Source organism: Streptomyces chengmaiensis, assembly GCF_029846775.1.
In the GTDB taxonomy this organism is placed as follows: domain Bacteria; phylum Actinomycetota; class Actinomycetes; order Streptomycetales; family Streptomycetaceae; genus Streptomyces; species Streptomyces chengmaiensis.
The window spans coordinates 1-229,569 of sequence record NZ_JARWBG010000003.1 but is presented as its reverse complement, the minus strand read 5'-3'; the positions used below and the strand labels follow the sequence as shown (position 1 = coordinate 229,569).

Sequence of the window (229,569 nt, the reverse complement as noted above, 5' to 3'; positions counted from 1 at the left end):
CCGGCCGCACCGTCGCCGCGACCGGCCTGCTCTCCCCGCGCGAGGAGCAGCACCTCGCCGCGCTGAACGCAACCGACACGCCCGTCCCCGAGGCCACCCTCGTCTCGCTGATCGAGGCCCAGGCGGCGCGCACCCCGCACGCCCCGGCCGTCGTCTTCGACGGCGATGCGCTCAGCTACGCGGAGCTCGACCGGCGCGCCGAGGCCCTGGCCCGGCGGCTGCGGGCGCGCGGCGCGGGACCGGAGCAGTATGTCGCCGTCGCCGTGCCCCGCTCCGCCGAGCTGATGACGGCCCTGCTGGGCGTCCTCAAGGCAGGGGCCGCCTATCTGCCCGTCGACCTCGACTACCCGGCCGACCGGGTGGCGTTCATGCTCGCCGACTCCGGCGCGCGCACCGTCGTCACCACCGCCGGGGCCGCCGGCCGGCTGCCCGTCGTGCCCGGGCTGGAACACATCCTGGTGGACCACGCCCAGGCAGACCGGGACGGGGACGCCGACCGGGACGGGGACGCGCCCGGCGCACCGGCCCGCCCGGCCGGGCCCGACCACCCCGCGTACCTGATCTACACCTCCGGCTCCACCGGGCGGCCCAAGGGCGTGGCCGTCACCCACCGGGCCATCGTCAACCGGCTCGCCTGGATGCAGGGCGAGTACGGCCTCGAAGCCGACGACCGGGTCCTGCAGAAGACCCCCTCCAGCTTCGATGTGTCGGTGTGGGAGTTCTTCTGGGCGTTGACCCGGGGTGCGGCCGTGGTCCTGGCCCGCCCCGACGGCCACCGCGATCCCGCCTATCTCGCCGAGCTGATCCGCGGGGAGCGGATCACCACGATGCACTTCGTGCCGTCGATGCTGGCCGCGTTCGTCCAGGTGATGGAGTCCGCCGCGGGCGCGGCCGACTGGGCCGTGAGCCTGCGCCGGGTGTTCTGCAGCGGCGAGGCCCTCACCGGACCGGACGCGCGCCGCTGGCACGAGCTGACCTCCCGCGACGGCCGCACCCCGGTGCCGCTGCACAACCTCTACGGCCCCACCGAGGCGGCCGTGGACGTCACCTACTTCCCCTACGGGGGCGGTGCGGAACTCGCCGTCCCGATCGGCCGGCCCGTGTGGAACACCCGGCTGCACATCCTGGACCCGCTGCTGCGCCCCGTGCCCGACGGCGCCCCCGGCGAGCTGTACCTGGCCGGCGTCCAGCTGGCCCGCGGCTACCACGACCGGCCCGGTCTGACCGCCGAGCGGTTCGTCGCCGACCCGTTCGGCGCTCCCGGCGCCCGGATGTACCGCACCGGCGACCTCGTCCGGCGTCGCGCCGACGGCGCGGTGGAGTACCTCGGCCGCACCGACCGACAGGTCAAGATCCGCGGCAACCGCATCGAACTCGGCGAGATCGAGGCCGCGCTCGCCGCCCTGCCGGGCGTGGCCCGAGCGGCCGTGACCGTCCGCGACGGGGCGCTCGTGGGCTACGCCGTGCCCGCGGCCGACGCCGCGCCGGACGCCGCCGCCCTGCGCGACGCGCTCGCGGACGCGCTGCCCGCGGCCATGACGCCGTCCGCCGTCGTCACCCTGGCCGAACTGCCGCTGACGCCCAGCGGAAAGCTCGACCAGAACGCCCTGCCGTCACCCGAGGTCGCGCCCCGGGAAGCCGGCCGCGCCCCGCGCGACGAGCGCGAGAGCGCCCTGTGCGAGATCTTCGCCGATGTCCTCGGCATGCCCGGAATCGGCGTCGACGACGACTTCTTCGTCCTCGGCGGCGACAGCCTCACCTCGATCGCCGTCGCCACCCGCGCCCGGGAACAGGACATGGCCCTCAGCCCGCGCGACGTGTTCGAGCGCCGCACCCCGGCCGGTCTCGCCGCCGCGGCCGCTCAGACCGCCCGCGCGGAAGCCGGCGAGACCGCGCCCGCCGAGTCGACGGCTTCCGGGGCGCCGGCCGACGGCGCCGCCCCCGCCGGCATCGCCCCCGACGGAGGCGTGACCGTCTCCGCCGCCGACGCCGGGCAGGCCGCCGCGGCCCTGCACGCCGTACTGGCCCGGGCACAGCAGTCCGGCACGGCGGTCGACCCCGCACTGCAGGCCCTGCTGGACCAGCTGACCGCCGCCGGCAAACCCCAGGAGCCCGAAGCCCCCGCCGCGCTGGGCGGACTGGAGCTCTCCGCGGAGGGGACCGCGCGGGTCGAAGCCGCCGCCGGGCTGCCCGTCGCCGACATCTGGCCGCTCTCCCCGCTCCAGGAGGGCATGTACTTCCACGCCACCTACGACGCGGGCGACGCCCTCGACGTCTACCTCTCGCAGGAGACCCTGGACTTTGACCACCGCCTCGGCGCCGACCGGCTGCGCGCCGCCTGCCGGGCGCTGCTGGAGCGCAACGCCAGTCTGCGGGCCGGCTTCACCAGCGACGGCCTGCCCCGCCCCGTGCAGTTCATCGCGGACGGCGCCGAGATCCCCCTCGTCGAGACCGACCTGTCGGGTCTGCCCGCCGACGAGCGGCGGACCCGCGTGGAGGAGCTGCTGTCGGCCGACCGCAGGCGGCGCTTCGACCTGACCGCGCCGCCGCTGTGCCGGCTGCAGCTGATCAGGCTCGGCGACGGCCGGGACCGGCTCGTCGTCACCCACCACCTCATCCTGTGGGACGGCTGGTCCGCCTGGCTGTTCCTGGAGGAGCTGTTCACGCTGTACGAGCGGGGCGGCGACACCGCCGGCCTGCCCGCCCCCGGCTCGTACCGCGACTATCTGGCCTGGCTCGACCAGCAGGACACCGCACGGGCGACCGCCGCATGGCGGCAGGCGCTCGCCGGGTTCGACGAGCCGACCCTGATCGCCCCGTCCGGACGCGACGCGGGCCCCGTGATCCCGGCCGACCACGACTCGGTGCTGAGCCTGGAGACCAGCGACCGGCTGCGCGCCCTGGCACGGCGGCACGGCCTCACCCTGAACACGGTCCTCAACGCCGCCTGGGGCCTGGTCCTCTCCGCCATGACCGGGCGCGGCGACGTCGCCTTCGGCACGGCGGTCGCCGGACGGCCCGCCGAAGTGCCGGACGTCGCGGGCATCATCGGCATGTTCCTCAACACCGTCCCCGCCCGGGTCTCCTTCGCCCCGGACGAGCCGCTGCTCGACCTGCTGCGGCGGATGCAGTCCGAGCGGGCCGCGGTCATGCCGTACGAGTACATGGGCCTCGGCGCCCTCCAGCAGGAGACCGGCCACCGCCGGCTGTTCGACACCCTGTTCGTGCTGCGGTCCGCCGACGGCGAGGAGCGCGCTGCGGCGCTGCGGCAGCGGCACGGCATCACCGGCGTGTCCAACGTGGACGGCACCCACTTCCCGCTCACGCTCATCGTCACGCCGGAGACCCGGCTGCGGGTGACCCTCGCCGCCCGGCCCGACCTGTTCGACGAGGAGGACGCCGCCACGATCCTCGCCCGGTTCACCGCGGTCCTGGAGAGGATCGCCGGGGCGCTGGCCGAGCCGGACTCCGCGGCCGCCCGGACCGCGGGAGTGGACCTGCTGCTGCCTCCGGAGCGCGCCGCGCTGGCCGCGAGCCGGGCGGCCGGCAGGGAGCCCGTGCCGGACGAGACCATCGCGGACATGCTCACCGCACAGGTCGCCCGCACCCCCGACGCTGTGGCGCTGGTCTTCGGCGACCGTGTGCTGACCTACGCCGAACTGGACGCGCACATCAACCGGATCGCCCGGCTGCTGCTCGCCCGCGGCGCGGGCCCGGAGAAGGTCGTCGCCCTCGCCCTGCCCCGGTCGATCGACATGGTCGCCGCCCTGTTCGCCGTACTGCGCACCGGCGCCGCGTATCTGCCGCTCGACCTGGACCACCCGGCCGACCGGCTGAGGCTGATGGCCGAGGACACCGGACCGCTGTGCCTGGTGTCCACCGCCGCCGTGGCCCCCACGCTGCACGGCCCGGAAGGCGCGGTCGCCCCCGAACTGATCCTGGACGACGCGGCCGTCGCCGCCGAACTGGCCGCCCTGCCCGGAGACGAGATAGACGACGCCGAGCGGCCCGCGTTCGCCCGCGGGGTGCCCGACCGCCTGGAGCACCCGGCGTACGTCATCTACACCTCCGGGTCGACCGGCCGGCCCAAGGGCGTCGTCACCCCCTACCGGGGCCTGACGAACATGCAGCTCAACCACCAGAAGGAGATCTTCGACCCGGCCATCGCCTCGGCCGGCGGACGGCGGCTGCGCATCGCGCACACCGTGTCCTTCGCCTTCGACATGTCCTGGGAGGAACTGCTCTGGCTCGTCGAGGGCCATGAGGTCCACATCTGCGACGAGGAGCTGCGCCGCGACGCCGAGGCGCTGGTCGCCTACTGCGACCGCAACCGCGTCGACGTGGTCAATGTGACGCCCACCTACGCCCAACTGCTCATCGAACAGGGCCTGCTCGACCAGTCAGACCAGTCAGACCAGTCAGACCAGTCCGACCCGGCCGACGTCGCCGCTGCGGCCAAGCACCGCCCCGCGCTGGTCCTGCTCGGCGGCGAGGCCGTGTCCGACACGGTCTGGACGAAGCTGCGCCGCACCGAGGGCGTCTACGGCTACAACCTGTACGGGCCGACCGAGTACACGATCAACACCCTCGGCGGATCGACCGCCGACAGCGCCGCCCCCACCGTGGGCCTGCCCATCCGCAACACCCGCGCCCATGTGCTGGACGCGATGCTGCGCCCGGTCCCGCCGGGCTGCCCCGGCGAGCTCTACATCGCGGGCACCGGCCTGGCACGCGGCTACCACGACCGGCCCGGCCTGACCGCCGAGCGGTTCGTCGCCGACCCGTACGGCGAGCCCGGAGAGCGCATGTACCGCACGGGCGACCTGGTACGGCAGCGCCCGGACGGGCTGCTGGACTTCCTCGGCCGCACCGACGACCAGGTCAAGATCCGCGGCTACCGCATCGAGCTGGGCGAGATCTCCACGGCCCTCGCCGCGCATCCCGAGATCGCCCACGCCGCCGTCGTGGTCCACGAGACCGCCGGCGCCAAGCGCCTGGTCGGCTACTTCGTGCCCGAAGCGGCCGGCTCGGAGCGGGACGAGGAGCTCCCGCAGCGGCTGCGCGACCATCTGAAGGCGGGCCTGCCCGACTACATGGTCCCCTCCGCGCTGGTCGCCCTGGACACCCTGCCGCTGACCGTCAACGGCAAACTCGACGTCAAGGCGCTGCCCGCGCCCGACTTCGGCGGCACGGGCGCCGGCCGGGCACCTCGCACCCCGCAGGAGGAGACGCTCTGCGCGCTGTACGCGGAGGTTCTCGGGCTGCCCGAGGGCAGCGTCGGCGTCGACGCCGACTTCTTCGAACTGGGCGGCCACTCGCTGCTGGCCACCCGGCTGGTCAGCCGGGCCCGCACCGCGCTCGACGCGGAACTCGCGATCCGCGATCTGTTCGAAGCGCCCACCGCCGCCGAACTGGCCGAGCGCGTGGCAGGCTCTCAGGGCCCCGCCCGCCCGGCCCTGTCGGCCGGTGAGCGGCCCGCAGAGCTGCCCCTGTCGCACGCCCAGCAGCGGCTGTGGGTCATCCAGCAGATCGAGTGCACCTCGGCCGCGTACAACTTCCCGCTGGTGATGCGGCTCCGCGGAGCCCTCGACCGGGACGCGTGGGCCGCGGCGCTCGCCGATGTGACCGCCCGCCACGAGGCGCTGCGCACGGTCTTCGCCGAGCGCGACGGCCAGGCGTTCCAGCGGGTGCTGCCCCCCGAGCAGGCGCGGCCCGCGGTGGAGCATGTGCGCGCCGCCGAGGACGAGGTGCCCGGCATCGTCGACGCCGCCGTCAACCGGCCGTTCGACCTCGCCGCGGAACTGCCGCTGCGCGCCACGGTCGTGGAGGTGGCCCCCGACGACCATGTCGCAGTCATCCTGCTGCACCACATCACCACCGACGAGTGGTCGGACCGGCCGTTCCTGCGGGACCTGGAAGCCGCCTACGCGGCCCGCCTGGACACCGGCGAGGCCCCCGGCTGGGAACCGCTGCCCGTCCAGTACGCCGACTACGCGCTGTGGCAGCAGCGCCTCCTGGGCGACCCCGCCGACGACGGCAGCCTCGCCGCCCGGCAACTGGACTACTGGCACTCGACGCTGGACGGGGCTCCGGAGGAGCTGGAGCTGCCCGCGGACCGGCCGCGCCCGGCGCGCCCCGCGTTCACCGGCTCCGAGCTGGACATCACGTTCGACGCCGAGGTCCACGAGGGGCTGAGGCGACTCTCCCGCGAGACCGGCGCCAGCATGTTCATGGTGGTCCACGCCGCCGTCGCCGCGCTGCTGCACCGCATGGGCGCGGGCACGGACATCCCCCTCGGCGCGCCGATCGCCGGGCGGAGCGACGAGGCCCTCGACGAACTGGTCGGCTTCTTCGTCAACACGCTCGTGCTCCGCACCGACCTGAGCGGCGACCCCAGCTTCACCGAGCTGCTCGCCCGGGTGCGGGAGACGGACCTGGCCGCCTTCTCCCACGCCGACGTCCCCTTCGAGTCGGTGGTGGAGAAGCTCAACCCGACGCGTTCGCTCTCCCGGAACCCGCTGTTCCAGGTGATGGTCGGCTACCACGCCCGGACCGGCGACGAACTTCGGCTGCCCGGGCTGCGGGCGGAGTACGTGCCCTTCCGGATCGGCTCCGCCAAGTTCGACCTGGTGTTCAGCTTTACCGAGCGGCTCGCCGCCGAAGGCGAGTCGGGCGCGCTGAGCTGTCGGCTGGAGTTCGCCACCGAGCTGTTCGACCGGGAGACCGCCCAGCGCATCGGCGAGCGGCTCAGCAGGCTGGCCGAGGCGTTCGCCGCAGCCCCCGGACAGCCGGTGTCCCAGGCGGAGATCCTGTCCGGCGAGGAACGGCAGTTGGTCCTGGAGGGCTTCAACGGCGCTCCCCGCGAAGTCGCCGAGGACTCCCTGCCCGCGATGTTCGCGCGTCAGGTCGCCGAGCGACCCGACGCGGTCGCCGTCGTCGACCGCTCCCGGCCCGTGACGTACGCCCGGCTCGACGCCCGCGCCAACCGCATCGCCCATCTGCTCGCCGCGCGCGGCGTCGGCGCGGAGAGCGTCGTCGGAGTGGCCGTGCCGCGCTCCGCGGACATGGTCGCCACGGTGGTGGCCGTACTGAAGCTGGGCGCCGCGTTCCTGCCGCTCGACCTGGTCCACCCGGGAGACCGCCTCAGCTATCTGGTCGAGGACTCGGGGGCGGCGCTCGTCGTCGGCACCGAGCCGGTGGCGGGAAAGATCCCCGCGGTGGCGGGCGTGCCCGTGGTGCTGCTCGACGAGCCGTCCGTGGCGGCCGAGCTGGACGGTCTGCCGGAGTCCGCCGCCGACGGCGGCCCGGCGGGCCTGGACCAGGCCGCGTACGTCATCTACACGTCCGGTTCGACCGGCCGCCCCAAGGGCGTGGTCGTCCCCCACGAGGGCATCGCCAGCCTGGTCGCCACCGCGGTCGACCGGATGGACCTGGAACGCGACAGCCATGTGCTGCAGTTCGCATCGATCGGCTTCGACGTCTTCGTCTTCGAACTGGCGATGGCGCTGTGCCACGGCGGACGGCTGGTGCTCATCACCGACGAGGCCCGGGTCGCCGGACCGGCGCTCACCGACTTCCTCGCCGAGCAGCGGATCACCCATATGATCCTGCCGCCCTCGCTGGTCTCCGCGCTGCCGCCGGGCTGCGAACTGCCCGAAGGCTCCACCGTCCTCGTCGGCACCGAGACGGTGCCGCCGGACCTCTTCGAGCGGTTCGGCGCCGCCGCCCGTCTGATCTGCGCCTACGGCCTCACCGAGGCGACGGTCAACTCCACCCTGTGGCGCTCCCGCGAGCACCAAGGCCGCCCGTCCGGCCGGGTGCCCATCGGCCGCCCCGACCCCAACACCCGCGCCTACGTCCTGGACGAGCGGCTGCGGCCCGTCCCGCCGGGCGTCGTGGGGGAGCTGTACATCGCCGGGCGCGGCCTGGCCCGCGGCTACCTCGGCAAGGCGGCGCTCACCTCCGAGCGGTTCACCGCCGACCCGTTCGGCGCGCCGGGCAGCCGCATGTACCGCACCGGTGACCGCGCCCGCTGGCAGGCGGACGGCAACCTCGACTTCCTCGGCCGGGTCGACACCCAGGTGAAGATCCGCGGCTTCCGCATCGAGCTGGGCGAGATCGAGGCAGCCCTCGCCGCCCACCCCGCGGTGGCCCAGGCCGCCGTGGCGCCCGACCGCGACGGGGACATCGTCCGCCTCGTGGCCTACGCGGTCCCCGAGTCCGGGGAGCCGGACCCGCAGGAGCTGCGCGCCCATGTCGCCGGGCTGCTGCCCGAGTACATGGTCCCCGCCCTCGTCGTCGCGCTGGACGGACCGCTGCCGCTGACGCCCAACGGCAAGCTGGACCACAAGGCGCTGCCCGCGCCGGACTGGTCCGCGATGACCGGCGGCGCACGCCCGGCCACCGAGACGCAGGCCCGCCTCGCCGATCTGTTCTGCGAGATCCTCAAGCTGGACGGCGTCGGAGTGCACGACAACTTCTTCGCGCTCGGCGGCCACTCCATGGCCTCGATGCGGCTGCTCGGCCGCATCCGCGCCGAGTTCGGGGCCGAGTTGAGCATCCGGGACGTCTTCGACGCGCTGACCGTCGCCGGCCTGGCCGGCAAGCTGGACGGCGCGGCGGCGGCCCGCCCGGCGCTGCGTCCCGCCGGGGACCGGGCGGAGCCTGCCGCGGCCGCCCCCGTCCAGCGCTGGCAGTGGGAGTCGTACCGCCGCAGTCCCGGCTTCGACCACGCGCTGATGCTGCGCGCCCCGGCGGGCGGCCTCGACGCGGACGCGGTCGCGGCGGCGCTCGCCGATCTGGCGGCCCGTCACGAGCCGCTGCGCACGGCCTTCGCCGAGCGCGACGGCCTGCTGCTCCAGCAGCCGGCCCGGGCCCCGGAGCCGACCGTGGAGCGGTGCGCCGACCTGGACGCGCGGCTGAGGGAACTCGCCTCCCGGGCGCCCGCCCTGGAACAGGAGGCCCCGCTGCGGGCGCATCTGCTCACCGACCCCGCCGGCAGCCAGGCGCTGCTGCTGACCCTGCACTACCTCGCGGTCGACGAGTGGTCCGTGGTGCCGCTGTTCCGCGATCTGACCACGGCGTACGCGGCCCGCGCCGAGGGCCGGGCGCCCGACTGGGAGCCCCTGCCGGTCACGTACGGGGACTATGCCCGGTGGGCCCGCGAGGTCCTGGGCGACCTCGACGACCCGGACAGCAGGGGAAGCCGTCAGCTCGCCTACTGGAAGGAGACGCTCCGGGGCGCGCCGCAGCGGCTGGACCTCCCCGCCGACGGACCGCGCACGACCTCGCGGGCCGCCGGCCATGTGGGCTTCGCACTGGACGAGGAACTCCACGCGGCCGTGGACGAGCTGGCCCGGGCGACCGGCACCAGCATGTTCATGGTGCTGCACTCGGCGCTCGCGGCGGTGCTCACCGCCCATGGCGCGGGCGCCGATCTGCCCATCGGCACGATGGTCGCCGGCCGCAGCGACGACCAGCTCGCCGACCTGGTCGGCTGCTTCTTCAACACGGTCGTGCTGCGCACGGACACCGGGGGCGACCCGACGTTCGCGGAGCTGCTGTCCCGGGTGCGGGAGACCACGCTGAGCGCCCTGGACCGCCAGGAGGTCCCCTTCGAAGAGGTCGTCAAGGCCGCCGGGCTCGCGCCCGAAGGCCCCCAGGTCATGGTGATCCACCATGAACAGGCCGATCTGGAGCAACTCGAGGGCGGCATGGGCGCGCTCGAGGCCGTGCCGACCGGCTCGGCCCGGGCCGAACTGACGCTCAGCTTCTACGAGCCGCGCGGGGACGGCCCCGTGCACTGCGGGCTGATCCACGCGACCGGCCTCCTCGGAGCTGCCAAAGCGCAGCGGCTCGCCGACGAACTCCAGGCGCTGCTGCGCACCGCGGCAGCCGATCCCGGACAGCCGCTGTCGGAGCTGTTCAACGTAACGTCCACAAGGAGTGACAACGCATGAGCACCAACCCGTTCGAAGACCCGCAGGGCCGCTTCCTGGTCCTCGTCAACGACGAGAACCAGCACTCGCTGTGGCCGTCCTTCGCTCAGGTTCCCGCCGGCTGGCGGACCGTCTTCGGCGAGGACACCCGCGAGGCGTGCGTCGCCTATGTCGAGACCCACTGGACGGACCTGCGCCCGGCAACCCTGGCGGCCCGGCAGGCCTGACGCCGCACCGCCGGCGCTGACGCCGACGCCGACGCTGACGCCGCCCGCGGAGAGGAAGCTCTCCGCGGGCGGCGTCGTATTGCGGGGCGGCGGCTCTGGGCCGTGTGCGGCGGGTCCTTCCCCTGCCCCGCCCCTACCCGTGACTTGGGGCTCCGCCCCCGGACCCCCCGTACGGCCCGAAGGCCGTGTCCTCAATCGCCGGACGGGCTGGATTTCCCAGCCCGTCCGGCGATTGAGGACAGAAACAGCCCCGTCGGCGCTTGAGGCGCGGGGGCCAGAGCCCCAGCCTCGCCGGAGCTTGAGGCGCGGGGGTGGCGCGGAGCCCCCGCACCGGGGTCTGGGGCGGAGCCCCAGTCAGGCCCGCCCCTCGCGGTGGCGCGAGGGGCGGGCCCTTTCAGCAGTACCGCAGACCGCGGTCACACCACCCCGGCAGGCTCCCGCCGGCTGTCGGCCCACGCCGCCCACAGCGTGGCGTAACGGCCCCCCGCCGCGACCAGTTCCTCGTGCGTGCCCGTCTCCACGATCCGGCCCTGGTCGAGGACCACGATGCGGTCCGCGGTGGCGGCCTGCGGAAGCCGGTGGGCCACCATCAGCCCCGTACGGCCCTCGAGTGCCCGCACCGCCGCCGTCTCCAGCACGCGCGCGCCCGCGCTTCCCGCGTCGGCGGTGGCCTCGTCGAGGATCGCTATGGGCGGATCGGCCAGCACCAGCCGGGCCAGTGCCAGGTGCTGGGCCTGCGTCACGGTCAGGGTGTGCCCGCCCTCGCCGACCACCGTGGCGAGGCCGTCGGGAAGCGCGTCGGCCCACTCCAGCGCCCCGACGCGGTCCAGCGCCGCGCGCAGTTCCCCGTCGGTGGCGTCCGGCCTGGCCAGCCGGAGGTCCTCGGCCAGCGGGCCGGCGAACACATGCACTTCCTGGCTGATCAGGGTCACCGCGCCGCGCACACCCGCGGGCCCCAGGTCCCGGGTGTCGACTCCGCCCAGGGCGACCGATCCGTTCTGCGGCTCGTGGACTCCGGCGACGACCTTGGCCAGGGTGGTCTTGCCCGCCCCGCTCGCGCCCACCAGCGCCACCCGCTCGCCGCTGCGCACGTCCAGGCAGACGTCGGTCAGCACGGGACGGCCGGCGGTGTAGGCGTGGCTGAGCGCCGACACCTTGACGGAGCCGTCGACGGGGGAGGGCGCCTCCTCCGGCGTCTGCTCGGCCGGGAGCTTGGACACCCCGACGAGGCGGGCGAAGCTGGCGCCCGCCGACTGTGCGTCGTCGAGCAGGAAGAGCGCCGCGTTCACGGGGTTGAAGAGGCTGTGGAAGTACAGCGCCGCGGCGGTGGCCGTGCCGATGCTGACCGATCCGCTGTCGACGAGCACGAAGCCGGTGGCGAGCATCGCGGCCAGGCCGACGAACTCCGCGAGATTCAGCCGGGAGAAGAAGCCGGTCACGATGTGGATGCCGCGCAGGGCGATGTCACGGGCGTCGCGGGACCGCTGGTCCAGCAGCGAGTGGTGCGCGCCGACCAGCCGGAAGGCGCGCACGGTCCGCACCCCGCCGACGCTGTCGAGCAGCTGGTGCTGCAATGCGCCGGTGGCGAGGCGGTGTTCCGCGTACACGGGGGCGGCGCGGCGCATGTACCAGCGCACCGAGAACACCTGCACCGGCATCGCCAGCACCGCTGCGAGGAGGAAGCGCCAGTCGAGCACGGCGAGCCCGACGAGGGTCAGCACGATGGTGAGGGCGGAGCGGGAGAACTCCGGCAGCGCCTGTCGCACCGACTTGGCGATCATGGTGACGTCGCTGGTGACCCGGGAGACCAGGTCCCCGGAGCCGGCCGCCTCGACACGTTCCAGCGGCATCCGCAGCGCCCGCTCGATGAACTGCTCGCGCAGGGAGGTGAGGACGGTCTCGCCCAGGCGTGCGACGAGGGAGCTGCCGATCGCCGTGGCGACGCCGCGCGCCAGCGCGACCGCGATGAGCAGCACCAGCGGGACCGTCAGCGACTGCGCGCCCCGCTGCTGTGCCACCAGGTCGACGATGTACCCGAGGAGGGGCGCGGTCAGCAGACCGATCCCGGTGCCGGCGACCAGCACGGCGATCGCGGCGCCCGCGAGCCGGCCGTGGCCGCGCAGCATCGTGCGGAGGGCCGCCATGCTCTCGGCGCCGGTGGCTGTGGGCAGGACTGCGCGCTGGGGGCTGGTTCCGCTCATCGTCTCTTCTGTCTGTGGGGTGCCGGACGTCATGCCAGGACCACCGCCCGGTAGGTCTCGTCGGCGGTGAGTTCGTCGTGCCGCCCCTCGGCCGCGGCGACGCCCTGGTCGAGGACCACGACCCAGTCGGCCGTCGCGAGGAGGGCCGGGCTGGTGGTGACCAGAACGGTGGTGCGGCCCCGGCGGGCGTCGCGCAGCCGTGCGGCGATCCGGGACTCGGTGACGGTGTCCACAGCGGTGGTGGGGTCGTGCAGCACCAGGACGCGCCGGTCCGCGGCCAGCGCACGGGCCAGGGCCACGCGCTGGCGCTGGCCGCCGGAGAGGGAGCGGCCGCGTTCGGCGAGCACCGTGTCCTCCCCGTCGGGCAGCAGCCGGGCGACTTCGTCGGCGGCCGAGGCGTGCAGCGCGCCGTCGACGGCGGATGCGTCGACTCCCGGCCCGTCCCCAGCCGCTCCGGCGCGTACGTTGTCCAGCAGGCTGCTCTCGAACAGTTCGGCGTTGTGGTGGGCGACCAGCACATGGCGGCGCAGTTCGTCGGGGTGGAGCCCGGTCAGCGGCATGCCGTCCAGCTCGATCACCCCGCCGGCCGGGTCGGCCTCCCGGGACAGACAGCGCAGCAGATCGCCCGCGGCGGCCGGGTCCCGGGCGACGATTCCGGTGACGCTGCCGGGGCGGATGTCCAGGTCCACCGAGCGGAGCGCGCCCAGCGAGACTCCCCGCAGCCGGATGTGCCCTGACGCGCCGTCGGCCGGTGCGGCGTCGCCGCCCGCGACGGCGGCGGGCGCGGCCAGCACCTCGGCGATCCTGCGGGCCGACGCGCGGCCCTGGGCGAACTCCGCGTTCACATACGTGAGCAGCTGGAAGGGGCCGAGGAGGAACTGCGCCAGGCTCACCGCGGCGACCAGCTCGCCGATGCTGATGTCGCCCCGCATCGCCAGGTACGCGCCCACCAGTCCGATGCCCGCGATGAAGACCCCGGTCAGGGTGAGGACGGCGCCCTCGTGGCCGGCCCGGCTGCGCGCGGCCCGCAGCGCCGCGGCGAGGGACTCGCGGCTGGTGGCGCGGTAGCGGGCCACGGCGGCGGACTCGGCGCCCATGCCCTTGAGCACCCGCAGCCCGGAGACCAGGTCGGCGGCGACGCCGGAGGCGTGGGCCGCGCGCTCCTGCTCGGTCTCGCTGCGCCGTTCCAGCGGCCGGCTGATGCGGTGCCCGAGCCACAGCAGCGGCGGGATGCCGAGCAGCACGAGCAGGCCGAGTGGCACGGAGATCCGCAGCAGGGCCACCGCGCTGACGGCCAGTGCGGCGATCGCGGAGAGCCCGTACGACATGACGGTGGCGACGGAGCCCACGCGCCGTGCGTCGTTGGTGGCGATGCTGGAGAGCGCGCCGGGCAGTCGGCCGTCGTCGGCGCCGCCGCGGGGGTCGAGCACCCGTGCCGTGAGCTCCAGCCGCAGTTTGTGCGCGGCGTGTTCGCCGGCGCCCTCGGTGATCCGGGCGCTGGTGCGGTAGCACGTGGACAGCACCAGGAACAGCACCGCGAGCACGGTCAGCCAGCGCAGCAGGGTGCCGGAGGAGCCGGTGGCCACCGCCTCGTCGATGATGACGCCGATGACCACGGGCACCAAGGCCTCGCACGCCTGGTGGGTCATGCCGAGCAGGGACGCCGCGGTCACCCGGCGGCGCTCTCCTCTGATCGCCTTGCGGAGGACATGTCCCCCCGTAGGCCCGCCGGCTGGCATAGGCTCCTCCATGAACATGACCGGATAGTTAGGTAAGGCTACTCTAACCAAGCCCCGGGTTCCTGTCTGCGGCCGGGGCGGGTCGCCGGGCGCGTTCCGCGTGGTCGCGGGGGATGCGGCAGCGCCGACCTGCGCGTTGACCCTCGCTACGCGTTCGGTTAGGCTCACCTAAGTATCGATCTGTTGTCCGTGCGTCAGATTTCTAGCGGTGCGTCCGAGCTGCTGCCGGGGGGAGTTGTCGTTGTCGGTGGAAGCCCGGGCGGTGTCCGGACAGCGGCCCGCCGCCCCCGCCGTCCTCCCGAAGGCCGGCCGGACGGCCGCGGCGCTCAGGGGTGCGGGCCTGCTCGCGGCCCTCGGCGCGCTCGTCCTGGTGGGGCTGCTCAGCGTCTGGGTGGGCACCAGGGGCATCCCGTTCACCGCGACCTGGAGCGCGCTGTGGAACCCGGACGGGTCGGAGACCTCGGTCATCATCCACGACTACCGCATCCCCAGGACCCTCCTCGGGCTGCTCGTCGGCATGGCCCTCGGCCTGTCCGGTGCGTTGATGCAGGCCCTGACGCGCAATCCGCTCGCCGACCCGGGTCTGCTCGGCATCAGCCTGGGGGCCTCCGCCGGCGTGGTGGTGGCCATCGCCTTCCTCGGTGTGGGCGCGCTCCTCGGCTATGTCTGGTTCGCGTTCCTCGGGGCGGCCGTGGCCTCGGCAGCGGTGTACCTGCTGGGATCCTCGGGGCGCAAACTGGCCACGCCCGAGCGGCTGGTCGTGGCGGGCGCCGCGGTGACCGCCGTGCTGTACGCCTTCAACTCGACGGTCCTGCTGCTCTTCCCGCAGGCGTTCGACAAGTTCCGCTTCTGGACGGTGGGGTCGCTGGCGGGCCGGTACTTCGACGTCGTGTACGTCATCCTGCCGTTCACCGCAGTGGGGCTGCTGATCGCCCTCGGGCTCGCCCCCTCGCTCAACGCCCTGGCGATGGGCGATCAGGTGGGCCGCGCCCTGGGTCTGAACGTCGGCCGGACCCGGGTGCTGGGCGCGGTCGCCGTCATGCTGCTGTGCGGCTCGGCCACCGCCGCGGCCGGGCCGATCGGCTTCGTCGGACTCGCCGTTCCGCATGTCGCCCGGTTCGTCGCCGGCCCCGACCAGCGCTGGGTGCTGGCGTACTCGATGCTGCTCGCGCCGGTCCTGCTGCTGGGCGCCGACGTCCTGGGCAGGGTGCTCGGCGCGCCGGGCGAGATCCAGGTCGGCATCGTCACCGCGTTCCTGGGCGCCCCGCTGTTCATCGCGCTGTGCCGCCGCCGGAAGCTGGTCATGCTGTGAGCGACGCGCGCGAGGCAGCCGGGCGGCAGGTGGGGACGATGTCCGCGGTTTCGCCGAGCGGGCGGAGAAGCGAACAAGACGATGCTGTGAGCGACGCGCGCGAGGCAGCCGGGCGGCAGGTGGGGACGATGTCCGCGGTTTCGCCGAGCGGGCGGAGAAGCGAACAAGATGATGCTGTGAGCGACGCGCGCGAGGCAGCCGGGCGGCAGGTGGGGACGATGTCCGCGGTTTCGCCGAGCGGGCGGAGAAGCGAACAAGACGATGCTGTGAGCGACGCGCGCGAGGCAGCCGGGCGGCAGGTGGGGACGATGTCCGCGGTTTCGCCGAGCGGGCGGAGAAGCGAACAAGATGATGCTGTGAGCGACGCGCGCGAGGCAGCCGGGCGGCAGGTGGGGACGATGTCCGCGGTTTCGCCGAGCGGGCGGAGAAGCGAACAAGACGATGCTGTGAGCGACGCGCGCGAGGCAGCCGGGCGGCAGGTGGGGACGATGTCCGCGGTTTCGCCGAGCGGGCGGAGAAGCGAACAAGATGATGCTGTGAGCGACGCGCGCGAGGCAGCCGGGCGGCAGGCGGGGATGGTGTCCGCGGTTTCGCCGAGCGGGCGGAGAAGCGAACAAGACGATGCTGTGAGCGACGCGCGCGAGGCAGCCGGGCGGCAGGTGGGGACGATGTCCGCGGTTTCGCCGAGCGGGCGGAGAAGCGAACAAGATGATGCTGTGAGCGACGCGCGCGAGGCAGCCGGGCGGCAGGCGGGGATGGTGTCCGCGGTTTCGCCGAGCGGGCGGAGAAGCGAACAAGACGATGCTGTGAGCGACGCGCGCGAGGCAGCCGGGCGGCAGGTGGGGACGATGTCCGCGGTTTCGCCGGTGTGCCGCTCCCGTGTTGTCACCGGGATGGTCCTCCGCACCGGACGCGGCGGGCTGTCGATCCGGGTTCCCGGACGCGCCCTGGCCCTGACCGCCGTGTTGCTCGCCGCCCTTGTCGTCGTCATGGGGATCACGCTCACCACCGGCGACTACGAACTGTCCGTCGGCGAGGTCCTCAGGGCCGTGACGGGCAACGACTCGGGCGCCGCGGACTTCATCGTCAACACCCTGCGCATGCCCCGCCTGCTGACGGCGCTGTGTGTGGGCGCGGCGCTGGCGGTCAGCGGGGCCATTCTGCAGAGCCTCACCGCCAACGCCCTCGGCAGCCCGGACATCATCGGCTTCACCAACGGTTCGGCCGTCGGCGCGCTGGTGGTCATCATCGTGCTGCACGGCAGCATGACGCAGATCGCGTTGGGCGCGCTGATCGGCGGCCTGGCCACCGCCCTCGTCGTCTTTCTGCTGATGCTGGGCCGCGGGCTGCAGGGCTTCCGGCTGGTCGTCATCGGCATCGGCGTCAGCGCGCTGCTGCTGGCCGTCAACTCGTATCTGATCACCAGGGCCACTTTTCAGGAGGCGCTGGAGGCTCAGGCGTGGCTGATCGGCAGCCTGGGCAACCGGGGTTGGCAGCACGCGAACGCCATCCTCGTCGCCGTGGCCGTGCTGCTCCCGCCGGCCTTCGTCCTCTCCCGCCGTCTGTCCATGGTGGAGATGGGCGACGCCACGGCCGTCGCCCTCGGCGTCCGGGTGACCGGGACGCGTACGGCGCTGCTGCTCATCAGCGTCGCCCTCGCGTCGTTCGCCACCGCGGTGACCGGACCCATCGCCTTCATCGCCCTCGCCGCGCCCCAACTGGCCCGCAGGCTCACCCGCGCCTCCGGCCCGGCGCTGGCCTCGTCGGCGCTCATGGGCGCGCTGCTGCTGACCGCGAGCGACCTCGCCGCACAGCGCGTCTTCTCTCCCGCACTCCTTCCGGTGGGCACCGCGACCGGCACCATCGGCGGGCTGTATCTGATCTGGCTGCTGGTCACCGAGTCGCGAAAGAGCCGCGCATGACTGGAACGACGCCGCGCGTGAACGGCGCTCCCGAGCAGGCCGGGGCGGCCGGGGCGAGCCGCCCGCAGCCCCGGCTGCGGGCCGAGGACCTGACACTCTCCTACGATCAGCGCACCGTGGCCGCCGGCCTCGGCGTCGACATCCCGGACAACTCCTTCACGGTCATTGTCGGGCCGAACGCCTGCGGCAAGTCCACCCTGCTCAAGGCCCTGGCGCGGATGCTCAAACCGCGCCGGGGACAGGTCTTTCTGGACGGCGCGGCCATCGCGTCCTACCGCTCCCGCGAAGTCGCCCGCCGCCTCGGACTGCTGCCCCAGTCGTCGACCGCGCCCGGCGGCATCACCGTCGGCGACCTCGTGGCCCGCGGCCGCTATCCGCACCAGCGGCTGTTGAAGCAGTGGTCCGCCGAGGACGAGGCGGCCGTCACCGAGGCGATGCGGCAGACCGGGGTGCTGGACCTCGCCGACCGGCCCGTGGACGACCTCTCCGGCGGCCAGCGGCAGCGCGTCTGGCTGTCCATGGTGCTCGCCCAGCAGACACCCGTCCTGCTCCTGGACGAACCGACCACCTTCCTGGACATCGCCCACCAGGTGGAGGTGCTCGACCTGTGCGCGGAACTGCACGCGCGCCGCAGGCACACCATCGTCGCGGTCCTGCACGACCTCAACCAGGCGTGCCGCTACGCCACTCATCTGATCGTGATGAAGCCGGGCGGCACGGTCGCCGCCGAGGGGCCTCCGGCGACCGTGATGACCCAGGAGCTGGTCCAGGACGTGTTCGGGCTTCCGTGCCGGATCATCGACGACCCGGAGACCGGCACACCGCTGATGGTGCCGGCCGCGCCCCGGCGCCATGAGCCGGCCGACGCGGCAGGGGAGCAGCGGGCCCCGTCCGCCGTCGGCGTCGCGGTCTCCGAGAGTTCCTGACCTCTCCGGCCCGCCTGCTGATCCCCCGTACGCCTGCTGACCTGACCTGACCTGACCTGACCGGACCCGACCTGCACCTGACCTGTATGTCCGACCCAGGGGACGGAACCGCCCATGCTCTGCACGAGGCTGACGAACGCTCACTTCATCACCATGGACCCGGACCATCCCGTCGCCCATGACCTGGGCATCTGGCGGGGCCGGATCGTGGGCCTGGACGAGGCCGCGACCTCTCTGCCGGCTCGTGAGGTCGTGGACCTCCAGGGAGCGACCGTGCTGCCCGGGTTCATCGACAGCCATGTCCATCTGGCGTGGACCGGGCTGAAGGCCGGCACGCCCAGCGTCGCCCCCTGCGAGCGGGCCGACGACGTCCTCGCGGTCGTGGAGCAGGCCGTGGAGCGTACGCGCGGGGACGGCGCCTGGGTCGATGTCGCCGGATACGACCAGCGTGCTCTCGGCCGTCATCTGACCGCGGCGGAGCTGGACCGGGTCAGCCGCGGGCGCAAGGTGTTCCTGATGCACGACTCCGGGCACGCCTGCGTCGTGAACAGCGCCGTGCTGGAGATGCTGCCCGGCGATGTCCCGCACCAGGGCGGCTTCCTGGCGGAGAGCGCCATGACCGCGGCACGGCGGCTTCGTCTGCCCTATGCGCAGACCGAGATCGCCGACGCCGTCGAGCGCGCCGGCCGGGTCTGCCTCGCGGAGGGCGTGACCGCCTGCGCGGAGGCGGGCGTCGGCGGCGGCCTGCTGGGGCACAGCCCCGTCGAGCTGGGCGCGTACCAACTGTTGCGCGACCAGGGCCGGCTGCCCTTGCGCGTCCAGCTCATGGCGGCTGCGGACACCCTGCGGCCGCTGGAGGTCCACCGGGAGGACGGCATCCCGCGCGCCCTCGACCTCGGCCTGCGCACCGGCTTCGGTGACGACTGGCTCTCCGTGGGAGCGCTCAAGATATACACGGACGGCGGGATGATGGCGCGGACGGCCGCGCTCACCGAGCCGTACGAGGGCATGACGCACACCGGTCAGCTGCAGGCCGACCCCGCGCATCTCGCCGACCTGATCGTGGACGGGCATCTCGCCGGGTGGCAGCTTGCCGTCCACGCCATCGGGGACCGGGCCGCCGACCTCGCGCTGGACGCACTGGAGCGCGCCCAGCGGCTGCGCCCCCGCCCGGACGCGCGCCACCGCATCGAGCACGCCGGCCTGATCCGCCCCGACCAGCTCCCGCGCTTCGCCCGGCTCGGCGTCAGCGCCGTCGTCCAGCCGAACTTCCTGCGCTACTTCGGCGACGACTACGCGACGATCATGGGTGAGGAGCGGGCGCCCTGGATGTACCGGGGGCGGTCCTTCCTCGACCACGGGGTCACGCTCGTCGGCAGTTCCGACCGGCCCGTTGCGGACGGATCGCCGCTGCGCGCCGTCCAGTTCATGGTCGAACGCGCCTCCGTCTCGGGACAGCGCATCGGGCCCGACGAAGCCGTCGCCGTCGACGAGGCCCTGCGCGCCTACACGGTCGCCGGAGCGTACGCCTCGCGGCAGGACGACAGCGCGGGCACGCTCACGCCGGGCAAGCGCGCCGATCTCGTCGTACTGGGCGACGACCCGCGCCGCGTCGAACCGTCCGAGATCGGGGACATCGAGGTCGTCGCGACGTTCGTGGACGGGCGCGAGGCGACGGAGGGGCACAGGCTGTGAGCGTGTCCGCGGGGCGCGCCGATACGACTTGGCCAGACGCTTAGGTAAGGCTAACCTAAGCTTGACTGTTTCGCCGGGGTGAACGAAGCAGGCCGAAAGGGCCCTCCCGCACGGTGGAACCGAGGAAGGAACGCCTTGAACATGGCCATGCCGCGTCCTGCCACCATGCCGCCCCGCGCGCCCCACCCGCACTGCCCGTCCCCTGCCGTTTCTGCCGCCGCATTCTCGGTCCGCTCCGCACATCCCCGGGACGCCGCCGAACTCGCCGCTCTCTCACAGCCGTTCGTCCGCTCCGGCGCACTGCGGCCACGCCCTTTCCACCTCTACGCGCAGCACGCGACCGACTTCCTCGTGGCCGAGGGGCCGGACGGCGCCCTGGACGGCTGCCTCGCCCTGCGCGTCCAGGGGGCGGCAGCGCACGACGGCCGGAGTGCCGGAGTCGTGTACAACTTCTGCGTGGCACACCGCAGGCAGGGCAGCGGTGTGGGCGCCCGGCTCCTGGCCGCCGCGCTGGCTGAGGGCCTTTCGCGGTCACTGGACGCGCTGTTCACCGCGACGACCGGCAGCGGTCGGCTCTTCCTGCGGCACGGGTTCACCCCGGTTCCCGCCGACCTGGCCCCCGCGGCCTGGGCGAGGTCGCTGGACCCGCGGCGCAACGCCCAGGTGCTCGCCAGGGTCCTCTGAACGGACGAAGGGGCCCGAGCTTTCGGCTCAAGCCCCACCATGTCTCCGTTCACGTCGACTTCCGTACGTCGACTTCCGGTCTCCGTGCACGCCGACTTCCGCATGCCGTCTTCCGTGCGCCGACGTCAGCCGTCCAGGATGCCGGGCAACTCCTTCACCAGCGCCGCGATGTCCTCCTCGGGCACCGTCAGGGCCGGAGCCAGCCGCACGGTCGACGCACCCGCGGCGTTCACCAGGAAGCCCGCGTCCTGAGCCGCCCGCTGCACCTGCGCCGCAACCGGTTCGGCGAGCACCACGCCCAGCAGCAGCCCGGCGCCCCGCACTCCGTGCACACGGGGGTGCCTCAGCTCCTCGATGCCGCGGCGCAGCGCCGCGCCCTTGCGCACGACCTGCGCCAGCAGCCCCTCCGCCTCGATCGTCTCCAGTACGGCGAGCCCCGCCGCGCAGGCCACGGGGTTGCCCCCGAAGGTCGAGCCGTGGTGCCCCGGGCCCAGCAGCCCGGCCGCTTCGCCGAACGCCACCGCGGCGCCGATCGGCAGCCCGCCGCCCAGCCCCTTGGCGAGCGTGATCACGTCGGGTTCCAGGCCGGGGACCGACTGGTGGGCGAACCAGCGGCCGGTCCGGCCGACGCCGGTCTGCACCTCGTCCAGCACCAGCAGGGTCCCCGTGCGACGCGTGATCTCCCGCGCGGCCCGCAGATAGCCATCCGGCGCGGGCACCGCCCCCGCCTCGCCCTGGACCGGCTCCAGGACGACGGCCGCGGTGTCCTCGGTGACCGCCGCCCGCAGAGCGCCCTCGTCCCCGAACGGCACATGGGTGACGTCACCGGGCAGCGGCAGGAAGGGATCACGTTTCGCGGGCTGCCCCGTCAGGGCCAGAGCGCCCATGGTGCGCCCGTGGAAGCCGTTCTCGGCCGCGACGACATGGGTCCGCCCCGTCCGCCGGGCGATCTTGAAGGCGGCCTCGACCGCCTCCGCGCCCGAGTTGGCGAAGAACACCCTGCCGGGCCGCCCTAGCAGGCCCACCAGCCGCTCCGCCAGCGCGACGGCCGGCTCGGAGACGAACAGATTGGACACATGCCCCAGCCGGGCGATCTGGGCGGCGACCGCGTCCGCCACGGCGGGGTGCGCATGCCCGAGCGTGTTGACCGCGATCCCGCCGGTGAAGTCCGTGTACGCCCGCCCCGACGCATCCCAGACGGTGCTGCCCGCACCGCGCACCAGGGCCAGCGGGGGAGTGCCGTAGGCGTCCATCATCACCGCTCTCCAGCGGTCGGTCAGCGAGGCGGCGGCATCGGCCGTCATGCGTTCATCTCCTCATCCACCGGGGCCGGATCGGGAACGACGGTCGTGCCGGGGCTCTTCTGGGCGAACACACCGCTCAGCACCGCGTGCGGCACACGGCCGTCGAGCACATGCGCCCGGGCCACACCCGAGCGGACCGCCCGCAGACAGCCCTCCATCTTCGGCAGCATCCCGCTCGCCAGACCCGGCAGCAGCACGTCCAGCTCACCGGCCGTCAGCCGCTCGATCACCTCGGTGCTGTGCGGCCAGTCCGCGTACAGCCCCGCCACATCGGTCAGCATCACCAGGCGCTCCGCCCCGAGGGCCACGGCCAGTGCGGAGGCGGCGAGATCCGCGTTGACGTTGTAGATCTGGCCGTCCGCGCCGCGGGCGACGGGAGACACCACCGGGATCCGTCCCTGCTCCAGCAGCCCCCGAACCGTCCCCGGCTCCACGGCGACGACGTCGCCGACCTGGCCGATGTCCACCGGCCGGCCGTCCACCCACGCCGGACGCCGCACCGCGGTCATCGTATGGCCGTCCTCGCCCGACATCCCCACCGCGAACGGCCCGTGCGCATTGATCGCGCCGACCAGATCACGCTGGACCCGGCCCGTCAGCACCATGCGGACCACGTCCATCGCCTCCGGCGTCGTCACCCTGAGGCCCGCCTCGAAGCGGACCTCCAGATCGAGCCGGTCGAGCATGGCGCTGATCTGCGGGCCGCCCCCGTGCACCACGACGGGATGCAGCCCGGCGTGCCACAGCTCCACCACGTCCTGGGCGAAGGTCCGGTGCAGCGCGGGGTCAACCATGGCGTTCCCGCCGAACTTGACGACGACGGTGCGGCCCTGGAGCTCCTCCAGCCACGGAAGGGCGTCGGCCGGCAGACCGGCCCCGGCCGCACGCTGATCGGCGGCGGTCGTCATCCCCGACCTGCTTTCACTCATGAGCTGTAGACGCTGTTCTCGTGGACGTACTCGGCCGTGAGGTCGTTGGTCCAGACGGCCGCCGAGGCGTCGCCGGCACGGAGGTCCACGGCGACGGCGATCCTGCGCCCCGACATGTCCACCGTGTCGCGTGGTTCCCCGGCCGCTCCGTCGCGGCAGACCCAGACGCCGTTGATCGCCACGTCCAGCAGATCCGGATCGAATACGGCGTCCGTCGTGCCGATCGCCGAAAGCACCCGGCCCCAGTTCGGGTCCTCGCCGTGCAGCGCGCACTTGAGGAGGTTGTTCCGGGCCACCGAGCGGGCCACCGTGACGGCGTCCTCCTCGGACGCCGCCCCGACGACCGCCACCTCGATCTCCTTGGAAGCGCCCTCGGCGTCGGAGACGAGCTGCCGTGCCAGGTCGCGGCAGACGGCATGGACGGCCTCGGCGAACTCCCCTTCGCCCGGGGTCACTCCGGAGGCCCCGGACGCGAGCAGCAGCACCGTGTCGTTGGTGGACATACAGCCGTCGGAGTCCACCCGGTCGAATGTGGTGCGCACGGCCGCGCGCAGCGCCGCGTCGAGGGCCGGGCCGCTCACCTCGGCGTCCGTGGTGAGCACCGCCAGCATGGTGGCCAGTCCCGGAGCGAGCATGCCCGCGCCCTTGGCCATCCCTCCCACGGTCCATCCGGACCGGGTCGTCGCCGCGGTCTTGTGGACCGTGTCCGTCGTTTTGATCGCCACGGCCGCGTTCTCGCCGCCGTCGGCCGACAGCCGCCCGGCGGCGGCGTCGATGCCCGAGACGACCCGGTCCATCGGCAGGGGCACGCCGATGAGGCCCGTCGAGCACACGGCCACATCGCCGGCGTCGGCCCCGATCGCCGCGGCCGCGCGTTCGGCCGTCAGCCGTGCGTCCCGGGCGCCCGCCGGACCCGTACAGGCGTTGGCGCCGCCGGAGTTGAGGACGACCGCGGTCAGCCGGCCGTCCGCCAGCACACGGCGGGACCAGCGCACCGGCGCGGCCTGCACCCGGTTCGAGGTGAACACCCCGGCGGCGGCCCGGGACGGTCCCCGGTTCACCACCAGGGCCAGGTCGGGAGCCCCGGATTCCTTGATGCCGGCGGCCACACCGCCGGCAAGGAACCCCTGGGCAGCGGTCACGGTCACGGAGCCACTCCATTCACGGGCAGGCCCAGGTGCTCGGGCAGGTCCAGGGCGACGTTCATGCACTGCACCGCGCCGCCGGCGGTGCCCTTCACCAGGTTGTCGATCGCACTGACACAGATCAGCCGGCGGGCGGCCGGATCCACGGCCACCTGCACCTGGACGGTGTTCGAGCCGATGACCGATCCGGTGGACGGCCAGTGGCCCGGTGGCAGCAACCGGATGAACGGTTCACCGGCGTACGCGGCTTCGAAGGCCGCCCGCACCTCGTCGAGGGCGCCGTCCTCGGCGACCCCGGGACGCAGCCGGGCGGAGCAGGTGGCGAGGATGCCGCGCGGCATGGGCGCCAGCGTCGGAGTGAACGACACGGTCACGCGCTCGCCCGCGGCCCGCGACAGGTTCTGCGTCAGCTCCGGAGTGTGCCGGTGGCCGCCGCCGACGCCGTAGGGCGTCATGGACCCCATCACCTCGGAGCCGAGCAGATGAGGCTTGACCGCCCGGCCGGCCCCGGACGTTCCGCTGGCGGCGGTGACCACGGCGTCCGGCTCGGCCAGCCGGGCCGTGTAGGCGGGGAAGAGCGCCAGGGTGACCGCCGTCGGGTAGCACCCCGGTACGGCGATCCGGCGCGCACCGCGCAACTCGTCTCGCGCGCCGGGCAGTTCCGGCAGGCCGTAGGGCCAGGTCCCCGCGTGCTCCGTGCCGTAGAAGCGCACCCAGTCGGCGGCGTCGCGCAGCCGGAAGTCCGCCCCGCAGTCCACGACGAGGGCATCGTCAGCGAGCGCGCGGGCGAGCGGCGCCGACTCGCCGTGGGGGAGGGCGAGGAAGACCACGTCGTGCCCGCCCAGCACCTCGGCCGAGGTCCGCTCCAGCGTCCGGTCGGCGAGTGCGGCCAGCTGCGGCTGCGTTTCACCGAGCGGGCGGCCCGCGCTGCTGTGCGCCGTCACGGCGCCGATCCCCACGCCGGGATGGGACGTCAGCAGACGCAGCAGCTCGCCGCCGGCGTAGCCGCTGGCTCCGGCCACCGCGACCCGTACGGTCATGTTCGTTCCGTCTTTCCTGATTGGTGAGGGTGTGCAGGGAGGGAGATAGGCGTCATGCGTCACGGGCGCCCTGCGCAGCAGCAGGTCGCGCAGCAGGGCGTCCCTGGGGAAGACCACGCCGCCGCCTGCCACCATGAAACTTAGCTAAGCCTAACCTAACTTTGCTTGTGAGGCCGGTTCAGGCCGCCCGCCAGTAGCCGAGGGCGTGCAGACGCTCCCTCGGCACGCCGAGCTGTTTGCGTGCGAAGGCGGCGAGACCCCGGGTGGTGGCCGTGTCGCAGGCGATCCAGACATAGGCCGCGTCGTCCAACTGCTGCGGAAGGGCCTCGTGGACCGCTTCGACGAGACTGCCGCCCCCGTCCCGCCGCGGCACCGGGATCAGTTCGCGGGAAGCGGCTCCGCCTCGCGGCGCGTGCTCGTCGTCGCGGGGATGGGACGTCTCGTACCAGATCACGGCCGGCGTCAGCGGCATCGCGTCGAGCAGCGAGTCGATGGCCGGGCGGGAGGCGGCGTCGCCGACGACGAGGAGCCGGGACGGCGCCGGGTCCGGCACGCTGAACTGTGAGCCCTGCACCGTCGCCTCGATCGTGTCGCCCGGCCTCGCGGCGCGCGCCCAGTCGCTGGCGCAACCGGGGTGCAGAACGAAGTCCATGCTGAACGCGCCGGTGACGGGGTCCGGATCCACAAGCGTGTAGGCGCGCTGATGCGGTCGGCCGCCGTTGTCGAACCACAGGCGCACCCACATCGTCGGATGCACCCCCGTCTCCTGGAGCATTCCGCCGTCGTCGAAGCAGAGGCGGTGCAGCCGCTCCGAGATCCGCTCGTTCGATCGGACGGTGAACGTGAAGTCCTTGCCTCGCATGAGCTTGAGGACGGCGCCTTGCCAGCCGTGTCCCACGGCTTCCCCCCGGGGTCGAAGTGATTAGGTAAGCCTAATCTAAATCGATCTGCCCGTCCGTGGGGAAGGTGTGGGCGGCAAGCCGCCGCAGCGGCCCGCTCGGACGCCCTGCGCAGATCCGCGCGACCTGCGACCCGCAGGCCCGCGGAGTCCACGGGCGGCTGCCCGACCCGTACGTACGACAGGGGCCCCGTATCCGCCATGCCGCCGCCTCCCAGCAGCGATACCGGATGCATGGACACGACGGTCGCCGCCCCCTCGCGCCGAGGTGCTGCGGGACCGCTGCCGCAGCCGACTGCCCGAGCGCTTGCAGGAACTGGACGGCCCTGTCGAGGGCAACGTGGACCTGCCGCTTCACATCGTCTGGTCGGGGCGGACGAGCTACAGCCTGGACCGTACGAAGTCCCGCATGACGCTCTGCCGGACCGTCCTCGCCGAAGGACTGAGTGAGGACCTGGTGGCTTTCCTGCACCACCGGCTGCACACCGAGCAGTGGCCCGTGCTGCGGCGCTTGACGCCCTTCTGTGATCGGAACGGAGGGCATGGGTCAGTTCGATCTCGGCATGATTGGTCGTCAGGAAAGTCAGCAACCGGTCAGCGTGAGTTCTGCAACACCCGGGGGCAGCTGACCGAATATGGGAGTCGCTGTAGGCTCCAGATACCGCCCTTGACCTGCGGAGCAGGCAGGGAGCAGACAGACTGGGAGTTTCTCCGTGTTTCGTACCATGTTCAAGTCCAAGATCCATCGGGCCACCGTGACCCAGGCCGATCTGCACTACGTCGGCTCCGTCACCGTGGACGCCGAGCTGATGGAGGCGGCCGATCTGCTGCCCGGAGAGCTCGTCCACATCGTCGACATCACCAACGGCGCCCGGCTGGAGACGTATGTCATCGAAGGCGAGCGCGGCTCGGGGGTCATCGGGATCAACGGCGCGGCCGCCCATCTGGTGCACCCCGGCGATCTGGTGATTCTGATCAGCTATGCGCAGGTGGACGACGCCGAGGCGCGGACGCTCCAGCCGAGGGTCGTGCACGTCGACGCGGACAACCGGATCGTGGCGCTGGGTTCCGACGCCTCGGCGCCCGTGCCCGGCAGCCGTACGGAGCGCAGCCCCCACGCCGTCGGCTGAAGCGGCGCCCCGCCGCGAGTGAACCGGGCGGGCGTGGGCACGCGACGGGGAGACAGTGGGAACGCATGACGTCCGATCTCTGGAGGCCAGGCATGCCCCATCCGTATCCCGACCTCGTATCGCCGCCCCCGCCCCGCCCGAGGCCGGTGCCCGAGCCGACGCCGGGCCCGGTGCCGCCGTCGCCGGGGCCGGGGCCCGGGCCCGTTCCGACGCCGGAGCCCATGCCCAGCCCCGGACCCGACCCCGTCCCGAAGCCACCGGGCCCCGACCCCGTGCCGGAGCCGGAGCCCGAGCCGGGGCCCGTCGGCTGATCGTGCCGGCCCGCCGGCGGGGCGGTGCGCCGCCGGCGGACCGGGTCCGGGCGACCGGCGCCCTGTCCGGCGGCTCCCGCGCCGGGAAGCGGCCCGTACGGCTCAGCCCGCGGAAACCTCCGAGCGGTCACCGCCCCAGAGCGTGTGGAACGACCCCTCCCGGTCGGTCCGCCGGTAGGTGTGGGCTCCGAAGAAGTCCCGCTGCCCCTGGGTGAGCGCCGCGGGCAGCCGGTCGGCGCGCAGGGCGTCGTAGTACGCCAGAGCGGCCGAGAACCCCGGCGTCGGCACGCCCTGTCGGGCCGCCGTCGCCACCACCTCGCGCCAGTCGTCCTGCGCCGCGCCGATCTCCTCCGCGAACCGCTTGTCCGACAGCAGGCTCGGCAGCTCGGGCCGCGTCTCGTACGCGGTCCGGATGCGGTCCAGGAACGCCGCCCTGATGATGCAGCCCGCACGCCAGATCGACGCCACCGCGCCCGGGTCGACTCCCCACTCGTGGTGCTCGCTGCCCGCCTGGATCTGGTGGAAGCCCTGCGTGTACGACACGATCTTGGACGCGTACAGGGCCTGCTCGACCCGCTCGGCGAACCGCGCCGCCGCCTCCTCGTCCAGCGGCTGCGGCACGGGCCCCGGCAGCGACCGGGACGCCTCGCGCAGCTCCGCGTGTCCGGACAGCGAGCGGGCGAAGACCGCCTCCGCGATGCCGGAGACCGGCACACCCAGGTCGAGGGCGATCTGCACCGTCCAGCGGCCGGTGCCCTTCTGCTCCGCGCGGTCGGCGACCACGTCCACGAACGGCCGGCCCGTCACCGGGTCCGCATGCGCCAGCACCTCGGCCGTGATCTCGATCAGATACGAGTCCAGACGCCCCTCGTTCCAGGTGCGGAAGGTGTCGGCGATCCGGGCGGGGGAGTACCCGGCGACCGCGCGCAGCAGGTGATAGGCCTCGGCGATCAGCTGCATGTCGGCGTACTCGATGCCGTTGTGCACCATCTTCACGAAGTGGCCCGCCCCGTCGGGGCCTACATGGGTGACGCAGGGCGTGCCGTCCGGGGCCTTGGCGGCGATCCTCTCCAGCAGCGGCCCCAGGGACTTGTACGACTCGGCCGAGCCGCCGGGCATGATGCTCGGCCCGTGCAGCGCCCCCTCCTCGCCGCCGGAGATGCCCACGCCCACGAAGTGGATGCCGCGCTCCCGCAGCTCCCTCTCCCGGCGTCGGGTGTCCGCGACGTGCGCGTTGCCGCCGTCGATGATCACATCGCCTTCCTCCAGGAGAGGAGCGAACTCCTGGATCACCGCGTCCGTGGGCTCGCCCGCCTTGACCATGATCACCAGACGTCGGGGGCGCTCCAGGGCCGCGACGAACTCCCGGGCCGACTCGGCCGGAACAAAGCTCCCCTCGTCGCCGAACTCGTCGACAAGCGCCCGCGTCCGGGCGGCCGTGCGGTTGTGCACGGCCACCGTGAAGCCGTTGCGTGCGAAGTTGCGGGCCAGGTTGCGGCCCATGACCGCGAGCCCCGTGACGCCGATCTGGGCATGTCCGCTCATGCTGTGTGCTCCCGTCCACCCTGTGGAGTGCTGGCGTGCCTGTCGTGCCGGTGCTGTTGCCCGGTGTACGTGTGGAGTCTTACGCACACGCCCCGCCCGGCGCTCAACGACCGGCACACAAGCCCGCCCGCGGGCACGATTCGGGCGCTGCTGAGCGGCAATCGGGCGGTGTCCGATCCGCGCCGAGCACGGCGACCCGCAACGTTCCGGACGCCCGTGGTAGAGAAACGGGCATAAACGGGCACAGCAGAGGCCACGAAGAACCTGGTGAAGCGCCCGTGCGTGCTTGTACAAACGACGCACGGGCCCGAACGGACTCAAAGGACCCGGGCGCAGAACAGCGCATCAGCACACACGCAGGGATGAATGCCATGGACACCGAGGAACGCCGACGGGGGATTCTCGAAGCCGCCCGCGCCGACGGCGCGGTCGAGGTCAACGCCCTCGCCGAGCGTTTCCAGGTGGCCAAGGAGACCATCAGGCGCGATCTGCACGCACTGGAGGAGCACGGCCTGGTCCGCCGGACGCACGGCGGGGCCTATCCGGTCGAGAGCGCGGGCTTTGAGACCACGCTCGCCAGCCGCACCCTGCGCCATGTGCCGCAGAAGTCCCGGGTCGCCGCGGCCGCCGCCGAACTGCTCGGCGACGCGGAGACCGTCTTCGTCGACGAGGGCTTCACCCCGCAGCTCGTCGCCGAAGCACTGCCCCGGGACCGGCCGCTGACCGTGGTCACCGCGTCCCTCACGGTGGCGACGGTCCTCGCGGACGCCGAGAAGATCACCGTACTGCTGCTCGGCGGCCGCGTACGGGGCGGCACCCTGGCCACCGTCGACGCCTGGACCACCCGGATGCTCGCGGACTTCGTCATCGACCTGGCGTACATCGGAGCGAACGGCATCTCCCGCGAATACGGGCTCACCACCCCCGACCCGGCGGTCGCCGCAGTCAAGTCCCAGGCCATGCGCAGCTCACGACGCCGCGTGTTCGCCGGCATCCACGCCAAGTTCGGCGCGGTCAGCTTCTGCCGATTCGCAGAGGTCGGCCAGTTCGAAGCCATCGTCACCGACGCGGCGCTGCCCGCGGCCGAGGCCCAGCGCTACTCGCTGCTCGGCCCGCAGGTCATCCGCGTCTGACCGCACCGCCGCCGCACCGGCGGCACAGCGCGACAACCACACCCATCGACACCCCCCGGCGCCGCCGGGGGCGGGGCCGACCCTTCCCCGAAACGCCACCCCCCGCCTTCCTGATCGAGCCGCTACCAGACATTCAGGAGATCTCATGTCCGCACGGAGAAGAACACACACGGGCCGCACCAGAGCGGTGCAGACGGTCGCCGCAGCCGCCGCCATCGCCCTCCTCGCCGGCTGCGCCGGCGCGGGCGGCGCAGCCGGAGGCGAGGACGGCGACGGCCTCAATGTGCTGATGGTCAACAACCCCCAGATGGCCGACCTGCAGAAGCTCACCGCCGAGCACTTCACCAAGAAGACCGGTATCAAGGTCAACTTCACGGTGCTCCCCGAGAACGACGTCCGCGACAAGATCAGCCAGGACTTCGCCAACCAGGCCGGCCAGTACGACATCGCCACCATCAGCAACTACGAGGTGCCGTTCTACTCCAAGAACGGCTGGCTCCACGCCCTCGACGAACATGTCGAGGCGGACAAGGAGTTCGACCAGTCCGACATCCTGCCGCCGCTGCGTGACTCCCTCACCGCCGACGGCAAGCTCTACGCCCAGCCGTTCTACGGTGAGTCGTCCTTCCTGATGTACCGCAAGGACGTCTTCGACAAGCACGGGCTGACCATGCCCGACAAGCCCACCTGGCAGGAGGTCGCCGACCTCGCCGCCAAGGCGGACAGCGCCGAGAGCGACATGAAGGGCATCTGCCTGCGCGGACTGCCCGGCTGGGGCCAGCTCATCGCCCCGCTCACCACCGTCGTCAACACCATGGGCGGCACCTGGTTCGACAAGGACTGGAAGCCCCAGCTCACCTCGCCGGAGTTCACCAAGGCCACCGAGTTCTACGTCGACCTGGTGCGCAAGCACGGCCAGGCGGGTGCGGCCCAGTCCGGCTACACCGAGTGCCTCAACAACATGACCCAGGGCAAGACCGCCATGTGGTACGACGCCACCGCCGCCGCCGGAACGCTGGAGGCCCCGGACTCCCCGGTCAAGGGCAAGATCGGCTATGTGCCTGCGCCCGTCGAGAAGACGAAGAGCTCCGGCTGGCTCTACACCTGGGCCTGGGGCGTCCAGAAGGCGTCCAAGAATCCCGACGACGCCTGGAAGTTCATCTCCTGGGCCTCGGGCAAGGGGTACGAGCAGCTGGTGGGCGAGCAGCTCGGCTGGGGTAAGGTGCCCGCCGGCAAGCGGAGCTCCACCTACGCCAACCCCGACTACCGCAAGGCCGCTTCGGCGCACGCCGACGTCACCGAGGAGGCCATCGCCAGCGCCAACGCCAAGAGCCCCGGAGTGCAGCCGCGCCCCGCACCCGGCATCCAGTTCGTCGGGATACCGGAGTTCACCGACCTCGGCACCAAGGTCTCCCAGGAGATCAGCGCCGCGATCGCCGGACGCCAGTCCGTCGCAGAGGCCCTTCAGAAGTCCCAGAAGCTCGCCGAGAAGGTCGCTGAGGAGTACCGATGAGCACCCTCGCGGCCCCCAAGGCGGCCGCCCCGCCCGCCGGTCCGCCGCCCTCGGGCGGCGGGCCCGGCGGGGGACCGGGACCGCGCCGCGGCGGAGTCCGGGCCTGGGCCACGCGCGCGCCGCTGCTGCCCGCGCTGGTCTTCCTGATCGCCGTCACCCAGCTGCCCTTCGCCGCCACCCTCGTCATCTCGCTCTTCGACTGGAACTCCCTGAGCCCCGACGAGCGGGCGTTCGCGGGCTTCGCCAACTACGCCGAGGTGTTCACCGACGAGTCGCTGCGCGAATCGGTGTTCACCACGGTGCTGCTCACCGCGAGCGTGGTGATCGTCAGCGTGGTCCTCGGGCTGCTGCTGGCGCTGCTCCTCGACCGCACCTTCGCCGGGCGGGGCATCGTCCGCACCCTGCTGATCACCCCGTTCCTGATCGTCCCCGTCTCCGCGGCGCTGCTGTTCAAGCACGCCCTCTACAACCCCGAGTACGGGCTGCTCAACGGCGCCTGGAGCTGGATCGCCTCCCTGTTCGGCAGCGACAGCCCCGCCCAGCCGGACTGGATCTCCGACATGCCGCTGACCGCGGTCGTCGCGGCGCTGGTGTGGCAGTGGACGCCGTTCATGATGCTCATCCTGCTGGCCGGGCTGCAGAGCAGGCCCGCGGAGGTGATGGAGGCGGCTCGGCTCGACGGCGCGAGCAGCTGGCAGACCTTCCGCTATCTGACGCTGCCGCATCTGCGCCGCTACCTCGAACTGGGCATCCTGCTGGGCTCGATCTACATCGTCCAGAACTTCGACGCCGTGTTCACCCTCACCTCCGGCGGGCTGGGCACCGCCAACCTGCCCTACAGCATCTACCAGACCTTCTACCAGGCCCATGAGTACGGGCTCGCCTCGGCGGCCGGGGTCGTGGTGGTGCTCGGCACGATCGTCATCGCCACCTTCGCGCTGCGCGTCGTGTCGTCCCTGTTCAGCGAGGAGGTCTCCCGCTCATGACCGCCGTGTCCCTCTCGCCTCCGGGCCGGGCCGCCGCGCCCGCCGCCCGGCGGGCACGCCGGCGCTCCGCCGCGCTCGGCGTGCTCGCCTGGGCCGCCGGGATCGGCTTCTGCCTTCCCGCCCTGTGGATGGCGCTGACCTCGCTGCACTCCGAGACCGACGCCGCCGCCAACCCGCCCGCCCTGACCGCCTCCCTCACCCTCGACGGCTACCGGGCGTTCTTCGGCGCGGACGGCGGCTCCACGCCCTGGCCGTCGCTGCTCAACTCGCTCAGCGCATCCGCCCTGTCCACCGTCCTGGTGCTGCTGCTGGCGCTCCCGGCCGCGTACGCGCTGTCCATCCGGCCCGTGCGCAAGTGGCGGGACGTGATGTTCTTCTTCCTGTCGACGAAGATGCTGCCGGTCGTCGCCGGGCTGCTGCCGATCTATCTCTTCGCCAAGAACGCCGGACTGCTGGACAACATCTGGCTGCTCGTCATCCTCTACACCTCGATGAACCTGCCGATCGCGGTGTGGATGATGCAGTCCTTCCTGGCGGATGTGCCGGTCTCCATCATCGAGGCCGCGCAGGTCGACGGGGCGCGGCTGCCGACCGTGCTGGCCCGGGTGGTGGCCCCGGTCGCCGCCCCCGGCATCGCGGCCACCGCGCTGATCTGCTTCATCTTCAGCTGGAACGAACTTCTCTTCGCCCGGGTGCTCACCGGCGTCGCCGCCCAGACCGCCCCCGTCTATCTGACCGGATTCGTCACCAGCCAGGGCCTGTTCCTCGCCCAGCTGTGCGCCGCGTCCGTCGTCGTGTCCCTGCCGGTGCTCGCCGCCGGCTACGCCGCCCAGGACAAGCTCGTCCAGGGCCTCTCCCTTGGAGCTGTGAAATGAGGGCAGCGATCGTCGAAGCCCCCGGCAAGATCTCGGTCAGCACGGTGCCCGACCCGTCCCCCGGGCCGCGCGACGTGGTGGTCCGGGTGGCCTCGTGCGGGCTGTGCGGCACCGATCTGCACATCCTGCAGGGCGAGTTCGCGCCCACGCTGCCGATCGTGCCGGGCCATGAGTTCGCCGGAGAGGTCGTCGCGGCCGGCGCGGACGTCACCGAGGTGTCCGTCGGAGACAAGGTCGCCGTCGACCCCTCCCTGCACTGCCACGAGTGCCGCTACTGCCGCGCGGGCCGGGGCAACCTCTGCGACCGCTGGGCCGCCATCGGCGTCTCCGTCGCCGGAGGCGCGGCCGAGTACGCCGTCGCGCCCGTCGCGAACTGCGTCAGGCTGCCCGACCACGTCGACGTCGCCGACGCGGCGCTGATCGAGCCGCTGTCCTGCGCGGTGCGCGGATACGACGTGCTCTCCGGCACCCTCGGCGCGGAGGTGCTGATCTACGGCTCCGGCACCATGGGCCTGATGATGCTGGAGCTGGCCAAGCGCACCGGCGCGGCGAGCGTGGACGTCCTCGACGTCAACCCCGACCGGCTGGCCACCGCGGGTCTGCTCGGCTGCTCCCGCTCGGCGGCTGCCGCCGAGGAACTGGACCGCGGCCCGCGCGGCTGGGACGTCGTCGTCGACGCCACCGGCAACGCCGCCGCCATCCAGGACGGCCTGGGCCGGGTCGCCAAGGGAGGCACCTTCCTGCAGTTCGGGGTCTCCGACTACGCGACCACCGCCGTCATCGAGCCGTACCGCATCTACAACCAGGAGATCACCATCACCGGCTCCATGGCCGTTCTGCACAGCTTCGAACGGGCCGCCGCGCTCTTCGCCGCAGGGGTGCTCGACCCGGCCGTCTTCATCAGCGACCGGCTGCCGCTGGAGCAGTACCCCGAGGCCATGGAGCGCTTCAAGGCGGGCCAGGGGCGCAAAATCGTGGTACAGCCGTGAGCGGCGGCCGCGAGGCCGTACTGGTTCTCGGCGAGGCGCTGGTCGACCTGATTCCGGCGCCCGGCGCGCCCGGCGTCCTGTCGGCGGAACCGGGCGGAGCCCCTGCCAATGTGGCGGCGGGGCTCGCCCGTCTGGGCACGCCCGTGGCCTTCGCCGGGACGCTGGGCGGCGATGCGCTCGCCGGCCTGCTTCAGCGGCGGCTGACCGCGGCCGGAGTCGACCTGAGCTTGTGCGGCCGCTCCGCACTGCCCACCCCGCTCGCGGTCGCCGACCCGGCCGCGCACGGCAACGGCTACCGTTTCCACCTCCAGGCCACCGCGGCCTTCCACCTGGCGGAGCGGACCGCCGACGTCGCGCGCTTTGGCACCGTGTACGCGGGCGGGCTGGCCGCCGTCGTCGAGCCGGCGGCCCGCGCGGTCGCCGAGACGGCCCGCGCGGCGGCCGCCGGGGACAGCCTGCTGGTCGTCGACCCCAATGTGCGCGCCGACCGCACCCTCGACCCGCTGCGCGGCCCGCGGCTGCTGCGCGAACTGTGTGCACTCGCCCATGTCGTCAAGGCGAGCGACGAGGATCTCGCCCAGCTCTGGCCGCACCGCGATCCGCGGGAGAGCTGCCGTCGGCTCGCGGCGCACGGCCGTCTGGCGGTGCTCACCCGCGGCGCAGAGGGCAGTGCCGCGTACCTGCCGGACGGATCCGAGGTCCGGGCGCCCGCCGTGCCCGTCGACGTGGTGAACACCATCGGCGCGGGCGACGCCTTCACCGCGGCCGTGCTGAGCAGGCTCGCCGGACTGCGGCCGAAGGGGATCGTGAGGCTCACCGCCGGTCGGGTGGAGGAGATGCTGTCCTTCGCCGCGCGGACGGCCGCGGCGGTCTGCGCGCAGGAGGGGACCGAGGTCGTGCCGCCTGAAGCCGTGACGGCCTGACGGCCTGAGGGCCTGACGGCCTGACGGCCTGACGGCCTGGAGCCGTGACGGCCAGACGGCCTGACGGCCTGAAGTCATGACGGTGTCGGCCGTCGGGCCCGGCCGCCCCTGGGTGCGCGCTGCCGGGGGCCGTCCGGCCGGTTCCCGGACCGTCCGGCACCCCTTCGAAGGCCGCTCGAAGGCCGCCCGCCGCCGCCCGAGGCCGCCCGGCGCGGATCGGCCCGCCCTGTGTCGCCCCCGGCCCCCTGCGCATCCCGTGGGCGTCTCCCGCCGGTTGTTCTCTCTCCTGCCCTCCCTCTTATGCCCTGGGGGCTCCGCATCCCCGGTACGGCCTTCGGCCGTGCCCTCGAACGCCGGAAGGGCTCGATTGGGCTGCGCCCAGTTCAGCCCCGTCGGCGATTGAGGCGCGGGGGTCCCGGGGCGGAGCCCCCGCACGGGGTCTGGGGCGAAAGCCCCCAGGTCTTGGAATGGGGGCCCACGCCCCGGGGCGCGGGGGAGGTCAGGGCGGAGGAAACGCCACCGAGGGCCCGGACGGGGGCGCAGAGCATGGGCTCGTGCGCCGTGACTGAACCCTTGTCACGATCCCCGTGGGGCACCTAGGTTGGCCGATTGCGAGATGACCAACGCCAGTGGGGGAGCCCTGCCATGGCCGCTACCGGTCGGCACCGCCGAGTCCAGCCGAGCCGTTTCAACCGCGCGTCCCTCACCGTCACGGCAGGCGGTGCGGGCATGGCCCTCCCCCTGATCGGTGCGGGCGCCGCGCATTCCGCCTCCGTGGACGTCTGGGAGGAGGTCGCCGCCTGCGAATCCAGCGACGACTGGTCGATCAACACCGGCAACGGCTACTACGGGGGACTGCAGTTCACCCAGTCCACCTGGGAGGAGTTCGGCGGACGGCAGTACGCGCCGCGCGCCGACCTCGCCACCAAGGACCAGCAGATCGCAGTGGCCGAGCGGGTCCTCAAGGGCCAGGGGCCGCGCGCCTGGCCGACCTGCTCGGTGCGTGCGGGGCTGACCCGCGGCGGCGACGCACCCGACATCTCCCCCCAGGAGCGCGGCGACCGGGCGGAGGCCGAAGCCGAGAAGCGCGAGCGGGCCGCGTCGGCCGCCTCGCCCACGTCCGTGCCGACACAGCGCGAGGGCTATACGGTCGCCCGGGGCGACTCCCTCTCCAAGATCGCCGAGGCCCGGCGGGTCAGCGGCGGCTGGCCGCGGCTGTACCGCGACAACCGCTCGGTCGTCGGCGACGACCCCGACCTGATCTTCCCCGGCCAGCGGCTGACACTGCCCGGCGGCGGGAGCGACGCCGACCGGCCCCCGGCGCAGGGGCAGCCGAAGTCCGCAGAGAAGCAGCGGCCCCGGAAGCGCACCAAGCCCGAAGCACAGCCCCGTACACAGCCGAAAGCTCCGCCCAAGGCAGCGCCCGGGGCCACACCCGCGCCGGAGTCCGAGCAGGCTTCGAAGCCGGCGCGCGAGGACCCGCCCGCACAAAGCGGCGGCCTGTCCGCCCCCGTCGAGGCGGGCCCCGGCACCCCCTACCGCAAGGCCGGCGCCGCCTGGGCGCGCGGCTACCACACCGGCGTGGACTTCCCGGTGCCCACCGGCACGGCCGTGAAGGCCGTCGCCCCGGGCCATGTGGTCTCCGCGGGCTGGGAGGGGCCGTACGGCTACCAGGTCGTCATCCGGCACACGGACGGCAGGTACAGCCAGTACGCGCATCTGTCCGCGCTGAGCGTCCGCCCCGGACAGCAGGTCAACGGCGGCCAGCGGATCGCGCGCTCAGGGTCCACCGGCAACAGCACGGGACCGCACCTCCACTTCGAGGTGCGCACGGCTCCCGGGTACGGCACGGACATCGATCCCCTTGCCTACCTCAGGTCGGGCGGCGTCGCCGTCTGAGCGCAGTGGCCCGGACGGCTGTGCGGCCCGCTCTTCCGACGGCTGAGCCGGCACCGCCGCGGGGCGCAGCCGCTGCCGGGTCAGCATGATCAGACCGGCGGCCGCGACCGCCCCGGACGCCAGGGCCAGCACCGTGCCGAGCGCCCCGAACCGAAACGTCTCGCCGAACAGCGTCACCCCGACCGCGGTGGCCGCCACCGGGTTGACCACGGTCACCGTGGCCAGCGGGGCGGCGAGTCCCGCCCCGCGGTAGGACGCCTGCGACAGCAGCAGACCTCCCACGGCCAGCACCGCCACGACCAGCAGGCTCGGCCACTGCGCCAGCGGCGCGCTCCACGACCAGTCCACCGACACCGTCTTGGTGAACACGGACGCGATGCCGAAGGCCGCGCCTGCCGCGCCCGCGAGCAGCACGCTGCGCATCGCGCCGCGGTGCACGCCCTGGGCCAGCAGGAACAGCAGCGTCACCCCGCCCAGCGTCGCGGCCGCCAGCAGCCCGCGCTCCGCGCCGTCCAGCGAACGCGAGTCGGCGGGACCCGTCAGGGCCAGCAGCCCGGCGAGCCCCGCCGTCGCCACAAGCGCTCCGCGCCAGGCGGCGGCGGGGGCTCTGCGCCGTACGAACAGCGCCGCCATCGGCAGCGCGAAGACGATCGTCAGCGCTCCCAGCGGCTGCACCGCGCTCAGCGGCCCGTACGCCAGAGCCAGCACATGCAGCACCGCGCCGAGCCCGTTGAGCGCCACGGCCGCCCACCAGCGCGCCTGGTGCAGCGGGGCGTAGGGGTGCGCGGGGCTGGTTGCCGCCACGCGTTCCTGGAGGATCGCCCCGCCCGCGTAGGCGAGCGCGGAGAGCAGGGACAGCAGAACGGCCGGCGCAAGGGTACTCATGGGCACCACGATGTCCCCTGTGGGCGCTCACGTCGTCGTCCTTGAGCAGGCACTTGAACATACTCCCGACGTAGTACGGGGGTATGTCCGCAGTCCCCCTCCCGGCGGGGGCGGGGGCCGGGCCATGGCGCGGTGCCCGACCCGTCCGACGCGAACGGCGTTGTCCCACCAGTATCCGGCGCACGCCCGAGGCTCGCTCGCCGCACGCCCGAGGACGGCAAGGTTCCGGAGGCCGGGGACACCTGCTGCGAACGTGTGTGCGGCAAGGGCGGCCATCTCCGCCGACCCGTCCCCGAAACGGGCTGTCATCGGGTTGAACGTTCCTCCCTGCAAGGGCATGCCGGACCGAGATCCGGTGCGCCCTGCAGATCACGCCCGCCCGGAGGTCTAGTCCACTAGGTGAAGCCGGGTCCCTTGCGCCAGTCGGCAGAGTTCGCTCCGGGTCTGTGCGGCGGCGGTGGTGGCGGTGTCAAGGGCTCGGGCGGCTCGTGGGGGCATTTGGCCGAATACTTGAGCACTCAGTAAAGTTTCACTCTTGGAACTACGGCGTACGAGTGACAGAGGAATCGGCATCCGCGATGACGGCGACCAACGAAAGCCCGGCACCGGCGTACGGCCCGGGCATCGACCCCGAGCGGCTCGCCGTCTGTCTGGGCGTGCTCGACGAGCTGGACGAGCTGGAGATCGACCACCCCGACGCGGTCGCCGTACGCCGGGCCACCGCGGGCGTCTACCGCACCGTGAAGCAGCGCCGCCGCCAGGAGCGCCGGGCGGCCAAGACCGCCCATGACCGGGCGGTCACCGAGGCCACCGCCACCGGCTCCGCCGACCGCATCGACGACGAGACCCAGGGGCTGCTGCCCACCTCCTCGGTCGTCGGGGAGATCGCGGGCATACTCCAGCGCCCCCGTTCCTGCTACATCTGCAAGACCCGCTACACCGAGGTCGACGCCTTCTACCACCAGCTGTGCCAGAAGTGCGCCGCCGAGAACCGCGTCCGCCGCGACGCCCGCGCCGATCTGACCGGTCGGCGGGCCCTGCTCACCGGCGGCCGCGCCAAGATCGGCATGTATATCGCGCTGCGGCTGCTGCGCGACGGCGCGCACACCACCGTCACCACCCGCTTCCCCAAGGACGCGATCCGCCGCTTCAAGGCGATGCCGGACAGCGACGAGTGGATCCACCGTCTCAAGATCGTCGGCATTGATCTGCGGGATCCGGCCCAGGTCGTCGCCCTGGCCGACTCGGTGGCCGCCGAGGGGCCGCTGGACGTCCTGATCAACAACGCCGCGCAGACGGTGCGCCGCTCCCAGCAGGCCTACAGCGAGCTGCTCGCCGCCGAGGCCGCCCCGCTGCCCGCGGGCGAGCTGCCGGCCTCCGAGGTGATCGGCGCCTTCGGCAGCGGCGCGCAGGCGGCGCTGCCCGTCGGGGGCGGCGAGAAGCTGACCGCCCAGGACGTCGCCGAACTGGCGCTGGTCACCGGCTCCGCATCCCTTGCCAGGATCGAGGCGGGCACCGCCATCGACGCCGGCGGGCTGGTCCCCGATCTGCATGACACCAACAGCTGGGTCCAGACGGTCTCCGAGGTGGACCCCGTCGAACTGCTCGAGGTCCAGCTCTGCAACTCCACCGCGCCGTTCATCCTGATCAGCAGGCTCCGTCCGGCGCTCGCCGCCTCCTCCGCCCGGCGCGCCTACGTCGTCAACGTCTCCGCGATGGAGGGCGTCTTCGGCCGCGGCTACAAGGGAGCGGGACACCCGCACACGAACATGGCCAAAGCCGCGCTGAACATGCTCACCCGCACCAGCGCCCAGGAGATGTTCGAGACCGACGGCATCCTGATGACCGCGGTCGACACCGGGTGGATCACCGACGAGCGTCCGCACCCGGACAAGATGCGCCTGGCGGACGCGGGTTTCCACGCTCCGCTCGATCTGGTCGACGGGGCGGCCCGCGTCTACGACCCGATCGTACGGGGCGAGTCGGGCGAGGATCTGTACGGCTGCTTCCTCAAGGACTACGCCCCCGCCAACTGGTAACTCGTCTGACGCACCAGTCACGCACCACCCAGCGTCCTCGTGTTAAACAGAGCATGGGACAACTGGCCGGAATTGAGCAGATTTACAGGCCCCATCGAGCGGGGGCGCGCTCATTTGGTTAGTCTTGGGTGAACGGACGGCCTCCAAGGGATCCACGAAGCCCCCTCGGTCGTCCTGGGACAGGCCTGAAAGAGGCTGCGGTCCCGCCAGCGACGGCGCCACCGCGACCGAACTGCCCCTGTCCCCTTTACGCGACACAGAGGAGTGCGCGGTGACGACAGAAGTGACGAAGCATGACAAGCGCCCACCGGAAGGCGCCGACGAGCAAGCCAATCAGCCGGAAGAGCTCAACAGCCTCGATGTATGGGCCCGCTCGGCCCCCATCCGGCTGGCCGGTTACGAAGACGACCTCGCTGAGCCCCACATCCTGCCCGGCGTCGACTGAAGCGCGGTGCTTCGTTCCCGTACCCCCTGGCCCCGGAGCCAGGGGGTACGGCCGTCCGGGTGAACCGGTCGGGCGCAAGGCGCTGACGGCGGTTCGTCGCCGTACGGGGCCCTCCGCCGGCGTCCCGGCTGTGGCGCGGGCTCAGCGCAGCCGCGTCGGGCGGAGGAAGTCGCGCACATAAGTGCGGTGCCACCAGGCGCCGGTGGCGCGCAGTTCGCGCCAGGTCGTGAAGCGGTAGTGGAAGAGCCGGGCCCTGACGTACACCGGCGGAGCGTCGGGGAAGGGGTTGCGGGCGAGCAGGCGCAGGGTGTCGCGGTCGCCGTCCAGGAGACGTGCGACGAAGGGGCCGAACCAGGAGCGGGCGTAGGCGGGGGACAGGGCGGCGAACCACATCATCCAGTCCAGCCGCAGATGGTACGGGGCGTACTGGCGCGGCAGTCTGCGGACGTCGGTGGGCTTGCCCTTGAAGCCGTACTCGCGCCACACCGTGCCCTCGTGCGGCGCCTGCTCGTCCGTGCCCTCGACGACCACCTCGAAGCGGACCCGGCCCACCGAGCCGAACGCGCCGTAGGCGTTGACCAGATGGAAGGGATCGAAGGAGCGGTTCATCGCCTGGCGGCGGGAGAGCAGATTGCGCGCCGGCCGGTAGCTGAGGAGCAGCACCCCGGCGGCGACCGCGATCACGACGGCCTCGTACCAGAGCGGCGGCCGGGGCAGCGACGGGGGCGCCGCCACGGCCGAGAAGTCCACCGCGGAGAGCGCGAGGGCGATCGTCAGCCAGTTCAGCCAGGAGAAGTTGCCGGACAGCACCAGCCACAGCTGGGTGAGCACCATCAGCCCGGCCGCCGCCGACGCCACGGGCTGGGGGGTGAACAGCAGCACCGGCACCAGCAGCTGCGTCACATGGTTGGCGGCGGCCTCGACGCGGTGCAGGGGGCGCGGCATCCGGTGGAAGAACCAGCTCAGCGGCCCCGGCATCGGCTGGGTCTCATGGTGGTACTGGAGGCAGGTCAGATCCCGCCAGCACCGATCCCCGCGGATCTTGATCAGTCCCGCGCCGAACTCCACCCGGAACAGCACCCACCGCAGCATCCAGAGCACCAGCACCGGCGGCGCGGTCCGCTCGTTCCCGAGGAAGACGGCCAGGAACCCCGTCTCCAGCAGCAGCGACTCCCATCCGAAGCCGTACCAGGTCTGCCCCACGTTGACGATGGACAGATACAGCGCCCACAGCACCGCCCAGCAGGCCATCGCCGCCCACAGCGGCACCTGGTCGGCCGCCCCGGCCGCGAGGGCCGCGGCGAGCGCGCAGCCGGCCCAGGCGACCGCGGCGAAGAAGCGGTCCGAGTAGTGGAGGTGGAACAGGCTCGGCGTCTGCCGGGGCGACGCCTGCCGCAGGTAGTCGGGGACGGGCAGCATGCCACGCTCGCCGATCAGCGCCCGGAACTGGAGCGCCGCGGTGAGGAACGCGATCAGGTACACACCGGCGAGAGCCCGCTGGAAGACAAGCCGGCTCAGCCAGTAGTCACCATCCGTGAACCATTCCATCACTCCCAGTATCAATCCGCGGCGATGTTCCGCAGGGTGCGGCCGAGCCGGCGGGCGTACTTCCGCTGAAGCACGGGGACGAGCGGGCCGGCGAGCCGCGTGTACCAGGCGGCGGGCCTGCTGAAGGCGGTGACCGTGAACCACACCGTCCCGTCCTCGCGGAGGTCGACGACGAACGACTCCTCGCCGCGCTCCGGGTGCCCGGTCAGCGTTCCGTAGGCGAAGCCCGTCCGGTCCGGCCCGTACGCCGTCCACACCACCTCGCACGGCGCGCCCAGCCGCAGCGGGCCGAGGCCGGCCGACACCTCCAGCCGTACGCCGGGCTCCGCCCGGACCGCGTCGCTGTCCACCCGGGCGCCCGACCCGCGGTGCATCCCCCATGTGGTGACCGCGGCGCCCGCGGCCTCGAAGCAGGGGCGGCCTCGTCCGATCGGCTCGGTGTGGCGGAGGTGGCGGTAGCCGGAGGGCAGCGGCTCATGGCGGGTGGCGCCGACCTCGGCGTAGCCGAGCACGCGGGCGTCCCGGTCCGTGCGGGCGTCGCGTCCCGGCGTACGGCGGTCGCGGCCGGGGCGGCGGGCGCGGCTCATGCGGGGGTCTCCTTGGTCTCCTTGAGGCGTCGCCAGGCGAGGATCGAGCAGAGCGCGAAGCCGAGGGCGTTGCCCAGGCCGTGGGTGGCGGCCATCCAGGTCAGGCTCGGGCGGGGGAGGCCGGTGGCCTCGCCCGCCGCCCAGCTCAGCGCGAGCAGCATGGTGGCCGCCAGGACCGCCGCCGAGACGGCCAACAGGGCGCGGGTGACCCGGTCCCGTCCGCCGGTCCGGATGTCGCGCCAGGTCAACAGTGCCACGGTCCACATGCCCGCGGTCAGGACGAGCGCTCCGGCCAGCTCGGCCCAGTCGTCGATGAAGTAGCCGGCCAGCACGAGCAGCGTGCCCAGCGGCACGCTGAGCGCCGCGAAGCGGGCGGCCGGACCCTCGGCGGTGCGGCACACGAGCCCGGCCACGAGGGCCGCCGCGAAACCCGCGTAGTGGAAGTGCGGCACCGTCAGGGCCAGGATCTCCAGGCTGAAGCCGAACAGCTCATGGCCCGAGCGCTCCGCCACCAGCGCCGCTCCCGCCACCGAGGGGGCGGCCAGTGCGGCGAGCACCGCCGCCTCGGCCGCCGACGGGGAGCGGGTGCATGACAGCCTGCGGACGGCGGCCGCGGCCGGCAGCAGGGTGCCGATCGCGTAGACCGAGGCCAGCGCCACGGCCGCGGGCGAGCGCGGCAGCCACAGCGCGACCGCCCCGGGCGCCGCGAACAGCAGCCATGTCCGCCGAATGGGCGCGAGCCCCTCGGCGTCGATCAGACGCAGCCCGGCGGGCACGACGAACAGCATGCCGAGCATCACGATCAGGTTGACCAGCACGGACATCGATATCCCACCCCGGCTTTGAACATGTTCAATTCCTTCGCGGATGACAGTAGAAGGTTATTTGAACATGTTCAAGTCGCGACCGCCGCTGAATTCCGGCAAAACGTATAGCGACATGTCGGGCAGGAGAGTCGGGAGCATCTGTGCGCTCATCCACGCGCCGCGGATATGCCGCGACCGTCGTCGCGATCGCGCTGTCCATCGGACTGTTCGCCTCCGGATGCGGCGGCGACAGTGAGGCGGCGGGCCCTGAGAAGATCCTTCTGCAGCCGGTCGCCTCACCCGGCCCCGATCCCTTCACCACCTCGGCGTCCCTGGTGATGCCCAGCCCGCGCCCCGACGGGACCGCTCGGCCGACGGCGTCGCCCACGGACACTGCGACGCCTTCGCCCAGCCCCGGCCCCACCGTCCAGTCGTTGCGCACCGTCTCCGGCTCCATGGCCGGCCTCTACGGCGGCGTCCGCAACGAGCCGAGCTGCGACACGGAACGACTGGTCAGCCTGCTGGGCGCCGACCAGTCCAAGACACGCGCCTTCGCCCGGGCGGCCGCCATCACCCAGGAGGCCGTCCCGTCCTTCCTGCGCGGGCTGACGCCCGTCGTGCTGCGTGCCGACACGCGTGTCACCAACCACGGCTACCGCTCCGGCGCCGCCGTCGCCTTCCAGTCCGTCCTGCAGACCGGCACCGCGGTGCTGGCGGACGAGTACGGCGCGCCGCGTGTGCGCTGCGCCTGCGGCAATCCGCTCAAGGCGCCCGTCGCGGTCGACGGCGCCGTCGTGTACAGCGGGCGCCCATGGCCCGGCTTCCGGCCGGAGAAGAGCGTCGTGGTCAAGCCCTCCGCACAGATCGTCAGCAGCCTGATCATCGTCGACGTGGACAACGGCACCTGGATCGAACGCAGGACCGGAACCGACGGCGAGGAGGACCGGGAGCCCGACGTGCTGCCGCCCGTCGACCCCGACGACGTCTTCGACGGGCCGCAGGCCGGGACTTCGTCCGCACCGGACGGCGGCCCGGCCGTCCCCGACGCGCCCGGGCAGGCCGCCCCCGGCAGCCCTCCTCCCGCGCCGTCCGACCCCGTCGCTCCGCCTCCGGTCGCTCCGCCTCCGGTCGAGCCGCCCTCGGACGCGCCCGTGCCGCCTGAGAACGACGTCACCAGGACCGGCCCCGACGAACCGATCGCCGCCGACGCGGCGGCCCAGCCGGACCTCTTCCCCGGCTGAGCGGCCCGGCGGGCAGCGGTGAGCGGACCAGCGGAACAGTCGAAGAAACCGGCGAATGATGGCAGAGTGGCTCCATGGTTGAGCGGGCAGCGGGTGCCCTGTCGCTCCCCGACGACTGGCCGGCCCATCCGGATCTGAGCCTCACCCTCAACCGCATGGGCAGCTTCGACTGGGACCTGGCCAGCGGACTGCTCCACCTGGACCGGTCCGCCCTCGAGGTGTTCGATCTGCGCCCCGACGAATACGCCGGCCACCCGGAGAGCCTCGCCTCCCGGGTGCCCGCGGACGAGCGCGTCCGCCTCGACGCCGTCGTGGCGCAGGCCCTCAAGAACGGCGAGGACCACTACGGCGCCTACTTCCGCATCCGCTGCCGTGACGGGAGCCTGCGCTGGACGCACACCCAGGGCACCGTGCGCCGCGACGAGGGCGGGCGGCCGCTGCGGATCATCGGCATCGTCCGCGACGCCACCCAGGAGCTGGCCGACTCCCTGGCCCGCCGCGAAGTCGACGTCGAACGCCGCCGCCAGACCAGCGTGGTGGAGTCCACCACCGCCGCGCTCGCCCACGCCAGAACCGTCCAGGACGTGATCGACATCCTGAACGACTCGCACGGACTGGAGCACTTCGGCGCGACCAGCCTGGTGATGGGCCTGCTGGAGTCGGGCCGCATCCATCTGGTGGCCGAAGGCCCCGAGGGCTCCTTCGTCCCCGGCACCCGCTACACCCGCATCGACGAGGGCTATCCGATGAGCGAGGTGGTACGCACCCTCGCCCCCCGCTTCATCGAGTCCAAGGAGGACTTCGCCGAGTCCTATCCGCTGCTCTGGCCGCACATCGCCCACCTGGGCATCAACGCGGCCGCCTATCTGCCGCTGATCGCCCAGGCCCGCCCGATCGGCGCACTGGGCCTGCTCTACCGCGACCGGTACGGATTCAGCGCCGAGGAGCGCAATGTGCTGGTGGCGCTCGGCAGCAGCATCGCGCAGAGCCTGCAGCGGGCCATGCTCTACGAGCAGGAGCACGACCTCGCGGAGGGTCTGCAGCAGGCGATGCTGCCTCGGCGCATCCCGGAAGTGCCGGGCGCGCAGATCGCCGTGCGCTACCGCTCCGCCCGCCTCGGCCAGGACATCGGCGGCGACTGGTACGACGTCATCAGCCTGCCCGGCGGCCGGGTCGGCGCGGTCATCGGGGACGTACAGGGCCATGACACCCACGCCGCCGCGGTCATGGGACAGCTCCGGATCGTGCTGCGCGCCTACGCGGCCGAGGGGCACACCCCGGCCACCGTGATGGCCCGGGCGTCCGTCTTCCTCCATGAGCTGGACACCGACCGCTTCGCGACCTGCACCTATGCGGAGGCCGACCTGTCCACGGGCGTCGTGCAGGTGGTGCGCGCCGGACATGTCGACCCGCTGATCCGGCAGAGCGACGGCGCGTCCCGGCGACTGCCGGTGGAGGGCGGGCTGCCGCTCGGCCTCTCGGCGGAGTTCGGCCGGCTGGAGTACCCGGTGACCACCGTGGAGCTGGACCCCGGCCAGATCCTGCTGCTCTACACCGACGGGCTGGTGGAGATGCCCGGCGCGGACTTCGACGACGGGATGCAACTGCTGACCTCGCTCGTGGACAGCGGTCCGCGCGATCTGCAGCTGCTCGCGGACCGGCTGTGCGAGGTGGTCGACGAACGGGGCGGCGAGGACGACGTGGCCCTGCTGCTGTTGCGCCGCAAGGGCGCGGTCGGCCCGCAGACCGGCGGGCGGCTGCAGCAGCACGTCGCGCAGAACGACCCCGAGGCGCTGCGCTCCGCCCGGCACATGATCAGGGCGGCCGTGCGGGCATGGGGGGCGCGGGAGCGGTCGGACGAGATCGAGCTGGCCGCCGACGAGCTGGTCACCAATGCGCTGATGCACACCGACGGCGGGGCGATCGTGACGATCCGGGTGCTGTCCGCCATGGAGCGCCGGCTGAGGGTGGAGGTCGAGGACCGCTCCAGCGCCCTGCCGCGACGCCGGGACGCGGGCGAGTCCGGCGTCTCCGGGCGCGGGCTGATGCTGGTGGACCGGCTTGCGGAGGCGTGGGGGGTGGAGTCCCGGGGCAGCGGCAAGTGCGTGTGGTGCGAGTTCATCATCCCGGAGCGGGTGCCGGCCGCGTTCCCCGGCGGGCCCGGCGGGTAGCTCCGCGGACAGGCGGGCGGGTCGACGGGGGGTCGGCACGGGCCGCACGGGCAGTTCCGGCGGACGCACGACACGCACTGTTAACTCAGTGTGAATCGATCATACTTGACCGTAACTGATCGGGAGATGTTGACTTTCGGTTCCCGGCCTTCGAGGACATGAGGACCCCTTGAGCAGCGAGCTACTGGCACCTGTCGACCTGGCGTTCTGGCATCTCGAAACCCCAGCCCACCCCATGCATCTCGGCGCGCTCGCCTTCTTCGGCCCCGGCCCCGTGCCCGGCCAGGGCGAGCGGTCCGGGCAGAGCGAGCCGATCCTCGGCCTGCTCGCCGAGCGGGTCGCCGCGATCCCGCGGCTGCGCATGCGGGTGCGCGACGTCCTGCTCCCCGTCGGCGGCGCGGCGTGGACGGCCGCGGAGGACTTCGACGTCCGCCGCCACGTCCGCCGGCTGACGCTCCCCGGCGGCGATTTCGAGCGCCGGGCCGTCGCCGCGGCCGGGGAGCTGATGGAGCGCCCCCTCGCGCGGGGGCTGCCGCCCTGGGAGATGTACCTGCTCACCGGCGCGTCGGAGCAGGACGGCGGCGCGGACGGCGGCACACTCCGCTTCGCGGTGCTCGTCAAGCTCCACCACGCCCTGGCCGACGGCATGAGGGCCGTCGCCATCGGCGCCGGGATCTTCGACGAGATCGCGGACCTCCGGGGCGCCGCGCAACCGCCCCGCGGACCCGCCCGCACCGTTCTGCCCCGGCCCTGGCTCGCCGGACCCCGGGAGGCCGCGGGGCTGGCGCGCGGCCGCATCGAGGAACTGGGCCGCGCCGTCGGCGTCGGGGCGTCCGTCGTACGGGCCAGCCGGCTCGACCCCGGGGCCCACCCGGCCCTCACCGCAGTCGCCAGCGGCCGACGCCGGCTGGGCACCGCCGTCCTCGGACTCGACGAGGTCCGGAGGGTGCGCAGAGCGGTCGGCGGCACCGCCAACGACGTTCTGCTCGCGACGGTGGCGGGAGCGCTGCGCCGCTGGATGCGGGAGCGGGGCGAGGAGCCCCCGGCGGCCGACCCCCGCGCCCTGGTGCCGGTCTCCCGGCGCCGGCCCGGCAGTCCGTCCGGCACCGGCAATCTGCTCTCCGGATATCTGCTGACCCTGCCGGTCGGCGAGGACGACCCGCGTGCGCGGCTGCGCGCCGTGCGGGAGGCGATGGACCGCAACAAGGCCGCGGGCCCGCTGCGGGGCGCGGGCGCGCTGGCCGTCCTCGCCGACCAACTGCCCCCGATCGCCCACCGGTTCGCCGCCCCGTTGGCCGGCAGCGCAGCGCGGCTGCTGTTCGACCTGCTGGTGACCAATGTCCCGCTGCCCCGCTCGGCCCTCCGCCTCGGCGGCTGCCCGCTGCGTGCGCTGTTCCCCCTGGCGCCCCTGCCCCGCGGCCAGTCTCTGGCCGTCGCCCTGACCCCCTATGCCGACCGCGCCCACGTCGGCCTCGTCGCCGACGCCCGGGCCGTCCCCGACCTCGACCGCCTCGCCCACGCACTCCACGAAGAGCTGTCCGCCCTGGCGGCGGCGGTGGACTGACCGACCCGCGAACTGCGCCGCGCGCAGGCCTGCGGCACCCTGGAGACATGCCCGAGCTGCCCGAAGTGGAGGCCCTGCGGGAGTTCCTCGACGAGCGCCTCGTGGGCGAGGACTTCGCCCGCGTGACCCCTGTGGCGATCAGCGTCCTCAAGACCTACGACCCGCCGCTGTCCGCCCTCGAAGGCGCGCGGGCCACCGCCGCGGCCCGCCACGGAAAGTGGCTGGACATCACGGCGGACAGTGCCGCCGGCGGAACGGAGCGCACGCTCCACCTCGTCGTGCATCTCGCCCGCGCCGGCTGGCTGCAGTGGAAGGACGAGCTCCCGGCCGTGCCCCCGCGGCCGGGAAGGGGCCCTCTGGCGCTGCGGGCGGCCCTCGCCTCCGGCGCGGGGTTCGACCTCACGGAGGCGGGCACCGCCAAAAGGCTCGCCGTGCACCTCGTCCGCGACCCGTCCGACGTCCCGGGCATCGCCCGCCTCGGCCCCGACCCGCTCGCCGCCGACTTCGACCGGGCGGCCTTCGCCGCCCTGCTGACGGGCGAACGCCGGCAGGTCAAAGGCGCGCTGCGCGACCAGAGCCTGATCGCCGGCATCGGCAACGCCTACAGCGACGAGATCCTGCACGCCGCGAAGCTCTCCCCCTTCAAACCCGTGCAGAACCTCACCGAGCAGGAGACGTCCACGCTGTACGCCGCCCTGCGCTCCACCCTCCGGGAGGCCGTGGAGCGCTCCCGGGGACTCGCCGCGGGCCGCCTCAAGGCCGAGAAGAAGAGCGGTCTGCGCGTCCACGGCCGCACCGGCCGGCCGTGCCCCGTCTGCGGCGACACGATCCGCGAGGTCTCCTTCAGCGACTCCTCGCTCCAGTACTGCCCCACCTGCCAGACCGGCGGCAGGCCGCTGGCAGACCGCAGACTCTCCAGGCTGCTCAAATGACCTGAGGCGGTCTCAGGGGCCTGACGGCCTGCGGCCCTCGGGCCTGTCGTCGCCGCCCAGCGACAGCACTCGCTCCCCGCCCTCGTCCCACACCTCCCACCGTGCGATCTCCCCGCTCGGCAGATCCGTGCCGCCCTCCAGCGTGACCGGCTCCTCGGCGCCGCCCCGCGGCCCGGAGCCGGACGGCTGCGACCACCCGAGCACGGGATGGTCCGCCCCGTCCTTGCCCACCGCCACCAGGCGGAACGCCTTGCGATCCGCCAGCCCCGCCAGCCCCGACAGCCGCAGCGCGACCGCCGTACCCCACTCCTGGTCCCGTGTCGTCGCCTCGGCGGTCACCCCCGACGCGGCGTCCCTGACGACGGTCGTCCGCCCGGCCGCGTCAGCCTCTCCCGCCGCTCCGCCGCGGTACGCCACCACACCCGCCGGCAGTGCGACGACCAGCGCCGCGGCCGCCGCGACCAGTGCCAGACGCCGCCGGCGGGCCCGCCGCGCGCGCCCCGCCACCTCGCGCGTCAGCCGATCCAGCATCCGCCCGCCGGGCCGGCAGCCCCACACGGGGCACGGCCCTGCCAGCTCCGCGAGCGCCGCCGTCGTCGGCGCGAAGTCCGACAGCCACACCGCGCACATCACACATCGGGCCAGATGCTCCTCAAAGCGGAACGCGTCCGCGGGCTCCAGCACGCCCAGCGCATAGGCGGCCGCGTCCCGGTGCCGCTGCTGCGCACTCATGGGCGGTCCTCGATTCCTCTCCTGTCCAGCTGTGTCGTCCTGGTATACGCAGCGCATCCCCGCCCAGTTCAACCGCTCCGTGGCCGGGGTTCCAACGGCCCGCCTACACTCCGCAGCATGCTGCGCGCACTGGCCGTCGACGACGAGAGACCTGCTCTCGAAGAGCTGCTGTACCTGCTCCGCTCCGACACCCGCATCACCAGCGCCGAAGGGGCCACGGACGCCACCGAGGCCCTGCGCCGCATCACCCGTGCCCTCCAGGCCGGGCCGGACGGCGAGGACGCCGTCGACGTCGTCTTCCTCGACATCCACATGGCCGGGCTCACCGGACTCGACGTGGCCCGGCTCCTCACCGGCTTCGCCCGCCCCCCGCTGATCGTCTTCGTCACCGCGCACGAGGGCTTCGCCGTCCAGGCGTTCGACCTGAAGGCAGTCGACTACGTCCTCAAACCGGTGCGCAGGGAACGCCTCGCCGAGGCGGTGCGGCGTGTCTCGGACCTCGCGGCGGCGCCGGGTCCGCCCGAGGCCGCCCCCCTGCGGCCTGCCGTCCACCCCGCCCCCGCTGTCAGCGGCGGGGAGCAGATCCCCGTGGAACTCGGCGGCGTCACCCGTTTCATACCGGTGGACGACATCTCCTATGTCGAGGCCCAGGGCGACTACGCCCGGCTCCACACCCGCGGCGGGGCCAGCCATCTGGTGCGCATCCCCCTGTCCACGCTGGAGGAGCGCTGGGCCTCCCGGGGATTCGTCCGCATCCACCGCAGCCACCTCGTGGCCCTGTCCCGGATCGAGGAGCTGCGCCTTGACGCCGGGACGACCACGGTCCGCGTCCAGGGCGCCGAACTCGCCGTCAGCCGCCGCCACGCGCGCCAGCTGCGGGAACTGCTGATGCGGCACGCCCGCGGCTGACCGCGGCCGGTGTCCGCACGACACCTGTCGACCGCAATCGCTCCTGCGTAGACTCCACAGCTCCCGAGAGTTCGCCGACACGCTGGAGCGGACGGACGATGTCTGCAGAGCAACAACCCCGCCGCGAGGTGGTCACCGGGGTGCCGCGCGCCGTGCGGCGTCCGGCGCCCGGCTATGCGCCGGCGCGGTCGGAGATCAGCGAGCACACCACGGTGGGGGCCACCTATGTCCGTTCCCTGATGCGCAGTCAGCTCAGGGCGGCCCTGTACGCCCTCGGCGCGCTCGCCCTGCTGGTCGGCTCGCTGCCGCTCCTCTTCGCCCTGCCCGCCGCGTTCGGCGGCCGCCCCTTCCCCGCCGAGCCGGCCGTCTGGGCGGCGCTCGGAGCCGGCGTCTACCCGGTCATCTGGCTGATCGCCCGCTGGTACGTACGCCGCGCCGAGCGCAACGAGCGCGATTTCACCACACTCGTCGAGGGCCGCTGACCGTGCCCCGCACCCGGCCGCCGGGGGGCCCGGCGTGAACCAGACCTACGCGGTGGCCGCCGTCGCCGCCGTAGTGCTCGCCACCGTGCTCGTCGGCGCCCTGGGCCTGCGCATATCCCGCACCACCTCCGACTTCTACGTCGCCTCCCGCACCGTCGGCCCCCGCCTCAACGCCGCCGCCATCAGCGGCGAGTACCTCTCCGCCGCCTCCTTCCTCGGCATCGCGGGGCTGATCCTGCTCCAGGGCCCGGACATGCTCTGGTACCCCGTCGGCTACACCGCCGGCTATCTCGTCCTCCTCGTGCTCGTCGCCGCACCGCTGCGCCGCTCGGGCGCGTACACGCTCTCCGACTTCGCCGAGGCCCGGCTTCAGTCCGCCGCGGCCCGCCGGCTCGCCGTCCTGTTCGTCGTCGGCATCGGCTGGCTCTATCTGCTGCCGCAGCTCCAGGGCGCGGGGCTCACCCTGGAGATCCTCACCGGAGCGCCCGACTGGGTCGGCTCCCTCGTCGTCGCCGTCGTGGTCACCGGGGCGGTGGCCGCCGGCGGCATGCGCAGCATCACCTTCGTCCAGGCCTTCCAGTACTGGCTGAAGCTCACCGCCCTGACCGTTCCGGCGCTCTTCCTGGTCGCCGCGTGGCTGGGCGACGACGCACCGCGCGCCCGCTTCGACGCCCCGTCGGCCTTCCGCGAGCACACCGTCGTGCGCGTCGACGACACCGTCCGCATCGAGATCGACGCACCGCTCACCCTCACCGTGTCCGGAACGGTCGACGGCACGGCCTACCAGGAGAGGCGCCTCACCCTCGACGAGGGCGCCCACACGGTCGCGTCGGGTACGGCACTGGCCTTTCCCGAAGGGGCGCGGGCTCCTGAGCGCGCCCATGCCGAGGCCGGTCCGTCCGGCTGGTCCCAGCCGCTGTCCGCGGGCAGCGACGGCCACCGGCTGTATGCCACGTACGGGCTCATCCTCGCCACGTTCCTCGGCACGATGGGCCTGCCGCATGTCGCCGTCCGCTTCTACACCAGCCCCGACGGGCGCGCCGCCCGGCGCACCACCCTCGTCGTGCTGGCCCTGATCGGCGTGTTCTATCTGCTGCCGCCCGTCTACGGGGCGCTCGGCCGGATCTACGCCCCCGAACTGGCCCTCACCGGCGATGCGGACGCCGCCGTGCTCGTCCTGCCGGACCGGCTCCTCGGCGGGCTCGCGGGAGAGCTGCTCGGCGCGCTGCTGGCGGGCGGCGCCTTCGCGGCCTTCCTGTCGACCGCGTCAGGCCTGACGATGTCGGTCGCCGGAGTCATCAGCCAGGACGTCCTGCCGTCGCGCGGGGTACACCACTTCCGTCTCGCCGCCGTGCTGGCCATGGCCGCGCCGTTCGCCCTGAGCGTGGTGTCGGAGAACGTGCCGGTCGCCGACGCGGTGGGCCTCGCCTTCGCGGTGTCGGCGTCCTCGTTCTGTCCGCTGCTGGTGCTGGGCATCTGGTGGCGCGGGCTCACCCCGCCCGGCGCGGCCGCCGGGCTCGTCGTCGGCGGCGGATCCGCGCTGGCTGCGGTGCTGGCCACCCGCGCGGGCTTCGCGCCCGCCGGCTGGCGCCACACCCTGATGGCCTGGCCCGCCGTCTGGTCGGTGCCACTGGGCTTTCTGACGATGCTGCTGGTGTCCCTGGCGACAGCGCGCCGTGTCCCCTCCGGCGCGGCCGCCTTCCTCACCCGCCTCCACCTTCCGGAGGACCTCGCGGACCGGGACCTCCCGGACGGCGAGCCCCGCGACTGGGGCCGCCCGGCGGGATCCGGCGGGGACCGCGGCGGCCAGGCCGGGACCCCGGAGGGCGACCGTACGGAAGGAGCCGGGGCATGACCGCCGCACAAGCCGTCGTCCTGTCCGCCGCAGGAGCGCTGCTCTTCGTGTCGGGTCTGGCCGTCGGCCGCCTCGTCGCACGCCGCGGCGAGCGGCCCGACCTCGACCTGGGCACGCCCGTCGAGCGGGCCACCTTCCACACCCTGCACACCGCCTCGCTCGCCGCGCCCCCGCTGCGTGCCGGACTCACCGAAGACACCGCCCGCAAGGCGGCGCGGCGGCTGCGCTCACTGCTCGGCACCGAGGCGCTGTGTCTGACCGACCGCGAGGCGGTGCTCGCCTGGGACGGTGCCGGCGCGGACCACCACAGGACACGGGTGATGGCCAAGGTCGCGGACATCCTCGACTCGGGGCGCAGCCAGAGCGTGCACACCGGTTGCGACGACGTGCGCTGTCCGCTGCGCTGGGCGGTGATCGCGCCGCTGACCGGTGAGGACGGGGTGCTGGGGGCGCTGGTCGCCTATGGCTCCCGGGAGTCCGCCGTGCTGGTGCGCGCGGCTACCGAGGTGGCGCGCTGGGTCTCCGTACAGCTGGAGCTGGCCGAACTGGACCGGTCGCGGACACGGTTGATCGAGGCGGAGATCCGCGCCCTGCGCGCCCAGATCTCACCGCACTTCATCTTCAACTCGCTCGCCGCGATCGCGTCCTTCGTGCGGACCGACCCCGAGCGGGCGCGCGAGCTGCTGCTGGAGTTCGCCGACTTCACCCGCTACTCCTTCCGCAGGCACGGCGAGTTCACCGACCTCGCCGACGAACTGCGGTCGATCGAGCAGTATCTGGCGCTCGCGGGCGCGCGCTTCGGGGACCGGCTCAAGGTGACGCTGCAGGTCGCCCCGGAGGTGCTGCCGGTGGCGCTGCCGTTTCTGTGTCTGCAGCCGCTGGTGGAGAACGCCGTCAAACACGGGCTCGAGGACTCGGGCCGGCCGTGCCGCATCACGATCGCGGCGCAGGACGCGGGGGCCGAGGCGGTGGTGGTCATCGAGGACGACGGCGTGGGCATGGACCCGGCGGTGCTGCGCGGCATTCTGGCGGGGGAGCGGCCGGGCGCCTTTGGCGTCGGGCTCTGCAATGTCGACGAGCGGCTGCGTCAGGTGTACGGGGACGAGCACGGGCTGGTCATAGAGACGGGCGTCGGCGCAGGGATGAAGATCACCATCCGGATCCCCAAGTACCAGCCGGGCGTGCACGCCGGGGCGGGTCGCCACCGCCCGTGAGTCCGGCCGCGCCGTATGACGGCGTCGGCCACGCCGGGTCGCCGGCCCATCGGGCCGCCGGTCACGTCACGACACCGGACCGTGTCAGAACAGATGGATGGCCAGATGGCTCAGCGGCAGGCCCAGCCGCCAGGCAGGCGTCCATATACGCGCGCTCTCGTCCACACCGGCCTCGAAGGGGCCGGTCATGCCGAGGGGATGCCCCAGCCCGTGGGACGGCCAGGGACGGTCGCCGTCGCCGAGGTCCGTGGCGAGCAGCTCCGTCGTCCGCAGCCACTTCCACGCGGCACTCGCCAGCGCCAGGTCGGGATCGGCGCCCCCGCCCGGCTCCCGCAGCTGCCTCGCCTCGCGGGCCGCGAGTCTGTCGTCCACCCACTCCTGCCAGGGATGGCCGTACGAGGTGAGGGCCAGCCACTCGTCGATCCGGGCGACGGCGGTGGCGCCCGCGAGCCCCTCCGTGGCATTGCACAGGTACACGGTGAGCGCCAGCGTCTGACGTCCCGCCCGGTACTCCAGGGACCCGCTCTCCACGAGCTCGCCCGTGCGGAGCATTTCATCGGCGATGTACTCGGCGCACAGCCACGCCATAGGGACGGTCAGCCGGCCTCCGCTGGTGCCGTTCGTGCTCTCGGGCCGCAACGTTCCCACCTTCTCCCCGGACGTCTTCGGACGGCTCGACGACGAGCCTCCACCGAAGGACACGGCTGGGTACCCGTCTTTACTCAACTTGAGCGTGAGGTTTCGCATACGGTCGCTCCTGCGTCGTGATCGCAGTGATCCGGGTCCACTGCCGGGGCCGCGGTGACGCACGGGACGGGGAGACGGGGAGACGGGGAGTCGGGACGGCGTCGGACCGTGCGCGCTCATCGTCCGGCGGATCCGCTGTAGCCGGGGAGACAGCGGGCGAGGGCGCGCAGACCGTAGTACGAGCGGGACTTGACGGTGCCCGGCGGGATGCCGAGTTCCTCGGCGGCCTCGTTCACGGTCAGCCCAGAGAAGTACAGCCGTTCCAGCACCGCCCGGTGCTCCGGGCTCAGGGTGTCCACGGCCGCCCGTACGTCGAGCGAGGCCACGGCTGTCTCCGTGCGGTCGCAGGGGTCGGGAGTGGTGGCGAGCACGCCGTCGCCGATCTCCGCCGGGCGGGCCAGACGGGACCGGCGGGCGTCGATCGCCAGCCGCCTGCCCACGGTGAACAGCCAGGGCCGCATCGACTCGTACGGGCGCTCGAAGGCCTCCGGATGCTGCCAGGCCCGCACCAGGGTCTCCTGCACCAGGTCCTCCGCCCGCTGCCGGTCCCCGTAGGTGAGGCCCCGCAGAAAGCTCAGCAGGGCCGGGCCGTGCTCGCGCTGGAGCCGCGCCAGCGCCCGCTCGTCGGTCAGCGCCCGCTCACCGGCCGTCGCACTGCGGTCCGCCGTCTTGGCGCCGGCGGTCGTCGCCGTCCCGGCGGTAGTCATGGTCAACACCCCTTAGACGCAGAGTTCGTGTCGTGGTTCGCCTCCACGAGGTGATGGCAGCGCATGCGGACCTGCTGCGACAGACGGCGCACAGCGGTCCTCGGCGAGCGGTCGCTCCCGTCGGCGAGCGGTGCGGTGAGCGGGCGGCCGGAAGCCGCCGGACGGGGGAGCCCGGGGCCTTGCTGCCGGGACCGGGTCCTCGGCCGTCCCGGCGACCCGCCCGGCCCGGTTCCTTGACTCCCGGGCGTCACGAGATGACTGTCAGGACATCTGCTCATCCGATTAATGTTGACTCGTGCTGATATACGGCCGCATACCATGCTCAGGAGTCCGTTCGATGGCCTGGCGACACACTCGACACACCGCGGCCGCCCTCGCCGCCCTGCTCCTCGGCGCCGCCACTGCCTGCGCCGCCCCCGGCGCCGGCGAGCCCGCGCAGCCGCAGGGCACCGGCCCCTCCGCCGCGGGCGGCGCCGCGCAGGCGAAGCAGCGCGGCTTCACCCTCGTCGCCAGCGGCGACGTCCTCCCGCATGACTCGGTCATCCGCCAGGCGGCCGCCGACGCCGACGGCGACGGCCATGACTTCCGCCCCATGCTCGCCGGAGTCATGCCCGCCGTCTCCCGGGCCGACCTGGCGATCTGCCATATGGAGACCGTGTACGGGGAGAACGGCGACTACAGCGGCCACCCCCTGTTCCGCTCCCCGCCCGAGATCGCCCAGGCCCTCGCCGCGGTCGGCTACGACTCCTGCTCCACGGCCTCCAACCACAGCCTCGACGACGGCCCCGACGGAGTGCGCCGCACGCTCGACGCCCTGGACGCGGCGGGCGTCGAACACGCCGGATCGGCCCGCACCCAGGACGAGGACCGCCGGCCCGCCTGGCTCAAGGCGGGCAGCGCCAAGGTGGCCCAACTGGCCTACACCTACGGCACCAACGACATCCCGATGCCCGAGGGGCAGCCCTGGGCGGTCGACCTGATCGACGAGGAGAAGATCGTCGCCGACGCCCGCGCCGCCCGCAGGGCAGGCGCCGACGTCGTGGTCGTCAGCCTGCACTGGGGCACCGAGTGGCAGACCGCCCCCGACGACGACCAGCTCTCCCTCGGGGAGCAGCTCACCGCCTCGGCCACCGAGGGCCGCCCCGACGTCGACCTCATCATCGGCACCCACGCCCATGTCCCGCAGGCCTACGAGAAGGTCAACGGCACCTGGATCGTCTACGGCATGGGCGACCAGATCGCCGGGCCCATGACGAACTACTCCGGCTCCTTCGACCCGCGCGGCAACCAGGGCTCCCTCGCCCGCTTCACCTTCGCCCCGCCGGCCGAGAAGGGCGGACGCTGGACCGTGACCAAGGCGGAGTACATCCCCCAGTGGATGGACATCGAACGCGGCCGCGTCGTCAACCTCCCCGACGAACTGCACCGCTACGGCGAGAACACCGACTACGAGCGTGAACAGAACGCCATCAGCGAAGCCGTCCTCAGCCGCGGCGCCGCCGACGACGGGCTCGTGATGGGACGCTGACCCGTCCGCAGCGACCCCTGCGAGGGCGCGCGCGGCATGCCGTGCGCCGAGGGAATGCTCCCATCGGGTACTTTCGCCGTAATCTGCGGCGTTTCGCTGGCGCGTCACCCGCCGACCGTGCGAGCAGTTGGTCATGAAAAAGGATCAGCCGTCCGCGGGGCGTCGCTCGCTGCTCCGCGCCGCCGCCGCCCTGGGCGCGACCGCCACGGTCGGACTGCTCGCCGTCGAGGGCGTCGGACGTTCCCCGCGCCCCTCCGCGGCGGGCACGGCGCAAGCCACCGGCGCGGCGCCTGCCGGTGCGCCCTCGGCGTCTGCCGCCGCCCCCTCGGCGTCGGCGAGCGCAGCCGCCGACGGCGCCGCCGGACCCGAGGCCGTGCCGCTCGCCGGGTCACCGGTCAACGCCACGGCCTACCGGTTGCGGCCCATGACCTCCTACGCCCCGTCGGCCGTCCGCCGCGTGCTGCCCCCGGTGCGGTCCCGTCCCTTCCTCAAACTGTCCGGCGCGGGCCGGGCCATGGTGCTCACCTTCGACGACGGGCCCGACCCCCGCTACACCCCCGGCATCCTCAAGACGCTGCGCAAGTACGACGTGCCCGCGATGTTCTTCATCTGCGGCGAGATGGCGGACGCCCACCGCGGTCTGCTGCGCGAGATGGCGGACGACGGCCATGTCGTGGGCAACCACACCTGGTCGCACCCTCTGATCCCCTCCCTCCCGCCGTCCCGCATCCGCGACGAGATGGGCCGCACCAGCGAGGTGGTCGACCGGGAACTGGGCAGTGCCCCGCTGTGGTACCGGGCGCCCTTCGGCGCCTGGAACAAGCACTCCTTCGAGATCGGCGCGGAACTCGGCATGGAGCCGCTCGCCTGGACCGTCGACACCCTCGACTGGACCGAGCCCGGCACCGGAACGATCGTGCGCAGGGTGAGGGAGGGGGCGGGGCCGGGCGTCGTGGTCCTCTCACACGACGCGGGCGGGGACCGGTCGCAGAGCGTGGCCGCGTTGCGCAGCTATCTGCCGTGGCTGCTGGACCAGGGCTACCGCATCACGGTCCCGCGACGCTGACCCCTCCCCGCCGGGGGCTCCGCCCTGTTCGAGCCCCGCCGGCGTTCGAGGCGCGGGGCCCGGCCCGCGGACCTGGGTTTCGGCAGAGGGGGCGGGGCGGGGAACAGGCCCCCGGGGGCAGGTCACCGGACCTTGACCATCCGAGCGAACACGACCACGTTCCCGTCGTACCCCCCGGCCCTCGAATAGCCGCCCCCACACGTGATCACCCGCAACTCCGCATGCCCCGTGTCCGCGTACACCCGCGGCCCGGGGAAGTCGTTCTTGGAGAACACCTCGACGCCGTACACCTCGAAGACCACGACCTTGCCGTCAAAGCGCGCCACCTCGACATGCCCGCCCTTCTTCACGGAGCCGAGACCGTAGAAGACCGCGGGGCCGGACCTGTTGTCGACATGGCCCACCACGACGGCGGTGCCGCGCTGCCCGGGGGCGATGCCGTTCTGGTACCAGCCGGCGAGGTTGGGGTCCTCCGCGGGCGGGGCGGCGACCCAGCCGTCGTCGTCCAGGCCCACGTCGACGACCGGCGCGTCCACCTTGATGGACGGAATGCTCACCCGGGCGACGGGGGCGTACTCCAGCGGCTCCAGAGGCACCGGCATGAACGTCTCACCGGCCCGGGCGGTGCTGAGCGCGGCGGCCGCCGCGGGCTGGGGCGGACCGAGGGACACGTCGACGCCGTTCTTCATCAGTGCGATCCCGGTGAGCATGACGAGAGCGAGCACACCCCAGGGCGAGCGTCTCCTCGTCTCCGGGTCGCGGTAGTCATCGCCCATCGAGCCGTTCTCCTTCCGCAGGTCACTTGGCACGCTAAGCGCGCCCGGCGGCCACGGCGACCGGGGCGGGGCGAACGGGTGGCGGTCCTGGCACGCCGGGCGGTCCCGGGGCTGCGGACGGGGCGTGGAGCGGTGAGGGCCGACCGTGGTGCCCCATCCGGGTAATCAGCCGATCAGCCCGGTGGTTCGGCTGTGACCTGCGGCTCCGTCAGCTCGGTCGGCGTGTCGGCGGCCCCTTGCGGGCGTGTCGCCTCACCGGGGTGGAGCAGCGCCGAAATGCGCGGAGTGCGCTAGCCCGTGAGTGTTCGTCATGGAAGGCGTACTCGTCGAATTCCCCCGGAGCGCCGCTTCGGTGCGTCTTCCTCTGGAGGTTCAACGATGCGTTCTCGCGCTCTCGCGGTCGCTGCGGCCGCTTGCGCGGCCGTCGGGCTCTCAGCCCCCCTGGCCGTCGCCGACAACGGCCCGACCAACATCAGGCTCAACCCCTCCTCGGTCCATCAGGGCTCCACGATGACGATCAAAGTCGACGGCTGCAGGAATGGCGGCACGGTCACGTCGAACGCGTTTCCCAGGACCCATCTGTCGGTCGACCGCGACGGCCGCTCGACCGCGGTGGCGCGCATCTACAACGACGCGACGCCGGGCCGCTACAACCTGGCCGTCAGGTGCAACGACAGCTCGAGGGTCGCCACCGAGAGGTTCACCGTGCTCGCCGGCCGCGGCACCTCGGGCGGTCTGGGCGGCTCGTTCGGTCCGAGCTCCACGGAGATGGCCCTCGGCAGCGGGCTGGTGGCCACGGCAGCCCTCGGAGGCGCCGTGTTCATCGCGCGCCGTCGCCGTATGGACAGCGGAAAGGCCTGACCGGCCGAACCTCCCGGTCAGCGGCTCACTACGCCCGTCGTCCCGAGTCCAGGCCTGGACTCGGGACGACGGGCGTCACGGGCGGAGCGTGACGGAAGTCAGTGCTGACGGTCGCCCGAACGGCGGCGGATGACATAGACGGCCGCGGTCGCCGCGGCGGCGACGAGCACGGCGCCCGCGGCCACTTCACCGGCGTCGACCCCGCCGGCGCTGCCGCCCAGACCGCCGCGGACGCCGCGCGTGGGCGCCAGCGAGGTGGAGCTGGCCGTCGGGCGGGCGCCCGCGATGGTCAGATTCACCGACGCGGTCTCGGAACCGCAGGCGAAGCTCACGGAATAGACCGCTCCGGGCCGGGCGTCGCGGTCGACGGCAGCCGTCGCGGCGCCGCCGGACGGGATCGTGACGGTGTCGAAGACTCCCGAAGCCGCCGTGGCGGTGGTGGGACAGCCCCCGGCGGTCAGCGTCACCCGGCCGCCCGCGGCGACCGTGGACGGCGTGACCTTGAAGTCGTACGGCGTGGTGTTCACTTCGGGGACCGCCGCCGCGGGCGGGGCGGTCAGCCCGAGCGCTGCGGCGCCCAGCAGGGCCGCAGACGCGATGCGTGTCGCGTGCATGGTCAATCCTCCGGTTTCCCCGAGGAGGGCTGCGGACCCGAAGGCCCGCAGAGGCGATCCGAATGTCCGCAGGGCGGACACCGCACCTCGATCCGAAACCCTAGAAGCGCTCCTCACCGCTCGCGATCGCTGTGCTGCGAATGGGTCATGACGCGTCTGCGACCTGCCGTTTCTCTCTGCGGCCCAGGCCGGGAAAACCGGGGGCGGCGCCGGGCGCGCTCCGCCTAGGCTGGAGCGCTCCGCCCGCCGCCCGCGAAGGAGCCTCCCGTATGACCGCGCCGCATCCGCTCATCGAGCCGTACGACCAGGGCATGCTCGACGTGGGCGACGGACAGTCGGTCCACTGGGAGGTCAGCGGGAACCCCGCGGGCAAACCCGCGGTGTACGTCCACGGCGGCCCCGGCTCCGGCAGCTCCGCCGGGGTGCGCCGCCACTTCGACCCCGACCGCTACCGACTCGTCCTGTTCGACCAGCGGGGCTGCGGCCGCTCCACCCCGCACGCCGCCGACAGACATGCGGCCCAACACCACATACCACCTCGTCGCCGACATGGAACGGCTCCGGGAGCACCTGGCCGTCGAGCGCTGGCTGCTCTACGGCGGATCATGGGGCTCCACCCTCCTCCTCGCGTACGCCGAGGCCCATCCGCACCGGGTCTCGGAGATCGTCGTCAACTCCGTCACCACCACGCGCCGTTCCGAGATCGACTGGCTCTACAGGGGCGTCGGCCGCTTCTTCCCGGCGGAGTGGGAACGCTTCCGTGAGGGAGCCGCCCGCGCCGACCGGGGCGACGGCCTTCTCGCCGCGTACGCCCGGCTGCTGGACGACCCCGACGCGGGCGTGCGCGCCAGGGCCGCGGCCGACTGGTGCGCCTGGGAGGACGCCGTCGTCGGCCTGGAGCCGAACGGAGCGCCCGCCCCCTACTCGGGCCGGCCCTCGGCCGCCCGCCTCGCCATGGTGCGCATCGCCGCCCACTACTTCGCCCACGGCGCCTGGCTGGAAGAGGGCGCGCTGCTGCGTGACGCCGGACGCCTGAAGGGAATTCCGGGGGTCCTCTTCCACGGCCGGCTCGATCTCAGCAGCCCTCTCGACACCGCATGGGAACTCAGCCGGGCCTGGCCCGACGCGGAACTGATCGTCGTCGACGACGCGGGGCATCTGGGCAGCGACGGCCTGCGGGCGCGGCTGGGCGCCGCGTTGGACCGTTTCGCCGGTGACTCATGAGTGCTCTTCAGGAGCTCTGGTACTCAAGAGACGACTGAGGCAGTCGATTTCCAGCCATTCCCGCGGCACGGTGAATTCCCTGCTCTCCTCCACGGCCTGTCACCTTCGCGAATGTCACGCTCGAAGATTTTTCCCGTTGTGTTGAACCGACTCCGCCCCCGGCCTCGTATGTAGGGCAAGAACGGCGCACAGGGCGTCGCGACAGGCTCGATGAAGCGTTGAGACTTCGGGAGTGGAGTACACATGAACACCTGGCGGAACGCCTCGCTCGCGGTGACTGCGGCGGCCGTACTCGCGCTGACGACGGCGTGCGGTCAGGACAACGGGGCCGAGACACCCAATGGTCAGGCGGTCGGCGCGGCCAACCCGGCGGGGCAGCCCGCCGACGCGGGATACGGCGCGGGCGGCGGCTACGGCTCCGGCGCGGAAGCCGGCGGTGCGGCCGCGGCCAAGCCCGCGGGACAACTCGCCGTGCGGAAGTCCGGGGACCTCGGCGAAGTCCTCACCGACAGCGCGGGCTTCACCCTGTACCGCTTCGACAAGGACACACCCAACCCGCCCAAGTCCAATTGCGAAGGCGACTGTGCGAAGGCATGGCCGGTGGTCTCCGCGGAGGGCGCCGCCGCACCTCCGGGCGTCGACGCCTCGCTGATGGGCGAGGTCACCCGCTCCGACGGGACCAAGCAGCTCACCATCGACGGCTGGCCGATGTACCGCTACGCCAAGGACACCAAGGCCGGGGACGTCAACGGCCAGGGCGTGGGCGGCACCTGGTTCGCCTCGGCGCCCGACGGCAAGAAGGCCGAAGCGGGCGCAGGGGGCGGGGAGGACGGCGGCGAGGACGTCGCCGGCGGCGGAGGAGACGACAAGGCCCCCGCCGACCTGGCAGGACTCTCCGTCCGCAAGGACCCCAAGCTGGGCGAGGTGGTCGTCGACAAGAACGGGATGACGGTCTACGGCTTCACCAAGGACTCCCCCTGGCCGATGAAGACGGCCTGCAAGGACGACTGCCTGAAGAAGTGGCCCGTCGTGGCCCCCGTCGACCCGGACGACATGGAGGGCATCACGGTCTCCAAGCGGGGCAACGTGACGTTCAACCGCCCCGACGGGATCAAGCAGCAGACCATCGACTGCCGGCCCCTCTACACCTTCGCCGGCGACACCAAGCCGGGTGACACCAACGGTCAGGGTGTCGGCGGCAGCTGGTACGCCGTCGGGCCCGACGGAAAGCTGGTCGGAGCGCCTGAATAAGTCCCCACGCCGCGCCTCCGGCCCCGCCGGCCCGCCCATGCTCCCCGCATGGGCGGGCCGGTCGCATGTGCCCGATTCGTCCCCCGCCCGCGCACGCGCGGTGTGACCAAGAACGGACCGCTAATTTCCGGTTCGGCTCGCTCTCCTGGCGGGCGATCAGTAGCCTCGGCTCGAACACTGGCCATGGACATGGCCGCTCCCCCCGTGGCGACTTGTTGGAGACATCGATGGAGCGTCCCGCCTGGGCCCCGCAGGGCATCGACATATCGGTGCCGAGCGTCGCCCGCATTTACGACTACTACCTGGGCGGCTCGCACAATTTCGAAGCGGACCGGGAAGCCGCCCGCAAAGCCATGGAGTTCATGCCGGGCCTGCCCAAGATCATGCAGGCCCATCGGGCGTTCATGCGCCGCGCCGTGCACTACGCGGCGGGCCAGGGCATCACCCAGTTCCTCGATGTCGGCTCGGGCATTCCGGCCTTCGGAAACGTCCATGAAGTCGCCCGAGAAGCCGACCCCGCCGCCCGCGTCGTCTATGTCGACCACGACCCCGTCGCCGTCGCACACAGCAGAGCAGTCCTGGAAGGCGACGCGCTCAGCGCCGTCGCCGCCGCCGATCTGCGCAAGCCGCGCGACATCCTGCACAGCCAGGAGGTCACCTCGCTGCTCGACCTCGGCCGGCCCGTCGCCCTGCTCCTCGTCTGCGTACTCCACTTCATCGAGGACGCCGACGACCCCTACCGCGCCGTCGCCGAGCTGCGCGACGCGCTCGCGCCCGGCAGCCTGCTCATCGCCAGCCACGCCTCCTACGAGGGCATGCCCGTCCCCGAACAGCAGGCGAACGGCGCGATCGAGGTCTACCGAGACATCCGCAACCCCATCGTGATGCGCACCCGCGCCCAGGTCGAGGCGTTCTTCGAGGGCTACGAGACGGTCGATCCCGGACTCGTCTCACCGCCGCTGTGGCGGCCGTCGGGACCGACCGACCAGGAAGACCCATATGCCTTCTCGGGCTTCGCCGGGGTGGGGCGCAAGGCGTGAGGGCGTCGTCGCAGGCGACGGGTTCCGCGGCGGACCCCGACGGTCTGGAGGACAGACTCCGCCGGTTCGCGACCATCTGGAGCCGCGCCATCTTCCCGGTGACGGCCACGTCGATGACGCGGCCCGAGTTCGAACGGCATCTGCTGCCGCTGGCCCGCGAACTGAGCACGGCCCTGCACGCGGGCTCCTTCGACCCGCGGTCCGCCCAGCACACCGGCGCCGCGCTCGTGGACGCCCACTGCACCGACCCCGACGCCCTCAGCCGCACCCTCGGCGTCATCGACTCCTATCTGGTGCTGTACTGCGGCAGCGCACAGGAGTACAGCGCCGAGGAGCTCCGGGCCCGCTGCGCCCGGCTCCAGCACTCCGTGGCCGCGGGCTACGCCCATGCGCTGAGGGAACGCACCCTCGTCGAGCAGGAGGCCATCGCGCGCTCCTCGATGCGGGCGCGCAGCGACGCCGCCGAGGCGCTGCACGCCACCGAGGCGCGCTTCCGGGCGATCTTCGAAGGCGCGGCCATCGGCATCGGCATCGCCGACCTCGACGGCAATGTGCTGGAGGTCAACGAGGCCCTCACCCGGATGTTCGGCGGCCTCGAACACCATGTCCGCGGCCACAAGGTCACCGACTGGTCCCACCCCGAGGACCGGCCGCACGTCTGGGAGCTGTACCGGGAGCTCGTCCGCGGCGACCGCGACCACTTCCGAGTCGAGAAGCCGTTCTACCGCAACGACGGCACCGTCCTGTGGACCAATCTGACCGTGTCCCTGCTGCGCGACGCCGACGGGCTGCCCCAGTACCAGCTGGCCCTGATGGAGGACACCACCGAGCGCCGGCTGCTCAATCTGCGGCTGCGCTACGAGGCCACCCATGACGCGCTGACCGGACTGCCCAACCGCACCCTGTTCTTCGAACGCCTGGAGAAGGCCGTCACGGCGGGCGGCGGCACACGCTTCGGGCTGTGCTACCTCGACCTCGACGGTTTCAAGGCCATCAACGACAGCCTCGGGCACGCGGCCGGCGACCGGCTGCTGGTGGAGGTCGCCGACCGGCTGCAGAGCTGCGCCACCGCCCCCGGCGAGATGGTCGCCCGGCTCGGCGGCGACGAGTTCGTGGCGCTGACCACCGGCCCCGGAGCCCAGCGCGAGGTCCATGAGCTCGCCGCCCGAATCCTCGCCGTGCTCGCCACCCCGATCCGCATCGACGGCCGCGAGTTCACGGTGCGCGGCAGCATCGGCATCGTCGAGGGTCCGGCGGGCGGCGAACGCACCGCGGCCGAGGTGCTGCGCAGCGCCGACATCACCATGTACCGCGCCAAGTCGGCGGGCGGCAACCGCTTCGAACTCGCCGACCCGGAGGCCGACGCCCGTGCCATCACCCGGCACGGCCTGACCACCTCGCTGCCCGCCGCCCTGGAACGCGGCGAGTTCTTCATCGAGTACCAGCCGCTGGTGCACTTGGGCGACGGGACCGTGCACGGGGCCGAGGCGCTGGTCCGCTGGTGCCATCCGCAGCACGGCGTACTCGGCCCCGACCGGTTCATCCCGCTCGCCGAGCACACCGGGCTGATCGTGCCGCTGGGCCGCTGGGTGCTCCAGGAGGCGGTGCGCCAGGCCCGCTTCTGGCAGCAGCGCCACGCCGACGGCGGCCCGCTGCGGATCAACGTCAACCTCTCGCCCGCCCAGCTCCACCATCCCGGTCTGGTCGCCGACACGGTCGCCGTCCTGGAGCGCTCCGGCCTCGAACCGGGCGCACTGTGCCTGGAAGTCACCGAATCCGCCCTCATCGGCGCGGACGAGGACCTCCTCAAACCGCTGCGCCAGCTCTCCGAGATGGGCGTCGACATCGCGCTGGACGACTTCGGCACGGGCTACTCCAACCTGGCCAACCTGCGCCGCCTCCCGGTGAACGTCCTCAAACTGGACCGCTCCTTCACCCAGGGCATGCAGCGCAGCCCCGCCGACCCCGTGGACCTCAAAATCGTCGAGGGCATCGTCTCCCTGGCCCACAGCCTGGAACTGGCCGTCACCGTCGAGGGCGTGGAAACGGGAGCGCAGGCGGTCCAGCTCCGCGAACTGGGCTGCGACACCGCCCAGGGCTGGTACTACGCCCGCCCGGGCCCGCCGGAGAAGCTCCACGCGCTGTCCCTGGCCGACGCGGTCTGAGCGGCTCCGGGGGCTCCGCCCCCGGACGCCCCCTCCCGAGGGGAGGGTGCGCGGGGCTCCGCCCCGCACGCGGCAGGGCGGCAGCTCCGCGCCGCCGGCCCCGGGGGTCGGGTTTGCCGTGGAGCTGGGTTTCTTCCGGCCCCCGTGGGTCTGGTTTGCCACGGGGTCGGGTTTCTTCCTGCGTGACGCAGTCCCGCACGACACCCCCCGCAGCTGGTCCCGTGGGCGGAGCCTCCGGTTTCGGGAAGCGGGGGGCCACACGCCCCAAAACCGTGGGGGAAGGGCGTCCGCAAGGGGAGACCCCCCTACGGACGCGACTCCAGCAGCAGCCGCTGCACCTCCCTCGCCGCCCGCGGCGGAGCCACGTCACTGCGGTGCGCCAGGCCGATCGTGCGCCGGAGCCCCGGCGCGGCCAGCGGCGTCACCCGCAGATCCCGCGCCGCGCCCCTCGCCGCCATCGCCGGGACGACCGCCGCGCCCAGCCCCGCCCGCACGAATCCCAGCACCGCGTCCATCTCCCCGCCCTCCACGGTGAACCGCGGCTCGAAGCCCTCCGCACGGCAGGCGGCCACGGTCAGCTCGCGCAGGTCGTACCCGTGCCGGAACATCACCAGCGGCTCGCCCGCGAGATCCGCGATCCGCACCGGATCCCGCGGCGCCCGCGCCGTCGGCGCGGTGACCACCACCAGGTCCTCCCGCAGCAGTTCGACCGTCGTCAGCGCGGGCGACGCGGGCGGCAGCGGCAGCACCACCAGCGCCAGATCGAGCGCCCCGCGCGCCAGCTCCCGCACCAGATCGTGCGAGCCGCTCTCCTCGATCAGCAGCTCGATGCCGGGATGCCGTTCGTGGAAGGCGCGCAGCACCTGGGGCAGCAGCCCGGTGCACAGGCTCGGCGTCGCCCCCAGCCGCACCCTGCCCCGCCGCAGCTGCACCAGTTCCTGCACCTCGCGGCGGGCCGTGTCCGCGTCGGCGAGGATGCGGCGCGCCAGCGGCAGCAGCGCCTCCCCGGCGTCGGTGAGCGCGACATTGCCCCGCGCGCGGCTGAACAGCTCCGCCCCCAGCTCCTTCTCCAGCGCCCTGATCTGCTGCGAGAGCGACGGCTGGGCGATGTGCACCCGCTCCGCGGCGCGCGTGAAGTGCAGGGTCTCGGCGACCGCCACGAAGTACACCAGCTGCTGGAACTGCACCTCGCCATCATAGGCGGCGTCTATGGAGATCAGCTGCATCATGTCTTGGACCTCTGGCGGCTTCCCGCCCTACGGTCGCAGTCATGGTTCTGGCAACGCGCACCCGCACGGGCCGCACAGCCCGCACGGACGGACGTCCTCCGGCCCGGCCCCCGTCCGTCGCCCGTCTCTTCTGGCGCTCCACGCTCGGCAAGAAGACCGTCATGGCGGCCAGCGGACTGATCATGCTCTCCTATCTGACGGCGCATGTGATGGGCAACCTCAAGGTCTTCTTCGGGCCCGAGGAGTTCAACGCCTACGGCCACTGGCTTCGCGAGATGGGCGCGCCCGTCCTGCACCGCGAATGGGGCCTGTGGCTGGTGCGCATCCTCCTGCTGGCCGCCGTCGCGGCCCACGCGGTCTCCGCCTGCCAGCTCAGCCGCCGCGACATCAGAGCCCGCCCCACCGCGTACGCCCACAAGCGGCCCCGGGCGAGCTACGCCACCCGCACCATGCGCTGGGGCGGGGTCATCCTCGGCCTCTTCATCGTCTGGCATCTGCTCGACCTGACCACGCTCACCGTCAACGAGAACGCCCAGCCGGGCCGTCCGTACGAGAACGTCGTCGCGACCTTCTCCACCTGGTACGGCAACGTCATCTACATCACCGCGATGCTCGCGCTCGGACTGCACATCCGGCATGGATTCCACAGCGCCGCCCAGACGCTCGGCGTCGGCGGCGCCGCCCGCGACCGCGCCCTCAGGGCCGCCGCGGACCTCCTCGCGCTGGCCCTGACGGCCGGCTTCATCGCCGTACCCGTCGCGGTGCTGACCGGAGTCGTGGGCTGATATGACCCAGCCGTCCACCGAGTACACCGACTACACCACCGGCGCCCCGATCGCCGACACCGCCGCCCCGTCCGGCCCCGTCGCCGAACGCTGGGACCGCCGCCGCTTCCAAGCGAAGCTGGTCAACCCCGCCAACCGGCGCAGGCACACCGTCATCGTCGTCGGCGCCGGACTGGCCGGCGGCGCGGCCGGCGCCACCCTCGCCGAACAGGGCTACCGCGTCCAGCAGTTCTGCTACCAGGACTCGCCCCGCCGCGCCCACTCCATCGCCGCCCAGGGCGGCATCAACGCCGCCAAGAACTACCGCAACGACGGCGACTCCGTCCGCCGCCTCTTCTACGACACCGTCAAGGGCGGCGACTTCCGCGCCCGCGAGTCCAACGTCCACCGCCTCGCCCAGATATCCGTCGACATCATCGACCAGTGCGTCGCCCAGGGCGTGCCCTTCGCCCGCGAGTACGGCGGGCTCCTCGACACCCGCTCATTCGGCGGCGTCCAGGTCTCCCGCACCTTCTACGCCCGCGGCCAGACGGGGCAGCAGCTGCTGCTCGGCGCCTACCAGGCGCTGTCGCGGCAGATCGCCGCGGGCAACGTCGCCATGCATCCGCGTACGGAGATGCTCGACCTGATCGTCGTCGACGGCCGGGCACGGGGAATCGTGGCCCGCGACCTGGTCAGCGGGAGGGTCACCGCGTACCACGCCGACGCGGTCGTCCTGGCCACCGGCGGCTACGGCAACGTCTTCTACCTGTCGACGAACGCCGTGAACTCCAACGCGACCGCCGTATGGCGCGCCCACCGCCGCGGCGCGTACTTCGCCAACCCCTGCTTCACCCAGATCCACCCCACCTGCATTCCGCGCACCGGCGACCACCAGTCCAAACTGACGCTGATGAGCGAGTCGCTCCGCAACGACGGCCGCATCTGGGTGCCGAAGGCCCCGGGCGACACCCGCCCGCCGAACGAGATCCCAGAGGAGCAGCGCGACTACTACCTGGAGCGCGCCTACCCCTCCTTCGGCAACCTCGTCCCACGCGACATCGCCTCCCGCGCCGCGAAGAACGTCTGCGACGAAGGCCGCGGCGTCGGCCCCGGCGGCCAGGGCGTCTACCTCGACTTCGCCGACGCCATCCGCCGCATGGGCCGGGCGAACGTGTCGGCGAAGTACGGCAATCTCTTCGAGATGTACGAGCGGATCACCGCGGAGAACCCCTACGACGTCCCCATGCGGATCTATCCGGCCGTGCACTACACGATGGGCGGCCTGTGGGTCGACTACGACCTCCAGACCACCGTCCCCGGCCTCTTCGCGATCGGCGAGGCCAACTTCTCCGACCACGGGGCCAACCGCCTCGGCGCCTCCGCGCTGATGCAGGGCCTCGCCGACGGCTACTTCGTCCTGCCGGCGACCGTCAACGACTACCTCGCCCGCAACCCGCACCACGGCGGCGTCGACGACAGCCATCCCGCCGTGACCGAGGCGCTCGCCGCCGCCGAGGACCGGCTGCGGCGGCTCCTCGCCGCCGACGGCGACCGCACCCCCGACTCCTTCCACCGCGAGATCGGCGAGCTGATGTGGGACTGCTGCGGCATGTCCCGCACGGAGGAGGGCCTGCGCAAGGCGCTGGACCGCATCCCGCTGATTCGCGAGGAGTTCTGGCGGCGCGTCAGGGTGCCCGGGGCCGGCGAGGAGCTCAACCAGACCCTGGAGAAGGCCAACCGCATCGTCGACTATCTGGAGCTCGCCGAGCTGATGTGCCTCGACGCGCTCCACCGCGCCGAATCGTGCGGCGGCCACTTCCGCGAGGAGTCGCAGACCCCGGACGGCGAGGCGGCGCGGCGCGACGAGGAGTTCTCGTACGCGGCCGCCTGGGAGTTCACCGCAACCGGCGCGGCCCCCGTCCTGCACCGGGAAGACCTGGTCTTCGAGTACGTCCACCCCACCCAGCGGAGCTACGCATGAAGCTCACCGTCCGCGTCTGGCGTCAGCGCGATGCCGAGGCCCCCGGAGCGATGGCCGCCTACCAGATCGACGGAATCTCGGAGGACATGTCCTTCCTGGAGATGCTCGACACGCTCAACGAGCACCTCATTCTGAGCGGCGAGGACCCCGTCGCCTTTGACCACGACTGCCGCGAGGGCATCTGCGGCGCATGCAGCCTCGTCATCAACGGCGACGCCCACGGCCCGGAGCGCACCACCGCCTGCCAGCTCCATATGCGCTCCTTCGCCGACGGCGACACCGTCGACGTCGAGCCCTGGCGCGCCGCGGCCTTCCCCGTCGTCAAGGACCTCGTCGTCGACCGCTCCGCCTTCGACCGGATCATCCAGGCCGGCGGCTATGTCACCGCCCCCACGGGCAGCGCTCCCGAAGCGCACGCCACGGCCGTCCCCAAGGAGGCCGCCGACCACGCCTTCGAGCACGCCGAGTGCATCGGCTGCGGCGCATGCGTCGCAGCCTGCCCCAACGGCTCCGCCATGCTCTTCACCTCCGCCAAGGTCAACCACCTGGCCGCCCTCCCGCAGGGGGCGCCCGAACGGGAGCGCCGGGTCCTCGACATGGTGGCCACGATGGACGCGGAGGGCTTCGGCGGCTGCACGCTGACGGGGGAGTGCGCGACGGCGTGCCCCAAGGGCATTCCGCTGCCGTCGATCACGGCGATGAACCGGGAATGGCTGCGGGCGCTGCGCGGACCTCGCCGCTGACGGACGGATCGTTCCCCACCCGGCCGCCGTTCCCGGTGCGGGGCAGGCCCCCACACACCACCGGGGCCGGTCCCAGGGGCCGTGGGCGCACCGGCTCTCCCCTGGAAAGGGGTCCGGGGGAGGAGGCCCCGGTTGCCGGGCGGGGCGCGGTGGCTGGGAGGGAACATCCGCCCCTACCGCCGAGCCCGCGCCAAGTACCCGGCCGTCCTGCTTCCCTCCGCCCCCGCGACCTCCCCCGGCCGCCCCGCCGCCACGATCCGTCCTCCCGCGTCGCCGCCGCCGGGGCCGAGGTCGATCACCCAGTCCGCGCCGGCCACCACGTCCATGTCGTGCTCGACCACGACGACCGTGGACCCCGTGTCCACCAGCCCGTGCAGCTGCCGCAGCAGCACCTCCACATCGGCCGGGTGCAGCCCGGTCGTCGGCTCGTCCAGGATGTACAGGGTGCAGCCCCGCCGCACCCGCTGCAGCTCGCCCGCCAGTTTGATGCGCTGTGCCTCGCCGCCCGACAGCTCCGTCGCGGGCTGTCCGAGCCGGAGATAGCCGAGTCCCACGTCCAGCAGGGTGCGCAGACTCCGCTGCGCCGCGGGCACCTCCCGGAAGAAGCCCGCGGCCGCCTCCACGGTCAGATCGAGTACCTCGGCGATGTTCCTGCCGCGGTACCGCACCTCGAGCGTCGCGGAGTTGTAGCGGCCGCCGCCGCAGTCCTGGCAGGGGGCGTACGTGCTGGGCAGAAAGAGCAGCTCCACCGTGACGAAGCCCTCGCCCTGGCAGGTCTCACAGCGGCCGCCGGCCACGTTGAAGGAGAACCGCCCCGCCTTGTACCCCCGCTTTCGCGCCGCCTCCGTCGCCGCGAACAGCTTGCGCACGACGTCGAACAGCCCGGTGTACGTAGCCAGGTTGGACCGCGGGGTACGGCCGATCGGCCGCTGGTCGACCCGGACCAGCCGGTCGACCGCCGACAGCCCTTCGGCGGACGCGCAGTCCGCCTGCCCCGTCCCGGCGGCGCCGGACGCCACCGCACCCGCGAGCACCTGGCTCGCCAGCGTCGACTTCCCCGACCCCGACACGCCGGTCACGGCCGTGAACACCCCGAGCGGGAAGTCCACGTCCACCCCGCGCAGATTGTGCCGGCGCACCCCGCGCAGCCGCAGCCACCCCGAGGGCGTCCGCTGCTCCCGCGCCCCGCCCTGAAGCGGGCCGAACAGAAAGCGGCGGGTGGCCGACTCCGACACGGCCGCGAGCTCCGCCACCGGACCGCTGTGCAGCACGCGGCCGCCGTGTTCGCCCGCCCGCGGGCCCACGTCCACCAGCCAGTCCGCGCCGCGGACCACATCGAGATGATGCTCCACGACGAACACCGTGTTGCCCGCGGCCTTCAGCCTGCCCAGCACCGTCAGCAGCGCCTCGGTGTCCGCCGGATGCAGCCCGGCCGACGGCTCGTCCAGGACGTACACCACCCCGAACAGACCGGACTTGAGCTGGGTGGCCAGCCGCAGCCGCTGCAGCTCTCCGCTGGAGAGCGTGGGCGCCGGGCGGTCCAGGCTCAGATAGCCGAGACCCAGTTCGGCGACCGTGCCGATCCGCGTCAGCAGATCGGCGGTGAGCACGCGGGCGCTCTCGCCGCCGGCGCCGTCCCGGTGAGAGTCGAGCACGTCCGCCAGCGTGGCGAGCGGAAGCGCCGCCAGTTCGGCGATCGTGCGGCCCGCGAACGTCACCGCGAGCGCCTCGGGCCGCAGCCTGCTGCCCCCGCACTCTCCGCACGGCGTACTCCGGAGAAACCGCTCGGCCCTGGCGCGCAGCGTCTGGCTCCTGGAGTCGGAGAAGGTGTGCAGCACATAGCGCCGGGCGCTCGTGTACGTGCCCTGGTACGGACGCTGGATCCGGCCGGCCTCCCGCACCGGATGCACCGTGACGACCGGCTGTTCGTCGGTGAACAGGATCCATTCCCGGTCGCGCGCCGGCAGCTCCCGCCAGGGCCGGTCGACGTCATGGCCGAGGGCGTCCAGGACGTCCCGCAGGTTCTTGCCCTGCCAGGCCCCCGGCCAGGCCGCGATGGCGCCCTCGCGGATCGACAGCGACGGATCGGGCACCAGCAGTTCCTCCGTGGTGCGGTGCACCACGCCGAGACCGTGGCACGCCGGGCACGCCCCCGCGGCCGTGTTCGGCGAGAAGGCGTCCGAGTCGAGCCGGTCCGCGCCCGCCGGATACTCGCCCGCCCGGGAGAACAGCATGCGCAGCGAGTTGGACAGGGCGGTGACGGTGCCCACCGAGGAGCGCGAGCCGGGGGCCGAACGCCGCTGTTCCAGCGAGACCGCCGGCGGCAGCCCCGAGATGTCGCCGACCTTGGGCGCGCCCACCTGGTGGATCAGCCGGCGGGCGTACGGGGCGACCGACTCAAAGTAGCGCCGCTGCGCCTCCGCGTAGATCGTGCCGAAAGCGAGGGACGACTTCCCGGACCCGGAGACTCCGGTGAACACGACGAGGGCGTCGCGCGGAATGTCCACATCGACGCCGCGGAGATTGTGCTCGCGTGCGCCGCGCACTCGCACGAAGGGGTCATGAGGATGGTGCATAACGCACCATCCTATGGATCGGCGCAGGTCAGTCCGGTCAGGCGGGAACGCAGGCCGTGATCCGGGCGAGCCGCCGGAAGGACTGCAGCAGGGCGGCCCGGTCGTAGGCGCTCGTGGCCGACAGCACCTCGTTCGGGAATTCCGGCTGCGTACGCTGTGGGCGTGACACACAGCAGCAGGCCGCTGGCCGTATTCGACCTGGACGGCACGCTCAGCGACGCCCGGCACCGGCAGCGCTTCCTCGAGCGCAGGCCGCGCGACTGGAACGCCTTCTTCTCGGCCGCCCCCGCCGACCCTCCGCTGCCCCAGGGCGTCGCGATGTGCCGGGCGGCCGCCGAGGAGTGCGAGGTGGTGTATCTGACCGGGCGGCCCGAGCGCTGTCGTGCGGACGCCGTCGCCTGGATCCGGGCCCGGGAACTGCCCGAGGGGCGCCTGTACATGCGGCGCGACGACGACCGCCGCCCGGCCCGCAGAACCAAGCTGGAGGTGCTGCGCACGCTCGGCCGCGGCCGGGAGATCCGCATGCTGGTGGACGATGACGAACTGGTGTGCGACGACGCGGAGAGGGCGGGCTTCCCCGTCGTACGGGCACGCTGGGCCGCCGCCGTCACCGAGGGCCTGAAGGACGCCCAGGAACGCCTCGGCCGCACCTGAGGCAGGGGCGGGCTTCCCTGCCCGTCAGTCGCCGTCCTCGAGCCGGAACCCGACCTTCAGGCCGACCTGGAAGTGCTCGATCTGCCCGTCGACGAGATGTCCGCGAATCTCGGTCACCTCGAACCAGTCCAGGCCCCGCAGGGTCTGGGAGGCCCGCGAGATGCCGTTGCGGACGGCCTGGTCGACCCCCTCCGTGGAACTGCCCACGATCTCGGTCACGCGATAGGTGTGGTTCGTCATGCCTCCACCGTGCCCCACCGGGGCGCGGCCCGCGCGGCGAAGCCCCGGCGGCTGGGGTGTCGCGCGTGTGTGCCGCACCGCACGGGGTTGACCGCCTCATGGGTCGAGGCCGACAACCCCGTCAAGCCCTGTACGACCGCGGTCCTCACCGGCGCGGACCCCCGGGAGGCCGCCCGCAAGGCCTCCCGGCGCATCACGGCGGGGCTCCGCCCCTGAGGGAGGCGGCGCCCGCCCTCGGGGCGGGTGCGATTTCCCGCCATTAAGCCGTCGCACATCCGCTCTCCGCCGTGCGGTCATGTCGAATCCAGCCGGCCACGGAAGAAGTAAAGGGCCGGGCCGCCGCGCCCGTGGCCCGGACACCGTCCGACCGGCACAGGAGACCGCCATGCCCGCATCGCCAGCAGTCGTCCCCGCCCCACCGGCCGCCCGGCCCGTGAACCCCTTTCCACAGCCGGGCCCGGAACCCCAGGCGCAGCCCCGCTACCTGGTCGGGCTCGCCCGCGACCAGGAGGACGTACGGGCCGCGCAGCGGCTGCGCCACCAGGTCTTCGCCGGCGAGATGGGCGCACGGCTGGAAGGACCCGAGCCGGGGCTCGACACCGACGCCTTCGACGCCTACTGCGACCACCTTCTCGTCCGCGAAGCGGACAGCGGCGAGGTCGTCGGCACCTACCGGCTGCTGCCGCCCGACCGCGCCCGGATCGCCGGGCGGCTCTACTCCGAGAGCGAGTTCGACCTCACCCGCCTCGACCCGATCCGGGACGACCTGGTGGAGGTCGGCCGCTCCTGCGTCCACCCGCAGCACCGCAACGGGGCCGTCATCGCCCTCATCTGGGCCGGCCTCGCCCGCTATATGACCCGCACCGGCCACAACTGGCTGGCCGGCTGCTGCTCCATCCCGCTCGCCGACGGCGGCGCCCTCGCCGCCGCGACCTGGGAGAGGGTCAAAGAGAAGAACCTGGCCCCGGAGGAGTACTGGGTCACCCCCCACAAGCTGTGGAACCCCGCCCAGGCGCCCGGCTCCGAAGGGCGCATCGAACTGCCCGCCCTCCTCCGCGGCTATCTGCGGCTCGGCGCGTGGGTGTGCGGGGCCCCCGCCCACGACCCCGACTTCGGCGTCGCCGACCTGTACGTGCTGCTCTCACTGCGCCGCACCAACCCCCGGTACCTGCGCCACTTCCTCTCCCTCGCCCCCGTGCGATGAGCCTCTGGCTGCCGACCGCGCCCTGCACCCCGCAGGGCTGCGCCACCCACCCGCGCCGGAACTGCGGCCGGATCGCCGCGGCCGCCCGGCTGGCGGCCGGAACGGCGGCCGTCCTCGCCGGGATCCTGCTCGCCCCGCCGACCGCACTGCTCGGCACGGCGGTGCGCCGCCGTATGACCCGCCTGTGGGCGCGCACCGTGCTGCGCGCCTTCGGGGTGCGCCTCCGCATCTCCGGGGAGAAGGCGGCCGACGCCCCCGCCCCGCACGCCTCGCTGGTGGTCGCCAACCACGTCTCATGGCTGGACATACCGCTGATCGCGGCAGCGCTCCCCGGCCGGATGCTGGCCAAGTCCGAGGTACGCGCCTGGCCCCTCCTCGGTCCGCTCGCCGCCCTCGGCGGCACCCTCTTCATCGACCGCGACCGGCTGCGCACCCTGCCGGGAACCGTCGCCGCCATGGCGGGCGCGCTGCGCCGCGGCGACCGGGTGATCGCCTTCCCCGAGGGCTCCACCTGGTGCGGCCGCGGCCACGGCAGGTTCCGCCCCGCCGTCTTCCAGGCCGCGCTGGACGCGGGCGCCGCCGTGCAGCCCGCACGCATCGCGTACACGCCCACCGGGGCGGCCGCGTTCGTCGGCGACGACCCGCTCCCGGCGTCCCTGTGGCGGGTCGCGGCGGCGGGCGGCATCACCGCGGAGCTCACGCTCCTGCCGCCCGTGCCCCCCGGGGCGCTGCCCGACCGCCGCGCGCTCGCCGAGGCCGTACAGCGGGCTGTCGTCCCGCGGGCGGCGGACTCCGGATATGACGGCGGATCTTTCCCCCGCCCCTCCCCTGCGCCCCCGCAACCTGTAACAGGGGGCAAGCCCCCAGGCCCCCTGTCCGGCCTTCGGCCGTGTCCTCAATCGCCGGACAGGCTCATGTGAACCGGCCGTTTGAGGCGAGAGGGCGTACCCATTCCAGCCCCGTGGGGGTACCCCCGGACGGAGTCTGGGGGAGTTGAGGAGCGGGGGGCCGTGGGCAGAGCCCCCGGCAACAGGGGCCTGGGCGCAGCCCCGGGAACCCCTAGCCCCAAGGCTGTCATGACCATCAAGGAGAAGGCCCTGGCTCTGACCACACCGGTGACTGCCCGGCCGGACCGCTACCAGCCCACCGACAAGGTCCTCGCGTTCCTCGACCGCCTGTGAGTCGCGAGCGGAGCCGAGGTTACAGTCCGCTTCGATAGCCTGCGGCGGTGGCTGATGATTCGTTGAAGTTCCTGATCGATGCCGATCATGGGCAGTTCTATGTCCAAGACCTTGAGCTCTATGACGCGTGGATGGCTGAACACGCGATGGACCCGGACCTGCCGCCAGCAGGCTGGACCGACGAAGCGGTCCACGTTCACCGCATCGGAGTGGAACCGCACTCGATCTCCGTTGGCACCGCACGGGATGACCTGGTCGAATCGCTGATCACCGTCCATGCGTCCGCGCCAATGATCGAGCCGACGGCAGAGCACATCGTGGAGGTGGACCTGGACGCTCCAACAGGCCAACTCGCCCTGTCCAGCCCAGGAGTCCACCCAGAGGACGGGCCAGGCATGACCGTTCCCGCCGGGCTGTTGCGAGCCCGGGTCTCCTACGTCCCCTCTGACCCGCCGGCTGTCGACACCAATGGCGGACCTGGCGATCACTTCCTCTATCGGATCGACCTCTGGCCCGCCGACCAAGCGCGCGGGCTCGTCGTCCTCAAGCAGGGACCGAACCCCTGGGCCGGATAAGCGCTCCCCGCCGTCGACCATGCCGAGCAGAACCGCTGCCACGCGGCCCGTGATGACGCTCGCCCACATCCTTCTCGGCATAGTCGCGGTCTCGGCATAGGTCCAGCTATACGGATATCGGCATAGCTGGACGAACTCGGCTAGATGGAACCTGACCGGCGCGGGGCTGAACTGCTGTTTCAGGTCCTGACCGAACGCGAGGAGAGGAACAGCGTCGCGATCGGTTCGAACGAGGCTTTCAGTAAAGCGCACATGTTCCGGCAAACTCGTGCCAGGCAGCGCCGAAACATCACGGGTTCATCTTGCGGAAGTCCTGGCAGCCCTCGGTGACCATCGCGTTCGATCCTGCCGAGGAACTGCTCGATCTGCTGTCCGCGCCGGAGGGCGGCGAGAGCGAATGGGGGGATGAGGTGCCGCATGCAGGTTCGTCTACTGGCGCTGGTGGGGCAGGCGTCCTGGGTCGATGTGATCAGCAAGGTAGATGAGGGTGGCCTGCGGGTCCATGCCGAAGGCGGCGGCGAGCTTGGGGTCCATGATGTTCACCAGGTCGACGAGACGGGTGCTGCGGATCATCCGGGGCGGGTATCCGCAGTCGTCAAGGACGTGAGAGACATCGGCAGTTGAGGCTGGGCTCCGCCCGGCCTTGGTTCCTTGGTGACCATCACATGCGGGTTGGCCGGCGGCCACTCCGTGCGATGGTTCAAGCAGCGTTCGGCCCAGTCCAGGAAGCGGGGTCCAGCGGGACGGGATGGCGTCGCTTGCCGAGCCGGACAGCTTGGGCCGCTGTGTCGATGTCGGTGATCTTCAATGTCCGGACCTCGGTGCTGGAGGCTCCGTGCAGCAGAGCAAGCATGCCGAGCAGAGCCTCGTGGGGGTGAACCTGATCGTCGGTCGTCCATCGACGGAAGAGCTGGCGCTGCTGGCCGAGGGTGACCGGGGCGGAGCCACAGGCCGCTCGACGGGGGTGGTGTCGATCTCGATCAGGTCGCAGCTCAGCCAGAGTGCCGGCGACCGCCCGCTGATAGGCGTCCTCGATGAACGTTGCGGAGGGCCGGACGTCACGCATGGTCGAGCTGACCGTCCAGTGTCCGAGCATTTGCTGGATGGCGACCAGGTCGACGCCGCGTTCGTAGTTGTGGGTCGCGCAGGCCCTTCGCAGGGCATGCGGGCTGAACCGCTCCGAGACCGGCCGCCCTTCGAGCTCCATGAGAGGGAACAAGTGCCGGCCCCAGATGGCTGGACGAAGACTTTCACCGATCCCCGGCTCCGCGCGGCCATCGTCGACCGGCTCACCTTCAGCGGTGCAATCATCCAGACCGGGGCCCCGGTCGAGCAGGCTGCCACCATCTGAACCGGGCCCCACACGGGAGGGGCCGCCCGGCAACCATCTGACGGTTCATGGCCCGAGGCCTCATGCCTCCTCGGGCAGGTAGGTGGCCAGCGCCCGCAGCCCCGCCAGCACCTCGTCGGCAGTGGGCGCGGACTCCGGGTCGGTGAGATGCTGCATCATCAGGCCGCTGACGAGGGCGAGCTGCACCGAGCCGACGGTGCGGATTGTCGCTTCGGAGAGCTCGGTCTCGGCGGTTCCGGTGACCTCTCGCGCCATGCCGCTGCGTCCCTGCCGCAGCCCGGCGGCCATCTGCTCACGCAGTTCCGGGTCGCGCTGCGCGCGCAGGACGGTCTCCAGATTGGCGATCCAGAAGGTCTTGTTGACCGAGAACGCCTCGACCAGGCGACGCCATAGCGCGCCGAGGTCGGCGTTGCCCGCCGACGGCCCGAAGGCCTGGTCTCCCGAGTCGAGCGCCTCGAAGAGCGCCTGGTTGAGCAGCGCCTCTTTCGAGCCGAAGTGATAGCCGATCGCCGCCATGCTCACGCCCGCCGCGGAGGCGAGGTCGCGGACCGTTGTGCGCTCGTAGCCCTTCGTGAAGAGGCACTGTCTTGCAGCCTCCAGCAGCTTTTCCCGGTTTCCCATGCCGCGGACCCTAGCAACAGTCTGCACGTTCGCGCGAGACAAACGCCTTAGGCAAATGCCTTAGACAGACGTCTCAGGCGAACGTCTTGCGCATCTGCCCAAACTCTGGCTACGGTTCCAAGCATCGAAGATCACGCCGATCCTGGGAGCCCAGATGATCACCAAGAAGTTACGCGTCGCCCTCCTGGCCGCGGCCGCCGTCTCCGCAACGCTCGCCGCCATGGTGATCACGGCCGGCCCCGCCTCCGTGCACCCCAGCGCCCGAGCCCTCCCCCCGCAGGTGATGACCGCCGAGGGCCCGGTCCAGGGCACGGTCGCCGATACGGTGCGCACGTTCCAGGGCATCCCCTACGCCGGCCCGCCAACCGGAGACCGCAGGTGGAAGGAGCCACAGCCGGTGCGCCGTTGGTCGTCGCCGCTGGACACCCGCGCCCCGAAGAGCGCCTGCGCGCAACCGACCGATCAGCCCATCTCGATCGAGGACGGCGGCAGCGAGGACTGCCTCTACCTGAACGTCACGACTCCGGCTGGGCGGACGACAGGACGGCTGCCGGTCATCGTCTGGATTCACGGCGGCAGCTTCACCTACGGCGACGGCGCCACCTACCGGGCGGCCAAGCTGGCCGGCGCGCAGCAGGGCGCGATGGTCGTGACGATCAACTACCGGCTCGGCACGTTCGGCTTCCTCGCCGCGCCCGGCCTGCGCGCACCAGTCAACCTCGGTCTTCTTGACCAGCAGGCCGCGCTGAAATGGGTCAACCGCAACGCCGGCGCCTTCGGCGGCGATCCCCACAATGTCACGATCATGGGGCAGTCGGGCGGCGGCTACAGCGTCTGCGCCCAGCTGGTCTCGCCCTCAGCCCGCGGGCTCTTCAGCAAGGCGATCGTACAGAGTGCGGGCTGCGTCGGCCCGGACGGCTCGTTCACCCGCACGCAGGCGGAGGCCAACGGCCTCGCCGTCGCCAAAGCCGCGGGCTGCGACGATCCGCGCGCCGCCGACTCCTGCCTGCGGCGCAGGTCCACCGCCGAGCTCATCAAGGCATCAGCCTCCGGACACGACGGCTACCGGCCCGTGGTGGACGGCAAGGTGCTGCCCGAGGCCCCGTCACGGGCGATCGCCGCCGGGCGGTTCGTGCGGGTTCCGGTCTTGCACGGCTCCACTCACGACGAGATGAGCGGGCTCGCTGGGCTCGACGAGATCATGACAGGAAGGCCGCTGACCGCCGAGGGATACGCCAAGAAGGTTGCCGAGCAGTTCGGGAAGGACGGTCCCGCGGTTCTGGCCGAGTATCCAGTAGTGAACTACCCGGCACCCGGGGCGGCACTGTCGGCCGTGCTGACCGACTCCCAATGGTCGACCGCGGCACTCGACACCCAGCGCGCGCTGGCCCGCTACACCCCCGTCTACGCTTACGACTTCGCCGAGACCAACGCCCCGTACTTCAAGAGCGTGCCGCGGCCGAGGAGTTTCTCACTCGGTACCGGCCACATGATCGACCTGGCCTACCTGTTCGACAACGACCTGTTCGAGCCGCTCGACACCGCGCAAGCCGGGCTGTCGGACACAGTGACCGCCTACTGGAGCCGGTTCGCGAGCACCGGGCAGGTGAACGGGCATTCCATGCCCACGTGGAAACGGTTCACGGCCCGTAGCCCGTACGTGCAGCGACTCGCGTCCGGCAGCATCGAGCAGACTGACTTCGCGGCCGACCACCACTACTCCTTCTGGAAGGCACTCGCCTCCTCACAGTGAGATGAGGAGCGTCTGAGGGAGTACGCGACAGCCGGAACGCCAGCGCCTTGTGAACATCTGCCCGTCACCACTCCGGCTGTGGCAGCCCTGACGGGCTGCCACAGCAACCCAAGTGACATCAATTTTCTTGGACATTGATCACGCGAATGCGTCGTGAGTGACTCCCGAAGTCGCCTCGAAACGACATCCCCGGAGAGTGACACAGCCAACCGCACCAGCTACAAAGCCACAACCGGTATCGAAGTCCTCGCATCCGCAGGCCTTGACAACACGCACCAGCCGCAAACTTCACGCCTTGCCCCTAGGCCACCGTCGCCAGCGACAGCGAGAACCGTTCCGCCGCGTCCGTCCACCACCCCGTCAGCTCAAGCCCCGCCGCCTCCAGTTCGGCGCCCAGGCCCTCCCGGCGGAACTTCGCCGACACCTCCGTCCGCAGCTCCTCGCCCTCCTCGAAGGGCACCGCGAGATCCAGCTCGCGGATCTTCACGGTCAGCGCGGAGCGTGCCCGCAGCCGCATTTCGATCCACTCGTTGCCGGGGTCCCACAGGGCGACGTGGTCAAAGTCGTCCGGGTCCACGTCCGCGTCCAGTTCGCGCGCGAGCACGGCCAGCACGTTCTTGTTGAACGCGGCCGTCACACCGGCGGCGTCGTCGTACGCCCGGACCAGCACGCTCTCCTCCTTCACCAGGTCCGCGCCCAGCAGCAGAGCGTCGCCGGGTGACATCAGGGCGCGCACCGAGCGCAGGAACACGGCGCGCTCCTCCGGCAGCAGATTGCCGATCGTGCCGCCGAGGAACGCCACCAGCCGCGGTCCCGGAGCATCGGGCAGCGTGAGGCCGCGGGTGAAGTCGGCGATCAGCGCGTGCACATGCAGCCCCGGCCGCTCGGCCAGCAGCGCGTGTCCCGCGCCGTACAGTGCGCTCTCGCTCACGTCGACCGGTACATAGGTGTGCAGACCGGTCAGCGCGTCCAGCAGCAGCCGGGTCTTCTCCGAGGAGCCGGAGCCCAGCTCCACCAGGGTGCGCGCCTGTGTCGCCGCGGCGATCTCGGGCGCGCGCGAGTGAAGGATCTCCCGCTCCGCGCGCGTCGGGTAGTACTCGGGCAGCCGGGTGATCTCCTCGAACAGCTCGCTCCCGCGGGCGTCGTAGAACCACTTCGGCGGCAGGGTCTTGGGGGTCGTGGTCAGCCCGTGGAGCACGTCGGCGCGCAGATCGGCGTCCGTGGCGTCCTCGGGGAGGGTGCGGGTCAGCTTCAACGTGCTCACGTGCAGGGCTCCTTGAGCGGGGTCAGCGAGATCCCGTCGCGTGTGGCGACGAGCAGGGTGCGGTCGGGCGTCTCACGCCAGCGGGGGTCGTCGTCGTACGGCTCCGAGGCCACGACCGCGCTGCGGCCGGGGACGGACAGCTGCCACAGGGTGTCGCCCCACGCGGTGGCGGCGATCGTCTCACCGTCCGTGAGGAGCAGGTTCAGCCGGGAGCCGGGCGCCGCGGCGGCCACCGCCTGGACCGTGTCGGCCAGCGCCTGGCCGAGCGGGTCGCCCTCCCGCAGCCGGGTGAGCGCCAGCGCCCACACCAGCGCCGAGTCGCAGCGGGCCTCCAGCGACAGCAGTTCCTCGGCCGGCAGGGTGCGCGCCGCCGGCGCCAGCGAGCCGGGCCAGCCGAGGACCGCGCCGTTGTGGCTGAACAGCCAACGGCCGGCGGCGTACGGCGCGGCCGCCGCCTCACCGTCCGCGCCCGCCTGTGTGGCGTCGCGCACGGCCGCCAGCAGCGCGCCGCTGCGCACTGCCCGCGCCAGATCGGCGAACGAGAGGTCGCCCCAGATGGGCCCGGCGCGCCGGTACCGGGCGGGCGCGGGGTCGCCGTCCGCGTACCAGCCGACGCCGAACCCGTCGGCGTTGACGGTGCCGTACCGCTGGCGGCGGGGCGCCCACGACTGGCGCAGCAGGCCGTGCGCAGGCTCCACCAGCAGGGCTCCCAGCGGCTCGGGTGGCCCGACGTAGGCGATATGGCGGCACATCAGCCCGCGTCCCTGGCCGTGCGGAACCCGGAGAAGATCTGCCGGCGCACCGGCAGGTCCCAGTTGCGGAACGTGCCCCGGCAGGCGACGGGGTCCACCGCGAACGAGCCGCCGCGCAGCACCTTGTGGTCGCTCCCGAAGAAGACCTGCGAGTACTCCTTGTAGGGGAAGGCGACAAAGCCGGGATAGGGCAGGAAGTCGCTGGACGTCCACTCCCACACATCGCCGATGAGCTGCCGCACGCCCAGCGGCGACTGCCCCTCGGGATAGCTGCCGGCCGCTGCCGGGCGCAGATGCCGCTGGCCGAGGTTGGCATGCGTCTCGGCAGGGTCCTCGTCGCCCCACGGGTAGCGGCGCGAGCGGCCGGATGCGGGATCGTGCCGGGCGGCCTTCTCCCACTCCTCCTCGGTCGGCAGCCGCCGGCCCGCCCACCGGGCGTAGGCGTCGGCCTCGTACCAGCTCACATGGAGGACCGGCTCGTCCTGCGGCACCGGTTCCAGCACCCCGAACCGGCGGCGCAGCCACTGTCCGCCCTCGCGCCGCCAGAACAGCGGGGCCCCGATGCCGTGCTGCCGTATCTGCTCCCAGCCCGCCTCGGCCCACCACCGGCGCTCGCTGTAGCCGCCGTCCTCGATGAACGCCGTATACGCGCCGCAGGTCACCGGCACGGTGTCGATGAAGTATGCGGGGACCAGACGCTCGTGTGCGGGCCTTTCGTTGTCCAGCGCCCAGGGCTCGTCGGCGGCGCCCATGGTGAACGGGCCGCCGGGGACCAGGACTTCGGCCGGCAGGCCCTGTGCCGTGCCGTGCGGCGGCGCGGGCGCGTCGAGCGCGGCGGGGCCGCGCCTGAGCTGGTGGGTGATCAGCATGGTCTCGTCGTGCTGCTGCTCGTGCTGTGCGACCATCCCGAAGGCGAATGCCGCGTCGACCAGCGGACGCCCCTCCAGCGGGGTGCGTTCCAGCACGTCCAGCACCCGGCCGCGCACGTCGTGGGCGTAGCCGCGGGCCTCGCCCGGGGAGAGCAGATCCAGCGAGGGCCGCTCGGACCGGGGATGCTGGAAGGCGTCGTACACGGAGTCGATCTCCGGCCGAATGGGCTGCTGGCCGGCCACGTTGCGCAGCAGCCACAGCTCTTCCTGGTTGCCGATGTGCGCGAGGTCCCAGACGAGCGGGGACATCAGGGGAGAGTGCTGGGCGGTCAGCTCGCCGTCGTCCACGCAGGAGGTGAGGGCGGCGGTACGGGCGCGGGCGGCGGTCAGCGCGTCCACGGCCCGCTGTCTCAGAACGTCGTTCATACGTGCTCAGGTCCTTCCCGAGGGGCGGGCGAACGGCTGGGCGTCGAGGGACGGCAGGGCGGCGAGTTCGTCCGCTGCCGCGTCGGCGGGGGAGCGGCCGGTCAGCACATGGCGCTCATGGAAGGCGGCCACGGCGTCCACGACCGCGCGTGAGGCGTCGAGCCGCGGCAGCGCCTCGAGCGCGGCCGTGAAGCAGAGGGCCGCGGCCGCGCGGATCTCCGGATCGGCGAGGCCGTCCCGGGCCGCGGCCGTCCACAGCGGATTGCCCGGGGCCGCGGCGATCTCCGCCAGCGGTTTGACGGCCCGGTAGACGGTCTCGGCTGCCTCCGGATCCTCGAACAGGGCGGTCGCGACCGCGACCGGCACCCGCCAGCCGTCCCTGCCCGACTGGGCGTCGATCATGCGCAGTTCGAGATGGCCGCGGGGCCGTACGGGCGGGAAGAGGGTGGTCAGGTGGTAGTGCAGATCGTCCGCCGTGGGCGGACGCGGGCCCCCCGAGCGCAGCCACCGGCGGAAGGTGAGCCCGTCGGGCACCTGCCACGGCCCTTCGGGCGTGCGCACGAACATCACCGGAGCGTCCAGCGCATGCGTGCTCCAGGCCGTGCGGGGCGCTCCGTCCAGCGGGGGCGCCAGCCGCCGTACGGGGTCCACTCGGGCCATCACGGCCTCACGGGTGGACCGCCATCCGGTGGACCGGCCTTCCGAGAAGGGGGAGTTGGCGAACGCGGCCAGCAGCACCGCGCCCAGCAGATGGGCGAGCCGCCAGCGTCTGGAGTGCCCCAGCGGGCCGGGCTCGTCGAGCCCGGCGTCCAGACAGACCTGCACGGAGGCGGTGCTGCACATCATGATGCGGCCGGGCGGGGCCGTGCGGCCGTAGAACGCCTCCATGGCGTCGTAACGTGGGGAGCGGAGGTGTCGTCTCGGGGGGTGCCAGGGATCGAGGCCCAGCCCGGTGAGGGCGAGTCCGGCCGGGCGGAGTGCGCGGCGCACGGCCTCCAGATCGGCCGCGGCGGTGTCGAGGCACTCCATGAGGGAGGCGGCGGGGGGCGAGCTGAGCTCCAGCTGGCCGCCGGGTTCGAAGGTGAGAAGCGAGGTCAGGGGCAGTTCGCGGACGCGTTGATGGGCGTCTTCCAGGCGGTCGGGCGCGAGGGCGGAACGGGGCCGGGCGGCGTCATGGATGAACCACTCCAGCTCCACCCCGACCGCTTTGGGCGGACCGGTCTTGAAGCAGATGCATCGCAGCAGGTCCTCCGCGTCGTCCTCGGTGATCGGCGGGCCGTACCCGCCGGTATCGGGTGGATGCATACCGGTTCCTCCTGTCGAAGGCACTCTGCCAACCTAAGGCCAAGGCCGACGCTTTGCACAAGAGTGCATCAGGAGTCCCAATAACCCTTTGCCGTATCTGGCGTATGCCCGTGAGGATGTCCGGCATGAGTGCACGACTGCGGGGGATCGCACGCCAGAACGAGGAAATCGTCGGCGCCGGCCGCTACCGGCTGCCCGACGGAACCGAGGTGTCCATCGAACGGCAGCTGGCGGCCGCGCTGGCCGGCACCCGGATGTACGGCCCCGAGGCCCTGCCCGTCACACCGGACGCCGACCGCGCCCCGGGCTTCGAGGTCACCGGCGAGTCCAGCACCGAAGCGGCCCGGCGGCTCGTCGTGGAGGACCCCGACCGTCCGGTCGCCGTCCTCAACTTCGCCTCGGCCCGCAATCCGGGCGGAGGCTACCTCAACGGCGCGCAGGCACAGGAGGAAGCGCTCTGCCGTGCCTCCGCGCTCTACACCGCGCTGCTGCGCGCGCCCGAGTACTACGAGCACCATCGCAGCGAGCGCAGCGCCTTCTACTCCGACCGGGTGATCCACGCACCCTCCGTGCCCGTCTTCCGCGACGACCGCGGAGAGCTGCTCCCCGCGCCGTACACCGTCGGATTCCTCACCTCGCCCGCTCCCAACGCCGGCGTCATCGCCGAGCGCACCCCCGAGGAGGCGCACCGCATCCCCGCCGCCCTGGCGTCCCGCGCCGAGAGGGTGCTTCAGACGGCGGCCGTCTGCGGCTACCGCCGTCTGGTGCTGGGGGCCTGGGGCTGCGGGGTGTTCCGCAACGACCCGGCCATGGTCGCGGGGGCCTTCCACACTCTGCTCACCGGCGAGGGACGGTTCGCGGGCCACTTCGAGCAGGTCGTCTTCGCCGTGCTCGACCGCACGGCGAACAGGTCCACGCTCGAAGCGTTCCGCCGCGTCTTCGCGCCTTGAGCTCCGGCCGTAGCGCCGCCCGGCCGCACCGCTCGATTCCGGCCATACCCGCCGAACGGCAGGAGACCGACCGCGAACCGGTCTGGAAAGATGCCGAGCGCGATGAGCCAGACACCGAAGCAGTCCGCAGAACGGCCCGTCCCGACCAGTGCCGACGTCGCCCGGCTGGCCGGGGTCTCGCGCGCCACCGTCTCCTACGTGCTCAACAACGCCACGGCCGTGCGGATCAGCGAACCCACCCGCCGCAGGGTGCGCGCAGCCGCCGAAGAACTGGGCTATGTGCCGCACGCGGCCGCCCGCAGCCTGCGCGCCGGGCACACCCGGACCGTTCTGCTGCCCACCGCGCAGCTCCCCGCCGGCCCCCTCTACAGCAGGTTCTCCCATGAACTCCAGTGGGCGCTGCGCCGCCTGGAGTACACGGTCGTCCAGCACGGCAGCCTCGGCCTCGACGGCGACGAGGCGGCCCGCGCCTGGGCCGAGCTGCGCCCTGTCGCGGTCGTGGCACTCGGCGACGTGGCCCTCACCCCGCACGGCGTCGGCGTCCTCAAACGCTCCGGCGCCAAGGCGGTGATCACACTGGGCCAGCGGCGCGTCGAGGGCGCACACTGCCTGATCATGGACCAGCGCGAGATAGGCGCGTGTGCGGTCGGCCATCTGCTGCAGCGGGGCCGCCGGGCCATCGGAGTGGTCCTGCCGAAGGAGCCGGGCCACGCCTGTTTCGCCGAACCCCGCCTGGAGGGCGCCCACGGCGCCGCCGCGAAGGCCGGGGCGGGTGTCCGGATCGAGCCGCTCCCCTTGTCGTACGAGGAGGAGTCGGCCGCGGCGCTGGCCGCCCGCTGCCGGGCGCACGGCCTCGACGCCGTCTACGCCTACAACGACGAGTACGCGATGCTGCTGATGCGCGCGCTGCAGGACGAGGGCGTCGACGTGCCGCGCCAGACGGCGGTCGTCGGCGCGGACGACCTCCTCCTCGGCCGGCTGCTGCGGCCCCGGCTCAGCACGGTCCGGATCGATCTGGTCACCGGGCGGCGGCTGGCCGAACTCGTCGACCGCGCCGTCCGCAGCCCCGGGACGCCCCTGGACCTGCACGCCCTGATGAGCGCCCGCGCCGTCCCCCGCGACTCCAGCTGATCCGGCCGGTTTCCGGAGACGACGTGCGCGCCGGGCGGCGCATGTCCTAGCGTCGGTGGTATGAGCAGCCAGCCGCAGCGGTTCGAGATCCTCCTGGTGCCCCAGCACGTCGAGGGCAAGGAAGGCGCCGAACTGGTCGAGAGCGCCATCCGCTCCGCGGTCGTCGAGGCGACCGGCCAGTACGGAGCCTCCGGCTACCCCCGCTACGTCGGCGGCGGCCTCGAAGCCGACATCGACCCGGAGACCCGCACGGTGGAGGCGCTGCTCGTGGACGGCGCGGAGCTGGACTACGGCCTGTCGGCGAGGGTCGTCGAGGCGGGGGGCTGAGCGCTCCGGAGGGCCGGGGGGCGAGCCGCCCGGGGCGTTGACAGGGCGCGGGGAGCGGCAGAGACTCGGGCCTGACCTGGTGAACCACCGTTCACCGGGCGAACAGGAGAACACGCGCACACGCAGGTCCACGCCCGGGAGACATCCGATGAGCATCCGCGACGTCTATATCGTCGACGCCGTACGCACCCCCGTCGGCAGGTTCGGGGGCGCGCTCTCCTCCGTGCGGCCCGACGATCTCGCCGCGCGTGTCGTCAGGGCGCTGGCGGACCGCACCCCGGACCTCGACCCGGCCCGGATCGACGACGTCGTCTTCGGCGACGCCAACGGCGCGGGCGAGGACAACCGCGATGTGGCGCGCATGGCCGTCCTGCTCGCCGGGCTGCCCGTGTCCGTCCCCGGCGTCACGGTCAACCGGCTGTGCGGCTCAGGCCTGGAGGCCGTCATCCAGGCGGCGCGCGCCATCGCCCTCGGGGACGCGTCCATCGCGATCGCCGGCGGCGTGGAGTCGATGTCCCGCGCCCCGTGGGTGCTCGAGAAGCCCGAACGCGCCTTTCCCGCCGGGCATCAGCAGCTCCACTCCACCACCCTCGGGTGGCGGATGGTCAACCCCGCGATGCCCCCGCAGTGGACCGTGTCGCTCGGCGAGGGCGCCGAACTGGTCGCCGAGAAACACGGCATCACCCGTGAGCAGCAGGACGCCTTCGCGCTGGCGAGCCATCAGAAGGCCGCCGCAGCCTGGGCGGACGGACTGTACGACGGCGAAGTCGTCGGCTGCGAAGGCGTGGAGCCGGTACGGGACGAGTGCATCCGAGACACCACATCCATGGAGGCCCTCGCCAAACTCAAGCCGGTCTTCCGCGACGGCGGCACGGTCACGGCGGGCAACTCCTCACCGCTGAACGACGGCGCCGCGGCCCTGCTGCTGGTCGACGAGGAGGGCCTGCGGGCCGTGGGGCGCGAGCCGCTCGCCCGCATCCGGGCCTGTGCGGTCACGGGCATCGAACCCCAGCTCTTCGGCCTCGGTCCGGTCGAGGCCGTCCAGCGGGCCCTGGGCAAAGCGGGCCGGACCTTCGCCGAACTCACGACGTTCGAGCTGAACGAGGCCTTCGCGGCCCAGTCGCTCGGCTGCCTCGCCGAGTGGCCCGAACTGGACCCCGCCCTGGTCAACCCGCGCGGGGGCGCGATCGCCATCGGCCATCCCCTCGGCGCGTCCGGCGCCCGGCTCGCCGGTTCCGTCGCCCACCAGCTGGCCGCCGCGGGGTCCGGCACGGGTGTGGCGGCGCTGTGCATCGGGGTCGGCCAGGGCCTCGCACTCGTACTCGAGCGCTGAGACCGTCACCGGAGGCCGAGACCGTTGCGGACGCTCAAGGCGGTCACCGGCCGGGACAGGAGACCATTGCCGACGCCGGCAGGGCGCCGCTGACATCCGGCCCCGAACCCGGCCCGGGCGGGCGCGCCCGCCGCCGGGCCCGGGGAGCGGCGCTCAGGCTTCCGGGGCCTCGGCTCCGGGCCGGCCGTTCTTCGCTTCCTCGATCGACTTGTGCACCGCGTCCATGTCCAGGGCGCGCGCCTGGCCGATGACGTCCTCCAGCGCGGGCTCGGGCAGCGCGCCCGGCTCCGCGAAGACGGCCACTCTCTCCCGCACGATCATCAGGGTCGGAATGGACTGGATGCCGAACGCGGCCGCCAACTCCCGCTGAGCTTCGGTGTCGACCTTCCCGAAGACCAGATCGGAGTGCCGTTCCGACGCGCCTTCGTACACCGGCGCGAACTGCCGGCACGGGCCACACCAGGAAGCCCAGAAGTCGATCAGGACGAAGTCGTTGTCGCTCACGACCTGATCGAAGTTCTCCTTGGTGAGCTCGACAGTGCTCATACGCTTGCTACCTCTTCCTGGGTCCCGTGGTTCTCGACGTCCCGTGGACTCGTCTTGCGACAACCGGGTCCGGATGCCCGGTATTCCTGCCCCTGCCCAGGTGGCCCCACCGCACACCCGGACCGGACCGGCCCCATGACCCGATCCGCGGAGTACGGCGTCGTGGCGGTTGGCCGGGCCCCGTCGGGAGACGGCCCGGCACACCGTCGTCCTCGCCGCCGGCAGCCGACCGGCCCTCCCCGGTCTCCCCGGTCTCCCCGGTCTCCCCGGCCTGCCCGGCGGCCGGCTCACCGTGGACGACAGCTGCCGGGGCGAGGGCCGCCGCCGGCTGTACGCGGTCGGCGACGTCGGCCACCGCGCTCTCCTCACTCTCCAGGGCAAGTGCCGGGCACGCATCGCGGGGGCAGCCGCCGCTGCCCGTGACCGCGGGTTCCCCCGGCGCGCCCCCGTCCCTGGGCGTCAGGGGCGAGCCCCGGAGGTCCAGGTGCTCCCCCGAGCCCGGGAGGCCCCGGTGCGCCCCGCTGCGGGGAGCGGCCGCGGCACACCACCGGCGGGCCGGAGCTGCCGGCCGCCGGTGCTCCGAGCCGGCCACAGGCTGCCGCCGAAGCGGGCGGTAGCCCGCGGCCTCCGCGCCCGCGGCCGCTCATGCGCGGGCGCGGAGGCACTTCTGTGCGGCCGCCGCCGCGGCCGCACAGGCCGCTCACCCCGCCGTGGACGGGGCAGACGGGGCAGACGAAGCCGCGGCCAGCGGCGGTCCGGTCAGCGAGCACACGACGTCCACGACGCCCTCGACCGAGCGGGTCAGGCTCTCCGCGAGCGGAATCCGCTCGCTGTCGCGGACCGTGCCCGTCAGATGGACCACCCCGTCGCACACCTCCACCCGGATGTCGTGCCGCGAGACGGGGAAGAGCCGGTCCACGACCTGCGCGCGCACCTGGAAGGCCAGCTCGTCATCCGAGCGGAGGAAGACCTTCAGCAGGTCGGCGCGGCTCACGATGCCCTGCAGGACGCCCTCGGCATCCACCACCGGCAGCCGTTTGACCTGCTGCCGGGCCATGACCCGGGCCGCCTGCGGCAGCGTCGCGTCGGCCCGGATCACCACCGCGGGAGTCGTCATCAGATCCTTCGCGCACACCGCACCGGCCTTGGCGGTGTCCGCCGCCCGCTCACGCTGCTCGACCATGCCGGCCCCACCGCTGCGGAACTCCTCCTTGGGCAGCAGATCCGCCTCGGAGACCACGCCGACGACGCGCCCCTCCCCTTCGATCACGGGCACCGCGCTGACCTGCCACCGCTCTATCGCGGCGGCGATCTCCTTGAAGCGGGCATCCCGGTCCACGGACACGACGGTCCTGGTCATCACATCGTTCACGGTGTATGGACGGCCATCCATGACAGGCACTCCATGCATAGGCGGCGGTGTGCGGGGAACCCCTCACACACCCCAGACTCCGCCGCCCACGGCGTCGCGGACAGGGCCGACCGGCCCCGCCCACGGGCCTGGCGGCCCATGCGGCCGCCGGGCCCGGCGGGGCAACCTGGCGGTGACGGCCGGTCCGCAGCCGGGCCGGCAGCCGGCGCAGCCTCTTCGAACGGACGTGAGGAACATGCCGACCACGAGACCACGCGCTTCATCCGCCGGTCCCGTCGCCCACCAGTCCACGGACATGGGCCGGCGCATCGCCACCCGCCGTGCCGAGCTGGGACTGACCCGCGAGGAGGTCGCCGGGCGCTGCGGCGCCGCACCCAGCTACATCCGGTATGTGGAGGAGCACGCGTCCGCCCCCGGCATCGGGGCCATCATCCGGCTCGCCGACGCCTTGGAGACCACGGTCGCCGACCTCGCCGGCGGCTCCGCCGGCCGCCCGCCGGGCGCAGCCAGCGCGCCGCGCAACGCCCGGCTGGTCGACCTGGACCGCGACGAGTCCTGGGAGCTGCTCGCCGGCCACGGCGTGGGCCGGATCGGCGTCACCACGGACGAAGGACCCGCCATCGTGCCCGTCAACTATGTGGTCGCCGGCGGCGCGATCGCCTTCCGCACCGCACCCGGCGCCGTGCCCTCCGCCGCCGCGGGCTCCGAGGTCGCCTTCGAGGTCGACCGCATCGACGACGCCCAGTGCCAGGGCTGGAGCGTGCTGGTGACCGGCCGCGCCAAGCCCGTCACGGCCCCCGACGCCATCGGCCGCCTGGAGGCCGCTGCGCAGAGCCTGCCCTGGGCGGGCGGGCAACGCGGGCTGTGGCTGGCGATCGCCCCCGAGCGGGTGACCGGCCGCCGCGTGATCAACCCGCAGAGCGGCGTCCCGGACCCGGGCCGCAGCGTCTCCGGCTCCCGCGAGCCATCCCGGAGACGGCCCTGACGCCGCCGCCGACGCGCCCGCACCGAGCGGCAGCCCACCGTGACCGCGACCGGGAACGCGACCGGGACCGGGACAGGGACCGACGTACCGTGCCGATGAGAGGAGCCGGATGGAACGCAGCACCGGGGCGGGAACCCACGAGCAGGCAACGGTCGAGCCCCCCGGGCCGCGCCCGCTGCATGCCGCGGTCTTCGACGCCGACGGCGTGTTGATCGACTCGGCCGGAGTGCACGCCGCCGCCTGGAAGCGTGCCTTCGACGCCTGTCTGCACGCCCTGGCGGACCGCGACAGTCCCCAGGGGCGGCCCTTCGACGAGGACGACGAGTACCGGCGGCTGGTGGACGGCAGGTCGCGCGTCGAGGGCGCCCGCTCGTTCCTCACCTCACGCGGCCTCTATCTGCCGCTCGGCGCCCCCGACGACCCACCGGGCTGCAACACCGTCTGGGCCGTCGCCGCACGCAAGGACCAGATGTTCGTCGCCGCGCTGCGTGAGCGGCCCGTGCGGGTCTTCCCTGAGGTGCCCGAGGTGCTGCACGCGCTGAGGCGGGCCAGGGTGGCCTGTGCGGCGGCCTCGGCTTCCCGCCACGCCGGCGAACTCCTCGCCGCCGCCGGGATCGCGGACCTGCTCGACGCCGTCGTCGACGGCACAGAGGTCGCCCGACTGCGCCTGGCGTCCAAGCCCGACCCCGCGCTGTTCCTCGAGACCGCACACCGCCTTGCGGCGCCGCCCTCGGCGACCGCCCTCGTCGAGGACGCGGCCGTCGGCGTGCAGGCCGCCCGCCGCGGTGGATTCGCCCTGGTCGTCGGGGTCAACCGGGCAGGCAGCCGGGCCGGCGCCGACCGGCTGCGCGCGTCTGGGGCCGACACGGTGGTCGAGGACCTCACCGGCCTGCCCGGCCGGATCCGCCGGGGGAGCGAGCTGTGACCTCCTCATGGACCTGGGAGTACAGCGGCTACGACCCCAAGCAGGAACGTCTCAGGGAAGCCCTGTGCACCCTCGGCAACGGCCGCTTCGCCACCCGCGGCGCCGCCCCCGAGACCGACGCGGGCCCCGTGCACTACCCCGCCACCTACGGCGCGGGCTGCTACAACCGCCTTGAGTCACTGGTGGCCGGGCGTCGCATCGTCAACGAAGACCTGGTCAACCTGCCGAACTGGCTGCCGCTGCGCTACCGCTGCCGCCCCGCCGACGGCCCGGTCGGCGACTGGCTCACCCCCGACCACGCCAGCCTGCGCCGCTACCACCTGACCCTCGACCTGCGGTCCGGCGTGCTGACCCGCCATCTGCTCTACCAGGACGGCTACGGCCGCCGGCTGGGCGTCACCCACACCCGCCTGGTCCACATGGGCGACCCGTATCTCGCCGCCCAGCGCACCACGCTGCGCGCGTACGGCTGGCAGGGAGAGATCGAGCTGGAGTCCGCGCTGGACGGGGACGTCGTCAACGCGGGCGTCGACCGCTACCGGGAACTGGCGAACCGCCATCTGACCGGACTGCGCAGCGGAGTGGACCGCTCCGGCGCGCTGTGGCTGAGCTGCCGCGCCACCGACGGCAGGCTCCGCGCAGCCATGGCCCTGCGCACCGCCGTACGGCCCCTGGCCGCCGTCAGCACCTGGTTCAGCGGCGGCCGGGCCGCCCAGTCCTGCACCGTGCCGATCTCCCGCCAGCGCCATGTCACCGTGGTGAAGACCGCCGCCCTGCACACCACGGTCGACGGCCCCGCCGGAGAGCTGGAGCGCGACGCGCTCGACAGCGTCACCCAGGCCCCCGGCTTCGCCGCCCTGCTCACCTCGCACCGCCAGGCATGGGACAGGCTGTGGCAGCGGGCGGAGCTGTCCGTGCCGGGCGAGGCGGGCCGGGTGCTGCGGCTGCACATGTTCCATGTGCTGCAGACCCTGTCGCCGAACACCGCGACCCTCGACGTGGGCGTGCCCGCCCGCGGCCTGCACGGCGAGGCCTACCGCGGCCATGTCTTCTGGGACGAGCTGTTCGTCCTGCCGTACCTCAGCCTGCACTTCCCGCAGGTCGCCCGCGCCCTGCTCGGCTACCGCCACCGCAGGCTGCCCGCAGCCTGCGAGTCCGCCCGCAAGGCCGGGCACCAGGGCGCGATGTACCCGTGGCAGAGCGGCCGCGACGGCCACGAGGAGAGCCAGGAAGTCCACCTCAACCCCCGTTCCGGCCACTGGATGCCCGACCACTCACGGCTGCAGCGGCACGTCGGCTCGGCCATCGCCCTCAACGTGTGGCGGTACGCTCAGACCAGCGGCGACACCGACTTCCTGCACGGTCCCGGAGCGGAGATGCTGTTCCAGATCGCCCGGTTCTGGGAGGGAGCGGCGGAGTACGACCCCTCCCTCGCCCGCTGGCGCATCCGGGGCGTCGTCGGCCCCGACGAGTTCCACGACGCCTACCCGGACTCCGACCGCCCCGGCCTCGACGACAACGCCTACACCAATGTGACCGCCTCCTGGGTGCTCGCGCGGGCCGCCGCACTGGCGGCGGCGCTGCCCGAGGCGCGACGGTCCGAACTGTTCGAGCAACTCGGCGCGGAGCCCGACGTCCCGGAACGCTGGGAGGCCGTCTCACGCGGTCTGCATGTGCCCTTCCACCAGGGGGTGATCAGCCAGTTCGAGGGGTATGGCGAGCTGGCCGAACTGGACTGGGACGCATACCGCGCCCGCTACACGGACATCCGCAGACTCGACCGGATCCTGGAGGCCGAGGGGGACACGGTCAACCGCTACCAGGCGTCCAAGCAGGCCGACACGCTGATGCTCGGCCAGCTGTTCTCCCCGGCCCAGCTCGCGGAGCTCTTCTCACGGCTGGGCTATGTCGTCGACGACGAGACATGGCGCCGGACCGTCTCGTACTACCTGAGCAGAACCAGCCACGGCTCGACCCTGTCCAGCCTGGTGCACGGCTGGGTGCTCACCCGCCTCGGCGGCGCCGACGCCTGGCGCTACTGCGAGGAGGCGCTGCTCAGCGATGTGGCCGACGTCCAGGGCGGCACCACGGCCGAAGGCATCCACCTGGGCGCGATGGCCGGCACCCTCGACCTGGTGCAGCGCGGACTGACCGGTCTGGAGACCGGGGCCGACGGGCTGCGGCTGCACCCGGTGCCGCTGGACGAGATCTCCCGCTTCACCTTCTCGCTGTGCTACCGCGGCCACCGGGGCCTCCGGGTGCGGATGCTGCCCGGCCGCCTGGGGATCATCGTGCCGTCGTCGCGGGCAGGCCCGCTCACCGTGGTCCTCCCCGACGACCGCCGCGTCGTGCTCAACCCCGGCGAGCGCCACTGGTACCGGCTGCCGCGCCCCGAGTCCTGAGCGGGCCGGCGGTGTCGGCGGCTACCGTGGAGAGGACACACCAGGGCACCGGGGCGTCGATGCGCGCTCACGTCTCACACAGGCGGAGGGGTCCATGCACCACGACGGTGGAACCGAGCGGGACGGCCGGATGCCGCAGCTGAGGCTTGACGAGCTGCTCGACGAGCTCCAGGCCCGCATCGACGAGGTGCGCGGCACCAGGGACCGGCTCAACGGGCTCCTGGAAGCGGTCCTGTCGGTGGGGCGCGAACTCGACCTGCCGCAGGTGCTGCGGGGCATCGTGGAGGCCGCCGTGGCCCTCGTCGACGCCGGCTACGGAGCGCTCGGCGTCATCGGGGACGACCGGAAGCTGGCGCAGTTCCTGCCGGTGGGCATCAGCGACGAGGTGCGCGGGCAGATCGGCGACCTGCCGTCCGGGCACGGGCTGCTGGGCGAGCTGATCCGGCATCCGAAGCCGCTGCGCCTCGAGGAGCTGTCCGAGCACCCGGCCTCGTCCGGCTTTCCCGAGCACCACCCGCCCATGCACACCTTCCTGGGGGTGCCCATCCGCGTCCGCGACGAGGTCTTCGGGAATCTGTATCTGACGGAGAAGCGCGGCGGGGCCGCGTTCGACGCCGAGGACGAGGCGGTGCTGTCGACGCTCGCCGTGGCGGCGGGCATCGCGATCGAGAACGCCCGCCTGTTCGAGGAGGTCCGGCTCAGGGAGCGCTGGCTGGCCGCGAGCACCGAGATCACCGGCGCCCTGCTGTCCGGGTCCTCGGAGACCGAGGTGCTGGAGGTGATGGCAGAACGCGCCCGGCAGATCACCTCGGCGGAGCTCAGCGCCATCTACCTGCTGGAGAAGGGCCCCGAGGCCAGGGGCGGCCGGCTGCGCGGAGCACTGGCTCTCGGCCAGGGGGCGGAGGGCCACCGAGGCAAGCTGCTGCCCGCCGAGGGCACCCTGATCGGGGCCGCGCTCGCCGAGAGCGCTCCGATCACCTCGCCCGACATCGCGAACGACGCGCGGGTCACCTTCGAGCCCGGCCGCTGGAAGGGCTTCGGGCCCGCGGTGGCCGTGCCGGTGGGCACCCACGACCGGGTGCGCGGTGTGCTGACCCTCGCCCGGCAGGCGGGACGCCCGCCGTTCAGCGACACGGAGACCGGCCCGCTGTCCGGGTTCGCGGCACAGGCCGCCCTGGCCCTGGAACTCGCCGACCGACGCCGCGACGCCGAGCAGATGAGCCTGCTCGCCGACCATGACAGAATCGCCCGCGACCTGCACGACCTGGCCATTCAGCGGCTCTTCGCCACCGGTATGACCCTCCAGAGCGCCCAGCGGTTCGTCCAGCACCCCGAGGCCGAGGAGCGGCTCGGAAGGGCCATCGACGACCTCGACTCCACCATCAAGATCATCCGATCGACCATCTTCGGCCTCCGCGAGCACGAGCACTCCAGGGAGGCCGACGGACTGCGCGGCCGCGCCGTGCGCATCGTCGAGGACGCCGTCGGCGTCCTGGGCTTCGCCCCGGCGCTGCGCATGGAGGGCCTCATCGACACCGAGGTGCCCCGGGCGGCCGCCGACGAGGTCGTGGCCGTGATCGGCGAGGCGCTGAGCAACGTCGCCCGGCACTCCCGTGCCTCGCGCGCCGAAGTCGCCCTCGTCGCCCGCGGCGGAACGCTGACCGTCACCGTGACGGACGACGGAGCCGGGATCTCCCGGCAGGCGCGGGAACGCAGCACCGGGGGCCTGCGGAACCTCGCGGAGCGGGCCGAACACCTGGGCGGCGCACTGACCGTGGCGGCGCGTCAGCCCGGCGGCACCCTGCTGGAGTGGCGCATTCCGCTGCCGCCCGCGGACTGAGGCCCCGGCTGCCCCTGCCCGTGCAGCTCCTGCTGGTCGCGCTGGTCATGCTGGTCGTGCACTTGAGCCGCGATCACCGCCGCCTGCACCCGCCGCTCCACACCCAGCTTCGCCAGCAGCCGTGAGATGTGGTTCTTCACGGTCTTCTCCGACAGATACAGCCGCTTGCCGATCTCGCGGTTGGTCAGCCCTTCCCCGATCAGTTCCAGCACGGACCGCTCGCGTGCGGTGAGCCCGGCCAGCCGCTCGTCCTCCTCGGCCGCGGGCTCGGGCCCGCGCAGCGAACGCATCAGCCGCGCCGTCGTGGCCGGGTCCAGCATGGACTGCCCCGTCGCCACCGTGCGCACCGCGGACACCAGGTCGGATCCCTTGATCTGTTTGAGCACATAGCCCGAGGCCCCGGCCATGATCGCATCCAGCAGCGCCTCGTCGTCGTCGAAGGACGTCAGCATCAGACAGACCAGCGCCGGCATCCGTGAGCGCAGTTCCCGGCAGACGGAGACGCCGTCCCCGTCCGGCAGCCGCACATCCAGGACGGCCACCCGCGGCCGCAGCGCCGGTCCCCGGGCCAGGGCCTGCTCCGCGGTGGCCGCCTCCCCGACGACCTCGATGTCGGGCTCGGAGTCCAGCAGATCGTGCAGCCCGCGCCGGACGACCTCGTGGTCGTCCACGAGCAGTACCCGGATGGGCGTCTCAGCCGAGAAGGCCGGAGCGTCGGACATATCGGCTCCCTGACCGTGCAGCCCCCCCGACCGTCGGATGTGATCGATCGTGCCCGCCGATGCGCGTCCGGCGCCAGGGCCGAACGGGTCCGATCGCCGCCGGACGTCCCTACCGCGACGCCTCGCCCCCGGCTCCGCCCCCGATCCCGGCGTCGTCCGAGGACAGCTCGATCCTGACGTCCACCACGCCCTCCACCGCCCGCACCGACCGGGCGATCAGCGGAACGAGAGACCGTTCCGGCAGCGTGCCGGCGATGGTCGCCACCCCCTCCGTCACCGTCGCCCGCACCCGGACGTCCGGCGGCAGATGCCGCAGCACAGCCTCGTCGATCTCGGCGGCGATCTCCACGTCCCCGCGCAGGAACACCTTGAGCAGGTCGCTCCGGCTCACGACACCCTCCAGCAACCCCGTCGCGTCCACCACGGGCAGCCGCTTCACCCGCCGCCGCGCCATGATCCGCGCCGCTTCGGGAAGCGTGGCATCGGGATGGACCGTCACGGCCGGGGCCGACATCAGCTCCTCGGCGCACACGGCCTCGGCCTTCACCGCGTCGGCCGGCAGCTCCGCGCCCCACGACGGCCGCTCCACCCGGTACTCCTCCTTGGGCAGCAGATCCGCCTCGGAGACCACGCCGATCACCCGGCCCTCACCCGCCAGGACGGGCAGCGCGCTGACCTTCCACTGCTCCATCAGCTCCACGATCTCCTTGTACGTGGCCCGCCGACCCACGGCGACGGCCGTGTGGGTCATGACGTCGCTGACGGTGTGCGGGGCACGCGTCCGCGGCCCGGCGTCGTTCGATGTCACCGGCATGGAGAACTCCTCAGCTTCCGCTTCCGTGTGGTGCGTACAGATCCAGCAGCCGTACTCGTGTCGCATGCAGCCGGTGCGAGAGCACCCGCCCGATCCAGTGCCCCATGGCGGACCCGAACGCGGGGTCGGCGTCCATCATCATCCGCACCACTTCGGCGTCGAACTCATGCGCGCGGACCGGCGTCATCGCCTCCGCGCCCAGCTGCCACACATAGGGGCGATACAGCCAGGACCAGCCCACCAGCTCCCCGAACCCCAGGGAGTCGATGACGGCCTTGCGCCCGCCGGGCACCCGGAAGTCCAGCGTGACCGTGCCCGAGCGGATGATCCAGAAGTGGTCGGCCGGCTGCCCTTCCTCGAAGATCCGGTAGTTCTCGGGGAAGCCGACCTCCCTGGCCGTCGCCATCAGCCGGGCGCGGTACTCGGCGGGCAGGGAGGCGGCCATACGGGTGGGGGAGGGGGTGGTCATCGCTGCTCCTTCATCTCGCATCCTGTGTTCCAGCCTCGGACCCCGGCCCACCACACGGGAGGGCCGACTGGCCCAAGGCTGGGCCCTCACACTCCACGCCGGCTCCATTCGGGCTCCGTCTTCGCCCAGTCCGCCTCCCATTCCGCCATCCGGCGGCGCAGAGCGGCGTGGTGCTGCCACAGCCGGCCGCCCGTGGCGAGAGCGGCCGCGCCGCCCGCGGCGAACGTGCCGACCACGATCGTGCTCGCCCATACGTCGGCGCCGCTGTCCGGCGGCTGAGTGACCCGCCCCTGCTCGTCCAGCCACACCACCGCCCGGTCACCGCGCGTGGCGTCCTCCGGAACCGGAATAAGCCCTTCCGTCTGTTTGCCGCCCGGCTCCTGCCAGCGGACCTGCGCCCAGGACTCGACGGCGGTCCCACCGCGGTCGGCCGACACCTGCGGAGCCCCGGCATCCTCCAGGAGCCGCCCTTCGACCGGGTGGCGGGCCGCCGCCTGTTCGGCGGCCGCCGAGCGCCCGTGCTCGTACGTCATCCAGCCCGCGGCCGCGCCCGCCGCGGGAGCGCCTGCGACCAGGGCCGCAGCGAACACGGCCGCGGCCCACGCCTCCACCACGTCACACCTCCGGCGCAGTGGATTCGGCGCCGCCCGCCGCGGATGTGCTGTGTCCTTCATGGCGACCCCGCCCTCTCCGGGACGTCTCCTACGCCGTCGAACCCAGCGTCCAACGACGGGCCCCGTACGCCCCAGGGCTGCCCGGGCCTCCCATCAGGGCCGTTCGGCCCCCTCGTCCGGCCGCACCCGGCTAGGTTGGCCGCCATGAGCAATCTCGACCGTCAGGCCGTCCCCTCCCGCTGCGGCGGCCGCGGCTTCGTCGTCGCCGAACCCGTACGAGAACTCCTCAGCCCCCGCCGGGTACCCCTCGGGGAATCCACCGAGGTCCGCAGGCTGCTGCCCAACCTCGGCCGCCGCATGGTCGGCGCCTGGGCCTTCGTCGACCACTACGGCCCCGACGACATCGCCGGTGAGCCCGGCATGCAGGTGCCGCCCCACCCGCACATGGGACTCCAGACCGTCAGCTGGCTCCACGAGGGGGAGGTGCTGCACCGCGACAGCACCGGCTCACTCGCCGCGATCCGCCCCCGCGAACTGGGCCTGATGACCTCGGGCCGGGCCATCAGCCACTCCGAGGAGAGCCCCGTCCCGCACCCCCGCTTCCTGCACGGCGCGCAGCTGTGGGTGGCGCTTCCCGACAGCGCCCGCCACACCGAACCGCGCTTCGAACACCACACCGACCTGCCGGCCGTCACCGCCCCCGGCATTACGGCCACCGTCATCCTCGGCGCCCTCGACGGCGCCGTCTCACCCGGCGCCGTCCACACACCGCTGACCGGCGCGGACCTCACCCTCACCGGCGGCGCCGAGGCCCGCCTCCCGCTCGACCCCGACTTCGAGTACGCGGTCCTCGCCATGTCCGGCGAAACCCATGTGGACTCCGTCCCCGTCCTGCCCGGATCGATGCTCTACCTCGGCTGCGGCCGCACCGAACTCCCGCTGCGCGCCGAGTCGGACGCGTCGGTGATGCTGCTGGGCGGCGAGCCCTTCGACGAGGAGATCGTCATGTGGTGGAACCTCGTCGGCCGCACCCACGACGAGATCGCCGAGGCCCGCGAGGCGTGGATGACGGGCACCCGCTTCGGCGAGGTGAAGGGCTACGCAGGCGACCGCCTGCCGGCCCCCGAACTCCCCGCGACACCGCTGAAACCGCGGGGCAGGGTGCGCTGAACCGGGACAACGCGGCAGGTTCGGCGGCTCCGTGACCCGGAAGCGCTGGACCGTGTGCGTCACGCGCGGCCGCCGACGCCGTTCGTGACGGGCAGCCCCTCCCCGGCGACGCCGGGTACTCCGGCCGCGCCGACCACCCCTGGTACGCCGATCGGGCCCGGCAGGTCGAGGCGCGCGGGGAGGATCAGGCCGGCTGCCCGGCCGTCCCGCCCGCCGACCCGTCCCACCAGCGGGCGTCCGGTCCGTCCCCCGCCGCCTGGGCCGCGAGCTCCGTGGCCGCCCGCCGCAGGGCCACCACCCCCGGCGCGTCCCGGCGGGCCGCCGCCCACGCCAGCAGCGCTGCACAGGGAGGGGCGTCGGAGACGTCGACGTACCGGATGCCGGGCCGCGGGAACAGCTCGCGGCAACTCGCCGAGACCAGCCGCAGCCCCGCGCCCTGTGCGACCGCCGCGAGACCGCCCTCGAACGTCGTCGCCGTATGCGCGGTGTACGCCACGGGTGCGCCGTCCGGTCGCGGATCGGCCGCCCAGAAGGCCCGCCACCCGTCCGGCACGGCCGGAGACAGGCCGACCACCGGCACCCGGGCCAGCTCGGCGAGCGTCACGGAACGGCGTCCGGCCAGCCGGTGGCCGTCCGTCAGGCAGGCGACGACCGGCTCTGTCGCCAGACGCAGGGACTGCACGCCGCGCGGCGCCGGGCCGTAGCACAGCACCGCGTCGACCCGCCCGTCCAGCAGCGCCCCGAACTGCTCGGTGAAGTCCACCTCTCGCAGCGCCGTCTCCAGCCCGGGATGCCGCTCCTCGACCCGCTCCAGCAAGGCCCGGATGACCGGCAGGGCAGTCACATAGCAGCCCAGGACGAGGCGGCCGGACAGCGACCGCTCCTGTTCCCGTACGGCATTTCGCAGCGCCTCGGCGGCCCCGACCGCCTCCCGGACGCGGGGGAGCAGGGCCTCACCGGCGGCGGTGAGGCGCACCCGCCGGGTCGACCGCTCCAGCAGGGCCACACCCCACTGTTCCTCCAGCCGCCGCAGCTGCCTGCTGAGCGCGGGCTGGCTGATGTAGAGGCGCTCGGCGGCGCGCCCGAAGTGCAACTCCTCGGCGAGCACCAGCAGCAGCCGCAGCTGACGCATGCTCGGATCGGACCCGTCACTCATAAACGGGACGTTATCAATCGGGGCCGTACGCGCATCAGTCAGCACTTCCCGGCAGGCAGGCGGCCCGGCGACGATGGAATCACCGCACACACCCGAGCGAGGAGTCCGTCATGCCGTCGTCGCGCCGCTGGTTCCAGTCGGTGATCCTGCTGCTGGGCCTGGTAGTGGTGGGCACCGCCCTGGCCGACATCGCCCTCGGGCCCTCCGTCCTGCCTGGCGTCGTCGAGGCCGACACGACGCTCGACAGCAACTACCGCTTCTTCGCCGGGCTGTGGTGCACCCTCGGCATCGTCATGCTGGCCACGGTCCCGCACGTCGAACGCCACGCGCTCGCGCTGCGGGCCGTGTTCGGCGCCGTGTTCCTCGGGGGGCTGGCGCGCGGCCTGTCGTATCTGTCGGTCGGCGCTCCCCACGCACTCTTCACGGCGGGCATCGGGGTCGAACTGCTGCTGCCGCCCCTGCTGCTCCTGTGGTCACGGCGGGTGTGCCGGGAGCCCGCACGGCCGGGGACGCGCTGAGAGCCCGGGCGGGGCGACCGTATCGGGGGTCGGCCGCCCCGCCCGCCGTCTTCATGACGTCCTCACGGCGTCGTAACACCGTCGGGAGCTGTCTTCGCCATGGTGTTCGCGGTGCTGCTCGCCTCTCATGTCCGGGTGGGCCCTTGCTGACAGCGGGACAGGCAGGATGCGGCCAAGTCCGTCTTATGGCCAGACCTGTTGTCAGTGGCCCGCGGCATGATGTGGGGCACGTGACGGCCCGTCCGACCGAGGGTTTTCGAGGCCGTCGGCGACAAAGGGAGGGGTGCTGTGCGCAGGCCGGTCACAGGCGAGGTGCACGTTCACTACGGTCAGATCTACGTTGAAAGCGATCCGGACAGTGCGATCCCGGACCTTTCCAAGGCGTTCGCAGGTCAGCGCGGGGGGCTGTGCGGGGCCGTAGTCCCGGGCGTGCTCTGGCTGATCACCGGGCTGCACACAGGCAACGTCGGCTTCGTCGTGGAGGTCCACGACGAAGATCCTCCGCTGGGCCCGGTCTGGGAGGACGTGGTGGAGGTGTCCTTCCGCCCGGCCTCGGAACGCACCAGTTTGGTGCAGTGGGCGGGTGAGGCCGCGTGGGACCTGGATCTCGCCCGGACCGACTACCGGGTGCGGTACTGCGCCCGGGGGATGGACGAGGGACGGGAGCTGGACACCAGGGTGGCCGGGAAGCCACAGGCGGACAGCTACCTACTGCAGTTCTGGCCCGCGCCGCCTCGCCCGGGTCGTGTGGTCCGCCAGACCTCGCGGATCGCCGCGTACTGGCACCGCTACGCGCGCGAACTTCCGCCGCCACCCACCCCCCAGCAGCGCGCCAAGACCGAATGCCTGGCCCGCCAGGCGGAGGAACGGGCCGCCGAGGAGCGGCGACTGCACCGCGAGCAGTGGGAGTGGGGCGGGCGACTGCCGAGCGAGGGGCTGCGCGGTGTCGGCGGTAACGTCCGCGGTCTGCTCCGCTTCGACGGCGACCTGGTGCACGCCCTCGACGCCGCGGGTCCGGAGGTCCAGCGTGCGGTAGCGTCGCTGGCTGCCCAGCAGGCCTGCGCGGCAGCGGGCCTGACCGAGGTTCCGTGGGTCACCCAGGCGCTCACCGCGTTGACGCAGGAACGTCCGCTGCCGCCGCCGTTCGACGACACGGCCCGGCTGTGGGAGACCCTGCGGTCCGACCCGCAGGTCCCGAGGCGGTCGGTGCTCGAGGCGATACCTCCTGGGCGACCGCCATATCGCCCACCCACGCCCCCGGCGGCGGCAGGGTGGACGTGGGTCCCGGCCGCGGAGTCGGGAGACGGGCCAAGGCGGCGGGGCCTCGGCCGGACACTGGGCGCGCTCGTACCGACTGGGCCAGTCAGTCAGAGCGCGACACCGACCGCAGGCGTGGGGCAAGGTGCTGCCGTGGTGGTGCACGCCTCCGGCACTCCGCGCGGACCCGAGCGGATCTCACAGCCGCACTTCGCCCTTCCTGCCGTGCTGGCCGCTGCCGAGCCCGACCCGCTGAAGGCGGCACTGGACGCGGTGTGGCACGCGGTAAATGCGTACGGCGAGCACTACCCAGAGTTGCTGGAGGAAATCCGGTCGGCGTGCGTCGAGCAGCTGGGAGAGTAGGGCGGCGCCACCTTCCTCAAGGGCGACGCGACCGACGGGGTCACCGGCAGGTGCGCCTGACACAGGCGGCCGCGCCCCGCGGCCCGGCCGTCGGCAGCTCAGCGTGCGGAGAAGGGCCGGGCGCACGTGGGGAGCCCGGGAGGGTCCTTCGTCCCCACCGCGGGCAGCCAGGCCATCACCCGCTCCGCGCCGTCCTGCAGGCGGACCCGGTGCCGTCGGGGTGCTGGCACTCGGCGGTGAGGGCGTCTCCGTGCCACACCTGGACGACACGGCCGCCGAGGTCGTCCCGCTGAAAGCCTTCGACGCACGCAAGGAGGCACGCGTGACGCGTCCTCCCGCATGGAGAAGCGGGAGTGCCCAGTCTGCGGGGTCACTTGGACGACCGGCACCGACCGACGTAATGACGCACGCTACCGATCAGGGCGCTGCCGCCAAGCTGCCCTTCCGCCGACGCGCAGCCGCCGAAGACGACTGACCGACAACAGCAGGAAGGCACTACTGTCCTCAGCTATGACCGAGCCGTCCTACCTGCACGCCACTCGGGTGGCCTACGACACTGTTGCCGTCGACTACGCCAAGCTCGTGCCTCCCGCGTTCGAGGACGACCTGTACGGCCGCGCGATGATAAGCACGTTCGCCGAACTCACGCGGGCCCTGGACGCCGGGCCCGTCGCTGACCTCGGCTGCGGGCCCGGCCACGTGACAGCGCACCTTCAGTCCCTCGGGGTGACCGCGTTCGGCATCGACCTGTCTCCCGAGACGGTTGCGGTTGCCCGGCGCAGGCATCCGGACCTGCAATTCGACGAAGGGTCGATGACGGACCTGGACCGGGCGGATGGCAGTCTTGGCGGCATCATCGCCTGGTACTCAATCGTCCATACCCCTCCGGAGCTGCTGCCAGTTGTATTCGCAGAGTTCCACCGCGTGCTGGCTCCGGGTGGCCATCTGCTGATCGCCTTCAAGGCCGGTGACAGGCTCCGGCACCTGGAGCATGCATACGGGCACGAGTTCTCCCTCGACGTCTACTGGGTGTCTCCCGACCGCATCGCTGAGCTGCTGAGCCAGACCGGGCTTGTGGTGGACGCCCGGCTGATCCGCGAGCCCAACGAGCAGGAGAAGCCCCGGCAAGGCCGGCAGGCATACCTCGTGGCTCGAAAGCCAGGGAAGTCGGTTGGAGATCTGGAAACGCGGGCAGCCGACAACATCTCCTGAGACGAACTCGCCGATCTGATCCCCGGCGACAACATCAAATGAGACCGGCCGCCGGGCCGGTCTCACCACTGCTTTCATCCGCCCAGGTCCATGCGGTCAGACGTCTGCCCCGAGCGCGGTGGGAAGTGATTGCCCGGGTCAGTGCGGGGCCGGCGGTCTGCCGGTGAAGCGGCGCCGGGTCACGCTTTCACGAGTTCTTTTCTGATCAGGCTCTCGGCGGCTGCGAGGATGGCGGCCTCGGGACTGCTGCGGGGCTGCCACCCCAGGACGCGTCGGGCTTTTGCGCTGGTCGTCTTTCTGACGAAGCCGAGGTCCGGCACGACCGTACGGAGCTCCTTGTCGAAGAGGGAGGCGACGCGCACCACGGCATTGGGGATGGACCGGGTCGGCACGTGTTTGGCCGCGTCTCCGAGATTGGCTCTGAGGACGGCGCCGATCTGCTTCATCGGGATCGCCGGGCCGCCGGCGGTGAGGAAGCGCTGACCGGCGGCTTCGGGGGTGGTCATGGCCAGCAGGTGCGCGCTTGCCACATCGCGTACGTCGACGATCGGGATCCACAGATCGGGATAGCCGGGCATCGCCCCGTCGAGGCTTCGCTGGATGAGGTGGTTCGACCCGGAGACCGCCCTGCCCATCACGGGTCCCATGACTGCGACGGGAAGGACCGTGGCGAGTTCCGTCGAGCCGCCCTCGGCGTCGATGAAATCCCACGCGGCGCGCTCGGCCAGCGTCTTGCTCCTGGTGTACGCGGTGGCGCCCGGCCCGTCGAGGACGCTCCAGTCCTCCTCGGTGAACTGGTGGTCGGTGTGCGGGTACCCGTAGGCGACCGCATGGAACGCAGAGGTCAGGACGACCCGTTCGACACCGGCGTCGCGGGCCGCCCGCAGCACGCGCAGAGTGCCTTCACGCGCCGGAACGATGACATCGTCCTCGTTCCCGGCATGCTCCACATGCACGGGAGAGGCCACATGCAGCACAGAGTCGCACCCGGCGACGGCATCGGCCCACCCTGCGTCACGCGTGAGGTCCGCCGCCACGAAGCTCAGCGCGCCGCCGTTCACCATCCCGGCGTCGCCGAGCTGCGTCCGGACCTCGGGTTCGCGCCCGAGGGTGCGCACGGTCGTGCGCACCCGGTATCCCTGCTCCAGCAGTTGGAGAATGCAGTGCCCCGCGATGAAGCCGGACCCGCCGGTGACGAGGACACGAGGCTGCGACGCGGTCATGCCCGGGCCCCCGGGAGCGGTGTGTTGATCATCTGTCTTCCTTCCGCGCTCGCCCAGCTCACTGGGGCGTGGACAACTGTCGGGGCCGTCGAGCGGCTCCGGGCCTCACCGCGCTGACACGGCCGCCGGCTCGGGGCCGCGGACGTGCTGGGTGAGGAAGAGGGACGCGCGCTCCAGCGCCTCGTCGGCCTCGTCGAGAACGCCGGCGAAGGACTGGAACACGTGGGGCACGTCGGCGGTGATGTCGAGGACCACGCTCACGCCGACGGCGCGGGCGCGGGCGGCCATGCGGATCGAGTCGTCCGAGTCCTCGGTGAAGCAGGCCGCCATCTCCTCGTAACAGCCGCGGTCGCGGCTCTGCCGCTCACGCAGCTCCGGCTGCGTGACGTCGTCTGCACTCATGACGGGCCTTCTTGTCCTTTGCCGACAGGGAAGCGGACCGCCGGGCGCAGGCGTGCAGGGGGAAACCCGCTTCGGCGACGGCCCTCGCCATGGGCAGGCCCTGGTCGCCCAGCCCGATCCAGCCCACCGCGGGGGCGCCAATGTTCCCGTCGCCGTCATGCCTCCACGATGGGCGCAGAACACAGGAACAGGCAGTAGACCCGTCTTCATAGGACTGCCAGTGCCAGGCGCGCCTCATGGCACACAAGCCAGACTGTCCGGCATGGCAACGACAGAACTCGGCACAGCCCTGCGGCGCTGGCGTGACCAGGTCTCACCCGAGACGGCGGGCCTTCCCTCAGGCGGCCACCGGCGCGCCGCGGGGCTGCGGCGCGAAGAGCTGGCCCAGCTGGCCGGCATCTCCGTCGACTACGTCACCCGTCTCGAACAGGGCCGGGCCACCAATCCCTCCAGGCAGGTCGTCGAAGCCCTCGCCCGGGCCCTGCGGCTCACCAGCGCCCGGCGCGCCCATCTCTTCCAACTCGCCGGTCTCGTCCCCCCGGGCCCGGAGAAGGTCGCGGCGTACATCACGCCCAACGTCCAGCGGATGCTCGACCGGCTCGCCGGAACCCCCGTCGCGGTCTTCGACGCCGCATGGACCCAGCTGCTCGCCAACCCCCTGTACACGGCGCTGATGGGGGAATGGCACGGCAACGACCTCAACGCCGTGTGGCGCAACTTCCTCGGCGCCGGAGCCCGCGTGCGCCACACCCCCGAATCCCGGAGCGCACTACGTGCCGCGCAGGTCGCCGACCTGCGCAGAACAGCAGGCCGCTACCCGGCCGATCGGCGACTGCAGCACCTCATCTCCCAACTGCGAGCCAGAAGCGCCGAGTTCGACGACCTCTGGGAATCCGGGGCCGTCGGCCGGCACCAGTCCGCCCGCAAGACCGTCGACCACCCCCACGTCGGCGCCCTCACGCTGGACTGCGACGTACTCGTCGTCGCCGACAGCGACCTGCGCATCATGGTCTACACCGCAGAACCCGGCAGCCGGGACGCCGAACGCCTCGCGCTCCTCGCCGTCATAGGAAGCCAGGCACTCACCGGATAGCCGACAATCCGCCGGCCGTCACCCGTGCGCCTCCGGCCTCTCGCCACACTTGCACGGAGAGATCCGCATGGTCGGCCGCACCGCACCGCGGACCGGGATCGGCCGCCTGCGCCCGGCCCGGGGCGCGGGGTCCTCGCCGCCGCGGTCGATGCTGCCGCTGATCCGGGAGTACGGCCTCGAGGTGGCCTGACGAGGGCGTTCGCGGCGGGCGGGCCGCGGGGGGCCCGTCCGCCGTCGGCCGAACGTGGGTCTGTGCGGAGCGGGCGTTATACCCCAGGGGCCGCGGGCAGTCATCGGACCATGCCCCTGCTCGTCGGAACCTCGGGATGGCAGTACAAGGACTGGCGCGGTGTGCTCTATCCGGCCGGGACGCCACAGCGGCTGTGGCTGGAGGAGTACGCACGGAACTTCGCCACCGTCGAGAGCAACAACGCCTTCTACCGGCTGCCCACCACGGAGAACTTCGCCTCCTGGCGGGAGCGGACGCCGGAGGGGTTCGTCATGGCGGTCAAGGCGAGCCGCTATCTGACGCATGTCAAGCGGTTGCACGACCCCGAGTCGCCGGTGCGGCTGCTGCTGGAGAGGCTTCAGGGACTGGGGGATCGGCTGGGGCCGGTGTTGTTGCAGTTGCCGCCGAACTTCCGCGCAGACGTCGGCGCTCTGGATGCGTGTCTGCGGTGCTTTCCCGACGCCGTGCGGGTGGCCGTGGAGTTCCGCCACACCTCGTGGTGGGACGCGGAGCGGGAGGTGCGGGCGGTGCTGCGTGAACACGGCAGCGCCCTGTGCTGGGCGGACCGCGGGTCGCGCCCGGTGACGCCGCTGTGGCGCACGGCGTCCTGGGGATACCTGCGGCTGCACGGCGGCGGCGCCGCACCGCCGCCGCGCTACGGACGGCAGGCACTCGCCTCCTGGGCCCGCCGGATCGCCGACGCCTGGCCGGACAAGGCCGACGTCCATGTGTACTTCAACAACGACATTGGCGGTGCGGCCGTCGCGGACGCATCGCACTTCGCACGGCTCGCGGCCGCGCGAGGACGCACGGTGAGCCGCACACCGCGGACGACGGAGACGTAGTCGACGGGGCGGCGCTCGCCCGCGAGCCCGGCCGTGCTGCGCGGCTGCACTCCCCGCCGGCAGATCGCCCGTGTCAGGGTCCGCCGCACACGCCGGCAGGAGCGCCCGTCCGCGCTCGCGCAGCGCTGCGGAGCCTGACACCCGCGGCGCAGACCGGCGCGCGTCGACGCGGAGGTCACCGAGCATCCGCGCACCGGCATTCCGCAGCTGACCGGGCGCCGGGGGCGTACATCCCGTCCCGGACGGCGTGCGGTGCGGGGAGGGAGGAGCCGAGGCGACCCAGCTGCGCCCGCCGCAGGGGCGCACCCGGAGGTCCCCCAGGCGGGGCTTGATTTCCGGGGCCCCGGAAAGTCCGGCCCGTCCGGCGATTGAAGACCGGGGCACGGGGGGCAGCCACGGGAGGTGGGGGTCACCCACGCCCCAGGGCCCAGGGGGAGGGGTGGGGGAGAAACCGACAGGAAGCCACCGGCGATACTGGGCGCGCCCCCGTCCGCCCCGACGCTCCGGCCCCCGGACGTCCGCACCCCAAGAACGGCAGCGCAATGACCGCAGACACCCGTCGCATCCTTGTCATCGGCATCGGAGCCGGTGACCCCGACCATCTGACGCTCGCCGCCGTCAAGGCCATGCGCCGTGCCGATGTCTTCTTCGTCATCGGCAAGGGGGAGGAGAAGTCCGGGCTGACGGATCTGCGCCGGGACATGCTCGACGAGCACGTGCCCGGACCGTACCGGGTGGTGGAGGCCGAGGACCCCTGGCGCGACCGGACGCCGCAGGACCGCTCCCGGTACGCGTCGGCGGTCGACGACTGGCGGCGCCGCCGCGCGGACGTCTACGAGCGGCTGATCCGCGAGGAGCTCGCACCCGGCGAGCACGGGGCCTTCCTCGTCTGGGGCGACCCGTCGCTGTACGACAGCACGCTCGCCATCCTCGACGACATCCGCGGCCGCGATACGGTCGCCTTCGAGCACGAGGTGATCCCCGGCGTCAGCAGCGTCTCCGCGCTGGCCGCCCGGCACCGGATCCCGCTCAACCAGGTGGGGCGGCCCGTCCACATCACCCCGGCCCGCCATCTCGCCGACCGTGTCGGCGAGGGCCCCGCGGAGACGCTCCCCGACGACGGCGACGTCGTCGTCATGCTCGACGCCCACCAGACGTTCACCCGCTTCACGGGCGGGGACCTGTGGATCTACTGGGGCGCGTACCTCGGCACCCCGGACGAACTCCTGGTCTGCGGGCCCGTGTCCGAGGTGGCCGACCGCATCCTCGAGGTGCGCGCCGAGGCCCGCGCCCGGCACGGCTGGATCATGGACACCTATCTGCTGCGCCACCACGGCTGAGCAGGCGAGGGCCGGGCAGGACGGACGAAGCCGTCCTGCCCGGCCCTATGCGCTCCGTCAGGTCGTCACCGGCCCGTCACCGGCCCGGCACCAAGTCGGGATCAGGCCGTCATCGGGGCGGCAGCTCCCCGCGCACCGTCCGCGCCGCCGCGACGAGGTTCTCCAGCGACGCCTTCGTCTCCGGCCAGCCGCGTGTCTTCAGCCCGCAGTCCGGATTCACCCACAGCCTTTCGGCCGGGATGGCCTCGAGCCCCTCGCGGAGCAGCGCCGCCGCCTCCTCGGCGCTGGGCACGCGCGGTGAGTGGATGTCGTACACGCCGGGTCCCGCCTCGCGCGGATAGCCGTGGGCGGCGAGTTCCCGGGCGACCTGCATATGGGAGCGGGCCGCCTCCAGGCTGATGACGTCGGCGTCGAGGTCGTCGATGGCCTGGACGACGTCGCCGAACTCGGCATAGCACATATGGGTGTGGATCTGGGTGTCCGGCCGGACGCCGCTTGTGGTCAGCCGGAACGACTCCGTCGCCCAGGCGAGATAGCCGGCGTGGTCGGCGGACCGCAGTGGCAGGGTCTCCCGCAGGGCGGGCTCGTCCACCTGGATCACCGAGGCGCCGGATGCCTCCAGGTCCTGCACCTCGTCGCGCAGGGCCAGGGCGACCTGGCGCGCGGTCTCGTTGAGCGGCTGGTCGTCGCGGACGAAGGACCAGGCAAGCATGGTGACCGGGCCCGTCAGCATTCCCTTGACGGGACGGTCCGTCAGCGACTGGGCGTACCGCGTCCAGCCGACCGTCATCGGCGCCGGCCGGGAGACGTCGCCGACGAGGACCGGCGGCCGGACATAGCGGGTTCCGTAGGACTGGACCCAGCCGTGACGGGTGGCGACATAGCCGCTGAGCTGTTCGGCGAAGTACTGCACCATGTCGTTGCGTTCGGGCTCGCCGTGGACCAGGACGTCGATCCCCGCCTCCTCCTGGAAGGAGATCGCCTCCTGGATCGCGGCCCTGATGTGCTCCTGATATCCGGCGGCGTCGATCCGGCCCGCGCGCAGACCGGCGCGGGCGGTGCGCAGGCCGGTCGTCTGCGGGAAGGAGCCGATGGTGGTGGTCGGCAGCGGGGGCAGCTTCAGATGGGCCCGCTGGGCGGCCGTCCGTTCGGCGTAGGGCTGGGAGCGGCGGGCGTCGGCGTCGGTGACTGCCCCCGCCCTGGCCCGTACGGCGGGGTCGCCGGTGAGTGACGAGTCCGCGCGCGAGGCGAGATCGGCGCGGTTGGCGGCCAGTTCGGCGGCGACGCTCCCGACGCCTTCCGCCAGGCCCCTGGCGAGGGTGACGATCTCCCGGGTCTTCTGCCGGGCGAACGCGAGCCAGCGCAGGATCTGCGGATCGACGTCCGTCTCGGCCGCGGCGTCCAGCGGCACATGGAGCAGGGAGCAGGAGGCCGAGACGTCGACGCGGTCCGCGAGGCCCAGCAGTGTGCCCAGTGTGGCCAGGGACTTCTCGTGGTCGTTGAGCCAGATGTTGCGGCCGTCGACGACGCCCGCGACCAGCCGCCTGCCAGGCAGGCCGCCCACCGCTGCGAGACCCTCGAGGTTCGCGGCGGCGGCGCCGGTGAAGTCGAGGGCCAGTCCGTCCACCGGGGACTCGGCGAGCACCGGCAGGGCCTCGCCGAGTCGGCCGAAGTAGGAGGCGACGAGCAGCTTGGGGCGGTCGGCAAGACCGCCGAGGTTCCCGTAGGCGCGGGCGGCGGCGTTCAGTTCGGCGGGGGTTCGGTCCTGGACGAGGGCCGGCTCGTCGAGTTGCACCCATTCGGCGCCTGCCGCCCGCAGATCGGCCAGCACCTCGGCGTAGACCGGAAGCAACCGATCCAGCAGGGTGAGCGGTTCGAAGTCCGCGGCGGCGCCGGGCGCGGGCTTGGCCAGCAGCAGATAGGTGACCGGGCCGACGAGCACGGGCCGGGCGGCCGGCCCGAGGGCCAGCGCCTCCCGCAGTTCGCCGGTCTGCTTGGCACAGTCCGCGGTGAAGACGGTGTCGGGGCCCAGTTCCGGCACCAGGTAGTGGTAGTTGGTGTCGAACCACTTGGTCATCTCCAGGGGCGCGACGTCCTGGGTGCCGCGGGCCATCGCGAAGTACCCGTCCAGGGCGTCGGCGGCGACCGCCGCACGGTGCCGTTCGGGGATCGCCCCGACCATCACCGTGGTGTCGAGGACATGGTCGTAGTACGAGAAGTCACCGGTCGGCACCTCGTGAACGCCTGCACGGGCCAGCTCACGCCAGTTCGCCCGGCGCAGTTCCGCGGCGGTCCCGGCCAGGGCGTCGGCGGTGACCGTGCCCTTCCAGTAGCCCTCGACCGCCTTCTTCAGTTCCCTGTTCGGCCCCTGTCGGGGGTAGCCGTGCACGGTGGCCCGTGCAGCCGCGGCTGCGGGCTTCGTCATGACACTCTCTCCTTCGCGAAGATGTCCTGGGCATCCCGGGAACCGGGGGAGAGCGCGAAGGGGGAGACGCAGGCGGCCGCAACGGCCGTGGCAGGCCGTTCGCCTGGTGTGGTCGCCGACCCGCCCTCGAGGTCACCGGGATGTCCGCGCACGATCGTCCGTACGCGGGCAACGGGCAGGTCTTCGGACTCGCGGGCGCGTGCGGCCCGGAAAGGGCGCACTCCTACTGGCCGTCGCTTCCCGGACCCGGTTCGGGTCCAGTGCGTATGACGGCGGTCGTTCCCGCTCACCGCTGCGGGGCAGTCCCGGATTCCCACCGGGTTCCCTCTTGCGACGCGCCTGTCTGGAGGACAGGGCGAACCAGCTGCGTCGGTCAGCCTAGCGGGAGCGGCTCGAAGACGGATGCGGCAGCCCGCATTCCGGGCAGGTGGGCTGAGACGGTTCGGGGTGCCGCGGGCACGGCCTCCCGGGCGCACGCTCCCACTGCTGCCCAGGGCCCCGCCCCGGCCACCGCAACGGGGCTGCGCTCGGACCCTCTCAAGGGGCGGTCGTCCCGTGCCCGCCGATCGCGCCGATCGCGTCCAGGGTGGCGGTCACTGTTCGGTGCAGGGTGCGGGCGTCGACTCCGGCCCGCGAGCGCAGGTTCACACCATGGGCGAGGAGAGCGAGTGCCTCCGCCATCGAGTCCGGGTCGACGCCCGGATCCAGTTGATTCAGCCGGCCGGCCGTGACGAGCGCCGCGTGCAGGGACCCCCGGAGTTCCCGGTACAGACGGTCGAGCAGGGCACGCACTTCGGGGTCGCCGCTCTCGGCGCCCGCGTGGGCGTTGGAGATCATGCAACCCCAGCGCGCGTACTCGCCGTGGCAGCACGCCTCGATCAGCTCGGCGAAGAAGTCGCGAACCGCGGGAAGCCCGCGCTCGTCCTCGGCGAGGCGGCGGAACGCCGGCTGGGAACGCCGCTCTGCATAGCGCCGCAGCGCCGCTCGGTAGAGCTCCTGCTTGCCGCCGAACGTGGCGTAGAGGCTGGACCGGTTGACTCCCGTGGCCGACACCACGTCCTGGATTCCGGTCGAGACCATTCCGTCGCGCCAGAAGAGACGCACGACCGTGTCCAGGGTCGCGTCCGCGTCAAAGTGCTTGATGTCTGGCACGCCTCACCCCGGGAACCTGGACTGACGATTCCAGGATACCGCCATGGAGCTGGTGCGGGAGTGGCGCTGCCTGTATCTTGGAACGGTCGTTCCGGGTATGGGTTCGCTGCGTGCGGCGCGACGGCGCAGGCGGCCGCGTCATGCCTGAGTGCAGCGGACGTCAACGACGGCCGGCACACCGAGGCGCAGCCGCGACGCCCGGCGGGTCGCGACGCCCAACCGGTCGTGACGCCCGGCGCCTGGTCGGCCGCTCGACGCGGAGTCGCCGTACCCAGAACTCCAGAACTCACAGGAGGCACACGGACCATGCGGATCATGCGTACGCCCGATGAACGGTTCAACGACCTGCCCGACTACCCCTTCGCGCCGGCCTACGTGGATGTGGGGGCGGGGGACGGCAGCGGCGACAGGCTGCGTGTGCACTATGTGGACGAAGGCGACGGCAGTTCGGGAGAGACGGTGCTGCTGCTGCACGGTCAGCCGTCCTGGTCGTACCTCTACCGGCATATGATCCCGCCACTCGGCCAGGCGGGCCATCGGTGCGTCGCTCCCGATCTCATCGGCTTCGGCCGCTCCGACAAGCCGGCCGCCCGCTCCGACTACACCTACCAGCGCCATGTGGACTGGATGCGGGAGGCTCTCTTCGACCGCCTCGACCTGCGCGGCATCACCCTCGTGTGCCAGGACTGGGGCGGGCTCATCGGACTCCGCCTGGTGGCGGAGCACCCCGACCGTTTCGCCCGCGTCGTCGTGGCCAACACCTTCCTGCCCACCGGGGACGCCGAGCCGACGAAGGCGTTCCTGCAATGGCGCGAGTTCAGCCAGAACACGCCCGAGCTGCACGTGGGGGCCATCGTCGACTCCGGCTGCCGCAGCGACCTGTCCCCCGCGGTGACGGCGGCCTACGACGCGCCGTTTCCCGACGATTCGTTCAAGGCGGGCGCTCGCCGGTTCCCGGTGCTCGTCCCCGTCTCGCCCGACGACCCCGCCGCCGGGCCGAACCGCGAGGCCTGGCAGGCCCTGCAGCACTTCGACAAACCCTTCCTGTGCGCATTCAGCGACCAGGACCCGATCACCAGGGGTCTCGACCGGGTCTTCCAGGAGCGGGTCCCCGGCGCCCGGGGACAGAACCACACCACGATCCGGGACGGCGGACACTTCCTGCAGGAGGACCGAGGCTCCGAACTTGCCGGGATCGTGAACCGCTTCATCGCAGCCGAACCCCTCCCGTCCTGACGTCGAGGTCGATGACGAAGGGCTGGTTTCGCCGCATGGCGGCCGGACACTCCGGCCGCCACCCGGAAGACCGGCCGCCAGACGGCCGGCGTCTGTCCGACGCGCTGCCCGGGAGCGGCGTGGCGGCGGCCCGCCATGTACCCCGGCAGGCGGCCGGGGCCGGGCGGCCCGAGCCTGCCGCGGAGGGCATCGTGAACGAGCCCCGGGAGGCCGCCGCCCGACGTGTCATGACGGTGCGCTCCGTCTCGGGGCGCCCGACATGCCGCGGCGGCGCATCGCCACGCGCGCGTGCCGCGCCGCACTGGTCCGCCGCCGCAGCGGGCGCACCCATCGGCAGGCTCCGTGCGGTCGCAGCGGGCACGTGACGATCAAGGGCTGCGTCGTCCGTGTCGGCTGCACCGGCCCATATGCGCCCCTGCCCGCGCGGAATCAGTCGGCAGGTGCGGTGGCGCGCGGCATCAGGCGTGCGGCGAGCAGGCCCAGGGCTGCCGCCGCGACGGCGCTGCCGACCGCGACCCAGCGCAGTAGACCCTCGACCGACCGCCCCAGGCCCTCGTCAGCCGCCCGTACCTCGATCAGGGTCGCACTGGCGGCCACACAGAGGCCCGCCACTCCGATCACGACGGCCAGCGTGACTCCCGAGGCCTGACCGGCCCGCTCTGCCGGGACGACCACCTGGGTGCCGACGCTGCCCATCGTCCACCCCATCCCGTACCCGAACCCGGTCAGCGCCAGCCCGGGAAGATAGGTCCACAGCCCGCCGCCGAATGACGCGATGAACAGGCCGACCGCCCCGACTCCGGTGGTGGCGGCCATCGTGCGCGGGACGTCGAACCGCTCACCGAGGGGCCCCGAGAGCGGCGCCGCGACCCCAGCGGAGACGGATGCGGCGAGGAAGACCAGGCCGGCTGTCAGCGGCGAGTATCCGTCGACCTGCTGGAGATTGATGGTGACGCCGTACATGGCGACGGCGAAGGAGACGTTCGCGACCGTGGACATCAGGGTGATGACCACGTAGGGCTTGTTGCGGAACAGGTCGAGTGCGACCAGCGGCCAGCGCGCCACGCGCTCGCGGAGTACGAACGCGACCAGCAGCAGCACTCCCGCCGCTGCGATGCCGACGGCCCGTCCGGCGGGCCAGCTGGTCGAGCGGTCGACCGCGTAGGTGACGGCCGCGATCCCGAGCGCCACCGTGAGGACGCCCGGGAGGTCGATCGAACGCGGCACGGTTCCGTCGCGTGACTCGCGTACCCCCGCGACCACCACCGCGAGGGCCACCGCGCACGTCGGCACGTTGAACAGCAGTACGATGCGCCAGCTCAGCAGTTCCGTGACGCCGCCGCCGAACACGGGGCCGAGGGCCAGGGCCACGGCCCCGATCCCGTAGGCGTTGCCGATGGCCCGCATCGTCCGGTCCTGAGGGTAGGCGTCCGTGAGCACGGCGATGGCGAGCGGAAACAGCACACCCGCGCCGACGCCCTGGGCGATCCGCATGACGATGACGATGCTCGGCTCCGAGGAGAGCCCGGCGGCGAGCGAGCAGATGCCGAAGAGCGCCAGGCCGATGAGCAGCATCCGCTTGCGTCCGAGGATGTCCCCGAGCCGCCCGCCCGGGATCAGGGCGGCCGCCAGCGCCAGCATATAGCCGCTGATCACCCATTGGAGGTCCGTGGTCGTCGTGCCGAGTTCCGAGGCCATCCTGGGCAGGGCGAGGTTGAGCGCCAGGAAGTCGAGTTGCACGACGAAGATGCACAGCGAGGCGGCGATCAGTGTGAGGCCGAGACGCGGCTGCGGGGCGCCGTGGTCGCCGGAGCGGATCCCGTGGTCTTTGCCATGATGTTTCGGGTGAAGTCTGCCGAACTGCATGGCTGCTCCCACGTTTCTGCGCCGACCGGTCGTCCGGCGGACGCCTCCGGGCGTGCGGCGTCGGTGCGTCTGCCCGCCTGTCCCGCCGAGCAGCGGCGGAGATCCGTCTGCAGTCCGTCGCCACATGGAGTTCCGGCTCTATGTGAGCAGAAGAGACCCTCGAGTCGGCGCAGGCCCCTCGTGGGCGCGTCGAAGCAGGGCTTCGTCCGGGGCTCGCCAGGGGGCGCCGGCGCGGCGCTCTGCGCGGCGACGCCGACGCCGCTCTGGGCTTCGCCGGCCGCGGTTCGGACGGCCGCGCGGCACCCTGAACCGGCTGGGCGGGCGCATGGCAGGGCGCGGAGCAGCTCCATCGGACTGCTCCGCTGCCTCTGCGAAGGGCTCCGGCCCATGCCGGGCACCCGGTGGACGGAGGGCGGAGGGCGGCCGCCCCGCGAACTACGGACGGTGCAGCCGGTCGCCTGCGATGCCCTGGGCGTCGTGCGGCACCGGAGGCAGATCGCGGTCGTCGAAGGTGTAGGCCAACTCGTCGACCACGGCCACGACACCGTCGACCAGCCCCGTCATATGCACCGTCATGGCCTTCTCGCTGTAGCGCTCCAGCGTTCCCGACAGGGTGACCACCCCGTCTGCCACGGACACGCCGACGGCGTGCGGATCGAGCCAGAGGCTCTTCCCGACGACGTCGTCGACGACCGATCGCCTGATGGCGTCGTCAGGCCGGAGGAACGCGTTGAGCAGTTCACGGCGGGTCACGATGCCCGTCAGCCGGCCCTCGCCGTCCACGACGGGCAGGCGGTTCACCCGGTGCTCCACCATGATCCTGGCGGCTTCTGCGATCGTGGCCTCCTCCGCGACGGTGACCGCCGGGGCGGTGAGCAGTTCCCGCGCCGTCAGAGCGTGCGTCTTCGCCCGCGCCCGCCGCGCCGAGGGCAACCAGGCGCGCAGCAGCCGCCTGAGCCGCCTGAGCCGCCCGTGCGGCTGTTCCGCGCAGTCGGCCTGATGGTGCATCAGATCGGATTCCGACACCACGCCGAGCAGCCGCCGCTCGCCGTCGAGCACGGGCGCCCCGCTGACGCGGTGGGCGTCCAGGGTCCGTGCGATGTCCTTGAACCCGGTGTCCGGCGCGATCGCTGTCACTTCCGTGATCATCACGGCGCCGACCTTCGTCTGTCGCATGACTCGGCCTTCCTCTCCTCAGGCCTCTCCTCGGGGGCCTTCCAGGGGCCTCTCCTCGCGGCGCGCAGCGTTCCCGCACCAGGCCGCGGCGGCCCGGGCTCACGACGCGCCGCCCGTGCCCGCGCCGCTGCGGTTCAGGCTCGAGGCGGCGGCCAACGCGATCATTCCGACTGCCATCATGATCAGCCCGACCAGCGGCCGGTCGGCGCTCTGCCAGCGCCAGTCCACGGCGAAGACGAGGATCGCGCCCAAGCCGATCGATGTGACGGCTCCGATGGCCAGCAGCCCTGCCATATGCCCACCTCCTGTGATGGTCGTCCGGGGTCGTCCACGGCTGTCCGCCTGGGTGTTCCTCACTGTCCGGCAGCCGCCGGCGCCCGGACACGGGGCGAGCGACCCTCACCCGGGGCCACTCGGCCCTGAGCTGCCGTCAGCCGGGCCCGACCGGACAACCCCGGGCGCACACCCCCATACGGCGGACGCGACCGATAGGGTGACGCCTGCCGACACAGCGGGCGACAGCCGAAGGAGGGCCAGTGGGCGCGGAGGAGACGCTGTCGCGCATACCCCGGATGCGGCTCGACGAGCTGCTGGAAGAGCTGCAGGCGCGCATCAACGCCGCTCGCGGCACCCGCGACCGGGTGCACAGCCTCCTGGAGGCGGTGGTGTCCGTGGGGCGGGAGCTGGACCTCTCCCAGGTGCTGCGCCGCATCGTCGAGGCCGCCGCCCTGCTCGTCGACGCCCAGTATGCGGCGCTCGGCGTGATCGGCCCGGACGGGCGGAGGCTGTCCCAGTTCCTCACCGTCGGGCTGACGGACGATGAGATCTCCATGATCGGGCCGCTGCCGGCCGGACACGGCCTGCTGGGGGAGCTGATCCACAACCCCGAGCCGCTGCGCCTTTCGGACCTCGGCACGCACCCGGCGTCGTACGGCTTCCCGGCCCACCACCCGCCGATGCGGACCTTCCTCGGGGTGCCGGTGCGCATCCGCGAGGAGGTCTTCGGCAACCTGTACCTCACCGACAAACGCGGCGGGCAGGACTTCGACGTGGAGGACGAGTCGGTGATCACCACGCTGGCCGTCGCCGCCGGCGTGGCCATCGACAACGCCCGGCTGTACGAGGCCTCCCAGCGGCAGCAGCGCTGGCTGCGCGCCAACGCGGAGATCAACAACAGTCTGCTCTCCGGGAGTCCGCGTGCCTCTGTGCTCGAACTGATCGCCCGCCGGGCCCGGGAGATCACCGGAGCCCGGCTGGCGGAGGTGTCGGTGCCGCTCGCCGGGGCCGACGACCTCGTCGTCGAGATGGCCGTGGGCGCGGACGACGACCGCCGGGGCCGGACGGTACCGCTCGACGGCACGCTCGCGGGGGCCGCCTGCAAGCGCGGTGAGCCCGTCACCGCGGCCGTCCTGGCCGACGACCCCGGACCCCTGGCGGAACCGCACGACTTCACGGGCCTCGGCCCGGCTGTCGCCGTCCCGCTCGTCACGGCCGCCACAACGACGCGCGGCGTGCTGATGCTGGCCCGCGCCGAGGGAGAGCAGCTCTTCACCGAAGAGGAACTCGATCCGCTGCTGGCCTTCTCCCGTCAGGCGGCGCTCGCCCTGGAGCTGGCCGAGCGCCGCAAGGACGCCGAGCAGCTGGCGCTGCTGGAGGACCGGGACCGCATCGCCCGCGACCTCCACGACCTCGCCATCCAGCGGCTGTTCGCCACCGGGATGACCCTGCAGAGCGCCGCACGCGTCGTCGGGAACGCGGCCGCGGCCGAGCGTGTCCAGCGGGCCGTGGGCGACCTCGACGAGACCATCAAGATCATCAGGTCGACGATCTTCGGGCTGCGGGCCCGCGACGACGAGACGGCCCCGAGCCTCAGGGCCCGTGTGGCCCGGGCCGTCGGCGAGGCCGCCACGACGCTCGGCTTCCCGCCGCGGTTGAGCATGGACGGACTCCTCGACACCGATGTGCCGCCCGCCGTCGCCGACCATGTGACCGCGGCCCTCGGCGAGACGCTCAGCAACGCCGCGCGCCATGCGCGCGCCACGCGGGTGGAGGTGCAACTGCGGGCCACGGCAGACGAAGTCGTCCTCAGCGTCGCCGACGACGGAGTCGGCATGCCCGAGGGCGGCAGGCGCAGCGGTCTGGACAACCTCGCCGAGCGGGCCAGGAGCGTGGGCGGGGAACTGCGGATCCACACCCCCGACGGGGGCGGCACCCGACTCGTCTGGAGGGCCCCGCTCGACGGCGAGGCCCCCGCGGACCCTCAGGAGCCGGCCCCCGCGGCGGCGGACGGCGGCTGACGCCCGGCGCCGCGGAGGCCGGCGCTACACGGTCAGCCGCGCCCCGGTGACCAGGTCCGGGCGGATCCGCAGCGCGCCGTTCATCGGCGGGCACGCCGCCCACGGGATGAGTTGCTCCGCGTACCGGGCGAGGAGACCCTCGTCGGTGACCCGGCGCGCATATCCCGTGACGACCACGCTCCAGCCCAGATGGCTCACCGGATCGATGACGTCAGCTTCGTAGGCCACCACGACCCCCGAGGCGTTCGTCGGCGCCACGATGGCGGCCAGCGAAGCCCCGTCGTGCAGCCGGACGATGATGTCGCCGCCGTCCATCACGTGGTTGACCGGCCGGACGGCCGGCAGGGCGCGCTCGGTGAACACGATGCGCCCCAGGGACACCGACCCGAGGAGCCGCAGTGCCTCGGCGCGGTCGAGGCGCGTCATACGCCGCGGCCGTGCCCCGCCTCCGTTGTGCGGCGACTGTCGGGCCGCCGCCCCGTTGTCCACCATCTCCGCCTTCTTCTCCGGCGCGCCGCCGGACGCGCCTCGCTGTCCGAGAGGGAAGCGTCTCCCCGGCGCCTGCCGCGCCGACAGGGCCGAACGGGCCCCCTCGCGGTCCCGTCCGCCCCCATCCCGCCCCGCCGTGCGGACGTCGGAGGAGGCCGGGAGAGCTCAAGGGGAGGCCGGGAGAGCTCAGACGAACGAACACGGGACCGTGCGGTGCACTTCCAGTGTGCGCAGCACGAAGCCGGGCACCCGCGGCACCCGGCACAGGCACAGCCGTACCCCCTCGGCCGCACACTGCCGGTGGAGCCGCAGCAGCAGGGCGGCCCCGGAGCTGTCGCAGAAGGTGACCCCCGCCAGATCGAGCATGACGTCACGGTGCCGGCAGGAGGCCAGCGGAGCCAGATGGGGCTCGATGCGCCCGGCCGTGTCGATGTCCAGCTCACCGGAGAGGGTGACGGACATGGTGGTGTGGTCCAGTGCGGTCGCGGTCAGTGTGATCGGGGTGGTGCTCATGACGCAGCCTCTCTGCTTCGCTGGGACAGCGCCGGGGGGAGCCGGATACGGCGACGCGCGGGCCAGCACACCAGGTCCGGGCGTCGGGAGAGCAGGTCCGCAGGCCCCTCGGGGCAGGGCCGAAGGTCCCTGCCCGGGGCCGGACGCGCAGGGGCCGGACGCGCAGAGGGGGGACCGTTCGGCCCTGGCCGGAAGGCCGCGAAGAGGAGACCATGCGCAGGGTCCGCCGTCGGCGGACCGGACCCGGCGACAGCGGAGTGTGTGATGACGGACAGCAGCGGCAGCCCCGCGAAGGCCCGGATCGGCGTCTTCCTTCTCGACGACCACGAAGTGGTGCGCCGCGGTGTGCACGATCTGCTGGACGCCGAACCGGACATGACCGTCGTCGGCGAGGCGGCGACCGCGGAGCAGGCGCTGGCCCGTGTGCCCGCCCTGCGCCCCGACGTCGCCGTGCTGGATGTGCGCCTGACCCAGGGGGACGGCGTCACCGTCTGCCGTGAACTGCGTTCGCGCATGCCGGAGCTGGCCTGTCTGATGCTCACCTCGTTCGACGACGAGGAGGCGCTGCTCGATGCGATCATGGCGGGGGCGGCCGGCTATGTGCTCAAGCAGATCAGCGGCACCGACCTGGTCAGCGCAGTGCGCTCGGTGGCGTCGGGCCAGTCCCTGCTCGACCCCGGGGCTACCGCCCGGGTCATGGCCAGACTGCGGGGGGAGACCCGGCAGGAGGAGCAGCCCGACGCACTGCCCGGGCTGACGGACCGTGAGCGGGACATCCTGGCGCTGGTGGGGGAGGGGCTGACCAACCGGGAGATCGGCAAGCGGCTCTACCTCGCGGAGAAGACGGTCAAGAACAACATCTCCCGGCTGCTGGCCAAGCTGGGCGTGGAGCGGCGGGTGCAGGCTGCCGTCCTCGCCACGCAGACGCTCGCGCCGCACGAAGGCCGGCGCGACACGCCGTCCGCCTTGCGCCGCGACGGAGGCGGACGGAACTGATGTGCGCCCGCGCCGGGCTGGCCTCCCGCCCGGTGCGAGCCCGGAGAGACCCCGTCGCCGTGCGGGCCGGTCGCCGTGCGGGCAGTCGCCTCCCCGGGCCCGGCGTCGCCGGGACACGCCTGTGCCGTACCGGACCCGCTCCCTGCGGGCGTGCCCGGTACGGCACCCGGCGCACCGCGCGGAGCCGCTCGCGCGGTGCGGGTCCGCGGACCGCCGGTTCAGGCGTGCGGCACGACCGCCACGGGGCAGCGCGCATGGTGCAGGGCGGCGTGGGCCACGGACCCGATGCGCATGCCGACCGCCGAGCGGCGCACCCGCCTGCCCACCACGAGCAGCTGGGCCTCCGCCGAGGCCGACAGCAGCACCTCTCCCGCGCCGCCGATCTCCACATGCTCGGTCACCGGCACGTCGGGGAACGCCTTGCGCCACGGGAGCAGCGCTTCCGTCAACGCCTCCCGCTCGTACGGCTCCAGCCCGCCCGCCTCGTCGAACCGGCGCATCGCCTCGGTCCGCATGACGGTGTGGAACGGGGGCAGGGCCCAGGCCCGCACGGCGCGGACGGCCGCCCCGTGGACCGCGGCGGCCCGGAAGGCGAACTCCAGCACGGCGTCGCAGTCCTCCGCCCCGCCCTGCTGCCCCACCACGACCTCGCCGCTCCGGCCGGCGGAGCCGACGGCTTCCACGGCGCGGACCGAGACCACCGGGCGCTTCGCCGACGCGATCACCTGCTGTCCGTACGAGCCGAGCAGAAAACCGGTGAACGCGCCGTGCCCGCGCGACCCCAGCACCGTCATCTCCGCCCGTCCGGCCTCCGCGAGCAGCGCGGCCACCACGGTGTCCGACACCACCTCAGCGGTGATCTCCACATCGGGACAGTGCGCCGCGACACGGAACTTCGCCTCGCGCAGCACGCCTTCGGCGGCCTTGGCCTGGATGTCCCGGTCCTGGACCACCCCCACCTCCAGGGGGTGCCACAGCCAGGCGTGCACGATGCGCAGCGGGGTACGGCGGAGCGAGGCTTCGCGGGCCGCCCATTCGGCCGCTGCCAGGCTCTCCGCGGATCCGTCGACTCCGACGGTGATGGGGCGGGTCATGGGTGCTCCTCCGTACCGGTTCGGCGGGCTCGGTCCGGTGACCGGCCCTCGGCACCAGAAGCATGGAAGAACACGGGGCCGGAGCGTCAGGGCCGTCCGGCCCGGTCTCCCGGCCGTTCGGGCCGTATATGCCGCGCCGTCGGGGGACGACGCGGCGGACCTCCGCCCCGAACGACGCGGCGGGCCTCCGCCCCGAACGACGCGGCGGACCCCCGCCCGGGACGGGGCGGAGGTCCGGTGGCGGCAGACGCCGGGAGGTCCGGAAGACCAGTGGATCAGAGGATCGGAAGGTCGGTCTCCAGACGGATCAGAAGGTCAGGCTCCAGGAGTCGATCCGGCCGGTGTCGCGGCGGGCGGTGTCCTGGACGCGCAGCTTCCAGGTGCCGTCCGCCGTCTCGGACGAGGCGTCGACCGTGTAGGTCTTGACCACGTCGTCCGCGCTGTCACCGCCCGGGAAGTCCTCCAGGAGGTAGACCGAGCCGTCCGGCGCGACCAGGGAGATCACCAGATCGCCGCGGTACGTGTGCTCGATGTCCACACCCACCTCGAGGGAGGCCGGAGCACGGCCCGCCACACCGCTGACGGTGATCGGGCTCTCCACCGTCGAGTTGTCGCGGATCGTCACGTCGTCGGGGTTCTCGAACGTCGTGCCGGGCGGGGGAGTGACCCCTCCGCCGACCGCCTTGAGGGCGTCGACCTGGCCCTCGCCGAAGAAGCCGTTCTTCTCCGCGGTGCCGTCGCAGCGGTTGTCGGACGGGCAGGCGACGTCGGTCGCCTCGGCGCCCAGCCGGCCGCGGAGGTCGGCCGGAGTGAGCGTCGGGTCCTGGCTCTTCATCAGCGCCGCGACGCCCGCGACATGCGGTGAGGCCATCGACGTGCCGCTCTTGGAGCCGTACTTGCCGCCGGGGAGGGTCGAGTACACGCCGCTCCAGCCGTCGCCGCCGGGCGCCGCGACGTCGATGACGTTCTCGCCGTAGTTGGAATACGAGGCCTTGACGTCGCCCTGGCCCATGGCCGCCACGGTCACCACGCCGGGCAGCTCGGTGGGGATGTCGATGCACTCGTCGGTGATCCGGCGGGTGACCGGCGTGGAGTCGTTGGGACTCGTGCTGTCGGTCGTCTTGTTCGCCAGGTCGTAGTCGGAGTTGCCCGCCGCGGCGACCTGAAGGGAACCCTTGCCCTCCGCGTACGCCTGGGCGCGGCGCACCCCCTCGATGATGGCGGCCTGATCGGCGTGGTCAGGGCAGTTGAACATCCACGGATCGGTGTAGTAGCTGTTGTTGGTGATCTCGAAGCCGCGGTCGCCGGCCCACATGAAGCCGCAGATGGTGTTCTCCGGGAAGAACAGGCTGGTGTCCGGCTCCGCGATGCGGACCGAGGCGATGGTCACCCCCGGTGCGACGCCCACGACCCCCTTGCCGTTCTTCGCGGCGGCGATCGTGCCCGCGACATGCGTACCGTGCGTGCCGACGTCCCGCCACGCACCCTCGCGGGTGTCCGCCTTGCCATAGGCGCAGGACACCGAGTCGGCCGCGTTGAAGTTCGGCGCGAGGTCCTGGTGCAGATCGTCCACGCCGGTGTCGAGCACGCCGACCGTGACCGACGCAGCCCCGGTGGTCACCTGCCACGCCTGGTCGGCCTTGATCTGGGTCATGTCCCAGCGGCTGGACTCCGTCAGGGTCGTGGGCGACTGCGCCGGCGTCGACGGCAGCTTCGGGCTGTATGCGTCGGCCGGGACGTCGGAGGTCCGGGTGGCCCCCACCTGTTCGACCCCGCTGACGCCCCGCATCGCCGGGGCGAAGCCCGCCGACGCCGAGTGGGCCACAAGGACGCCGATGGCGTCGTACGCGGCGAAGACCGTGCCGGCGTTCGCCTCGACCGCCTCCCGTACGGCCGAGGTGTCGCCGGGGGCGGTGATGACGAGGTACGCACGCGTGCCGGCGGCCCAGTCGGCGGCGTCCGCGGACGAGCCGGACGTCCGGTCGGCGTGCGGGGCGGCGGTGGCGGCCCCGGCGGGGACCGCGAACGACAGCGCCGCGCCGAGCGCGACGCCGGCTGCGGCGATGCGCCGCAGTCTCGTGGATATGTGGGGCATCACGATGGGTCCTCCGATGACCCGGCGGCGCACTGCGCCGCCGGGCCTCTCCTGTAGGGGGTGAACGCACGATGTCAGCCCGGCTCCGCGGAGGGGAAGGAGGGAAAACCCTTGCGCTGTGCGCCGGTTCGCCCTGCCGCGGGAGGCCGCGTCCCGTGAACTCGCCTGTCCGGCAGCCGGCAGCCGGCAGCCGGCGGACTCGGCGGGGCGCACAACGGGGGCCGGTGGGCTGCCGGGACGCTGCGGTCGGGCGTGGGAGCGCTGCGCGCCGCGTCCCTGCCCGTCGGACACCGGCGGCTCGGTACGGGGGCACGGTGGCCGGTGCACCGCCCACCCGGCGGACTCCGGCGACGGCCCGGCCGCCCCGTCCGCCGGCTGGGCGGCGTGCCGCGGGCGCGTCCGGGCCGCCGTATGCGGCAGAATCCGGCGGCAGAGGCGCGCACGGAGAAGCGGCACGGAGAAGCGCGAGCGGCGGAACGCCCCATGGACCGGAGACGCCGATGAGCGGCCAGGACGACGACACGGACACGCATACAGCGGGCGGCGCGGACCGTCCGGGACTGCGCTGTCTGGTGACCGGAGCGAGCGGATACATCGGCGGACGGCTCGTACCCGAACTGCTCGACGCGGGACACCTCGTCCGCTGCCTGGCCCGCACACCCGGGAAACTGCGCGACCACCCCTGGGCGTCGCGCGCCGAGACGGTCCAGGGCGACGTCACCGACGCCGAGTCCGTCGCCCGCGCGATGCAGGGCGTCGACGTCGCCTACTACCTGGTGCACGCCCTGGGCGCCGGAGGAGACTTCGAGGAGAGAGACCGGCGGGCCGCCCGGACCTTCGCCGAGCAGGCGCGCGCGGCGGGCGTCCGGCGCGTGGTCTACCTCGGCGGGCTGACGCCCGCCGGAGTGCCTCCGCACACGCTCTCACCCCATCTGCGCTCCCGCGCCGAGGTGGGGGACATCCTGCTGCGTTCGGGCGTCCCCACCACGGTGTTGCGCGCCGCGGTCATCATCGGCTCCGGCTCCGCGTCCTTCGAGATGCTGCGCTATCTCACGGAGCGGCTCCCGGCGATGGTCACGCCCAGCTGGGTCGGCACCCGCATCCAGCCGATCGCGGTCCGGGACGTGCTGCGCTACCTCGTGGGCAGCGCGCGCATGCCGCCGGACGTGAATCGCGCCTTCGACATCTGCGGGCCCGACGTCATGACGTACGAGCAGATGATGCGGCGCTACGCGGCGGTGGCCCGCCTGCCGCGCCGGCTGATCCTGCGCGTGCCGATGCTCACCCCCGGGCTGTCCAGCCGCTGGATCGGGCTGGTGACCCCGGTGCCCGCGTCGCTGGCCCGCCCGCTCGCGGAGTCGCTGCGCCATGAAGTGGTCTGCCGCGAGCACGACATCGCGCGGTATGTGCCCGATCCGCCCGGCACGCCCCTCGGTTTCGACGAAGCTCTCGCCCTGGCGCTGCGACGGGTGCGGGACGCCGAGGTCAGCACGCGCTGGTCGGCCGCGGCCGTGCCGGGCGCGCCGAGCGACCCGCTGCCCACCGACCCCGACTGGGCCGGCGGAAGCCTCTACACCGACCGGCGCTGCTGTACGGTCGACGCCTCGCCCACCGCGCTGTGGCAGGTCATCGAGGGCATCGGAGGCGAGAACGGCTGGTACTCGTTCCCGCTGGCCTGGGCGGTGCGCGGCTGGCTCGACCGACTGGCGGGGGGTGTCGGACTGCGCCGCGGACGGCGGGACGCTGCGCGTCTGCGCGTCGGGGAATCCCTGGACTTCTGGCGCGTGGAGGAGATCGAGAGGGGTCGGCTGCTGCGCCTGCGGGCGGAGATGCGGCTGCCCGGGCTCGCCTGGCTGGAGATGTACGCGGAACAGGACCAGCAGGGCCGCACCCGCTACCGGCAGCGCGCGCTCTTCCACCCCCATGGGCTGCTCGGCCATCTGTACTGGTGGAGCGTCGCGCCCTGGCACGCCCTGGTGTTCGGCGGCATGGCGCGCAACATCGCCCGGGCCGCGCACCGGGCGGAAGCAGCCTCCGCACGCCCGGCCGACGCCGCCGACCACCCTGCCGCCTCCGCACGCCGTCGCTGAACCGCCCCCCACGCCCGCTACCCCCAGGACGTCTGCCACGACGACCTGCACGTCGAGACCGCCCCCTCCATGCGCACGGCCCGCGCAGTCCGCGGGCTGCGCACGTGGGTCACCGACGAGTTCGAGCACGACGGGGTGCGGGTGAGCGGCGCACGCGTCCTGGACCGGCTGCCGGCGCTCGCGCGCGGCGAGGCCTGATCGGGGCCGCCCGAACGGGGCAGCCTGGACGGCGACGCCTGCACAGGGGCTCCGAATCCTGAACCCAGCCGTCCGAATGGAGCCGCACGCGGACTGCCGGATGCGGCCGGCGCGGCCGGCGCGCAGCCGTGCCGACTACGCTGCGATCATGACCGATCAGCAGCACGCCACCGATCAGCAGCACTCCACCGAACCGCAGTTGGCGTCCATGCCCGGCGACTGGCAGCGCGCCCTCGCCGTCGTCGCCCATCCCGACGACCTGGAGTACGGCTGCTCCGCCGCCGTCGCCCAGTGGACCGATGAAGGCCGCGAGGTCGTCTACCTCCTCGCCACCCGGGGCGAGGCGGGCATCGACACCCTGGAGCCGGCCGTATGCGCCCCGCTGCGGGAGCGGGAACAGCGTGCCAGCGCGGCGGAAGTCGGAGTGTCCGCCGTGGAGTTCCTGGACCACGCGGACGGGGTGATCGAATACGGACCTGCCCTGCGCCGCGACATCGCGGCGGCCGTCCGCCGCCACCGCCCCGAGTTGCTCATCACCCTCAGCCACCGGGACACCTGGTCCATGAACGGCCGCCGCTACTGGAACACCCCCGACCATGTGGCCGTCGGCCGTGCCGCCCTCGACGCCGCTGCGGACGCCGGCAACCGCTGGATCTTCCCCGAACTGGACGCCGAACAGGGCCTCGCGCCCTGGAACGGCGTGCGCTACCTGGCCATCGCGGGCTCCATGGACGCCACCCACGCGGTGGACGCCGCGGCAGGCCTCGAGCGCGCGGTGCGCTCCCTGATGGCGCATCGCACCTATGTCGAAGTCCTCACCGACGAGGACCCGGAGGCCTACTGCCGCTCGGTCGTCGAGGGCATGGCCGGCGCGGCCGCACCGCGCTTCGGCGGCAGGCCCGCGGTGCTCTTCGAACTCCTCAGCCGCTGAACCGCCTTGACAATGTGAACGTGCCAAAACTGCAATGGCCTCCATGCCCGAAGACGCGTCCGTCGACGCCATACTCGACCATGTCGGCCCCCGCCTCCGCACGCTGCGGCGGGCCCGCGGCGCCACCCTGGTGGCCCTGTCCTCGGCCACCGGGATCTCCGTCAGCACCCTCTCCCGGCTGGAGTCCGGCCGCCGCAGACCCAGCCTCGAACTGCTGCTGCCCATCGCCCGCGCCCATCAGGTGCCGCTCGACGAGCTGGTCGGCGCGCCCGCCGTCGGCGATCCGAGGGTGCGGGCCAAGCCGATCGTGCGGCACGGCAGGACGCTGCTGCCGCTGACGCGCCAGCCGGGCGGGCTGCAGGCGTACAAGGTCGTCCAGGAGCCGGGCGGAGACCCCGACCCGGAGCAGCGCACCCATGAGGGGTACGAGTGGCTGTACGTGCTCTCGGGCCGGCTGCGGCTGCTGCTCGGCGATCACGATGTGGTGCTCACGGCGGGTGAGGCGGCGGAGTTTGACACCCGTGTCCCGCACTGGTTCGGGCCCGCCGGTGACGCCGCGGTGGAGTTTCTGAGCCTCTTCGGCCCGCAGGGCGAGCGGATGCACGTACGGGCGCGCCCCGGGCGGCGCGACGGCTGAGGGTCGCCCGCCTTGTGGGAGGGGCCTTCCCGGAGAGGCAAGCGACCGCTTAGTATGTGTCCGGGGCGGCACTGCCCGCCGCCCGAGGACGGACACGGTCCGGGGAGGCCACGAGATGCATGCATGGCGAGTCCACAGCCACGGCGAGCCGGGCGAGGCAATGCGCCTCGAAGAAGCCCCGCGCCCCGTCCCCGGCCCCGGGCAGCTCCTGCTGAGAGTGCGGGCGGCGAACGTGAACTTCCCGGACGCACTGCTGTGCCGCGGCCAGTACCAGGTGCGCCCGCCCCTGCCCTTCACCCCCGGCGTGGAGATCTGCGGGGAGACCGAGGACGGCCGACGCGTGATCGCCGCAGCGGCGCTGCCGCACGGCGGCTTCGCCGAGTACGCCGTCGCCGAGGAGGCCGATGTGCTGCCCGCTCCCGAGGCCCTCGACGACGCCGCGGCCGCCGCCCTGCACATCGGCTACCAGACGGCCTGGTTCGCCCTGCACCGCCGCGCCCGGCTGCAGAGCGGCGAAACGCTGCTGGTGCACGCGGCGGCCGGGGGCACCGGCAGTGCCGCCGTACAGCTCGGCAGGGCGGCCGGGGCCCGTGTCATCGGAGTCGTCGGAGGGCCCGACAAGGCCCGCACCGCCAAGGAGCTCGGCTGCGACCTCGTCATCGACCGCCGAGCCGACGACATCGCGGCGACCGTCAAGGAGGCCACAGGCGGTCGCGGCGCGGACGTCGTCTACGACCCGGTCGGCGGCGACGCCTACGCGGCCTCCGCCAAGTGCGTCGCCTTCGAGGGCCGGATCGTCGTCGTCGGATTCGCGGGCGGCGCGATCCCCACCCCCGCCCTCAATCACGCCCTGGTCAAGAACTACTCGATCGTCGGCCTCCACTGGGGCCTGTACCGGCAGGCGGACCCGGGGGCGGTCCGCCACTGCCACGCGGAGCTGACCCGCCTGGCGGCCGACGGCGTCGTGCGGCCGCTCGTCAGCGGGCGCGTCGCCCTCGCCGACGCCGCCGACGCCGTCCAGCGCGTGGCTGACGGCGCCACGGTCGGCCGCCTCGTCGTCGTGCCGCCGGGCGCGCCGGCGGCATCCTGACCGCGAGCCGGGCCCGCGAACAATTCCTGCGACCTCGCGTGCTCGCTCTATCTGCGCGGCAAGCGGCAGCCCAAGCTGCGCAGCGGACACCATGAGGAGTCGCTCACCCCTGAGGAGCGCGCCGCCCGCTGTCTCGACCAGGTCGCCGCCTTCGTCTCCAGGGTGACCGGAAGCCGCTGAAACGCCTCCCACCGGGGCCCCGGCGCAGAGCGACTGCGGGCGGAGCCCCGGGTGGCGGGGAAAGGGGCCGGGGGCGGGGGAATCCGCACCGCGCATGGCAGGTGACAATCGGCCGAACTCCCGGTAGCCCGGGGCCCGTCCGCCCCGCCTCCCCCGATACTCCGGGTGTCCCATCCGCCCGATGAGCCCGGAGGCATCCCGTGCCGACCACACGTCGCAGAGCCGTCACCACCCTCGCCGCCGCCGCGGCCGGAGCCGTCTGGCTGCCCGCGTACGCGCAGTCGCAGGCGTACGCGCACGCCACCGTCCGGCCGCTGCGCCGGGCGCACGCGCACAACGACTACCTCCATGAACGGCCCCTGCACGACGCCCTCGCATACGGCTTCACCAGTTTCGAGGCCGATGTGTTCCTCGTCGGCGGCGAGCTGCTGGTCGCCCATGAGCCGGCGGAGCTCGACCCCTCCCGCACGCTGAGCTCCCTCTACCTGGATCCGCTCATGGCGCGGGTCCGCGCCAACCACGGCTGTGTGTACCCGGGGCACCGCCGTCCGGTTCAGCTGCTCGTCGACATCAAGGCCGACGGCGTGGCCGCCTACCGGGCGCTCCACCGTCTGCTGCGGCGCTACCGCTCCATGCTCAGCACCTATGCGAACGGGCAGGTGCGCCTGGGCGCCGTCACCCCGGTGGTCTCCGGCGACCGCGCGGCCCGCGCCCCGATGGAGGCGCAGCGGCTCAGGCACGCCTTCTACGACGGACGCCTCGACGACCTCGACGGCGCTCCCCCCGCGTCGCTCATCCCGCTCGTCTCGAGCAACTGGACGCACGGCTTCGCCTGGCGAGGCACGGGCCCGTTCCCGCCGGACGAGCGCGAGCGGCTGCACTCCCTCGTCGCCGCCGCGCACGCCCGCGGCCGGCGGATGCGGTTCTGGGCCACTTTGGACACCGCGGGGCCCGCACGCGACGCCCTGTGGAGCGAGCTGCTCGCCGCCGGCGTCGACCACGTCAACACAGACGACCTCCCCGGCCTCGCGCGCTTTCTGCGCCACCACGACCGGTAGCCGGAGCCACCGCCGAAGTCACCGCCAGTCAACACCCGTTCGGCGGACACGCCAGTCGGCCGGACGGGGGCTCCGCTGCGCCAGACTGGCCGCCGAATGCCGCATACCCGGCGTCGCGTCATCCGGCGCGGCAGAGGAGGTTGGCGATGGCCATTTCGATCTCGGTGGTACTGCTCCTTCTGGTACTCGCAGTGATCTTTCTGCGCAACGGAGGGCTGAAGCTCTCCCACGCCCTGGTCTGCGTCCTGCTCGGCTTCTTTCTCGCGGGCACCAGCATGGCGCCGACGATCAGCAACGGCATCGCCGCGACGGCCGACGTGGTCAGCGGCCTGCGCCCCTGATCCGCCGGCGGCGGGGCGACCCGGACGCCGGCGCCCTGACCGCCGGCGGCCGGATCAGGAGTCCGCCAGCCGCGATCGCAGCAGAAACCGCACACCCTCCGGAGCCTCCAGCGAGAACCCGCTGCCACGCCCCTCCACGACATCCACGATCAGCCGGGTGTGCCGCCACACCGCGTACTGGCTCGCCGAGATCCAGAACGGCACGGGCTCGTCGACGCCGTCGACCGCCAGCGTCTGAAGCAGCACATCGGAGCCGCCCGTGCGGAACTCGCCGTCCGGGTAGCACATCGGCGCGCTGCCGTCGCAGCAGCCGCCGGACTGATGGAACATCAGCGGACCGTGCGTCTGACGCAGCCGTCGTACCAGTGCGCTCGCCGCCGGGGTCAGCTCCACACGCGGGAATCCGTTCATCGCCTCAGGCCTCCTCGGCTCAAGTCAACCCGGCGTCGCGTTGCAACTCCGTTGCGCGCAGGGCTCCGGCCAGCTCCGGCAGATATCCGGCCAGGAACCCCAGGTCGGTGGCGCGGGAGAACCCCGGGGCGTCGCGGTGCCGCCCCAGCCGGTCAAGCGCCTTCCGGCCGAAGTAGCCCCCGCCGACACTCTCCACGGGCGGCGTCGGCTCGCCCGCCCAGCCCGGATCCGCGGCGACCAGCGGCAGACACCGTTCGAAGAGCTCCCTGCAGACGTCCAGTCCGCGGCGCAGCACCAGGTGGTACGGCTCCTCCGGGCCGATCGGATAGCGCTGCGCGGCCAGCACGGGGCCGGTGTCCAGCCCCGCGTCGACCTCGTGGAGCGTCGCGGCGAACTCCCGCTCCCCGTGGAGCATCGCGTAGACGAGGGCCACCTCGGGCCGCCCCCGGTAGGCGGGCAGCGGACCGTGGTGGACGTTGAGGACGCGCAGGCCCGACGAGAGCACCGGCGCACGGAAGATCATCGGATTGTTGACGGACCAGACGACGCCGTCCGAGCTGGCGTCGGCCAGCACGGACGCAAGGGAGTTGACATCGTCCGCTGCGCGGTACGGGACGCCGGGCCGAGGTTCCTCCCGACCCGGCCCGCACACCAGATCCACCGTCAGCCCTGCGGCCAGCGTGTGCTCCACGGCGCGCCAGAGCAGCGCGCCCTCTCCCACGAAGATCACGATGTGCTCCGCAGCGCCGTCACCGCGTCGACGACCCGGCCGAGCGTCAGATCCCGGCTCAACGGGCCCAGCCGGTCCAGGAACTCCCGCTCCGCCGTTCGCCCCAGCAACTCCTCGCCGAGCCCCGCCAGCATCTCCAGCACGGCGAGCGAGTCCCCGCCCAGCGCATGGAAGTCGGACGCGGCGTCCAGGTCCGCGACGGGACAGCGCAGTACACGCGCCCAGATGCGGGCCGTCACAGCCGCCACGTCCGGCTCCGGCGCCCCGCCGGAGGGCATGGGCCCCACCCCGTCGGAGGGCATGGGCCCCGCGCCGCCGACGGGAAGGACGTCTGCGAACGGGTCGGGCAGGGCGTTGCGGTCCGTCTTGCCGCCGGCCGTCTCCGGAAGCGCGGGGATCTCCCGCACCGCCGAGGGGACCAGATGCGGCGGGAGCGACAGCTCCAGCTCCGTCCGCACCGCGGTTCCGTCGACCCGCCCCGTGCCCGGCGCGGGCACGACGAACGCGCACAGCGCGAGTGCGCCGGTGTCCGGCCGGGGGCGGGCGACCACCGCGGCCTGCGCGATGCCGGGCAGGGCGGCGAGCGCCGCCTCGACCTCGCCCGGTTCGACCCGATGGCCGCGGATCTTCACCTGGGAGTCGATGCGGCCGCGGTACTCCAGCAGCCCGTCGGGCCGGCGGACCGCCAGATCGCCGGTGCGGTAGGCGCGCCGCCCGTCCGGGAGGAAGACGAAGCGGTCGGCGGTCAGTTCGGGGCGGCCGAGATAGCCGCGGGCCAGCTGGACGCCGGTGATGTGGAGCTCGCCGGGCTCGCCGTCGGGGACGTCGTTCCCCCGCTCGTCGAGCACGGCCGCCGAGGTGCGGTGCACCGGCGTCCCGATCGGCGCGGAGGGACGGCCGTCGCAGATGTCGTCGGCGACGACGGCGACGGTGCAGGCCACCGTCGCCTCGGTCGGGCCGTAGACGTTGACGAACAGGCAGTCAGGCCCGAAGGCCGCGCGGGTCCGGCGGGCGGTGGCCGCCGTGAGGTTCTCGCCGCCCGACTGGAGTGCGCGGATTCCGCCGGGGCGGATGCCGAGCCGCGCCGCGAGGTCGAGGTGCGTCGGCGTCAGCCCGAGGGTGTTGGCCGACCGTCCGGAGAGCAGCTCGCGCAGCTTGACATGGTCGAGTTCGCCCGGCACCGGCACCACCGCCCCGCCGTGCAGCAGCGGCGGAAAGATCTGCATGACCGACAGGTCGAAGCCGGGGGAGAAGGAGTACGCGGCCCGCGTCTCCTCGTCGCACCGCATGAAGGGCGCGATCCAGCCCGCCAGGTTGGCCAGGCTGCGGTGTTCGATCTGCACGCCCTTCGGCCTGCCCGTGGAGCCCGAGGTGTAGATGACATAGGCCAGGTCGTCCGGGCCGGGAGCGGCCGCGGCGAGTACGGCCCGGCTCTCCTCGCCGACGACCGGGTCCTCGCGTACGGCGTCCTCCAGGAGGACCGCCGTGACCCCGTCCGGCACGGCCCCGGCGCGTGTGACCCCGTCGACCAGACAGAGACGTGCCTGCGCGTCCCCCAGCAGCTCCGCGACCCGGCGGGCCGGATTGCGGACGTCGACGGGGAGGAACGCCGCTCCTGCCTTGAGCACCCCCCAGACCGCCGCCAGGCCGAGCGCCGAACGGTCCGCCAGGACGCCCACGACCTCACCGCGCCGGACCCCTCGCGCCAGGAGCCCGGCCGCCACGGAGTCGGAGCGCCGGTCCAGCTCCTGATACGACCACGCCGGGCCGTCGCCGAGGACCGCGGGCAGGTCCGGACGGCGGGCGGCCTGCTCCCGGAACAGCCGCACCACCGTGGCCTGAAGCGACGGCAGCCCGCCCGGTCCGGGCGCGAGCAGCCGCTGCGCCGCCTGCGCCGCCGGGGAGCGCCCGGCCAACGGCACGACCGCCCGCTGTGGCCGCAGCGCGGAGACGACGCGGTCGAGCAGGGCATCGCAGCGCTCGCCGACGTCCGCCGCCCCGCGGGCGGAGACCACCACCTCGGTGTGGTCCGGAAGTTCCACCAGGGCGACGCTGACCGGAACCAGCGGCGCATGCACCGGCAGGGCGTACACGGTCGTCGCCGTGAAGCCCCCCGCGCTGAAGGCCTCGGGCGCCACCCGGCCGGCGTTCGACACGATGGCCGACGCCGGATACCGGTGGCGCGCCCGGGTGGCGGCGCGCACCGCGCCGACGAGCGCCGCGGCCGCGGGCAGCGGCAGCCGGGCCGCCGCGGCCTCCGCCCCGGAGACCAGCTCCCGCCGGGCGGCCAGCGCGTCCAGCAGCCGCCGGTGGACGGCGTCCCCGCCCTGGCCCGCCGGAACGTCGAGGAACAGCGGCAGTGCCAGATTCGCCGTCGACGCCACGCCGGGGGCGTGCCGCCGCAGATCCGCCGGGACCATGATCCGGGCCGGGGGTCCGGGCACGGCGTCGGCGATCGCGGCCGCGGTCTTCGCGACCAGCGCCGCATGCCGGCCCGCGACCGTGCGCCTGCGCCACAGTGTGACGTCCCCCGGCCGGCCGCCCAGCGGCGAGAGCCGGTTGAGCCCGAAGCGGGGCCGCCGCCCGGACCGGCCCACCGCGTCCAGCAGCGCGTCGTCGGTCAGGGTGCCGGCCGCTCCGGCCGGCGGCTCGCCCCGCAGCACGCGGAACACCTCGGCCGCCCAGTGCGACAGGCCCTTCAGATCCATCGCGGCGTGTGAAGCGCGGAAGACCACCGTGGTGGTCGTCCCGCCCGTGAGCAGCAGCACCTCGCACGAGGGGTCGCCCTCCGCCGCTGCCAGCGGGGCCGCCGCCTCGGGCAGCTCCGTCAGCTCCGGCGCCCCGCCGGCGGCCGTGCGGCGCCCTCCGGCCGCGCCGCGCACGTCGGCGACCACGACACGGGCGGGGCGTCCGCCGTCGATCCACATCCTGCCGCGCCGCACCAGCCGGGAACCCGGGCAGGACGCCGAGGCCCCGGCCACCGCCCGGCTCAGGTCCGCCGCGTCCAGCGGACCCGTCCCCTCGACGGCGAGTTGGAGCACGAGCAGCTCACCGAGGTGCGCGGCCGCGAGATACGACCACTCGGCGGCCGAGACGGGCCGGAAGAACGCCTCCCCCCGCTCGACGGCACGCGCCTGCGCGCTCTGCTGCACGGTCATGACTCAAGCCACCTTCCCGATGTACGCGCCGACTCCGCCGATGCTGTCGATCCACGCCTGGAGTTCCGCCATCCCGGTGTCGTGGTCCACCGGCGGCGGGGCCAGATCCCGGCAGGCGGCCGACGTGTCGTATGTGGCCGAGCGGGTCAGCAGTGCCAGCGAGTAGCGGGACAGCGGCGGCGACGACCGCCTGGCCAGCGGCGGCGCCTTCCACACCGTGTCCGCGGTGAACGCGAGCGCACGCAGCAGCCCGCGGGGTACCTTCCTCGTCGGCGGAGTGCCGCCGAACCGCCGCGCGAGCAGCGCGAGCATGCTCCACACCTCCACCGGTTCGCCGTCGGTGACGAAGTACGCCCGGCCGCCGACGCCGTCGGCCCGGGCCGCCCGCACCGAGGCGTCGGCCGCGTTGGCGCAGTAGCACAGCGAGGCGTACACTGGTCTGCCGCCCGACAGGTCGGGCAGACTGCCCGTCAGCATCTTCGCGATCAGCCGCGGCATGAAGCCGGAGTGGTCCCGCGGCCCCCACACGGCGCGCGGACGGAGCGCCACGGCGGTGAGGCCCGGGCCGTTCGCGGCCAGCACCCGGCGCTCCGCGGCTGCCTTGGTCGACGAGTAGAGGTTGAGATGGCGTGCCGGGTACGGCACGCTCTCGTCGATGCCGAGCCGGTCCCCGTCCCGCACCCCCATCAGCGCACTGGGACTGCTGATGAACACAAAGCGCCGCGCCCCGCCCGCCCGGGCCGCCGACAGCAGCCGCTCGGTGCCCGCGACGTTCTCGTCCCAGAACTGCGCGCGGGTGCCGCGGTCGGTGACGCGGGCCGCACTGTGGTGCACCACGTCCACGCCGTCGGCCGCCGCCCTCAGGGAGGCGGCGTCCCGCAGATCCCCGTACGCGAACTCCACGCCGGGCACGGTCCGCAGCCGGCTCAGATCGCTCTGCTCGCGCACCAGCACCCGCACCTCGTCGCCCGCCCGGACGCATGCGTCGACGATATGCCCGCCGAGGAACCCCGACGCGCCCGTCACCAGCGCCTTCATCCGGCCGCCTCCTGAGCCGCACGGCCCTGCCGACGCCACCAGGTCGCCCCGAACAGCATGGTCAGCGCCGCGGTCGCGCCGGGCCTGCGCCCCGTGGCGCGCTCCTGCTCGGCGCGGAGCGCGGCCGGTATCTGCAGCGCGTGCACCACGACGCTGAGGAAGGCGTCGGCCCACCACAGGGCGGTGAGCGCCGGATGCTCCCAGGGAAGCAGCGGCCACAGGACCAGATAGGCCCACCCGGCCAGCGGGACGGCGCGCAGCGCCAGGTCGGCGGCGGTCGGGCGGCCTTTGCCGGTGAGCCGTTCGTCCGCCCAGCCGGCCAGCAACTCCCGGCGGATCTTGGCGTTGTGGCGGACGTCCACGGGAAACCCCGGGTGCGGCAGGAAGTCCTGGACCGGCTTCGTGGCCGGGCTGCTCGCGCCCAGCGCGCGCAACTCCTCCTCGATCCGCGGCCAGTCGTCCCCGCCCGCGCCGGGCATCAGCTCCACGCACAGCACCGGCCGCTGCCCGCCCTGCGGGCCGACGCCCACCAGCGCGGTGCGCCGCACCCGCGGATGCGTGTTGAAGACGGCCTCGCAGCGCACGGTGTGCAGATCGCCGTCCGCGGTGCGGACGCGCTGGCTCTTGCGCCCGCAGAACCAGATCCGCCCCTCGCCGTCGACCCAGCCGAGATCGCCCGTGCGATGCCAGCGGACGCCGTGCACAGGGTCGTCGATCTTGTGCTCGGCGTCGGCCCGCGGCGAACGGAAGTAACGCGGGCTGACGGCCCGGCCGCTGACGGCGATCTCACCGATCTCCCCGGCGGCCACCGGCAGTTCGGGTGTCCAGTGGGGAATCGGAGCGTCACCGGCCTCGATGACGGCGACGGACAGGCCGGGGGCCGGGCGGCCCACACATACGCCCAGACCCGCCGCCGGGCCCTCGGCCGGCCCCGCCAGCGCCTCGCGGCTCTCGATCAGGGCGATCGGCAGCGCCTCGGTCGCCCCGTAGGTGCTGAACACCCGGGCGTCGTCCGGCAGTGCGGAGCGCAGCTCGCCCATCAGCGCACAGCTCACCGGAGCGCCGCCGGAGACCGCCAGGCGCAGCGACGGCAGCCGGACGCCGGTCTGCGCCAGATGCTCGGAGAGCGGCCCCAGCACGGCAGGGGAGGCGAACATGGCGTTGACGTCGAAACGCCGGATCGCGTCGGTCAGCACGGCGGGGTCGGCGGCGCCGACCCGCCCCATGTCCATGGCCGGCAGCACCGCAGTACGGCCCGCAGCGAGGTCGAACACGCCCATCAGCGGCAGCGTGACCAGGGTGCGGGTCAGCTCGGCGGTGAAGTGGGCGCGCTCGACGCCGTACGCCATGCCGCTCAGCATCCCGGCCGTGATCTCGACCGGCTTGGCGGGGCCGGTGCTGCCGGTGGTGTAGGCGATCAGCGCCGGCTCGTCGGGCCGCAGCCGGGCCGGGGGAGCGGGCGGCAGCCGGTCGCCCCGGGCGACCAGCTCGTTGAGTCCGTCGCGGCGGCCCACCGTCACCGTGCTGCGCACGGAGCGCAGGGCGCGCGGGCGGAGCCTGCGCACCGCATGCGCGGCCGGTACGCCGATGAACGCCTCGACGTCCACGCGGCGCAGGCAGTCGAGCATACGGCCGAGCCCCATGCCCGGATCGACGACCGCGGGAACCGCGCCGAGATGCAGCAGCGCGCACACCAGGGTGAGCAGATCGGCGCCGGGGGGCACCAGCAGGGCGGTGCGGGTGCCGCGGCCGATGCCGTGCCGGGTGAGTCCGGCGGCGCACGCGGAGACCCGCGCGGCGAACGCGGCGTAGTCGACCGAGGTGTAGCCGGGCCGTCCGTCGGGTGAGGAACGGCTGCCGTCCGGGTGGACGAGGGCGGTTCTGTGCGGCGTCCGGACGGCGTGCCAGGCGAGGAGTTCGGCCGGGGACGCGTCCTGGCGCAGCGGGGTCGTGGCGCCGGACGTCAGCATGCGGCGGTTCCCTCCCCGGTGCGGCGCAGCCGGTAGAGCGAGGCCGCCGAGGTGAGTCCCGCGCCGACGGCGAGGAAGAGGACGCGGTCGTGGCCGTCGAGCCTGCCGGTGTCCTGGGCCTGCCGCAGCCCGTAGGCGAGCGCCGAGGTGTGCGGGTCGCCGCGGACGCCCTCGACGGTGACCGCCGCGTCGGCGGGCAGCCCCAGCCGCTTGGCGAGCGAAGCCGCGAAGTCGGGCGACGGCTGGGAGGTGATCAGCAGGGTGCGGTCGAAGGCCGCGGGGGTCACTCCGGCGCGGTCCGTGCCGTACTCCGCCGCCAGGCAGTCGAGCGCGGTGTCGACGGCGAGGTCCAGCATCCTCTCCGGCGCGTCCGCGTCCCGGTCGACGGCGATGGCGCTGCGGCCCTGCGGCCCCGCCTCGGCAACCGGCAGATAGCCGTTGACGCCGTGCGGGCCGGGCAGCGCCCGGTGGTGCACCCGACCGAAGCCGAGGCCGTCGTCGCCGCGCTGAAGCAGCAGGGCGGCGCCGGCGGAGGCGTAGGGGAAGGCCGGGGAGCCGGCCCTGGCCGGGTCCATGGAGGGGTGGGTGTCGGCCGAGACGACGAGCACCCTCTCGGCGCTGCCCGTCGCCAGCAGGGCGTCCGCGGTCTGTACGGCGTTGAGCACCCCGCATGCGCCGTTCATCAGGTCGAACGAAAACGCCGTGCGGGCGCCGCCGGGTTCATGCGCGTAGTCGGGGTGGATGCCGATGCGCTTCTGGACCAGCGCGGCGACGGACGGCTCGGAGACATTGGAGTCCCGGTAGACGCCGACGTTGATCAGTACGTCGACGTCCGCGGGCGTGAGTCCGGCCCGTGTCAGGCAGTCGCCGCCGGCGCGCGCCGCGTATCCGATCGCGCTGCCGGTGTCGTCGGCGGGGCTCAGGGCGGTGGAGGAGATGACGACGCCCATGTCACACCTCCAGGGCGGAGACGGTCGTGGACAGGAAACCGGTCACCACGCCCGAGGCGGCGGGCACCAGCAGGATCTTGGACCCCTTGGGTATGCGGCGCTGCGCGAGTGCCTGGTGCAGCGCCAGGAAGTGGGAGGTGGTCGCCGTGTTGGCGAACTCCTCGACGACGGACAGGGACTGCGGCATCGGTGTGCCGAAGACCTTCTCGCCCACCGCGTTCATATAGTCGACGAACCGGCTGCCGACCTGGTGCTGGACGATGAAGTCGTACCCCTCGCCGGCGAACTCGCGGCCGTCGTCGGCCAGCCTGTCCCGCTGGAACGAGGGCCAGAGCAGCAGCCGGTCCTCGGCGTGCATCACGGTGTTGTCCGTGTACATCGCCAGCTCGCCGGTCCGGTCGCTGGGCATGCCCAGACAGAGCTCCGCGTACTCGGAGCAGGTCATCAGCTCGATGTCGTGGATGACGTCCGCGTCGTCGGCCGCGCGGTCGACGACCACGGCCGCGGCCGAGTCGCCGACGGTCAGCGAGGCGAACTGGGGGTCCCGGCTGTCCTCCATCTCCCGCGCGGCGGTGAAGGCGATCGGGGTGATGTGCTCTCCGCTGACCACCAGGCCGTTGCGCACCTGGCCGGCCCGGATCATCCGGTCCAGCAGGAGAACGCCGGTCATCATGCCGGCACAGGCGTTGGACACGTCGAAGCGGACGGCCCCGGCGGCGCCCAGCTCCATCGCGATGCGATGCGCGAACGACGGCTCGAACTGCTGGCGCCGTCCGTCCGTGGTGCGGCTGATGGAGCAGGAGATGACGACGTCGATCTCGCCGGCCGCGTACCGCGAGCGTTCCAGGCAGTCGCGCGCCGCGGAGACCGCCATCGTGAGGCAGTCCTCCGGAACACCGGTTTCCGCTGTGTCGTCCGCGACCCGGCGCTCCGCCGTCCCGGTAATTCTGCGGAGGTCAAACTCCGGTTTCTTCGCCATATGCGAGAGCAGTTCCGGAGTACTCATGACCCGTGAGGGGAGATATACCCCGAGGGCTTCTAATCGACTGTTGTACAAAAGCCTCTCCCGGTTTTGCGGTTTCTTCGACGCCTTGGAGCAAGGATGGTGATCATCCGTCAGGCGCATCCGTCCGATGACGTTAGCGCACGCTGCAAGTGCATCTCACGCTGCACCCCTGTGATGATCGCCACTGTTCGCTCATGCTGCATCGCCGTGTGTGATGACCGAAAAGCGGTGCTCGCACATGACGGGAGGATTTCGCTCCGGGTGCGGTGGACGGGGCCGCCGCCGGCAATGCGGAGCTCCAGGGCCGCACTGGTTCGCAAATCAACCTTCCGCGGTTTCGATTGTGCGCAACCCGCACCGCGCCCATGGCTGATTCGGACGCCCGGCATTCTTCCCGTATTTCCCGCTCCGGTCGGCCTGTGCGAGAGTTGCCCCGGGCGGTCGGCGACGGTCCGCGGCGGCGCTGCGAAGTCCTCGGCCATCGGCAGGCCGGCGTGCGGAGTCAACCCGGACAAGCCCGGCGCGGACACGCCCGGCGAACACGCCGGGCGGCTCACCGGCCGCTGACGGGGCATGGCGCGCGCGGCGGCCGGGCCCGCGTCATGATGGCCGGATGGACCCCCGCCCAACGGACGCCGCCCGGCAGCCCGCGCGTATCGCGGTCATCGGCGTCGGCAACGAGTTCCGGCGGGACGACGGCGTGGGATGGGCCGTGATCCGACGGCTGCGGGAGCGCGCGGCCCGGCGGCCCCTTCCGCCGGGCGTCGTGCTCAGGGCGTCCGACGGGGAGCCCGGCCGGCTCATCGGCCTGTGGGAGGCCACCGCCCTCGCCGTCGTCGTCGACGCCGTGCGCACACCGGGCGGCAGCCCGGGCCGGGTCCACCGGCTCGAGGCCGGTGACCCGGACCTCCGCGGGGCTCACTCCGCGACATCGCACGGACTGGGCCTGGGCGAGGCCGTCGAACTCGCCCGCACCCTCGGACGGCTGCCGCGCCGCCTGGTCCTGTACGCGGTCGAGGCCGCCGACACCTCGCTGGGCGCCGGCCTCACCCCGGCCCTGGAGGCCGCCGTCCCGTCACTGGCCGGGCGAGTCGAGGACGACGTCCGGTCCCACGCCGCCGCTCGCGCCCTCGCCGAGGCCTGCACGCCCTCGGCTCCGCCCGCGTTCGGGTGAACCGCCGGCCGCCGCCGGGGCGTCGGTCCCCGCCGCCGGGCGGCACTGCGTGGAGAGTGGCCGGGGCGGGGAGCGGACCGCCCGCACGCGGAGGTGAGATGCAATGGCCGACACCGGCCCCGGCGCGGCCGTGCTCGAGCGGCAAGGGATCGACGCGCTGGTGAGCGAACTGCAGGCCCGCGGGCACACCGTCATCGGGCCGACCGTACGCGACGGAGCGGTCGTCCTCGACGAACTCGACTCGGCAGCCCGGCTGCCGTACGGCTGGGGCGTGGAACACGAGGCCGGCCGCTACCGGCTGCGGCGCCGCGAGGACGGCGCGGCCTTCGCGCACAGCGCAGGACCGCAGTCCTGGAAGAAGTATCTGCATCCCGAGCGGGAACGTCAGTGGACCGCCGACCGCGACTGTGACGGCACGATGGCCGTCCGCGCGGACGAAGCCGAACCGGTGTCGTACGCCTTCCTCGGCGTCCACCCCTGCGACCTGCGCGCCATCGGAATCCAGGACCGCGTGCTGAGCGGCGGCCGCCACCCCGACGACGGCTACCGACGCCGCCGGGCCTCGGCGTTCCTCGTGGTCGCCGAGTGCGCGGAGCCCGGCGCGACCTGCTTCTGCGTGTCCATGGGCGCCGGGCCCGGAGTGTCCGGCGACGCCGGGTACGACCTGGCCCTGACCGAACTCGTGGACGACGGCCACCGCTTCCTGGTCCGCGCGGGCAGCGCGGCCGGGGCAGAGGTGCTCGCCGCCCTTCCGCGGCGCGCCGCCGACGACCGGACCCTGGGCGCCGCCCGCGACGTCGTGGAGCGGGCGGCCACCCGCATGGGACGCTCGATGCCGCCGGTCGACCTGCGGGTCCTGATGGCCGACAGCCTTGCGGCGGAACGCTGGAACGACGTGGCCTCCCGCTGTCTCACCTGCGGCAACTGCACGATGGTCTGTCCCACCTGCTTCTGCACAACCACGGAGGACGTCACCGACCTCACCGGGGACCACGCGGAGCGCTGGCGGCGCTGGGAGTCCTGCTTTGACCTCGACTTCTCGCTGCTCCACGGCGGCCCCGTGCGCGACTCGGGGCGCAGCCGCTACCGCCAGTGGCTCACCCACAAGGTAGGCACCTGGCACGACCAGTTCGGCAGTTCCGGATGCGTCGGCTGCGGACGCTGCATCGTCTGGTGCCCCGTCGGCATCGACATCACCGAGGAGGCCTGGGCGCTCGACCGCGAGCGGGCGGAGGGGCCCGGCCGCGACCGTCCCGGGAACACCGGACCGGCCGGAGGGACGGCCGGAGCGGAGGGCGCGCCATGACCGACGGTCCCGCGGCGGACTCAGGCGGCCTCTTCGCGGCGCTCCCCGGCCACGGCGCGGCCGCGCTGCGCGCCCTGAGCACCCATGTCTCCTTCCCCGAGGGGAGCCGCCTGTTCGAGGAGGGCGGCCCGGCGGACCGCTTCTGGGTCGTCACCGCGGGCACGGTCGCCCTCGACACCCACATCCCCGGACGTCCGCCGGCGGTCGTGGAGACCGTCGGCGCCGCGGACCTGGTGGGCTGGTCCTGGCTGGTGCCGCCGCACCAATGGCGACTGGGCGCGACGGCGGTCACAACGGTGAGCGCACGACAGTTCGACGCCGCCGAGGTGCTGGCGCTGTGCGCCCGGGACCCGGTGCTGGGCCAGGCCCTCAACCGGTATGTCGCCGGTGTCGTCGGCCGCCGTCTCGCATCCACCCGCACCCGGCTGCTGGACCTGTACGCGCCGGGCGCCGCCCGGGGAGAGCCGCACACCGGCGGGGGAGCGCGGTGAACGCCCACGCCGCCCGTCCGGCCGCCGGCTCGACCGTGCCGCTGCCGTACCGCGTGGTGGGAAACCGGCCGCAGACGCACGACACGAGCACGCTCGCGCTGGAACCGGCCGGCACGCCGCTCCCGCCCTTCGAGCCGGGGCAGTTCGCCATGCTGTACGCCTTCGGAGCCGGCGAGATCCCCCTCTCCGCGAGCGGCGTCGCCGGGCGCGGGGACCGGTTGGAGCACACCGTCCGGGCCGTCGGCGCGGTCTCCGCCGCCCTGCAATCCGCCGCGCCCGGCGCGCACATCGGGGTGCGCGGCCCGTTCGGCACCGCCTGGGGCCTCGACCGGGCGGCCGGGCACGACATCCTCGTCGTCGCCGGAGGCATCGGCCTCGCGCCGCTTCGGCCACTGGTCCGCGCCGTCCTGCGCGACCCCGGCCGCTATGGGCGGCTGAGCGTCCTGGTCGGCGCCCGCACCCCCGGCGACCTTCCCTTCCGCGACGACCTCGCCGACTGGGACGGAGCCCGCACAGCACATGTGGCGGTCGCCGTCGACCGGCCCGACACGCGGTGGAGAGGCGAGGTCGGCATCGTGACGGAGCTGTTGGACCGGGCGCCGTTCGCCCCCGCGCGGACGGCCGCGTTCCTGTGCGGCCCCGAGGTGATGATGCGGGCGGCCGCCCGCGACCTGCGCTGCCGCGGCGTCGCGGAGGAACGGATCGAGGTGTCCCTGGAGCGCAACATGCACTGCGGCACCGGCCACTGCGGACACTGCCAGCTGGGCCCGCTGCTGCTGTGCCGGGACGGGCCCGTCGTGGCGTACGAGACAGCCCGCCCGCTGCTGACCGTCAGGGAGCTGTGAGATGACCGCCGAGGTGCGCGCCGGGGCCCCCGCCCGGCCCAGGCTCGCCGTGTTCAAGTTCGCGTCCTGCGACGGCTGCCAGCTGACGCTGCTCGACTGCGAGGACGAACTGCTGGCGATCGCTGAGGCCATGGAGATCCGTCACTTCCTCGAAGCCTCCAGCGCCGTGCAGCCGGGCCCGTACGACCTCTCCCTCGTCGAGGGCTCCATCACCACGCCCGGCGACGCCGAGCGCATCCGCCGGGTGCGCCAGGAGTCCCGCCGCCTGGTCACCATCGGGGCCTGCGCGACCGCGGGCGGAGTCCAGGCCCTGCGCAACTTCGCCGACGTGGAGGAGTTCACCCGGACCGTCTACGCCACACCCGAGTACATCGACACCCTCGCCGCCTCCACCCCCGTCTCCGCGCATGTTCCCGTCGACTTCGAGCTCCGCGGCTGCCCCATCGACCGCGGCCGGCTCCTGGAGGTCATCACCGCCTTCCTCCACGGCCGCAGACCCGACGTCCCCGGACACAGCGTCTGCTTCGAGTGCAAGAGGCGCGGCACGCCCTGCGTCGTCGTCGCCCGGGGCGTCCCCTGCCTCGGCCCCGTCACCCATGCCGGCTGCGGGGCGCTCTGCCCCGCGTACGGGCGCGGCTGCTACGGCTGCTTCGGCCCCTCCCGCTCCGTCAATCTGCCCGGGTACATCCCCGTCCTGCGCCGCGACGGCATGGACGACCGGGACGTCGAGCGGTTCCTGCGCACGTACAACGCCGCCGCCTTCGAGGACCCCGCGGTACGGGAGTCGCGGCCGTGACCGCCGGCGAGACCCGCACCCTGCGCGTCGGCGCGCTCACCCGCGTGGAGGGCGAGGGCGCGCTGCACCTGCGGATCGACGGCGACACCGTGACCGAGGCCCGGCTGGAGATCTACGAGCCGCCCCGCTTCTTCGAGGCGTTCCTGCGCGGACGCGGCCACACCGAACCCCCGGACATCACCTCCCGCGTGTGCGGCATCTGCCCGGTCGCGTACCAGATGAGCGCCTGCCGCGCCGTCGAGGACGCCTGCGGCGTCACGGTCGGCGGACAGCTGGCCGCCCTGCGCCGGCTCCTCTACTGCGGTGAGTGGATCGAGAGCCAGGTGCTGCACATCTGCCTGCTGCACGCCCCCGACTTCCTCGGCTGCCGCGACGCGACGGAACTGGCGCGCGCCCACCGGCCGCACATCGAGCGCGGACTGCGCCTCAAGCAGGCAGGCAACGCCGTCATGGAACTCCTCGGCGGGCGTGCCGTCCACCCGGTCAACGTCCGCCTCGGCGGCTTCCACCGGGTCCCGGGCCGGACGGAGCTCCACCCGCTGAGGGAGCGGCTGCTCCGGGCGCGCGAAGACGCCTGGGAGACCGTCCTCTGGGTGTCCTCCTTCGACTTCCCGGACGCCGAGACCGAGGCCGATCTGCTCGCTCTCGCCGAGCCGGGCCGCTACGCCGTCGAGTCCGGCACGCCCACCGTCCTGCCGTACGGGGCCGCCGCACCGTCCCACGCCTTCGCGGTGCGGGACTTCACCCGGCACGTCGCCGAGGAGCAGGTGCCGCACTCGACCGCGCTGCACTCCCGGCTGGACGGCCGACGCCATCTCACGGGCCCGCTGGCCCGCTACGCCGTCAGCGGGCGTCTGCTGTCCCCGCTCGCCCGGGAGGCGGCCCGCGCCGCCGGCCTGCCCGCGCCCGGCGACGGCGGACAGGTCTGCCGCAACCCGTTCCGCAGCATCGTGGTCCGGGCCGTCGAAGCGCTCTACGCCGTCGACGAGGCCGTCCGCCTGATCGACGCCTATGAGCCGCCGGCACGCCCGCACGTCGAGGTCCCGGCCCGGCCGGGCACCGGACACGGGGCCACCGAAGCGCCCCGCGGCATCCTCTACCACCGCTACACGCTGGCCGCGGACGGCGCCGTGACCGACGCCCGGCTCATCCCGCCGACCGCCCAGAACCAGGGCGCCATCGAGGACGACCTCCGCCGGCTCGTCCAGCGGACGATCCGCCCGGACGGCCTGCCCGACGACGCGGAGCTCATCCGCCTGTGCGAGCGCGCCGTCCGCAACCACGACCCGTGCATCTCCTGCTCCGCCCACTTCCTGCGGCTGAGCGTCGAACGCGGCTGAAACCGCCCGGACCGCCGGACAACGCCCGGCTCAGACGCGGCACAGAGCGCCGATGCCGTGGGCGGGGGCGCCGTCGGCGTCCGGGCGCAGCACCCGCACATCCGATCCGGAGAGCAAGGCGGTGCGGATCGCGACGTCGGACAGCGGGGCGCGGGCCATCGGGGCCCCGTTCACCGAGGGGGCGGGGCGGCGCTCCGACACCTCGCCCGGAGCAGCGCCGAACCACGCGGTACGCCGGTCGCCGGGGTCGTCGACGACCACGAGCGTCTCCACCCGGCCGTCGGCGAGCGCCCGCAGTGTCGGGTGCACGCCCTCGACGGCCCGGCCGCCGGGGCCCCGCTCCTCGGCGAAGCGCCGCAGCAGGCCGCTGGTCAGCTCCTCCCCGGCGCGCCGCGTCTCCTCCTCGACCTGTTCGCTGCGGACGCGGTCGGAGCCGTCCGGGGCCCGCCCGCCGCTGACCCTGCGCAGGGAGACCTGCTGCCGCACCCGCTCGGGCAGGTGCTTGGTGAGGTACTGCACGGCGCGGACGTCCCCGGCGAGCAGCACGAGCCGGGCGGAGACCCGGGAGACGACGCCGGTGAGGGTCTCGGCCACGCGCACGGCGTTGTGCTCCCAGGAGTCCTCGGCCCGCCGCTGGAAGCGGCCCTGGGACATGCCGCCGGGCGCGTTCCGCTCGATCTCGTCGTCGGGGCCGGTCACGGTGCGCCGTATCGGCTCCGTCCCGCCCAGCGGGTACGCCTCCAGGTCCGCGCCGGTGCGGTCGACCACGGCGAGCACATGCGCGGGGTGGTCCTGCCGCCAGGTGAGCAGGGGCTGCAGATGGGGAAGGGGGCCGTACGCGGCGAAGTCGGCGTCGGCCGTTGCGCCGCGGTGGCCCGCGGGCAGCACGGCGGCGTAACGGACCTCCCCGCCGGCGGCGAAGGCGACGAGCGTCCCGGAACCGGGCAGCTCCGCGTCCACCCGCCGTGCCAGCGCCTCGACGGCGCCGGCGTCGGCGCCCTCGTCGGCCAGCTGCCGGGCGAGGCGCTGCCAGCGCAGCCGGGCGTCCTCCACCTGCTGGGGGCGGGGTTCGAGCCGGAGATAGACCGAGCACACGGGGCCCGGCCCGCCGAGCAGGCTCTGCAGGACCTTGTCCCTGATCGATGTCGTGGTTCCCATGTCGGCTCCTGATGTGGGCCGAGCCCCGGCCGCCGCCGCTCCACGAGGGGTGTCAGGCGGCCGCGGGCCCGTCTGCGGCAGGGGTGATGAGGCCGTAGTGGCCGTCGTAGCGGTGGTACAGGACGGCGCCGCGGCCGGTGGCCGCGTCGGCGAAGAACACGAACGGCCACCCGGTGACCTCCAGGCGCTGCCTGGCCTCGGCGACGCTCATACGGGGAGCGGGGGCCGGGCTGACGGTCAGCGGAACGGCGACCGGGCCGATCCGCTCGGGCCGCGGGGCGACCTGGGCCAGCCGGCATCCGGTGGGGCCCGAGCGGTACAGGACGCTGTCCTCACCCGAGCCGGCGTCGGTGAACAGATGGAAGTCGTAGTCCAGCCGGTCCATCTCGTCCGCCGCCTCGTCGGGCGACTCGAAGGCGAGGGCGAACGACTTGTGCCGGACGACCTCCCGCTCCGCGGCGGGACGCGGGAAGTAGTCGGGGCGGTGGGCGGGCTCGTCCCCGTGCCGCCAGGTGCGGGCGTCGCCGGGCGGCCGGGTCCGGCCGCGCCGTGCCTCCCAGTGCTCGGCCATCCGGGCCAGTACGGCCGTGAGCCGGTCCTGCAGCAGGTCGGCCGCTTCCGTGGCGCTGCCGCCCGCCACATGCGCCCGGGCGGGCTTGCCGTTGACGTCCAGGTTCGCCTGGGCGATCACCGGCCGGTCCATCGCGGGGTTCGCCCGGCGGGTGACCCTCACCCGGGCGAAGAGCACGGGCTTCGGGGCCCGGTCGAGCACGGCGCGGACCTTGTCCCGGGCGTACGCGATCTCCCCGGAGGACACCCGCCCTCGCTTCTCCACCTGCACATCCGTGATCTGCGGTGACGCCGTGTGCTTCATGACGACCTCCACACCACAGTCTTCCGCTGCTCCGCGCCCGGCGCTGGGGCCGAATGGGCTATGTCTCATCCGGCGCGCCGCTCTGGCGTGCACGCGGCTCGGCGGCTTACGCTCGCCCGCCACGGGCGGCTCCGACCGGCGTCGCCCACGACGAAGCGTGGTTTCTCATGGCAGAGCATGTACACGTCCGCGTCCGCCGGGGCGTGGCCGTGACGGATGACGGCGCACTGGTGGAGCGGTACGCCTGCCGTTGCGGCGAGTCCTGGACGAAGACCTACCAGGTCGAGGGCCCCGCGCCGGAGTGACGCCGGGCCCGTCCGCCCTCAGCGGTGGACGGGCGCCGCCTTGCCCGGCCCGGCGCCGCCGCTCCTGGGCCGAGAGGCGGAAGCGGAAGAGGAGCCGGGGCGGACCGCGGTCTCACGGGAACGCGGCGTGGATCTCCTGCGCGGTGACAGCACTCGTCGGCCACGGAGCGGTCCCCGGCCGTCCGCGGGTACGGCCGGGGATCCGGGGTCCCCGCCGGGGCGGCCGCGGCAGCAGGGGCCGGCGGCCTCCCGCGCGGGGAGAGCAGCCCGGTCCCCGGCTCTGCCGGGGGACGCGGCGGCGCGGTGCGGCCGTCACCCCTGTCCGGTCCCGGCCGCCAGGTAGCCGGCGCAGCCCGACAGGGTGCCGAGGGCGGGGTAGTCCTCCTCCGGCAGGGCCAGACCGGTGCGTTCCCCCAGCGCCGAAACGAAGGCGAGGAAGTCCAGCGAGTCCATGTCCAGCACCTCCCGGAAGGGCGCGTCCGGCGGAACCGCGTCGAAGTCGGCGTCCGGGACGATCCGGCGGATCTCGTCCTTCACGATCTCCAGGGCTTCGTCGCGGGTCACAGGTCCTCCGGTCGTTGCAGCAGACGGTCCAGGGCGGTGAGGAAGCGGGCGCCCGTCGCCCCGTCGCTCGCCCGGTGGTCGGCGGAGAGCGTCGCGGTCACGGCGGGGCGCACCGCGAGCATGCCGTCCACGGCGACAGGACGCTCGCCGACCCGGCCCAGGCCGACGAGCGCCACCTGCGGCGGGTAGATCACGCCGAAGACCGCCTCCACACCCTGGTCGCCCAGGTTGGTCACGGTGAGGGTCGGGTCGGCCGTCTCCGACGCCCGCAGGCGGCCGCTCCTGGCGCGCGCCACCAGGTCCTTGAGCGCGGCCATCAGCTCGGGGACGGACATCGCGTCGGCGTCCTGGAGGGCCGGCGCCGTCAGCCCGCCGCCGCGCAGCGACACCGCCACGCCCAGGCGGACCGTCTCCCCGGGCACGAATCCGTCGTCCCGCCAGTATCCGTTGAGTTCGGGCGCCTGCCGTGCCGCCAGCGCGACGGCCTTGAGGGTCAGCGCCGCGGGGATCAGCCGTTCCGCCACCGGGCGGGAGCGGTTCCGCTCCCGCATCCAGGAGACGGCCGCCTCCATGTCGATGGTCGTCGACAGGTAGTAGTGGGGGATCTCGCGTTTGGAGCGGGCCATGAGTCCCGCGATCGCCCGACGTGCCGCCGCCGCGCGGTCTCCGGGAGGCGCCGCGACGGGGCCGGACGGCTTCCCCGCGCGCGAGGTGTCCGGGACGGCGGGGGCGGCCGCGCGCTCCGGCGCGGCTGCTTCCGCTTCCCCCGGCGCTGCTGCCCGAGCCGCTGCTCGCACGTCGTCGGCCCGGACCGCGGCGCCGCTGCCCGTGCCCCGGACAGCGGTCAGATCGACCCCGAGGATGCCGGCGAGGCGGCGCGCCAGCGGGGACGCCCGCACCCGCTCCGGAGGGCGCGCGGCCGCGGCCCGCTCCACGTCGGACCGGGTGATCCGGCCGCCGGGGCCGGTGCCCCGCACCGCCGCCAGATCGACGCCCTTGTCCTCGGCGAGGTGCCGCACCAGAGGCGTCGACACGCCGGGCTCGGCGGGCTCGGCGGGCTCGGCCACGCGCCGGGTAGCCGGCTCGGGAGCGGCAGGAGCGGCAGGAGCGGCAGGAGCGGCGGGCTCGGTACGGGGCACGGCGGCGGGAAGGGCGGGTCCGGCAGTCGGTTCGGGAACGGCACGAGCGGCGGGTTCGGCAGGAGCCGGCGCCGCCGGGCGGATCACCGCGAGCGGCGTGCCGACCGGAACCGCGGCGCCGGGCTCCACGAGCAGCGCGTCGACGGTCCCGGTCTCAAAGCACTCCACCTCGATGGCCGACTTGGCGGTCTCCACGACCGCGACGACGTCCCCTCTGCCGACCTGGTCGCCCGGCCGCACGAGCCACTCCACAAGGACGCCCTCGTCCATGTCGGCGCCCAGGGACGGCATGGTGAACTCCGCCATGTCAGCTCACCGTCCGGCGCGCGGCGGCCACGATGTCGCCGACCTGGGGAAGCGCCGCCTGCTCCAACTGCCGGGCGTACGGGATGGGCACCTCCGCGCTGCACACGCGCTCGACCGGCGCGTCGAGTTCGTAGAACACCTGCTCCGCGATGCGCGCGGAGACCTCGGCGGCGAGGCTCCCGCTGCGCCATGCCTCGTCCACCACCACCGCACGGTGGGTCCGGGCGACGGACGCGAGGACCGTGGCCTCGTCGAGGGGCCGCAGCGAGCGCAGATCCACCACTTCGGCGCTGACGCCCTCCGCGGCGAGCGCGTCGCCCGCCGCCAGCGCCTTGGGCAGCGAGCCGCCGTAGGTGATCAGCGACACGTCCGTGCCCGGCCGCCGCACCGCCGCGTGGTCCAGGTCCACGGAGCGGACGTCGGGGTCCGGCTCACCGGCCGAGTTGTAGAGGCTGCCGTGCTCGAACACCAGCACGGGGTCCGGGTCCGCCAGGGCGGACGCCAGCATATGGCGGGCGTCGTCGAGGGTCGCCGGGGCCACCACGCGGATGCCGGGGATGTGGGCGTACCAGCCCTCCAGACTGTGCGAGTGCTGTGCCGCCAGCTGGCGGCCCGCACCGGTGGTCATCCTGATCACAAGAGGCACGTTCAGCTGACCGCCCGACATATGCAGCAGCGTCGCGGCGTTGTTGAGGATCTGGTCCAGCGCCAGCAGGCTGAAGTTGACGGTCATGATCTCCACCACGGGCCGCAGCCCGGAGAGCGCGGCGCCGATGCCCGCGCCGACGAACGCCGACTCGGACAGCGGCGTGTCCCGGATCCGCTCGGGTCCGAACTCCTCCAGCAGACCCAGGCTGACCCCGAAACAGCCGCCGTATCTGCCGACGTCCTCACCCATGAGGAAGACCCGCCCGTCGGTGCGCAGGGCCTCGCGCAGGGCCTCGCGCAACGCCTCCCGGTAGGTCGTCTTCTCTGCTCTCCGGGCCGGTCCGGAGACGGACTCGGCGTTCATGACACTCCCTCACCGGCACTCGTGACAAAGCGCATCAGGTTCTCCACCGGCTCCTCCGGCGCGCTCTCCGCGGCGCGCACGGCCCGGTCGACCTCCTCCGCGACATCGCGTTCGAGCCGTTCCAGGGCTCGGTCGTCCAACTGCCCCTCCGCCTGCAGCCGTCCGGCGAGACCGGTCAGCGGATCCCTGGTCTTCCACTGCTCGATCTCCTCCTTGCTGCGGTAGCGGTCGGGGTCGTACATCGAGTGGGCGCGGAAACGGTAGGTGCGGGCTTCCAGGAAATGCGGGCCGTTGCCCGAGCGGATGGACGCGACCGCCCGGCGTGCGGAGTCCTCTACGGCGAGCACGTCCATGCCGTCGACCGCCCACGCGGGCATCCCGTAGGACGCCGCACGCATCGCCAGATCGGTCTGGGCGTGCTCCCGCGTGAGTGCCGTGCCCATCGCGTACAGGTTGTTCTCGCACACCAGCAGCAGCGGAAGCCCCCACAGCGCCGCCAGGTTCGCCGTCTCATGGAACTCGCCCTCCGCGAAGGCGCCGTCACCGAAGAAGCAGCACGTCACTCGCTCCTCGCCGCGCATACGGCTCGCCAGTGCGAGACCTGCCGCGAGGGGCAGTCCGCCGCCGACGATCGCGTTGCCGCCGTAGAACCGCCGCTCGAGGTCGAACAGATGCATGGACCCGCCGCGTCCCCGGCTGCTGCCGGTCGCCTTGCCGTACATCTCCGCCATGACGGCGTCGGCCGGCATGCCGCGCGCCAGGGCGTGCCCGTGTTCGCGGTACGTGGACACCATCGCGTCCCCCGAGTCGAGGGCCTGGCCCACGCCCACCGCGACGGCCTCCTCGCCGATGTAGAGATGGACGAAGCCGCGGATCGTCGCGGCGCTGTACAACTCGACGCAGCGTTCCTCGAAGCGGCGGATGAGCAGCATCTGCCGCAGCAGCTGACGTCGGTGGGCCGCGTGCTCGTCGGCGGCGCTCGGCCGTCCTGCGGCGCGGGCCTTCGCCCTGCCCTTGCGCTGCTCCGCGCGCGGGCGCCGCGAACCGGTCGCAGCGGTCTGGCGGCTGTTCCTCATCGTCTTCCCTCCGCGCGGCGCCGGGGGCGTCACCCCGGCCCCTCTAGAGTGGACAGATCCCCCTGTGGCAGCCCGAGTTCGCGGGCGCGCAGCACCCGGCGCATCACCTTGCCGCTGCGGGTCTTGGGCAGGTTCTGGTCGAACGCGATCTCCCGCGGCGCCACCGCGGGCCCCAGTCTGCGTCTGGCGAAGGCGATCAGCTCGCGCTCCAGGACCGGATCCGGTCCGTATCCCGGCCGCAGGGAGACGAAGGCCTTGACGATGGAGCCGGCCAGCGGGTCCGGGCGGCCGATGACCCCGGCCTCGGCGACGGCCGGGTGCTCCATCAGCGCGCTCTCCACCTCGAACGGGCCGACCAGGTGTCCCGCGGACTTGATGACGTCGTCCGCGCGGCCGACGAACCAGAACCAGCCGTCCCGGTCCTTTCTGGCGAGGTCCCCGGTCAGATACCAGCCGTCGGCGAAGCAGGCCTCGTAGCGCTCCCGCTCGTGCAGATAGCCGCGGAACATGGAAGGCCAGCCGGGCCGCAGCGCCAGCTCCCCCGTCACCTCGGGTTCCTCGACGACGCGGACCCGTCCCCCGGCCAGGCGGGCCCGCCCGTTCTCGCCCCGCTCCAGCACCGCGGCCTCCACTCCGGGCAGCGGTCTGCCCATGGAGCCGGGCCGGATGTCGCAGGCGGCGAAGTTGGCGATCATGATCGATCCGGTCTCGGTCTGCCACCAGTTGTCGTGGACGGGAAGTCCCAGCGCGTCCTGCCCCCACCGGACCGCCTCCGGGTTGAGGGGTTCTCCGACGCTGGCGACGAACCGCAGAGCCGACAGGTCGAACGTGTCCTGAAGCGTGCCGGCCCCCTCGCGCGGGGCGCCGCGCATCAGCATCCGGACCGCGGTCGGGGCCGTGTACCAGACGGACACCTTCTGCTCGGAGAGGATCCGGTACCAGCGGCGGGCGTCAAACTCCCCCTCGTCCACCACCAGCGTGACGCCGTGGGTGAGGGGCGCGACGACGCCGTACGACATCCCCGTCACCCACCCCGGGTCGGCGGTGCACCAGTACACGTCCTCCGGGTGCAGGTCCAGGGCGAAGCCGGCGGTGGCGTGGTGGGCCACCACCGCGTCATGGACGTGCACCGCCCCTTTGGGGGCGCCTGTGGTGCCGCTGGTGAAGTGCAGCAGGGCCATGTCCTCGGGGTCCGTCGCCGGGACCGTGAAGTGCTGGGGCGCCGCGTCCATGAGCGCCGTCCAGGACAGTGTGTCCGCGGGCTGCTCGGTCACCGGGCCCACGAGCAGCACATGCTCCAGCTCCGGCAGCCGGGGCCGCAGCTCCGCGACCTTGCGCCGGTACAGGGCCTCGGTGGTGACCAGGACGCGTGCGTTGCCCAGCTCCAGCCGGCTGCGCACCGGCTCGGGCCCGAACGCGGAGAACAGCGGGCACAGCACGCTCCCGGCGCGCAGCGTCCCCAACACCGTGGCGTACAGCTCGGGGCAGCGTCCGAGCAGAGTGAAGACCCGCTCCTGGCGGGTCACTCCGAGCCTGTGCAGAACATGGGCGAACCGTGAGGTGAGGCGTGCCAGGTCGCCGTAGGTGTACGTGGTGACCGAATCGTCCCGGCCGATGCAGCGGAGCGCGGGCCGCCCGCCGCGACCGGCGGCGATGTGCCGGTCGACGGCCTCGTAGCCGATGTTCAGCCCTCCGCCCGGCAGGCCCGCCATGCGGGAACGCGCCCGCTCCCAGGTGAACTCCGCCCTGGCGAGGCCGTAGTCCCGCAGGTTCGGGGGCACGCGGGGCCGCGACGGCTTGTGGATGATGTCCTGGCCCATGGCCGGGGCCCCTTTCCTCCGCTTCCTGGCGCGCCTCCGGTTCCTTTCAGCATTCACCAGGTCGCCGGTGTGCGCCCGGCGGTGCGACGGCGGTGGCCGGCACGTCCCGCGAACGGCCCAGTCGGCCGGCAGGCGCGTGCGGCCGAGCTCACCGGGCCACGACCTCCTCACCCGGCCACGACGTGCGCCGCCCGGCGGGGGGAGTGAGCAGGGAGTCGTCGATGCGTGCGGTGAGGCGGTCGACCACCGACACCACTCCCTCGAGCTGCGCCGTCAGCTTCACCAGGAGGGGGATCTGGCTCTGCCGCTCCACCTCTCCCTCCAGGGTGACGGTCCCGTCGACGACCCGGATGCCGACCGAGTCGGGTGGCAGCCCCAGGACGCCGGTCACGACCTCCTCGAGCACCCGGAGGCGGATCTCGGGGTCGGGGCGCAGGAAGACCCGCAGCAGGTCACGCCGGGTGACGATGCCGACGAGGCGGTCCTCGTCGTCGACCACGGGGAGCCTCTCCACCCCGCGCCGCACCATGGTCCGGGCGGCCTGGGCGACGGTGTCGTCGGCATGCACGGTGACGGCGGGTGCGGACATCAGCCGTCCGGCGGTGAGGGCCTCCTGCTCGCCGTCGTCCGGCCATGCGGCGGCCGCGGCGGCGTGCCAGGGCGTGCGGCGTTCCGGTCCGGCGTCCTCGGCCGAGGCCTGCCGCAACAGAAGATCGCTCTCGGAGACGACCCCGAGGACCCGGTCCTGCTCGTCCAGCACCGGAAGTCCGCTGATGTCGTGTTCGGCGAGTTGTTTGGCGACGTCCTTGAACGGAGTCGACGTCACCGCCGAGACGACCTCGTCGGTCATCAGGCTGCCGACCTTTCTGTGCTTCATCGTCGCTCTCCCCGTCGAATCCAAGCCGCACGGACACTCATCCCCGAACGCCGTTCATCCCCGGACGCCATCCGTCCCATGGACACCCTCCATCGGTCTCCGCCACGGCATCGAGGGCCGAACGGTCCCGTGCCGGGACCGACAGGGCCGGGTGAAGAGGGCCGATGAGGCACTGCGTCAGGCGGCCGGGCCGGCGGGCTCGTCCGCGGTGTCGTCCCGGGCGTAGGAGAGCCGGTCGACGACGTCCACGACGCCGTCCACGCTTGCGCACAGACGTACGGCGACGGGGATCAGGCTCCGGCGGTCCAGGGTGCCGCTGAGGGTGACCCTGCCGTCCGCGACCTCGATGCCCAGCGCGGAGGGCGGCAGGCGGAGCGTCCGGGTGAACACGTCCTCCAGGATCTCCTCCTGGATCGCCCGGTCCCGGCGCAGGAACAGCTGCAGCAGGTCGCTGCGGCTGAGCACCCCGATGAGCAGGCCGTCGTCCGATACGACGGGCAGACGCTTGACCCTGTTCCGCTCCATCACCCGGGCCGCCCGGACCGCGCTCCACCCGGGCCGCGCCACCACGGCGGGGCTGGACATCAGCCCCTCGGCGGTGTCGGGGCCGCCGTCCTCCGCCGTCTGCCTGCGCACCAGGTCCGCTTCGGACACCACGCCGAGGGGGCGACCGTCCGAGTCGACCACCGGGACGGCGGTGATGTCGTACTCGTCGAGCAGGCGTGCGATCTCCTTGAACGTGGTGCCGCGCTGGACGACGACCGCCTCGGGTGTCATCAGATCGGCCACACTGCGGTGCCTCATCGCCGGACAGTCCCTTCCGCACCCCGGGGGAGGCGGCCGCCGGCCCGGTTGCGCGGGGCGCTGCCCGCGTGCGGCGGCTCGACGTCCAGGCCGAGGTTGTCGTACACGTAGCCGATCGTCTGGTGCACCGCGACCACGCCGTCGACGGACTGGCACAGCCGCTCGATCACCGGGATGTCGGCCCTCTCCTCGACCCGGCCGGTGAGCGTCACCACACCGTCCCGGACCGACGCCTCTACGGCGCCGGGGCGGAGCCCCAGGGTCCGCTCCAGCACATCCCGGCGGATCTCGTCGTGGATGGCGTGGTCGTGGCGCAGGAAGGGGCGCAGCAGATCGCTGCGGCTGACGATGCCGACGACCTTCCCCGTCTCGTCGATCACCGGCAGCCGTTTCACCCCGTTGCGGTCCATCGTCCTGGCCGTCTCGACGATGTTCCACCCCGGCCGCGCGGTGACCGCGGGCGAGGTCATCAGCCCCTCGGCGGTCTCGGCGTCGGCCCGTGCCCGGTCCGGCGGAACAAGCCTGAGCCGGGCCAGACGTCCCTCCGGGTCCGGCAGACTCGCCGCCTTGTGCAGCAGATCCGCCTCGGACACCACGCCCAGGGGCCGGCCCTCGTCGTCGACCACCGGGACGGCCGTGATGTCGTTGTCGTGGAAGAGCCGGGCGATCTCCTTGAAGGACGAGCCGGGGCGCGCGCTGACGACCATGCGTGTCATGACCTCGGAGACGGTGCGGTGCTGCATGTCCTCACTCCCTCGTGGAGCGTGGGAGACCCTGGAGATCCACTGTCCGTCGCCGCGGCCGCCGGACGGCAGAGCCGAACGGCCCCGTAATGGGACTCATCGCCCCATGACCCGCCGCCCGCCGTGATCAGCCGTGCGCGCCGGGCTCCCGGCCGGGGGAGGGTGCCGCGCGCCTCCCGGGTCAGTACCTCCACCGGTACGCCGCCGCCACCTGCTCGTCGTCCAGACCCGCCACGGCCTCGATCTCGCCGAGCCGTACGGCGGTCACGGCGTCCGCCAGGACGGGCCCCAGCGCTGCGCGGAGCTCCTCGTCCCCGCGGAACGCCTCGACCGCCTCCCCCAGCGACGTCGGCAGGCGGCGCACTCCGCGGGCCGCCGCCTCCGCGTCGTCGAGCCGTGCGGGATCTCCGGTGATCTCCTCGGGAAGCGCGGCGGACGACGCCACGCCGTGCAGCCCGGCGGAGATCAGGCAGCCGAGCGCCAGATAGGGGTTGGCCGCCAGGTCGACCGGCTTCACCTCCAGGTTCGCCGCCCGGCCCGCACGACCCGGCGCGCCCGTGATGACCCGCACCGCGGCCTCCCGGGTCTCGTGCCCCCAGCAGGTGAAGACCCCGGCCCACTGCGACGGCCGCAGCCGCAGATAGCTCGCGGGGCTCGGCGCGGTCACGGCCGTGAGAGCCGGGAGGTGCGCCAGCACCCCGGCGGCGAACGCCTCCGCCTCCGCCGTCATCGCGTACCGGCGGTCGCCGCCCGCGTGCAGGTTCACTCGGTCGCGCCAGGCGGAGAGGTGCACATGCCCGCCGTTGCCGACCCCCTCGGCGCGGACCGCGGGCGAGAACGAGGCCCGCAGGCCGTGGCGCAGCGAAACGGCCCGGATGGTCTGCCGCACCAGGACGCTCCGGTCGGCCGCGGCCACCGGGTCCAGCGAGCCCGTGGAGACCTCGAACTGCCCGGCCGCGTACTCCGGGTGCAGCTGGTCGACGTCGACGCCCTGGGCCGCGAACGCCGCCATCAGCTCGGCGGCGTAGTCGCTCAGCTCGACCAGGCGGGTCGCCCCGTAGGCCGGCCCCAGGGCGGCGGGCACGAACGAGTCCCCGGGAGCCGACGCCTGCCCGACCGCCCACTCGACCTCGACGGCCGCCCGGAACGTGATGCCGTGGACCCGGGCGGCGTCCGAGACGATCCGGCGCAGCGCGGTGCGGCTGCACCCGGGGTGCCGGTCGCCCTCCTGGGTGATCCGGTCCACCGGCGCCCACGCCCAGCCGGGCTGCGCGGCCAGCACGACCAGCCGGCCGAGATCCGGGTACAGGCGCAGATCCCCGTCCGGCGAGCCGAGCACATCGGTGGAGACGATCGCGTCGTCCGCGAGGAACGTGTCGAACACCGGCGACATCCCGACGCCCCACGCCGCCGCCGCGGCCAGCTTCCCCGCCGGGACGGCCTTCACCCGTGCGATGCCGGCGGTGTCGACATACGCCAGCACGACGCCGTGCACACCCCGCTCGGCCAGCTCCGCGCTCAGCGCGGCGGCCCGCTCGGCGTCGCCCGGCCGCCCGCCGGGGACCGGGTCGTCATGGGTGGTCATACGCCCTCCTCGGCGAAACCCCACGCGGCTGACCTGCCCAGCATGCCCGGCCCGGCCCGGAGCGACGCCCGCACCGCGCCCGCACCGCCGTCGTCTCACGGAAGCATGAGGCCGGGGCACCCCGTGAAGGAGCGAAATGACATGGGGTTAGCATATGAGCGCCGCCTAGCTCGAAAGATAATCCTGTGACTGTCAACGACGACTCGTTCACCAACTGGAAGACCCGCGAGGAGATCGCGGAGTCGATGATCCCGATCATCGGGAAGCTGCACCGCGAGCGGGACGTCACCGTCCTGCTGCACAGCCGCTCCCTGGTGAACAAGTCGGTGGTCAGCATCCTCAAGACCCACCGGTTCGCCCGGCAGATAGCCGGAGAGGAACTCTCGGTCACCGAGACGATGCCGTTCCTGCAGGCGCTCACCACGCTCGACCTCGGCCCCGCGCAGATCGACATCGGCATGCTCGCCGCGACCTACAGGGCCGACGACCGCGGTCTGACGGTGGCGGAGTTCACCGCCGAGGCCGTCGCCGGCGCCACGGGCGCCAACAAGATCGAGCGCCGTGAGCCGCGCGACGTCGTCCTCTACGGCTTCGGCCGCATCGGCCGCCTCGTCGCCCGCCTGCTCATCGAGAAGTCCGGCTCCGGCAACGGCCTGCGGCTGCGCGCCGTCGTCGTCCGCAAGGGCAGCGGCAAGGGCGCCGAAGATCTCGTCAAGCGCGCCTCGCTGCTGCGCCGCGACTCCATCCACGGCCAGTTCCAGGGCACGATCACCGTCGACGAGGCGAACGGCACGATCGTCGCCAACGGCAACGAGATCAAGGTGATCTACGCGAACGACCCGTCGGAGGTCGACTACACGGCGTACGGCATCAAGGACGCCATCCTCATCGACAACACCGGCAAGTGGCGCGACCGCGAGGGCCTGTCCCAGCACCTCCGCCCCGGCGTCGACAAGGTCGTGCTGACCGCGCCGGGCAAGGGCGACGTCCCCAACGTCGTCCACGGCGTCAACCACGACATGATCAAGCCGGACGAGCAGATCCTCTCCTGCGCGTCCTGCACCACCAACGCGATCGTCCCGCCGCTGAAGGCCATGGCGGACGAGTACGGGGTGCTGCGCGGCCATGTCGAGACCGTCCACTCGTTCACCAACGACCAGAACCTGCTGGACAATTACCACAAGGCAGACCGCCGCGGCCGCTCCGCGCCGCTCAACATGGTCATCACCGAGACCGGCGCCGCCTCCGCCGTCGCCAAGGCGCTCCCGGACCTCAAGGCGCCCATCACCGGCAGCTCGATCCGCGTCCCGGTGCCGGACGTCTCGATCGCGATCCTCAGTCTGCGGCTCGGGCGCGAGACCACCCGCGAGGAGGTCCTCGACTACCTGCGCCATGTGTCGCTGACCTCGCCGCTCAAGCGCCAGATCGACTTCATCAGCGCCCCCGACGCGGTCTCCAGCGACTTCATCGGCTCGCGCCACGCCTCGATCGTGGACGCCGGCGCCACCAAGGTCGACGGCGACAACGCGATCCTCTACCTGTGGTACGACAACGAGTTCGGCTACTCCTGCCAGGTCATCCGCGTCGTCCAGCATGTCTCCGGGGTGGAGTACCCCACCTTCCCGACCCCGGCGGTCTGATCTCGCCGTACGGCCCGGTCCGCCGCCCCGGCAGGGCGGGGCGGCGGACCGCTCTTCGGCACGGGCCCGGCTGAACCGCTGCGCGTCGCCGCGGCGGAGACGCCCACCGTGCTCGGCGTCGGCGGCGGAGACGCCCACCGTGCTCGGCGTCGGTCCCGACGCCGTCTCCGCGGTCTCGGCACGGCCTCGGGCCGGAGTTCTCAGCCGGTCCGCAGGACCGCGCCCAGCGCCTTCCGCAGCGCCGCCTCCGGATCCGCTGAGGAGCCCGCCGCCCGCCATGCCACGAACCCGTCCGGGCGTACCAGCACCGCTCCGTCGGCCGTCGTGCCGTGGGCCTGTGCCCAGTCGGCCGCCGCGGCCGGCCCGCCCCGGCCGCCCGCCGCGCCTGCCGTGCCCGCCTCGTAGACCAGGTCGGCGCCGGCCCCCTCCCCGATCCGGTACGACGTCAGCGGCGTTCCGTCGCGCTCGGCGATGCGGAGGGCGGCCTCGTGCCATCCCGCCGTGCCCCGGGCGTCGCTGAGCAGCACGAGGGAGCGCTCGTACAGATCGAGCGTGGAAAGCCGCCCGCCGGGGCCGCGCAGCCACATGTGGGGGGCCCGGCTGCCCGGCTGGCCGGTGAGCCGGACGTCCTCGGGCACCACCGGGCCGGCCGGATCGGCCCCCACGACGGCGCCCCGGGGGTAGCGGTAGGCGAGGACGACGTTGAGGATGCCGCCCCGCTTGTTGCCGCCCATGCCGGGAGGCGGCGCGAAGCCGGGGTGGCTGTGCTCCACGGAGCGGGCCGAGGCTCGGGCGCTGGTCGCCAGGGCCACCGGCCTGCGCTCGGCGTCGTAGGTCTCCAGCAGGCCGGGCCCCGCCGAGCCGTCGAGGACGGCCGCCAGCTTCCACGCGAGATTGTGCGCGTCCTGGATGCCGGTGTTGGAACCGAACGCACCCGTCGGGGACATCTCGTGAGCGGAGTCCCCGGCGAGGAACACCCGGCCGACCGCGTACCGGTCGGCGACGCGCTCGGCCGCCCGCCAGGACGCCTTGCCGGTGATGTCCACATCGAGGTCCACAACCCCGGTGGCCCGGCGGATGTGCTGCCGGAGCCGTTCCTCGGTGAACTCCTCCAGGGTCTCGCCCTGCTCCGGGTGCCAGGGGGCGTGGAAGACCCAGTGCTCCTTGTTGTCGACGGGCAGGAGGGCTCCGTCGGCCTCGGAGCCGGTGAGGTAGCAGCAGATGAAGCGCCGGTCGCCGACCGCGTCGGCGAGCCGGCTGGAGCGGAAGGTGACGCTCACGTTGGCGAACAACTCGCCGGGCCCGCTCTGCGCGATGCCGAGCCGGCTCCGGACCGGACTGCGCGGACCGTCCGCGGCGACGACGTAGTCCGCCCGCACGGTGTACCGCTCCTCGGCGGCGCGGTCCCGTACGAGGGCCGTCACTCCGTCGGCGTCCTGCTCGAAGGACTCCAGCTCGTGGGAGTAGCGCAGCTCGCCGCCGAGTTCGCGCGCATGGTCCAGCAGTACGGGTTCCAGGTCGTTCTGGCTGCACAGGCACCATGCGGTGGGGCTGAACCTGGCCAGCCCCCCACCGGGGTCGATGTGTCTGAACAGCCACTCTCCCGCGTCGCCGACCAGGGTCGGGGTCTGCAGGATGCCGTGGTTGTCCGCGAGCAGCGAGGCCGCGGCCTTGATGTCCGGCTCGACTCCGGCCACCCGGAGGAGTTCCATCGTCCGGACGTTGTTGCCGCGTCCGCGCGGGTGGATCGAGGTGCCGGAGTGCCGTTCGACGAGCATATGGCGCACACCGAGGCGGCCCAGGAACAGGGACATGGACAGGCCCACCAGGGAGCCGCCGACGATGAGGACGGGAACCCGGTGGTCGGCTTTCTGATGCATCGAATTCTCCAGGGGGCGGGAGTGCGCGGGTAGGGCGCGTTGGAGTTTCCATGCCCTGTGGGAGCGGCTCCGTGCGCCCAATCACCCGCGTGGTCCACGCGGGTCGCGCGTTCCCCGGGGACCGGCACAGGATCGAGGAACGCCCGTGCCACCCGCACTTGGCGTCGGCGTCCGCCCCCGCGAAGGAGATGTGTGCAGGATGACCACTACGTCCGAACGTGAATCGGAAGCGCTGCCCCGACAGGCGCCCACACGTGTCTCCCAGTCCGTCTTCGACGGCTCCCGGCTCCGGGTCGTCCTGCTGGTCGAGGTCCACGACGGAGCCCAGCAGCAGTTCCTGGAGGCGTACGAACTGCTGTGCAACCAGGTTGCCTCCGTTCCCGGCCATGTCAGCGACCAGCTGTGCCAGTCCATCGAGAACCCCTCCCAATGGCTCATCACGAGCGAGTGGGAGAGCGCCCCTCCGTTCCTCGCCTGGGTGAACAGCGAGGAGCACGTGCGGATGGTGGAGCCGCTGCACGCCTGTGTGCGCGACACCCGGTCGCTGCGCTTCCACGTCGTCCGCGAGACCGGCGGCGAAGCGGCCGGCGCCCGGTCCGCGCAGCGTCGGCTGCAGGCCTCCCCGCGCATCGGGGACGGCGTGATCCGACATGCGCTCACCTTCACGGTGAAGCCGGGCAGCGAGGCCGAGGTGGCGAGGATCCTCGCGGAGTACGCCTCGCCCCAGGCGCGGGTCGACGACACCACACGGCTGTGCCGCACCTCCCTGTTCATGCACGGCAACCGGGTCGTCCGGGCCATCGAGGTGCGGGGCGACCTGCTGGCGGCGCTGCGCCATGTCGCCCGGCAGCCCGAGGTGCGGGCCGTCGAGGAGGCTCTCAACCCGTTCCTCGAACAGCAGCGGGACCTCGACGATCCGGAGTCCGCACGGATCTTCTTCACCCGGGCGGCGCTGCCGGCCGTGCACCATGTGACGGCGGACGAACTCCCGGGGGCGGAGCGGCACGCGCTGTACTACCCGGCGAAGTCGGGCTGCGGGATGCGGCTGGCCGAACTGCTCGCCCGACAGGACGAGGCGGCGGCGGACGACCCGCACGGCCCGGTCGTGCGCAGCACGATCTTCCAGCGTGACGACGTGGTGGTGCGGCTGGCCGACGTACGCGGCGTCGATCCCGCCCTGGCGGTCTCCTCCCAGAACCCCAAGGTGAAGGCGCTCCTCGACAGCGAGGCCGTCTCCATGGACCTCGTCACCGACCGCCGCTCGGCGGACGCCTGACCCGCGGCCGCTTCCGCACGTCGACGCAGCACACCTTTGGAGACATTGTGATCAAGTCCCGTCCCAGGATCGTCGATCTCAGCGAGGTCACACCCAACGTCCGGCGCGGCGGCGATCTGCGCGCCATGCTCACCCCGTCCACGGTCGGCTCCACCAGCGGCTTCATGGGGGTGGCGATCGTGCAGCCCGGAGACCGCATCGGCGAGCACTACCACCCGTACTCGGAGGAGTTCGTCTACGCCGTCTGCGGTCGGCTGGAGGTCGACCTGGACGGCGAGCCGTACCCGCTCCAGCCCGAGCAGGGGCTGATGATCCCCGCCCATATGCGCCACCGCTTCCGCAACGTCGGCAACGTGGAGGCCCGCCTCGTCTTCCACCTCGGCCCGCTGGCGCCGCGGCCGGAACTGGGCCATGTCGACACGGAGGAGACCGGCGCCGCCGCGGCGGTCGGGGCGGAGGCGGCGCCCGCGGGCGCCGGGCAGGCGGCCGGACGACGTCGGGTGGGCCCGTGACCCGGCGCGTGGCCGTCACCGGGATAGGAGTCGTCGCCCCGGGCGGCGTCGGGGCGCCGGCGTTCTGGGATCTGCTCACTGCCGGTCGCACCGCCACCCGGGGCATCACCTTCTTCGACCCGGCCGGCCTGCGTTCGAGGATCGCCGCCGAGTGCGACTTCGACCCGGCGGCCCAGGGGCTGGACGCCGAGCAGATCGCACGGTCCGACCGGTACATCCAGTTCGCACTGGTCGCCGGGGAGGAGGCGGTGCGGGACTCCGGCCTCGATCTCGCCCGGGAGAACCCCTGGCAAGTGGGGGTCTCCCTGGGCACCGCCGTCGGCGGCACCACCCGGCTGGAGCAGGACTACGTCCTGGTCAGCCATGGCGGGCAGCGCTGGGACGTCGACCACCGGGAGGCGCGGCCCGAACTGCACCGGGCGTTCTCGCCCAGCACGCTCGCCTCTGCGGTGGCCGAACGGTTCGGCGCGTGCGGGCCGGTGCAGACCGTCTCCACGGGGTGCACCTCGGGGCTCGACGCGGTCGGGTACGCCTTCCACACCATCGAGGAGGGCAGGGCCGACGTGTGCATCGCCGGCGCGTCGGACTCGCCGATCTCGCCGATCACCATGGCCTGCTTCGACGCGATCAAGGCCACCTCCCCCAACAACGACGACCCCGCGCACGCCTCTCGTCCCTTCGACGCCGCCCGCGACGGGTTCGTCATGGGCGAGGGCTGCGCGGTGCTCGTCCTGGAGGAGCTCGAACACGCCCGGGCCCGCGGCGCGCGGGTGTACTGCGAGATCAGCGGCTACGCCACCTTCGGCAACGCCTACCACATGACCGGTCTGACCAGCGAGGGCACGGAGATGGCCCGGGCCATCGAGGTCGCCCTCGACCACGCGCGGCTCGACGGAACGGCGATCGACTACGTCAACGCGCACGGGTCGGGCACCAAACAGAACGACCGCCATGAGACCGCCGCCGTGAAACGGGCCCTGGGGCCGCACGCCTACGACACTCCCATGAGCTCCATCAAGTCCATGGTGGGCCACTCCCTCGGGGCCATCGGGGCGATCGAGGTCGCCGCGTGCGTGCTGGCCCTGGGCCATCAGGTGGTGCCGCCGACCGCGAACTACGAGACCCCGGACCCCGAGTGCGACCTGGACTACGTTCCGCGCGTCGCCCGTGAGCGGAGGCTGAACAGCGTGCTCTCCGTGGGCAGCGGGTTCGGCGGCTTCCAGTCCGCGGTGATCCTTACCCGGCAGAGGGGGAAGACACCATGAGCGAAACGAGTCCGAGGCGCGCGGCAGTCACCGGAATCGGTGTGGTCGCGCCCAACGGAACCACTGCCGAGACCTTCTGGAAATCCACCCGGGAGGGCATCAGCGTCCTCGACCGGGTCACCCGCGACGGCTGCGGACACCTGCCGCTGCGGGTGGCCGGCGAAGTCCGGTCCTTCGACCCGTCGGCGGCGATCGAGGAGCGGTATCTCGTCCAGACCGACCGGTTCACGCACTTCGCGATGGCCGCTGCGGATCTCGCGCTGGACGACGCCCGGCTCGGCCGGTCGGACTCCGACTGCGAGCCGTTCTCCATCGGCGTGGTCACCGCGGCCGGTTCCGGGGGCGGCGAGTTCGGGCAGCGGGAGCTGCAGCAACTGTGGGGAAAGGGAAGCCGCTTCGTCGGCCCCTACCAGTCCATCGCCTGGTTCTACGCCGCCAGCACAGGCCAGATCTCCATCCGCCGCGGCTTCAAAGGGCCCTGCTCGGTGGTCGCCGCCGACGAGGCCGGCGGCCTGGACGCACTCGCGCACGCGGCACGGGCGGTGCGGCGGGGGACGGATCTGATGGTGGCCGGATCGACCGAGGCGCCGCTCGCCCCCTACTCGGCGGTCTGCCAGATCGGCTACGGGGAACTGAGCACCGCCGGTGAACCGGACCAGGCCTACCGCCCGTTCACCAGCGGAGCCTGCGGCTTCGTGCCCGCCGAGGGCGGCGCCATGCTCGTCGTGGAGGAGGCGGAATCGGCCCGGGAACGAGGCGCGCGGGTACGGGCCTTCATCGCCGGACACGGGTCTACGTTCACCGGCGCCTCCCGCTGGGAGCAGTCCCGGGAGGGCCTCGCCCGGGCCATCCGCGGCGCGCTGGACGAGGCCCGCTGCGCCCCCGAGGAAATCGACGTGGTCTTCGCCGACGCTCTGGGCGTGCCGGAGGCGGACCGCGCCGAGGCGCTGGCCATCGCCGACGCCCTCGGCGCGCACGGCCGGCGGGTGCCGGTCACGGCTCCCAAGACCGGCATCGGCCGGGGCTACTGCGCGGCGCCCGTGCTGGACGTCGCCGCAGCGGCGCTCGCGATGGAGCACGGCGTGATCCCGCCCACCCCCAATGTGTTCGACATCTGCCATGACCTCGGCCTTGTGACGGCCCGGGCGCAGGCAGCCGAGCTGCGCACGGCGCTGGTCCTCAGCCGGGGGCTGATGGGCTCGAACTCGGCGCTGGTGCTGCGGCACCGCGCCGCCGACGCCCCGTAGGGGGGCGTCACAGAGCAAGGGAAAGGAATCACATGAGTGACCGCATCACCGTGGAAGAGCTGGCCGAACTCATGAAGGGCGCCGCCGGAGTCACGGTCGCCCCGGATCGTCTCCGGCAGGAGGCCGACTCCGGCTTTGACACCTTCGGAATCGACTCGCTCGGGCTGCTCGGCGTCGTGGGGGAGCTGGAGAACCGGTACGGCACGCCGCTCCCTCCCGACGCGGAGCGCTGCAAGACCCCCCGGGAGTTCCTCAACCTCGTCAACAGCGCCTTCATGGCAGGAGCGTGACATGGCAGGGCACACCGAGAACGAGATCACCATCGCCGCGCCGCTGGACCTGGTCTGGGACATGACCAACGACGTGGCGAACTGGCCGCGGCTGTTCAGCGAGTACGCCTCCGCCGAGATCCTCTCCCGGGAGGGGAACAAGACCACCTTCCGGCTGACCATGCACCCCGACGAGAACGGCACCGTGTGGAGCTGGGTCTCGGAGCGGGAGACCGACCGCGACGCGCTCAGCGTGCGTGCCCGTCGTGTGGAGACCGGGCCCTTCGCCCATATGAACATCCACTGGCGGTACGAGGAGGTGCGGAAGGGCACCCGCATGGTCTGGACGCAGGACTTCGAGATGAAGCCGGACGCGCCGGTCGACGACGCGTGGATGACCGACAACATCAACCGGAACTCGAAGGTCCAGATGGCGCTGATCCGGGATCGCGTCGAGCAGGCCGCGGCGGACCGCCGTCCCGTGCCGGCGCCGGCCGACTGAGCCGGACGGAGGACAGGACGATGGGCCACACTCTGATCGTCGCCCGTATGCTCCCGGGATCGGCCCAGGACATCGCCGAGGTGTTCGAGGAATCCGACCGCGGAGAGCTGCCCCGCCTCGTGGGGGTCTCCCGGCGCAGCCTCTTCCAGTTCGGCGACGTGTACCTGCACCTCATCGAGTCCGATCAGGACCCGGAGCCCGCCATCGCCAAGGTGGCCGGCCACCCCGAGTTCCGCGCCGTCAGCGAGCGGCTGTCGGCGTACGTCACCGCGTACGACCCCGCGACCTGGCGTTCGCCGAAGGACGCGATGGCACGGTGCTTCTACCACTGGGAGCGCGACTGAACCGCGAAGGAGCCGTCCGGCCCGAGGTCGCCGGGCCCGCGTGCGCCGCGGGCCCGGCGAACCGTCGGTCCGCGGACGTCCCAGTGGTGATCAACCGTGCACGGTGCAGTCGAACGCGTGCAGGTGGGGGTTGACCTGGCGGATGGCGTCGATGACGAGGCCCGCGTCGGTCAACCGGCTGGCCAGGCTGTCGGCAGTGTGCTTGGCCCCGCCGACGTTGAGGAGCAGCAGCAGGTCCATGGCCGTGCTGAAGCGCATCGAGGGGGTGTCGTCGACGAGGTTCTCGATGACCACGACCCGGGCCCCCGGGCCGCCCGTCCGGACGATGTTGCCCAGCGTCCTGGCCGTGCTCTCGTCGTCCCACTCCAGGATGTTCTTGACGATGTAGACGTCGGCCCTGACCGGGACGGCCGCCCGGACGTCGCCGGGGACGATGCGGGAGCGGTCCGCGAGGTCGCCCTCACGCAGCCGCGGCAGGGCGTTCTCGACCACCCGGGGCAGATCGAGCAGGCTGCCCTGCATCGACGGGTACTTGTCCAGAAGGCTCGCCAGCACATGCCCCTGGCCGCCTCCCACATCCGCCACCGACGTGCTGCCGGACAGGTCGAGGAGCGCCGCCACGTCCTGCGCCGACTGCCTGCTGGACGTCGTCATCGCGCGGTTGAAGACATCGGCCGACTCCGGGGCGTCCTCGTTGAGGTAGGCGAAGAACTCCTTGCCGTACAGGTCCTCGACGACGTTCCGCCCGGAGCGCAGCGCCTCGTCCAGCCTCGGCCACGCGTCCCAGGTCCACGGTTCGGTGCACCACAGCGAGATGGAGCGCAGGCTGTTCGGATCGTCCTCGCGCAGCAGGCGGGACATGCCGGTATGGGCGAACGTCCCGTCCTCCTGCTCGGCGAAGACGCCGTGGCAGGACAAGGCCCGCAGCAGCCGGCGAAGCGGCCCGGGTTCGGTCTTCACCGCCGCGGCGAGGTCCTCCGCCGTCATGGGGGAGTCCCCGAGGGCGTCGGCGACGCCCAGCCGGGCGGCCGCCCGGACGGCGGCGGCGCATGCCGCGCCGAAGACGAGTTCCCTCAGCCGCATCGACGGCGGCGGAGCGGTTTCAGCGGTCGTCACGTGCCGCCTTCCCTTCTTGGCTTGCGAGCCTGCGCATGGCTGACCGGCCGGCCGGTCAGCACAGTCCCGCGGGCTTGGATGTGCTGCAGTGGTTGCCGTCGAACGTGTTGCCCTGGCCGGTCTCCGTGTTGACGAGGTCCGCAGGGGCGTTGCCCCGGAGCGTGTTGCCGCTGACCCGGTTCCGCTCGGTGGCGGCGCCCACGAGACTCTTGAACACGACGATCCCGCCGGACAGCGGGGAGGCGCCCACGTTGTCCGTGATCAGGTTCCGCGCCACCAGGGTGTCCTCGGCGCCGGTCAGGACGATGCCCGACCCCTGGATGGCGGGCAGCCGAGTGGACTCCGGGCAGTACTTGTTGTTCTTGTCGATGTGGTTGTCCCGCACGGTCAGGGCCCCGGCGCTGGGCTTGTTCTCGTCCCCGACGACGAACATCCCGGCGCAGTTGCGGGTGAGGTGGTTGTTTGCGACGGTGAGGTTCCTCAGCCGGCGGACGGTGAGCCCGATCCGGTTGCCCTCGAGCCGGTTGTGCTCGACCACCGTTCCCCCGGTGTCCATGGCCCCTTCCTCGGCTTTGATCGTGTTGGCGAGAAAGAGCCCCGCGTCGCCGTTGTCCCGGGCGGTGTTCTGCCGGAACAGACTGCGCACGGAGCGCTCCTGGGCGATGCCCCACACGCCGTTGTCCACCGCGATCACGTTCCGCACGGTCAGCCCGTCGGTCGCGAAGGCGCTCACACCGGTCCCGGTGAAGCCGGTCACGGCCAGGGAGGCCACGGTGACGTCCTCGAGGCGGCGCTCCTTCGTTCCGGTGACGCAGATGCCGTTGCCGTCCTCGGCGCACTTGTTGGCTGCCTTGTCCGGTCCCGGCTCGATCACGGTGCTCCGGCCCATGCCGCGCAGCGTCAGCCCGGGTGTGCGGACCTCGACACTCTCGCGGTAGGTGCCGGGGGTGAGGAGAACGATGTCCCCCGGCTGAGCGGCGTCGACAGCCTCCTGGATGGATTCCCCCGGACTGACCACGTGGATGGGGTGGGCGCTCGCCTCCGGGGCGGCGCCGAGCCCGGCGCCGAGGAGCGCTGCGGTGCACGTCAGATACGCGATACGGTATTTCGACATATTTCGTACGGTAGGGCCGGGTGGCCCTCGGGATGGGCGGATGGGCCATACGACGGCGTGTCATGTGAGCGGTCGCGCTGAGGAATCTCCCCCGATTGTGTAAATCACTACATACGCGAGGGTGCGCCGGAGGCAGACTTTCCCTGTCCGAATGACGCGCAGGGGAGTGCGAGTGAAGCGGCTTCAGGCGTTGAACCGGTTGGTCGTCAGCGTGGACGCGGAGGGGTCTTCCCGCCGTGACGCCAAGGGGAAGCTCCGGTTACGCGACACGGTATACCGGGTGGTGCACGCCGCTTCGGCTGCGATCGGCGTGCCGTCCGAGACGGTCCATCTGGAGGACCGCGGAGACGGCGTGCTACTGGCCATGGACCCGGCGGTTCCGCCGCAGCACATGGTCGGCATCTGGCTGGAGGAGGTCTACCAGCAGCTGCGGGAGGAGCAACATGCGACCGACCCGGCGTCAAGGGTCCGGCTTCGGATCGCCATGCATATGGGGCCCGTCACGGATGACGGACGCGGCCTGGTGGGCGGCACCGTCGACATCGCCTGCGGACTGTGCGACTGCCCCGAGGCGCGGGCCGTGCTCACGGCGGCCGAGAGCTCCGATCTGGTCTTCGTGGCCTCGCAGCTGCTCTATGACACGGTGATCGCGGAAGGCGGGCGATTCGTCGAACCCGAGCACTACCGTTCGGCCGCGGTGCGGGTGAAGGGGAAGCCGCAGTCCGCCTGGCTGTATGTGCCGAGGCTGCCGGCGCCTCCGTTCCCCGTCCCGCGGGACTCCGGCCCGCCCCCCGGCCCCGGCCCGCACCCCGGCCCCGAGCCGGCTGGCACGGCGCAGGGCGGCGCCGCGCAGGGCGCCGCCGCCGGGCCGGTGAGGACCGCGGAGGATCCGCCGCTCAGTGCCCCCGCCGCCCCCCTCTACCACAACAAGTGGAACATCCACGTGGACGGCGTGAACCAGAACATCGACGGCGGCAGCCAGACGATCAACGTGTCCTGGCCCGAGGGGAAGACGGGGGCCCGCGATGAGTGAAGGGGGACAGCGCGCCGCGCCCGCCGCGCCCGCCGCGCCGGCCGCGGCGCCCGCGGCGGGCGGAGGCAGTCGAGGGGCAGAGGACTCCGGCGCCGGGGAAGGCAGGCGGCCCGAAGGCGCCGCCTCCGGCGAGGCGGGAAGAAGCTTCTCCGGCGTCCGCAGCAGCGTGGCGGACTCCGGCGCCGCCTACGCCGCCCAACAGGCGGGGGCGAACTTCCGGGTACACGGATACAACACGGTGGTCGACGGCCAGAACGCCTATGTGCACGCCGGTGACGTCCACCACCATCACGGCACGGGCCCGCGGCTCTCCCTGGTGTCCGGCTCCGTGCCCCGGGAGGAACTGCGCGACCTGCGGCTGGTGTTCGTGGAGCCGACGCGGTACCGGCGGCTGCAGGCAGAGCTGAGGCGAGAGCGCCTGCTGGTGCTGTGCGGCGACGCGGGCTCGGGACGCGCGTTCACCGCGGTGTCGCTCCTGGACGAGGCGGCACGCGGCGAAGTCCACCGCATGGACTCGGCCACCGAGATCGACCGCATTGCGGAAGAGGACATCCGGCCGGAGCGGGGCTATCTGCTGGAGGTCTCGGGCGACGACGACGCCCGCCAGGCGGATCAGGCCGGGGAAGGGCTGGCGGAACTCGTCGTCCGTCTCGCCCGCCGCCCCGCCGGTGTGCATCTGGACCGCCTCCGCGATCTGCTGCAGAGGACGAGCTCCTTCGCAGTGCTCGTGGTGGACCCCGGCGGCTTCGCCGACGAGTTGCTCCGGGGCAGGTACGCCCGCATGTTCGAACCTCCCGACCCGCAGATGGTGCTGCGTGCGCATCTCCTGCGGGAACTGGGCCAGGGCCGGACCGGAACGGTCGAGCAGGCCATGACGCTGGCGAACACGGATGCCGTACAAGAGGCCTTGGGGCTCGACGTCCTTCGTCCCCATGAGGCCGTGACCCTGTCCGGACTGCTGGCCCGGCAGGTCCGGGGCGAAATCGGCGAGCAGGAACTGCTGGCCGAGTGCGGGCGGTTCGCCGAGCACCAGGCCCGCAGCTGGTTCTCCGGGGCCGGCCGGGGCGCAAGCCCGGGGGCGACGCCGAACACCCTGCGCATCGCGGCCTTCCGCTGCGCCCTTGCGGCGTACAACGGCTCCCCCTACGGCCTGGCCGCCGAGGCGGCCGAACGACTCGCCCGGGAGTTCATGACCACCGCGACGCCCGAAGAGGAGCCGGGGCGGCCGTTGTTCACCGACAGCCAGGAGACGCAGCTCTCCGCGGCACGGGCGGTGCTGGAGGAGAGCGAGGCCGAGCTCGCCGGTGTGCGGGTGAAGACGACCCGGGTGCGCTTCCAGGGCCGTGCCCTGTCCCTGGCGGTGCTCCTCGAGGTGTGGAGCAGGCACCACGACGCACGGGGACCGCTGATCCGGTGGCTGCGCGCCCAGTGCGACGACCCGCGCCCCGCCGTATGGCTGCCCGCCGCGGTGACCTGCGGGGTCCTGCTCCGGCACGACAGCGCCTATGTGCTGCACGAACTGCTCCTCCCGCTGTCCGCCTCCCTGTCCGACACCCCGCGCCGAGCGGCGGCGACGGCGATGGCGGCGGCGGCCGAGGACCCCGGCACACGGCTGATGCTCGACAGCGTGCTGCAGCTGTGGGCCGAGGGGGACGACCCCGAACTCCGGCGCAGCACCGCCCTCGCCCATGGCTTCGGCGTCATCGCGCCGGACACCGCGGCATGCCTGAGCAGCCTGGGACGCCTTGCGCGGCGCGACGACTGGGACCTCATGGGAGACGTCGCCTACAGCGTGGCGAGGCTGCTGGCCGGTGACGACCCGTCCACGGTCGTCAGCCGGATCGGCATGTGGCTGGCCGACGGCCGGCGCAGCCACAACGACCTGGGCCTGCTGAGCGTCATCCAGATCGCCTCACTGCGCACCTGGGCGGTGTGGACGCTGGAAGAGCGCAGCTCCCTGGAGCCGTACGGCGACTGGCCGCTGCTGGCGACGCTGCTGGCCACCAGGCCGGATCAGCGGACCAGGCTGGCGGACCTCATGCGATTCGCGCTGGAGACGTCACGCTCGCGCAGCGCTGCCGTCGACGCGCTGACCGAGTGGCTGCGCCGAGGCGGCCGAACGGCCGGCACTGCTGGACGAACTCTGCGGGTTCATCCCCCTGCTGGCGGCCCACCCGGCGGGATCCCAGCGACTGCGCCACCTGGTGCAGCGGTTGACGAACGACCCGGACGAGACTCTCCGGACCACCACCTTGCAGCGCCTCGCCGACGCACTGTCCGCCGCCTGAACCCCCGCCCACGCCGCCCGTCGGGTGCCCGGTCCCCTCCGGTTCGCTCGCACCGCAGGACGGCGGCTCCACGACGTGCCGAAAGGACACAACAGATGAACACGCCAGCTCAGCCGCCCCACGGCGGGCAACAGCCCTGGGGCCGGCTTCCGCAGCAGCCATCGGCAGGTGAGATGACTCATCTGCCGGCCAAGACCCCGGAGCACGGGCTGTCCGCCGGCTCCCCCCAAGACCGGCCCGGAGCGCAGCCGCAGGACGGCGCACCCCGGCACGGCCGGAGACGTCCGCAGAGCAGTTCCGCACCAGAGGGATCAACCAGCATGAGTGCACAGGCTCACCCTCCCTACCCGCAGCAGCACGCATGGGCCGCCAACCCGCCGAACCAGGCGGCGGCGCGTCCGGGCTTCTCCCCGCAGAGCCCGCACTACCAGCCGCCTGCCGTTCCCATGGGGCCGCCCCCGCCCCGGTCCAGGCGCGAGCGCCCGCATCAGCAGCGACCCTCGCAGGACATGCCCGGACCCTTCGTCCGTGAGTACAAGCCGAGGTGGCCCTACCAGCACTCCAGCGCACAGGTGGCGTCCGCGCTCTTCCACCGGTACAGCCGCCCCAGGCTGGTGACGGCCGACGCCGTCGAGAACTTCTTCCGCAAGTGGTTCACCCCCGCGCCCTACACCGTCATCGACGTCCAGCTCGGCTGGCACGTCACGGCTTTCGAGATGGAGCTTCCCAGCGCGGATCCCGCCCTGTTCTTCCCGGCCAGGGTGAAGGTGCGGTGGCGCGTCGTCGATCCGTTCAAGGTGGCCAAGAGCCAGATCACCGACGTGGCCCAGCTCATGGTGCCCGAAATGGAGGACCGGCTGCGCAGCGTGTCCGGGCCTTCGGAATGCGCTCGGCCCACGAGGCCAACGAAGCGGTGAGGAATGCCCTGGACGAGGCGGAACTCGGCGGCGAGTTCGGCCTGGAACTCCAGCTCTTCGTCGACATCATCCCGGACAACCTGACCATCAGGCACACCGAGAGCGTCGTTCAGGCGCAGCACCAGACCGCGATGGAACGCGTCGAGCAGCAGCTGCGCAAGCTGCAGAACACCCATGAGCGGGAGAACATCCGTGAATGGACGGCGCACTTCCAGTCCGCGCTGGAGAACGGCGAGATCTCCGTCATGGCGCAGATGCTGGCCCGCAACCCCGACGACCTCTCCAGGATCCACGCCCTGCTCAAGAGCGAGCAGCGCGAGGCGCGACAGGACTCCATGGAGCTGATCGGCAGACTGATCGACGGCAACATGCTGGAAACGTGGCAGCTCGGAGACCGGGCCCAAGCGGTGGTCGACTTCCTGCGCACGGGAACCCAGCGTGCCGTGGACAGCGCCGGGAACACCACGGCGGAGACCCTTCGGGCCGGCGGGGGAGCGCAGCAGAGCCCCCGGCCGTTCTGGGAGACGACCGCCACGCAGATGCCCCCGCACGACGGAGAGCCGCCGCGGCCCGGCCCCGACCAGCCGTCCGGGCAGTGAGCCGGGGACCCGCGGGACCGCCCCCGGTCCGGCAGGAGCGCTGACCGGCTCCGGGCCGCCCCGCCCCGCGCCGACGGATGCGGAGCGGCCCGGACCCGGCGCAGACCGTCGAGGGGGGCGTCCGGTCCCGGCGGGCAGGTTCCTCGCCCGCGACAAGTGGAATCCCCGATGCCAGCGAGGCACGCTTAACGCATGCGGTCGCTCTTCCGCTCCGCTCACCCACCGGGAGCAGTCGGACACAGCCCGGTCCTGATCAGGCTCGCGCAAGTCGTGCCCTTCGCGATCATCCTGGTCGGGCTCACCATCGAGCTCACACCCGCACACTTTCTGTATACCGGGCCACTGCTCACCGCGATGCCCGCACTCGCCTCGCTGACGATGGGCCGCACGGGCATCCTCACCGCGGCGGCCCTGGCGTTCTCCGTCACCGCGATCAGCGCCACCATGCACGGCTCGTGGGGTGAGGGACAGGCGGCCAGCAACGCCCTGGGCATCATCGTGGTGACCTCCGCGAGCGTCGTCACGAGCGACGCCGTGCACAGCCGCCGGCAGAGCGAGCTCAACCAGGTCCGCAGGATCGCCGTGGCGGCACAGGAGGTCATCCTGAGACCCGTGCCGGCACGGCTGGACTCGGTGCAGGCGGCCAGCATGTACCTCGCGGCCGAGGCCGGCGCGCAGATCGGCGGCGACCTGTACGAGGCCGTGCCGACCCGCTACGGGGTCCGGATGATCGTCGGTGACGTACGGGGCAAGGGGCTGCCCGCCGTGCGGGCCGCCGCGGTGGTGCTGGGCGCGTTCCGGGAGGCCGTGCACTACGAGGACGAACTGGTTGAGGTCATGAACCACTGCGCGGCGGCGCTGCGGCGGGAAGGCGTCGTGGCGGACTTCGCAGGTCCGGACGGTGGCTGCGAGGACCCGGCGGACGACCTCCTCGAGAGCGAGGCGGAGAGCTTTGTCACCGCGCTGCTGGCCCAGGTGCCGGACAGCCATGAGGTCCTCGTGGTCAACCGCGGCCACACCCCTCCGCTGCGGCTGCACCAGGGCAGGGCGGAGGAGCTGGTGCCGGTCAGTCCCCTGCCGCCCCTCGGTCTCGACGAATTCATCACCGGTCCTCCGGCGGAGGCCGAGAGCTATGTGTTCGAGCCCGGTGACCGACTGCTGCTGCACACGGACGGCGTGGTCGAGGCCCGGGACGCCGACGGCAGGTTCTTCCCCCTGCCCGAGGCGGCGGAATCGGCGCCGGCGGGCTGCACTCCGTCGGAGTTCCTCGAGGCGCTGCACCTCGGCCTGATCCGCCATACGGACGGCCGCCTGGCGGACGACGTCGCCATGCTCGTCGTCGACCGGCTGGACGAAACGGCCGACAGGCCGCCGTGAGAGGCAGGCCGCCGTGAGAGGAGGGCGCCGCCGTCCCTGAGAAGATGAGAACCAGTCCGTTCAGGTACTGGGTGACAGGTGGCAGCCACCCCTAGGGTGAGCTGCTCATCAGCCTCGCAGCGAGGAAGACATGTTCGACTTCAGCGCGCCGATCGTGGTCACGTTCGTCCTCTACGTGATCGCCATGATCGGAGTGGGGATCTGGGCCTACACCCGTACCCGCACCTTCACCGACTTCGCCCTCGGCGGCCGCAGGCTCAGCGCGTTGGTGGCCTCCCTGTCGGCAGGCGCCAGCGACATGTCCGGCTGGCTGTTCCTGGCGCTTCCCGGCGCCGTGTACGCAGCCGGCATCGGCGCCGGCTGGATCGCCGTGGGGCTGGCGGTCGGCACCTATCTCAACTGGCTGTTCGTCGCGCCGAGGCTGCGCACCTACACCGAGCGCGCCGGCAACGCCGTGAGCCTGTCGGCCTATCTGGAGGAGCGCTTCGAGGACCGCACCCGGCTGCTCCGGACGGCCTCGGCGGCGGTCACCGTCGTCTTCTTCACCCTCTACGTCGCCAGCGGCCTGGTTGCCGGCGGATTCCTGTTCGAGCGTGTCTTCAACGTCGACTACGGGCTTGCCGTGGTTCTCACCGCCCTGTTCATCGCGGTCTACTCGTGCCTCGGCGGCTTCCTCGCCGTGAGCCATACCCATGTGATGCAGGGCTCGCTGATGCTCCTCGCCCTGGTGGTGCTCCCCGCGGTCGGCATCGGAGCGCTCGGGGGCTTCGGGGCGCTGAGCGACGCGCTCGACGCCAAGTCGCCCGCCCTGCTCGACGTCGGGGCCGAGGCCGACTTCGCCGGCGGCCAGTGGACGGCAGGCGGCCCGCTGGGCGCCGTCGCGATCGTCTCGCTGCTCGCCTGGGGCCTCGGCTACTTCGGCCAGCCGCATATCCTGGCCCGTTTCATGGGCATCCGCAGCACCCACGCCGTCCCCGCGGCCCGGCGCATCGGAACGGGCTGGGTGCTCGTCGTGCTCGCCGGCGCCACGCTTGTCGGCCTCATCGGCATCGGTGAGCTCGACACGCCGCTCCAGAACCCGGAGACCGTGTACATCGCGCTGAGCCAGACCCTGCTCAATCCCTGGGTCGCCGGCGTGATGCTGATCGCTGTGCTCGCCGCGATCATGTCGACCGCCGACAGCCAGCTGCTGGTGTCCTCCGTCGCCCTCACGGAGGACTTCTACCGGGCGTTCCTGAGGCGGAAGGCCTCGGACCGGGCGCTGATCTGGGTGGGACGCGGAGCCGTGGCAGCGGTGATCCTGGTCGCCTGCATGATCGCGCTGAGGGGCGACGGAGTGCTCAGCATCGTCGCCTATGCCTGGGCGGGCTTCGGGGCCGCCTTCGGGCCGGTCGTCCTCCTCTCGCTGTACTGGCCGCGGATGACCTGGGCGGGGGCCATGGCGGGGATCGTGTCCGGCGCGGCCACGGTGCTGCTCTGGGACGAGATCAACCCGCTGCTCGGACCGCTCGAGTCGGGCATCTACGAGATGGTCCCCGGCGTGCTGGTCGCCACCGTCGCCGCGCTGCTCTTCGGCCGGTTCGTCGGCCGGCCGCCGGAACGTGCCTTCTGGCGGATGCCGGGGGGCGGCGTCAGCCGGTTGATGCTCGAGCCCTTCCTCGCACACGCCCCGGTCGGCATGGCCGTACTGGACACCGATCTGCGGTACGTCTGGGTGAACGAACGGCTGGAGCAGCTGATCCCCCTGGAGCGACGGCTGGGCCGGAAGGTGAAGGACGTGCTGCCGCGGCTGGAGGCGGAGGCGTTCGAGGAGAATATGCGGACGGTCCTGGAGACCGGGGCTCCGGTGCTGGACTACGAGTTCCGCGGCCCCGGCTACCGGGACCGCCGAACCGGCAGGAAGCGCGCCTACTCGGCGTCCTTCTTCGGGATGCAGGACCGGCACGGCCGGCACGTGGGCGTCTGGTACATGGTCATCGACGTCACCGAGCGCTGGCGGGCCCAGGAACGCCTGGCTCTGCTCAACGAAGCCGGCGCCCGCATCGGCCGCACACTGGACGTGACGCAGACCGCGCAGGAACTGGCCGACGACGCCGTGCCGCCCCTCGCCGACTTCGTGGCCGTCGACCTGCTGGACTCCGTCATGAGGGGCGAGGAACCGGCTCCCGGGCCCGTGGGCGTCACGCCCGTCCTGCTCCGTGCGGGGCAGAAGTCGGTGCGCGAGGGCGGCCCGGAGACCGGTGTGGCCGTGGGCGAGGCGGTCTCGCGTGCCCCCTCGTCGCCGGTGGCCCGCTGCCTGCTGGAAGGCAGGACCGTGGTGGAACCGATCCTGGAGGGCGCGCCCGGCGGCTGGGTGGCCGAGGACCCGTCCCTGGGCGCCGCGGTCCGCGGCATCCAGCTGCGCTCGGCGATGGCGGTCCCGGTGAAGGCGCGCGGCGTCACCCTGGGCGCGGTCACGTTCGTCAGGTCCCGGCGGCTGGGCCCCTTCGAGGACGACGATGTGCGGCTCGCCGAGGAGATCGTCTCCCGAGCGGCGCTGTGCGTCGACAACGCACGCCGCTTCACCCGCGAGCGCACCGCGGCTCGTTCGATGCAGCGCTATCTGCTGCCCCAGGAGCTGACGGGAGGGTCCGCTCTGGAGGTCGCGTCGTGGTACTTCCCGGCGGACGCGCCGAGCGGTGTGGGCGGCGACTGGTTCGACGTGATCCCGCTGTCGGGGGCGCGGGTCGCGCTGGTCGTCGGGGACGTGGTCGGACACGGCATCAACGCCGCGGCGACCATGGGGCGCCTGCGCACCGCCGTGCGTACGCTCGCCAATCTGGATCTCCCCCCCGACGAGTTGCTGGCCCGTCTGGACGACCTCGTCATCGGCCTCATGGAGGTGCGCGGCGGCGGCGACCCGGCGGGGGCCGACGACGAGAGCGTGGACGGCGCGCTCACGGGGGCCACCTGCCTCTACGCCGTGTACGACCCCGTCGGCAGGCAGTGCTCGCTGGCCAGGGCGGGCCACCTGCCGCCCGTGGTCGTCGGCCCCGACGGCGCCGTCGACTTCCTGGACCTGCCCGCGGGACCGCCGCTCGGCCTCGGGTCCATGCCCTTCGAGTCCACCGAGCTGGAGCTGGCCGAGGGCAGCCTGATCGCGCTCTACACGGACGGCCTCATCGAGACCTGCGATCCGGATGTCGACGTCGGGATGGCCCGCCTGCGCGGCGCCCTCGCCTCGCCCGGCCCGACGCTGCACGAGACCGGCGGCAAGGTGATCGACGCCCTGCTGACCCGCCCGCCGTCCGACGACGTCGCACTGCTCCTCGCCCGGACACATGTCCTGGGGCCGGACCACGTGGCGTCCTGGGACCTGCCCGTCGATCCGGCCGCCGTCGCGGACGCGCGCAGCCTCGCGTGCAGGCAGCTGTCGGAGTGGGGGATGGACGACCTGGTGTTCACCACAGAACTGATCGTCAGCGAACTGGTCACCAACGCCATCCGCCACGCGACCGGACCGGTCGCCCTGCGCCTGATCCGCGACCGGGCCCTGATCTGCGAGGTGTCCGACGCGAGCAGCACGTCCCCGCGCCTGCGCCACGCCCGGACCACGGACGAGGGCGGGCGGGGCCTGCTGATCGTCGCCCAGCTCGCCCGCCGCTGGGGCACTCGCTACACCAGGACCGGCAAGATCATCTGGACGGAGCAGGCCCTTCCCGCGGAATCGGCCACCTGAGCCCGTTTCCGGCCGTATCCGCTCCGTCCGCGGACCGTTCTGCCCGGCAGACCCGGCCGGACCTCGGTGAACGCGTGTCGCTCAAGAGTTCGGCCGTGTTGCCGGTTGTATCCTGCTTCGGTGGAGGGGGACGCATATCGCTTCGGGGAGTACGAGCTGGACACGGCTCGGCGCCAGCTTCGCCGGGGCGGCGAGACGGTCCATGTCGAGCCCCGGGCCCTGGATCTGCTGTGTCATCTGATCGAGCACCGGGACCGGGTGGTGCCGAAGAACGAACTGCTCGACGAAGTGTGGGAGGACCGCTTCGTCAGCGAGGCCGCCCTCACCACGGCGCTGCGGACCGCGCGCCTGGCCGTGGGCGATTCCGGAAGCCGGCAGCGGCTGATCCGCACCGTGCACCGGCGGGGCTACCAGTTCGTGGCCCCGGCGAGGATCGTCGCGGGCAGCCCCGCCGTCGGCTCCGGGCGGCCGGCCGGCGTCGCACGGGCGTCAGCGGACGCATCGAGCGCCGCGGGCGGTCAGACCATCCGGTTCTGCCGGTCCGACGACGGCGTCCGGATCGCCTATGCGACCGTCGGCTCGGGTCCGCCCCTGGTCAAGGCCGCCAACTGGATGACCCATCTCGACCTGGAGTGGACGACCCCGGTGTGGTCGCACTGGCTCAACGGGCTTGCGCGCAACCGCCGGTTGGTCCGGTACGACGAGCGGGGATGCGGTCTGTCGGACTGGGCGGCGCCCGGCTTCACGTTCGACGACTGGGTCGACGACCTCGAGAGCGTGGTCGAAGCCGTGGGGCTGGAGCGTTTCCCCCTGCTCGGGGTGTCGCAGGGCGGTGCGGTCGCGGTGGCCTACGCCGCGCGCCGTCCGGAGCGGGTCAGCCGGCTGATCCTCGCCGGAGCCTACGCGCGGGGGCGGCAGGTCCGGGCACGGGATGAGGCGGAGCGCGACGCGGCTGCCCTTGACCTGGATCTGGCCCGGGTGGGGTGGATACATCAGGATCCCAGCTTCCTGAGGGTGTTCGCCTCCCAGTTCCTTCCCGAGGCCACGCCGGAGGAGTGGGACGAGTTCACCGACTTCCAGCGGCGGACGACCTCGCCGGCCAACGGGGTCCGATTCCTGGAGGAGTTCGCCCGGATCGACGTGTCCGGCATCGCCCACCGGGTGCAGTGCCCGACGCTGATCATCCACTCGCGCGACGACGCGCGCGTGCCGGCCTCACAGGCCAGTGAGCTGGCCGCCCTCATCCCCGACAGCCGGCTGGCACTGCTCAAGAGCCGCAACCATCTGCTCACCGCGTTCGAACCGGCCTGGGACGAGTTCCTGTCACACATCGACGCCTTCCTGGCCGAGTGACCTCACCGGCCGACGCCCCCAGCTCGCCCTCAGGAAACCTCAGAGTTCCGCCAAGCGGCAGACCGGCGGCATGTCCGACGATCGAAGAGGTCCAGGTCGGAGAAGTACGGGCCCGTGACCCATCTCACTTCGGACACGCAGCCTTTGAATGCACGGAAGGGTAGTCATCGTTGCACACAGAGTGCATATAGTCCCCTTCAGAAACGAGTGAGTGGAGGACTGCTCCATTGAGGGCCGACTGCACGGTTCACGATTCGATCTGCTTACCGCTGCGTCCTCCCCGTCAACACCGCTCCCATGGCGCCCGTGTACGGAAACCCCGTGCGGGCCGCCGTGGTCGACGCACTCACCTCCGTCCCCTTGAATCCGCGATGTGGAGCATCATGGTCCCCAACGCACGACCGTTGCCGCCGGTGCGCGGCCGGGAACGGCAACTGGCGCAGATAAGCGCGAACCTGCACCGCGTGACAGGCGCCCGGCGAAGCAAGGTCCTCCTGGTGGAGGCCGCACCCGGCGCGGGCAAGACCCGGCTCCTCCTGGAGGCCGCCGCCGTCGCCGGCAGAAACGGCTTCGCCGTCGTCAACGGCGTCCCGGCCACCCCTGACGCCACACCCAAGACGGCTCCGGCGACTGCCGGAACCCACGCCCACGCCCCGGGCGCCGCCGAGGGCGGATTCCACAGCCCGAGCACGCCTTCCGCGATCGAGGCGGTGCGGGCATGGCTGCGCAACGCACAGGAGAACGTCCGCGCCGTCGTCGTGCTCGACGATCTGCATCTGGCGAACCTCCCCACCCTGACGGCGCTGTGCGACCTCGTCGCCGCCGTCCGCGGTCGCCCGATCCTGTGGCTGCTCGCCTTCACGCCGGACAGGGACACCATGCCGTACGACCCGGTGCAGAGTTGTCTCGCCAAGCTCCGGGGCAGACTCCCGGTGGAACCGCTCCACCCGCTGGGTCCGCTTTCGGGCGACGCGTTGAAGCACCTGGTCGCCGACTGCACCGGAGCCGCCCCGGGCCCGGTGCTCCTCGCCCTGGCCGAAAGCGTCAACAGCACCCCCGGTACGGTGCTGGAACTGCTGCGCGGGCTCATGGACGACGGCGACATATGCATCGTCGACGGTGCTTCGCGGCTCCAGCCGGGCCTACCCGGCAGCGCCCCCGCCCGGGTCGGCGTATGCGTGCCCGCGTCCGTACCGGAACGTTTCTCCGCACTGATCCAGCAGGATCTGCGCTCGCTCTCCGAGCCCACCCTGAGGGCTCTCAGGCTGGCGGCGGTGCTCGGATCGCCGTTCACACCGGAGGATCTGTCGGCCATGCTCGGCGAAGCACCCGTCGGTCTGCTGGCAGCCGTGGACGAGGCGGTCGGCCGGGGGCTTCTGGTCTGCGGTGAGCACGACCTCGCATTCCGCACCGAGCCGATCTGGCGTGCACTGCTCGACTCCGTGCCGCCGCCGGTGCGCGCGATGCTGCGTCGACAGGCGGCGGAGATGCTGCTGTCGCGTCCCGACGGCGTCGAACGAGCCGCCCTCCAACTGGTGCACATCGCCCAGCCCTGCAATGTGAGGGAGCTGCGCATCATCGCCGACGGAGCCCAGCGGCTGCTGGCCGCCGATCCGTCGGCCGCGGCGTCGCTGGCGGCCCGCTGCATGGAGCTGGCGCCCGGTCAGGCCGACCGCGTACGGCTGGCGAAGACCGCGGTCGAGGCGTTCACCAGGGCGGGCGCCCTGGACCGGGCGATCACTCTGGCCAGGGACACGATCGACGAGGCCGCGAGGCTCGCGGCCCCGTTGCCGGCGGCACTCGCCGAAGACATCGCCGCGCTGCGGGGGGCGTCGTCCACCGCGCTGCTGCTGCAGGGGAACGCGCAGTCGGCGCGCCGGGCCGCGCGTGACGCGCTCGCGGCGCACGCCTGCGGCTTCCGGAGCCGCGAGGCCGTGATCACCCGTCTCGCAGCCTCCTACCTGACCGGAGACGGCGCCGCGGCTGAACTGGCCCGGAAGATCCTCAGCGCACCCGACCGCCACCCACAGGCCGTGCACGCCGGCGCACTGATCTTCGAGGCGTTCGGCCAGTGGCGCGACGGCCGAGTGGGAGGCGCGGTGGGAACCCTGCGCAAGGCCGTCGCGCTGGGCCGCCCGGACGAGGACGCGCAACTCCTCGATCCGCGCTGGTTCCTCGCCTTCGCGCTCACCAGGACGGGCGAGTACGACGAGGCCGCGGCGGCGATCCAGCCCTCCGCCCGGACGGCCGCCCCGGCGGAGGGGACGCTGGCCGCCGCCGTCGCGGGCGTGCTCCGGGCGCCCCTGCATCTCGCACAGGGGCGCCTGGACGACGCCGAGGAGGCGGCCAGGACCGGTGTGGGCATGGACGGCCCATATGTGCCGGTGCTCGCTCCCCAGGCGTGGCTGGTGCTGGCCCACGTCGCACTGCGCCGGGGGGCGCTCACCCAGGCCGAGGACCACATCAAGACCCTGGAGAAGGACTTCCCGCAGCCCGGCTCCAGTCCCTGGCAGGCGGCGCGCCTGCTGCTGAGCGCACAGCTGGCCGAGGCCAGGGCGGATGAGTGTGCGGCGGCGCAGGCGCTGGCGGAGATCGGGGCGCATGCCGACGGGCTCCGATTACTCGTTCTGGAGGATCCGGCCGCCGCGGCCTGGTGCGTGCGGAGCGCCCTCGCGGCGGACTTGCCGGACCTCGCCCGGACCGTGGTCGACACGACGGAACGCCTCCGAAGACACAACCGGGACGTTCCCGCGGTGCTCGCCGCCGCGGCCCATGCCCGTGCACTCGCCGAAGGGGACGTGGACGCACTGGCCCGGGCAGGCCGGCAGCACCGGAGCCCATGGGCCCGGGCCGCGGCGGTCGAGGACCATGCCGGCCTTCTGCTCGACGGCGGCGACCACGAGGGAGCGATCAGCGGGCTGGACCGGGCGATGAGCGCCTACGGCGCGCTCGGCGGCGAGCGGGACGCCGCTCGCGTGCGGGCCCGGCTGCGCCGGCTCGGCGTGCGCCGCCGGCACTGGACGCACGCGAAGCGCCCGGTCTCCGGCTGGGAGAGCCTCACCAAGACCGAACTGAAGGTCGCGGAACTGGTGGCCGACGGACTCACCAACCAGCAGACCGCGCGCCATCTGTTCATCTCCCCGCACACGGTCGGCTTCCATCTGAGACAGATCTACCGCAAGCTCGGGATCCGGTCCCGTACGGCTCTGGTCCGGTTGAAGGCCTAGCGCCGACTCCGCCGCGAAGCCGCCGGGGCCGTTCATGGGACGTGCTTCTTCAGAGGCTCCCACCACCGGCGGTTGGCCGCGTACCACTCGACGGTCTCGGCAAGGCCGCGGTCGAACGCGGTCCGCGGGGTATGGCCAAGTTCCCGCAGCTTGCCGTCGGTCAGGGAGTAGCGGCGGTCGTGCCCCTTGCGGTCGGGCGCCTGCTCGACGCGCTGCCAGTCGGCTTCCAGCGCGTCGAGCAGCCGGGCGGTCAGTTCCCGGTTGGTCAGCTCGGCGGTTCCGGCGATGTGGTAGACCTCGCCTGCCACGCCGCGCCGTGCGACCAGCCGGACCGCCCGGCAGTGGTCGTCGACGTGGATCCAGTCGCGCACATTGCCGCCGTCGCCGTACAGCGGCACGTTCAGGCCGTCCAGCAGGTTGGTGATGAACAGCGGGACGACCTTCTCCGGGTACTGGTACGGCCCGTAGTTGTTGCCGCAGCGGGTGATGCTGACCGGCAGCCCGTGTGTGCGGGCGTACGCGAGTGCGATCAGATCACCGCCGGCCTTGGACGCGGCGTAGGGGGAGTTGGGGCTGAGCGGGGCCGTCTCGTCCCAGGAGCCGGCCTCGATGCTGCCGTACACCTCGTCGGTCGAGACCTGGACGACCTTCGGGGTGCCCGCGTCGAGGCACGCCTGCATCAGGGTCTGCACGCCCAGGACGTTGCTGCGGACGAACTCGTCCGCGCCGGCTATCGAGCGGTCGACATGCGACTCCGCGGCGAAGTTGACGACGACGTCGTGTCCGGGCACCACCTCCCTGAGCAGCTCGGCGTCGCAGATGTCGCCGTGCACGAAGGTGAACCGGTCCTCGACGGGCTCCAGGTTCGCCAGGTTCCCGGCATAGGTCAGCCTGTCGAGCACGGTCATCCTGTCCTCGTCGGCGAAGGACCGCACGAAGTGCGAGCCGATGAAGCCGGCGCCGCCGGTCACGAGAATCCTCATGAGGTGACCTGCACCTTGCTGTGGTCGCCGAGGACGAGGCGGTGGGCCCTGAGAGTGCGGGGCGTCGACGTCACCTCGACCTCGCGTCCGATCAGCGAGCGTTCCACGCGCCGCACGCCGACGATGGACGCCCCGCGCAGCACGATGGAGTACTCGATCTCGCTGTCGACCACCGCGCAGTCGTTGTCGACGGAGGTGAACGGACCGATGTAGGAGTCGCGTATCCGCGACCCGGCCGCGACGACCGCCGGGCCGACGATCCGCGACCCGGTCACGGTCGCGCCCTTCTCGATCACCACCCGGCCGACCAGTTCGCTGGACCGGACCTCACCGGAGCAGTCGGCCTCCACGCCGTCCAGGACCAGGCGGTTGACCTCCAGCATGTCGGCCACGTTGCCGGTGTCCTTCCAGTACCCGGACACAAGGGTCGAATCCACGCGGCAACCCGCGTCGATCAGCTCCTGGATCGCGTCCGTTATCTCCAGCTCGCCCCGCCACGACGGCTTGAGCCGGCGGACGGCGTCGTGCACGCGGGCGCTGAACATATAGACGCCGACCAGCGCGAGATCGCTCTTCGGATGCTCCGGCTTCTCCTCGAGACCGATCACCCGGCCGTGGGCGTCCAACTCGACCACGCCGAACGCACGCGGGTCCGGCACCCGGGTGAGCAGGATCTGGGCGTCCGGGCGGTTCACCCGGAAGCGCCGCACGAGCGCGTCGATGCCGCCGACGATGAAGTTGTCGCCCAGGTACATCACGAAGTCGTCGTCGCCGAGGTAGTCCCGGGCGATGCTCACGGCATGGGCCAGGCCCAGCGGCGCCTCCTGCGGGAGGTAGGTGACGTCCAGGCCGAACCGCGAGCCGTCGCCGACCGCGGACTCGATCTCGGCGGCCGTGTCGCCGACGACGATGCCGACCTCGCGGACTCCCGCCTCGGCGATCGACTCGAGGCCGTAGTACAGCACCGGCTTGTTGGCGACGGGCACAAGCTGCTTCGCCGAGGTGTGCGTGATCGGCCGCAGCCGGGAGCCGGAACCGCCGGCGAGCACCAGCGCCTTCATCGGCGCCCCTGCATCCGGCCGGCCGGCGGGCTGCCGCTCGGTATGCGGGTCTCGGAAGGCGGAGCCATCATCTCTCCCGTATCCATATCCAAATCCGTATCCGTGGAAGGGCCGACTCCGGGCGTCGGCCCGCTGTTCCGCGGCAGGCCGCCGCGGCGTGGACGCCGTCCTCAGGACAGCACGGCGGGCAGGACGCTCAGCCGGCGGATCATCCACTCCGACTCCCACTCCACGGCGGCGCCGGTGCTCAGCCTCGCGTACGGGAAGCGGCGCAGGAATCCGCGCACCGCGATCTGCGCCTCCAGCCGGACCAGCGAGGCGCCGATGCAGTAGTGCGCGCCGAGGCCGAAGGAGAGGTGCCCCTGTCCCCGCCGCTCCGCGGCGAAGCTGTCGGCTCCCTCGCCCGGCTCCCGGTTCGCCGCCGCGATGCTGACCTGCACCGGGGCGCCCCTGGGGATCAGATAGCCGCCGAGATCGATGTCCTCGGTGGCGAACCGCCAGGTCGGGTGCGGAAACGGCGGGTGAACCCGGAGGGTCTCCTCGACCCACCCCTTGATGTCCTCGTCGGTCCGCGGCCGCTCCTGTGCCGGCCGTCGCAGAGCCTCGTACAGCGCCGCGGAGATCAGGCTCCCGGTCGTCTCATAGCCGGTGATGATCATTCCCACCGTCCAGACGATGACTTCGCCCTCGGTGACCGCCGCGTCGGGCCCGTCGGAGGAGGCCAGCAGACCCGTGATCACCCCGTCGGCCAGCGGGGCCGGGTCCCGGACCCAGCCTTCCACCGCCCCGAACAGCGCCCCGACGGCCTCGGTGCGTGCCGGGTAGTCGGAGGAGTAGAGCATGACGTCGGTGATGCTGCGCAGCTGCCGCTCCGCCTCGGGGGGCAGGCCGAGCATCTCGGAGATGAACGCCAGCGGAATCCGGTGCGTGTAGTCCGTCACCACGTTGACTTCGGCGGACTCTCCGGAGCGGGACCGCTCCAGTTCGTCGAGGAATCCGTCGACCTTGACGCTGACCCGCTCGCCCCATCTCTCGGTGTTGCGGGGGCTCAGCACCGGCGCGTGCAGCCGCCGTATCCGCGCATGGTCCTCACCGTCGCTCATGATCATCGCGCGGGCGTACTCCGGGGGCGGCTGCGACCCCACCATCAGGCCCGGCTTGCGCATCCAGTCGGGGACCAGGGTGATGTCCTTGGCCAGTCGGGGGTGCGTGAGCGCGGTCCGCACCAGCTCCGGGTCGCACACGACCCAGGCGTGGTGTCCGAGGTAGGGAATCCGGACGACCGGCGCCACTCGCGCAGCCGCCAGCAGGTCCGGCATGCAGTCGAAGATGCCCGGGTCCGTCGGCATGGTCGTCTCGGGGGCTGCTGCCAGGCCGGTTTTCGTCGTGACGTTCACTGGGTGAAACCTCCGGTGGGGATCTGGCCTGGGGAATCGGCCATGGACTCGATGAGCTCGGCGGCCTTTCGCGGGGCGTCGCAGCTCTGGTGCTCCCGGGACAGCGCGCGTGCCCGCCGCCGGTACCGCTCGTCGTGCAGCACGGTGGTCACGGCCTCGCGCAGGCCGGGTTCGGACACGGCCCGCCGTTTGAGGACGACTCCGGTCCCGGACCACTTGACACGCGCCGCCACGTCGGGGTTCTCCTCCGAGCGGGGCGCGACGACCAGGGGCACCCCCTGGGCGAGGGCCGCGTTGACGCCGTTGTAGCCCCCGTTGGTCACCATGGCGTCCACGTGCGGCAGCAGATGGCAGTAGGGGACGAACCGCTCCAGCCGGACATTGTCCGGCAGCGGACGCAGCCGGTCGACGTCCAGGGTGCTTCCGGTGGTGACCACGACGAGGACGTCCTGGTCGGCCAGTGCCCGGATGGCCGGGGCGAGCAGCCAGCCGACGTCGTTGGCCGTGGTGCCCTGGGTGACCAGCACCACCGGCCGGCCGTCGTGCAGTTCGTCCCACCAGGCGGGCGGGTCGAAGTCCTCCGGGGGAAGTCCGAGGAGCCCGCCCACGAAGTGGGTTCCCGGGAGCAGGTCGCTGCGGGGAAACTCGAAGGAGCTTACGGTGCCCATGAGATAGAGGGACGGCGGGCGCGCGATGTTCTCCATGGCGCTCGTCCCGAGTCGCTCCAGTTTCACCAGGGCCCGGGTGCGGTCGGCCTCCAGGCGCAGGTCCCGCATCACCACGCGGTCGCCGATGAAGCGGAGCAGCGCGTTGCGCACCCGTCCGAGCGGTGATGCGTTCGGCTGCAGCCCCCGTCCGAGCGGGGCGGTGTCCCTGCTGCCGAGGATGTACACCGAGTTGCTCAGCCAGGCCAGCGGAATTCCGGTGCGCTCGCTGGCGAAGCACGCGCCGTAGCACATGTCGTCGGCGAGTATGCAGTCGGCCGGAAACCGCGTCAGGATCGCCAGCAGGTCATCCATCTGGGCCGGTGCGGTCCGGTAGAAGACGTCCCGGATACCGATCTTGAAACTGGCTATCCCGGTCAGCCCGGCGTGGCCGGGGAAAGCCTCCTCCCGGCTCTTCCCGCCGAAGTCGAGTCCGGCGCTCATGGGCTCAAAGCACGCCCCGGTCTGCTCCACCTGCTTTTGGAAGGCCCGGCCGGTGTACCACCGCACCTCATGCCCGCGCCGGGCCAGCTCGCGTGCGACCTCCAGCATGCCGACGACGTGTCCCGGCGCCGGTGTGGTCGCGATCAGCACTCGCGTCAACGTCGCCTCCTTCAGGGGCCTGTGTGATGTTCCCGCCGGCCGGCTCCGGCGCCCGCAGGGTCCGGCCGTCCGGCCACGCACGCCAGCATCGCCTCACACACGGGCCCCGACGGCGATGCGGGGAAAACCCCGCGCGTTCACGCAGGATGACGCCGCCGTGCCGCCCCGATCGCGCCGGCGGACCGTCTGCCGAACCGTCCGCGCCCGGGCCCGTCGGGGGATACGGAGGCGCCGCACTCGCGCGAACAATGGCTGACGACCAATCCCCGGCATCGCCCTTTCCGGGACCGGGAAAGGCGCGGGCGTTCATCCAGGACATGCTCCCCGGCCTTGGACATCGCGTACTGGAGGAAACCTGTGACGGCACCCTTGCAGGAGATCGACGGGCCGGACGGCGCCATCGGCAGACCGAAGAAGGTCACCGTCATAGGCGCCGGAATCGCCGGTCTGGTGACGGCATATGAACTGGAACGCCTCGGACACCACGTACAGGTCATCGAAGGAAGCCGCGACATCGGCGGCCGCATTCACACCCATCGCTTTCCCGGCGGCGGCGCGGCCGGGCCGTTCGCCGAGCTCGGCGCGATGCGCATCCCCGCCGGGCACCGGCTGACCATGCACTACATCGCCGAACTCGGCCTGCAGAACCAGGTGTGCGAGTTCCGGACGCTGTTCTCCGACGACGCCGCCTATCTGCCCAGCTCCTCCGGATACCTTCGGGTGCGCGACGCGCACGAAACCCTTGTGGACGAGTTCGCCGCAGGGCTGCCGAACCGGCACTACCGGGACAACACCCTGCTGTTCGGCGCCTGGCTCGACGCCAGCATCAGGGCCATCGCCCCCCGTCAGTTCTATGCAGAACTGCACGACGAGATAGGCGCGGAACTGCTGAATCTCGTCGATCACATCGACTTGGCGCCGTACCGGTGCGGAAGCGCGGGGAACAGAATCGACCTGCACGCCTTCTTCGCCGACCACCCCCAGGTGCGGTCGTTGTGCCCGCCGCGCCTTGAGCGCTTCCTCGACGATGTGCTGGACGAGACCAGTTCCACCATCGTGCGGCTGCGGAACGGGATGGACACGCTGCCCCGGCGGCTCGCCTCGCGGATCCGGGGAAAGATCTCGACCGGCCAGGAGGTGGTGGGCATCGACGTCCGGGACGACGAGGTCGTCCTCCGGATCCGGCAGGGCGTCAGAACCTTCACCAGGAGCTGCGACTACGTGGTGTGCACCATTCCGTTCACGGTGCTCAGACGGATGCAGCTGACCGGCTTCGACCAGGACAAGCTGGACATCGTCCACCAGACGAAGTACTGGCCGGCGACGAAGATAGCCTTCCACTGCCGCGAGGCCTTCTGGGAGAAGGACGGGATCAGCGGGGGCGCATCCTTCACCGGCGGGCATGTGCGGCAGACCTACTACCCGCCCGCCGACGGCGATCCGGCCCTCGGCGCGGTACTGCTGGCGAGCTACACCATCGGTCCGGACGCCGACGCGCTGGGCCGGCTGAGCGAGACGGAGCGGAACGCGGTCGTCAGCAGGGAACTGAGCGTGATGCACCCCGAGCTGAGCCGGCCGGGCATGGTCCTGGGCGTGGCGGGCCGGGCCTGGGGCGCGCGCCGATGGTCCTGGGGGGCGGCCACCGTCCGCTGGGGCCAGGAAGCCGCCCTCCGCGAGGCGGAGCGACGGGCGGCGGCCCGTCCGCAGAAGGGGCTCTTCTTCGCCGGCGAGCACTGCTCGTCGAAGCCCGCATGGATCGAGGGCGCGATCGAGTCGGCCATCGACGCCGCGCATGAGATCGAGTGGTACGAGCCCCGGGCGAGCCGCGTCTTCGCCGCCGCCCGGACGAGCCGCGCGGACGGGTCGGCATGAGCGTCTTCGACCTGCCCCGGCTGCACTTCCAAGGAACGGCGACGACACATCTGCCCACCGGTCCGCGCAGCGGCCTCGTCGACCTGGCGACGAACACGGCGCTCACCGACGACGGGCAGCCCTTCCCCGCGCACCGGCCGCCCGGCGAGTACCACGACTACCTCGACCGGCTGGGACCGAGGTTCGACGACGCAGGCCGCCCGGCGCCCGACGGGGCCTTCAGCGCGGCCAAGGGCGAGGACTTCGCCGGCAACGGGCACTTCTCGATCGACGCACGGATCGTCAGCGTCGAGGGCCGCGCGGGCGACGTCGACACCGCCGACCCGGTGGTCGGGCGCGCGGTCGACATGTGGGGGCACTACAACGAGTACCTCGCCACCACCGTCAACCGGGCCCGCGTCTTCGACGTCGACCCGTCGTCCGACTGGACCACGGCGCTCATGGTCGGGCAGTTCTGCTTCGGGCGCGACGGACGCTCCCACGACGTCGGGTACATGGTCACCGGGGCCGTCCGCGGCTTCCACCCCCCGAGGTGGCACAACTCCGGCCACGCCGCCGACGCCGGCGGTCACTGGCTGGCGGGGCGGCTGCGCCGGTCCGTGGTCCACCAGTTCGTCGTGACCGAGCACGACGAGCTGACCTGGCTCGACGAGACGGCCGTGTCCCCGGCCGTGCGGCGGCTGCGGGCCATGGCGGCTACGGAGGACGTGGGCGGACTGGTGGTGCAGTTCGCGCTCAGCCATATGTCCCCTCCTCGCGCGCCCGACCGGCCGAGCCGCTGGCAGCTGCGCGGGACGATCGCCCCCTGGCGGCCGCACGAGTTGCGCACGTATCCGGCCGGCCGCCTGCTCGTCCCGGACCGCCGGGCGTCCGGCGGGGCCGCCGGAGGGCTGCACAACCTCTCCGTCGAGCTGACGGACGAACATGTCACCCTCAACATGATCACCGCGGTGCCGTCCTCCGGTCCGGTGCCGTCCTCCGGTCCGGCGCCGGACCCCGGCTCCGGCGAGCCGGCCGGCCCCCCTGCGCGGACAGACCTCGGCGACCTCGAACTGCGCACGGCGCACAGCGGCCGCCTGGTCGCCCGCGTGCCCCGGCAGGCGTACCTGGGCCAGGAGTACGCCCTGGCCGGCGGCCTGGTGACGGTTCCCATCGAGATGCCTGCGGACGCCGCGGCCGGGGAGGCGCTGCACCTGGTGGGCGCCGGGCCCGACGGCCCGGCGGTGCATCTGCGTGAGAAGGAGATCAACGTCCAGGTCGACGACGCCTGCCTCATCCTGGAGCACCCGCGGCACCCCGAGGACGCGGACCACGACGTCGAGGTGCTCGTACGGTCCTTCGTACGGGGCCGTCCGGGCGCCGTCGGCGGGATCGGCGTACGGCAGTTCTTCAACCCCAGGGCTCTTCCGCGCGACCCGTCCGCGAGCTCCCCTCAGGCGCGGTGCTCGGACATCGGCATCGTCCGTGTGCGCGCGGGCCGGCGGGACGGCTCCGGCACGTGGTCGAGCGCCTGCGCCCTGGACACGGACCGGGCGGGCCGCGGGTGGTTCACCCTGCGGGGCGCGGCAGCGGGCGCCGCCCGCGTCCTGCTGTCCGCCGACGCCGGCGACCTGCCGTGCGACGTGGACCTCCCCGGCTCCGCGGCGGCGGCCTACGACCACGACGACGCCCTCGGCTACTGGCCCGGCGCCGGATATCTGTCGGTGCGGGTGCTGCCCGACGACTGGCGGCTGGCCGGGATCGGACCGGACGAGGCGACCTTTGACCTGGTGTACAGGGAGGTCTTCGCCTTCTACGAGCACCTGTACTCCTTTATGAAGGCGGAGGTCTTCAGCCTGGCGGACCGCTGCAAGGTCGAGACGTACGCCAAGCTGATCTGGCAGATGTGCGACCCGCGCAACAAGGCGACGACCTACTACATGCCGCCGACGCGGGATCTGTCCGCGCCGAAGGCCCAGCTCCTGCTGGCGTTTCTGCGGGCCCGGCAGGCGCCGGACGAGGTCCTGCTGACCGTGCCGGCCGCCGCCCGCAGAAGCAGGGGGATCACCACGCGTGGCGAGCTCGTCGGGGTGCTGCGCGACGCCGCCGCCATCGAACTGGCCGTCATGCTCCAGTACCTGTACGCGGCCTACTCGGTGCCTGCCCACGGCGCCGGCCTGGAGTATGTGAGACGGGGCGTGTGGACGCCCGAGCAGCTCCGGCTCGCCTGCGGCGACGGCGGTCGGACCCTCGACGAGGGCATCCGCAGCATGCTGCTGAACATCGCCCGCGAGGAGATGATCCACTTCCTCCTCGTCAACAACATCCTCACCGCGGCGGGCGAGCCGTTCCATGTGCCCCGGATCGACTTCGGCGCCGTCAACCACGAGCTGCCGGTGCCCCTGGACTTCGCCCTGGAGCGGCTGGGGCCCGGCAGCGTCGAGCGGTTCGTGCAGATCGAGCGGCCGGAGGACCTCGTCGGGGACGTACGGCGGAGCAACACGGCGGCGGCCCCCGCGTCCTACGACGACAGGCACCCCTACGCCTCGCTGAGCGAGATGTACGCGGACATCCGCGAGGGCCTGCAACGCGTCCCGGACCTCTTCCTGGTGGAGAAGGGCAGGGGAGGCGGCGAGCACCATCTCTTCCTGCGCAGGTCGGTCAACCGGCGGCACCCCGACTACCAGCTCGAGGTCGACGACCTCTCCAGCGCGCTGTTCGCGATCGACGTCATCACCGAACAGGGAGAGGGCGGGGCGCTCGGCGAGGGCGCCGCCGAGGAGTCGCACTACGCCTCGTTCCTGCGGATCGGCGAGCTGCTCCGCGACGCACCGCCCGCACGGACGCTCCCCGGCCGTGAACGGTGGAACCCGGCCTATCCCGTGGTGCGGAACCCGACCCTCGGGCAGGGCAACCCGGCCATGGAGACCGTCACCGACCCCGACGCCCGGTCCGTCATGGAGCTGTTCAACCGTGCCTACTTCATGGCGCTGCAGCTCATGGTCCAGCACTTCGGCGAGCGCCCGGACGAGAGCCTGCGGCGGTCCGACCTGATGAACGCGGCGATCGACATGATGACGGGCCTGATGCGCCCGCTGGCGGAGCTGCTGGTGACCCTGCCGTCGGGGCGGCGGGGCACGACCGCCGGGCCGTCGTTCGAGCTGACGGAGCAGCCCGCACCCGTGCCCCGTCCGGACGTGGCACGGCGCGGCATCGCGCTGCGTCTGGACCACCTCGCGGCGGCATGCCGCAAGAACCCCCTGGTGCCCGCCCGTGTGGGGGAGATGAGCGCGTTCTGGGCCGACCACTTCCGGCCGCGGCGCCGCTGAGCGCTCCGCTGGGACCGAACCACCCCAGGCCGTCGGTCCGCCGCGCCGCCGCCCCAGGCCGTCGGTCCGCCGCGCCGCCGCCGCGGCCCCTCGGGCCACGCGACGGAGCCGCATATCGATACAGCCCCGGGCCCTGGGGGCGCTGCCAAACCCCACACCGTCAACCGAAGGAGAAGGAGACCGCATGCCATCCGCGACGCTGCCGCGGTTCGACCTCAAGGGCTGGGACAGGAAGGACATCGCCCACCCGTACCCCGTGTACCGGCGCTACCGGGAGACCGCGCCGGTCCATCGCGGGGCGACGGAAGCGGGAAAGCCGGACACCTTCTACGTCTTCTCCTACGCCGAGGCCGTCCGGGTGCTGTCGGGCCGGCGTTTCGGCCGCGACGCGCGCACGGCGTCCGGCGGTGCCGGCGCGCAGTCCGGCCCGGTTCCCGCCGAGTACCGGGCGCTGCGGGCCATCGTCGAGGACTGGCTGGTGTTCCTGGACCCGCCGCGCCACACCGAGCTGCGCTCCCTGCTCAGTGCGGAGTTCTCGCCCGCGGTCGTCACCGGACTGCGGCCCCGCATCACACGGATCGCGCACGAACTCCTCCGGCAGCTCGGACGGAACGGGGAAGCCGACCTCGTCGAGGGCTTCGCGGCGCCGTTCCCCATCCTCGTCATCTCCGAGCTGCTCGGCATCCCCGCAGAGCACCGCGAACGGCTCCGCGCCAACGCGGTGGCCCTCCAGGAGGCCAGCACCACCCGGTCGCGGAGCGGCACGGGCGGCTACGCACGGGCCGAGGCCGCCGCCGCGGAGTTCGCCCGCTACTTCCGGAGGGAGGTGCGCCGGCGGCGCGGCGACGAGCGCACCGACCTGCTCACGCTTCTCGTCCGAGCCCGGGACGAGGGCGCACCGCTGAGCGTGGACGGGATCGTGTCGACCTGCGTCCACCTGCTCACCGCCGGACACGAGACCACGACCAACTTCCTGGCGAAGGCGGTGCTGGCGCTGCGGGCGCACCCGCAGGTCCTCGACGAGCTGCGCGGCGCTCCCGAGCTGACGCCGGGGGCGGTCGAGGAACTCCTGCGCTACGACCCGCCGGTGCAGGCGGTGACGCGATGGGCGTACGAGGACACCCGCCTCGGCGGCCGCGAGGTGCCGCGCGGCAGCCGCGTGGTCGCGCTGCTCGGCTCGGCCAACCGGGACCCCGAGCGCTTCCCCCGCCCCGACGTTCTGGACGTGCGCCGCGCAGCCGACCGGCATCTGGGCTTCGGGCTCGGCATCCACTACTGCCTCGGCGCGACGCTGGCGCGCGCCGAGGCCGAGATCGGCCTCAGGGCGCTGCTGGACGGCGTTCCCGGGCTGGGCCGCGGCGACCGGCCGGTCGACTGCGCCTACGCCGACGACCTGGTCTTCCACGGGCCGACACGGCTGGTCCTCGACATGTCCGGCCGCCCGTGACCACAGCGACACGCCGGCGTCGCACAAAAGGAAGGCGACCCATGACGCAGCAGTCCGACACCACCGCCGACTCGGCCGGCCGGGTGCACGACCGGTTCGGCGACGCCGGCGCCCCGGCCGTCCTCCGGCGACTCTCCGCCTCCCCCGCCCTCGTACGCCGGCGTGAGGACCGCGACCTGGCCGACCGCATCGCCCTGTCGGCCGCGACCGGCCGCGGGGCGCATCTGCGGACCGAGGACGTCCACGCCTGGCTGGCCGAACGCCGCCGGGCCGACGTCTTCCACGTGGAGCGCATACCGTTCGCGGAGCTGGACGAGTGGCGGTTTGAGCGCGGCACCGGAAATCTCGTGCACCACAGCGGGCGGTTCTTCACCGTCGAGGGCCTGCACGTGGTGGAACACGACGGACCCTACGGCGACGGCCCGCGCCGGGAGTGGCAGCAGCCTGTCATCAGACAGCCCGAAGTCGGCATTCTGGGCATCCTGGCCAAGGAGCTCGGCGGAGTGCTGCACTTTCTGATGCAGGCCAAGATGGAGCCGGGCAACCCCAATCTGCTCCAGCTCTCTCCGACCGTGCAGGCCACCCGCAGCAACTACACCAAGGCCCACCGCGGCGCCGACGTGAAGCTCATCGACCACTTCGTCCGGCCCGACCCCGACCGGGTCATCGTCGACGTCCTCCAGTCGGAACAGGGCTCGTGGTTCTTCCGCAAGTCCAACCGCAACATGATCGTCGAGACCGCCGACGAGGTCCCCGCGTCGGACGACTTCTGCTGGCTCACGCTCGGGCAGATCGCCGAGCTGCTCCACGAGGACGACACGGTCAACATGAACGCCAGGTCCGTGCTGTCCTGTGTGCCGTACCGGGACACGACGCCCGGTGCGCTGCACTCCGACGCCCAGCTCCTGTCGTGGTTCACCGGAGAGCGCTCCCGCCGCGACGTGCGCGCCCGGCGCATACCGCTCGCCTCGGTGCGCGGCTGGAAGCACGGCGTCGAGGCGATCGAGCACGAGGACGGCCGCTATTTCAAGGTGGCAGCCGTCTCCGTCCGGGCCGGCAACCGCGAAGTGGTCGGCTGGACCCAGCCGCTGCTCGAACCCGTTGCGCTGGGGCTCGCGGCGTTCCTGGTGCGTGAGATTGACGGAGTGCCGCATGTGCTGGTGCACGCCCGGGCCGAGGGCGGCTTCCTGGACACGGTCGAGCTGGCCCCGACCGTCCAGTGCACGCCCGGCAACTACGCCCACCTGCCTGCTGCGGACCGCCCGCCCTTCCTCGACGCCGTCCTGGACGCACCGCCGTCGCGCATCCGCTACCAGGCCGTCCACTCCGAGGAGGGCGGGCGCTTCCTCAACGCCAGGAGCCGCTACCTCGTCGTCGACGCCGACCCGGCCGCGGCCTCGCTCGACCCGCCCCCCGCCTACACCTGGGCCACCCCGGCCCAGCTCAGAGCCCTCACCAGGCACGGGCACTATCTCAACGTGGAGTCCCGCACGCTGCTGGCCTGCCTCAACGCCGTCGCGGCGCGGTCCCGGGGAGGGAAGTGACATGGAAGACACACCGAAGGCCCCCGGGCCGCTGATCACGGTGCTCGGCGCCTCGGGCTTCGTGGGGTCGGCCGTCACCCGCGCACTGGCGCGCCGTCCCGTCCGCCTGCGGGCGGTGGCGCGCAGGCCGAGTCCACCCGCTCCCGGCCCGGCCGAGACGACCGTCGTCACCGCCGATCTCACCGACCGGGCGGCGCTCGCCGAGGCGGTCGCGGGGTCGGACGCGGTGGTGCACCTGCTCCTCGCGGACGGCGGATGGCGGGCGGCCGAGACCGAGCCGGGCGCCGAGCGCGTGAACGTGGGGGTGATGCGGGACCTCGTCGACGTGCTGCGGCCGGGACCCGGCGGGACGCCCCCGCTGGTGCTGTACGGCGGCGCCGCCTCGCAGGTCGGCGTGGCGCCGAGGGAGCCGCTCGACGGCAGCGAGCCGGACCGCCCCGGGACTGCCTACGACCTGCAGAAGCTGACGGCGGAGCAGATCCTGAAGAAGGCCACGGCCGAGGGACGGGTGCGGGGGGTCAGCCTTCGCCTGCCGACGGTGTTCGGGGAGAGCGCGGCGCCGGGCGCCGGCGACCGCGGAGTCGTGTCCGCCATGGCGCGGCGGGCGCTCGCCGGCCTGCCGCTCACCATGTGGCACGACGGCACGGTACGGCGCGACCTGGTCCATGTCGACGACGTCGCGGCGGCGTTCACGGCGGCGCTCGACCACCCGGGACCCCTGGTGGGCGGCCACTGGCTGATCGGCGCGGGCCGGGGCGACCGGCTCGGCGACGTCTTCCGGCTCCTTGCCGAGACCACGTCCCGGCTCACGGGGCGGCCGCCGGTTGCCGTGGAGGCCGTGGAACCGCCCTCGCACGCCCCCGCCACGGACTTCCGGAGCGTCACCATCGACTCCTCCCCGTTCCGGGCGGCCACCGGCTGGCACCCCCTGATCCCGCTCCCCGAAGGGGTGCGCCGCACTGTCGCCGCACTGGCCCGGCAGCAGGACGAGGTCCGGTGAGAGCACGCACCCCCGACACACCCACCACAGGGTTCGGCCGGAACCCGGCCGTTCACCGCAGTACCGGAGAGGCTGGCACATGACGACACGTGTATGGGACTACCTGGCGGAGTACGAGAACGAGCGTCTGGACATCCTCGACGCCGTCGAGACGGTCTTCAACTCGGGGCAGCTCGTGCTCGGCGGAAGCGTGCGCGGCTTTGAGGCGGAGTTCGCCGCATACCACGGAGTGGACCACTGCGTCGGCCTCGACAACGGGACCAACGCGATCAAGCTCGGACTGCAGGCGCTGGGCATCGGACCGGGCGACGAGGTGATCACGGTCTCCAACACCGCGGCGCCGACCGTGGTCGCCATCGACTCCACCGGCGCCACCCCCGTCTTCGTCGACGTCCGCGCGGACGACTACCTCATGGACACCGGCCAGGCGGCGGCGGCGATCACCGAACGCACCCGGTGCCTCCTTCCTGTGCACCTGTACGGACAGTGCGTGGACATGGCTCCGTTGCAGGAGCTCGCCGCCCGGCACGGGCTCGCCGTCCTCGAGGACTGCGCCCAAGCGCACGGCGCACGGCAGGGCGGCACTTTGGCGGGCACGACCGGTGACGCGGCAGCCTTCTCCTTCTACCCGACCAAGGTCCTCGGCGCGTACGGCGACGGCGGCGCGACGATCACCTCGGACGAGTCCGTGGCACGGCGGCTGCGGCGGCTGCGGTACTACGGCATGGAAGACCGCTACTACACCCTTCAGACGCCTGCCCACAACAGCCGTCTGGACGAGGTCCAGGCCGAGATCCTGCGGCGCAAGCTCAGGAGGCTCGACACCTATGTCGCCGGCCGCCGGGCCGTCGCGCAGCGCTACGCCGACGGCCTCGCCGGCACCGGTCTGGAACTCCCGCGCACCGCCCCGGGCAACGAGCACGTGTACTACGTGTATGTGGTGCGCCACCCCCGGCGCGACGACATCATCGAGCGCCTCAAGGCCTACGACATCCATCTGAACATCAGCTACCCGTGGCCCGTGCACACCATGGCCGGATTCGCCCACCTCGGGTACGCCAAGGGCTCGTTGCCTGTCACCGAGGCGCTGGCCGGCGAGATCTTCTCGCTGCCGATGTATCCCTCGCTCTCCCACGACCTGCAGGACAAGGTCATCCACGCGGTGCGCGAGGTGCTGGCAGCCCTGTGACACCCCCGCCGACCCCCCGTTCCGCCCAGCCGTCCACCGATTCACCGGAGCAGACATGAAGGCACGCAGGCTCGCCGTCGAGGGAGCACTCGAGTTCACCCCCCGCGTCTTCCCCGACGGACGGGGCCTGTTCCTCTCGCCGTTCCAGGAGGAGGCGTTCACCCGGGCGCACGGCGCCCCGCTCTTCCGCGTCGCGCAGACCAACCACAGCATGTCCCGGCGCGGCGTGGTACGGGGAGTCCACTTCACCGCGACCCCGCCCGGCACCGCGAAGTACGTGTACTGCGCACGCGGAAAGGCCCTCGACATCGTCGTCGACATCAGGGTCGGCTCGCCCACCTTCGGGCGGTGGGACTCTGTGCTGATGGACCAGCGGGATCACCGGGCCGCCTACCTCCCCGTGGGAGTGGGCCACGCGTTCGTGGCGCTGCAGGACGACACCGTCATGTCGTACATGCTCTCCGAGAGCTATGTGCCGGAGAACGAACTCGCCCTGTCCGTCCTCGATCCGGCCCTCGGGCTGCCCATCCCCACGGACACCGAACCGGTCCTCTCCGAACGCGACCGTACCGCGATCACGCTCGCCGAGGCGCGGAAGCAGGGCCTGCTGCCCGACTACGCCCGATGCCGGGAGATCGAGAGGCGACGGCTCCCGGACACCGCGGTGTCCGCCGACGCCTGACGGGCGTCCACATCCCCCGGCGCCCGGGACGCGCACGGCCGGAACGGTGTTCCGCCCCCGCGGCCGGGCCGGAGCACCTGCGCCTCCCCACGTGAACGAGCGGGTTTTCATCCGCCCCGCCGTCCCGCCGCCCGCACGGCGCGATGCTGGTGCCGCGGCGGCCGCCGAACGCCGAGCGTTCACCGGATCCGCACCATCCTCTTGCACCTGACGACCCGAAAGGCTGTTGCCATGACCGACTCCGCCCAGACCCTGCCCGTGCCGGGAGCCGTCGGCGAGCTGTACGACCAGCTGACGCTGAACGCGATGAAGGACGGCACCTTCAACCCCAACGTGCACATCGGCTACTGGGACACACCGGACTCCGAGGCCTCGATCGACGAGGCGATGGACCGGCTCACCGACGTTTTCATCGAGCGGATGGGGGTGGACGACTCGTCCCACGTCCTCGACCTGGGCTGCGGGGTGGGCGGCCCCGGCCTGCGGGTCGTGGCGCACACCGGTGCGCGCGTCACCGGCATCAGCATCAGCGCGGAGCAGATCAAGACCGCCAACCGGCTCGCGGACCAGGCCGGGGTCGCGGACCGGGCGGTGTTCCGGCACGGCGACGCGATGAAGCTTCCCTTCGCGGACGGGTCGTTCGACGCCGTGATGGCCCTGGAGTCGATCTGCCATATGCCGGATCGGCAGCAGGTGCTCACCGAGGTGTGCCGCGTGCTCGTCCCCGGCGGCCGGCTCGTCCTCACGGACGTCTTCGAGCGCGCACCGCGCAAGGACGTACGGCACCCGGGCATCGACAAGTTCTGCCGCAGCCTCATGGCGACCATGGCGGACGTCGACGACTACGCCGCGCTGCTCCACCGTTCCGGACTGCGGCTGCGCGGCATCCTCGACGTCACGGAGCAGACCACGCTGCGCACCGGCCGGGAACTGGTGAAGATGGCCGGCGCCGAGGACCGCCCCGCGGCCCTCGACGAGAGCAACTTCCACTTCACCGACGACGCCTTCCACCCGTCCGACCTGGCGGGCGTCGACGACTTCGGCTGCCTCCTGGTCACCGCGGAGCGCCCGTGAGCCGCTGAGACGCCGGGAGGGCGCCGCCGCGCGCCCTCCCGGCCCTCTGCCGTCGTGCACATCCGACGCACCCGAGCCGCCCGGTCCCGCGGACGACCGGAACGGACCCGCGAAGAAAGGCAAGGACGAGATGACGCATTCCGGTGAGCAGACCGACGTGCTGGTCGTGGGCGGGGGCCCGGTCGGGATGGCGTTGGCCCTGGACCTGGCGTACCGGGGGATCGACTGCATGGTCGTCGACGCCGGCGACGGACACGTCCGGCACCCCAAGGTGAGCACGATCGGCCCGCGCTCGATGGAGCTGTTCCGCCGCTGGGGCGTCGCGGACGCCGTCCGAAACGCCGGCTGGCCCGCCGACCACCCCCTGGACATCGCCTGGGTCACCCGCGTCGGCGGCCATGAGATCCACCGGTACCGCCGGGGCACGGCCGGCGACCGCCCGGCCTTCGCGCACACCCCCGAGCCCGACCAGATATGCCCGGCGCACTGGCTGAACCCGGTGCTGACAAGGGCCGTGGGCGTCAGCCCCGACGGTCCGCTGCGGCTCCGCACAACCGTCGACCGCGTGCTCCAGGCCGACGACCACGTCGTCGCCGCCCTCACCGACCACGCTGCCGGTACGACCGGCACGGTCCGGGCGCGGTTCCTGGTCGCCTGCGACGGCGCCGCGTCCCCCATCCGCCGGGCCTGCGGCATCGACGCACCGGCGCGCCACCGCACGCAGGTCTTCCGCAACATCCTCTTCCGCGCCCCCGAGCTGAAGGAGCGGCTCGGCGACCGCGCCGCCCTCGTCCACTTCCTCATGCTGTCGTCCACGCTGCGCTTCCCCATGCGCGCACTGAACGGCGTCGATCTGTACAACCTGGTCGTGGGCGTGGACGACGACGCCGCCGACCGCGTCGACGCGCTGTCGCTGATCGGCGACGCCCTCGCCTTCGACACCCCGGTGGAGCTGCTGAGCGACGGCGAGTGGCATCTCACCCACCGCGTCGCCGACCGGTACCGGGCCGGGCACGTCTTCCTCGCCGGCGACGCCGCCCACACCCTGTCGCCCTCCGGCGGCTTCGGGCTGGGCACCGGCATCGGCGACGCCGCCGACCTGGGCTGGAAACTCGCAGCCACGCTGAACGGCTGGGCCGGGCGCCATCTGCTCGACACCTATGAGACCGAGCGGAGGCCGATCGCCGTGGAGAGCCTGAACGAGGCCAACCTCAACCTGCAGCGCACCATGCGCAGACGGCTGCCACCCGAGGTCCACCTGGACGGACCCGAGGGCGAACGGGCCCGCGCGGAGATGGCGAAGCGGCTCGAGAACAGCGGAGTGCAACGCGAGTTCGACGCCCCTGAGATCCACTTCGGGTTGCGCTACCGCTCGCCGGCCGTGATCGAGGACCCCGATGTGCCGATGCGCCACGGCAGCCCGGACGCCGACTGGCGCCCCGGCAGCGAGCCGGGCTACCGAGCCGCACACGCCTGGTGGGACGAAACCACCTCCACGCTCGACCTGTTCGGGCACGGGTTCGTTCTGCTCTGCTTCAGCGAGCACGACGGACTCGCGGGGGTCGAGCGCGCGTTCGCCGAGCGGGGCGTGCCCCTGACCGTGCGGTACGGAGGCGACGGGGAGGTCGCCAAGCTCTACCGGCGGTCCTTCGTGCTGGTCCGCCCGGACGGCCATGTGGCATGGCGCGGCGACGAACTGCCGGGCGATCCGGCGGCGTTCGCCGACACGGTGCGGGGCGACCGGGCCCAGGCGGTGCGCGGCTCGCGGTGACCGGTGACCGGTGACGCGTGACCCGTGACCCGTGACCGATGACCGCGCACGGCTGACGGCAGGACGCGGGACGCCGCAGCTCTGACCGCTCCTGACGGGGCATGGCATCCTATATGTCCTGTTCGGCCCAGACGGTCTTGCCGCTCGGCGTGTACCGCGTGCCCCAGCGCCGGGTGAGCTGGGCGACCAGGAGAAGTCCGCGCCCGCCCTCGTCGAAGGCGCGCGACCGCTTCCTGTGCGGCGTGGTGCTGCTGGCGTCGGACACCTCGCACATCAGCACCGAGTCGCGGATCAGACGGAGCGTCAGCGGCGGCCGGGCGTAGCGGATCGCGTTGGTGACCAGTTCGCTGACCACGAGCTCCGTGGTGAATGAGAGGTCCTCCAGTCCCCACTGGGTCAGCCGGCCGGCGACGAGATGACGGACCCGCGCGACCTCGGCGGGGTCGGCCGCGACCTCCCAGGTGGCGACGAGCGAGGGGTCGAGCGCCCGGGTGCGCGCCAGCAGGAGGACCGCGTCGTCCTCGTGCTTCCCCGGGGAGAGGCCGTGCAGCACCTTGTCGCAGAGCTCTTCGAGTGAGGCCGGCGGCCCGGCGAGCAGGTCGCCGAGGAGTCTCAGCCCCTCGTCGAGGTCATGGCTGCCGGAGTGCGGCAGGCCGTCGGTGTAGAGCGCGATGACGCTGCCTCGGGCCAGTTCGAGGCTCTCGCTTTCGAAGGGCAGCCCGCCGACGCCCAGCGGGGGGCCGTTCGGGAGGTCGGGGAAGCAAACCGTGCCGTCGGGGGAGACGACGGCCGGTGGAGGATGCCCGGCGCGGGCGACGGTGCAGTACCTGGACACCGGGTCGTACACCGCGTAGAGGCAGGTGGCCCCGGCGACCGGCGTGTGCTGCTCCGGTGTCGCCGCATGCCCGGTCGGCTCCTCCTCGTCGAGGCGCAGGACGAGGTCGTCGAGGTGGGTCAGCAGTTCGTCCGGGGGGAGGTCGATGTCGGCCAGGGTGAGCGCCGCCGTTCGCAGCCGTCCCATGGTCGCGGACGCCTCGATGCCATGCCCCACGACGTCCCCCACCATCAGCCCCACGCGAGCCCCCGACAGGGGGATGACGTCGAACCAGTCGCCTCCGACCCCCGCGCCGGACTCCGCCGGGACATAGCGGCTGGCGATGTCCGCCGCCGAGAACCGCGCCTCGTGACGCGGAAGCAGGCTGCGCTGCAGGGCCAGGGATGTGCTGCGCTCCCGCGCGTAGCGGCGGGCGTTGTCGATGGCGAGCGCGGCCCGGGTGGTGATCTCGCGTGCCAGCAGAACGTCGTCGGCGTCGAACGGGTCCGGTGTGCGGTGGCGCAGATAGTGCACGACGCCGAGGAGTGTGCCGCGGGCGTGCAGGGGCGCGGCGATGAGGGAGTGGACGCGGTGGAGGCGCAGGATCCCGGCGTGCCGGGGATCGTTGTCGAACCACTCGAGGATGTCCCGGTCGTCGGCCCAGTGACCTGACGGCGCCTGGGCGTCGAGGGCCCGCGCCATGGGCGACAGCGGGTGGTGCAGGCACGGCTGACCGGGCCGTGCGGCCGACTCGGGGCAGCCCTCCAGGACTGAATCCTGAGCGACGCGGAGAAGCGGCGGCGCGGCGTGCCGGGAAGAGGGGCCGACGCTGTGCAGGACGTCCTCGAAGAGGTCGACGGCGGCGAAGTCGGAGAAGTGGCCTATGGCCACCCGCGTCAGTTCACGCGCCGTCTCGGACGCGTCCAGGGACGTGCCCAGCCGGACACTCGCGGCGTTCATGACCGCGAGCCGCTGCCGGGTGCGGTACTGACCGGTGATGTCGAGAGCCGCGGGGGCCGCCCGGCGCGCCCGCGGCGGCGGGGCGCCGCCGGCCAGCCGGGAGAGCGCCGTCGGCAGGCCCGTCAGAGAGGTGACGACCGCGTCCGCCTCCGCCAGGTCGTCCCGGGACGGCGCCGGCGGGGCCTCGCCGCGGAGCAGCCACACGGTGCGCAGCCCCGCGTCCCGCGCCCCCCGCACATCGGAGTCGAGACGGTTGCCGACGTGGACGGCGTGCTCGGCAGATACGCCGAGCCTGTCGAGTACGGTGCGGAAGGCCTCTGCGGCGGGCTTCTCTGCGGAGTCCTCGCCGCCGAGGACGATCGCGCCGAACAGCGGGGCGAGACCGTCGCGCCGCAGCGCGTCCCGCACTTGCGGCGGTGAGTTGGACAGGATGCCGAGCCGGTAGTCGTCGGCCAGCGCCCGCAGCACCGGAGCCACATCGGGGTAGAGGGACTCCACCGGGTAGGCCCAGTGCCTGGCGATATGGGCGTGCAGGACGCCGATGTCGTCGTCGTGGAGGAACCTGCGGGCGAACGCCTCCCGCAGCCCGGTCCCGCCTTCGCGCTCCGTCTCGTACAGCGACCAGAACTCGCTCTCGTCGACGTCGCCGACCAGCTCGTGGACCGCCCGGTAGAGCGCTTCGACGAAGCGCTCGTCGTCGTAGATCGAGCCACCGATGTCAAACACCACCGCGTCCACACGGCCGGTCCTCGCGCCGCCGTGCGGCACACTGCGGCCTGTGGTGGCGTCGACGCCCACGCTGAGCCTCCCGGAGACGGCCGCCCCCGTCACCACCATCGTGGCACCGGGCAGGTCGGGAAGCGAACCGCCCGGCGGCGGCCCGCCGGGCCGGGGACGGCCGCCGCCCGCCGGACGACGGGCCGCCCCCCACGGTCGGGGCGCAGCGCGTCGGCAGCCGTCCGACCGCCCCTACGGCCGCCCGCCGGCTCCCCCGCGGCTGACGAGCGCCTCCGGGTTGGCGCAGTGGGCGAGCGGTTCGCCCCGCAGGTAGCGGGCCGTCTCGGCGGCGCAGATCCCGGCGGCCTGGTGCGCGGTCTGCTTGCTGGCTCCCGCGAGGTGGGGCGTCATCACGATGCCGGGGGTGCGCAGCAGCCGTGAGCCGGACGGGACGGGCTCCTCCGGGAAGACGTCGAAGGCCGCGGCGAACAGATGCCCGCGGTCGAGGGCGTCACACACCGCGTCGTAGTCGAGCAGTCCGCCGCGCGCACAGTTGACGACCACGGAGCCCGGAGGCATGGCGGCGATCTGCTCGGCGCCGATCATGCCCCGGTTCTCCGCCGTCAGCCGGGCGTGCAGGGACAGCACCCGGGACCGGGCGAGCAACTCGTCGAGACCGACCCTCTCCACGGCGGCGTCGGCGTCCGGGGCCAGATACGGGTCGTGGACGAGGACGTGCGCGCCGAAGCCGCCGAGGATGCGGGCGACGCGGTGCCCGATGGCGCCGTAGCCGACGAGCCCCACGGTGGCGCCCGCCAGCTCCATGCCGACCTCGTCGTACCGGTAGTAGTCGCCCCGCCAGACCCCCTGGGCCAGTTCGCCATGGGTGTGGGGGATGCGGCGCAGAGCCGCCAGCAGCAGGGCGACGGTGTGCTCGGCGGTGGCGGTGGCATTGCGGCCCGGAGCGAAGGTCACGGCGACGCCGTGCTCCGTGGCGGCCTCCAGGTTGGCGTTGACCGGCCCGCCACGCCCGACGGCGAACAGCTCGAGGTCGGGGCAGGCCTCCAGGACCCGCCGGGTGAGCGGAGCCATCTGGGTCACGCAGATCCGCACGCCCTGGAGGGCCTCGATGAGCTGTTCCTCGGTGCCGGACGCCTCGTGCACCTCGGCGACGTCGCCGAACGGTTCGACGGGCCACGGCAGCCGGAGTTCGCCGATCTGCAACTCCCCGGGCGTTCCGCCCTGCTCGGCGCGGAGCGCGTCGGCGAGCAGGCCCGCCTGGACGAAGTGGTCGCCTGCGGCGAGGATCCTGACGGTCACGGTGTTTCCTCCTCGGGTCCGGCGGACGGCGCCGGAGAGTCGCCGAAGGCTTCGGCGGGGGTGTTGAACTGCAGCAGCGACGCCCTGTCCGCAGCGCCGTACGCGCCGTTGAGGCGGACCTCGGTGATCGCGCAGTTGCGCATCAGCGGGAACAGACGCCGGTACTCCGACAGCGGCGCTCCGGTCAGACGGCAGAGGAGCAGCCGGTTGAGGGTGCTGTGGCCGACGATCAGGACCCGGCCGTCCGGGTGGAGGCGGTGGATCTCCCGCAGGCAGGCCATGCCCCGTTCGACGGCGTCGGCGGGATGCTCGCCGTCCGGCAGATGGTGGTGCGACGGGTCGGCGTGGAAGGCGGCGAGCCGCTCGGGGAACGCGTCGCGCATGTCGGCGGTGGTGAGCCCCTCGCCGCGCCCGAAGTCGACCTCCCGAAGCCTGGCGTCCTCCCGCGGCTCCAGACCGGCCGCCTCGGCGACGGGCCGGGCGGTGTCGCGGGCACGCAGCAGCGGCGAGACCCACAGGGCGTCGGGACGTGCCTGCTTGGCCCAGACCGCGAGCCGCTCGGCCTGCTCGCGGCCGCGCGGGGTGAGCGGAATGTCGCTGCTGCCCGTGTAGCGGTTCTCGGCGTGCCAGATCGTCTCGCCGTGGCGGACCAGTACGAGATCGGTCACTGGTGGGTTCTCCTTCGTGCGTGCCGGGCGACGGCCGTGGGCAGCCAGCCGTGTTCTTCGAGTGCGTCGACGAGTTTGAGGTGGCTCTCGAGCAGGCGCCGCGTGTGCTCGGGCCGTGGTTCGACCACGGTGCGCAGCCGCACCATGTCGCGGGCTGCGGCGCTGAGCGGGTGGGTGGTGCCGGCGCGGGCGAGGACGGCCATCCCCAGCGCGGCCTCGGCGTTCTCCGGCAGCGCGACCGGGCGGGCGAGGACGTCGGCGCGCAGTTGGCACCAGTAGCGGCTGCGGGCCCCGCCGCCGGTGAGGGTCACCGGGCCGTCGAGGGGTGCGCCCAGCAGCCCGAAGTAGTCGAAGCAGAGGCGCTCGACGAAGGCGACGCCCTGCAGCAGAGAGGCGTGGTAGTCGGCCTCCGCCGCGCCGTGCCGGTCTCCCAGGGTGAACCCCTCGGCCTCCGGCGCGAGGAACGGGAAGCGCTCTCCCCGGGAGGCGAGCGGGTAGGTCACCAGGCTGGACGGTTCGTACCGCTCGGCCCGGACGTCGAGTGCGGCGAGGTTCCGTCCGGGAAACGCCTGGGAGAGCACCCCCGCGCCGGTGCTGGACGCGCCGCCGGGCAACCAGTTCCCGTCCGGGGCACGGTGCGAGTACACCACGCCCAGGGGGTCGCGCAGTCGCTGCGCGGTCACCCCCTTGAGGACGAGTGTGGTCCCCAGCACCGAGTTCCATGCGCCGGGTTCCAGGGCGCCGGCGCTGATCTGCGCCGCACAGCCGTCCGTCATGCCGGCGCTCACCAGGGTGCCCTCAGGCAGGCCCGTGGCCTCGGCGGCCTCCGCGCACACGGCGCCGAGCACGGTCCCGGGGCGTACGACGTCGGGCAGCAGCGTCACGGGAACCCGCAGGTCCTCGAGGAGCGCGTCGGGCCAGGTCTCGCGCTCCGTGTCGTAGCCCGTCTTGAGCGCGTGGCTGGAGTCGGTGGCCACGGGGTGCCCGGTGAGCCGTTCGGCGATGTGGTCGGCCTGGTGGACCAGCCGGGCTCCGTCGGGGAGCCGGGGGCAGTGGGCGAGCAGCCACATCAGCGTGGGGAGCGCCCAGGAGGGCTGAGGTCGGTGGCCGAGCCGCTCCCACAGGGCGGCGCCGGCGTCGGCGGCCAGGGACGCCTCCTCGGCGGCGCGGGAGTCGTCGTACATCAGGCCCGGGGTCAGCGGACGTCCGGTCCGGTCGGCGAGCAGGATGGTGCCGGAGGTCGCGCACACCGCGACCCCGCGCACCGAGGCGGCGGGCACGCCGTCGAGCGCCCGGCGGCACGCCGTGCGCACCGCGCTCCACCACTGGTCGGGGTTCTGCTCGTGCCGGGGGCCGTCCCGGTGGCTGCGCAGCTGCTCGGCGCCGGATCCGCGCACGGCTCCCGCCGCGTCGACGGCGAGCACGCGGACGCTCTGGGTGCCCAGGTCGATGCCCAGCCACACCTCGTGGCGGTCGTTCGGTTCAGGCATGCGGGTCTCCGGCGGACGTGGTAGGGGCCGGGGCGGCGGGGGCGCCGGACCCGGTCGGGGAGTCGGCGAGCATCTTCCAGCCCGCTGCGGACAGGTCGCGCAGCGCGAGGAACGCCTCGAAGCGGGAGGCGTAGAACCGGCTCCGCGCCGCATCCGGCTCGTCGGCCGTCCGGGTCCGCACATAGCGGCGGGCGGCTGCATCGATGTCGGGTTCCTCGCCGAGGCTGACCAGGCCGGTCAGGAAGGCGCCCTTGGCGCCGACCTCGGTGTCCGCGGACCGCACCGTGCGCAGCCCGGTGACGTCGGCGATGAGCCGGCACCAGGCGTCACTGGCCGCGCCGCCGCCGCAGAGGCGCAGTTCGCCGGCCGCGGCTCCGGAGGCGGCGAGACAGTCACGGATGACCATGCTGAGCCCTTCGAGGACGGCCCGGGCGATGTCGCAGGGGCGGTGGTCCAGGCTCATCCCCCAGAAGACGCCGCGGGCGTGCGGGTCGAGGAAGGGGGCCCGTTCGCCGGCCGGCGAGAGATAGGGAAGGAAGACCAGGCCGCGGGCGCCCGGCGGGCTCTGGACGGCGAGTTCGCCGAGTTCGGCCGGTGAGCCCAGGCCCAGCGTCCGCACCGCCCAGGTGATCACTTCGGTGCCCGCGAGGGTGGGGAAGGCCCGCAGCAGGCGGCCGTGCGAGTCCTCGACGATGGTCAGTCCGGCGGGCTCGCCCGTGGTGTCGGGCCGGTCGCGCACCACCTCGGTGCACAGGGTGGTGCCGAGGATCGTGCAGGCCTGGCCGGGGGCGGTCGCGCCGACGCCGATCGCCGTCGAGACGATGTCGTACGGGGCCATCACCACGGGCAGCCCGGCCGGCAGGCCCAGCTCGTGCGCGGCCCGGGCGGTGAGCTCCCCGACGCGGCGTCCGTTGCCCCGCACCGGCGGCAGCAGCCGCTCCGCCCAGTCCAGGCCGAAGAGCGCGCGTATCCCGGGGGAGTAGCGGCGGGTGCGGGGGTCGAGGAAGGGCGCCGAGGCGTCCGACTCGTCGACGGCGGTGAGGCCGGTGAAGCGCAGGAAGAGCCACCCTCCGCAGTACAGGGAGGCGGACGAGCGGGCCAGCCGGTCCGGGTCGTGCGCGGCCAGCCAGGCGAGGATGGCGTTGGGCAGGCCGGGGAACGTCAGCGAGCCCGTGCGGCGGAACGCCTCGTCGAGAACCCCGGAGGCCCGCCAGTCTTCGACGATCGGGGCGGCGCGCCCGTCCGACCAGAGAATCGCCGGGCCGGTGGGCTCGCCCTTGTCGTCGACGAGCCAGCAGCCGTCGCCCTGCGCTGTGAACGCGATGAACCGCACGCCGTCCGCGACATGGCGCCTGGCGGACCGGATGGTGGCCACGACGGCCTCCCACACCGCGGTCATGTCCTGCTCGGCCCAGCCGGGCCGGGGACGCCGGACGGCGGTGGCCTGGCGTGCGACGGCCACCTCGTTGCCCTCGTCGTCCAGGACAACAGTCTTGATCATGGAAGTGCCGACGTCGACGGCTAGCACTGACATGGGTGATGGCTCCTTGTCTCAGCGTGCCGCTGAGTGATGGGGGACGCGTGCCGCCGCTGCGGCGGCGTCCTCCGGGTGGGCAGATGTGCTTTCCCACGTCTCCAGCTTGACGGGCCGGACGGGGACCGGTCCCCTCACCCGCGTCCGTGCGAGACCCGCGACCGGCGGGCTGCCGAGTCCAGGGCCACCGCCAGGAGCAGGACCCCTCCGGTCACGGCGAAGCGGTAGGCGGAGTTGAGACTGAGCAGCGTCAGGCCGCTGGAGATGGACTGGATGACCGTGATCCCGAGCAGGGCCGAGAAAGCCGTGCCCCGGCCGCCGAACAGGCTTGCGCCGCCGATGACCGCCGCGGCGATGGCGTTGAGGTTCACATCGCCTCCACCGCTGCTCTGGTTCGCCGACGCCAGGCGGGCGGCGGCCAGCACCCCGCCGAGTGCGGCCAGGGTGGTGCAGGTGACCAGGGCGGCCGTGTAGACCCGCCGGACGTTGATGCCGGCCCGGCGCGCCGCCTCCGCGTTGCCGCCCACGGCGTACAGGGTGCGGCCCCAGCCCGTGCGGCTGAGGACGTAGTGCGCGGCGATCACCAGGGCGACGAAGGCCACGTACATCCAGCCGACGCCCCGGGCCCGGTTGAGGTACCAGACTGCGAACTCCAGCAGCGCCAGCAGGGCGACCGACTGCAGGGCGATCAGCCGCAGCGGGCGGGCGGACAGCCCTGCCAGGGCGCGTTCCCGGGAGCGCGCCCAGCCGCTGAGGAAATGCCCGGCCGCCGCGCCCAGGGCGAGGAGGTAGGAGAGCCACGCGGGAACATAGGCCGTCTGGGCGAAGTGGACCAGGGCCGAGTCGAAGGGGATGTTGATCGAACCGCGCTCGCCCAGAACGCCGAGCTGGATGCCGAGGAAACCGAGCAACCCCGCCAGGGTGATCACGAAGGTGGGCACCCCGAGCCGGTTGAAGACCTGGCCGTAGAACCAGCCGATGAGCGCTCCCGCGGTGAGGGCCGCGAGCACGGCCGCGGGCCAGGGCCAGCCCTGGTTGACGAACATGACGGCCATGCCGGCCGCGGCCAGTCCGCTCACGGAGCCGACCGAGAGGTCGATCTGGCCCACGAGCAGCACGCAGACCACCCCGAGGGCCATGACGCCGACGGGCACGCTCTCCATGGCGAGGTTGCCCAGGTTGGCGCTGGACAGGAAGGTCGGGTTGGCCGCCTGGAGCACCGTCCAGATGACGATCAGCCCGGCGACCACCGGGAAGACGCCCAGGTCCCCGGAGCGGAAGCGGTCGAGCGCGCCGCGGGCCGTCCCCCGTATCCCGGTGCGGACGCGCAGGCGCTCGTCGCGCAGGTCCACGGCGACCGGCCGGATGTCGGCAGTGGTGTCGTTCATGGGTTCACCTCTCCGGTGTGGGCGGAGGCCAGGGCGGCGGAGCGGTTCGCGGCCCGGCGGGACACGACGTTGTCGGTCGCTCCGGTGATCGCCGCGACGACCTCCTCGGCGGTCACGGAGTCCACGTCGAAGACGCCGTTGTTGCGGCCGAGCCGGAGCACGGCCACGCGGTCGGCGACCGCCTTCACATCGGCCATGTTGTGGCTGATCATGATCACGCCGAGACCGCGCTCACGCAGCCGCTCGATCAGGTTGAGGACTTCCGCGGTCTGTGCGACGCCGAGGGCCGCTGTGGGCTCGTCGAGAATGACGATCTTGGGATCGCCGAGCAGCGACCGGGCGATGGCGATGGTCTGGCGCTGGCCTCCCGACAGGGACGCGACCGGGGTGTGCAGGCTGGGGATCTTCGCGGAGAGCTGTCCCAGGAGCTCCCAGGACCGGGTCTCCATCGCGACCTCGGCGAGCCGGTGGGGGCGCAGCTCTCGGCCGAGGAACAGGTTCTGGATGACGTTGAGGTTCTCGCACAGTGCGAGGTCCTGGTAGACGGTGGCGATGCCCAGTCTCTGAGCGGCACTCGGGTTGGGAAGGACGACCGGGCGCCCCTGGAAGGAGATGGTGCCGCCCGCGTCCGGGGCGTGGACGCCCGCGAGCACCTTGACCAGGGTGGACTTGCCGGCGCCGTTGTCGCCGACCAGCGCCACGATCTCGCCGGCGCGGACGTCGAGGTCGATGTCGGTGAGGGCGGCGACCGCGCCGAAGGTCTTGCTGATCCCGCGCAGGGACAGTACGGGGGCCGGGGCTCCGCGGCTCCCGGCGGCTGCGGTTGTGGGCATGTGCCTGCCTCGCATGGGTCTGGGGCTGCCGGTCCGCCCGCGCGGGCGGACCGGCCGAACCGTGGGCTGGATGACTAGTTGACGCCGGCCTTGCGGCAGGCCTCGGCGTATGCGGGGGTGCAGATCTCGGAGGCCTTGAAGGGCCCGTCCTCGATCAGGGTCTCGGCCAGGTTGTCCACCGTGACCACCGTCGGCTCGTACAGCCGGGCAGGGGTGCCGAAGATCAGGGTTTCCGCGGAGGGGGTCTTGCCCCGGGCGAACTGGTGGGCGATCTCGGCCGCCGCCTCCGCCACGGTCCTGATGGGCTTGGAGATGGTGTTGTACTGCTCTCCCGCGACGATGCGCTGCGCGGCGGCGAGTTCGGCGTCGTTGCCGGTGACGGGGGGCACCGTGTCGACTCCCGAGGCCTTGAAGGCGGCGATCGTTCCGCCTGCCGTGCCGTCGTTGGCCGCGACCACTCCCGCGATCTTGCCCTTGTGCTGGGTGATCTTGGAGCTGACCCAGTTCTGCGCCTTGGTGGGGTCCCAGCCGGGGGTGTCGTACTCGTCGAGCAGCTTGATTCCGCTCGGGTCGACGGCTTTGTGGATGCCCTTCTTGATCAGGCCCGCCGCGGCGTCGGTGGGGGACCCGTTCACCTGGAGCAGCCCGCCCTCGGCACCCTGCTTCTTCAGGTGGTCCACAAGGGACTGGGCGATCATCTGGCCGATCTTCTCGTTGTCGAACGAGACGTAGTAGTCGGCCTTGGCGTCCGGGATGGGGCGGTCGTAGGCGATGACGGGCACGCCCTGCGCCTGGGCGTTGCCGACGATGGTCGCCGCCGCCGCCGAGTCGACAGGGTCGATCACCAGCGCCTTGACGCCCTGGGCGAGCGCGGAGTCGGCCTGTCTCTGCTGCGTCGCCGGGTCGGCCTTCGCATTGGCGTAGACCACCTCGCAGTCCGCGCAGAGCGAGGCGAGCTTCGCCTCGAACAGCGGCTTGTCGAACAGCTCGTAGCGGGTGGACGCGATGTCCGGCATCAGGAAGGCGATCTTCATCTTCTCCGAGCCGGAGCCCGACGTGCCGCCGCTGCACGCGGTGAGGGAGGCGAGGGCGGCGACCGCCGTCGCGCCGGCTGCTGCCTTCAGTGCGCGGTGCTTGAACATCGGATTCTCCTTCGCCGCCGCCGGAGCGGCTGGGGCGCGGCCGGGGCGCCGGCACAGGGTGCGCGGCTGCGGGGAGCGGTGTCTTCGGCCCCGGGCCTGGTGGATGAGGAGCCCGCGGCGCCAGCCGGTCCGGCCGCTTTCGTGGAGCGGGGGGACGGCTGGATCGGGAGGTCCGGTGTTCGGCGGCGCCACCCAGCGGGTTATGTGAAATCTAACTTCATGGATGTTAAATCTGACAAGGCTTGTGAGGATCTCTGTTATGTCTTCGCAATACGCATGGGAACCACCGGTGCCCGTCGAGCTCCGCGACAGGTACCTTGAGGTGCATGGATGACAAGAGATCCGTCGCGGCGGAGGACACCGAACGGTCCGGTCTCGGCCTCAACGAGCGGCGTGATGTGATACGTCGTGAGGTGCTCCGTCAGGGCTTCACACGCATCGACGACCTCGCCCGGGTACTCCAGGTGAGCGTCATGACGGTGCACCGGGACCTGGACGCCCTGGCCGAGGAGGGATGGCTCACCAAGGTCCGGGGCGGCGCGACGGCCAACCCCTCCGCACTGCTGGAGGCGGGGGTGCGCGAGCGGACGGCGGCGCTCAACGCCGAGAAGGAGGCCGTCGCCGCCGTCGCCGCCGAATCACTCCACCGCGGGCAGACCGTCTTCGTCGACGAGAGCACCACGGCCCTCGCCCTCCACCCCCACCTGGCCGCGGCCGCCCCGCTCACGGTGGCGACCAACTTCTTCCCGCTCGTCCGGGCCCTCGCCGCCGTCAAGGGCATCGAGGTGATCACCCTCGGCGGACGGTACTTCCCCCTCCAGGAGGCGTGCCTCGGGTACCAGACCGCCCAGGCCATCCGGAACCTGAGGGCCGATCTGCTGTTCATGTCCACCACGGCGGTCAGCGCCGGCGGCTGCTACCACAGGTCGGAGTCGACCATCGAGGTCAAGCGCGCGTTCATGGAATGTGCCGATCGCTCGGTCCTGCTGGTGGACCACGCCAAGTTCGGCCGCCGCGCCCCCTACCTGCTCGCCCCTCTCCACGCGTTCGACCAGATCGTCACCGACTCCGGCGTGGACGAGGAGGAGGTCGCGGCGCTGCGGGAAGGCGGCGCCCGCGTGCGCATCGCCCCGGCGCCCCGCTCCTAGGCGTACATCCTGCGCCCTCCCCGCCGTGCGCGAGGGAGGCCGCGGCGGCGGGGAGGTCCGGTGCGCAGCGGGGAGGCCCGGTTCGCCGGGCGGTCGCCCCCGGCCTGTGGTCAGCGGGGCGGAGGGCCGGGCCAGACGGCCGAGGCGTCGTCGCGGTGCGGGTCGGGCAGGCGGACCGGACGGGTGGGGACCGCGTGGGTCCCTCCGTCCGAGACCGCGGCCCATGGGGCGGGGCGTCCCGAGTAGCACAGGGTCGTCAGGGCGAACTCGCCGTCCGCGTAGACCTCGACGTACTCGCCGATGGTGAGGATGCGCAGGGAGGCGGCCGTCCGGGACAGGACGGTCTCCCCGAGCCTGCCTCCGCCGGGGCCGGTGACCCAGAGGTTCACGCCCTCGCAGCCGACGGCGAGGGCGGGGCCGTCGTCATCGGTGCGCAGGGCGACCTCCGTGCGGCCCAGGACGTCTATGTCGCCGACGGCGTGCAGGGCGGGCCGGTCGGCGGCCTCGCCGAGCCAGGCGTCCAGGCCGGGCCACCATTCCAGGCGAGGCGCCTTGTTCGGGGGCGCGACCAGGAGTTTCGGCTGCGCGAGCATTCCGCGGCAGTGTTCGCCCTCGCCGGTGAGGCCGACCCGGCGCGGGGTGGTGTGCAGCACGACGCGGGAGCCGTCGGGGGCGGCGATGACCCGGGGGGCGTACGAGCCGGCCGGGCCGAGCGGGCCGCGGCGGGTCCACGGGCCGCGCAGGCGGGGCGCCGTCCATGCCTCGAAGCCCCGGGTGGCGCCGATGGAGCCGAGCAGCAGCCAACTGCCGTCGTCGAGGCGTTCCAGGACGGGGCACTCCAATTCGTCGACGTCGCCAGGGGAGACGAGCGGCGGGTGCACCGTCCAGTGCTCCAGGTCGTCGGAGGTGGCCAGGGCGACGCAGCCGCTGACCTCGACGGGCAGGGAGGCGTCCTGGGCGCTGACCACCATGACCCAGCCCTCCGACTCGTCGTCGCGTACGACGAACGGGTCGCGCCAGCCCATGCGTTCACCGGTGAGGTACCACCGCGCGTCCGCTTCCACGACCGGCGCCGTGCCGTGCCGCCGCCAGCCGGTGCCGTCGGTGCGGTCGGAGTACGCCAGGCCGACCGACTGCAGCGGCCAGCCGCCCGGGGTGAGCCCAGAGACGCCGGTGTAGAACATCGCCGACCCGGCGCCGTGCCGCACGGGGTGCATGGTCCAGACGGCCTGCTGGTCGAACCTGCCGGGCAGGCCGTTGCCGAAGGCGGTGCCCTCCGGCCGCCAGTGGACCAGGTCTGCTGAGGTGGCCCGGCCGTAGGAGGTCTCCATCCGCAGATGGTCGAACTCACTCGTCCACGGGCCCTGCAGATGAAGCACGGCATAGGTGCCGTCGTCGTCGCGCAGCAGGGCGAAGTCGTTCACGCAGAGGCCGGGCGGGGCGTATCGCATGCGCACTTCCTGATCGGCTGGGCAGCGCTCAAACGTGTGCGCTGATCAAGGGTCTCGTAGTTCTCGATTGAGAATCGGCCCAAGTAAATATGAACGCAAACGCTTGCGCAACGAACGAGGCGGGTTTACGGTCTCGTCACCCACAGATCACACCGACGTGAAACCGACAGGAGGACCGCCCCGTGACGGCCAGCATCACCGACGTCGCCCGCGCCGCCGGCGTCTCCGCATCCACCGTGTCCCGCGCGCTGCGCGGCCGACCGGGCGTCTCGGACGAGGTGCGAGCGCAGATCACGGCCGTCGCGGCCGAACTCGGCTACACCGCCTCGCGGTCGGCCTCCAGCCTGGCCAGCGGGCGAACCTTCACCGTCGGGGTCATCGCCCCGTACGTCGGCCGCTGGTTCTTCGGCACCGTGCTCGACGCCGCCGAGAAGGTGTTCAGCGCCGCCGGCTACGACCTCCTGCTGTACAACCTGGGCACGCCGGAGGCGCGCAAGCGCTTCTTCGCCAAACTGCCGCTGCGCAAACGGGTGGACGCGGTGCTGTCGCTGCTGATCCCCGACGAGCAGGAGGCCGCCGCGCTGCGCTCTCTCGGTGTGCCGCTGGCCACGACCGTCGGAGGAGCCAGGGAGGGCTTCACCGCGGTCGGCATCGACGACCACGCCGGCGCCACCGGCGCCGTGCGGCATCTGGTGAACCTGGGGCACCGCCGGATCGGCATGATCTCCGGCGCGAGCGAACCGCTCCACTGGACCACTCCCGTCCAGCGCCGCCAGGCGTATCTGGACGTGCTGGCCGACGCGGGCATCGCGCACGACCCGGCACTGGAGGTGGACGGCGGCTACACCGTCGAGGGCGGCGAGCGCGCGATGACCGAGCTGCTGGCCGCGTCCCGGCCGCCGACCGCCGTGTTCGCGCAGTCCGACGAGATGGCGATGGGCGCGCTGCGGGTGCTTCGCCGTCACCGGCTCGCCGTGCCCGACGACGTGTCCGTGGTCGGCTTCGACGACCACGAACTCGCCGAGGTGATAGGGCTGACCACCGTCGCGCAACCCGTAGCGGGCCAGGGCGCGGAAGCCGCCCGGCTGCTGCTGGACCGGCTCGACCGGCCGGACGCCGAGCCGCCCCGCCGGGTGCAGATGCCCATCCGCCTGGTGCTGCGCGAGACCACCGCCCCGCCCAACCCCCGCGGGCCCCAGTAACCAAGCCCCCAAGGCCGCCCGCACCGCCAAGGCCCACGCACCCCCGCACCCGCGCACCCGCGCACCCGCGCACCCCCGCACCCTGAAATATCGCGAATTACCCGGAAACACCCCCGAACCCACCCCGGCACGGAGGCACCACCCATGAACACCCGAAGCAGAGAGCTGCGCCGCACGGCCCGTACGGGGCTGACAGCCCTCGCCCTGCTGCCGCTGGCCGCACTGGCCGCGTGCGGCGGCGGCAGCGTTGACGCATCCGCCGAGGAGGGCAGCGGCAAGGGCGCCATCAGCGTCTGGGCCCATCAGGGTCAGGAGAGCGAGGCCGCCGCCCTGCAGGACGCGGTGAAGTCGTTCAACTCCTCGCAGAGCGACGTCAAGGCCGAGCTGAAGCTGATACCCGACCAGGACTACACCAAGACCATCACCGCCACCGACGTCTCCGAACTGCCGGACGTGCTGGAGTTCGACGGCCCGACCATGGCGAACTTCGTCTACAACAAGAAGCTCGCCCCGATCGACGACCACATCTCCGCCGAGACCCTCGACAACGCCACCGATGCGGTCAAGGCGCAGGGCGAGATCGACGGCAAGCACTACGGCCTGGGCATGTACGACTCCGGGCTCGGCATCTACGCCGACAAGAAGCTGCTGGACGCGGCCGGCGTGAAGTACCCCACGGGCCTCGACGACGGCTGGACGGCCGAGGAGTTCGACGCCGCGCTCAAGGCGCTTCAGGCAGAGGACTCCGACGGCAAGGTCCTCGACATCTCGGAGCAGTACGGTCTGGCCACCGAATGGGGCGCCTACGGCTTCGCCCCCGTCGTCTGGTCGGCCGGCGGCTCCCTGCTCAAGGACGGCAAGGCGGCGGACGCCCTCGACACCCCCGGCGTGGTGTCGGCGATGAAGACCTTCCAGTCGTGGAAGAGGTACGTCGACCCCAACACCGACGGCAACGCCTTCGCCAAGGGCCGGGTCGCCCTCAGCTGGGTCGGCCACTGGATGTACCCCGCCTACAGCGAGGCCCTGGGCGAGGACCTCGTCGTCCTGCCGCTGCCCGACTTCGGCAACGGCCCCAAGACCGGCCAGGGCTCCTGGGCCTGGGGCGTCGGCGCGAACACCAAGAACGCCAAGGCGGCCGGCGCCTTCCTGGACTACCTCCTCAACGACGCCAACGTCACCGCCATGACGACCGCCAACGGCGCGGTGCCCGCCACCAAGTCCGCGCTCGCCGCGAGTGAGCTCTACAAGGAGGGCGGCCCGCTCCAGCTCTTCGCCGACCAGCTCGCCCAGCCCTGCGGCGACAGCGACATCAACGCCTCCTGCGTCGCCGCCACCCGCCCGGTCACCGCCGGATACCCCACGATCACCGCCAAGTTCGGCGAGGCCCTCAACTCGGTCTACGGCGGCGCCGACCCCGAGGACGCCCTGTCCAAGGCCGCCCGCGCCATCGACCAGGACTTCTCCGACAACGCCGGCTACCAGATCCCGTAGGACCGATCCCGCAGGACCCGAGCGGCCGGGGCAGGCACGCGGGCGACCGCGTCGCCTGCCCCGCCAGGAACAGGACCGACCCGTGAAAACCCTGGAATCCGCGCACGCCGCGCCTTCGGGCCGGGAGAAGGCCCCGCCGGCGACCTCCGTGAAGCGCTTGAAGCCGGCGCCGCGCAAGAACCGCGACTGGGTGCACGGACTGCTGATGTCCGCCCCGGGCGTCGGCGGTCTCATCGCCTTCGTCGGCATCCCGTTCGGCTACGCGGTGGTGCTCTCCTTCTACAACGTCCGCCTCGGCTCCCCGCTGGAGCCTTCGTTCTTTGGCCTGGAGCACTACCGGCGGCTGTTCACCGACCCCGACCTGTCCGGCCCCTTCCTGCGGGCCCTGCTGAACAACCTCACCTTCGCCGCGGTCGTCGTACCGCTCCAGACCGCCCTGGCACTGGCGCTGGCGGTCCTGCTCAACCGCAAGTTGAAGGCGATCGGCGTGTTCCGGTCCTTCTTCTTCATGCCGGTCGTCTTCCCGATGGCGCTGGTCGCCGTGATCTGGCGGCTGATCCTCGCCCGCAGCGAGCAGGGCATGCTCAACTCGTTTCTGGACGCGGTGAGTTTTGGCCATTGGGGCGCCTTCGACTGGCTCGGTGACGCCGCGACCGCCATGGCCTCGATCGTCGTGCTGTCCGTCTGGCAGGGCGTCGGCTTCCAGATGGTCATCCTGCTGGCCGGCCTCCAGCAGATCCCGGGCGAGCTCTACGAGGCCGCCCGGCTCGACCGGGCCTCGCGCTGGCAGCAGTTCCGGCACGTCACCCTGCCCGGCATCCGCGGCACCCTCGTATTCGTCGCCCTGCTCACCTCGGTGCTGTCGTTCCGCGTCTTCGACCAGGTGTACATCCTCGTCCGCGGCGGCGGCCTGGACGAGGACGCCACCCGCACGGTGATGTACCAGGCCGTCACCACCGCCTTCGACCAGAACAACATCGGCCAGGCATCGGCCGTCACGGTGGTGTTCTTCCTGATCGTCGTCGCCCTGACGATCATCCAGCGCCGCGTCGTCCGGCCCGACAACGAGGACTGACCGCACCATGGCCATGACCCGCGTACCCGTACGCCGCCTCGCCGACTACGGCGTCCTGAGCATCCTGGCGTTCATTTTCGCCCTCCCCGCCCTCTACCTCTTCCTCGGCAGCCTCAAGCCGTCCGACGAGGTCCTCAGCGGCCTGTCCGGCTTCCTGCCCACCCACCTGACCTTCGACAACTACAGCGCGGTCTTCGACAGCCTGAGCTCTGACAGCACCGGCCACTTGTGGCAGTTCATGGGGGTGTCGGTGCTGCTGGCGTTTGTGGTGGTGACGGGCGGGCTGATCGTCAACTCGATGGCCGCCTACGGCCTGTCACGGCTGAAGTGGCGGGGGCAGGGGGCGGTGTTCACCCTCGTCCTGCTGCTGATGCTGATCCCCTTCGAGTCGGTGGCGGTGCCGTTGTTCTACATGTTCAACGGCCAGCGCAACACGATCTACGTTCAGGCGCTGCCGTTCATCGCCAACGCCTTCGCCATCTACCAGTTCCACACGTTCTTCCGGAAGATCCCGCCGAGCATCGAGGAGGCGGCGCGGCTGGACGGCGCGGGTCCCTGGCGCACCTTCTTCGCGATCATCGTGCCGATGTCCAAGCCGGTGTTCGCCTCGGTCGCGATCCTCACCTTCCTCATCCAGTGGGGCTCGTTCCTGTGGCCCGTGCTGATGGTCTCCGATCCGTCGGTGCGGCCCCTGCCCCTGGAGATGAGCGTCTTCCAGGGCCAGCAGCCCCCGGACTGGGGGCAGATCCTCGCCTTCGGCGTTCTCCTGGTCCTCCCCGTCCTGATCGTCTTCGCGCTGTTCCAGCGTTGGTTCGTCCAGGGCGTCGCCAGCTCCGCGGTCAAGGGCTGAGCACACCGCACCACAGAAAGGCAGCCACCCGATGAGCCCTCAACCGGCCGGCCAGACGGTCACCGTCCTCGGCGAGTGCGTCGCCGACGTCTTCACCGGTCCCGCCCCCCGCCCGGACCCGGTCGCCGGACCGCACGACCTCACCCTGCGGGTGCTGCCCGGCGGCGGACCGGCCAACACCGCGGTCGCGCTCGCCCGGCTGGGCACCCCCACCCGATTCCTCGGCCGGATCTCCCATGACGTCTTCGGCGAGCTCTTCCACGCCCGCCTCACCCGCTCCGGCGTCGATCTGACCGCCTGCATCACCGCACCCGAGCCCAGCACGCTCGCCATCGCCGACCTGCGTCCCGACGGGCAGGCCGCCTACTCCTTCCACGCCGAGGGCGCCGCCGACTGGCAGTGGTCCGACGCCGAACTGGCCGCCGCACCCCTGGACGGCGGCAGCTGCCTGCACACCGGCTCACTGGCACTCGTACGAGATCCATGCGGCTCCCGCATCGAAGAGCACCTCACATCGGCCCGCCGCCACACGACCGTCTCCCTCGACCCAAACGTCCGCCCGGCGCTGGTGGAGCCCGCCGTCTACCGGGAGCGCCTCAACCGCTGGTGCGAACTCGCCGACATCCTCCGCCTCAGCGAGGACGACCTGGCCCATCTGCTCCCCGGCGCGGGGCCGGAAGAGGCCTGCGACACCCTCCACGCCGCCGGCGCACACCTCGTCGTGATCACCCTTGGCGGGCGCGGCGCCCTTGCCTCCCTCAAGGGCGCCCGCATCACCGTCCCGCCACGGCCCACCCGCGTCGCCGACACCGTCGGCGCCGGGGACTCCTTCACCGCCGGCCTCCTGCACCGCCTGGCCGCAATCGGCCGACTCGGCGGCCGCCTGGACGACCTGACCCCCGACGAAGCCGCCGACGCCTGCGCCTGCGCGGCCAGGGTCGCCGCCCTCACCTGCGAGGTCCCCGGCGCGGATCCGCCATGGGCAGACCAGCTGCTGTCGGGCGCCGGCCCCTGAACAGGAGTGGATTCCGCACCCCTCTGGAGGAACCCGAGCGAGAAGAACCCGAGCTAGAAGAACCCGAGCTAGAAGAACCCGAGTTTCTTGGGGGAGTAGCTGCAGAGGATGTTCTTCGTCTGCTGGTAGTGGTCCAGCATCATCTTGTGCCCCTCGCGGCCGATGCCGGACTGCTTGTAGCCGCCGAACGCCGCATGCGCCGGATAGGCGTGGTAGCAGTTGGTCCAGACGCGGCCCGCCTGGATCGCACGGCCCGTGCGGTAGGCGGTGTTGGCGTCGCGGGTCCACACGCCGGCCCCCAGACCGTACAGCGTGTCGTTCGCCGTCCGGATCGCGTCGTCGGCGTCGGTGAAGGAGGTGACGGCCACCACCGGGCCGAAGATCTCCTCCTGGAACACCCGCATCCGGTTGTCGCCCTCGAAGATGGTGGGCTGGACGTAGAAGCCGCCCGCCAGTTCTCCGTCGTACTCGATCCGCTGACCGCCCGTCAGGATCTTCGCGCCCTCCTGCTGGCCGATGTCCAGATAGGACAGGATCTTCTGGAGCTGGTCGTTGGAGGCCTGTGCGCCGATCATCGTGTCGGTGTCCAGGGGGTGGCCCGGGACGATCCGCTCGGTGCGGGCGATCGCAGCCTCCAGGAAGTCGCCGTAGCAGCCGCGCTGGATCAGCGCCCGCGAGGGGCATGTGCACACCTCACCCTGGTTCAGCGCGAACATCGTGAAGCCCTCGAGCGCCTTGTCGCGCAGTTCGTCGTCGGCGGCCCAGATGTCGTCGAAGAAGATGTTGGGGGACTTGCCGCCCAGTTCCAGGGTCACCGGCTTGATGTTCTCCGAGGCGTACTGCATGATCAGCCGCCCCGTCGTGGTCTCCCCGGTGAACGCGATCTTCGCGACGCGCGGGCTGGATGCGAGCGGTTTGCCCGCCTCGACGCCGAAGCCGTTGACGATGTTGACCACGCCCGGCGGCAGCAGATCGCAGACCAGGTCCAGCCAGACGTGCACGGACGCGGGCGTCTGCTCGGCAGGTTTGAGCACCACGGCGTTGCCCGCGGCCAGCGCGGGGGCGAGCTTCCAGGCGGCCATCAGGATCGGGAAGTTCCAGGGGATGATCTGGCCGACGACGCCCAGCGGCTCATGGAAGTGGTATGCGACCGTGTCCTCGTCCAGCTGGCTCAGCGAACCCTCCTGTGCGCGCAGCACCCCCGCGAAGTAGCGGAAGTGGTCGATCGCGAGCGGGATGTCCGCGGCCAGCGTCTCGCGCACCGGCTTGCCGTTCTCCCAGCTCTCGGCGACGGCGAGCTGCTCCAGCGACGCCTCCATCCGGTCCGCGATCCTGTTCAGCACCTGGGCGCGCAGTTCGGGGCTCGTCCGGCCCCAGCCGGGGGCGGCGGCGTGCGCGGCGTCCAGGGCGCGCTCGACGTCCTCGGCGGTGCCGCGGGCCACCTCGGTGAAGGCACGCCCGTCCACCGGGCTGGGGTTCTCGAAGTACCGGCCCCCGGCGGGCGGGACGTACTCGCCGCCGATCCAGTGGTCGTAGCGCGACTCGTACGAGACGATCGCGCCCTCGCCGCCCGGCGCTGCGTATCGGGTCATCTGCGGGACCTCCCGGTGGATGCGCACACCGCCCGCCGTCGGACGGCGCTCGCGCAGAACGTAGGGAGCCGGACGTTGCAACGCCGTTGCGGAGGCGGAGGAGGAGCGGAGGCGGAGGCCGTCGAGCCGTCGGGGCCGCCCCCGCCGGCCGCGGAGCGGGGCGGGCCGCCCCGCTCCGCCCGGGTCGTCTGGTTGCCGCAGGGGCGCACGTATCCGGGACGTGCCGCCCCAGGACATTCCGGGACACGCCCGGCTCGGCCGGTGTGCCCGGACGTGCCCGGAGGCGCGCCGGAGCCGTTCAGGCCCGTGCGCCCGGGGACGCGCCCCGCACACGGGCCGCAGCCCCGTACGACGGCCCGCGGTCCTGGAGCCGTGTGCCCGGCCCCGCGGGCACGCCCCGTGCCCCCGCCCCCAGCCAGGAGTCGAGTTCCGCCACACGCGCCAGCGCGGACGGCCGCTGCTCCGCCGGGAGGGCCAAGGCCAGCGCCCGCCACACCGGGAGGTCGTCCTCGCCCCACGGGCTGTACGCCCAGTCGGCCAGCAGCCCCGCGTCCGCGCGCGCGATCAGCGCGGAGCGCAGCTGGTCGGCCAGCCGACGGCGCAGCCGCACCACGGCCGGGGCCTGCGAGGCGGGCAGCAGCGGCCCCGCGTACGCGTTGAGCGCACCGGTCACCGCTCCGGCCGCGAGCCGCCGGCCGGCCACGGCGAAGTCCGCGTCCACGGGCAGCGCCAGCCGGTACGGGCGGGAGCACAGCAACTCCGCACCCGGCGCGCCGCCCAGCTCACCCGCCAGCACACCGCGCAGCCGGGAGAGTTCCGCGCGCAGCGTGACAGGGGTGACCGACTCGTCCTCGTAGAGTTCGAGCAGCAGCTCCTCGCCGCCGACGCCCTCCGGGCGGTGCGCAAGCACCACCAGGATCTCGCTGTGCCGGCGGCTCAGCCGCACGGTCCGGCCGCCGGCGGTCAGCAGCGCCTCGTCCCGGCCGAGCGCCGTCAGCCGCACCCGGTCCGCGGCCGCCGGCGGGGAGCACAGCGCGAGCTGGGACTCGGCGGCCCGGGCGACCGCGCCGACGAACGCCAGGCTGTGCGGATGCGCCAGCCCGTACCCGCCGGTGATGTCCACCGCGCCCAGCACCCGGCCGGTGGCCGGGTCGTGGACGGGCGCCGCCGCGCAGGTCCAGGACTGCACGGGCCGCCGGAAGTGCTCTGCGGCGAAAACCTGGACGGGCCGGTTCACCGTGATGGCCGTGCCGGGGGCGTTGGTGCCCGCCGAGGCCTCCGCCCAGCGGGCTCCGGGCACAAAGTTCATCCGCCCCGCCCGCCGGAGGACGGACGCATGGCCTTCGACCCACAGCAGCCGACCGGTGGCGTCGCAGACGGCGATCAGATGCCGGCCGTCCTCGGCGTACTCGCCCATCAGCTCGCGCACCAGCGGCATCACACGGGCCAGCGGATGGCTCTCGCGGTAGGCGCAGAGCGCGTCTCCGCAGAGCTCGACGCCCGCCGTGCCGTCGGGGGCGACATGAGCGCGGGCGGACCTCCTCCAGGAGGCCGCCACCACCTCCCGCACCGGCCGCTCGACACGGCCGGAGGCCAGATACGCCTCATATGCTCTGCGTAGGGTCCGCACCCGCTCCGCGGGGTCCGCTCCCCGCTCCAGGGCCACCCACGTCGCGTCCGTCACGGGCACCCTCCTTCCCGCCCGCCATGCTGCCGCCAACGCCTCCCGCGGCCAAGCGTCCCTTCCGGACTTCGCTCGGCCGATCAGCGGTCGGCTCGCAGGGCGTCCTCCGGGCCGGCCGGAGCCCGCGCCCGTGCATCAGCCTGCCGCCGGTGAGGGCGACCCGGTCACCGCGACCGACCGCGCCGCCCACTGTTGGGCGCCCGCCGCGGAGCTCTCCTTGAGTACCAGGGGCAGCGGTTCACCGGTGGAAGTGCCGACGGGGACGATGACCTGGCCGGCCCGCGGCTTGGACTGGATCGCCCCGTTCTCACCGATGGCAAAGGTCATCCGTGCTCGCTTCTCCGGGTTGTCGGACGAACAGGGGCGGATCCCGACACCTGTGGCGTCTCCGTCGACTTTCAGGCAGAAGGCGGGATCGGCCGCGTTGTGCAGGTGTCCGTCCTTGTCGAAGGTCCAGCGTTGGGTCGCCCCGGCGCCGCACGGCGCGGCGACGGCGTTGACGCGTTTCTGCACCACTTGGTTCTCGACGTCCAGACAGAGCCCGGTGGCCGTGTGGACGATCTGCGCGGCCACACCGACCCGTACCGGGGCGGGCGGCGGCGTCCCGCCCGGAGCCGGAGCCCCGTCGCCCGACGGCGTTCCGGCAGCCGGGCGGGAGGGCGCAGAGGACGGCGACGGGTCGGCCGACCGGCTTGGCTGCGGGCGCACCAGACCGCTGGCGTTCCAGCCCTCGGGCAGGGCGTCGTAGGCGGCCACCACGGCTACCACGGCCCCCACGGCCACCGCGGCGGCGATGCCGCCGACGGCTGTGACGGCCCGGTGTCCCGGAACGAACCGGTGGGCGTGTCCGAGGCTGCCGGGACGCTTCGAGGCTTCGACCACTGCGGCAGACGTGGCGAGCTGGTTCCTCCGGTCGTCCGCGAGGCGCACGGCGCTCTGCTCGGGCGGCCCCGTCTCCTTGTGCGTCGGGACCCGCTCGGCGTAGGCGGCGCCGCCCCACATCAGCAGGCCCTCGGCCAGCGGAGTCCGTGGACTCTCCGACAGCCTGGCAAGCCCGGACAGCAGGACTCCGCAGTCGATGCAGTGCGCCAGATGTGCTGCGAGATCGGGGTGCCGGTACCCGTCACGCGCCTGCGCGGCGGCCTCGACGATGCGGTTGAACCCGCGGCACTCCGCAGTGCCGTGGCGCGACAGATGCTCCTGCATATAGGCGTCCTGCATGGCGACTTGCGCCTTGGCGGCGAGATCCGGGACGGCATCCGGGGAGATGCCCAGATTGGCGGCGACCTCGGAGTGCGGCTCGTCGTCCACGACGGCGTACCACAAGGCGGATCGCAGCCGCTCCGGCAACTGGTAGAAGGCGCCGATCATGACGTTGGGCGGCTCGGGCCCGGCGGCCGGGTCTGCCGTCCGCGCCCATGCCAGGAAGTCGGGCCGCAGACGTTCCCGTCTGCCGTCCGCGGCCCAGACACACGCTGCTTCGCGTACGTGCGTCAGCACGTGGTGACGCCAGGTGCCCGAAGGGTCGACCCCGTCGCGGACCTCTTCCACCGCATGGAAGAACGCCTCGTCGGCGAGTTGCCTGTCGGCCGGACGACCGGCGGTGTACAGCTGCGCATAGCCCACGACGGCGGGCACGTGTCTCCGCTGCAGTTCCCGGACGGCGGCCGCCCCGTCGGACGCATCGGCGGAACGCAGGCACTCGACGAGATACGTCTCAGACAGGAGTCGGCAGGTCGCCGTCGCTTCGGGAAAGTGCTCGTCTTCCATCTCTGAACGCGTCACCACAAGGACTCGCTTCCTCGCATCTCCCCGCGCCGGTCGTGCAGGGCTCACATGGCACGAGGGCGTCCTCGCACCGTTGGGCGTGCGCCCAACCGAAGGGAGGTCTCACAGACAGGACACAACCTTCATACGGAAGTGGCGTATGAGCCGTTCAGGTCCGGTCTCGTCGCGAAGCTGCGCGGCGGTCGAGCGCCGGGACGGCGTGTGCGCGGGCCTGCCGCCGGGCACACGAGACCGTCGGGCCGACGGTCGGCGAAGGCGAGTACGAGCGGACCGGCGGCGCGCGGCCCCCGCGCGGCCGACCGCGGGGGCCGCCCGCGCGCCGCCTCTACCGGCCCTCCGGCGTCGGCGGGCTCGACCGCCGCGTGCCCGGC

At 72.7% G+C, this 229,569-nt stretch carries 186 protein-coding genes, 5 pseudogenes and 1 riboswitch (1 of these 192 only partly in view); of the genes and pseudogenes, 107 read left to right on the top strand and 84 right to left on the bottom strand.

The features are described 5' to 3' along the window. Window positions 1–9,959: the 3' portion of a non-ribosomal peptide synthetase gene (locus QCN29_RS04360; protein WP_279926331.1), read on the top strand. 4,477 nt of this gene lie to the left of the window's left edge; 9,959 of the gene's 14,436 nt are visible here — the last part of the coding sequence; the start codon falls outside the window, past its left edge; its stop codon occupies window positions 9,957–9,959. Then, entirely contained in the window at window positions 9,956–10,165 is a 210-nt protein-coding gene (locus tag QCN29_RS04355) for an MbtH family protein (protein WP_279926330.1), read from the top strand. Before QCN29_RS04360 ends, QCN29_RS04355 begins: the two co-directional genes overlap by 4 nt. Before the next feature lie 416 nt (window positions 10,166–10,581). Here the strand turns inward: QCN29_RS04355 and QCN29_RS04350 are convergent, their stop codons facing one another. Together QCN29_RS04350 and QCN29_RS04345 are read right to left on the bottom strand one after the other, a co-directional pair. After that, window positions 10,582–12,366, bottom strand: a complete 1,785-nt coding sequence (locus QCN29_RS04350) for an ABC transporter ATP-binding protein (protein WP_279926329.1) — start codon at window positions 12,364–12,366, stop codon at window positions 10,582–10,584. 29 nt (window positions 12,367–12,395) lie between these two features. Continuing rightward, window positions 12,396–14,105 carry an ABC transporter ATP-binding protein gene (locus QCN29_RS04345; RefSeq protein WP_279926328.1) on the bottom strand — a complete coding sequence of 570 codons (1,710 nt, stop codon included), beginning with the start codon at window positions 14,103–14,105 and terminating at the stop codon, window positions 12,396–12,398. 241 nt (window positions 14,106–14,346) lie between these two features. Here QCN29_RS04345 and QCN29_RS04340 point away from each other — a divergent pair, with 241 nt between their 5' ends. The 5 genes from QCN29_RS04340 (at window position 14,347) to QCN29_RS04320 (ending at window position 20,644) form a co-directional block, all read left to right on the top strand. Next, the gene (locus tag QCN29_RS04340; RefSeq protein ID WP_398859111.1) at window positions 14,347–15,417 is read left to right on the top strand and encodes a FecCD family ABC transporter permease; all 1,071 of its coding nucleotides are present in this window, start codon (window positions 14,347–14,349) and stop codon (window positions 15,415–15,417) included. An 848-nt stretch (window positions 15,418–16,265) separates the two neighbouring features. Then, complete coding sequence (locus QCN29_RS04335) at window positions 16,266–17,339, top strand: FecCD family ABC transporter permease (RefSeq protein ID WP_240135657.1); 1,074 nt, start codon at window positions 16,266–16,268, stop codon at window positions 17,337–17,339. Beyond that, entirely contained in the window at window positions 17,336–18,265 is a 930-nt protein-coding gene (locus QCN29_RS04330; protein ID WP_279926327.1) for an ABC transporter ATP-binding protein, read from the top strand. The genes QCN29_RS04335 and QCN29_RS04330 overlap by 4 nt, the downstream gene beginning before the upstream one ends. A gap of 114 nt (window positions 18,266–18,379) precedes the next feature. Then, entirely contained in the window at window positions 18,380–19,960 is a 1,581-nt protein-coding gene (locus tag QCN29_RS04325) for an amidohydrolase (RefSeq protein WP_279926326.1), read from the top strand. A gap of 141 nt (window positions 19,961–20,101) precedes the next feature. Beyond that, complete coding sequence (locus QCN29_RS04320) at window positions 20,102–20,644, top strand: GNAT family N-acetyltransferase (protein WP_279926325.1); 543 nt, start codon at window positions 20,102–20,104, stop codon at window positions 20,642–20,644. A 125-nt stretch (window positions 20,645–20,769) separates the two neighbouring features. Here QCN29_RS04320 and QCN29_RS04315 read toward each other — a convergent pair whose 3' ends face one another. The 5 genes from QCN29_RS04315 to QCN29_RS04295 form a co-directional block, all read right to left on the bottom strand. After that, complete coding sequence (locus QCN29_RS04315) at window positions 20,770–21,948, bottom strand: acetylornithine transaminase (RefSeq protein WP_279926324.1); 1,179 nt, start codon at window positions 21,946–21,948, stop codon at window positions 20,770–20,772. After that, window positions 21,945–22,856, bottom strand: coding sequence for an acetylglutamate kinase (gene argB, locus QCN29_RS04310; RefSeq protein WP_279926323.1), 912 nt, complete (start codon window positions 22,854–22,856; stop codon window positions 21,945–21,947). The genes QCN29_RS04315 and argB overlap by 4 nt, the downstream gene beginning before the upstream one ends. Before the next feature lie 17 nt (window positions 22,857–22,873). After that, on the bottom strand, window positions 22,874–24,025 hold the full coding sequence (gene argJ / locus QCN29_RS04305; protein ID WP_279926322.1) for a bifunctional glutamate N-acetyltransferase/amino-acid acetyltransferase ArgJ: 1,152 nt from the start codon (window positions 24,023–24,025) through the stop codon (window positions 22,874–22,876). Continuing rightward, entirely contained in the window at window positions 24,022–25,062 is a 1,041-nt protein-coding gene (argC, locus tag QCN29_RS04300; RefSeq protein ID WP_279926426.1) for an N-acetyl-gamma-glutamyl-phosphate reductase, read from the bottom strand. The genes argJ and argC overlap by 4 nt, the downstream gene beginning before the upstream one ends. A 178-nt stretch (window positions 25,063–25,240) precedes the next feature. Further along, window positions 25,241–25,960 carry a siderophore-interacting protein gene (locus QCN29_RS04295; RefSeq protein ID WP_279926321.1) on the bottom strand — a complete coding sequence of 240 codons (720 nt, stop codon included), beginning with the start codon at window positions 25,958–25,960 and terminating at the stop codon, window positions 25,241–25,243. A gap of 713 nt (window positions 25,961–26,673) precedes the next feature. Here QCN29_RS04295 and panD point away from each other — a divergent pair. Beyond that, a complete protein-coding gene (gene panD / locus QCN29_RS04290) occupies window positions 26,674–27,090 on the top strand; it encodes an aspartate 1-decarboxylase (RefSeq protein WP_240135678.1) in 417 nt (138 codons plus the stop codon). Between the two features lie 413 nt (window positions 27,091–27,503). On the opposite strand, the gene gndA is transcribed toward panD, so the two are convergent. Further along, the gene (gene gndA, locus QCN29_RS04285) at window positions 27,504–28,946 is read right to left on the bottom strand and encodes an NADP-dependent phosphogluconate dehydrogenase (RefSeq protein WP_279926320.1); all 1,443 of its coding nucleotides are present in this window, start codon (window positions 28,944–28,946) and stop codon (window positions 27,504–27,506) included. Window positions 28,947–29,317: 371 nt separating this feature from the next. On the opposite strand from gndA, the gene QCN29_RS04280 reads away from it, so the two are divergent. The 7 genes from QCN29_RS04280 (at window position 29,318) to QCN29_RS04250 (ending at window position 37,264) form a co-directional block, all read left to right on the top strand. Beyond that, on the top strand, window positions 29,318–30,079 hold the full coding sequence (locus QCN29_RS04280) for a DeoR/GlpR family DNA-binding transcription regulator (RefSeq protein WP_240135680.1): 762 nt from the start codon (window positions 29,318–29,320) through the stop codon (window positions 30,077–30,079). 145 nt (window positions 30,080–30,224) lie between these two features. Further along, entirely contained in the window at window positions 30,225–31,592 is a 1,368-nt protein-coding gene (locus tag QCN29_RS04275; RefSeq protein WP_279926319.1) for an ABC transporter substrate-binding protein, read from the top strand. Next, window positions 31,589–32,578: a carbohydrate ABC transporter permease gene (locus tag QCN29_RS04270; protein ID WP_279926318.1), complete on the top strand. Its 990-nt coding sequence runs from the start codon at window positions 31,589–31,591 to the stop codon at window positions 32,576–32,578. Before QCN29_RS04275 ends, QCN29_RS04270 begins: the two co-directional genes overlap by 4 nt. Continuing rightward, entirely contained in the window at window positions 32,575–33,453 is an 879-nt protein-coding gene (locus tag QCN29_RS04265; protein ID WP_279926317.1) for a carbohydrate ABC transporter permease, read from the top strand. Before QCN29_RS04270 ends, QCN29_RS04265 begins: the two co-directional genes overlap by 4 nt. Beyond that, window positions 33,450–34,442, top strand: a complete 993-nt coding sequence (locus QCN29_RS04260) for a zinc-dependent alcohol dehydrogenase family protein (protein ID WP_279926316.1) — start codon at window positions 33,450–33,452, stop codon at window positions 34,440–34,442. Before QCN29_RS04265 ends, QCN29_RS04260 begins: the two co-directional genes overlap by 4 nt. After that, on the top strand, window positions 34,439–35,365 hold the full coding sequence (locus QCN29_RS04255) for a PfkB family carbohydrate kinase (protein WP_279926315.1): 927 nt from the start codon (window positions 34,439–34,441) through the stop codon (window positions 35,363–35,365). Before QCN29_RS04260 ends, QCN29_RS04255 begins: the two co-directional genes overlap by 4 nt. 645 nt (window positions 35,366–36,010) lie before the next feature. Continuing rightward, the gene (locus tag QCN29_RS04250) at window positions 36,011–37,264 is read left to right on the top strand and encodes a transglycosylase family protein (RefSeq protein ID WP_279926313.1); all 1,254 of its coding nucleotides are present in this window, start codon (window positions 36,011–36,013) and stop codon (window positions 37,262–37,264) included. On the opposite strand, the gene QCN29_RS04245 is transcribed toward QCN29_RS04250, so the two are convergent. Further along, on the bottom strand, window positions 37,145–38,149 hold the full coding sequence (locus QCN29_RS04245; protein ID WP_279926312.1) for a DMT family transporter: 1,005 nt from the start codon (window positions 38,147–38,149) through the stop codon (window positions 37,145–37,147). The two genes, QCN29_RS04250 and QCN29_RS04245, sit on opposite strands and share 120 nt — an antisense overlap. A 578-nt stretch (window positions 38,150–38,727) precedes the next feature. On the opposite strand from QCN29_RS04245, the gene QCN29_RS04240 reads away from it, so the two are divergent. Beyond that, a complete protein-coding gene (locus QCN29_RS04240; RefSeq protein ID WP_279926311.1) occupies window positions 38,728–40,188 on the top strand; it encodes an SDR family NAD(P)-dependent oxidoreductase in 1,461 nt (486 codons plus the stop codon). A gap of 271 nt (window positions 40,189–40,459) precedes the next feature. Beyond that, window positions 40,460–40,633: a hypothetical protein gene (locus tag QCN29_RS04235; RefSeq protein WP_240135689.1), complete on the top strand. Its 174-nt coding sequence runs from the start codon at window positions 40,460–40,462 to the stop codon at window positions 40,631–40,633. Window positions 40,634–40,774: 141 nt separating this feature from the next. Here QCN29_RS04235 and QCN29_RS04230 read toward each other — a convergent pair whose 3' ends face one another. The 3 genes from QCN29_RS04230 to QCN29_RS04220 are packed head-to-tail and all read right to left on the bottom strand — an operon-like array spanning window position 40,775 to window position 43,592. Further along, the gene (locus tag QCN29_RS04230) at window positions 40,775–42,181 is read right to left on the bottom strand and encodes a lipase maturation factor family protein (protein ID WP_279926310.1); all 1,407 of its coding nucleotides are present in this window, start codon (window positions 42,179–42,181) and stop codon (window positions 40,775–40,777) included. A gap of 11 nt (window positions 42,182–42,192) precedes the next feature. Further along, complete coding sequence (locus QCN29_RS04225; RefSeq protein ID WP_279926309.1) at window positions 42,193–42,768, bottom strand: DUF1990 family protein; 576 nt, start codon at window positions 42,766–42,768, stop codon at window positions 42,193–42,195. Then, window positions 42,765–43,592, bottom strand: coding sequence for a YndJ family protein (locus QCN29_RS04220; protein ID WP_279926308.1), 828 nt, complete (start codon window positions 43,590–43,592; stop codon window positions 42,765–42,767). Before QCN29_RS04220 ends, QCN29_RS04225 begins: the two co-directional genes overlap by 4 nt. A 143-nt stretch (window positions 43,593–43,735) precedes the next feature. Here QCN29_RS04220 and QCN29_RS04215 point away from each other — a divergent pair, with 143 nt between their 5' ends. The 4 genes from QCN29_RS04215 to QCN29_RS04200 all read left to right on the top strand — a co-directional run bounded on the left by QCN29_RS04215 (window position 43,736) and on the right by QCN29_RS04200 (window position 49,482). Continuing rightward, window positions 43,736–44,815: a DUF6777 domain-containing protein gene (locus tag QCN29_RS04215; RefSeq protein ID WP_279926307.1), complete on the top strand. Its 1,080-nt coding sequence runs from the start codon at window positions 43,736–43,738 to the stop codon at window positions 44,813–44,815. 74 nt (window positions 44,816–44,889) lie between these two features. Next, complete coding sequence (locus QCN29_RS04210) at window positions 44,890–46,986, top strand: SpoIIE family protein phosphatase (protein WP_279926306.1); 2,097 nt, start codon at window positions 44,890–44,892, stop codon at window positions 46,984–46,986. 169 nt (window positions 46,987–47,155) lie between these two features. Continuing rightward, the gene (locus QCN29_RS04205) at window positions 47,156–48,550 is read left to right on the top strand and encodes a wax ester/triacylglycerol synthase family O-acyltransferase (RefSeq protein ID WP_279926305.1); all 1,395 of its coding nucleotides are present in this window, start codon (window positions 47,156–47,158) and stop codon (window positions 48,548–48,550) included. A gap of 47 nt (window positions 48,551–48,597) precedes the next feature. Next, complete coding sequence (locus tag QCN29_RS04200; RefSeq protein ID WP_279926304.1) at window positions 48,598–49,482, top strand: DNA-formamidopyrimidine glycosylase family protein; 885 nt, start codon at window positions 48,598–48,600, stop codon at window positions 49,480–49,482. Window positions 49,483–49,494: 12 nt separating this feature from the next. Here the strand turns inward: QCN29_RS04200 and QCN29_RS04195 are convergent, their stop codons facing one another. Further along, window positions 49,495–50,214 carry a hypothetical protein gene (locus QCN29_RS04195; protein ID WP_279926303.1) on the bottom strand — a complete coding sequence of 240 codons (720 nt, stop codon included), beginning with the start codon at window positions 50,212–50,214 and terminating at the stop codon, window positions 49,495–49,497. A 117-nt stretch (window positions 50,215–50,331) separates the two neighbouring features. Between QCN29_RS04195 and QCN29_RS04190 the strand changes: the two genes are divergently transcribed. The 4 genes from QCN29_RS04190 to QCN29_RS04175 all read left to right on the top strand — a co-directional run bounded on the left by QCN29_RS04190 (window position 50,332) and on the right by QCN29_RS04175 (window position 54,674). Continuing rightward, a complete protein-coding gene (locus QCN29_RS04190; protein WP_279926302.1) occupies window positions 50,332–51,123 on the top strand; it encodes a LytR/AlgR family response regulator transcription factor in 792 nt (263 codons plus the stop codon). Between the two features lie 98 nt (window positions 51,124–51,221). Further along, a complete protein-coding gene (locus QCN29_RS04185) occupies window positions 51,222–51,605 on the top strand; it encodes a hypothetical protein (RefSeq protein WP_279926301.1) in 384 nt (127 codons plus the stop codon). Between the two features lie 34 nt (window positions 51,606–51,639). Continuing rightward, window positions 51,640–53,460, top strand: coding sequence for a sodium/solute symporter (locus QCN29_RS04180; RefSeq protein ID WP_279926300.1), 1,821 nt, complete (start codon window positions 51,640–51,642; stop codon window positions 53,458–53,460). Beyond that, window positions 53,457–54,674: a sensor histidine kinase gene (locus tag QCN29_RS04175; RefSeq protein WP_279926299.1), complete on the top strand. Its 1,218-nt coding sequence runs from the start codon at window positions 53,457–53,459 to the stop codon at window positions 54,672–54,674. The genes QCN29_RS04180 and QCN29_RS04175 overlap by 4 nt, the downstream gene beginning before the upstream one ends. An 84-nt stretch (window positions 54,675–54,758) precedes the next feature. On the opposite strand, the gene QCN29_RS04170 is transcribed toward QCN29_RS04175, so the two are convergent. Both QCN29_RS04170 and QCN29_RS04165 read right to left on the bottom strand, forming a co-directional pair. Then, window positions 54,759–55,313, bottom strand: coding sequence for a hypothetical protein (locus QCN29_RS04170; RefSeq protein ID WP_240135701.1), 555 nt, complete (start codon window positions 55,311–55,313; stop codon window positions 54,759–54,761). A gap of 224 nt (window positions 55,314–55,537) precedes the next feature. Beyond that, a complete protein-coding gene (locus QCN29_RS04165) occupies window positions 55,538–56,128 on the bottom strand; it encodes a sigma-70 family RNA polymerase sigma factor (RefSeq protein ID WP_279926298.1) in 591 nt (196 codons plus the stop codon). Window positions 56,129–56,465: 337 nt separating this feature from the next. On the opposite strand from QCN29_RS04165, the gene QCN29_RS04160 reads away from it, so the two are divergent. Further along, the gene (locus tag QCN29_RS04160; RefSeq protein WP_279926297.1) at window positions 56,466–57,656 is read left to right on the top strand and encodes a CapA family protein; all 1,191 of its coding nucleotides are present in this window, start codon (window positions 56,466–56,468) and stop codon (window positions 57,654–57,656) included. Between the two features lie 133 nt (window positions 57,657–57,789). After that, entirely contained in the window at window positions 57,790–58,722 is a 933-nt protein-coding gene (locus tag QCN29_RS04155; RefSeq protein WP_279926296.1) for a polysaccharide deacetylase family protein, read from the top strand. Window positions 58,723–58,844: 122 nt separating this feature from the next. Here QCN29_RS04155 and QCN29_RS04150 read toward each other — a convergent pair whose 3' ends face one another. Beyond that, window positions 58,845–59,498, bottom strand: coding sequence for a class F sortase (locus QCN29_RS04150; protein WP_279926295.1), 654 nt, complete (start codon window positions 59,496–59,498; stop codon window positions 58,845–58,847). A gap of 378 nt (window positions 59,499–59,876) precedes the next feature. Here QCN29_RS04150 and QCN29_RS04145 point away from each other — a divergent pair, with 378 nt between their 5' ends. Further along, window positions 59,877–60,359: a hypothetical protein gene (locus QCN29_RS04145; RefSeq protein ID WP_279926294.1), complete on the top strand. Its 483-nt coding sequence runs from the start codon at window positions 59,877–59,879 to the stop codon at window positions 60,357–60,359. A gap of 98 nt (window positions 60,360–60,457) precedes the next feature. Here QCN29_RS04145 and QCN29_RS04140 read toward each other — a convergent pair whose 3' ends face one another. Further along, window positions 60,458–60,973, bottom strand: a complete 516-nt coding sequence (locus tag QCN29_RS04140; protein WP_279926293.1) for a hypothetical protein — start codon at window positions 60,971–60,973, stop codon at window positions 60,458–60,460. Window positions 60,974–61,242: 269 nt separating this feature from the next. On the opposite strand from QCN29_RS04140, the pseudogene pip reads away from it, so the two are divergent. From pip to QCN29_RS04120, 4 genes and pseudogenes are all read left to right on the top strand, one after another. Beyond that, a pseudogene (pip, locus tag QCN29_RS04135) lies at window positions 61,243–62,197 on the top strand (prolyl aminopeptidase). Window positions 62,198–62,440: 243 nt separating this feature from the next. After that, window positions 62,441–63,448, top strand: a complete 1,008-nt coding sequence (locus QCN29_RS04130; protein ID WP_279926292.1) for an SCO0930 family lipoprotein — start codon at window positions 62,441–62,443, stop codon at window positions 63,446–63,448. A gap of 227 nt (window positions 63,449–63,675) precedes the next feature. Next, window positions 63,676–64,488 carry an SAM-dependent methyltransferase gene (locus QCN29_RS04125; RefSeq protein WP_279926291.1) on the top strand — a complete coding sequence of 271 codons (813 nt, stop codon included), beginning with the start codon at window positions 63,676–63,678 and terminating at the stop codon, window positions 64,486–64,488. Further along, window positions 64,485–66,653, top strand: a complete 2,169-nt coding sequence (locus QCN29_RS04120; protein WP_279926290.1) for a putative bifunctional diguanylate cyclase/phosphodiesterase — start codon at window positions 64,485–64,487, stop codon at window positions 66,651–66,653. The genes QCN29_RS04125 and QCN29_RS04120 overlap by 4 nt, the downstream gene beginning before the upstream one ends. Before the next feature lie 305 nt (window positions 66,654–66,958). On the opposite strand, the gene QCN29_RS04115 is transcribed toward QCN29_RS04120, so the two are convergent. Further along, window positions 66,959–67,882: a LysR family transcriptional regulator gene (locus QCN29_RS04115; RefSeq protein ID WP_279926289.1), complete on the bottom strand. Its 924-nt coding sequence runs from the start codon at window positions 67,880–67,882 to the stop codon at window positions 66,959–66,961. A gap of 41 nt (window positions 67,883–67,923) precedes the next feature. Here QCN29_RS04115 and QCN29_RS04110 point away from each other — a divergent pair, with 41 nt between their 5' ends. The 3 genes from QCN29_RS04110 to QCN29_RS04100 are packed head-to-tail and all read left to right on the top strand — an operon-like array spanning window position 67,924 to window position 71,373. Beyond that, window positions 67,924–68,667 carry a succinate dehydrogenase gene (locus QCN29_RS04110; protein WP_318036687.1) on the top strand — a complete coding sequence of 248 codons (744 nt, stop codon included), beginning with the start codon at window positions 67,924–67,926 and terminating at the stop codon, window positions 68,665–68,667. Between the two features lies 1 nt (window position 68,668). After that, window positions 68,669–70,630, top strand: a complete 1,962-nt coding sequence (locus QCN29_RS04105) for a fumarate reductase/succinate dehydrogenase flavoprotein subunit (protein ID WP_279926288.1) — start codon at window positions 68,669–68,671, stop codon at window positions 70,628–70,630. After that, window positions 70,627–71,373, top strand: coding sequence for a succinate dehydrogenase/fumarate reductase iron-sulfur subunit (locus tag QCN29_RS04100; protein WP_279926287.1), 747 nt, complete (start codon window positions 70,627–70,629; stop codon window positions 71,371–71,373). Before QCN29_RS04105 ends, QCN29_RS04100 begins: the two co-directional genes overlap by 4 nt. Before the next feature lie 173 nt (window positions 71,374–71,546). Here the strand turns inward: QCN29_RS04100 and uvrA are convergent, their stop codons facing one another. Together uvrA and QCN29_RS04090 are read right to left on the bottom strand one after the other, a co-directional pair. Continuing rightward, on the bottom strand, window positions 71,547–73,949 hold the full coding sequence (uvrA, locus tag QCN29_RS04095) for an excinuclease ABC subunit UvrA (RefSeq protein ID WP_279926286.1): 2,403 nt from the start codon (window positions 73,947–73,949) through the stop codon (window positions 71,547–71,549). Window positions 73,950–73,986: 37 nt separating this feature from the next. Then, window positions 73,987–74,118: a hypothetical protein gene (locus QCN29_RS04090; RefSeq protein ID WP_279926285.1), complete on the bottom strand. Its 132-nt coding sequence runs from the start codon at window positions 74,116–74,118 to the stop codon at window positions 73,987–73,989. Here QCN29_RS04090 and QCN29_RS04085 point away from each other — a divergent pair. Continuing rightward, a complete protein-coding gene (locus tag QCN29_RS04085) occupies window positions 74,112–74,603 on the top strand; it encodes a phosphatase domain-containing protein (protein ID WP_279926284.1) in 492 nt (163 codons plus the stop codon). The two genes, QCN29_RS04090 and QCN29_RS04085, sit on opposite strands and share 7 nt — an antisense overlap. 24 nt (window positions 74,604–74,627) lie before the next feature. On the opposite strand, the gene QCN29_RS04080 is transcribed toward QCN29_RS04085, so the two are convergent. Then, complete coding sequence (locus tag QCN29_RS04080) at window positions 74,628–74,843, bottom strand: dodecin (RefSeq protein WP_240135722.1); 216 nt, start codon at window positions 74,841–74,843, stop codon at window positions 74,628–74,630. 87 nt (window positions 74,844–74,930) lie between these two features. On the opposite strand from QCN29_RS04080, the gene QCN29_RS04075 reads away from it, so the two are divergent. The 5 genes and pseudogenes from QCN29_RS04075 to QCN29_RS04055 all read left to right on the top strand — a co-directional run. Continuing rightward, window positions 74,931–75,059, top strand: a complete 129-nt coding sequence (locus tag QCN29_RS04075; RefSeq protein WP_279926431.1) for a hypothetical protein — start codon at window positions 74,931–74,933, stop codon at window positions 75,057–75,059. Window positions 75,060–75,228: 169 nt separating this feature from the next. Further along, entirely contained in the window at window positions 75,229–76,047 is an 819-nt protein-coding gene (locus tag QCN29_RS04070) for a GNAT family N-acetyltransferase (protein ID WP_279926282.1), read from the top strand. Then, on the top strand, window positions 76,044–76,967 hold the full coding sequence (locus tag QCN29_RS04065) for a lysophospholipid acyltransferase family protein (RefSeq protein WP_279926281.1): 924 nt from the start codon (window positions 76,044–76,046) through the stop codon (window positions 76,965–76,967). The genes QCN29_RS04070 and QCN29_RS04065 overlap by 4 nt, the downstream gene beginning before the upstream one ends. A 308-nt stretch (window positions 76,968–77,275) precedes the next feature. Beyond that, window positions 77,276–77,803 (top strand): sulfotransferase-like domain-containing protein, encoded by a 528-nt coding sequence (locus QCN29_RS04060; RefSeq protein ID WP_279926280.1) that lies wholly within the window; start codon window positions 77,276–77,278, stop codon window positions 77,801–77,803. 144 nt (window positions 77,804–77,947) lie between these two features. After that, window positions 77,948–78,046 (top strand): annotated as a pseudogene (locus QCN29_RS04055) (IS21-like element helper ATPase IstB); the annotation flags it as partial. A gap of 186 nt (window positions 78,047–78,232) precedes the next feature. On the opposite strand, the gene QCN29_RS04050 reads toward QCN29_RS04055, so the two are convergent. Both QCN29_RS04050 and QCN29_RS04045 read right to left on the bottom strand, forming a co-directional pair. Continuing rightward, a complete protein-coding gene (locus QCN29_RS04050) occupies window positions 78,233–78,376 on the bottom strand; it encodes a hypothetical protein (protein WP_279926279.1) in 144 nt (47 codons plus the stop codon). Between the two features lie 127 nt (window positions 78,377–78,503). Then, entirely contained in the window at window positions 78,504–79,010 is a 507-nt protein-coding gene (locus QCN29_RS04045) for a site-specific integrase (RefSeq protein ID WP_279926278.1), read from the bottom strand. A gap of 27 nt (window positions 79,011–79,037) precedes the next feature. Here QCN29_RS04045 and QCN29_RS04040 point away from each other — a divergent pair. Further along, window positions 79,038–79,154: pseudogene (locus QCN29_RS04040) on the top strand (IS21-like element helper ATPase IstB); the annotation flags it as partial. A gap of 60 nt (window positions 79,155–79,214) precedes the next feature. Here the strand turns inward: QCN29_RS04040 and QCN29_RS04035 are convergent. After that, window positions 79,215–79,775, bottom strand: a complete 561-nt coding sequence (locus QCN29_RS04035; RefSeq protein ID WP_279926277.1) for a TetR/AcrR family transcriptional regulator — start codon at window positions 79,773–79,775, stop codon at window positions 79,215–79,217. A 154-nt stretch (window positions 79,776–79,929) separates the two neighbouring features. On the opposite strand from QCN29_RS04035, the gene QCN29_RS04030 reads away from it, so the two are divergent. Then, window positions 79,930–81,528 (top strand): carboxylesterase/lipase family protein, encoded by a 1,599-nt coding sequence (locus QCN29_RS04030; RefSeq protein ID WP_279926276.1) that lies wholly within the window; start codon window positions 79,930–79,932, stop codon window positions 81,526–81,528. A gap of 301 nt (window positions 81,529–81,829) precedes the next feature. Here QCN29_RS04030 and egtD read toward each other — a convergent pair whose 3' ends face one another. The 4 genes from egtD to egtA are packed head-to-tail and all read right to left on the bottom strand — an operon-like array spanning window position 81,830 to window position 86,144. Next, window positions 81,830–82,792: an L-histidine N(alpha)-methyltransferase gene (gene egtD / locus QCN29_RS04025; protein ID WP_279926275.1), complete on the bottom strand. Its 963-nt coding sequence runs from the start codon at window positions 82,790–82,792 to the stop codon at window positions 81,830–81,832. Continuing rightward, window positions 82,789–83,544 carry an ergothioneine biosynthesis protein EgtC gene (gene egtC / locus QCN29_RS04020; RefSeq protein WP_240135726.1) on the bottom strand — a complete coding sequence of 252 codons (756 nt, stop codon included), beginning with the start codon at window positions 83,542–83,544 and terminating at the stop codon, window positions 82,789–82,791. Before egtC ends, egtD begins: the two co-directional genes overlap by 4 nt. Next, window positions 83,544–84,839: an ergothioneine biosynthesis protein EgtB gene (gene egtB / locus QCN29_RS04015; RefSeq protein WP_279926274.1), complete on the bottom strand. Its 1,296-nt coding sequence runs from the start codon at window positions 84,837–84,839 to the stop codon at window positions 83,544–83,546. Before egtB ends, egtC begins: the two co-directional genes overlap by 1 nt. A 6-nt stretch (window positions 84,840–84,845) precedes the next feature. After that, the gene (gene egtA, locus QCN29_RS04010; protein ID WP_279926273.1) at window positions 84,846–86,144 is read right to left on the bottom strand and encodes an ergothioneine biosynthesis glutamate--cysteine ligase EgtA; all 1,299 of its coding nucleotides are present in this window, start codon (window positions 86,142–86,144) and stop codon (window positions 84,846–84,848) included. 125 nt (window positions 86,145–86,269) lie between these two features. On the opposite strand from egtA, the gene QCN29_RS04005 reads away from it, so the two are divergent. The 4 genes from QCN29_RS04005 (at window position 86,270) to QCN29_RS03990 (ending at window position 89,885) form a co-directional block, all read left to right on the top strand. After that, window positions 86,270–87,094: a TIGR02452 family protein gene (locus QCN29_RS04005; protein ID WP_279926271.1), complete on the top strand. Its 825-nt coding sequence runs from the start codon at window positions 86,270–86,272 to the stop codon at window positions 87,092–87,094. Between the two features lie 102 nt (window positions 87,095–87,196). After that, window positions 87,197–88,225, top strand: coding sequence for a LacI family DNA-binding transcriptional regulator (locus tag QCN29_RS04000; protein ID WP_279926270.1), 1,029 nt, complete (start codon window positions 87,197–87,199; stop codon window positions 88,223–88,225). A 60-nt stretch (window positions 88,226–88,285) separates the two neighbouring features. After that, a complete protein-coding gene (locus tag QCN29_RS03995) occupies window positions 88,286–88,552 on the top strand; it encodes a hypothetical protein (RefSeq protein ID WP_279926269.1) in 267 nt (88 codons plus the stop codon). A gap of 148 nt (window positions 88,553–88,700) precedes the next feature. Continuing rightward, window positions 88,701–89,885: a thiolase family protein gene (locus QCN29_RS03990; protein WP_279926268.1), complete on the top strand. Its 1,185-nt coding sequence runs from the start codon at window positions 88,701–88,703 to the stop codon at window positions 89,883–89,885. Between the two features lie 153 nt (window positions 89,886–90,038). Here QCN29_RS03990 and trxA read toward each other — a convergent pair whose 3' ends face one another. Then, window positions 90,039–90,431, bottom strand: coding sequence for a thioredoxin (gene trxA / locus QCN29_RS03985; protein WP_279926267.1), 393 nt, complete (start codon window positions 90,429–90,431; stop codon window positions 90,039–90,041). 700 nt (window positions 90,432–91,131) lie between these two features. Beyond that, window positions 91,132–91,824, bottom strand: coding sequence for a CBS domain-containing protein (locus tag QCN29_RS03975; RefSeq protein WP_279926266.1), 693 nt, complete (start codon window positions 91,822–91,824; stop codon window positions 91,132–91,134). Window positions 91,825–92,038: 214 nt separating this feature from the next. Here QCN29_RS03975 and QCN29_RS03970 point away from each other — a divergent pair, with 214 nt between their 5' ends. The 4 genes from QCN29_RS03970 to QCN29_RS03955 all read left to right on the top strand — a co-directional run bounded on the left by QCN29_RS03970 (window position 92,039) and on the right by QCN29_RS03955 (window position 97,955). Then, window positions 92,039–92,788, top strand: a complete 750-nt coding sequence (locus tag QCN29_RS03970; protein WP_279926265.1) for a helix-turn-helix domain-containing protein — start codon at window positions 92,039–92,041, stop codon at window positions 92,786–92,788. A gap of 109 nt (window positions 92,789–92,897) precedes the next feature. Further along, the gene (locus tag QCN29_RS03965; protein WP_279926264.1) at window positions 92,898–93,713 is read left to right on the top strand and encodes an HAD family hydrolase; all 816 of its coding nucleotides are present in this window, start codon (window positions 92,898–92,900) and stop codon (window positions 93,711–93,713) included. After that, the gene (locus tag QCN29_RS03960) at window positions 93,710–96,115 is read left to right on the top strand and encodes a glycoside hydrolase family 65 protein (protein WP_279926263.1); all 2,406 of its coding nucleotides are present in this window, start codon (window positions 93,710–93,712) and stop codon (window positions 96,113–96,115) included. The genes QCN29_RS03965 and QCN29_RS03960 overlap by 4 nt, the downstream gene beginning before the upstream one ends. 94 nt (window positions 96,116–96,209) lie before the next feature. Further along, window positions 96,210–97,955: a sensor histidine kinase gene (locus tag QCN29_RS03955; protein ID WP_279926262.1), complete on the top strand. Its 1,746-nt coding sequence runs from the start codon at window positions 96,210–96,212 to the stop codon at window positions 97,953–97,955. Here QCN29_RS03955 and QCN29_RS03950 read toward each other — a convergent pair. The 4 genes from QCN29_RS03950 to QCN29_RS03935 form a co-directional block, all read right to left on the bottom strand. After that, window positions 97,901–98,677 (bottom strand): response regulator transcription factor, encoded by a 777-nt coding sequence (locus QCN29_RS03950; RefSeq protein WP_279926261.1) that lies wholly within the window; start codon window positions 98,675–98,677, stop codon window positions 97,901–97,903. The two genes, QCN29_RS03955 and QCN29_RS03950, sit on opposite strands and share 55 nt — an antisense overlap. A gap of 109 nt (window positions 98,678–98,786) precedes the next feature. Continuing rightward, a complete protein-coding gene (locus QCN29_RS03945; protein WP_279926260.1) occupies window positions 98,787–99,491 on the bottom strand; it encodes a CBS domain-containing protein in 705 nt (234 codons plus the stop codon). A gap of 10 nt (window positions 99,492–99,501) precedes the next feature. Further along, the gene (locus QCN29_RS03940) at window positions 99,502–99,960 is read right to left on the bottom strand and encodes a Crp/Fnr family transcriptional regulator (RefSeq protein WP_240135740.1); all 459 of its coding nucleotides are present in this window, start codon (window positions 99,958–99,960) and stop codon (window positions 99,502–99,504) included. A gap of 86 nt (window positions 99,961–100,046) precedes the next feature. Further along, window positions 100,047–100,634, bottom strand: a complete 588-nt coding sequence (locus QCN29_RS03935; RefSeq protein ID WP_279926258.1) for an Rv1733c family protein — start codon at window positions 100,632–100,634, stop codon at window positions 100,047–100,049. 144 nt (window positions 100,635–100,778) lie between these two features. Here QCN29_RS03935 and QCN29_RS03930 point away from each other — a divergent pair, with 144 nt between their 5' ends. Beyond that, a complete protein-coding gene (locus QCN29_RS03930; RefSeq protein WP_240135742.1) occupies window positions 100,779–101,744 on the top strand; it encodes a pirin family protein in 966 nt (321 codons plus the stop codon). A 184-nt stretch (window positions 101,745–101,928) separates the two neighbouring features. On the opposite strand, the gene QCN29_RS03925 is transcribed toward QCN29_RS03930, so the two are convergent. Next, window positions 101,929–102,900, bottom strand: a complete 972-nt coding sequence (locus QCN29_RS03925) for a LysR family transcriptional regulator (RefSeq protein WP_240135743.1) — start codon at window positions 102,898–102,900, stop codon at window positions 101,929–101,931. A gap of 110 nt (window positions 102,901–103,010) precedes the next feature. Between QCN29_RS03925 and QCN29_RS03920 the strand changes: the two genes are divergently transcribed. The 3 genes from QCN29_RS03920 (at window position 103,011) to QCN29_RS03910 (ending at window position 106,250) form a co-directional block, all read left to right on the top strand. Continuing rightward, window positions 103,011–103,418, top strand: coding sequence for a DUF4345 domain-containing protein (locus QCN29_RS03920; RefSeq protein WP_240135744.1), 408 nt, complete (start codon window positions 103,011–103,013; stop codon window positions 103,416–103,418). A 288-nt stretch (window positions 103,419–103,706) separates the two neighbouring features. After that, entirely contained in the window at window positions 103,707–105,038 is a 1,332-nt protein-coding gene (locus tag QCN29_RS03915; RefSeq protein ID WP_279926257.1) for a hypothetical protein, read from the top strand. Window positions 105,039–105,548: 510 nt separating this feature from the next. Beyond that, window positions 105,549–106,250, top strand: a complete 702-nt coding sequence (locus QCN29_RS03910) for a class I SAM-dependent methyltransferase (RefSeq protein ID WP_279926256.1) — start codon at window positions 105,549–105,551, stop codon at window positions 106,248–106,250. A gap of 179 nt (window positions 106,251–106,429) precedes the next feature. On the opposite strand, the gene QCN29_RS03905 is transcribed toward QCN29_RS03910, so the two are convergent. Both QCN29_RS03905 and QCN29_RS03900 read right to left on the bottom strand, forming a co-directional pair. Further along, window positions 106,430–107,473 (bottom strand): SDR family oxidoreductase, encoded by a 1,044-nt coding sequence (locus QCN29_RS03905; protein WP_279926255.1) that lies wholly within the window; start codon window positions 107,471–107,473, stop codon window positions 106,430–106,432. 105 nt (window positions 107,474–107,578) lie between these two features. Continuing rightward, complete coding sequence (locus QCN29_RS03900; RefSeq protein WP_240135752.1) at window positions 107,579–107,875, bottom strand: alpha/beta hydrolase family protein; 297 nt, start codon at window positions 107,873–107,875, stop codon at window positions 107,579–107,581. 262 nt (window positions 107,876–108,137) lie between these two features. On the opposite strand from QCN29_RS03900, the gene QCN29_RS03895 reads away from it, so the two are divergent. The 4 genes from QCN29_RS03895 to cobF all read left to right on the top strand — a co-directional run bounded on the left by QCN29_RS03895 (window position 108,138) and on the right by cobF (window position 111,382). Continuing rightward, a complete protein-coding gene (locus tag QCN29_RS03895; protein ID WP_279926254.1) occupies window positions 108,138–108,968 on the top strand; it encodes a helix-turn-helix transcriptional regulator in 831 nt (276 codons plus the stop codon). Window positions 108,969–109,035: 67 nt separating this feature from the next. After that, window positions 109,036–109,158 carry a hypothetical protein gene (locus QCN29_RS03890; protein WP_279926253.1) on the top strand — a complete coding sequence of 41 codons (123 nt, stop codon included), beginning with the start codon at window positions 109,036–109,038 and terminating at the stop codon, window positions 109,156–109,158. A gap of 110 nt (window positions 109,159–109,268) precedes the next feature. After that, entirely contained in the window at window positions 109,269–110,042 is a 774-nt protein-coding gene (locus QCN29_RS03885; RefSeq protein WP_279926252.1) for a DUF72 domain-containing protein, read from the top strand. 542 nt (window positions 110,043–110,584) lie between these two features. Next, a complete protein-coding gene (gene cobF / locus QCN29_RS03880) occupies window positions 110,585–111,382 on the top strand; it encodes a precorrin-6A synthase (deacetylating) (protein ID WP_279926250.1) in 798 nt (265 codons plus the stop codon). A gap of 109 nt (window positions 111,383–111,491) precedes the next feature. Here the strand turns inward: cobF and metE are convergent, their stop codons facing one another. Beyond that, the gene (metE, locus tag QCN29_RS03875) at window positions 111,492–113,807 is read right to left on the bottom strand and encodes a 5-methyltetrahydropteroyltriglutamate--homocysteine S-methyltransferase (protein ID WP_279926249.1); all 2,316 of its coding nucleotides are present in this window, start codon (window positions 113,805–113,807) and stop codon (window positions 111,492–111,494) included. A 157-nt stretch (window positions 113,808–113,964) separates the two neighbouring features. Further along, window positions 113,965–114,187, bottom strand: a riboswitch (cobalamin riboswitch). A 157-nt stretch (window positions 114,188–114,344) separates the two neighbouring features. After that, window positions 114,345–114,959: a TetR/AcrR family transcriptional regulator gene (locus QCN29_RS03870; RefSeq protein WP_279926248.1), complete on the bottom strand. Its 615-nt coding sequence runs from the start codon at window positions 114,957–114,959 to the stop codon at window positions 114,345–114,347. A 315-nt stretch (window positions 114,960–115,274) separates the two neighbouring features. Between QCN29_RS03870 and QCN29_RS03865 the strand changes: the two genes are divergently transcribed. Then, window positions 115,275–116,195, top strand: coding sequence for a haloalkane dehalogenase (locus QCN29_RS03865; protein WP_279926247.1), 921 nt, complete (start codon window positions 115,275–115,277; stop codon window positions 116,193–116,195). Window positions 116,196–116,624: 429 nt separating this feature from the next. On the opposite strand, the gene QCN29_RS03860 is transcribed toward QCN29_RS03865, so the two are convergent. The 3 genes from QCN29_RS03860 to QCN29_RS03850 form a co-directional block, all read right to left on the bottom strand. Next, window positions 116,625–118,061 (bottom strand): MFS transporter, encoded by a 1,437-nt coding sequence (locus tag QCN29_RS03860; protein ID WP_279926246.1) that lies wholly within the window; start codon window positions 118,059–118,061, stop codon window positions 116,625–116,627. Window positions 118,062–118,496: 435 nt separating this feature from the next. Then, window positions 118,497–119,237 (bottom strand): CBS domain-containing protein, encoded by a 741-nt coding sequence (locus tag QCN29_RS03855; protein WP_279926245.1) that lies wholly within the window; start codon window positions 119,235–119,237, stop codon window positions 118,497–118,499. 99 nt (window positions 119,238–119,336) lie between these two features. After that, window positions 119,337–119,531, bottom strand: a complete 195-nt coding sequence (locus QCN29_RS03850; protein ID WP_279926243.1) for a hypothetical protein — start codon at window positions 119,529–119,531, stop codon at window positions 119,337–119,339. 242 nt (window positions 119,532–119,773) lie between these two features. Here QCN29_RS03850 and QCN29_RS03845 point away from each other — a divergent pair, with 242 nt between their 5' ends. Further along, window positions 119,774–121,534, top strand: coding sequence for a sensor histidine kinase (locus QCN29_RS03845; protein ID WP_279926242.1), 1,761 nt, complete (start codon window positions 119,774–119,776; stop codon window positions 121,532–121,534). Between the two features lie 24 nt (window positions 121,535–121,558). Here QCN29_RS03845 and QCN29_RS03840 read toward each other — a convergent pair whose 3' ends face one another. Both QCN29_RS03840 and QCN29_RS03835 read right to left on the bottom strand, forming a co-directional pair. Then, window positions 121,559–122,026 carry a pyridoxamine 5'-phosphate oxidase family protein gene (locus tag QCN29_RS03840; RefSeq protein WP_398859108.1) on the bottom strand — a complete coding sequence of 156 codons (468 nt, stop codon included), beginning with the start codon at window positions 122,024–122,026 and terminating at the stop codon, window positions 121,559–121,561. A 183-nt stretch (window positions 122,027–122,209) separates the two neighbouring features. Then, a complete protein-coding gene (locus QCN29_RS03835; protein WP_279926241.1) occupies window positions 122,210–122,536 on the bottom strand; it encodes an STAS domain-containing protein in 327 nt (108 codons plus the stop codon). Between the two features lie 264 nt (window positions 122,537–122,800). Between QCN29_RS03835 and QCN29_RS03830 the strand changes: the two genes are divergently transcribed. Continuing rightward, a complete protein-coding gene (locus QCN29_RS03830) occupies window positions 122,801–123,532 on the top strand; it encodes a response regulator transcription factor (protein WP_279926240.1) in 732 nt (243 codons plus the stop codon). A gap of 218 nt (window positions 123,533–123,750) precedes the next feature. Here the strand turns inward: QCN29_RS03830 and QCN29_RS03825 are convergent, their stop codons facing one another. Further along, complete coding sequence (locus QCN29_RS03825; RefSeq protein WP_279926239.1) at window positions 123,751–124,626, bottom strand: universal stress protein; 876 nt, start codon at window positions 124,624–124,626, stop codon at window positions 123,751–123,753. Window positions 124,627–124,933: 307 nt separating this feature from the next. Next, window positions 124,934–126,721, bottom strand: coding sequence for a S8 family serine peptidase (locus QCN29_RS03820; protein ID WP_279926238.1), 1,788 nt, complete (start codon window positions 126,719–126,721; stop codon window positions 124,934–124,936). A 500-nt stretch (window positions 126,722–127,221) separates the two neighbouring features. Here QCN29_RS03820 and QCN29_RS03815 point away from each other — a divergent pair, with 500 nt between their 5' ends. From QCN29_RS03815 to QCN29_RS03780, 8 genes and pseudogenes are all read left to right on the top strand, one after another. After that, window positions 127,222–128,811 (top strand): SDR family oxidoreductase, encoded by a 1,590-nt coding sequence (locus QCN29_RS03815; RefSeq protein ID WP_279926237.1) that lies wholly within the window; start codon window positions 127,222–127,224, stop codon window positions 128,809–128,811. 30 nt (window positions 128,812–128,841) lie between these two features. Then, a pseudogene (locus QCN29_RS03810) lies at window positions 128,842–129,009 on the top strand (alpha/beta hydrolase); the annotation flags it as partial. Window positions 129,010–129,157: 148 nt separating this feature from the next. Beyond that, window positions 129,158–129,940: a PIG-L deacetylase family protein gene (locus QCN29_RS03805; protein ID WP_279926236.1), complete on the top strand. Its 783-nt coding sequence runs from the start codon at window positions 129,158–129,160 to the stop codon at window positions 129,938–129,940. Between the two features lie 43 nt (window positions 129,941–129,983). Then, window positions 129,984–130,577 (top strand): helix-turn-helix domain-containing protein, encoded by a 594-nt coding sequence (locus QCN29_RS03800; protein WP_279926235.1) that lies wholly within the window; start codon window positions 129,984–129,986, stop codon window positions 130,575–130,577. A gap of 115 nt (window positions 130,578–130,692) precedes the next feature. Then, complete coding sequence (locus QCN29_RS03795; protein ID WP_279926234.1) at window positions 130,693–131,667, top strand: NADPH:quinone oxidoreductase family protein; 975 nt, start codon at window positions 130,693–130,695, stop codon at window positions 131,665–131,667. A gap of 42 nt (window positions 131,668–131,709) precedes the next feature. After that, window positions 131,710–131,847: pseudogene (locus QCN29_RS03790) on the top strand (FBP domain-containing protein); the annotation flags it as partial. A 200-nt stretch (window positions 131,848–132,047) separates the two neighbouring features. Next, window positions 132,048–132,905: a phosphatidylinositol-specific phospholipase C/glycerophosphodiester phosphodiesterase family protein gene (locus QCN29_RS03785; protein WP_279926233.1), complete on the top strand. Its 858-nt coding sequence runs from the start codon at window positions 132,048–132,050 to the stop codon at window positions 132,903–132,905. A 146-nt stretch (window positions 132,906–133,051) separates the two neighbouring features. Then, window positions 133,052–133,246 carry a hypothetical protein gene (locus QCN29_RS03780; protein ID WP_279926232.1) on the top strand — a complete coding sequence of 65 codons (195 nt, stop codon included), beginning with the start codon at window positions 133,052–133,054 and terminating at the stop codon, window positions 133,244–133,246. 54 nt (window positions 133,247–133,300) lie between these two features. Here the strand turns inward: QCN29_RS03780 and QCN29_RS03775 are convergent, their stop codons facing one another. From QCN29_RS03775 to QCN29_RS03745, 7 genes are read right to left on the bottom strand one after another with little or no spacing between them, the layout of a single operon-like run. Beyond that, window positions 133,301–133,657 carry a DUF779 domain-containing protein gene (locus tag QCN29_RS03775; RefSeq protein WP_279926231.1) on the bottom strand — a complete coding sequence of 119 codons (357 nt, stop codon included), beginning with the start codon at window positions 133,655–133,657 and terminating at the stop codon, window positions 133,301–133,303. A 19-nt stretch (window positions 133,658–133,676) separates the two neighbouring features. Next, window positions 133,677–134,387: a formyltransferase family protein gene (locus QCN29_RS03770; protein ID WP_279926230.1), complete on the bottom strand. Its 711-nt coding sequence runs from the start codon at window positions 134,385–134,387 to the stop codon at window positions 133,677–133,679. After that, window positions 134,384–137,545: a non-ribosomal peptide synthetase gene (locus QCN29_RS03765; RefSeq protein ID WP_279926229.1), complete on the bottom strand. Its 3,162-nt coding sequence runs from the start codon at window positions 137,543–137,545 to the stop codon at window positions 134,384–134,386. Before QCN29_RS03765 ends, QCN29_RS03770 begins: the two co-directional genes overlap by 4 nt. Before the next feature lie 3 nt (window positions 137,546–137,548). Beyond that, the gene (locus tag QCN29_RS03760) at window positions 137,549–138,583 is read right to left on the bottom strand and encodes an NAD-dependent epimerase/dehydratase family protein (protein ID WP_279926228.1); all 1,035 of its coding nucleotides are present in this window, start codon (window positions 138,581–138,583) and stop codon (window positions 137,549–137,551) included. Next, the gene (locus tag QCN29_RS03755) at window positions 138,580–140,553 is read right to left on the bottom strand and encodes a fatty acid CoA ligase family protein (protein WP_279926227.1); all 1,974 of its coding nucleotides are present in this window, start codon (window positions 140,551–140,553) and stop codon (window positions 138,580–138,582) included. Before QCN29_RS03755 ends, QCN29_RS03760 begins: the two co-directional genes overlap by 4 nt. Next, entirely contained in the window at window positions 140,547–141,503 is a 957-nt protein-coding gene (locus QCN29_RS03750; protein WP_279926226.1) for a 3-oxoacyl-ACP synthase III family protein, read from the bottom strand. Before QCN29_RS03750 ends, QCN29_RS03755 begins: the two co-directional genes overlap by 7 nt. Window position 141,504: 1 nt before the next feature. Beyond that, on the bottom strand, window positions 141,505–142,509 hold the full coding sequence (locus QCN29_RS03745; protein WP_279926225.1) for a 3-oxoacyl-ACP synthase III family protein: 1,005 nt from the start codon (window positions 142,507–142,509) through the stop codon (window positions 141,505–141,507). Between the two features lie 613 nt (window positions 142,510–143,122). Here QCN29_RS03745 and QCN29_RS03740 point away from each other — a divergent pair. The 6 genes from QCN29_RS03740 (at window position 143,123) to QCN29_RS03715 (ending at window position 148,461) form a co-directional block, all read left to right on the top strand. Continuing rightward, window positions 143,123–143,683, top strand: coding sequence for a hydrogenase maturation protease (locus QCN29_RS03740; protein WP_279926224.1), 561 nt, complete (start codon window positions 143,123–143,125; stop codon window positions 143,681–143,683). A gap of 103 nt (window positions 143,684–143,786) precedes the next feature. Further along, the gene (locus tag QCN29_RS03735) at window positions 143,787–144,989 is read left to right on the top strand and encodes a 4Fe-4S dicluster domain-containing protein (RefSeq protein ID WP_279926223.1); all 1,203 of its coding nucleotides are present in this window, start codon (window positions 143,787–143,789) and stop codon (window positions 144,987–144,989) included. Further along, the gene (locus QCN29_RS03730; RefSeq protein WP_279926222.1) at window positions 144,986–145,480 is read left to right on the top strand and encodes a Crp/Fnr family transcriptional regulator; all 495 of its coding nucleotides are present in this window, start codon (window positions 144,986–144,988) and stop codon (window positions 145,478–145,480) included. Before QCN29_RS03735 ends, QCN29_RS03730 begins: the two co-directional genes overlap by 4 nt. Continuing rightward, window positions 145,477–146,325 carry an FAD/NAD(P)-binding protein gene (locus QCN29_RS03725; RefSeq protein ID WP_279926221.1) on the top strand — a complete coding sequence of 283 codons (849 nt, stop codon included), beginning with the start codon at window positions 145,477–145,479 and terminating at the stop codon, window positions 146,323–146,325. The genes QCN29_RS03730 and QCN29_RS03725 overlap by 4 nt, the downstream gene beginning before the upstream one ends. 1 nt (window position 146,326) lies before the next feature. After that, on the top strand, window positions 146,327–147,121 hold the full coding sequence (locus QCN29_RS03720; protein WP_279926220.1) for an NADH-quinone oxidoreductase subunit B family protein: 795 nt from the start codon (window positions 146,327–146,329) through the stop codon (window positions 147,119–147,121). Beyond that, complete coding sequence (locus QCN29_RS03715; RefSeq protein WP_279926219.1) at window positions 147,118–148,461, top strand: Ni/Fe hydrogenase subunit alpha; 1,344 nt, start codon at window positions 147,118–147,120, stop codon at window positions 148,459–148,461. Before QCN29_RS03720 ends, QCN29_RS03715 begins: the two co-directional genes overlap by 4 nt. 30 nt (window positions 148,462–148,491) lie before the next feature. Here QCN29_RS03715 and QCN29_RS03710 read toward each other — a convergent pair whose 3' ends face one another. Both QCN29_RS03710 and QCN29_RS03705 read right to left on the bottom strand, forming a co-directional pair. Further along, the gene (locus QCN29_RS03710) at window positions 148,492–149,619 is read right to left on the bottom strand and encodes a baeRF2 domain-containing protein (protein WP_279926218.1); all 1,128 of its coding nucleotides are present in this window, start codon (window positions 149,617–149,619) and stop codon (window positions 148,492–148,494) included. A 52-nt stretch (window positions 149,620–149,671) separates the two neighbouring features. After that, entirely contained in the window at window positions 149,672–150,493 is an 822-nt protein-coding gene (locus QCN29_RS03705) for a sigma 54 modulation/S30EA ribosomal C-terminal domain-containing protein (RefSeq protein WP_279926217.1), read from the bottom strand. Between the two features lie 167 nt (window positions 150,494–150,660). On the opposite strand from QCN29_RS03705, the gene QCN29_RS03700 reads away from it, so the two are divergent. Continuing rightward, window positions 150,661–150,798, top strand: a complete 138-nt coding sequence (locus QCN29_RS03700) for a hypothetical protein (RefSeq protein WP_279926216.1) — start codon at window positions 150,661–150,663, stop codon at window positions 150,796–150,798. A 312-nt stretch (window positions 150,799–151,110) separates the two neighbouring features. Here the strand turns inward: QCN29_RS03700 and QCN29_RS03695 are convergent, their stop codons facing one another. From QCN29_RS03695 to QCN29_RS03655, 9 genes are all read right to left on the bottom strand, one after another. Beyond that, the gene (locus tag QCN29_RS03695) at window positions 151,111–151,362 is read right to left on the bottom strand and encodes an acyl carrier protein (protein ID WP_279926215.1); all 252 of its coding nucleotides are present in this window, start codon (window positions 151,360–151,362) and stop codon (window positions 151,111–151,113) included. Beyond that, a complete protein-coding gene (locus QCN29_RS03690) occupies window positions 151,359–152,807 on the bottom strand; it encodes a dihydrolipoamide acetyltransferase family protein (RefSeq protein ID WP_279926214.1) in 1,449 nt (482 codons plus the stop codon). The genes QCN29_RS03695 and QCN29_RS03690 overlap by 4 nt, the downstream gene beginning before the upstream one ends. 1 nt (window position 152,808) lies before the next feature. Next, window positions 152,809–153,819 carry an alpha-ketoacid dehydrogenase subunit beta gene (locus QCN29_RS03685; protein ID WP_279926213.1) on the bottom strand — a complete coding sequence of 337 codons (1,011 nt, stop codon included), beginning with the start codon at window positions 153,817–153,819 and terminating at the stop codon, window positions 152,809–152,811. Then, the gene (pdhA, locus tag QCN29_RS03680) at window positions 153,816–154,895 is read right to left on the bottom strand and encodes a pyruvate dehydrogenase (acetyl-transferring) E1 component subunit alpha (RefSeq protein ID WP_279926212.1); all 1,080 of its coding nucleotides are present in this window, start codon (window positions 154,893–154,895) and stop codon (window positions 153,816–153,818) included. Before pdhA ends, QCN29_RS03685 begins: the two co-directional genes overlap by 4 nt. 29 nt (window positions 154,896–154,924) lie before the next feature. Further along, on the bottom strand, window positions 154,925–156,715 hold the full coding sequence (gene acsA / locus QCN29_RS03675) for an acetate--CoA ligase (RefSeq protein WP_279926211.1): 1,791 nt from the start codon (window positions 156,713–156,715) through the stop codon (window positions 154,925–154,927). 148 nt (window positions 156,716–156,863) lie between these two features. After that, window positions 156,864–157,592, bottom strand: a complete 729-nt coding sequence (locus QCN29_RS03670; protein ID WP_279926210.1) for a CBS domain-containing protein — start codon at window positions 157,590–157,592, stop codon at window positions 156,864–156,866. 177 nt (window positions 157,593–157,769) lie between these two features. Then, a complete protein-coding gene (locus QCN29_RS03665) occupies window positions 157,770–158,396 on the bottom strand; it encodes a CBS domain-containing protein (RefSeq protein ID WP_279926209.1) in 627 nt (208 codons plus the stop codon). Beyond that, on the bottom strand, window positions 158,393–159,139 hold the full coding sequence (locus QCN29_RS03660; protein ID WP_279926208.1) for a CBS domain-containing protein: 747 nt from the start codon (window positions 159,137–159,139) through the stop codon (window positions 158,393–158,395). Before QCN29_RS03660 ends, QCN29_RS03665 begins: the two co-directional genes overlap by 4 nt. A gap of 181 nt (window positions 159,140–159,320) precedes the next feature. Then, window positions 159,321–160,724, bottom strand: a complete 1,404-nt coding sequence (locus tag QCN29_RS03655; RefSeq protein WP_279926207.1) for a glutamine synthetase family protein — start codon at window positions 160,722–160,724, stop codon at window positions 159,321–159,323. Between the two features lie 185 nt (window positions 160,725–160,909). On the opposite strand from QCN29_RS03655, the gene QCN29_RS03650 reads away from it, so the two are divergent. After that, window positions 160,910–162,364 carry a glyceraldehyde-3-phosphate dehydrogenase gene (locus QCN29_RS03650; protein ID WP_279926206.1) on the top strand — a complete coding sequence of 485 codons (1,455 nt, stop codon included), beginning with the start codon at window positions 160,910–160,912 and terminating at the stop codon, window positions 162,362–162,364. Between the two features lie 200 nt (window positions 162,365–162,564). On the opposite strand, the gene QCN29_RS03645 is transcribed toward QCN29_RS03650, so the two are convergent. Next, a complete protein-coding gene (locus QCN29_RS03645; protein WP_279926205.1) occupies window positions 162,565–164,244 on the bottom strand; it encodes an FAD-dependent oxidoreductase in 1,680 nt (559 codons plus the stop codon). 199 nt (window positions 164,245–164,443) lie between these two features. Between QCN29_RS03645 and QCN29_RS03640 the strand changes: the two genes are divergently transcribed. The 7 genes from QCN29_RS03640 to QCN29_RS03610 are packed head-to-tail and all read left to right on the top strand — an operon-like array spanning window position 164,444 to window position 169,659. Then, a complete protein-coding gene (locus QCN29_RS03640; RefSeq protein WP_279926204.1) occupies window positions 164,444–165,520 on the top strand; it encodes a SchA/CurD-like domain-containing protein in 1,077 nt (358 codons plus the stop codon). Window positions 165,521–165,567: 47 nt separating this feature from the next. Then, window positions 165,568–166,032: a cupin domain-containing protein gene (locus QCN29_RS03635; protein WP_279926203.1), complete on the top strand. Its 465-nt coding sequence runs from the start codon at window positions 165,568–165,570 to the stop codon at window positions 166,030–166,032. Continuing rightward, window positions 166,029–167,297 (top strand): beta-ketoacyl-[acyl-carrier-protein] synthase family protein, encoded by a 1,269-nt coding sequence (locus QCN29_RS03630; RefSeq protein WP_279926202.1) that lies wholly within the window; start codon window positions 166,029–166,031, stop codon window positions 167,295–167,297. The genes QCN29_RS03635 and QCN29_RS03630 overlap by 4 nt, the downstream gene beginning before the upstream one ends. Beyond that, a complete protein-coding gene (locus QCN29_RS03625; RefSeq protein ID WP_279926201.1) occupies window positions 167,294–168,544 on the top strand; it encodes a ketosynthase chain-length factor in 1,251 nt (416 codons plus the stop codon). The genes QCN29_RS03630 and QCN29_RS03625 overlap by 4 nt, the downstream gene beginning before the upstream one ends. A gap of 32 nt (window positions 168,545–168,576) precedes the next feature. Beyond that, a complete protein-coding gene (locus tag QCN29_RS03620; protein ID WP_279926200.1) occupies window positions 168,577–168,834 on the top strand; it encodes an acyl carrier protein in 258 nt (85 codons plus the stop codon). A gap of 1 nt (window position 168,835) precedes the next feature. Further along, the gene (locus QCN29_RS03615) at window positions 168,836–169,315 is read left to right on the top strand and encodes an SRPBCC family protein (RefSeq protein ID WP_279926199.1); all 480 of its coding nucleotides are present in this window, start codon (window positions 168,836–168,838) and stop codon (window positions 169,313–169,315) included. 20 nt (window positions 169,316–169,335) lie between these two features. Then, a complete protein-coding gene (locus QCN29_RS03610; protein ID WP_279926198.1) occupies window positions 169,336–169,659 on the top strand; it encodes a TcmI family type II polyketide cyclase in 324 nt (107 codons plus the stop codon). 90 nt (window positions 169,660–169,749) lie between these two features. Here the strand turns inward: QCN29_RS03610 and QCN29_RS03605 are convergent, their stop codons facing one another. Beyond that, window positions 169,750–170,775, bottom strand: coding sequence for a methyltransferase (locus QCN29_RS03605; RefSeq protein WP_279926197.1), 1,026 nt, complete (start codon window positions 170,773–170,775; stop codon window positions 169,750–169,752). Between the two features lie 55 nt (window positions 170,776–170,830). Then, entirely contained in the window at window positions 170,831–171,889 is a 1,059-nt protein-coding gene (locus tag QCN29_RS03600; RefSeq protein ID WP_279926196.1) for a right-handed parallel beta-helix repeat-containing protein, read from the bottom strand. A 172-nt stretch (window positions 171,890–172,061) separates the two neighbouring features. Between QCN29_RS03600 and QCN29_RS03595 the strand changes: the two genes are divergently transcribed. The 7 genes from QCN29_RS03595 (at window position 172,062) to QCN29_RS03560 (ending at window position 186,401) form a co-directional block, all read left to right on the top strand. Then, entirely contained in the window at window positions 172,062–172,922 is an 861-nt protein-coding gene (locus QCN29_RS03595; protein ID WP_279926195.1) for a hypothetical protein, read from the top strand. Next, window positions 172,915–176,127, top strand: coding sequence for a hypothetical protein (locus QCN29_RS03590; RefSeq protein ID WP_279926194.1), 3,213 nt, complete (start codon window positions 172,915–172,917; stop codon window positions 176,125–176,127). Before QCN29_RS03595 ends, QCN29_RS03590 begins: the two co-directional genes overlap by 8 nt. Further along, complete coding sequence (locus QCN29_RS03585) at window positions 176,124–176,726, top strand: hypothetical protein (protein ID WP_279926193.1); 603 nt, start codon at window positions 176,124–176,126, stop codon at window positions 176,724–176,726. Before QCN29_RS03590 ends, QCN29_RS03585 begins: the two co-directional genes overlap by 4 nt. Before the next feature lie 270 nt (window positions 176,727–176,996). Beyond that, complete coding sequence (locus QCN29_RS03580; RefSeq protein WP_279926192.1) at window positions 176,997–178,103, top strand: PP2C family protein-serine/threonine phosphatase; 1,107 nt, start codon at window positions 176,997–176,999, stop codon at window positions 178,101–178,103. Between the two features lie 130 nt (window positions 178,104–178,233). Continuing rightward, window positions 178,234–181,821 (top strand): sodium/proline symporter PutP, encoded by a 3,588-nt coding sequence (gene putP / locus QCN29_RS36810; protein ID WP_318036686.1) that lies wholly within the window; start codon window positions 178,234–178,236, stop codon window positions 181,819–181,821. Window positions 181,822–181,941: 120 nt separating this feature from the next. Continuing rightward, on the top strand, window positions 181,942–183,174 hold the full coding sequence (locus QCN29_RS03565; protein WP_279926191.1) for an alpha/beta fold hydrolase: 1,233 nt from the start codon (window positions 181,942–181,944) through the stop codon (window positions 183,172–183,174). 371 nt (window positions 183,175–183,545) lie between these two features. Further along, window positions 183,546–186,401, top strand: coding sequence for a helix-turn-helix transcriptional regulator (locus QCN29_RS03560; RefSeq protein ID WP_398859107.1), 2,856 nt, complete (start codon window positions 183,546–183,548; stop codon window positions 186,399–186,401). A gap of 32 nt (window positions 186,402–186,433) precedes the next feature. Here the strand turns inward: QCN29_RS03560 and rfbB are convergent, their stop codons facing one another. The 4 genes from rfbB to QCN29_RS03540 all read right to left on the bottom strand — a co-directional run bounded on the left by rfbB (window position 186,434) and on the right by QCN29_RS03540 (window position 191,140). Beyond that, window positions 186,434–187,384, bottom strand: coding sequence for a dTDP-glucose 4,6-dehydratase (rfbB, locus tag QCN29_RS03555; RefSeq protein WP_279926189.1), 951 nt, complete (start codon window positions 187,382–187,384; stop codon window positions 186,434–186,436). Beyond that, window positions 187,381–188,445: a glucose-1-phosphate thymidylyltransferase gene (locus QCN29_RS03550; protein ID WP_279926188.1), complete on the bottom strand. Its 1,065-nt coding sequence runs from the start codon at window positions 188,443–188,445 to the stop codon at window positions 187,381–187,383. Before QCN29_RS03550 ends, rfbB begins: the two co-directional genes overlap by 4 nt. Before the next feature lie 170 nt (window positions 188,446–188,615). Continuing rightward, window positions 188,616–189,842 carry a cytochrome P450 gene (locus QCN29_RS03545; RefSeq protein WP_279926187.1) on the bottom strand — a complete coding sequence of 409 codons (1,227 nt, stop codon included), beginning with the start codon at window positions 189,840–189,842 and terminating at the stop codon, window positions 188,616–188,618. Next, window positions 189,839–191,140: a glycosyltransferase gene (locus QCN29_RS03540; protein ID WP_279926422.1), complete on the bottom strand. Its 1,302-nt coding sequence runs from the start codon at window positions 191,138–191,140 to the stop codon at window positions 189,839–189,841. The genes QCN29_RS03545 and QCN29_RS03540 overlap by 4 nt, the downstream gene beginning before the upstream one ends. Before the next feature lie 366 nt (window positions 191,141–191,506). Between QCN29_RS03540 and QCN29_RS03535 the strand changes: the two genes are divergently transcribed. From QCN29_RS03535 to QCN29_RS03495, 9 genes are all read left to right on the top strand, one after another. Then, on the top strand, window positions 191,507–193,021 hold the full coding sequence (locus tag QCN29_RS03535) for a flavin monoamine oxidase family protein (protein ID WP_279926186.1): 1,515 nt from the start codon (window positions 191,507–191,509) through the stop codon (window positions 193,019–193,021). After that, window positions 193,018–196,329, top strand: a complete 3,312-nt coding sequence (locus tag QCN29_RS03530; protein ID WP_279926185.1) for a ferritin-like domain-containing protein — start codon at window positions 193,018–193,020, stop codon at window positions 196,327–196,329. Before QCN29_RS03535 ends, QCN29_RS03530 begins: the two co-directional genes overlap by 4 nt. A gap of 184 nt (window positions 196,330–196,513) precedes the next feature. After that, a complete protein-coding gene (locus tag QCN29_RS03525; protein ID WP_279926184.1) occupies window positions 196,514–197,776 on the top strand; it encodes a cytochrome P450 in 1,263 nt (420 codons plus the stop codon). Window positions 197,777–197,817: 41 nt separating this feature from the next. After that, the gene (locus QCN29_RS03520; protein WP_279926183.1) at window positions 197,818–199,320 is read left to right on the top strand and encodes an NDP-hexose 2,3-dehydratase family protein; all 1,503 of its coding nucleotides are present in this window, start codon (window positions 197,818–197,820) and stop codon (window positions 199,318–199,320) included. Window position 199,321: 1 nt separating this feature from the next. Continuing rightward, on the top strand, window positions 199,322–200,320 hold the full coding sequence (locus QCN29_RS03515; protein ID WP_279926182.1) for an NAD-dependent epimerase/dehydratase: 999 nt from the start codon (window positions 199,322–199,324) through the stop codon (window positions 200,318–200,320). 79 nt (window positions 200,321–200,399) lie between these two features. Next, entirely contained in the window at window positions 200,400–201,509 is a 1,110-nt protein-coding gene (locus QCN29_RS03510) for a DegT/DnrJ/EryC1/StrS family aminotransferase (RefSeq protein WP_279926181.1), read from the top strand. 55 nt (window positions 201,510–201,564) lie between these two features. Continuing rightward, on the top strand, window positions 201,565–202,191 hold the full coding sequence (locus QCN29_RS03505; protein WP_279926180.1) for a dTDP-4-dehydrorhamnose 3,5-epimerase family protein: 627 nt from the start codon (window positions 201,565–201,567) through the stop codon (window positions 202,189–202,191). 231 nt (window positions 202,192–202,422) lie between these two features. Beyond that, on the top strand, window positions 202,423–203,265 hold the full coding sequence (locus tag QCN29_RS03500; protein WP_279926179.1) for an SAM-dependent methyltransferase: 843 nt from the start codon (window positions 202,423–202,425) through the stop codon (window positions 203,263–203,265). Window positions 203,266–203,395: 130 nt separating this feature from the next. Further along, a complete protein-coding gene (locus tag QCN29_RS03495; RefSeq protein ID WP_279926178.1) occupies window positions 203,396–205,036 on the top strand; it encodes an FAD-dependent monooxygenase in 1,641 nt (546 codons plus the stop codon). 109 nt (window positions 205,037–205,145) lie between these two features. Here the strand turns inward: QCN29_RS03495 and QCN29_RS03490 are convergent, their stop codons facing one another. From QCN29_RS03490 to QCN29_RS03455, 8 genes are all read right to left on the bottom strand, one after another. Continuing rightward, on the bottom strand, window positions 205,146–207,647 hold the full coding sequence (locus tag QCN29_RS03490; protein ID WP_279926177.1) for an HAD-IA family hydrolase: 2,502 nt from the start codon (window positions 207,645–207,647) through the stop codon (window positions 205,146–205,148). 132 nt (window positions 207,648–207,779) lie between these two features. Beyond that, a complete protein-coding gene (locus QCN29_RS03485) occupies window positions 207,780–208,847 on the bottom strand; it encodes a 2-hydroxyacid dehydrogenase (protein ID WP_279926176.1) in 1,068 nt (355 codons plus the stop codon). Beyond that, complete coding sequence (locus tag QCN29_RS03480) at window positions 208,844–209,515, bottom strand: histidine phosphatase family protein (RefSeq protein WP_279926174.1); 672 nt, start codon at window positions 209,513–209,515, stop codon at window positions 208,844–208,846. Before QCN29_RS03480 ends, QCN29_RS03485 begins: the two co-directional genes overlap by 4 nt. After that, complete coding sequence (locus tag QCN29_RS03475; RefSeq protein ID WP_279926173.1) at window positions 209,512–211,005, bottom strand: FGGY-family carbohydrate kinase; 1,494 nt, start codon at window positions 211,003–211,005, stop codon at window positions 209,512–209,514. The genes QCN29_RS03480 and QCN29_RS03475 overlap by 4 nt, the downstream gene beginning before the upstream one ends. Continuing rightward, window positions 210,998–212,539, bottom strand: a complete 1,542-nt coding sequence (locus QCN29_RS03470; protein WP_279926172.1) for a carbohydrate kinase — start codon at window positions 212,537–212,539, stop codon at window positions 210,998–211,000. The genes QCN29_RS03475 and QCN29_RS03470 overlap by 8 nt, the downstream gene beginning before the upstream one ends. A 134-nt stretch (window positions 212,540–212,673) precedes the next feature. Next, the gene (locus QCN29_RS03465) at window positions 212,674–213,927 is read right to left on the bottom strand and encodes a sugar ABC transporter permease (protein WP_279926171.1); all 1,254 of its coding nucleotides are present in this window, start codon (window positions 213,925–213,927) and stop codon (window positions 212,674–212,676) included. Further along, window positions 213,924–214,760, bottom strand: a complete 837-nt coding sequence (locus QCN29_RS03460; RefSeq protein WP_279926170.1) for an ATP-binding cassette domain-containing protein — start codon at window positions 214,758–214,760, stop codon at window positions 213,924–213,926. Before QCN29_RS03460 ends, QCN29_RS03465 begins: the two co-directional genes overlap by 4 nt. A gap of 74 nt (window positions 214,761–214,834) precedes the next feature. After that, window positions 214,835–215,902, bottom strand: a complete 1,068-nt coding sequence (locus QCN29_RS03455) for an ABC transporter substrate-binding protein (RefSeq protein WP_279926169.1) — start codon at window positions 215,900–215,902, stop codon at window positions 214,835–214,837. Window positions 215,903–216,228: 326 nt separating this feature from the next. Between QCN29_RS03455 and QCN29_RS03450 the strand changes: the two genes are divergently transcribed. After that, window positions 216,229–217,050 (top strand): DeoR/GlpR family DNA-binding transcription regulator, encoded by an 822-nt coding sequence (locus tag QCN29_RS03450; RefSeq protein WP_279926168.1) that lies wholly within the window; start codon window positions 216,229–216,231, stop codon window positions 217,048–217,050. Window positions 217,051–217,160: 110 nt separating this feature from the next. Here the strand turns inward: QCN29_RS03450 and QCN29_RS03445 are convergent, their stop codons facing one another. After that, on the bottom strand, window positions 217,161–218,501 hold the full coding sequence (locus tag QCN29_RS03445; protein ID WP_279926167.1) for a glycoside hydrolase family protein: 1,341 nt from the start codon (window positions 218,499–218,501) through the stop codon (window positions 217,161–217,163). A gap of 182 nt (window positions 218,502–218,683) precedes the next feature. On the opposite strand from QCN29_RS03445, the gene QCN29_RS03440 reads away from it, so the two are divergent. The 5 genes from QCN29_RS03440 to QCN29_RS03420 all read left to right on the top strand — a co-directional run bounded on the left by QCN29_RS03440 (window position 218,684) and on the right by QCN29_RS03420 (window position 224,134). After that, window positions 218,684–219,703, top strand: a complete 1,020-nt coding sequence (locus tag QCN29_RS03440) for a LacI family DNA-binding transcriptional regulator (protein WP_279926166.1) — start codon at window positions 218,684–218,686, stop codon at window positions 219,701–219,703. Between the two features lie 144 nt (window positions 219,704–219,847). Next, window positions 219,848–221,194: an ABC transporter substrate-binding protein gene (locus QCN29_RS03435; RefSeq protein WP_279926165.1), complete on the top strand. Its 1,347-nt coding sequence runs from the start codon at window positions 219,848–219,850 to the stop codon at window positions 221,192–221,194. Between the two features lie 82 nt (window positions 221,195–221,276). After that, the gene (locus QCN29_RS03430; RefSeq protein ID WP_279926164.1) at window positions 221,277–222,269 is read left to right on the top strand and encodes a carbohydrate ABC transporter permease; all 993 of its coding nucleotides are present in this window, start codon (window positions 221,277–221,279) and stop codon (window positions 222,267–222,269) included. A 7-nt stretch (window positions 222,270–222,276) separates the two neighbouring features. Then, window positions 222,277–223,119 carry a carbohydrate ABC transporter permease gene (locus QCN29_RS03425; protein ID WP_279926163.1) on the top strand — a complete coding sequence of 281 codons (843 nt, stop codon included), beginning with the start codon at window positions 222,277–222,279 and terminating at the stop codon, window positions 223,117–223,119. Between the two features lie 31 nt (window positions 223,120–223,150). After that, window positions 223,151–224,134: a carbohydrate kinase family protein gene (locus QCN29_RS03420; protein WP_279926162.1), complete on the top strand. Its 984-nt coding sequence runs from the start codon at window positions 223,151–223,153 to the stop codon at window positions 224,132–224,134. A gap of 68 nt (window positions 224,135–224,202) precedes the next feature. Here the strand turns inward: QCN29_RS03420 and exaC are convergent, their stop codons facing one another. The 4 genes from exaC to QCN29_RS03400 form a co-directional block, all read right to left on the bottom strand. Then, complete coding sequence (exaC, locus tag QCN29_RS03415) at window positions 224,203–225,726, bottom strand: acetaldehyde dehydrogenase ExaC (RefSeq protein WP_279926161.1); 1,524 nt, start codon at window positions 225,724–225,726, stop codon at window positions 224,203–224,205. A 298-nt stretch (window positions 225,727–226,024) separates the two neighbouring features. Further along, window positions 226,025–227,410 (bottom strand): GAF domain-containing protein, encoded by a 1,386-nt coding sequence (locus tag QCN29_RS03410; protein ID WP_279926160.1) that lies wholly within the window; start codon window positions 227,408–227,410, stop codon window positions 226,025–226,027. A gap of 135 nt (window positions 227,411–227,545) precedes the next feature. Further along, a complete protein-coding gene (locus QCN29_RS03405; protein WP_279926159.1) occupies window positions 227,546–229,198 on the bottom strand; it encodes a ricin-type beta-trefoil lectin domain protein in 1,653 nt (550 codons plus the stop codon). 122 nt (window positions 229,199–229,320) lie between these two features. Further along, window positions 229,321–229,569 (bottom strand): hypothetical protein (locus QCN29_RS03400; RefSeq protein ID WP_279926158.1); only part of this gene is annotated, 249 nt, incomplete at its 5' end.

What these genes read in the sequence shown, in the direction of transcription:
- QCN29_RS04355 (WP_279926330.1), top strand. Translation starts at nt 9,956, where the DNA reads ATGAGCACCAACCCGTTCGAAGACCCGCAGGGCCGCTTCCTGGTCCTC.
- QCN29_RS04350 (WP_279926329.1), bottom strand. Translation starts at nt 12,366, where the DNA reads ATGAGCGGAACCAGCCCCCAGCGCGCAGTCCTGCCCACAGCCACCGGC.
- QCN29_RS04345 (WP_279926328.1), bottom strand. Translation starts at nt 14,105, where the DNA reads ATGCCAGCCGGCGGGCCTACGGGGGGACATGTCCTCCGCAAGGCGATC.
- QCN29_RS04335 (WP_240135657.1), top strand. Translation starts at nt 16,266, where the DNA reads ATGTCCGCGGTTTCGCCGGTGTGCCGCTCCCGTGTTGTCACCGGGATG.
- QCN29_RS04330 (WP_279926327.1), top strand. Translation starts at nt 17,336, where the DNA reads ATGACTGGAACGACGCCGCGCGTGAACGGCGCTCCCGAGCAGGCCGGG.
- QCN29_RS04325 (WP_279926326.1), top strand. Translation starts at nt 18,380, where the DNA reads ATGCTCTGCACGAGGCTGACGAACGCTCACTTCATCACCATGGACCCG.
- QCN29_RS04320 (WP_279926325.1), top strand. Translation starts at nt 20,102, where the DNA reads ATGGCCATGCCGCGTCCTGCCACCATGCCGCCCCGCGCGCCCCACCCG.
- QCN29_RS04315 (WP_279926324.1), bottom strand. Translation starts at nt 21,948, where the DNA reads ATGACGGCCGATGCCGCCGCCTCGCTGACCGACCGCTGGAGAGCGGTG.
- argB (WP_279926323.1), bottom strand. Translation starts at nt 22,856, where the DNA reads ATGACGACCGCCGCCGATCAGCGTGCGGCCGGGGCCGGTCTGCCGGCC.
- argC (WP_279926426.1), bottom strand. Translation starts at nt 25,062, where the DNA reads ATGACCGTACGGGTCGCGGTGGCCGGAGCCAGCGGCTACGCCGGCGGC.
- gndA (WP_279926320.1), bottom strand. Translation starts at nt 28,946, where the DNA reads ATGAGCGGACATGCCCAGATCGGCGTCACGGGGCTCGCGGTCATGGGC.
- QCN29_RS04280 (WP_240135680.1), top strand. Translation starts at nt 29,318, where the DNA reads ATGGACACCGAGGAACGCCGACGGGGGATTCTCGAAGCCGCCCGCGCC.
- QCN29_RS04275 (WP_279926319.1), top strand. Translation starts at nt 30,225, where the DNA reads ATGTCCGCACGGAGAAGAACACACACGGGCCGCACCAGAGCGGTGCAG.
- QCN29_RS04270 (WP_279926318.1), top strand. Translation starts at nt 31,589, where the DNA reads ATGAGCACCCTCGCGGCCCCCAAGGCGGCCGCCCCGCCCGCCGGTCCG.
- QCN29_RS04265 (WP_279926317.1), top strand. Translation starts at nt 32,575, where the DNA reads ATGACCGCCGTGTCCCTCTCGCCTCCGGGCCGGGCCGCCGCGCCCGCC.
- QCN29_RS04260 (WP_279926316.1), top strand. Translation starts at nt 33,450, where the DNA reads ATGAGGGCAGCGATCGTCGAAGCCCCCGGCAAGATCTCGGTCAGCACG.
- QCN29_RS04250 (WP_279926313.1), top strand. Translation starts at nt 36,011, where the DNA reads ATGGCCGCTACCGGTCGGCACCGCCGAGTCCAGCCGAGCCGTTTCAAC.
- QCN29_RS04245 (WP_279926312.1), bottom strand. Translation starts at nt 38,149, where the DNA reads ATGAGTACCCTTGCGCCGGCCGTTCTGCTGTCCCTGCTCTCCGCGCTC.
- QCN29_RS04240 (WP_279926311.1), top strand. Translation starts at nt 38,728, where the DNA reads ATGACGGCGACCAACGAAAGCCCGGCACCGGCGTACGGCCCGGGCATC.
- QCN29_RS04230 (WP_279926310.1), bottom strand. Translation starts at nt 42,181, where the DNA reads ATGGAATGGTTCACGGATGGTGACTACTGGCTGAGCCGGCTTGTCTTC.
- QCN29_RS04225 (WP_279926309.1), bottom strand. Translation starts at nt 42,768, where the DNA reads ATGAGCCGCGCCCGCCGCCCCGGCCGCGACCGCCGTACGCCGGGACGC.
- QCN29_RS04220 (WP_279926308.1), bottom strand. Translation starts at nt 43,592, where the DNA reads ATGTCCGTGCTGGTCAACCTGATCGTGATGCTCGGCATGCTGTTCGTC.
- QCN29_RS04210 (WP_279926306.1), top strand. Translation starts at nt 44,890, where the DNA reads ATGGTTGAGCGGGCAGCGGGTGCCCTGTCGCTCCCCGACGACTGGCCG.
- QCN29_RS04200 (WP_279926304.1), top strand. Translation starts at nt 48,598, where the DNA reads ATGCCCGAGCTGCCCGAAGTGGAGGCCCTGCGGGAGTTCCTCGACGAG.
- QCN29_RS04195 (WP_279926303.1), bottom strand. Translation starts at nt 50,214, where the DNA reads ATGAGTGCGCAGCAGCGGCACCGGGACGCGGCCGCCTATGCGCTGGGC.
- QCN29_RS04190 (WP_279926302.1), top strand. Translation starts at nt 50,332, where the DNA reads ATGCTGCGCGCACTGGCCGTCGACGACGAGAGACCTGCTCTCGAAGAG.
- QCN29_RS04185 (WP_279926301.1), top strand. Translation starts at nt 51,222, where the DNA reads ATGTCTGCAGAGCAACAACCCCGCCGCGAGGTGGTCACCGGGGTGCCG.
- QCN29_RS04175 (WP_279926299.1), top strand. Translation starts at nt 53,457, where the DNA reads ATGACCGCCGCACAAGCCGTCGTCCTGTCCGCCGCAGGAGCGCTGCTC.
- QCN29_RS04165 (WP_279926298.1), bottom strand. Translation starts at nt 56,128, where the DNA reads ATGACTACCGCCGGGACGGCGACGACCGCCGGCGCCAAGACGGCGGAC.
- QCN29_RS04160 (WP_279926297.1), top strand. Translation starts at nt 56,466, where the DNA reads ATGGCCTGGCGACACACTCGACACACCGCGGCCGCCCTCGCCGCCCTG.
- QCN29_RS04155 (WP_279926296.1), top strand. Translation starts at nt 57,790, where the DNA reads ATGAAAAAGGATCAGCCGTCCGCGGGGCGTCGCTCGCTGCTCCGCGCC.
- QCN29_RS04150 (WP_279926295.1), bottom strand. Translation starts at nt 59,498, where the DNA reads ATGGGCGATGACTACCGCGACCCGGAGACGAGGAGACGCTCGCCCTGG.
- QCN29_RS04145 (WP_279926294.1), top strand. Translation starts at nt 59,877, where the DNA reads ATGCGTTCTCGCGCTCTCGCGGTCGCTGCGGCCGCTTGCGCGGCCGTC.
- QCN29_RS04140 (WP_279926293.1), bottom strand. Translation starts at nt 60,973, where the DNA reads ATGCACGCGACACGCATCGCGTCTGCGGCCCTGCTGGGCGCCGCAGCG.
- QCN29_RS04130 (WP_279926292.1), top strand. Translation starts at nt 62,441, where the DNA reads ATGAACACCTGGCGGAACGCCTCGCTCGCGGTGACTGCGGCGGCCGTA.
- QCN29_RS04125 (WP_279926291.1), top strand. Translation starts at nt 63,676, where the DNA reads ATGGAGCGTCCCGCCTGGGCCCCGCAGGGCATCGACATATCGGTGCCG.
- QCN29_RS04115 (WP_279926289.1), bottom strand. Translation starts at nt 67,882, where the DNA reads ATGATGCAGCTGATCTCCATAGACGCCGCCTATGATGGCGAGGTGCAG.
- QCN29_RS04110 (WP_318036687.1), top strand. Translation starts at nt 67,924, where the DNA reads ATGGTTCTGGCAACGCGCACCCGCACGGGCCGCACAGCCCGCACGGAC.
- QCN29_RS04105 (WP_279926288.1), top strand. Translation starts at nt 68,669, where the DNA reads ATGACCCAGCCGTCCACCGAGTACACCGACTACACCACCGGCGCCCCG.
- QCN29_RS04100 (WP_279926287.1), top strand. Translation starts at nt 70,627, where the DNA reads ATGAAGCTCACCGTCCGCGTCTGGCGTCAGCGCGATGCCGAGGCCCCC.
- uvrA (WP_279926286.1), bottom strand. Translation starts at nt 73,949, where the DNA reads ATGCACCATCCTCATGACCCCTTCGTGCGAGTGCGCGGCGCACGCGAG.
- QCN29_RS04080 (WP_240135722.1), bottom strand. Translation starts at nt 74,843, where the DNA reads ATGACGAACCACACCTATCGCGTGACCGAGATCGTGGGCAGTTCCACG.
- QCN29_RS04070 (WP_279926282.1), top strand. Translation starts at nt 75,229, where the DNA reads ATGCCCGCATCGCCAGCAGTCGTCCCCGCCCCACCGGCCGCCCGGCCC.
- QCN29_RS04065 (WP_279926281.1), top strand. Translation starts at nt 76,044, where the DNA reads ATGAGCCTCTGGCTGCCGACCGCGCCCTGCACCCCGCAGGGCTGCGCC.
- QCN29_RS04050 (WP_279926279.1), bottom strand. Translation starts at nt 78,376, where the DNA reads ATGATCCGCAGCACCCGTCTCGTCGACCTGGTGAACATCATGGACCCC.
- QCN29_RS04045 (WP_279926278.1), bottom strand. Translation starts at nt 79,010, where the DNA reads ATGGAGCTCGAAGGGCGGCCGGTCTCGGAGCGGTTCAGCCCGCATGCC.
- QCN29_RS04035 (WP_279926277.1), bottom strand. Translation starts at nt 79,775, where the DNA reads ATGGGAAACCGGGAAAAGCTGCTGGAGGCTGCAAGACAGTGCCTCTTC.
- QCN29_RS04030 (WP_279926276.1), top strand. Translation starts at nt 79,930, where the DNA reads ATGATCACCAAGAAGTTACGCGTCGCCCTCCTGGCCGCGGCCGCCGTC.
- egtC (WP_240135726.1), bottom strand. Translation starts at nt 83,544, where the DNA reads ATGTGCCGCCATATCGCCTACGTCGGGCCACCCGAGCCGCTGGGAGCC.
- egtB (WP_279926274.1), bottom strand. Translation starts at nt 84,839, where the DNA reads ATGAACGACGTTCTGAGACAGCGGGCCGTGGACGCGCTGACCGCCGCC.
- egtA (WP_279926273.1), bottom strand. Translation starts at nt 86,144, where the DNA reads ATGCATCCACCCGATACCGGCGGGTACGGCCCGCCGATCACCGAGGAC.
- QCN29_RS04005 (WP_279926271.1), top strand. Translation starts at nt 86,270, where the DNA reads ATGAGTGCACGACTGCGGGGGATCGCACGCCAGAACGAGGAAATCGTC.
- QCN29_RS04000 (WP_279926270.1), top strand. Translation starts at nt 87,197, where the DNA reads ATGAGCCAGACACCGAAGCAGTCCGCAGAACGGCCCGTCCCGACCAGT.
- QCN29_RS03995 (WP_279926269.1), top strand. Translation starts at nt 88,286, where the DNA reads ATGAGCAGCCAGCCGCAGCGGTTCGAGATCCTCCTGGTGCCCCAGCAC.
- QCN29_RS03990 (WP_279926268.1), top strand. Translation starts at nt 88,701, where the DNA reads ATGAGCATCCGCGACGTCTATATCGTCGACGCCGTACGCACCCCCGTC.
- trxA (WP_279926267.1), bottom strand. Translation starts at nt 90,431, where the DNA reads ATGAGCACTGTCGAGCTCACCAAGGAGAACTTCGATCAGGTCGTGAGC.
- QCN29_RS03975 (WP_279926266.1), bottom strand. Translation starts at nt 91,824, where the DNA reads ATGGATGGCCGTCCATACACCGTGAACGATGTGATGACCAGGACCGTC.
- QCN29_RS03970 (WP_279926265.1), top strand. Translation starts at nt 92,039, where the DNA reads ATGCCGACCACGAGACCACGCGCTTCATCCGCCGGTCCCGTCGCCCAC.
- QCN29_RS03965 (WP_279926264.1), top strand. Translation starts at nt 92,898, where the DNA reads ATGGAACGCAGCACCGGGGCGGGAACCCACGAGCAGGCAACGGTCGAG.
- QCN29_RS03955 (WP_279926262.1), top strand. Translation starts at nt 96,210, where the DNA reads ATGCACCACGACGGTGGAACCGAGCGGGACGGCCGGATGCCGCAGCTG.
- QCN29_RS03950 (WP_279926261.1), bottom strand. Translation starts at nt 98,677, where the DNA reads ATGTCCGACGCTCCGGCCTTCTCGGCTGAGACGCCCATCCGGGTACTG.
- QCN29_RS03945 (WP_279926260.1), bottom strand. Translation starts at nt 99,491, where the DNA reads ATGCCGGTGACATCGAACGACGCCGGGCCGCGGACGCGTGCCCCGCAC.
- QCN29_RS03940 (WP_240135740.1), bottom strand. Translation starts at nt 99,960, where the DNA reads ATGACCACCCCCTCCCCCACCCGTATGGCCGCCTCCCTGCCCGCCGAG.
- QCN29_RS03935 (WP_279926258.1), bottom strand. Translation starts at nt 100,634, where the DNA reads ATGAAGGACACAGCACATCCGCGGCGGGCGGCGCCGAATCCACTGCGC.
- QCN29_RS03930 (WP_240135742.1), top strand. Translation starts at nt 100,779, where the DNA reads ATGAGCAATCTCGACCGTCAGGCCGTCCCCTCCCGCTGCGGCGGCCGC.
- QCN29_RS03925 (WP_240135743.1), bottom strand. Translation starts at nt 102,900, where the DNA reads ATGAGTGACGGGTCCGATCCGAGCATGCGTCAGCTGCGGCTGCTGCTG.
- QCN29_RS03920 (WP_240135744.1), top strand. Translation starts at nt 103,011, where the DNA reads ATGCCGTCGTCGCGCCGCTGGTTCCAGTCGGTGATCCTGCTGCTGGGC.
- QCN29_RS03910 (WP_279926256.1), top strand. Translation starts at nt 105,549, where the DNA reads ATGACCGAGCCGTCCTACCTGCACGCCACTCGGGTGGCCTACGACACT.
- QCN29_RS03905 (WP_279926255.1), bottom strand. Translation starts at nt 107,473, where the DNA reads ATGACCGCGTCGCAGCCTCGTGTCCTCGTCACCGGCGGGTCCGGCTTC.
- QCN29_RS03900 (WP_240135752.1), bottom strand. Translation starts at nt 107,875, where the DNA reads ATGAGTGCAGACGACGTCACGCAGCCGGAGCTGCGTGAGCGGCAGAGC.
- QCN29_RS03895 (WP_279926254.1), top strand. Translation starts at nt 108,138, where the DNA reads ATGGCAACGACAGAACTCGGCACAGCCCTGCGGCGCTGGCGTGACCAG.
- QCN29_RS03890 (WP_279926253.1), top strand. Translation starts at nt 109,036, where the DNA reads ATGGTCGGCCGCACCGCACCGCGGACCGGGATCGGCCGCCTGCGCCCG.
- QCN29_RS03885 (WP_279926252.1), top strand. Translation starts at nt 109,269, where the DNA reads ATGCCCCTGCTCGTCGGAACCTCGGGATGGCAGTACAAGGACTGGCGC.
- cobF (WP_279926250.1), top strand. Translation starts at nt 110,585, where the DNA reads ATGACCGCAGACACCCGTCGCATCCTTGTCATCGGCATCGGAGCCGGT.
- metE (WP_279926249.1), bottom strand. Translation starts at nt 113,807, where the DNA reads ATGACGAAGCCCGCAGCCGCGGCTGCACGGGCCACCGTGCACGGCTAC.
- QCN29_RS03865 (WP_279926247.1), top strand. Translation starts at nt 115,275, where the DNA reads ATGCGTACGCCCGATGAACGGTTCAACGACCTGCCCGACTACCCCTTC.
- QCN29_RS03860 (WP_279926246.1), bottom strand. Translation starts at nt 118,061, where the DNA reads ATGCAGTTCGGCAGACTTCACCCGAAACATCATGGCAAAGACCACGGG.
- QCN29_RS03855 (WP_279926245.1), bottom strand. Translation starts at nt 119,237, where the DNA reads ATGCGACAGACGAAGGTCGGCGCCGTGATGATCACGGAAGTGACAGCG.
- QCN29_RS03850 (WP_279926243.1), bottom strand. Translation starts at nt 119,531, where the DNA reads ATGGCAGGGCTGCTGGCCATCGGAGCCGTCACATCGATCGGCTTGGGC.
- QCN29_RS03840 (WP_398859108.1), bottom strand. Translation starts at nt 122,026, where the DNA reads ATGGTGGACAACGGGGCGGCGGCCCGACAGTCGCCGCACAACGGAGGC.
- QCN29_RS03835 (WP_279926241.1), bottom strand. Translation starts at nt 122,536, where the DNA reads ATGAGCACCACCCCGATCACACTGACCGCGACCGCACTGGACCACACC.
- QCN29_RS03830 (WP_279926240.1), top strand. Translation starts at nt 122,801, where the DNA reads ATGACGGACAGCAGCGGCAGCCCCGCGAAGGCCCGGATCGGCGTCTTC.
- QCN29_RS03825 (WP_279926239.1), bottom strand. Translation starts at nt 124,626, where the DNA reads ATGACCCGCCCCATCACCGTCGGAGTCGACGGATCCGCGGAGAGCCTG.
- QCN29_RS03820 (WP_279926238.1), bottom strand. Translation starts at nt 126,721, where the DNA reads ATGCCCCACATATCCACGAGACTGCGGCGCATCGCCGCAGCCGGCGTC.
- QCN29_RS03815 (WP_279926237.1), top strand. Translation starts at nt 127,222, where the DNA reads ATGAGCGGCCAGGACGACGACACGGACACGCATACAGCGGGCGGCGCG.
- QCN29_RS03805 (WP_279926236.1), top strand. Translation starts at nt 129,158, where the DNA reads ATGACCGATCAGCAGCACGCCACCGATCAGCAGCACTCCACCGAACCG.
- QCN29_RS03800 (WP_279926235.1), top strand. Translation starts at nt 129,984, where the DNA reads ATGCCCGAAGACGCGTCCGTCGACGCCATACTCGACCATGTCGGCCCC.
- QCN29_RS03795 (WP_279926234.1), top strand. Translation starts at nt 130,693, where the DNA reads ATGCATGCATGGCGAGTCCACAGCCACGGCGAGCCGGGCGAGGCAATG.
- QCN29_RS03780 (WP_279926232.1), top strand. Translation starts at nt 133,052, where the DNA reads ATGGCCATTTCGATCTCGGTGGTACTGCTCCTTCTGGTACTCGCAGTG.
- QCN29_RS03775 (WP_279926231.1), bottom strand. Translation starts at nt 133,657, where the DNA reads ATGAACGGATTCCCGCGTGTGGAGCTGACCCCGGCGGCGAGCGCACTG.
- QCN29_RS03765 (WP_279926229.1), bottom strand. Translation starts at nt 137,545, where the DNA reads ATGACCGTGCAGCAGAGCGCGCAGGCGCGTGCCGTCGAGCGGGGGGAG.
- QCN29_RS03760 (WP_279926228.1), bottom strand. Translation starts at nt 138,583, where the DNA reads ATGAAGGCGCTGGTGACGGGCGCGTCGGGGTTCCTCGGCGGGCATATC.
- QCN29_RS03755 (WP_279926227.1), bottom strand. Translation starts at nt 140,553, where the DNA reads ATGCTGACGTCCGGCGCCACGACCCCGCTGCGCCAGGACGCGTCCCCG.
- QCN29_RS03750 (WP_279926226.1), bottom strand. Translation starts at nt 141,503, where the DNA reads ATGGGCGTCGTCATCTCCTCCACCGCCCTGAGCCCCGCCGACGACACC.
- QCN29_RS03745 (WP_279926225.1), bottom strand. Translation starts at nt 142,509, where the DNA reads ATGAGTACTCCGGAACTGCTCTCGCATATGGCGAAGAAACCGGAGTTT.
- QCN29_RS03740 (WP_279926224.1), top strand. Translation starts at nt 143,123, where the DNA reads ATGGACCCCCGCCCAACGGACGCCGCCCGGCAGCCCGCGCGTATCGCG.
- QCN29_RS03735 (WP_279926223.1), top strand. Translation starts at nt 143,787, where the DNA reads ATGGCCGACACCGGCCCCGGCGCGGCCGTGCTCGAGCGGCAAGGGATC.
- QCN29_RS03730 (WP_279926222.1), top strand. Translation starts at nt 144,986, where the DNA reads ATGACCGACGGTCCCGCGGCGGACTCAGGCGGCCTCTTCGCGGCGCTC.
- QCN29_RS03720 (WP_279926220.1), top strand. Translation starts at nt 146,327, where the DNA reads ATGACCGCCGAGGTGCGCGCCGGGGCCCCCGCCCGGCCCAGGCTCGCC.
- QCN29_RS03710 (WP_279926218.1), bottom strand. Translation starts at nt 149,619, where the DNA reads ATGGGAACCACGACATCGATCAGGGACAAGGTCCTGCAGAGCCTGCTC.
- QCN29_RS03705 (WP_279926217.1), bottom strand. Translation starts at nt 150,493, where the DNA reads ATGAAGCACACGGCGTCACCGCAGATCACGGATGTGCAGGTGGAGAAG.
- QCN29_RS03700 (WP_279926216.1), top strand. Translation starts at nt 150,661, where the DNA reads ATGGCAGAGCATGTACACGTCCGCGTCCGCCGGGGCGTGGCCGTGACG.
- QCN29_RS03690 (WP_279926214.1), bottom strand. Translation starts at nt 152,807, where the DNA reads ATGGCGGAGTTCACCATGCCGTCCCTGGGCGCCGACATGGACGAGGGC.
- QCN29_RS03685 (WP_279926213.1), bottom strand. Translation starts at nt 153,819, where the DNA reads ATGAACGCCGAGTCCGTCTCCGGACCGGCCCGGAGAGCAGAGAAGACG.
- pdhA (WP_279926212.1), bottom strand. Translation starts at nt 154,895, where the DNA reads ATGAGGAACAGCCGCCAGACCGCTGCGACCGGTTCGCGGCGCCCGCGC.
- acsA (WP_279926211.1), bottom strand. Translation starts at nt 156,715, where the DNA reads ATGGGCCAGGACATCATCCACAAGCCGTCGCGGCCCCGCGTGCCCCCG.
- QCN29_RS03670 (WP_279926210.1), bottom strand. Translation starts at nt 157,592, where the DNA reads ATGAAGCACAGAAAGGTCGGCAGCCTGATGACCGACGAGGTCGTCTCG.
- QCN29_RS03665 (WP_279926209.1), bottom strand. Translation starts at nt 158,396, where the DNA reads ATGAGGCACCGCAGTGTGGCCGATCTGATGACACCCGAGGCGGTCGTC.
- QCN29_RS03660 (WP_279926208.1), bottom strand. Translation starts at nt 159,139, where the DNA reads ATGCAGCACCGCACCGTCTCCGAGGTCATGACACGCATGGTCGTCAGC.
- QCN29_RS03655 (WP_279926207.1), bottom strand. Translation starts at nt 160,724, where the DNA reads ATGACCACCCATGACGACCCGGTCCCCGGCGGGCGGCCGGGCGACGCC.
- QCN29_RS03645 (WP_279926205.1), bottom strand. Translation starts at nt 164,244, where the DNA reads ATGCATCAGAAAGCCGACCACCGGGTTCCCGTCCTCATCGTCGGCGGC.
- QCN29_RS03640 (WP_279926204.1), top strand. Translation starts at nt 164,444, where the DNA reads ATGACCACTACGTCCGAACGTGAATCGGAAGCGCTGCCCCGACAGGCG.
- QCN29_RS03625 (WP_279926201.1), top strand. Translation starts at nt 167,294, where the DNA reads ATGAGCGAAACGAGTCCGAGGCGCGCGGCAGTCACCGGAATCGGTGTG.
- QCN29_RS03620 (WP_279926200.1), top strand. Translation starts at nt 168,577, where the DNA reads ATGAGTGACCGCATCACCGTGGAAGAGCTGGCCGAACTCATGAAGGGC.
- QCN29_RS03615 (WP_279926199.1), top strand. Translation starts at nt 168,836, where the DNA reads ATGGCAGGGCACACCGAGAACGAGATCACCATCGCCGCGCCGCTGGAC.
- QCN29_RS03610 (WP_279926198.1), top strand. Translation starts at nt 169,336, where the DNA reads ATGGGCCACACTCTGATCGTCGCCCGTATGCTCCCGGGATCGGCCCAG.
- QCN29_RS03600 (WP_279926196.1), bottom strand. Translation starts at nt 171,889, where the DNA reads ATGTCGAAATACCGTATCGCGTATCTGACGTGCACCGCAGCGCTCCTC.
- QCN29_RS03590 (WP_279926194.1), top strand. Translation starts at nt 172,915, where the DNA reads ATGAGTGAAGGGGGACAGCGCGCCGCGCCCGCCGCGCCCGCCGCGCCG.
- putP (WP_318036686.1), top strand. Translation starts at nt 178,234, where the DNA reads ATGTTCGACTTCAGCGCGCCGATCGTGGTCACGTTCGTCCTCTACGTG.
- QCN29_RS03560 (WP_398859107.1), top strand. Translation starts at nt 183,546, where the DNA reads ATGTGGAGCATCATGGTCCCCAACGCACGACCGTTGCCGCCGGTGCGC.
- rfbB (WP_279926189.1), bottom strand. Translation starts at nt 187,384, where the DNA reads ATGAGGATTCTCGTGACCGGCGGCGCCGGCTTCATCGGCTCGCACTTC.
- QCN29_RS03550 (WP_279926188.1), bottom strand. Translation starts at nt 188,445, where the DNA reads ATGAAGGCGCTGGTGCTCGCCGGCGGTTCCGGCTCCCGGCTGCGGCCG.
- QCN29_RS03530 (WP_279926185.1), top strand. Translation starts at nt 193,018, where the DNA reads ATGAGCGTCTTCGACCTGCCCCGGCTGCACTTCCAAGGAACGGCGACG.
- QCN29_RS03525 (WP_279926184.1), top strand. Translation starts at nt 196,514, where the DNA reads ATGCCATCCGCGACGCTGCCGCGGTTCGACCTCAAGGGCTGGGACAGG.
- QCN29_RS03520 (WP_279926183.1), top strand. Translation starts at nt 197,818, where the DNA reads ATGACGCAGCAGTCCGACACCACCGCCGACTCGGCCGGCCGGGTGCAC.
- QCN29_RS03515 (WP_279926182.1), top strand. Translation starts at nt 199,322, where the DNA reads ATGGAAGACACACCGAAGGCCCCCGGGCCGCTGATCACGGTGCTCGGC.
- QCN29_RS03510 (WP_279926181.1), top strand. Translation starts at nt 200,400, where the DNA reads ATGACGACACGTGTATGGGACTACCTGGCGGAGTACGAGAACGAGCGT.
- QCN29_RS03505 (WP_279926180.1), top strand. Translation starts at nt 201,565, where the DNA reads ATGAAGGCACGCAGGCTCGCCGTCGAGGGAGCACTCGAGTTCACCCCC.
- QCN29_RS03500 (WP_279926179.1), top strand. Translation starts at nt 202,423, where the DNA reads ATGACCGACTCCGCCCAGACCCTGCCCGTGCCGGGAGCCGTCGGCGAG.
- QCN29_RS03495 (WP_279926178.1), top strand. Translation starts at nt 203,396, where the DNA reads ATGACGCATTCCGGTGAGCAGACCGACGTGCTGGTCGTGGGCGGGGGC.
- QCN29_RS03490 (WP_279926177.1), bottom strand. Translation starts at nt 207,647, where the DNA reads ATGGTGGTGACGGGGGCGGCCGTCTCCGGGAGGCTCAGCGTGGGCGTC.
- QCN29_RS03475 (WP_279926173.1), bottom strand. Translation starts at nt 211,005, where the DNA reads ATGCCTGAACCGAACGACCGCCACGAGGTGTGGCTGGGCATCGACCTG.
- QCN29_RS03470 (WP_279926172.1), bottom strand. Translation starts at nt 212,539, where the DNA reads ATGTCAGTGCTAGCCGTCGACGTCGGCACTTCCATGATCAAGACTGTT.
- QCN29_RS03465 (WP_279926171.1), bottom strand. Translation starts at nt 213,927, where the DNA reads ATGAACGACACCACTGCCGACATCCGGCCGGTCGCCGTGGACCTGCGC.
- QCN29_RS03460 (WP_279926170.1), bottom strand. Translation starts at nt 214,760, where the DNA reads ATGCCCACAACCGCAGCCGCCGGGAGCCGCGGAGCCCCGGCCCCCGTA.
- QCN29_RS03455 (WP_279926169.1), bottom strand. Translation starts at nt 215,902, where the DNA reads ATGTTCAAGCACCGCGCACTGAAGGCAGCAGCCGGCGCGACGGCGGTC.
- QCN29_RS03450 (WP_279926168.1), top strand. Translation starts at nt 216,229, where the DNA reads ATGGATGACAAGAGATCCGTCGCGGCGGAGGACACCGAACGGTCCGGT.
- QCN29_RS03445 (WP_279926167.1), bottom strand. Translation starts at nt 218,501, where the DNA reads ATGCGATACGCCCCGCCCGGCCTCTGCGTGAACGACTTCGCCCTGCTG.
- QCN29_RS03435 (WP_279926165.1), top strand. Translation starts at nt 219,848, where the DNA reads ATGAACACCCGAAGCAGAGAGCTGCGCCGCACGGCCCGTACGGGGCTG.
- QCN29_RS03425 (WP_279926163.1), top strand. Translation starts at nt 222,277, where the DNA reads ATGGCCATGACCCGCGTACCCGTACGCCGCCTCGCCGACTACGGCGTC.
- QCN29_RS03420 (WP_279926162.1), top strand. Translation starts at nt 223,151, where the DNA reads ATGAGCCCTCAACCGGCCGGCCAGACGGTCACCGTCCTCGGCGAGTGC.
- exaC (WP_279926161.1), bottom strand. Translation starts at nt 225,726, where the DNA reads ATGACCCGATACGCAGCGCCGGGCGGCGAGGGCGCGATCGTCTCGTAC.